Annotated in this window: 146 protein-coding genes, 4 tRNA genes and 1 pseudogene; 92 read left to right on the forward strand and 59 right to left on the reverse strand. The window is 42.8% G+C overall.

Annotation, left to right across the window (positions count from 1 at the left end; translation table 11 throughout):
* Positions 1 to 881: 881 nt before the first annotated feature.
* The 16 genes from sdhC (at position 882) to Q0895_RS04860 (ending at position 23,157) form a co-directional block, all read left to right on the forward strand.
* Positions 882 to 1,268 carry a succinate dehydrogenase, cytochrome b556 subunit gene (gene sdhC, locus Q0895_RS04785; RefSeq protein WP_082637937.1) on the forward strand — a complete coding sequence of 129 codons (387 nt, stop codon included), beginning with the start codon at positions 882 to 884 and terminating at the stop codon, positions 1,266 to 1,268.
* A 20-nt stretch (positions 1,269 to 1,288) separates the two neighbouring features.
* Positions 1,289 to 1,675, forward strand: coding sequence for a succinate dehydrogenase, hydrophobic membrane anchor protein (gene sdhD / locus Q0895_RS04790; RefSeq protein WP_075103405.1), 387 nt, complete (start codon positions 1,289 to 1,291; stop codon positions 1,673 to 1,675).
* A 381-nt stretch (positions 1,676 to 2,056) separates the two neighbouring features.
* Positions 2,057 to 3,907, forward strand: a complete 1,851-nt coding sequence (gene sdhA / locus Q0895_RS04795; RefSeq protein WP_058367877.1) for a succinate dehydrogenase flavoprotein subunit — start codon at positions 2,057 to 2,059, stop codon at positions 3,905 to 3,907.
* 179 nt (positions 3,908 to 4,086) lie between these two features.
* Positions 4,087 to 4,797: a succinate dehydrogenase iron-sulfur subunit gene (locus Q0895_RS04800; RefSeq protein ID WP_058367878.1), complete on the forward strand. Its 711-nt coding sequence runs from the start codon at positions 4,087 to 4,089 to the stop codon at positions 4,795 to 4,797.
* Positions 4,798 to 5,744: 947 nt separating this feature from the next.
* Entirely contained in the window at positions 5,745 to 8,630 is a 2,886-nt protein-coding gene (locus Q0895_RS04805) for a 2-oxoglutarate dehydrogenase E1 component (RefSeq protein WP_299185928.1), read from the forward strand.
* Between the two features lie 184 nt (positions 8,631 to 8,814).
* A complete protein-coding gene (odhB, locus tag Q0895_RS04810; RefSeq protein WP_299185930.1) occupies positions 8,815 to 10,080 on the forward strand; it encodes a 2-oxoglutarate dehydrogenase complex dihydrolipoyllysine-residue succinyltransferase in 1,266 nt (421 codons plus the stop codon).
* A 272-nt stretch (positions 10,081 to 10,352) separates the two neighbouring features.
* Complete coding sequence (lpdA, locus tag Q0895_RS04815; protein ID WP_299185932.1) at positions 10,353 to 11,804, forward strand: dihydrolipoyl dehydrogenase; 1,452 nt, start codon at positions 10,353 to 10,355, stop codon at positions 11,802 to 11,804.
* 214 nt (positions 11,805 to 12,018) lie between these two features.
* Positions 12,019 to 13,185, forward strand: coding sequence for an ADP-forming succinate--CoA ligase subunit beta (sucC, locus tag Q0895_RS04820; RefSeq protein ID WP_075103333.1), 1,167 nt, complete (start codon positions 12,019 to 12,021; stop codon positions 13,183 to 13,185).
* Between the two features lie 122 nt (positions 13,186 to 13,307).
* Positions 13,308 to 14,183: a succinate--CoA ligase subunit alpha gene (gene sucD / locus Q0895_RS04825; protein ID WP_299185935.1), complete on the forward strand. Its 876-nt coding sequence runs from the start codon at positions 13,308 to 13,310 to the stop codon at positions 14,181 to 14,183.
* Positions 14,184 to 15,019: 836 nt separating this feature from the next.
* Positions 15,020 to 16,018, forward strand: a complete 999-nt coding sequence (gene pseB, locus Q0895_RS04830; RefSeq protein WP_299185937.1) for a UDP-N-acetylglucosamine 4,6-dehydratase (inverting) — start codon at positions 15,020 to 15,022, stop codon at positions 16,016 to 16,018.
* On the forward strand, positions 16,018 to 17,190 hold the full coding sequence (gene pseC / locus Q0895_RS04835; RefSeq protein WP_299185940.1) for a UDP-4-amino-4,6-dideoxy-N-acetyl-beta-L-altrosamine transaminase: 1,173 nt from the start codon (positions 16,018 to 16,020) through the stop codon (positions 17,188 to 17,190). Before pseB ends, pseC begins: the two co-directional genes overlap by 1 nt.
* Positions 17,183 to 17,872, forward strand: coding sequence for a pseudaminic acid cytidylyltransferase (pseF, locus tag Q0895_RS04840; RefSeq protein ID WP_299185943.1), 690 nt, complete (start codon positions 17,183 to 17,185; stop codon positions 17,870 to 17,872). Before pseC ends, pseF begins: the two co-directional genes overlap by 8 nt.
* The gene (gene pseG, locus Q0895_RS04845; RefSeq protein WP_299185945.1) at positions 17,869 to 18,957 is read left to right on the forward strand and encodes a UDP-2,4-diacetamido-2,4,6-trideoxy-beta-L-altropyranose hydrolase; all 1,089 of its coding nucleotides are present in this window, start codon (positions 17,869 to 17,871) and stop codon (positions 18,955 to 18,957) included. The genes pseF and pseG overlap by 4 nt, the downstream gene beginning before the upstream one ends.
* A 10-nt stretch (positions 18,958 to 18,967) precedes the next feature.
* Positions 18,968 to 19,507 carry a GNAT family protein gene (locus Q0895_RS04850; protein ID WP_299185947.1) on the forward strand — a complete coding sequence of 180 codons (540 nt, stop codon included), beginning with the start codon at positions 18,968 to 18,970 and terminating at the stop codon, positions 19,505 to 19,507.
* A gap of 6 nt (positions 19,508 to 19,513) precedes the next feature.
* Positions 19,514 to 20,557 carry a pseudaminic acid synthase gene (gene pseI / locus Q0895_RS04855; RefSeq protein ID WP_299186235.1) on the forward strand — a complete coding sequence of 348 codons (1,044 nt, stop codon included), beginning with the start codon at positions 19,514 to 19,516 and terminating at the stop codon, positions 20,555 to 20,557.
* 5 nt (positions 20,558 to 20,562) lie between these two features.
* Positions 20,563 to 23,157, forward strand: a complete 2,595-nt coding sequence (locus Q0895_RS04860; protein WP_299185949.1) for a tetratricopeptide repeat protein — start codon at positions 20,563 to 20,565, stop codon at positions 23,155 to 23,157.
* A 1,062-nt stretch (positions 23,158 to 24,219) separates the two neighbouring features.
* On the opposite strand, the gene Q0895_RS04865 is transcribed toward Q0895_RS04860, so the two are convergent.
* Entirely contained in the window at positions 24,220 to 25,233 is a 1,014-nt protein-coding gene (locus Q0895_RS04865) for a hypothetical protein (RefSeq protein ID WP_299185952.1), read from the reverse strand.
* Between the two features lie 141 nt (positions 25,234 to 25,374).
* Between Q0895_RS04865 and galE the strand changes: the two genes are divergently transcribed.
* The 4 genes from galE to Q0895_RS04885 all read left to right on the forward strand — a co-directional run bounded on the left by galE (position 25,375) and on the right by Q0895_RS04885 (position 30,630).
* Positions 25,375 to 26,418 carry a UDP-glucose 4-epimerase GalE gene (galE, locus tag Q0895_RS04870; protein WP_299185953.1) on the forward strand — a complete coding sequence of 348 codons (1,044 nt, stop codon included), beginning with the start codon at positions 25,375 to 25,377 and terminating at the stop codon, positions 26,416 to 26,418.
* A gap of 146 nt (positions 26,419 to 26,564) precedes the next feature.
* Positions 26,565 to 27,458, forward strand: coding sequence for a UTP--glucose-1-phosphate uridylyltransferase (locus tag Q0895_RS04875; RefSeq protein ID WP_299185955.1), 894 nt, complete (start codon positions 26,565 to 26,567; stop codon positions 27,456 to 27,458).
* 19 nt (positions 27,459 to 27,477) lie between these two features.
* Positions 27,478 to 29,151, forward strand: coding sequence for a glucose-6-phosphate isomerase (gene pgi / locus Q0895_RS04880; protein ID WP_299185958.1), 1,674 nt, complete (start codon positions 27,478 to 27,480; stop codon positions 29,149 to 29,151).
* A 96-nt stretch (positions 29,152 to 29,247) separates the two neighbouring features.
* Positions 29,248 to 30,630: a UDP-glucose/GDP-mannose dehydrogenase family protein gene (locus tag Q0895_RS04885; RefSeq protein WP_299185960.1), complete on the forward strand. Its 1,383-nt coding sequence runs from the start codon at positions 29,248 to 29,250 to the stop codon at positions 30,628 to 30,630.
* Positions 30,631 to 30,637: 7 nt separating this feature from the next.
* Here Q0895_RS04885 and Q0895_RS04890 read toward each other — a convergent pair whose 3' ends face one another.
* Positions 30,638 to 32,125, reverse strand: a complete 1,488-nt coding sequence (locus Q0895_RS04890; RefSeq protein ID WP_299185963.1) for a phosphomannomutase CpsG — start codon at positions 32,123 to 32,125, stop codon at positions 30,638 to 30,640.
* A gap of 154 nt (positions 32,126 to 32,279) precedes the next feature.
* Here Q0895_RS04890 and mazG point away from each other — a divergent pair, with 154 nt between their 5' ends.
* The 8 genes from mazG (at position 32,280) to yjgA (ending at position 40,039) form a co-directional block, all read left to right on the forward strand.
* Positions 32,280 to 33,146, forward strand: coding sequence for a nucleoside triphosphate pyrophosphohydrolase (gene mazG / locus Q0895_RS04895; RefSeq protein ID WP_299185965.1), 867 nt, complete (start codon positions 32,280 to 32,282; stop codon positions 33,144 to 33,146).
* Positions 33,130 to 33,504, forward strand: a complete 375-nt coding sequence (locus Q0895_RS04900) for a ComEA family DNA-binding protein (protein ID WP_299185967.1) — start codon at positions 33,130 to 33,132, stop codon at positions 33,502 to 33,504. Before mazG ends, Q0895_RS04900 begins: the two co-directional genes overlap by 17 nt.
* Positions 33,505 to 33,670: 166 nt before the next feature.
* Entirely contained in the window at positions 33,671 to 35,827 is a 2,157-nt protein-coding gene (gene pcnB, locus Q0895_RS04905) for a polynucleotide adenylyltransferase PcnB (RefSeq protein WP_299185969.1), read from the forward strand.
* Complete coding sequence (gene folK, locus Q0895_RS04910) at positions 35,820 to 36,350, forward strand: 2-amino-4-hydroxy-6-hydroxymethyldihydropteridine diphosphokinase (RefSeq protein ID WP_299185971.1); 531 nt, start codon at positions 35,820 to 35,822, stop codon at positions 36,348 to 36,350. Before pcnB ends, folK begins: the two co-directional genes overlap by 8 nt.
* Before the next feature lie 90 nt (positions 36,351 to 36,440).
* Positions 36,441 to 37,241, forward strand: a complete 801-nt coding sequence (gene panB / locus Q0895_RS04915) for a 3-methyl-2-oxobutanoate hydroxymethyltransferase (RefSeq protein ID WP_299185972.1) — start codon at positions 36,441 to 36,443, stop codon at positions 37,239 to 37,241.
* A gap of 51 nt (positions 37,242 to 37,292) precedes the next feature.
* Positions 37,293 to 38,171, forward strand: a complete 879-nt coding sequence (panC, locus tag Q0895_RS04920; protein ID WP_299185974.1) for a pantoate--beta-alanine ligase — start codon at positions 37,293 to 37,295, stop codon at positions 38,169 to 38,171.
* 266 nt (positions 38,172 to 38,437) lie between these two features.
* Positions 38,438 to 39,406 carry an RNase adapter RapZ gene (rapZ, locus tag Q0895_RS04925; RefSeq protein WP_143505702.1) on the forward strand — a complete coding sequence of 323 codons (969 nt, stop codon included), beginning with the start codon at positions 38,438 to 38,440 and terminating at the stop codon, positions 39,404 to 39,406.
* A 120-nt stretch (positions 39,407 to 39,526) separates the two neighbouring features.
* Entirely contained in the window at positions 39,527 to 40,039 is a 513-nt protein-coding gene (yjgA, locus tag Q0895_RS04930; protein WP_058369863.1) for a ribosome biogenesis factor YjgA, read from the forward strand.
* Between the two features lie 127 nt (positions 40,040 to 40,166).
* Here the strand turns inward: yjgA and Q0895_RS04935 are convergent, their stop codons facing one another.
* Entirely contained in the window at positions 40,167 to 40,787 is a 621-nt protein-coding gene (locus Q0895_RS04935; protein ID WP_058369864.1) for a thiol:disulfide interchange protein DsbA/DsbL, read from the reverse strand.
* Positions 40,788 to 41,192: 405 nt separating this feature from the next.
* Between Q0895_RS04935 and ubiG the strand changes: the two genes are divergently transcribed.
* The 4 genes from ubiG (at position 41,193) to Q0895_RS04955 (ending at position 44,017) form a co-directional block, all read left to right on the forward strand.
* A complete protein-coding gene (ubiG, locus tag Q0895_RS04940) occupies positions 41,193 to 41,990 on the forward strand; it encodes a bifunctional 2-polyprenyl-6-hydroxyphenol methylase/3-demethylubiquinol 3-O-methyltransferase UbiG (RefSeq protein WP_299186238.1) in 798 nt (265 codons plus the stop codon).
* Positions 41,991 to 42,020: 30 nt separating this feature from the next.
* Complete coding sequence (locus tag Q0895_RS04945; protein WP_299185981.1) at positions 42,021 to 42,731, forward strand: HAD-IA family hydrolase; 711 nt, start codon at positions 42,021 to 42,023, stop codon at positions 42,729 to 42,731.
* Positions 42,732 to 42,841: 110 nt separating this feature from the next.
* Positions 42,842 to 43,630 (forward strand): YciK family oxidoreductase, encoded by a 789-nt coding sequence (locus Q0895_RS04950; RefSeq protein ID WP_299185983.1) that lies wholly within the window; start codon positions 42,842 to 42,844, stop codon positions 43,628 to 43,630.
* 120 nt (positions 43,631 to 43,750) lie between these two features.
* Entirely contained in the window at positions 43,751 to 44,017 is a 267-nt protein-coding gene (locus tag Q0895_RS04955) for a DksA/TraR family C4-type zinc finger protein (protein WP_299185986.1), read from the forward strand.
* A 47-nt stretch (positions 44,018 to 44,064) separates the two neighbouring features.
* Here Q0895_RS04955 and Q0895_RS04960 read toward each other — a convergent pair whose 3' ends face one another.
* On the reverse strand, positions 44,065 to 44,763 hold the full coding sequence (locus Q0895_RS04960; protein WP_299185988.1) for an exopolysaccharide biosynthesis protein: 699 nt from the start codon (positions 44,761 to 44,763) through the stop codon (positions 44,065 to 44,067).
* 23 nt (positions 44,764 to 44,786) lie between these two features.
* Positions 44,787 to 45,548 carry a two-component system response regulator OmpR gene (gene ompR / locus Q0895_RS04965; protein WP_299185991.1) on the reverse strand — a complete coding sequence of 254 codons (762 nt, stop codon included), beginning with the start codon at positions 45,546 to 45,548 and terminating at the stop codon, positions 44,787 to 44,789.
* Between the two features lie 609 nt (positions 45,549 to 46,157).
* On the opposite strand from ompR, the gene Q0895_RS04970 reads away from it, so the two are divergent.
* A complete protein-coding gene (locus Q0895_RS04970) occupies positions 46,158 to 48,680 on the forward strand; it encodes a Tex family protein (protein WP_299185994.1) in 2,523 nt (840 codons plus the stop codon).
* Between the two features lie 129 nt (positions 48,681 to 48,809).
* On the opposite strand, the gene Q0895_RS04975 is transcribed toward Q0895_RS04970, so the two are convergent.
* From Q0895_RS04975 to Q0895_RS04985, 3 genes are all read right to left on the reverse strand, one after another.
* A complete protein-coding gene (locus tag Q0895_RS04975) occupies positions 48,810 to 49,493 on the reverse strand; it encodes a hypothetical protein (RefSeq protein WP_299185996.1) in 684 nt (227 codons plus the stop codon).
* A 413-nt stretch (positions 49,494 to 49,906) separates the two neighbouring features.
* Positions 49,907 to 50,737 (reverse strand): hypothetical protein, encoded by an 831-nt coding sequence (locus Q0895_RS04980; protein ID WP_299185998.1) that lies wholly within the window; start codon positions 50,735 to 50,737, stop codon positions 49,907 to 49,909.
* Between the two features lie 401 nt (positions 50,738 to 51,138).
* Positions 51,139 to 52,434 (reverse strand): saccharopine dehydrogenase NADP-binding domain-containing protein, encoded by a 1,296-nt coding sequence (locus Q0895_RS04985; RefSeq protein WP_299186001.1) that lies wholly within the window; start codon positions 52,432 to 52,434, stop codon positions 51,139 to 51,141.
* A 417-nt stretch (positions 52,435 to 52,851) separates the two neighbouring features.
* On the opposite strand from Q0895_RS04985, the gene Q0895_RS04990 reads away from it, so the two are divergent.
* Positions 52,852 to 53,007, forward strand: a complete 156-nt coding sequence (locus tag Q0895_RS04990; RefSeq protein ID WP_021814049.1) for a DUF1328 domain-containing protein — start codon at positions 52,852 to 52,854, stop codon at positions 53,005 to 53,007.
* 136 nt (positions 53,008 to 53,143) lie between these two features.
* Here the strand turns inward: Q0895_RS04990 and Q0895_RS04995 are convergent, their stop codons facing one another.
* Positions 53,144 to 53,437, reverse strand: coding sequence for a 4a-hydroxytetrahydrobiopterin dehydratase (locus tag Q0895_RS04995; protein WP_299186004.1), 294 nt, complete (start codon positions 53,435 to 53,437; stop codon positions 53,144 to 53,146).
* Positions 53,438 to 53,793: 356 nt separating this feature from the next.
* Positions 53,794 to 54,084, reverse strand: coding sequence for a GNAT family N-acetyltransferase (locus tag Q0895_RS05000; RefSeq protein WP_299186007.1), 291 nt, complete (start codon positions 54,082 to 54,084; stop codon positions 53,794 to 53,796).
* 389 nt (positions 54,085 to 54,473) lie between these two features.
* On the opposite strand from Q0895_RS05000, the gene ettA reads away from it, so the two are divergent.
* Positions 54,474 to 56,135 carry an energy-dependent translational throttle protein EttA gene (gene ettA, locus Q0895_RS05005; protein ID WP_299186010.1) on the forward strand — a complete coding sequence of 554 codons (1,662 nt, stop codon included), beginning with the start codon at positions 54,474 to 54,476 and terminating at the stop codon, positions 56,133 to 56,135.
* Between the two features lie 97 nt (positions 56,136 to 56,232).
* On the opposite strand, the gene plsB is transcribed toward ettA, so the two are convergent.
* Positions 56,233 to 58,938 (reverse strand): glycerol-3-phosphate 1-O-acyltransferase PlsB, encoded by a 2,706-nt coding sequence (plsB, locus tag Q0895_RS05010; protein WP_299186013.1) that lies wholly within the window; start codon positions 58,936 to 58,938, stop codon positions 56,233 to 56,235.
* A gap of 229 nt (positions 58,939 to 59,167) precedes the next feature.
* On the opposite strand from plsB, the gene ybaK reads away from it, so the two are divergent.
* Together ybaK and Q0895_RS05020 are read left to right on the forward strand one after the other, a co-directional pair.
* Positions 59,168 to 59,656, forward strand: a complete 489-nt coding sequence (gene ybaK, locus Q0895_RS05015) for a Cys-tRNA(Pro) deacylase (RefSeq protein ID WP_299186016.1) — start codon at positions 59,168 to 59,170, stop codon at positions 59,654 to 59,656.
* Between the two features lie 89 nt (positions 59,657 to 59,745).
* Positions 59,746 to 60,120, forward strand: a complete 375-nt coding sequence (locus Q0895_RS05020; protein ID WP_299186019.1) for a 5-carboxymethyl-2-hydroxymuconate Delta-isomerase — start codon at positions 59,746 to 59,748, stop codon at positions 60,118 to 60,120.
* A gap of 134 nt (positions 60,121 to 60,254) precedes the next feature.
* Here Q0895_RS05020 and Q0895_RS05025 read toward each other — a convergent pair whose 3' ends face one another.
* Positions 60,255 to 62,075 carry an acyl-CoA dehydrogenase C-terminal domain-containing protein gene (locus tag Q0895_RS05025; RefSeq protein ID WP_299186022.1) on the reverse strand — a complete coding sequence of 607 codons (1,821 nt, stop codon included), beginning with the start codon at positions 62,073 to 62,075 and terminating at the stop codon, positions 60,255 to 60,257.
* 404 nt (positions 62,076 to 62,479) lie between these two features.
* On the opposite strand from Q0895_RS05025, the gene Q0895_RS05030 reads away from it, so the two are divergent.
* Positions 62,480 to 63,571, forward strand: coding sequence for an FUSC family protein (locus tag Q0895_RS05030; protein WP_299186024.1), 1,092 nt, complete (start codon positions 62,480 to 62,482; stop codon positions 63,569 to 63,571).
* Positions 63,572 to 63,592: 21 nt separating this feature from the next.
* On the opposite strand, the gene aroE is transcribed toward Q0895_RS05030, so the two are convergent.
* Entirely contained in the window at positions 63,593 to 64,450 is an 858-nt protein-coding gene (gene aroE, locus Q0895_RS05035; RefSeq protein ID WP_299186027.1) for a shikimate dehydrogenase, read from the reverse strand.
* 624 nt (positions 64,451 to 65,074) lie between these two features.
* Between aroE and Q0895_RS05040 the strand changes: the two genes are divergently transcribed.
* Together Q0895_RS05040 and Q0895_RS05045 are read left to right on the forward strand one after the other, a co-directional pair.
* Positions 65,075 to 65,758, forward strand: a complete 684-nt coding sequence (locus Q0895_RS05040; protein WP_299186030.1) for a hypothetical protein — start codon at positions 65,075 to 65,077, stop codon at positions 65,756 to 65,758.
* A gap of 2 nt (positions 65,759 to 65,760) precedes the next feature.
* Entirely contained in the window at positions 65,761 to 66,786 is a 1,026-nt protein-coding gene (locus tag Q0895_RS05045) for an aminotransferase class IV (protein WP_299186033.1), read from the forward strand.
* Here the strand turns inward: Q0895_RS05045 and Q0895_RS05050 are convergent.
* On the reverse strand, positions 66,773 to 66,955 hold the full coding sequence (locus tag Q0895_RS05050) for a DpnD/PcfM family protein (protein WP_299186035.1): 183 nt from the start codon (positions 66,953 to 66,955) through the stop codon (positions 66,773 to 66,775). The genes Q0895_RS05045 and Q0895_RS05050 overlap by 14 nt on opposite strands.
* Positions 66,956 to 67,122: 167 nt before the next feature.
* Between Q0895_RS05050 and Q0895_RS05055 the strand changes: the two genes are divergently transcribed.
* Together Q0895_RS05055 and Q0895_RS05060 are read left to right on the forward strand one after the other, a co-directional pair.
* Entirely contained in the window at positions 67,123 to 67,689 is a 567-nt protein-coding gene (locus Q0895_RS05055) for a hypothetical protein (protein WP_299186037.1), read from the forward strand.
* Between the two features lie 92 nt (positions 67,690 to 67,781).
* On the forward strand, positions 67,782 to 68,312 hold the full coding sequence (locus tag Q0895_RS05060; protein WP_299186039.1) for a hypothetical protein: 531 nt from the start codon (positions 67,782 to 67,784) through the stop codon (positions 68,310 to 68,312).
* Here the strand turns inward: Q0895_RS05060 and Q0895_RS05065 are convergent.
* Entirely contained in the window at positions 68,269 to 69,033 is a 765-nt protein-coding gene (locus Q0895_RS05065; RefSeq protein WP_299186040.1) for a DpnI domain-containing protein, read from the reverse strand. The two genes, Q0895_RS05060 and Q0895_RS05065, sit on opposite strands and share 44 nt — an antisense overlap.
* A gap of 170 nt (positions 69,034 to 69,203) precedes the next feature.
* Between Q0895_RS05065 and mltG the strand changes: the two genes are divergently transcribed.
* Positions 69,204 to 70,469, forward strand: coding sequence for an endolytic transglycosylase MltG (gene mltG, locus Q0895_RS05070; protein ID WP_058368424.1), 1,266 nt, complete (start codon positions 69,204 to 69,206; stop codon positions 70,467 to 70,469).
* Between the two features lie 101 nt (positions 70,470 to 70,570).
* Complete coding sequence (tmk, locus tag Q0895_RS05075) at positions 70,571 to 71,278, forward strand: dTMP kinase (RefSeq protein ID WP_299186043.1); 708 nt, start codon at positions 70,571 to 70,573, stop codon at positions 71,276 to 71,278.
* A 142-nt stretch (positions 71,279 to 71,420) separates the two neighbouring features.
* Here tmk and Q0895_RS05080 read toward each other — a convergent pair whose 3' ends face one another.
* Positions 71,421 to 73,748, reverse strand: a complete 2,328-nt coding sequence (locus Q0895_RS05080; protein ID WP_299186045.1) for a cation:proton antiporter — start codon at positions 73,746 to 73,748, stop codon at positions 71,421 to 71,423.
* Positions 73,749 to 74,612: 864 nt separating this feature from the next.
* On the opposite strand from Q0895_RS05080, the gene Q0895_RS05085 reads away from it, so the two are divergent.
* From Q0895_RS05085 to Q0895_RS05115, 7 genes are all read left to right on the forward strand, one after another.
* The gene (locus Q0895_RS05085; RefSeq protein WP_299186240.1) at positions 74,613 to 75,992 is read left to right on the forward strand and encodes a Do family serine endopeptidase; all 1,380 of its coding nucleotides are present in this window, start codon (positions 74,613 to 74,615) and stop codon (positions 75,990 to 75,992) included.
* A 143-nt stretch (positions 75,993 to 76,135) separates the two neighbouring features.
* Complete coding sequence (locus Q0895_RS05090; RefSeq protein WP_299186047.1) at positions 76,136 to 77,410, forward strand: hypothetical protein; 1,275 nt, start codon at positions 76,136 to 76,138, stop codon at positions 77,408 to 77,410.
* 310 nt (positions 77,411 to 77,720) lie between these two features.
* A complete protein-coding gene (gene dapA, locus Q0895_RS05095) occupies positions 77,721 to 78,626 on the forward strand; it encodes a 4-hydroxy-tetrahydrodipicolinate synthase (protein WP_058367899.1) in 906 nt (301 codons plus the stop codon).
* Between the two features lie 90 nt (positions 78,627 to 78,716).
* Entirely contained in the window at positions 78,717 to 79,040 is a 324-nt protein-coding gene (locus Q0895_RS05100) for a hypothetical protein (RefSeq protein WP_227511675.1), read from the forward strand.
* A gap of 94 nt (positions 79,041 to 79,134) precedes the next feature.
* Complete coding sequence (gene purC, locus Q0895_RS05105) at positions 79,135 to 79,848, forward strand: phosphoribosylaminoimidazolesuccinocarboxamide synthase (protein ID WP_058367900.1); 714 nt, start codon at positions 79,135 to 79,137, stop codon at positions 79,846 to 79,848.
* Positions 79,849 to 80,038: 190 nt separating this feature from the next.
* Positions 80,039 to 80,704, forward strand: a complete 666-nt coding sequence (locus Q0895_RS05110) for a DNA-3-methyladenine glycosylase (protein WP_299186053.1) — start codon at positions 80,039 to 80,041, stop codon at positions 80,702 to 80,704.
* A 52-nt stretch (positions 80,705 to 80,756) separates the two neighbouring features.
* Complete coding sequence (locus Q0895_RS05115; protein WP_075103359.1) at positions 80,757 to 81,068, forward strand: YqfO family protein; 312 nt, start codon at positions 80,757 to 80,759, stop codon at positions 81,066 to 81,068.
* Between the two features lie 1,068 nt (positions 81,069 to 82,136).
* Here Q0895_RS05115 and Q0895_RS05120 read toward each other — a convergent pair.
* The 3 genes from Q0895_RS05120 to Q0895_RS05130 all read right to left on the reverse strand — a co-directional run bounded on the left by Q0895_RS05120 (position 82,137) and on the right by Q0895_RS05130 (position 84,823).
* The gene (locus Q0895_RS05120; RefSeq protein WP_299186058.1) at positions 82,137 to 82,340 is read right to left on the reverse strand and encodes a CsbD family protein; all 204 of its coding nucleotides are present in this window, start codon (positions 82,338 to 82,340) and stop codon (positions 82,137 to 82,139) included.
* 334 nt (positions 82,341 to 82,674) lie between these two features.
* Positions 82,675 to 84,006 (reverse strand): D-amino acid dehydrogenase, encoded by a 1,332-nt coding sequence (locus tag Q0895_RS05125; protein ID WP_299186060.1) that lies wholly within the window; start codon positions 84,004 to 84,006, stop codon positions 82,675 to 82,677.
* A gap of 64 nt (positions 84,007 to 84,070) precedes the next feature.
* Positions 84,071 to 84,823 carry a folate-binding Fe/S cluster repair protein gene (locus Q0895_RS05130; RefSeq protein WP_299186063.1) on the reverse strand — a complete coding sequence of 251 codons (753 nt, stop codon included), beginning with the start codon at positions 84,821 to 84,823 and terminating at the stop codon, positions 84,071 to 84,073.
* Between the two features lie 309 nt (positions 84,824 to 85,132).
* Here Q0895_RS05130 and Q0895_RS05135 point away from each other — a divergent pair, with 309 nt between their 5' ends.
* From Q0895_RS05135 to Q0895_RS05145, 3 genes are all read left to right on the forward strand, one after another.
* Positions 85,133 to 85,486 carry a zinc ribbon domain-containing protein YjdM gene (locus Q0895_RS05135; RefSeq protein WP_299186065.1) on the forward strand — a complete coding sequence of 118 codons (354 nt, stop codon included), beginning with the start codon at positions 85,133 to 85,135 and terminating at the stop codon, positions 85,484 to 85,486.
* 77 nt (positions 85,487 to 85,563) lie between these two features.
* Positions 85,564 to 86,865 (forward strand): glutamate-1-semialdehyde 2,1-aminomutase, encoded by a 1,302-nt coding sequence (gene hemL, locus Q0895_RS05140; RefSeq protein WP_299186067.1) that lies wholly within the window; start codon positions 85,564 to 85,566, stop codon positions 86,863 to 86,865.
* Between the two features lie 228 nt (positions 86,866 to 87,093).
* Entirely contained in the window at positions 87,094 to 88,830 is a 1,737-nt protein-coding gene (locus tag Q0895_RS05145) for an AMP-binding protein (protein WP_299186068.1), read from the forward strand.
* Between the two features lie 23 nt (positions 88,831 to 88,853).
* Here the strand turns inward: Q0895_RS05145 and Q0895_RS05150 are convergent, their stop codons facing one another.
* A complete protein-coding gene (locus Q0895_RS05150) occupies positions 88,854 to 89,270 on the reverse strand; it encodes a DUF962 domain-containing protein (RefSeq protein ID WP_299186070.1) in 417 nt (138 codons plus the stop codon).
* Positions 89,271 to 89,653: 383 nt separating this feature from the next.
* Here Q0895_RS05150 and ppx point away from each other — a divergent pair, with 383 nt between their 5' ends.
* The 5 genes from ppx to Q0895_RS05175 all read left to right on the forward strand — a co-directional run bounded on the left by ppx (position 89,654) and on the right by Q0895_RS05175 (position 95,583).
* Positions 89,654 to 91,204, forward strand: coding sequence for an exopolyphosphatase (gene ppx, locus Q0895_RS05155; protein WP_299186071.1), 1,551 nt, complete (start codon positions 89,654 to 89,656; stop codon positions 91,202 to 91,204).
* A gap of 186 nt (positions 91,205 to 91,390) precedes the next feature.
* Positions 91,391 to 92,194, forward strand: coding sequence for an acetyl-CoA carboxylase carboxyltransferase subunit alpha (locus tag Q0895_RS05160; protein ID WP_299186074.1), 804 nt, complete (start codon positions 91,391 to 91,393; stop codon positions 92,192 to 92,194).
* Between the two features lie 159 nt (positions 92,195 to 92,353).
* Positions 92,354 to 93,904 carry a tRNA lysidine(34) synthetase TilS gene (gene tilS / locus Q0895_RS05165; RefSeq protein WP_299186076.1) on the forward strand — a complete coding sequence of 517 codons (1,551 nt, stop codon included), beginning with the start codon at positions 92,354 to 92,356 and terminating at the stop codon, positions 93,902 to 93,904.
* A 193-nt stretch (positions 93,905 to 94,097) separates the two neighbouring features.
* A complete protein-coding gene (gene proC, locus Q0895_RS05170; RefSeq protein WP_299186078.1) occupies positions 94,098 to 94,928 on the forward strand; it encodes a pyrroline-5-carboxylate reductase in 831 nt (276 codons plus the stop codon).
* Positions 94,929 to 95,013: 85 nt separating this feature from the next.
* Entirely contained in the window at positions 95,014 to 95,583 is a 570-nt protein-coding gene (locus Q0895_RS05175; RefSeq protein ID WP_058367916.1) for a YggT family protein, read from the forward strand.
* Positions 95,584 to 95,718: 135 nt separating this feature from the next.
* On the opposite strand, the gene Q0895_RS05180 is transcribed toward Q0895_RS05175, so the two are convergent.
* Positions 95,719 to 96,522 carry a hydroxymethylpyrimidine/phosphomethylpyrimidine kinase gene (locus Q0895_RS05180; protein WP_299186081.1) on the reverse strand — a complete coding sequence of 268 codons (804 nt, stop codon included), beginning with the start codon at positions 96,520 to 96,522 and terminating at the stop codon, positions 95,719 to 95,721.
* A gap of 381 nt (positions 96,523 to 96,903) precedes the next feature.
* Here Q0895_RS05180 and Q0895_RS05185 point away from each other — a divergent pair.
* The 3 genes from Q0895_RS05185 (at position 96,904) to Q0895_RS05195 (ending at position 98,087) form a co-directional block, all read left to right on the forward strand.
* A tRNA-Ser gene (locus tag Q0895_RS05185) sits at positions 96,904 to 96,993 on the forward strand.
* 182 nt (positions 96,994 to 97,175) lie between these two features.
* Positions 97,176 to 97,252 (forward strand) — tRNA-Arg (locus Q0895_RS05190).
* Positions 97,253 to 97,430: 178 nt separating this feature from the next.
* Positions 97,431 to 98,087, forward strand: coding sequence for an RDD family protein (locus tag Q0895_RS05195; protein WP_299186084.1), 657 nt, complete (start codon positions 97,431 to 97,433; stop codon positions 98,085 to 98,087).
* A 46-nt stretch (positions 98,088 to 98,133) separates the two neighbouring features.
* Here the strand turns inward: Q0895_RS05195 and Q0895_RS05200 are convergent, their stop codons facing one another.
* The 10 genes from Q0895_RS05200 to Q0895_RS05245 all read right to left on the reverse strand — a co-directional run bounded on the left by Q0895_RS05200 (position 98,134) and on the right by Q0895_RS05245 (position 107,031).
* Entirely contained in the window at positions 98,134 to 99,174 is a 1,041-nt protein-coding gene (locus Q0895_RS05200) for a calcium/sodium antiporter (protein ID WP_299186086.1), read from the reverse strand.
* A gap of 159 nt (positions 99,175 to 99,333) precedes the next feature.
* Positions 99,334 to 99,714, reverse strand: a complete 381-nt coding sequence (gene panD, locus Q0895_RS05205) for an aspartate 1-decarboxylase (RefSeq protein ID WP_010196068.1) — start codon at positions 99,712 to 99,714, stop codon at positions 99,334 to 99,336.
* 163 nt (positions 99,715 to 99,877) lie between these two features.
* Positions 99,878 to 100,459: an aminoacyl-tRNA hydrolase gene (gene pth / locus Q0895_RS05210; protein ID WP_299186089.1), complete on the reverse strand. Its 582-nt coding sequence runs from the start codon at positions 100,457 to 100,459 to the stop codon at positions 99,878 to 99,880.
* Positions 100,460 to 100,684: 225 nt separating this feature from the next.
* Positions 100,685 to 101,371, reverse strand: a complete 687-nt coding sequence (locus tag Q0895_RS05215) for a 50S ribosomal protein L25/general stress protein Ctc (protein WP_299186092.1) — start codon at positions 101,369 to 101,371, stop codon at positions 100,685 to 100,687.
* Between the two features lie 382 nt (positions 101,372 to 101,753).
* Positions 101,754 to 102,701, reverse strand: a complete 948-nt coding sequence (locus Q0895_RS05220) for a ribose-phosphate pyrophosphokinase (protein ID WP_299186094.1) — start codon at positions 102,699 to 102,701, stop codon at positions 101,754 to 101,756.
* Positions 102,702 to 102,811: 110 nt separating this feature from the next.
* A tRNA-Gln gene (locus Q0895_RS05225) sits at positions 102,812 to 102,887 on the reverse strand.
* A gap of 167 nt (positions 102,888 to 103,054) precedes the next feature.
* A tRNA-Gln gene (locus tag Q0895_RS05230) sits at positions 103,055 to 103,130 on the reverse strand.
* 142 nt (positions 103,131 to 103,272) lie between these two features.
* Complete coding sequence (ispE, locus tag Q0895_RS05235) at positions 103,273 to 104,235, reverse strand: 4-(cytidine 5'-diphospho)-2-C-methyl-D-erythritol kinase (RefSeq protein WP_366139913.1); 963 nt, start codon at positions 104,233 to 104,235, stop codon at positions 103,273 to 103,275.
* 12 nt (positions 104,236 to 104,247) lie between these two features.
* Positions 104,248 to 104,916: a lipoprotein insertase outer membrane protein LolB gene (lolB, locus tag Q0895_RS05240; RefSeq protein ID WP_299186098.1), complete on the reverse strand. Its 669-nt coding sequence runs from the start codon at positions 104,914 to 104,916 to the stop codon at positions 104,248 to 104,250.
* 174 nt (positions 104,917 to 105,090) lie between these two features.
* Complete coding sequence (locus Q0895_RS05245; RefSeq protein WP_299186099.1) at positions 105,091 to 107,031, reverse strand: tetratricopeptide repeat protein; 1,941 nt, start codon at positions 107,029 to 107,031, stop codon at positions 105,091 to 105,093.
* Between the two features lie 639 nt (positions 107,032 to 107,670).
* Between Q0895_RS05245 and hemA the strand changes: the two genes are divergently transcribed.
* The 4 genes from hemA to Q0895_RS05265 all read left to right on the forward strand — a co-directional run bounded on the left by hemA (position 107,671) and on the right by Q0895_RS05265 (position 111,823).
* On the forward strand, positions 107,671 to 109,029 hold the full coding sequence (hemA, locus tag Q0895_RS05250; protein WP_299186101.1) for a glutamyl-tRNA reductase: 1,359 nt from the start codon (positions 107,671 to 107,673) through the stop codon (positions 109,027 to 109,029).
* A 554-nt stretch (positions 109,030 to 109,583) separates the two neighbouring features.
* Positions 109,584 to 110,720 (forward strand): aminotransferase class V-fold PLP-dependent enzyme, encoded by a 1,137-nt coding sequence (locus Q0895_RS05255; RefSeq protein ID WP_299186104.1) that lies wholly within the window; start codon positions 109,584 to 109,586, stop codon positions 110,718 to 110,720.
* 150 nt (positions 110,721 to 110,870) lie between these two features.
* The gene (locus Q0895_RS05260; RefSeq protein WP_058367933.1) at positions 110,871 to 111,308 is read left to right on the forward strand and encodes a YeeE/YedE family protein; all 438 of its coding nucleotides are present in this window, start codon (positions 110,871 to 110,873) and stop codon (positions 111,306 to 111,308) included.
* A gap of 95 nt (positions 111,309 to 111,403) precedes the next feature.
* Entirely contained in the window at positions 111,404 to 111,823 is a 420-nt protein-coding gene (locus tag Q0895_RS05265) for a DUF6691 family protein (RefSeq protein ID WP_075103374.1), read from the forward strand.
* Between the two features lie 167 nt (positions 111,824 to 111,990).
* On the opposite strand, the gene Q0895_RS05270 is transcribed toward Q0895_RS05265, so the two are convergent.
* A complete protein-coding gene (locus tag Q0895_RS05270; RefSeq protein WP_299186112.1) occupies positions 111,991 to 113,655 on the reverse strand; it encodes an AMP-binding protein in 1,665 nt (554 codons plus the stop codon).
* Positions 113,656 to 114,160: 505 nt separating this feature from the next.
* On the opposite strand from Q0895_RS05270, the gene Q0895_RS05275 reads away from it, so the two are divergent.
* Positions 114,161 to 116,275 carry an NADPH-dependent 2,4-dienoyl-CoA reductase gene (locus Q0895_RS05275; protein ID WP_299186242.1) on the forward strand — a complete coding sequence of 705 codons (2,115 nt, stop codon included), beginning with the start codon at positions 114,161 to 114,163 and terminating at the stop codon, positions 116,273 to 116,275.
* An 83-nt stretch (positions 116,276 to 116,358) separates the two neighbouring features.
* On the opposite strand, the gene Q0895_RS05280 is transcribed toward Q0895_RS05275, so the two are convergent.
* From Q0895_RS05280 to Q0895_RS05290, 3 genes are all read right to left on the reverse strand, one after another.
* Positions 116,359 to 117,321 carry a hypothetical protein gene (locus Q0895_RS05280; protein ID WP_299186114.1) on the reverse strand — a complete coding sequence of 321 codons (963 nt, stop codon included), beginning with the start codon at positions 117,319 to 117,321 and terminating at the stop codon, positions 116,359 to 116,361.
* A gap of 79 nt (positions 117,322 to 117,400) precedes the next feature.
* Positions 117,401 to 118,405 (reverse strand): lipoate--protein ligase, encoded by a 1,005-nt coding sequence (locus tag Q0895_RS05285; protein ID WP_299186117.1) that lies wholly within the window; start codon positions 118,403 to 118,405, stop codon positions 117,401 to 117,403.
* Positions 118,406 to 118,585: 180 nt separating this feature from the next.
* Entirely contained in the window at positions 118,586 to 119,641 is a 1,056-nt protein-coding gene (locus tag Q0895_RS05290; protein ID WP_299186120.1) for a M28 family peptidase, read from the reverse strand.
* Between the two features lie 382 nt (positions 119,642 to 120,023).
* Between Q0895_RS05290 and Q0895_RS05295 the strand changes: the two genes are divergently transcribed.
* Positions 120,024 to 120,830 (forward strand): DUF2971 domain-containing protein, encoded by an 807-nt coding sequence (locus Q0895_RS05295; RefSeq protein WP_075103381.1) that lies wholly within the window; start codon positions 120,024 to 120,026, stop codon positions 120,828 to 120,830.
* A 120-nt stretch (positions 120,831 to 120,950) separates the two neighbouring features.
* On the opposite strand, the gene Q0895_RS05300 is transcribed toward Q0895_RS05295, so the two are convergent.
* The gene (locus Q0895_RS05300; protein WP_299186125.1) at positions 120,951 to 121,262 is read right to left on the reverse strand and encodes a Trp family transcriptional regulator; all 312 of its coding nucleotides are present in this window, start codon (positions 121,260 to 121,262) and stop codon (positions 120,951 to 120,953) included.
* A gap of 254 nt (positions 121,263 to 121,516) precedes the next feature.
* Here Q0895_RS05300 and trpB point away from each other — a divergent pair, with 254 nt between their 5' ends.
* The 3 genes from trpB (at position 121,517) to Q0895_RS05315 (ending at position 125,197) form a co-directional block, all read left to right on the forward strand.
* The gene (gene trpB, locus Q0895_RS05305; protein WP_299186128.1) at positions 121,517 to 122,743 is read left to right on the forward strand and encodes a tryptophan synthase subunit beta; all 1,227 of its coding nucleotides are present in this window, start codon (positions 121,517 to 121,519) and stop codon (positions 122,741 to 122,743) included.
* Between the two features lie 131 nt (positions 122,744 to 122,874).
* A complete protein-coding gene (locus Q0895_RS05310; RefSeq protein WP_299186130.1) occupies positions 122,875 to 123,777 on the forward strand; it encodes a DMT family transporter in 903 nt (300 codons plus the stop codon).
* 307 nt (positions 123,778 to 124,084) lie between these two features.
* Positions 124,085 to 125,197 carry an alkene reductase gene (locus tag Q0895_RS05315; protein ID WP_058367939.1) on the forward strand — a complete coding sequence of 371 codons (1,113 nt, stop codon included), beginning with the start codon at positions 124,085 to 124,087 and terminating at the stop codon, positions 125,195 to 125,197.
* 86 nt (positions 125,198 to 125,283) lie between these two features.
* Here Q0895_RS05315 and Q0895_RS05320 read toward each other — a convergent pair whose 3' ends face one another.
* Positions 125,284 to 126,546, reverse strand: a complete 1,263-nt coding sequence (locus Q0895_RS05320; protein ID WP_299186132.1) for an NAD(P)/FAD-dependent oxidoreductase — start codon at positions 126,544 to 126,546, stop codon at positions 125,284 to 125,286.
* Positions 126,547 to 127,154: 608 nt separating this feature from the next.
* Between Q0895_RS05320 and acs the strand changes: the two genes are divergently transcribed.
* From acs to pgsA, 8 genes are all read left to right on the forward strand, one after another.
* Positions 127,155 to 129,125: an acetate--CoA ligase gene (gene acs / locus Q0895_RS05325; protein WP_299186134.1), complete on the forward strand. Its 1,971-nt coding sequence runs from the start codon at positions 127,155 to 127,157 to the stop codon at positions 129,123 to 129,125.
* A 200-nt stretch (positions 129,126 to 129,325) separates the two neighbouring features.
* On the forward strand, positions 129,326 to 130,582 hold the full coding sequence (locus tag Q0895_RS05330; protein ID WP_299186135.1) for an NAD(P)-binding protein: 1,257 nt from the start codon (positions 129,326 to 129,328) through the stop codon (positions 130,580 to 130,582).
* Positions 130,583 to 130,638: 56 nt separating this feature from the next.
* Positions 130,639 to 131,067 (forward strand): MgtC/SapB family protein, encoded by a 429-nt coding sequence (locus Q0895_RS05335; protein WP_058367943.1) that lies wholly within the window; start codon positions 130,639 to 130,641, stop codon positions 131,065 to 131,067.
* A gap of 181 nt (positions 131,068 to 131,248) precedes the next feature.
* The gene (locus Q0895_RS05340) at positions 131,249 to 132,619 is read left to right on the forward strand and encodes an amidase family protein (RefSeq protein WP_299186137.1); all 1,371 of its coding nucleotides are present in this window, start codon (positions 131,249 to 131,251) and stop codon (positions 132,617 to 132,619) included.
* An 83-nt stretch (positions 132,620 to 132,702) separates the two neighbouring features.
* Positions 132,703 to 133,605 carry a polysaccharide deacetylase gene (locus Q0895_RS05345; protein ID WP_075103382.1) on the forward strand — a complete coding sequence of 301 codons (903 nt, stop codon included), beginning with the start codon at positions 132,703 to 132,705 and terminating at the stop codon, positions 133,603 to 133,605.
* Positions 133,606 to 133,689: 84 nt separating this feature from the next.
* Entirely contained in the window at positions 133,690 to 133,977 is a 288-nt protein-coding gene (locus Q0895_RS05350; RefSeq protein ID WP_058367946.1) for a hypothetical protein, read from the forward strand.
* Between the two features lie 5 nt (positions 133,978 to 133,982).
* Complete coding sequence (locus Q0895_RS05355; protein ID WP_058367947.1) at positions 133,983 to 134,948, forward strand: GTP-binding protein; 966 nt, start codon at positions 133,983 to 133,985, stop codon at positions 134,946 to 134,948.
* A 604-nt stretch (positions 134,949 to 135,552) separates the two neighbouring features.
* A complete protein-coding gene (pgsA, locus tag Q0895_RS05360; RefSeq protein ID WP_058367948.1) occupies positions 135,553 to 136,233 on the forward strand; it encodes a CDP-diacylglycerol--glycerol-3-phosphate 3-phosphatidyltransferase in 681 nt (226 codons plus the stop codon).
* A gap of 105 nt (positions 136,234 to 136,338) precedes the next feature.
* On the opposite strand, the gene Q0895_RS05365 is transcribed toward pgsA, so the two are convergent.
* Positions 136,339 to 136,833: a pyridoxamine 5'-phosphate oxidase family protein gene (locus tag Q0895_RS05365; RefSeq protein WP_075103383.1), complete on the reverse strand. Its 495-nt coding sequence runs from the start codon at positions 136,831 to 136,833 to the stop codon at positions 136,339 to 136,341.
* A 374-nt stretch (positions 136,834 to 137,207) separates the two neighbouring features.
* Positions 137,208 to 137,702, reverse strand: a complete 495-nt coding sequence (locus Q0895_RS05370) for a pyridoxamine 5'-phosphate oxidase family protein (RefSeq protein ID WP_299186146.1) — start codon at positions 137,700 to 137,702, stop codon at positions 137,208 to 137,210.
* Between the two features lie 355 nt (positions 137,703 to 138,057).
* Here Q0895_RS05370 and purL point away from each other — a divergent pair, with 355 nt between their 5' ends.
* A complete protein-coding gene (purL, locus tag Q0895_RS05375; protein WP_299186149.1) occupies positions 138,058 to 142,089 on the forward strand; it encodes a phosphoribosylformylglycinamidine synthase in 4,032 nt (1,343 codons plus the stop codon).
* 159 nt (positions 142,090 to 142,248) lie between these two features.
* On the opposite strand, the pseudogene Q0895_RS05380 reads toward purL, so the two are convergent.
* Positions 142,249 to 142,440 (reverse strand): annotated as a pseudogene (locus tag Q0895_RS05380) (transposase); the annotation flags it as partial.
* Positions 142,441 to 142,694: 254 nt separating this feature from the next.
* Between Q0895_RS05380 and Q0895_RS05385 the strand changes: the two are divergent.
* Positions 142,695 to 146,519 carry a DUF4365 domain-containing protein gene (locus Q0895_RS05385; protein WP_299186151.1) on the forward strand — a complete coding sequence of 1,275 codons (3,825 nt, stop codon included), beginning with the start codon at positions 142,695 to 142,697 and terminating at the stop codon, positions 146,517 to 146,519.
* Here the strand turns inward: Q0895_RS05385 and Q0895_RS05390 are convergent.
* The 12 genes from Q0895_RS05390 to Q0895_RS05445 all read right to left on the reverse strand — a co-directional run bounded on the left by Q0895_RS05390 (position 146,509) and on the right by Q0895_RS05445 (position 159,140).
* The gene (locus Q0895_RS05390) at positions 146,509 to 146,775 is read right to left on the reverse strand and encodes a DinB family protein (RefSeq protein WP_299186154.1); all 267 of its coding nucleotides are present in this window, start codon (positions 146,773 to 146,775) and stop codon (positions 146,509 to 146,511) included. The two genes, Q0895_RS05385 and Q0895_RS05390, sit on opposite strands and share 11 nt — an antisense overlap.
* Positions 146,776 to 146,916: 141 nt before the next feature.
* Complete coding sequence (gene tdh, locus Q0895_RS05395; protein WP_299186157.1) at positions 146,917 to 147,942, reverse strand: L-threonine 3-dehydrogenase; 1,026 nt, start codon at positions 147,940 to 147,942, stop codon at positions 146,917 to 146,919.
* 63 nt (positions 147,943 to 148,005) lie between these two features.
* The gene (kbl, locus tag Q0895_RS05400; RefSeq protein ID WP_299186160.1) at positions 148,006 to 149,196 is read right to left on the reverse strand and encodes a glycine C-acetyltransferase; all 1,191 of its coding nucleotides are present in this window, start codon (positions 149,194 to 149,196) and stop codon (positions 148,006 to 148,008) included.
* A 358-nt stretch (positions 149,197 to 149,554) separates the two neighbouring features.
* A complete protein-coding gene (locus Q0895_RS05405; RefSeq protein ID WP_299186162.1) occupies positions 149,555 to 149,752 on the reverse strand; it encodes a hypothetical protein in 198 nt (65 codons plus the stop codon).
* An 18-nt stretch (positions 149,753 to 149,770) separates the two neighbouring features.
* On the reverse strand, positions 149,771 to 150,514 hold the full coding sequence (locus Q0895_RS05410) for a type 1 glutamine amidotransferase (RefSeq protein ID WP_299186164.1): 744 nt from the start codon (positions 150,512 to 150,514) through the stop codon (positions 149,771 to 149,773).
* Between the two features lie 77 nt (positions 150,515 to 150,591).
* Positions 150,592 to 151,473 (reverse strand): N-acetylmuramoyl-L-alanine amidase, encoded by an 882-nt coding sequence (locus Q0895_RS05415; protein ID WP_299186167.1) that lies wholly within the window; start codon positions 151,471 to 151,473, stop codon positions 150,592 to 150,594.
* A 97-nt stretch (positions 151,474 to 151,570) separates the two neighbouring features.
* Positions 151,571 to 152,950 (reverse strand): APC family permease, encoded by a 1,380-nt coding sequence (locus tag Q0895_RS05420; RefSeq protein WP_299186170.1) that lies wholly within the window; start codon positions 152,948 to 152,950, stop codon positions 151,571 to 151,573.
* A 202-nt stretch (positions 152,951 to 153,152) separates the two neighbouring features.
* Positions 153,153 to 153,899 (reverse strand): MOSC domain-containing protein, encoded by a 747-nt coding sequence (locus tag Q0895_RS05425; RefSeq protein ID WP_299186171.1) that lies wholly within the window; start codon positions 153,897 to 153,899, stop codon positions 153,153 to 153,155.
* 230 nt (positions 153,900 to 154,129) lie between these two features.
* Complete coding sequence (gene rsfS / locus Q0895_RS05430) at positions 154,130 to 154,531, reverse strand: ribosome silencing factor (RefSeq protein WP_299186173.1); 402 nt, start codon at positions 154,529 to 154,531, stop codon at positions 154,130 to 154,132.
* A gap of 154 nt (positions 154,532 to 154,685) precedes the next feature.
* On the reverse strand, positions 154,686 to 155,531 hold the full coding sequence (locus Q0895_RS05435) for a nicotinate-nicotinamide nucleotide adenylyltransferase (protein ID WP_299186175.1): 846 nt from the start codon (positions 155,529 to 155,531) through the stop codon (positions 154,686 to 154,688).
* Between the two features lie 134 nt (positions 155,532 to 155,665).
* On the reverse strand, positions 155,666 to 157,810 hold the full coding sequence (pta, locus tag Q0895_RS05440; RefSeq protein WP_299186177.1) for a phosphate acetyltransferase: 2,145 nt from the start codon (positions 157,808 to 157,810) through the stop codon (positions 155,666 to 155,668).
* A gap of 97 nt (positions 157,811 to 157,907) precedes the next feature.
* Positions 157,908 to 159,140, reverse strand: a complete 1,233-nt coding sequence (locus tag Q0895_RS05445) for an acetate kinase (protein WP_299186179.1) — start codon at positions 159,138 to 159,140, stop codon at positions 157,908 to 157,910.
* A gap of 457 nt (positions 159,141 to 159,597) precedes the next feature.
* On the opposite strand from Q0895_RS05445, the gene Q0895_RS05450 reads away from it, so the two are divergent.
* The 4 genes from Q0895_RS05450 to Q0895_RS05465 all read left to right on the forward strand — a co-directional run bounded on the left by Q0895_RS05450 (position 159,598) and on the right by Q0895_RS05465 (position 163,464).
* Entirely contained in the window at positions 159,598 to 159,912 is a 315-nt protein-coding gene (locus Q0895_RS05450; protein ID WP_299186181.1) for a lipoprotein, read from the forward strand.
* 40 nt (positions 159,913 to 159,952) lie between these two features.
* Complete coding sequence (gene lysA / locus Q0895_RS05455; protein WP_299186183.1) at positions 159,953 to 161,308, forward strand: diaminopimelate decarboxylase; 1,356 nt, start codon at positions 159,953 to 159,955, stop codon at positions 161,306 to 161,308.
* A gap of 235 nt (positions 161,309 to 161,543) precedes the next feature.
* Positions 161,544 to 162,440, forward strand: coding sequence for a diaminopimelate epimerase (gene dapF, locus Q0895_RS05460; RefSeq protein ID WP_299186185.1), 897 nt, complete (start codon positions 161,544 to 161,546; stop codon positions 162,438 to 162,440).
* A gap of 37 nt (positions 162,441 to 162,477) precedes the next feature.
* Positions 162,478 to 163,464, forward strand: a complete 987-nt coding sequence (locus tag Q0895_RS05465; RefSeq protein ID WP_299186186.1) for a tyrosine recombinase XerC — start codon at positions 162,478 to 162,480, stop codon at positions 163,462 to 163,464.
* Between the two features lie 61 nt (positions 163,465 to 163,525).
* Here the strand turns inward: Q0895_RS05465 and Q0895_RS05470 are convergent, their stop codons facing one another.
* Entirely contained in the window at positions 163,526 to 164,416 is an 891-nt protein-coding gene (locus Q0895_RS05470; RefSeq protein ID WP_299186187.1) for a carbon-nitrogen hydrolase family protein, read from the reverse strand.
* Positions 164,417 to 164,732: 316 nt separating this feature from the next.
* On the opposite strand from Q0895_RS05470, the gene rpoN reads away from it, so the two are divergent.
* Entirely contained in the window at positions 164,733 to 166,427 is a 1,695-nt protein-coding gene (gene rpoN / locus Q0895_RS05475; RefSeq protein ID WP_299186190.1) for an RNA polymerase factor sigma-54, read from the forward strand.
* A 410-nt stretch (positions 166,428 to 166,837) separates the two neighbouring features.
* The gene (gene raiA, locus Q0895_RS05480) at positions 166,838 to 167,218 is read left to right on the forward strand and encodes a ribosome-associated translation inhibitor RaiA (RefSeq protein WP_299186191.1); all 381 of its coding nucleotides are present in this window, start codon (positions 166,838 to 166,840) and stop codon (positions 167,216 to 167,218) included.
* A 162-nt stretch (positions 167,219 to 167,380) separates the two neighbouring features.
* On the opposite strand, the gene thiS is transcribed toward raiA, so the two are convergent.
* The 4 genes from thiS to Q0895_RS05500 form a co-directional block, all read right to left on the reverse strand.
* The gene (gene thiS, locus Q0895_RS05485) at positions 167,381 to 167,581 is read right to left on the reverse strand and encodes a sulfur carrier protein ThiS (protein WP_058367968.1); all 201 of its coding nucleotides are present in this window, start codon (positions 167,579 to 167,581) and stop codon (positions 167,381 to 167,383) included.
* A gap of 84 nt (positions 167,582 to 167,665) precedes the next feature.
* Positions 167,666 to 168,031 (reverse strand): DUF423 domain-containing protein, encoded by a 366-nt coding sequence (locus Q0895_RS05490; RefSeq protein ID WP_299186194.1) that lies wholly within the window; start codon positions 168,029 to 168,031, stop codon positions 167,666 to 167,668.
* A 103-nt stretch (positions 168,032 to 168,134) separates the two neighbouring features.
* Entirely contained in the window at positions 168,135 to 168,998 is an 864-nt protein-coding gene (gene rpoH / locus Q0895_RS05495; RefSeq protein ID WP_197409062.1) for an RNA polymerase sigma factor RpoH, read from the reverse strand.
* 259 nt (positions 168,999 to 169,257) lie between these two features.
* Positions 169,258 to 169,728, reverse strand: a complete 471-nt coding sequence (locus Q0895_RS05500) for a sulfurtransferase TusA family protein (RefSeq protein ID WP_299186197.1) — start codon at positions 169,726 to 169,728, stop codon at positions 169,258 to 169,260.
* A 283-nt stretch (positions 169,729 to 170,011) separates the two neighbouring features.
* Between Q0895_RS05500 and Q0895_RS05505 the strand changes: the two genes are divergently transcribed.
* Complete coding sequence (locus Q0895_RS05505) at positions 170,012 to 171,709, forward strand: M48 family metalloprotease (protein WP_299186199.1); 1,698 nt, start codon at positions 170,012 to 170,014, stop codon at positions 171,707 to 171,709.
* Between the two features lie 42 nt (positions 171,710 to 171,751).
* On the opposite strand, the gene Q0895_RS05510 is transcribed toward Q0895_RS05505, so the two are convergent.
* The gene (locus Q0895_RS05510; protein ID WP_299186201.1) at positions 171,752 to 172,201 is read right to left on the reverse strand and encodes a GatB/YqeY domain-containing protein; all 450 of its coding nucleotides are present in this window, start codon (positions 172,199 to 172,201) and stop codon (positions 171,752 to 171,754) included.
* Positions 172,202 to 172,390: 189 nt separating this feature from the next.
* Positions 172,391 to 172,606, reverse strand: coding sequence for a 30S ribosomal protein S21 (gene rpsU, locus Q0895_RS05515; protein ID WP_010195908.1), 216 nt, complete (start codon positions 172,604 to 172,606; stop codon positions 172,391 to 172,393).
* A gap of 395 nt (positions 172,607 to 173,001) precedes the next feature.
* On the opposite strand from rpsU, the gene Q0895_RS05520 reads away from it, so the two are divergent.
* From Q0895_RS05520 to crcB, 4 genes are all read left to right on the forward strand, one after another.
* Complete coding sequence (locus tag Q0895_RS05520; protein ID WP_299186204.1) at positions 173,002 to 173,403, forward strand: hypothetical protein; 402 nt, start codon at positions 173,002 to 173,004, stop codon at positions 173,401 to 173,403.
* A 46-nt stretch (positions 173,404 to 173,449) separates the two neighbouring features.
* Positions 173,450 to 173,971 (forward strand): c-type cytochrome, encoded by a 522-nt coding sequence (locus Q0895_RS05525; RefSeq protein ID WP_299186206.1) that lies wholly within the window; start codon positions 173,450 to 173,452, stop codon positions 173,969 to 173,971.
* A gap of 163 nt (positions 173,972 to 174,134) precedes the next feature.
* Positions 174,135 to 175,172: a tRNA (adenosine(37)-N6)-threonylcarbamoyltransferase complex transferase subunit TsaD gene (gene tsaD, locus Q0895_RS05530; RefSeq protein WP_299186209.1), complete on the forward strand. Its 1,038-nt coding sequence runs from the start codon at positions 174,135 to 174,137 to the stop codon at positions 175,170 to 175,172.
* 50 nt (positions 175,173 to 175,222) lie between these two features.
* A complete protein-coding gene (gene crcB / locus Q0895_RS05535; protein WP_299186212.1) occupies positions 175,223 to 175,594 on the forward strand; it encodes a fluoride efflux transporter CrcB in 372 nt (123 codons plus the stop codon).
* Positions 175,595 to 175,654: the final 60 nt, after the last annotated feature.

Here is a 175,654-nt window from a genome sequence, read left to right on the forward strand (position 1 = left end):
TGTCTATTTTGCTGTTTTAGGTTTTATGTTGATGCCGTCAAAAACGCATAGCATATGACCAGTAGCACAATTTGATCTTAATTATTATCGTTTATGAAAAGGTAAGGTTGCGTCAATTTTATTACAAATAATAGGTTTTGTGTTAAAACCGCCACGATTTTCACTATTTGAGGGATAAATTTGTAATTGTCGGCTAGCCATTTTATAATGGCATGATTTGACTGATGCTAATCGCATATTAACGAATATTGATTACCGTGCGTACGTTTATTAAGTACCAAATCGAACGATATTTTGCTAAATTGAATACGTAAATTTGTAGTCATAACAATAGTTTAAAGTCTTGGTGCTGTCGTTGTTTGTTCTATTTTTATATTGTTCTTAAGTCGGTTTGTTGTGGAGAAGGCAGTCAAGCGATCTTGCCTTGTTATACTAAGAAACCAATTAAAAATAGACCAGTTAACTGTACGTCTCACAAGACAGCTAACTATTATGAAGAAAAATCCTTAGTACTAGTAAAACTGGTATTCAAAATTTAAAGCTAGTAAACATAGTATTTAGTATTTTAGATATTAATTTAGACAGACAAAACAATCGTTTCAATTAAAGCATAGCCATATAATCAATTCGCAAATTATTATCATTATATAAGCATGTTATATGAGTACTATGATTACTGACAACGAGCGAGCGCTGTCTCAGTAGTATAAACAGTGAATCGTAGATGTTTTACATGTTGAATGCATATTAATGCTTAGCGTAAACTAGCACAGTCAGCTAGCTCTTCCTTACTTTATTCGTCTCATGTGTTGCTGAACGTTTAGTAGGATCGTTTCCTACTTAGCGTTGCTAGTAGATACAGGAGTATAACCGCAAAAAGGATGCCCGCTGTGAAAAGCAACCGACCTATTGATCTGCCTTTGAGCCAAGTGATGGCTGTTAATCGCTCACCGATTGCGATAGCTTCAATTCTACATCGTATATCTGGCATTATTCTATTCTTATTAATCCCTGTCATGCTTTGGTTGTTACAGACCTCTCTTGCGTCACCTGAGAGCTTTGCAACCGTATTTGATAATGTTTTCATTCGCTTCTTAGCATGGATATTCGTTGCATCGATTGCATATCATTTTGTAATGGGTATCAAGCATTTATTTGCTGACAACGGTAACAACGAAGAGCTGAAATCAGCACGTATGGTGTCTGTTGTCAGTTTAGTAATTGCAGCGATTCTAATTGTCGCGTCATTTGTATGGGTGATGTTCTAATGATGAAAAATGATTCAGGAATCAAAAGTGCTACAGGACTAACAGGACTAGGCACACGTGATTGGGTAGTCCAGCGTATTAGTGCCGTCGTCCTAGCAGTCTATAGCGTCGTGTTACTTGGCTTCTTTTTGATGCATGGTAACGTGACTTTTATCGAATGGTCTGACTTCATGACCAGTTTGCCTATGCGTCTATTCAGTTTGGTTGCGGTACTTGCACTTGCTGGCCACGCTTGGGTCGGTATGTGGACCATATTCACTGACTATATTACCTCTGGTAAGATGGGTGAAAGCGCGCCAAAACTACGTATGGTATTACAAACCTTAATGATTATCGCCATTTTAGTTTATCTATTCTGGGGAGTTATGATCTTTTGGGGTAGTGGCTTCGGTGTTGTGGCTGTTTAATTATTATAGACCTCTCATTTTTAGACGCTACGATGACAGACTGTACAGTTAACTTTAATCGCTTTTAACGCCTTTAAAAGCAGTCAGTCAGTGGCCATATTAGATTCATCATGTTGTATTGTGCGGATGTACAGTGTCGATTAGACGTATTTATAATTATAAAATACGCGACATCATGTGGTGAGCACCGTTACAAAGCTTATTGAGCGACAGACATCCTAAGCTGAGTATGATGAAGAATATGCAAATTTTAGTAAGTGGTTAAAGGTGGTCTACAAATACTACTAGATTAATGAGCATGGTCAAAAGACGCTTAGAGATCTGACGTAATATCTGATTGGACTTCCTTATATTTACTTCACAAGCATTAGGAAAACCGTAATGGCAACAAGACAAGATAATACCATTAGTAACATCAAAACCTTAAATTACGATGCAGTCATCGTCGGTGGTGGCGGTTCAGGTATGCGAGCTTCACTACATTTGGCTGAAGCGGGTATGAAGGTTGCAGTTTTGACCAAAGTATTCCCAACCCGTTCGCACACAGTTGCAGCGCAGGGCGGTATTGGGGCAAGCTTAGGTAACATGAGCAACGACAACTGGCATTTTCACTTTTATGACACGGTAAAAGGCTCAGATTGGTTGGGTGACCAAGACGCTATCGAGTATATGTGCCGTGAAGCGCCAAAAGTCGTCTATGAGCTTGAGCACATGGGTATGCCATTTGACCGTAACGAAGATGGCACGATCTATCAGCGTCCATTTGGTGGTCATACGTCAAACTATGGCGAAAAAGCCGTGCAACGTGCTTGCGCTGCTGCTGACCGTACAGGTCACGCGCTCTTACATACGCTATATCAAAAAAACCTGCAGCAAGGTACTGAGTTCTTCATCGAGTGGATTGCGCTTGATTTGATCAAAGACGAAGCGGGTAACATCAATGGTGTGGTAGCACTTGAGCAAGAAACAGGCGCGGTAGCTGTGTTCCAGACACCGATTACAGTATTAGCGACTGGCGGAGCTGGTCGTATTTTTGCGGCGTCTACTAACGCTTATATCAACACTGGTGACGGTATCGGTATGGCGGTTCGCGCTGGCATTCCATTGCAAGATATGGAGTTTTGGCAGTTCCACCCAACCGGCGTTCACGGAGCAGGGGTGCTGTTGACAGAAGGTTGCCGCGGTGAAGGCGCCATCTTACGTAATAAAGACGGCGAAGCTTTCATGGAGCGTTATGCGCCAACGGTTAAAGACTTAGCACCACGTGATCTTGTGTCACGCTCGATGGACCAAGAGATCAAAGAAGGTCGTGGCTGTGGCCCAAATGCCGACCATATCGTTATGGATATGACGCATTTAGGGGTAGATACCATTATGAAGCGCTTACCATCGGTATTTGAGATTGGTAAAAACTTTGCAAACGTCGATATCACTAAAGAGCCTATTCCAGTTATCCCAACCATTCATTATATGATGGGCGGCATTCCTACTACGATTCATGGTCAAGTGGTTGTACCAGACTTAGAAGCGGGTAAGGATGAAGACGGACTTTATGCAAAGGGCGATGTCGTCAAAGGTCTGTATGCTATTGGTGAGTGTGCGTGCGTTAGTGTCCATGGTGCCAACCGTTTAGGTACCAACTCACTGCTTGATTTATTAGTATTTGGCCGTGCAGCAGGTAAGCATATCGTTGATGAATATCATCATGCTGATCATAACTACAAGCCGCTTGACCCGCATGTATTAGACTTTACTGTACGTCGTTTGGATAAATTGCAACAGTCTACAGAAGGCTACAATGCGCAAGACGTGGCAGATGAGATTCGTGCAACCATGCAAAAGCATGCAAGTGTGTTCCGTACGCAAGCTTTAATGGATGAAGGAGTCGAGAAAATCTTGGCGCTTGGTGACAAGGTTGAAAACATTCATCTAGCAGATAAGTCGCAAGTGTTTAATACAGCGCGTATCGAAGCATTTGAAGTTGCCAACCTTTATGAAGTTGCTAAGGCCACAATGATATCGGCAGCTAATCGTCATGAGAGCCGCGGCGCTCACAGTGTTGCTGACTATGATCGCCCAGAAGATGATGATTACGCACCAAACGGCCGTAACGATCATGATTGGATGAAGCATACTCTATGGTATTCTGAAGGCAACCGTATCATCTATAAGCCAGTTCGCAAGGTTCCATTAACTGTCGATTATGTCGAGCCAAAAGTTCGCGTTTATTAATTTTATATGACATATATTTTATGTACGTATAGGATTACCGTTTTATCCCTTATTAATTTATTAAAAAGGTGACCGCTAGCTACAAGCTTATGCCAGTGCGATGATGAAAATTGAACAACAGCGCTGGTATGATGCACATTTTGTATGCCCGCCATCACCTACGTGTGGAGTTTAGCATTATGAGCCGAGGTACTCGCACCATCGAAATCTATCGCTATGATCCTGACCAGGACACAGCGCCGCGCATGCAAACTTATACGATTGAGCTACTTGAGTCAGATCGTATGTTGCTTGACGTATTATTACGCTTAAAAAAGGAAGATGAAACCATCACTTTCCGCCGCTCATGCCGTGAAGGCATCTGTGGTTCTGATGGCGTAAACATCAACGGTAAAAATGGTTTGGCCTGTTTGATTAACATGAATACATTGCCTGAAAAGGTAACGGTTCGCCCTCTACCAGGTTTGCCCGTTGTTCGTGATTTAGTCGTTGACATGAACCAATTCTATGAGCAATACGAAAAAGTACATCCGTACCTAATCAACGAGCAGCCAGCGCCGCCGACAGAGCGTCTGCAGTCACCTGAGCAGCGTGAAAAGATGAACGGTCTGTATGAATGCATCCTATGTGCTTGCTGTTCTACCAGCTGCCCATCATTTTGGTGGAACCCTGATAAGTTCTTAGGGCCAGCAGCGCTGCTTAACGCCAACCGCTTTGTGGTTGATAGCCGTGATACTGATACGCAAGCTCGCCTAGCACGCTTGGATGATCCGTTCAGCCTATTCCGTTGCCGCGGTATTATGAACTGTGTATCGGTTTGTCCAAAAGGCCTAAACCCTACTAAAGCGATCGGTAACCTACGTAATTTATTACTAGATCAAGCTGGTTAATCAAATACCCAGGTATTCTTATATATACGAAGACACCGTCTGTTAATCAGACGGTGTCTTTATTGCATGATATGTTCTGTTTGTAGATCAATAAAGTGAGTATTTAACAGTGTATGGCAGCTGAACAGATTATCTGAATCAATGTAAGTCTATACGTACAGTACGTTGGTAGCGTGTAAGGGTTCAAAGATTGGTCGCTATTTACCTGTACAATTTATACACGGTAAAAAGTCTGTTTATTTGACAAGTTATCATATGTTCTTATTGATGATTTGAGTAAATGCTAACAATGCGTTTATTTTTAACAAGCTACTGTCTTTTGGTTTTATTAAAAGTGTGGTTTTTGCTTTGTTGAAGACAGCTTTATAAATAAAGGCAATGTTGCTCAACTTGTCATAAATTTTGAATCATAAAAATGTTATCATAGCGGGAGTTAAAGTATCAAAAACCACTGTTATTATGCTAAGTTTTTAGAAGCTATTAGCGATGCTATACTGACGATACGTACATAATGTTCGTAAAGTGATAATTGTTATTTAATATGTAAATACTTAGTATTGAGCAAACAAACTATGTCAGGTAATTCATACATGTTACCCTATATAGCAGTGTATGCTCATTACAAAAACTCTTTGAAAACATCTGTTAATAGCTGATTGAGAAGAGATTGTCTACTCGATTAGTTATATTGGTGAAGTTTGGACTTGTTATCATCATTGTTCATGCTCATTTATGATATCAAGCAACTATGGGTGAAGCTTAGCATAATCGGCTAATGATCTTTACTGGCAAATAAGAGCGACTACTTACTAGTAACTGACAAATAGTTAGTAACTGGCAAACAGTATTTAACGATGTATACCAACTTTTTTATAAGCTTAGCGTATAATAGAACACACAATAATAAGCACGATTCCATTCATTTATCTATCAAATAGACGATTATTATGAATAGTATAACGAAAGAAGCAGCTGGCGTAGAACATACTGAACTTGCCGCTGACAATGCCCTTTATATCGAATCCCTTTATGAGCAGTTTTTAAGCGATCCAGATAGTGTCGATACGGATTGGCAAGATTATTTTAAGCAATACCAATCTCCCAACGATGCCAAGCATAATGACATTAAAGATCAGTTTTTATTGCTTGCACGTAATCAGACAGCCAATAAAATTGGTCCTATCTCTGATAACTCAACTTCTAGTACGTCAGAAGACTGTGCTGATCCTAAACAAATGGGTGTTCAGCAGCTGATTTCAGCGTATCGTCGTCGTGGACATCGCCGTGCGCAGCTTGATCCTTTAGAGCTGCATCCACGCGCTGCGGTAGAAGACTTAACCCTCGCTTATCATGGCTTATCAGAAGCTGACCTTGATACTATATATCCTACGAGCGATCTTAATATCGGTAAAAAAGAAGCGCCATTGCGTGAGATTATCGAAATTATGGAACGCATCTACTGTCGCCATATCGGTGTAGAATATATGCATGTAACCACCAGTACTGAAAAGCGCTGGATGGAGAAGTATCTTGAGACCAACCTAGGTTATATCAAATTCGACGAAGAAAAACGCTTATCTATCTTGGAGCGTCTGACCGCTGCTGAAGGGTTAGAGAAGTATTTGGCGCGTAAATATACGGGCGTAAAACGTTTTGGCCTTGAAGGTGGTGAAAGCTTTATTCCTGCGGTTAACGAAATCATTCAACGTGCTGGTGGTTACGGTACCAAAGAGATGGTTATCGGTATGGCACACCGCGGACGTCTTAACTTATTGGTTAACGTTTTGGGTAAAAACCCAGCTGATTTGTTTGATGAGTTTGATGGCAAAGTTCAGCCAGAAAAAGGCTCAGGTGACGTCAAATATCATAACGGTTATTCATCTAACGTGATGACGCCAGGCGGTGAAGCGCACTTAGCATTGGCCTTTAACCCATCACACCTTGAGATTGTCGCGCCAGTATTACAAGGCTCTGTCCGTGCCCGTCAAGTACGTCGTAACGACCAAGCTCGTCACAATAATAAAGATGGTAACTCGGTGCTACCGATCGTTGTCCACGGTGATGCCGCATTTGCTGGTCAAGGCGTGGTACAAGAGACGTTCCAGATGTCACAGACTCGTGCTTATACCACGGGCGGGACGCTACATATAGTCATCAACAACCAAGTCGGCTTTACGACCAGCCGTCAAGAAGACTTGCGCTCGACAGAATATTGTACCGATGTCGCTAAAATGGTTCATGCACCGATCTTACATGTAAATGGCGATGATCCTGAATCAGTCGTTTTTGCCGCGCAGCTTGCTCTTGATTATCGTCATGAGTTTGATAAAGACATCATTATCGATTTGTTCTGTTATCGCCGTAACGGTCACAATGAAGCGGATGAACCTTCTGCGACTCAGCCGTTGATGTATTCAGTCATCAAAAAGTTACCAACGACTCGTGCAATATATGCCCAGCAACTGATCAAAGATGGTGTAATTGACGAAAGTGAAGCCAAAAACTACGAGGACTCATATCGTGAGTCGCTAGATCGTGGTGATTATGTGGTGAACTCTTTGGTCAGTGATCCTGATGAGGCGCTTTTTGTGAATTGGAAGCCTTACTTAGGTCACGACTTAGTCGACGATTGGGATACCAGTGTCGATATCGAAAAACTAAAAGAGTATGGTCGCCGCATGGCTGAGATGCCAGAAGGCTATAAGCTTCAACGTCAAGTACAAAAAGTCGTGGATCAGCGTTTAGCGATGCAAACTGGTGAAGAGCCACTTAACTGGGGTGCAGCAGAGACCCTAGCTTATGCCTCTCTCGTTGATAATGACGATATATTGGTACGTATCACTGGTGAAGACGTTGGCCGTGGTACCTTCTCGCATCGTCATAGCGAAATTTATAATGTCAATGATGGCAGTATGTATGTGCCGTTGGCTCATATTAGTGAAAAGCAAGCTCGTTTTGCTACTTACAACTCGTTGCTATCAGAAGAAGCGGTGCTAGCCTTTGAGTATGGCTATGCAACGACAGTACCTAATGCGTTGATCGTTTGGGAAGCGCAGTTCGGTGATTTCGTCAACGGTGCGCAGGTCGTCATTGACCAATTTATCTCTAGTGGTGAGACCAAATGGCAGCGTGTGTGCGGATTAACCATGCTATTACCACATGGCTTTGAAGGTCAAGGTCCGGAGCATTCTTCAGCCCGTCTTGAGCGCTTTTTACAGCTATGCGCTGAAGACAATATGCAAGTCATTACGCCAACGACGCCTGCACAGATTTTCCATGCATTACGTCGTCAAGCAGTACGTCCGATACGTAAACCCTTGATCGTTATGTCACCAAAGAGCTTACTACGCCATAAGCTTGCGACTTCTCAGTTAGAAGAGCTTGCTAATGGCAAGTTTGAGACAGTACTGCCAGAGATTGATGAGCAAAATGCCGATCAGATCACACGTTTGGTATTATGTGGCGGTAAGGTCTATTACGACTTACTTGAGCAGCGCCGCGCATTGGGTCTAGAGCATGTCGCCATCGTTCGTATTGAGCAGCTTTATCCGCTTCCAGAAGAGCGTCTAATTGCTGAGATAGAAAAATACAGCAACCTAAAAGAAATTGTCTGGACGCAAGAAGAGCCACTGAACCAAGGTGCTTGGTATTATTTAGCACCGCATATGTTCCGTATTGTGGTACCGCATCCGACTAGAGCGAAAGTAATGGAGCCAGTAGCACGTCCTCCTAGTGCAGCGCCAGCGACTGGTTCACCGAAGTTGCATGTTCAGCAGCAGCAAACACTGGTTGCCGAAGGTTTAGGCGTTAGTGTCGATGAGTTGGCTGAATAAGCGCTACCAATATAAGATTAATCAATGAGACGATAGCAGTTAGTTCCTATTGCATGGTTAGATTATCAAGAAGTAGACGATGTATGTGGGTAGGTTTTTATTAATAACATACCTTCAAATAGGAAATAACTGTCTATCACGACTTAATAATAAGTAGTAATATCTAAATCTAAGGAGTATATCGATGGCTGAAATTAATACCCCCGTTTTTCCAGAATCGGTTGCCGATGGCACGATTGTTGAATGGCATGTCACTGAAGGCCAACAGGTTAATCGTGATGACCTTTTAGCAGAGATCGAAACTGATAAAGTAGTGTTGGAAGTCGTTGCACCTGATGACGGTGTTGTAACCAAAATCGTCAAACAAGTCGATGATACGGTTGAATCAGCGGACCTAATCGCAGAGTTTGAAGCTGGTGCAAGTGGTAGCTCTGATGCTGACACCGATACTGGCTCTGATGAAGCGCCAGCAGTAGATCCAAATCAACCAGCTGCACCAGTACAACAAAAAGAAACTGGATACGGCGATACCTCAAATCGTCCAAATGCGCCGCACGATGAAGCTGATCATAAAGACCAAAGCCCTGCGGTACGTAAAGCTGCCAAAGAAAGTGGCGTAGATCCAAAGAATGTCGAAGGTAGTGGCCGCGGTGGCCGTGTTACCAAGACTGATATGGCAGATCCAAAGCTAAAAGCTGACAGCTCTATCAAATCTGATAGCGGTCGTCCTGTTGCTGAGTCAGTTGGTGAGCGCACTGAAAAACGCGTACCGATGACACGTTTGCGTAAGCGTGTTGCCGAGCGTTTATTGTCAGCATCACAAGATACTGCAATGTTGACCACGTTTAACGAAGTCAATATGAAGCCATTGATGGACTTACGTACTAAGTATAAAGACAAGTTTGAAAAGCGTCATGGTGTACGTCTAGGCTTTATGTCGTTATTCGTACGCGCCGCTACTGAAGCGCTAAAACGCTTCCCAGCAGTGAACGCGTCATTGGATGGCGATGATATCGTTTATCATGGTTTTTATGATATCGGTGTTGCTGTATCATCAGATCGTGGCCTAGTGGTTCCAGTACTTCGTGATACGGATCGCATGAGCATGGCGGATGTCGAGAGCAAAATCCGTGAGCTTGGCGGCAAAGCGCAAGAAGGCAAGTTAGGTTTGGATGAGATGACTGGTGGTACGTTTACTATCTCAAACGGTGGTGTCTTTGGTTCACTCATGTCAACGCCTATCTTGAATCCACCACAAACTGCTATCTTAGGTATGCATGCTATCAACGAGCGTCCAATGGCAGTCGATGGCAAGGTTGAAATCTTACCAATGATGTATCTGGCCCTATCTTATGACCACCGTATGATCGATGGTAAAGAAGCGGTACAGTTCTTGGTGACTATCAAAGAATTGGTTGAAGATCCATCATTATTACTACTAGACCTATAAGCTTATAAGCTTGTATCGGCCCACACTGATACAAGCTTTTTGCTTTTATACTAAAAATTTATAGATACCTTTTTAAAAGGCTTTATCGTTTATAACATTCAGTCTTTAAGATAATCAATAAGCGCTATATGACACACGATGCTAACTTAGTGTATTGACTAGATAACGATCGGGTGACGTATGGCTTTTTTATTGGTATAGATTGGTATGGTTAGCAACGGTATCTATAAACAAAAACAAAGCTCAAACTAAAATTAGAAAAGGAACGTACTATGAAAGACAATTATGATTTAGTCGTCATTGGCGGCGGTCCCGGTGGTTATGAAGCGGCTATCCGTGCAGGACAGCTGGGTATGAGTGTTGCTTGTATCGAAAAACGTGTTTATAAGGGCGAGCCTGCGCTTGGCGGTACTTGTCTAAACGTTGGTTGTATCCCATCAAAAGCCTTACTTGATAGCTCGCATCGTTATGAAGCGACTAAACATGACCTTGATGAGCATGGTATTAGTACAGGTGACGTCTCTATCAATATCGAACAAATGATAGAACGTAAAGAAGGCATCGTCAAGCAGTTGACTGGCGGCGTAGCAGCGTTATTAAAAGGTAATGGCGTTGACTGGCTACAAGGCTGGGGTACATTAGTTGATGGCAAAGGTAGCGAGAAAAAAGTTAAGTTTACTGCGCTAGAAGACGAAGCGGAAAGTACTATCACTGCTAAAAATGTCATTTTGGCAGCAGGTTCTGTCCCTATCGAGATTCCTGTCGCTAAAACTGACGGAGATCGTATTGTAGATTCGACAGGCGCACTTGATTTTACTGAAGTACCTAAGCGTTTAGGTGTCATCGGTGCAGGTGTGATCGGTCTTGAGCTTGGCTCTGTATGGCGCCGCCTAGGTAGTGAAGTGGTCGTCTATGAAGCGCTACCTGAGTTTTTAGCAGCTGCTGATAAAGACATCGCTAAAGAGTCACGTAAGATGTTTAAAAAGCAAGGCCTCGATATCCGTGTCGATACCAAAGTCACCAATGCTGAAGTACAAGGCGATCAAGTGGTCGTTACTAGCGAAGCCAAAGGCGAGTCATCAGACGAGAGCTTTGATAAGCTGATTGTTTGTGTCGGCCGCCGTGCTTACTCTGAAAAACTACTTGGTGAAGACAGCGGTATTACCTTGACTGAGCGTGGTCTTATCGATGTCGACGATCAATGCAAAACTAACCTCGATGGCGTATATGCCATTGGTGACTTAGTCCGTGGTCCAATGCTGGCTCATAAAGCGATGGAAGAGGGTATGATGGCGGTTGAGCGTATCCATGGTGAAAAGGCGCAAGTCAACTATGATACCATCATCAACGTTATCTACACCCATCCAGAAATCGCATGGGTTGGTTTGACTGAGCAAGAAGCGACTGAAGCAGGCTATGAAGTCAAAACAGGCTCGTTTAACCTAGCTGCTAACGGCCGTGCTTTGGCACAAAGTGAAGCGCAAGGCTCTGTTAAAGTCGTCGCTGACGCTAAGACCGATCGCTTGCTAGGTATGCATGCTATCTCTGCTGGTGCAGGCGACATCGTCCATCAAGGTATGATCGCGATGGAATTTGTCTCTAGTATTGAAGACTTGCAGCTAATGACGTTTGCGCATCCAACGATTTCAGAAGCAGTGCATGAAGCTGCTCTATCTGCAGATGGCCGTGCTATTCACGCCATTCAGCGCAAAAAACGTAAGTAATCGCTAGCGGTTACCGAGTAGGTATTAAGGTATAAATTGACCGTAGCACAGCAAAGCGTCATGACTATGATAATTATGATGACTATGCTTATGATAATGGTTATAACGATGAGTGTTATAACCACTGGGGCTACGGTTATAAGTGCACCATATAAATGTTATCGTGCACTTATTTTCACTTTTTATTAATTGTAAAAAATAAAGGATACAATCAATGAATTTACATGAGTATCAAGCAAAAGAGCTATTAAAAAGCTATGGTTTGCCAATTCAAGAAGGCATCATTGCCCATAGTGGCGACGAAGCTGCAGCAGCCTTTGATAAGACGCCAACTGACATTGCGGTAATTAAAGCGCAAGTACACGCTGGTGGCCGCGGTAAAGCGGGCGGTGTTAAGCTAGTTAAGACTCGTGAAGAAGCTAAGCAAGTCGCTGATGAGCTGATCGGTACTAATCTAGTTACGTTTCAGACTGATGCTGATGGCCAGCCAGTCAACTTTGTGTTGGTTGCAGAAGACATGTACCCAGTACAAACTGAGCTATATCTTGGCGCAGTCGTTGATCGTGCAACTCGTCGTGTAACCTTCATGGCATCTACCGAAGGCGGCGTAGATATCGAAGAAGTAGCACACAGCACACCAGAAAAAATCTTTAAAGTAAATGTTGATCCTCTAGTTGGTTTGATGCCTTTCCAAGCGCGCGACGTTGCGTTCAAACTTGGTCTAGAAGGCAAGCAAATTAATCAGTTCGTTAAATTGATGACTGGCGCTTATAAAGCATTTGTTGAAAACGACTTTGCCCTAATGGAAATCAACCCATTGGCCGTTCGTGAAAACGGCGAAATCGTTTGTGTTGATGGTAAAATCGGTATCGATTCAAACGCACTATATCGTCTGCCTAAAATTGCAGCGCTACAAGACAAGACGCAAGAAAACGAGCGTGAGCTTAAAGCAGCTGAGTTTGACCTAAACTATGTTGCTCTAGAAGGTAACATCGGTTGTATGGTGAACGGTGCTGGTCTTGCAATGGCGACCATGGATATCATCAAGTTGTATGGCGGCAAGCCTGCTAACTTCTTGGACGTTGGCGGCGGCGCAACCAAAGATCGCGTTGTTGAAGCGTTCAAAATTATTCTAGAAGACAGCAGTGTTGAAGGCGTTCTAATCAACATCTTTGGCGGTATCGTACGTTGTGACATGATTGCAGAAGCTATCATCGCTGCTATCAAAGAAGTTGACGTACAAGTACCCGTTGTTGTTCGTTTAGAAGGTAACAACGCTGAGAAAGGCGCACAAATTCTAGAAGAGTCTGGTCTGAAATTGATTTCAGCTCAAGGCCTATCTGACGCGGCTCAAAAAATTGTCGATGCTGTGAAAGCCTAAGTCTTTAAGCATAGTAGTCAAATCGTAATAGTGGTTTTTATAACAAAGAGTGGTTACCAATATCTGGTAACAAGAGTTATAAGGACCACTGTTACAAGACAACCGAATACAAGGAAAATATAATGAGTGTATTAATCGATAAAGATACCAAAGTATTGGTACAGGGTTTTACTGGTAAAAATGGTACGTTCCATTCTGAGCAAGCCATCGAATATGGTACCAAAGTAGTTGGTGGTGTGACTCCAGGTAAAGGCGGTCAAACGCACCTAGGTCTACCTGTATTTAACACTATGAGTGAAGCTATGGAAGCGACTCAAGCTGACGCTTCTGTTATCTACGTACCAGCACCATTCGTACTAGATTCTATCGTTGAAGCAATTGATGCTGGTGTTAAATTGATCGTCGTGATCACTGAAGGCGTACCGACTATCGATATGCTAAAAGCAAAACGCTATCTAGAAGAAGCGGGCGATGTGCGTTTAGTTGGCCCTAACTGCCCAGGTGTCATCACGCCAGGCGAATGTAAAATCGGTATCATGCCAGGTCATATCCATCAGCCAGGTAAAGTAGGTATCATCTCACGCTCTGGTACGCTAACTTATGAAGCCGTCGCGCAGACCACTAAGCTTGGCTTTGGTCAGTCAACGTGTATCGGTATCGGTGGTGATCCTATCCCTGGTATGAACCAGATTGACGCGCTAAAATTGTTCCAAGATGATCCACAAACCGAAGCGATCATCCTAATCGGTGAGATCGGTGGTACTGCTGAAGAAGAAGCGGCAGCTTACATCAAAGACCATGTGACTAAGCCTGTCGTTGGTTACATCGCTGGTGTAACGGCTCCAGAAGGCAAGCGTATGGGCCATGCTGGCGCGATCATCTCTGGTGGTCAAGGTACTGCTGAAGAGAAATTCAAAGCCTTTGAAGATGCTGGTATCGCGTATACTCGTGACCCATCCAAGCTTGGCGATAAGCTAAAAGAAGTGACTGGTTGGTAATACAGAGCTAGCGTTAAGAGACAGCTTACAATATCGACAAAAACACTCCTACATTGGGGTGTTTTTTTTGGATAGAAAAAGAAGGTATGTAGCACATTTTAACGTCTTTGCAAAAAAATCTTATCAAGTCATCATATGACAGCTATTGTTATACTCACACGGACGAAGTAGGTAATTATAGCGATAATCGGTCTTTTATTTCAAAAATTGAATATTTTTTAATTAAGTTTGAGTACCCGATATCTGTATATTCATTGTTGTGAATATTTTGTAAGGCTTACCAGTCAAAGCTTACATTGATAAAAGGGAATAAACGAGTAAACGATGTCGATTTAACCTTTTTTACCCGCTAAATTAACACCTTGAAAAAACTTTACTACAACCCTACAATGAGGTGTTTTTATTGTAGCTAATTGTCATGAATAACAAGATCTTAGTAACGGGTGGCGATGGATATATCGGCTCACATACTTGTATAGAGCTACATAGGGAGAATAGTATGACCTTTCAAAAATTATCCATAAAGAACTGTATAAGAACAATTCTAGGAATATTGTTTTGATAAATATTTATAATATTCGAAACAAGCAAATAAATCATGCTGTTACTGCTATATCACTAATTGAAGCGTAGTTAAAGAAGCATTGTTAGAAAACAATCATATCTCATATAATGTTAACCCATATAGCATTCTCAAGACGTGAAAAGAATGACTAGATAAAAGTGTCGAAATAAGTATATTAAGCGACTATCAAAATCATCTTGAAAAAGTATAGTGACACTTCTACAATTGAGTGTTTTTATTTAAATATTACGTGAATTAAGGTTAAGAATAAATGTTAAGTAACTCAACAATTTTAGTAACTGGTGGTACAGGCTCTTTTGGTCATAAATTTATTCCAATGACACTTGAAAAGTACAATCCTAAAAAAATTATCATATTTTCTAGAGATGAAATGAAACAGTGGGAAATGGCTAAACTTTTTCAAGATGATCCTCGCGTACGTTTTTTTATTGGCGATGTAAGGGATAAAGAAAGGCTTTATCGAGCACTAGATGGTGTCGATTATGTTGTACATGCTGCTGCTACAAAAATTGTTCCAACTGCCGAGTACAATCCCTTTGAATGTGTAAAAACCAATGTACATGGAGCGATGAACTTAATTGATGCTTGTATAGACAAAGGGATCAAGCGAGTGGTTGCATTATCAACTGATAAGGCAAGTAGCCCTATCAACCTATATGGTGCTACGAAGCTTACCTCTGATAAATTGTTTGTAGCAGGAAATGCTTATAGTGGTCAGCATCCTACACAGTTTGCTGTAGTACGTTACGGCAATGTCATGGGTTCACGTGGATCGGTTATTCCATTTTTCTTATCGATTAAAGAGAAAGGTGAGCTACCTATTACAGATGATCGTATGACACGTTTTATGATTACTTTAAAAGAAGGTGTTGAGCTTGTATGGCATGCTTTTGAAGACATGGAGGGTGGAGAGATCTACGTTAAGAAAATTCCATCCATGAATATTATGGATGTTGCTAAAGCTGTAGCACCAGAAGCTCAAACTAAGATTATAGGCATTAGACCGGGTGAAAAACTACATGAGCAAATGATTGGTGCTGAAGATTCTTACTATACTTATGAGTACGCTGAACATTTTAAGATATTACCTACTATTAACAACTGGGGTAATTCACCAGAACGTGTTAAAGATGGCAAAAAAGTCCCAGAAGGTTTTGTTTATTCAAGTGATAACAATACTGAATGGATGCCAAGGAAAGAGCTTGAGTCTTGGATACAAGAAAATAAAGATAGAATTGGTAAAATATAATGAACTTTATACCATATGGTCGTCAAAATATTACTAAAGAAGATATTAATGCCGTTGTAGAGGTATTAGAATCGGACTTCCTTACTCAAGGACCAAAAGTCCCTAATTTTGAAGAAGCGATTAAAACTCAATGTAATGTTAAATTTGCATTTGCAATGAATAGTGCTACATCAGCACTACATGCAGCTTGCTTAGCCTTAGGTGTAGGGAAGGGTGACCTTGTATGGACAACCCCTATCACTTTCGTTGCGTCAGCAAACTGTGCATTATATTGTGGCGCTAGTATAGACTTTGTAGATATTGATCCTAAAACATATAATTTGTCTACGCAGGCTTTGAAGGATAAATTGCAGACCGCTAAGGTCAAAGGACAGCTGCCTAAAGTAGTTATCCCTGTTCACTTATGTGGTCAGCCTTGTGATATGGAAGGGATATATGAGCTTTCTAAAGAATATGACTTTTCGGTTATCGAAGATGCATCACACGCAATAGGTGGTAAGTACAAAGATCAGCCAATAGGTAATTGTCAGTATTCTGATATTACTATATTTAGCTTTCATCCAGTCAAGATTATTACGACCGCTGAAGGTGGTGTGGCTACGACTAATAGTGAAGATTTAGCACAAAAGTTAGATCTTCTTCGTAGTCATGGTATCACTCGCGATCCAGAATTAATGACGCATGAACCTGACGGTCCTTGGTATTACCAACAAGTTGATTTAGGATTTAATTATCGTATGACTGAGCTACAGGCAGCACTTGGTAGCTCTCAGATTAAACGATTAAACGATATTAATGAAAGTCGGCATAGAATAGCAGATAGGTATAATCACAAGTTAGCGAATCTTTCTGTCATAGTACCTTATCAAATATCAGAGGGTCACTCTGGTCTTCACCTTTATGTGATTAGGCTAAAATTAGATGAAATTAAAGCTACCCATTTGGATGTTTTTAATTCTTTACGCGCATCTAATATAGGCGTTAATTTGCACTATATTCCTGTGCACCTCCAACCCTACTACCAGAATAATTTTGGCTTTAAGATGGGCGACTTCCCACAAGCTGAACAATATTACAAAGAAGCAATTAGTCTACCTTTATATCCTGATCTAACTGAAGAACAGCAAGATTATATTGTTGAAACTTTACAAGGTATATTAAAAGATGGCTAATATAGCGGTAATACCTGCAAGAGGAGGTAGCAAACGGATACCACGGAAGAATATTAAGATGTTCCATGGTAAACCGCTTATATCTTATTCAATAGAAGCAGCAATAAAAAGCGAGTGCTTCGATAGGATTATCGTTTCTACTGATGATGAAGAAATAGCTGAGGTGGCTTTAAGCTGTGGCGCTGAAGTTCCATTTATTCGTAAGGATGAACTTGCAAATGACTATGCAGGAACAACACCTGTTATTCAAGACGCTTTGAGAAGAATAAATGATAGTAGTTTTGAATATGTATGTTGCATTTATGCCACTGCTCCAATGTTGAAAGCCCAATACATAAAACAAGGATTGGAGCTCTTAGAGCAATCACAAGATTCACATTATGCTTTCAGTCTGACAAGTTATGCGTTTCCAATTCAACGCGCACTAAATTTATCAGACAGTAATTACGTCAAGATGATAGATGCAACTAAACTGAATGTAAGGTCCCAAGATTTAGAAGAAGCTTGGCATGATGCAGGTCAGTTCTATTGGGGTACTAAAGAAGCTTGGCAACAAGCACTACCAATATTTAGTGAGCATTCTTTAGGTGTGAAATTACCTCGATATCTTGTTCAGGACATTGATACCTTAGAGGATTGGAGAACAGCAGAACTCATGTATCAAGCATGGATAGAAACGTGAAAACGATTGCTTTTAGGGTAGATGTTGCTCCGCATATTGGTACTGGGCATTTACAACGTTGTCTCACTTTAGCTACCCAACTTAAAGAAAGTTTTGTTAAAAGTATTTTTTTTGTCAGACAGTATGATGGAAATCTGTTAAGTATTATTGATGATAATGATTTTGAATATTCAGTTATTGGATCCTCCGTCAATAAATCCTTTTCCGATAGACATTCAGAGTGGCTGGGGGTGTCTCAACAAGAGGATGCTGAAGATTTTCTTAAATCAGCTTCCACTTTCAAAATAGACTTATTAGTTATAGATCACTATTCAATAGATTCTGTTTGGGAAGGCTATATAAAAAACAAACTATCCATACCCATAGTGGTAATAGATGACCTAGCTAATAGAGTCCATTTAAGTGATATTTTGATTGACCAAAATTATTGGCCTAATATAGATGTTCGCTACAATGGTCTTTTACCTGAGCATGCTCAAAAATTATTAGGGCCGAAGTATGCTCTGTTAAAGCCTATGTATGAAGAAATGAGGCAGTCAAATATCGGTCATAATGAGAGAGTTGAATTAGATTCTATATTGGTCAACTTTGGAGGTGTAGGCAGTTTCTCATTATGGCAAACGGTCATCCCCGCCTTATTACAGTGTTTTAAGTATAATTTTCACATCATAACAGGTAAGCTACCAGCTGAGCATTATGCAATACTACATGATTTAGTTGAAGAGGTACCTCATATTAAGATGCAAGAAACTACAGATAAAATGCCTGAATTAATGAATACTAGTATTTATTGTTTAGGAGCTTGTGGTTCAACTGTATGGGAGAGATTTTGCTTAGGCTTGAATTCTGCGCTTATTGATATAGCAGAAAATCAAAAAGAACTAGTCGAATATCTAGATGAGCAGGAGATGATCGATTATTTAGGTTCATTAAAAAAAATTACAACTAACACAATAGTTAATTTCATAACTAATCTTCAGCTAGAATCTGAATCTTATATTATTCGTAGAAATAGGATTCAGTCACTAGTAGATGGGCTAGGGTCGAAAAGAATAGCAAGTCATATCATTAAAACTATCCACTAAGAGGTGAATTATGGAAGGAATAAAAATAGATATTAGAGCACTTACAAAAAATGATATAGATGACGAGTATTGTGATTGGTTTGAAAATAATGATGGTCATTTAAATTACTATACGGGCTCAGGTAGGAAGTTTGATAAAGGAGTTCTGATTGATGATTATCAAAGAGGACTTGACGAAAGAAAGTATTATTATTACCTGATCTTTGATACTTCAAATAATAATAAAGTAGGCAACGTGAAAATCGGCCCTATCGATTGGAAGAATAAGACATCTGACTTAGTTGTTTTTATTGGTAATAGAGAGTATTTAGGTAAAGGGTTGGCTTCTAAAGCTATTGCATTAGCTAATAAAGTTGCATTCGATGAGCTTGATATTAGGCGCTTGCAAGGAGGTATGATTGATAAAAACATACCTTCAATTAAAGCTTATACAAGAGCAGGATGGTACATTGAAGCAACTATGAAAGGGTTTTATTATATTGATGGAGAAAATGTTGATAGAGTATGTGTATGTTGCCTCAATCCTAAGTACTTTGAAGCTGGAGAATAAGATATGATGGAAATAGATGGGCGTAAAATTGGTAAAGACTTCCCTCCATATATAATTGCAGAAATGTCAGCTAACCATAATGGCGATATTAATAATGCTTTTAGAATTATTGAAATGGCTAAAAGAAGCGGTGCGGATGCAGTAAAACTTCAAACTTATACTCCAGACACTATTACTTTTGATTCAAAATCAGAAGACTTTATGATACGTGGTGGTTTATGGGATGGTAATAGCTTGTATGACTTGTACAAATCTGCTTACACTCCTTGGGAGTGGCATAAACCAATTTTTGAAAAGGCTAAAAGTGAAGGTATAACTGTATTTAGCTCACCATTTGACTTTACGGCAGTAGACTTATTAGAAGATCTTAATGCTCCAGCTTATAAGATTGCTAGTTTTGAAGCAGTAGACATACCTTTAATAAAGTATGTCGCTTCCACAGGGAAGCCAATGATCATATCTACGGGTATGGCAGATGCAGAAGAAATAGCAGAAGCAATAGCTGCTGCTAGGTCTGGTGGATGCAAAGATTTAGTCATACTACACTGTGTCAGTAGTTATCCGGCTAAGTCTGAAGACTATAACCTACGCACAATACCTGACATGCAACGAAGGTTTGGATGTTTAGTTGGCTTATCTGATCATACTATAAGTAATACTACAGCTATAGCAAGTGTGGTCTTAGGTGCACGCGTTATTGAAAAGCATGTCACTTTAGATAGAAGTGGTGGTGGTCCTGATGATAGCTTTTCATTAGAAGAATCAGAGTTAGAAGCATTATGTATATCTTCTAAAGAAGCATTCTATGCATTAGGAGAGGTGAACTATGGATTGAAGTCAGATGAAAAAGCCTCTGTTAAATTTCGCAGATCTCTTTATCTTGTGAAAGATATAAAAGTGGGTGAAATTCTCGATATGGAAAACGTTAGAAGTATACGTCCAGGATATGGGATAAGTCCGAAATACCTTCATGATATTATTGGCAAGAAGGTAAATGTAGATATCAAAGCGGGTACTCCTTTTAAGTGGAATCTCATTGATAATGACTGAATTATATGAAAAATAAAAAGTTAAGTCTTATATTTGTGGATATAGACTCTAATTATTATGATGAAATAATTAGAGTCTGTAATTACAAGTTTAATCTCAATAAGCCTATTATTTTTATAAAGAATAAGAGATTTATTGAATGTAAATTCTTCCTAGACAAAAGTAATATAAGTAATTACTTAGGACTTGGAGAAACATACAGTGATCTATTAGATAATCTATATATTTACAGATTTCTTAATAGAATTATATATAAATCTAATGTTATAGACACATACGATTTTATTCATTACCATAATGACGAAACTTATCTAAAAAATATAAGAGATAATATAGTTTTGGATAGTTATCCAGCGTACATTTTATTTGCTAAATTATCTAGGAAGGTAGGTGATAGTAAGCTTACTATTGATACCTTGAAAAAGGTAAAGAAAATCTTTCCAGAGAGCATTAAAAGTACTCAAAATATTATAACCTATGAAATCAATTATAATTCTCAAACTAAGTATGATCTATTAGCATACTATTTAAGTGATAATCCTAGGTCACTTAAGGCAGAGATAAATAAGGCATTTAATAAAGCTGACTATAATATAGCCATAGTTCTTCTTAAGAATTACTTGAAAATTTTTCCATCAGACTATACAGAGTTGAGAAAACTCGGAATTGCTTACTATAAATCGTTTGATAATGAGAATGCCTTTGCAACTTTAATAAAAGCAAAGAAAATTAAAAAAGATTACTCTACAGAGTATTTAATAGGGATTGTACTTTACAATCAAATGAAGTTTGAGAGAGCTATTGATTATATTGAATCTGCTATAAAGATTCATCCTGCACAAACCTCATTAAAAAAAACAGTTAATGCATTTTTTAATAATAAGTTTGATTTTAATTCCAACAAAGAACTCTTTAAAAATATTCAATATAAACTTGGATTACCAAAAATAGATAAGATAGTTGAACTTGCTAATTATCAATATATGTTATCAGTTTGTTACTTAGCTAATGGTCAAAAAGATAAGTATATTGTTACTAATTACAGAATAATAAAAAGTTTAAGACCGGATTTCTATAAATCTTATGAAGCTATCTTTCAGTTTGCTTCTGAGGAAGAAATAGAGGATTTGAACTCTTATATTAGTCGTTGTATAAAGATTATTAAGATAAGCAAGGTTTATGATAAAAGTTTTGATAATAATCAAAGAGTTACTAAATACTACCAGTCTATGCTTTTGTTGAAAGCAAGGTTTCTAATATTGCAAGGAAATAAAGAAGAATCAGGAAAGTTATTTCTTGAAGCTTATGATACTTTGCCTCATCATAAAGCACTTAAATGGCTAGGCTATTACAATCTATGGTCTCAAAACTATAGTGATGCTATTCTTTTTTATTCACAATATCTTCAAATTAAACCTAAAGATATTGATGCCAAGCTTAATTTAGCAAGATCATATTTAGAGTCAGGAAATTACGATTCTGCTGACAGTATAGTTGAATCAAGTTTAGATGTGCTAGTTGACTCAGTTAATATAGATAAAAGTCATTTGGTAAGAAGAAACTTAGAGTACTCTAAAGGTAATTTAGGGAAAGCATGGCGTATATTCTCGGAAAGAAATATTAGTAAATGCCTTAAAAATAATCTAAAAATTCATTATAACCCAAGTTTGAGTAAGCTTAATCCAAATAGTAATTTACTAATATTAGCTGAATGGGGTCCAGGAGATGAGATTAGATGGTCATCTATATATTCTGATTTAGAAAAAAATTTTTCCAATATTACAATAACTTGTGAACCAAGATTATTTAGTCTTTTTAATCGTACATGGAAAAATATCAATTTTATCCCTGTTCATCGTAGAATAAGAGGAATTGTTAACAGCGAAATTTTAAAAAAAATAGATGAGATACCAAATACGTTATTAACGCAAGTGGTAGACAACAACATTTATAGAGACATCGACAACTTCGATCAAGTTTGCTTAATGTCTGATGTACTTGCAGAGTTTAGACAATCAACTTATAACTTTATTAATTCTCATAATAGTAATGTTATCGATATATGTCCGATTAGAAGTAAGATTTGGAAGAACTGGTTGTCCAAGTTAGATAAAAATATAAATATAGGCATATGTTGGAAAAGTGGGTTGACTGACTTTACTAGAAATGTGCATTATACTGAAATAGAAATGTGGGGCGATGTATTCAGGCTCAAAGGTATTAATTTTATTAACCTTCAATATGCTGGTTATGAAAAGGATATTGACTTTGTCAAAGAAAAATATGGGGTGACGATTCATAACCCTAAAGGTCTGGATTTGAAAAATGATTTTGAAGGTTTAGCCGCTTTAATAGCTAATTTAGATCTTATAATCTCTCCTGCAACGGTGATAGCTGAGTTTGCCGGTTTAGTTGGTGCTCCTACCTTACTCACTTCTAATAGTCGAGAAATAGATTGGAGAGTACTTATGGATGGGAGTGATTTATGGTTTAAAGATGTAAAACATATAAGAGCAGATAGAGATGTAAGTAACTATGAAGCTCAAAAATCTATTATTAGTAAAATAAGAAGTTATATCTTGGATATTAAGAAAGATTAATTTTCTAGGTTTTTCTAAACTAACTATTAATTTTTGTAATGCAAGTTACTGAATCCCCTCAATTTGTATTGCCTTTATAAGTAATTGTACCTATTAGAATTAGTAACCGATCCATATTTAAAATTACAAACATGGAGTTAAAGGTTGATAGGGAAAAGGGTGGTATTATTAGATACGTTTCGGACAAGGATTTAAAAAATTTAATTGATTGTGAGTAAGTGGAGTCAACATAGATTAATCAGAAAAGGCGAGTGTAAACTTTTAGTTTTATTACCGTCAGCAATTAAGCAAATAGACTCGCCAAAAACTTGCTATGCACGCATAAGTTGATATCTGTCAGTACCAATTTAGTATGACGGTTTATATTTGTCCGATCTTTATTTTAATGAAACTAGACCATTTGGTGGGAGTTGGTTTATTCACTCTATTAATAATAATGAAGGGTTAAATATAATTAAAGAGTGTATTTATTTCCAAATATTCAGTAAACTACGAATCAGTGACTATTTATGGATCAAGCATGGGTGGATATGTAGCGTTGGCACTTAGTAATACTGCTTATAGTAAGATTATTGCAGAATGTCCTCAAATCTATCTTGATAGTGCAACTATTTAAAGTCAATTAGTTTAGACGTTGATAAAATGTATGGTATTAGCAAAATAATACGCTCAAACGAAAAAAAATCTCATGTAGATATATATGTTAACGTTTCAAATCACCATCACATAGACGCTTATATTCTACCTTTTTGTAGTGCTCTTTCACGAGCTAAACGTCCAAATATACATACTATCGATTATGGACAAACTAGGTATGTTGAAATGAGTAAAGAAAGTCTATGTAGCCTACTATAATTACATATAGGTGTTTTAGAAATTTGTGTTCGGCGTTTAAACTAACAAGTAGACGGTTCACTTTGTAACTTTAAATATGTGGTTTTGTATTTTAATTGTTATATTGCGTTAGAAATTTTGTTCGACGAAAATCTTAGGGCGGCATATTGTGTCATCTACATCAAGGTTCAACCTGTGCATGACTATCTTTGATAATTTAGAAGTGTATTAATGTATTTTTTTATCTAAATAAAAATTTGAATATAGAATTGTACAAGTTACAAAGATCTTTAAAATTTTCTTTTCTGATACAACTGAGCCTATATTGCAAAGACTAGGAAAAGTAAGTTCATAATAAAAAGGTCGCCCTAATACGGTGACCTTTTTTCCTCTGAGTAACGCCTCAAACCCACCTAATGAGGTAATCGTATAGACGTGATCGATGGTTTCCAATGCATCCACTAAATGAATAGACTGGGTAAGGATAAGACAATCTAGCTCAATGAGCACATGGACGATAGACGGATCATCAAGTGTCATTGGATGCGGTTTCACAATAATCTGTGCATCAGGATTTTCTTCAATCGCCTTATTGACCACATCGAGCAGTGTAATACCCTCACCGCCACCGTACTTTAACGAATCATCATGCGGTACCTGTCCTAATACCAACACTCGCTTGCTATTCTTAACCCCATATATTGGTGTGATATCCACATAGGACTGATGATTATATTTGCTCACACGTTTGGATACGTAATAATCTAGTATTTCCTGCGCCAATGCTTCATCATAACCATCCTGTTCAAAGTCAAAATTGGCAATTAAATCTGTCAAGTCATTTGGACGAGTGGTATCAAAGTAGGGCGCTTGGCTGTCCATGACGATAGATAATGGCGGAGCGCTGCTATCATCATCAGGACCTGAACGGATAAAGCCATCTTCCAAAAAAAACACATCTAGATTTTGCTCACGTATATATTCAATGAAATAATCAGGCGCCTTATAACCCCAGATATAAATGACAGGATTTACAAGTTTGATAAAAGGTTTTAACCATAGCTTAAAGTAGCGTTTACTAAAGTGTCGCTGTATCTGTATATGCGCTGGCTCAAACACCCAGTCGCCCACCATATCACGCCACGGCTGCATACCGACTACTAACGCTAAACGCTGCTTAGGATGATGATAGTGCTCATAATAGCCTGATAACAAAGGCTGGATGTAAGAATTAAATTTCATAGTATGGTTAGCGTCCTAGTGGATGAAATATCTTATCTTCAAGAGACTAGATTCATTGTGTTGGTAATATAGTGCGATTCTCAGTATAGTGACCTTTACTATTACAATAAATGTATGTTTTAAAACGTCTCGGCTGATTTTATGAAAAACAAGATATTAGTAACTGGCGGAGCTGGCTATATCGGCTCTCATACTTGTATTGCCCTGCATGAAGCAGGCTACGAGATAGTAGTCTACGACAACCTATCCAACAGCAGCCGCGAAGCCATCAATCGCGTCTCGACCATCATTGGTCAGCCGCTTGCGTTTATCGAAGGCGATATCCGTGATGCTGAGAGCCTCAGACAAGTCTTTGCCGATCATGCCTTCTTTGGTGTCATACATTTTGCGGGATTAAAAGCAGTCGGTGAGTCAGTCGCCAAGCCACTACTGTATTATAATAATAATGTCAGTGGTACGATTACCTTGTTAGAAGTCATGATGGAGCATAACGTCAAAAATCTTATTTTTTCGTCCTCTGCGACTGTCTATGGCGACCCTAATACTCTGCCTATTGATGAGACTGCACCGCGCTCTTGTACCAATCCTTATGGGCAAAGCAAACTTGCTGTCGAGCACATCTTAGAAGACTTATCAGTAACAGACAAGAGCTGGAACTTGATTTCTTTAAGATACTTTAACCCAGTAGGGGCGCATCCCTCAGGGCAGATCGGTGAAGACCCTAACGATATGCCGAATAACTTAATGCCATATATCTCGCAAGTAGCGGTAGGCAAGCTTGAAAAGCTCAGTATCTTTGGCAATGACTATCCTACCGTCGATGGTACTGGCGTGCGTGACTTTATCCATGTCACTGACTTAGCAGCCGGTCATGTCGCAGCCCTTGATTATCTTAAACAGTTGGCTCTCTGTAATAATGATGCCATTGGCTTTTTACCGATTAATCTAGGCACGGGTAAAGGTAGCTCAGTCTTAGAGTTGGTTAATGCGTTTGCAGATGTCACTGATCAAACAGTGCCTTATCAGTTTACTGATCGCCGCGTAGGCGATATCGCCAGCTGCTATGCTAGTGCTGATAAAGCAAAAACATTATTTGGTTGGCAAGCTAAGCTATCTATTATAGATATGTGTAAAGATACATGGCGTTGGCAAAGTATGAATCCGAATGGGTACCGGGCACCTTAATTTATACTAAAAGATAACTGTCTTAGGATGCGTTACGCCAGTGATCATGTATTGCAAAATTACAATTATGATAAATGGTTACAACGCATTGTTGAATTTATTGGTTTATAGTAATGAATTAATTTTCTATTAGACTTTTTATTACTATGCCTACATCTACCATCACCCACGCCGTCATCCCCGTCGCAGGCTTTGGCACCCGTATGCTGCCACTGTCCAAATCCGTGCCCAAAGAGCTACTGCCACTGGGCAATCGTCCTGCCATTCATTATGTCGTTGAAGAAGCGATTGCTGCCGGTATCAAGCATATTGTCTTGGTCGGCCACGCGCAAAAAAGCGCGATTGAAAACTACTTCGATATCAATGCTGAGCTGGATAACCAACTGCGTCATAAAGGTAAGGACGAGCTGGCGGACAGTCTCAACTGGCTACCAGAGGATGTGACGGTATCGATGATCCGTCAGGGCAAGCCATTAGGTCTGGGCCATGCGGTATTGGCCGCGCGTCCCATTATAGGCGCCCATGATTTTGCTGTCTTGCTGCCAGATGTCGTCCTCGACCCCTTTACCACTGATATGTCTACTGACAATTTGGCCTTTATGATGGATGCCTTTGCTACAGACAGCCATTCACAAATCCTGGTCGATCAAGTCGCTGATGAAGATGTGCATAAATACGGTATCGCTAAGTTAAAGAATAATGCTACCAAAGATGTCGACGATAAGTCTGTTACAAAAGATAGTAATACCAGCTTTAGAGTCGCAGGCTTTGTAGAAAAGCCGAGTTTAGACGATGCACCATCCAACTTAGCGGTGGTTGGTCGTTATGTATTTAGCAATCAAATATTCGATTATCTGGCCAATACGACGGCTTCTGTCGGCGGTGAAATCCAGCTGACCGATGCCATTGATGCCCTTATCAACGAATACGGTGTCAATGTCACGACCATGCGCGGCGCTAGCTATGATGCAGGGGATATGCGCTCATATATGCAAGCGTTTATCTATTTTGCCGAACAGCAATTAGCAAAAGATGAATAACTGATAGGTAATCACACTAATGGATAATATCAAGGACGACGAGCTCTATCGCAGTGCTCGCAGCTCTAAGTACTGGCAGCAGTTGCAAACGTTAGCAGCGCAGCCTTGGTCACTTACGACGTTGTTTGCACAAGACGAGGAGCGTGCATTACGTTTTAGCACGCAAGCGGGCGCGCTCTATATGGACTATAGCAAACAGCGTATCGATGAGACAGTGTTATCTAACCTATTGAGTCTGGCCGATAGCTGCGATTTATCGGCTCGTATTACAGCACTATTACAAGGGGCGATGGTCAATACCAGTGAACAGCGTGCAGCCTTGCATACCGCGTTACGCTTGCCTGAGACAGCGAAGCTACAAGTCGATGAGCAAAATGTCGTTGCTGATGTGCATCATAGTCTGGCGCAGGTTGCTAGGTTATCTGAGCGAGTGCGTAATGGTATATGGCGCGGATTTTCAGGCAAGGCCATCACCGATGTCGTCAATATCGGCGTTGGTGGCTCAGATTTGGGGCCACTGATGGCGACGACCGCGCTGGATGAGTGGACAGATACTGACATTGAAGTACACTTTGTCTCCAACATGGATGGCACTCATCTTGATCATCTGCTCAAGCATCTAAATCCTGAGACCACTTTATTCATCATCTCTTCTAAGTCTTTTGGTACTGTTGATACGCTATCTAATGCGAAGACGGCATTGTCATGGCTGCTTGCCACTGCCAAGCGCCGTGATGGGACAGAGGGCTGTGTGTTGCGTCGTCACTTCATCGGTATCTCGGCCAACTGTGACAAGATGAGCGCATGGGGTATCCATCCTGAGCATCAGCTCCAGCTTTGGGAGTGGGTGGGAGGACGGTTTTCGTTGTGGTCAGCGATTGGACTGGCGACTGCTATTCGCATTGGTATGCCCAACTTCAAAGCTTTACTTGCTGGGGCCCACAGTATGGATGAGCACTTTGCGCAGGCTGATTTTTCCCAAAACTTACCTGTGTTATTGGGCCTGATTGCCGTTTGGAATAGTACTTTTTTACAAGTAAACGCTCATACCGTATTGCCCTATGATGGGCGGTTAAACTACTTGCCAAGCTACTTAACCCAGCTTGAGATGGAGAGCAATGGTAAGTCGGTTACCCGACATGGCAATCACATTGATTACAATACCTGTCCGATTCTGTGGGGCGAGATTGGCTCCAATGCGCAACATGCATTTTACCAATTGCTACACCAAGGGACGCAGCAGGTTTCTTGCGACTTTATCGCATGCGTGCGTCGTTATAGTGATAAGGTACACAATGCCCCTTTGCAGCAGCAGCACGAGCTATCGCTAGCGAATTGTCTGGCGCAAAGCCGCGTGTTAGCCTTTGGTAATGCCGCGATTGAAAATACTATCACTGATGCTACTGTCATAACTGAGGCGGACAAGTATAAGTACTATCACGGCAATCAGCCATCGACGACGCTACTTATCGATGAGCTGACACCGCATAGCTTAGGAGCGCTGGTTGCGCTCTATGAGCACAAGGTCTATGTCATGGCCAGTATTTGGGACATCAATCCGTTTGATCAGTGGGGCGTTGAGATGGGTAAGCAGATGGCTAAGTCAGTGCATCATGCCATGCAACAAGAAGATAGTAGTCAGTTTGATACTTCTACGGATCAGCTTTTAGAGCATATTAAGCGGTTGTCTTAAGCTATCGTAGGTTTAATGATGAAGCCATCGCAGACTGGGTTTCTAACTCAGCTATCGTAGGGTGCATTCCATGCACCATCATAATAAGGATATAAGATGTCTATCAATCCAAGCCACGCCAATAATATCAATAAAGAATCTGCAGTCTGCGTCATCGTTGGTCATGGTGTCGAAGCCATTACCAGTGCTGTAGTGCTGGCAAGCTTAGGACAGACTGTACACTTATATGCAGACATAGAGATGCTAGAGCAGCAGTTGCAGCAATATAGCTTTGAGCGTCATTTGCAGGCGCTGTGGCAGATGTATGATCAGCAAAAGCAGATCGTCAGTCAAGCGTTGCCAAGCAGTGCTGACAAGCTGTTGCAAATCTATGAAGCAACAGATGAAACGACAGGTCATCATGCTAGTCATCAGGGTAACGAGCAACACACAAAAGTGGCGCTTTATTGGCTGTTTTTGGACAGCATAAAGTCAGTATGGCCAGAGGAGAGCTGGATTACTGCCTTCAATCACAGTCATCAGCAGACCATATCTGTGATTATAAGTGGCATTGAGCAGTTAGGGCATATCTCAGCACTTAGCCAGCGCTTACAGCGAGCATGGGTATACTATATACCCTTTGTATTCTTACAAGATGGTGATGCCTATAGCTCGATGTTGAATCCTTCCTTGTGGCTACTTGGCGAAAAGACAGCAGATAGCAACAGCCAGCATTTAAAGGTCTTACAGCCATTAATGCAACAAGCTCATGCCCGTCATTGTGCGGATGTCGCTACGATAGAGTTTGCCCGTAGCAGTATCATGAGTATGCTGGCGACGCGAGTAAGCTTTATGAATGAGATGTCGCGCCTTGCTGATAGTCACGATGTCGATATTCAGCAAGTCAGTCACATCATGGGATTAGATGAGCGCGTTGGGAGTAGCTATTTGCAAGCAGGCTGGGGCTTTGGTGGTAATACGCTGCCGACTGAGCTCTTGCAACTAAATGAGTCGGGGCAGGCGAGTCGTGTGGATATGCCCCTTCTACAATCAGTGATCGATATCAATGAAGATCAAAAAGAGCTGATATTCCGTAAGTTCTGGCAATATTTCGATGGTTTTATTGATAACAAGACCGTGATGATTTGGGGCGGTAGTTATAAGTCAGGCTCAGGGCGTACCGTAGGATCTGCTATCCATCCACTGTTAGCGCTGCTTTGGTCTTATAATATTCAGACGCTGGTCTATAGCGAAAAAGCACAGACTGAGTTAGAGACACTATATGGCAAGCAGCCTTTATTAGTGTTGGTTGATGATCCTTATGCAAGACTTGATGATACCCAAGCCTTGTTTATCATGAGTTGGCCATTAGACAGTGACTTGGATGTGAATCAAATCAACCACACAGCGCAACCTATTTTTGATGCCCAAAACGCATTAACGTTTACGCAAATTGACAGTTTAATTGGCGGATATATGGGTATTGGTCGGGCTAAATAATACGCGTTTAAGCCAACACCGCGCCTTGTGCTTCAAGCCATTCCTGTATTTCTCTTACCTTATCGGCTAACAACGACTTATCACCACGGGTTTCGATATTAAGCCTGATCAGCGGTTCGGTGTTCGATGCTCGTAGATTAAGTCGCCACTCCCCAAAGTTAAGACTTAGGCCATCAAGCATTGATTTAGTGGGATTTTGAGCGTCAAACTTGTCTTCGATAGCGCGAATGATAGTTGGTGCATCATGAGTAGTCAGACGAAAGTTGAGCTCACCTGAGCTAGGATACGCTTGAATATAGCCTGTGACCAACTCTGATAGCGTCTTACCAGTAGTGGATAATAGCTCAATGGTCAAAAGCCATGGAATCATACCGCTGTCGCAATAGAAAAAGTCACGAAAATAGTGATGGGCGGACATCTCGCCGCCATAGATTGCGCCCGACTCGCGCATGACTTGCTTGATAAACGAGTGTCCAGACTTACTGATGACCGCCTTGCCATTATGTTCATTGATCACGGCTTCGGTGTTATATATGACCCGCGGATCGTAGACGATGGACTCATTTGGATATTTATTTAAAAAAGCCTGCGCCAGCATGCCAACGACGTAGCTACCATCGATGAATTCACCATTCTCATCGAATAAAAAACAGCGGTCAAAGTCGCCATCGAAGGCAATGCCGAGATCAGCTTTGTTTTCTAAGACAGCTTGCTGGGTAGCGACTCTATTGGCTTCAATCATAGGATTGGGGATGCCGTTGGGGAAGCTACCATCGGGGGTATGATGCAGTTTAAGGACTTCAATCGGTGCGCCCGCTTGTGCAAGCTTCTCAATCAATAGATCAACGACAGGGCCTGCACTGCCGTTACCTGAGTTAATAACCAATTTAAGTGGTTTAAGCTTATCAGTATCGATAAAGTTGATAACGTGATCAACATAGGCGCTTTTATCAGCCAATAATTGTAATTTTCCTGCCAAGTGATCAGTGGTGAATTGTCCCGATTCTGCTAAAGCTTGAATCTCTGCCAGACCCTCATCAGCGCTAATGGGTTTTGAGTGCTCCTTGACCAGTTTTAGTCCATTATAGTTAATAGGATTATGGCTTGCCGTGACTTCAATACCGCCTAATGCCTGATAGTGACTGGTGGCAAAATACACTTCTTCTGTTCCAGTCATGCCCAAATCGATGACATCGACACCTGCGTCGATGATGCCTTTAAGCGTCGCTTGTTTTAACTGCTCGCTTGAGTGGCGAATATCACTACCGATAACGATAGCAGGTTGTAAGTCTGTCATATCGTTATCTTGCTGAGCGGCTGCTGCGTGATAACGCTGATATAAAATCTGTGCAAAAGCGCGTCCAATACGATAAGCGATTGCTTCGTCTAGGTTGACACCAAGCTCACCGCGAATATCATAAGCTTTAAATGAGCTGATAGTAATAGGGTCAAAATCGGTCGCTGGCTGGTAGCTCAGGGTCGCAGAAGTAGACATAATGGTAGAATTCCTTACGCTAAAGCAGTAATAAGTTCACAATAGATAGCACAATTATAAGCCAATCAGCGTTCAATGCTACACTAACGAAAAAATCGTTATGAAATTAACGTTATTCTATCCAATAACAAATAAAAGTATAAGAGCATCCTTTATGAGTACTGTAAAAAATAAAATATCAGCACCCAAACCTGTACAAGGCACTCCAAAAGCCAGTGGTCAACTTAATGACTTGTTAGCACTGATGGCGCGGCTACGAGCGGACTGTCCGTGGGACAAAAAACAAGACAATCATAGCCTTATTCCTTATGCCATAGAAGAAGCTTATGAACTGGGTGAAGCGGTACAAAGTGATGATGACGAAGATATCAAAGGTGAGCTTGGTGATGTGCTGCTACAAGTTGTCTTTCATTGCCAGATGTACGCTGAGCAAGGGCGTTTCGATGTAGGTGACGTCATTACTACCCTCCAAGAAAAACTGATTCGCCGTCATCCGCATGTGTTTGAAGCTGAATCCCTAACAGACGAAGCGGCGGTTAAAGCGCGCTGGGATGAGATTAAATTGGAGGAGCAGCAAGCGCGCGAGGCACGGGGCAAATTAAAGCGTCGTTTGGATAATATCAAAGCAGGAAGTGCTTTGATACAAGCGCAAGATGTACAAAAGCAGGCATCAAAATTAGGCTTTGATTGGGAGGGCGTAGTAGGCGCTTTTGAAAAACTTGAGGAAGAGATTGACGAGTTAAAGGCTGAGCTAATAGAGAAGTCCAGCGTAGAAATTAAAGCCAATAATAGAGAGATTGAAAAAGAGCTGGGCGATTGTATGTTTGCGCTGGTCAACGTCGCACGCAAACTCAACCTTGATGCTGAGACAGCAACCCTGACCTGTGTACATAAATTTAAGTCGCGCTTTGGTTATATTGAAGAGCAGCTAGCAGCGGCTGGCAAGCGTGTCGAGGACAGTGATATAACAGAGATGGATGCCTTATGGGACGCGGCGAAACGACATGAAAGATCGTCATAAAGCCTCGTTCATCAATTTAATAACGAACGCTGCGTTCGGCTTCGCTTTGCTTATTATGATGCCAAATAGTGGGAATGCGGCGCCTTGTTTTGATAATCCACAAAGTGCTTATAAGTACCTTTTAGCGCAAGAGAATGCCAAAACACAAGCGCGCGATCAAACTACCGTCAATATCAATCGCGCTTCTGAGGGCGAGCTTGTCACCTTACATGGTATCGGCAGTAATAAAGCCCAAGCGATTATTTTATATCGTGACATGTTTGGTGACTTTGAGGCAGTTGATGAGCTAGCAAGGGTAAAAGGGGTCGGCAAAAAAAACGTAGAAAAAAACAGAGGACGGCTAAGCGTGCAAGATTAATAGGGTTATTTGGCATTAATCAACCCCAGTATTGACAAAATAGCACGTAAGTAAATGTCATAACGCACCCAGCAACGGCAAAATTTGTTAAACTAGAGGGTACATCCGCCTGATAAACGCTGTGTTCGTCAGCGGTGGTTAAAGAATACCGGCGAGGAGTAGATGCATGGCCGAGCGTGCCGCCAAGCAGTTAGAGCTAAATAAATCTGAATTACCCAATTCCATTACTGAAGTGATCGCGACATTGACCCGTGCTGGGTTCGATGCTTATATCGTCGGTGGCGGCGTGCGCGATACCTTGCTAGGTCTACGCCCAAAAGACTTTGATGCGGTCACTGATGCCAAACCGCACGAGATCAAAGACGTCTTTGGCAAGCGTTGCCGCATCATCGGTCGCCGCTTTCAGTTGGCGCATGTGTATTCAGGGCGCGAGTTGATTGAAGTGGCGACGTTCCGCGGGCCGCCGACGAGTAACGCTAATACCAATCAAGATGGTATGATCTTGCGTGACAATGTATGGGGCGATATCAAAAAAGATTTCTCTCGTCGTGATTTCTCTATCAACGCGCTGTACTACCAGCCACTCAAAGGCGTAGTTCATGATTTTTGCGGGGCGCTTGAAGATATTGATAATAAAATCATTCGCCTATTAGGCCATGCTCCCGTTCGTATCGAAGAAGATCCAGTAAGATTGTTACGTGCCTTACGTTTTAAAGCCAAGTTGGGCTTTGAATTTGACAAAGAGCTCTCCGAGCAGTTTCATGATGATAATTGGGCGCTGCTTGACCAAATATCTCCGCATCGCCTTTATGATGAAACGCAGAAGATGTTTACTGGTGGCTACTTAGTACCATTGTTGCCTCTATTGTTTGAGTCGGGCGCGATTGATAGCCTTATCATTTATCCTCCATCTGAACCAAGCGCCTTAGTCAAACAAGTTGCCATCAATACTGATAAGCGCATTGCGGCAGGCAAAAGTATTAACCCAGCGTTTTTCTATGCAGCCCTACTGTGGGAAAATTATTTACATCAGTTAGAAAAAGCCAAAAAACGAAATATGCCTTTCGCTGAAGCACAGATGTATGCTGCTGGTAAAGTTATCGATCGTCAACGTATTAAGACGGCGATTCCAAAGTTCGCTGAACAGTTTATCCGTGACATTTGGATCTTGCAGCCAAAGCTTGCCGCCCCGCGTAGTAAGCAAATCGTACAGCTCTCTGAACATCCTCGTTTTCGCGCTGGTTTTGACTTTTTATTATTACGTGAGCAGTGCGGTGATGCTGAGCATCCGTTATCAGAGTCAACCAATGGTATGGGCGAGTGGTGGCAGACTTATCAGACCTTGTCTGAGCGTCAGCAGCAGCAAGCAATCGATGATTTTGATGAAAGTATTCGCCGCGGTGCTTATAAAAAAGGTCAACGTGGTCGCGGGCGCAATCGTCAAAAATCAGAGGCCGATACCGCTGATAAATCGCTGCCTCAAAAAAACGTACCGCACAGCAAGACTAATGGTAAAGCCAGCAGCAGTGCCGAAAACCGTAATAGTGATCAGACAATGACAAATGATTCGTCAAACATTCCAGCACGTCGTCGCCGCGCTGCCAGTCAGACTACGGCTAAGCAATCTGATAGCCATAAAAGTAAGGCTGATGTTACGCAGCCAGTAAAACAAGCGACTGATGAGCTTGCGCAGTTACAAAAGCTATCTCTTGCTAGTAGCAATAAGCAAACGACGGATAAGCAGCAAAACGCCCAACCTGCGCCGTTGTTCGTCATCGAACACCAAAGCGTCGTGCCGCCATTGCAAAAGCAGCTATCAGGTAGCGATAAGCCTAAGACGGATGGTGATAAGGCTAAGCATCATCAACAGCCTGAGCAAAAAAAGACCATCACCAAAAACGCATCGGCTCATAAAGAAGTGCATCAGTCAGAGCACTCAGAAGACAAACCATCAGCTTCTACCCCTAAAGAAAAGGCCACTCAAACGATAGCAAGATCGCCCGCGTTAGTCAGTGTGAATAACGAGCCGATACCGCATAAGCGTCGCCGCCGTGAGCCCAGTGTTGCTATCAGCGCTAATAATGAGCCTGCATCAAAAACTGCCACTAAGTACGCCAAAAAAGCGCCGAAATCGGCAGAGCAGTTTAAGCGTGATGTCGATACGAAAGCCAAAAAGACAGTAGCACGTACCGAATCTACTACAGAGAATAAGCCAGCAAAGACAACAAAGCCTAAACCCAATAAATACGCTCAAGTCGATAACGAGAAAGGCCCTGTACCATCGAAGCGCCGTCGTCGTCAGCCCAGTATTGATAATGTCTAATATGAATAACGATAGGGGCAATGCCAAGTGGGTGACAGCCTATGTAGGCCTAGGTAGCAATCTGGCTAATGAATTAGGTTCACCTATAGAGCATTTGCAGCAAGCACTTGCAGCGCTGGGTGAGCATCAGCAAATATATGACGTTCGGGTTTCTTCGTTTTATGCCTCAGTGCCGATGGGACCGCAAGATCAGCCAGACTTTGTTAATGCGGTCGCTGGTTTTGAGACAACGTTGTCACCTTTTGCGTTGCTTGCATTTTGCCAGCAGCTAGAAGAGCAAGCTAAGCGTGCACGCATAAGACGTTGGGGTGAACGTAGTCTGGATGTCGATATTTTATTATATGGTGAAGCGCAAATTGCAGAGCCGCAACTAACCATACCGCATGCTGGACTGCCTGAGCGTAATTTTGTCTTAATACCGCTACAAGAGTTAGCGCCACAGCTTATCATTGCAGGCAAGCCTATAGATAGCTATGTGCCCAGCAGTGATTGGACAGGCCTAAAGAAGCTAGCAGCAGATTGAGTGTTTATTAAAAGTAGTAGCACACTGATAGTCAGATAAATACATGGGTAGTCGGGTAATTAGATACATTGATAAGCAATTGAGGCTCATATGACGACATTATCTACGTTAAATAAATTTAAAAAAGACGGTACTAAGTTCACGTGTCTGACGTGTTACGACTCGATGTTTGCACGCATGATGGATAAGGCGCAGATTGACACTATCTTAATAGGAGACAGTTTGGGTATGGTCGTCCAAGGCCACGACTCAACCCTACCAGTTACCGTCGACGATATGGTATATCATACTGCCAATGTCGCGCGAAGCAACGACAGCGCCCTAATATTGGCTGACTTGCCATTTATGAGCTATGTGACGCTACCAGATGCAGTCATCAATAGTCGCAGGCTCATGCAAGCGGGGGCACATGTGATTAAGATTGAAGGCGGCCGTGAGCTCTGTGAGTTGGTTACCACCTTAGCGCAAGCAGGCACGCCAACTTGTGTGCATCTTGGTTTGACGCCGCAATCGGTCAATATTTTTGGTGGTTATAAAATCCAAGGCCGCGGTGATGCAGCCGCTGATAAACTGCTGTCTGATGCTAAAGCAGTCGTCGCTGCTGGTGCGGCGCTACTCGTACTAGAGTGTGTGCCCGCTGACCTTGCCAAAGCAGTTACACAAGCGGTTGCGGTGCCGGTGATCGGAATCGGTGCAGGTGCAGATACGGACGGTCAAGTATTGGTTATGCATGACATGCTAGGTATGGTGCATGGCCGAGTTCCACGATTTGTCCATGACTTTTTGACCGATGAGCGCAATACGACACATAGTATTGAAGGCGCTTTTGCGCTTTATCAGCAGTCAGTACGCGAAGGCAGTTTTCCAGCAGAGCAGCACCAGTTTAGTTAGGGTGTATCCTAACCTTTTGCTTTTAACGCTTATAGAGAAGAATATCTAATAATGCCAGTCATTCATCATATCTCAGCGATGCGTACCGCTTTACAGAGTTATCGTGGGCAACAGCGTATTGCTTTAGTGGCAACGATGGGCAATTTGCATGAAGGCCATCTTGAGCTAGTAACGCTTGCTAAGCAGCACGCGGATATCGTAATCGTGAGTATCTTTGTCAATCCTACTCAGTTTGGTGAAGGGGAGGATTTTGACAGTTATCCACGCACACTTGATAGCGATGTTGCAAAACTGACAACCGTCAATGCTGATTATGTCTTTGCGCCGAGTATCGATGAGATGTACCCTGTATTGCCGCCACCGACTACTGTTCTTGCTGGGTCTATTGCCAAGCAATTATGTGGTCAATCGCGTCCTGGACACTTCGATGGTGTTGGGACTGTGGTATCTAAACTGTTTAATATCATACAACCTGATCTGGCCGTATTCGGTCAAAAAGACTACCAGCAGTTAGCAATTATTAAGCAGTTAGTACGCGACCTAAGTTATCAAATTGAAATCATAGGCGCGCCTATTGTCCGTGCTGATGATGGTTTAGCATTGTCCTCGCGCAATCAGTATCTAACTAACACTGAGCGTCAAATCGCACCGGTACTACATCAAGAGCTACAACGTCTGGCTCAGCAGCTAGCAACTGGTAAGCTAAGTCAGCAAAGGATAGAAGCCTCATTGGTAGAGACCCACCTACGTCTTACTGATGCTGGTTTTAGGGTTGATTATTTAGAGATAAAAACTGATCAGCTAGATTCGATAATCGATGCTAAAGATTTTGATATAGCGGACAAACGGCTTATTATTTTAGTTGCCGCTTGGTTGGGAAGAGCCCGTCTATTAGATAACGAGTTTTTCACTATCAATGAGTCTTTTTAATGATGGATTCACAACGTGTGGTAATACTAAAAAGACAGAAAACGCTTAACATGCTCGTAGACAAAGTAGATGATGAAATATAGTCAATTCACTATAAAAACGATACAGCGAGACTGATATAAATTTTTTGTAGCCTCTGTCAGCGTAGACACAGCGAGCAAGAAATATTTATACCAGTTGCGCATCGCGTTACAACGTATTGATTTTATTTGGTATCGACTATACAACGTATGCGTCAGTGATTGAACAAACTAGGATGGTGGATCATGGAAGCAGCAGGCCCAAACCAAGAAAACAAAGTAACATCAGAGCAAGTAATAATAGAAAAGTTACAAGACAATAGTGTCAGCATTCTTGTGGTCTCAGGACGTTCAGGATCAGGTAAGACCTCAGTATTAAATATTTTAGAGGATTTGGGCTATTACTCTATTGATAATTTACCACTTTCCTTGGTACCTAATGCCGTTGATAAGTTGGTTGGTGAGAGTTGTATTCGCCGTATTGCCCTTGGTGTCGATATCCGTACTCCACGTGCAGACTTGAGCAAGTTTGCCTCTATTCATAAGGTGCTAAAGCAAACCTACGGGGAACAGACGGTTAAAGTGATCTATGTGACCGCGCAAGACGCTATTTTAGTGGCACGCTTCAATGCCACTCGCCGCGTCCATCCTTTAATGGCTCAAGATTTTGAAAGCTCTACCTATCCGACATACAATCTGCCCGCTGCTATCAAAAAAGAAGAAGAGTTACTAGAGCCTATTGCCAGTTATGCTGATATAAAAATTGATACAAGTAAATTAAACATTCATCAGCTAAAAGATCGTCTGCGAGATCACATTGGTGCAGACAATAAGATTGTGATCAATCTGTTGTCTTTTGGTTTTAAATATGGCAGTCCTATCGATGCTGATTTTATATTTGATGTGAGAATTTTACCAAACCCGCACTGGAATCCTGAGCTGCGTACGGCAACCGGACTTGATCCAAAGGTTGGTGAGTTTTTCGCTGATTATCCAGAAGTGGCCGAGATGACCGATGACATCGCTACATTTTTGGATCGTTGGTTGCCAGATTTTTTGCACAACAATCGTCATACGGTGACAGTCGCTATAGGCTGTACGGGCGGCAAGCATCGCTCAGTCTTTATTACTGAACAGCTGCAACATTATCTTGCAAAGAGTCTGCCCCAAGGCTTGACGGTTGTGGCCAAGCATCGTGAAAAACGCCGTTGGTAGTTTTATGACTGCTGGTAGCATGAGTAGGTAGGCGATATTCATGATGCAACATAGAGGTCATGCTGGTGCAAATGGTCGCCCATCGCCCCTAATTTTTACTTATTATTTTGGAAAGCTTATATGATTAACTGGTCAGAACAGGATATGCGCGTATCACGCACCGAACTCAAAAAAGCTCATGAGCGTTTGCAAGAGCTGTCGATACCGCTTGCCAACTTATCAAAAAAGCAGCTCAAAAATCTACCTGCCAGTGATTACTTTATGGCAGAGTTGATGGCACTTGCTGATATCACTAGCGCAAATGCTCGTAATCGCCAGACCAAACGTGTTGGTAAGCTTATTAGCGAAGAAAACCGCCATGAACTGGTAAAAGCACTGTTTGATGCTTTTTTCCCCAATGAACAAATTGCTAAAATTGAAAGCTGGCGGGGTCGGCTTAATATCAATGATGAAGGTACGCTCAAGCAGTTTGTAAAACAGTATAAAGCCTCAGAGCGCAATAGCTTATATCAACTGTTGCTTTGGATTGAGTATGCCAAACACATGCAAGATGACGAGCTACTAGTAGAATCGGAACAAGATCTGGCCAGTTATATCCGAGAAGTTGCGATTTTGACTCAGCTAAAGTATTGATACGTTTGATAGCTATTGATAGCTATATCATAAATAAAAATGCTATAGAGCCATTATGTTTACAAGTGCAATAAAAAAGCCAATCATTAATGATTGGCTTTTTTATGGAAAAATAGTAATTACTAACTTATTTTTTCTCAGCGCGGACTTTGTCTACTAGATAATCTACTACTTTAGGAACAGTTGCGCTTTCACCTGTTACCACGTATTTGCCTTGCACGACCACTGCTGGTACACCAGAGAGCTGATAGCGTTTAGCACCTGCTTGTGAGCGGCCGATTTTGGTACCCACTGCAAATGAGTTGTACAAGCTGTTGAATTTCTTTTGATCAACGCCTTTTGTCGCGTACCATTTGCTTAACGAAGCTTGATCAAACAGCTGTTTGCCGTCTTTATGAACAGCATCAAACAATGCATCATGGGTTTTGTTTTCGTAACCCAATAGCTGCGCGGCATAAAAACCGCGCGCACTGGCTTCCCAAACTGGGTTTAGCGCTGCTGGCGTTTTAAAGAAAGCCACGTCTTTATCTTTAGTCTTGGCCCATTTTTCCATGTGCGGATTAAGAACGTTACAATGAGGGCAACCATACCAAAAGAACTCACGTACGATAATAGCATCACCGCTGATCTTCTCTGGGTTGTCTAGGACGCGGTAGTCCTTCCCTGCGACATAATCAGCTGCTTGTGCGCCCATATTGGCGATTCCAATGGCAATAGCCAGACCAGTCAATGTGATGACACGTTTCATACGTCTTCCTTTGGGAATAAATGTTTAAATTTTTAGTGACGATGTTTATTGATAAAGCGCTAGGCGCAAGCTGCTTATAATAACGTAAAATAGAGCTGTTTGTGAACCGGATTCTTAATCAACCGTTGTAAAGCTGTTAGATAGTATTTACGCAACCTTACCTACAAACAAATTAAACAGTTGTTTTTGATCGGTCAATTCATAATTTAAAGGTATATATCACTTGGCATAAGTTAACAATACCTCTAATAATCGGTCACGATGTCCTTACGACAAAGCGCGCGCTCTCATGCTAACATAAAGCCTATGATAGCGCATAACAACGCATAACAGATAAGTAATGACAATAAAGGAAACACCATGAGCTTAGCCAATTCATCTTCACCTAATGACTTTCAGTCAGATATGATGACAGCCGATATTGCAGACAATACAGATATCACCAATGTTGATCCAAGCGAAGTCGATAAGTTTAATAAACTTGCTAGCGAGTGGTGGGATAGTACGGGTGCATTTGCAACTTTACACCATATCAATCCGCTACGTCTTAACTGGATAGAAGAAAACGTCAAACGTGGCTATCAAAGTAGCGATCAAGACAGTAATGCTAACAAAACGGCTGAAACGGGTCTGACTGGCAAAAAGATATTAGATGTTGGCTGCGGCGGTGGCATATTAGCCGAATCGATGGCACGCCGCGGCGCTGATGTCACCGGTATTGATTTGGGTACTGAGAATTTAAAAGCGGCCAGCTTACATGCAGAGCAAAGCAGTTTGGAGGATTGTTTACGTTATCAGCATGTACCTGTTGAGAGCCTAGCAGCCACTCATGCAGGACAGTTCGATGTAGTGACCTGCATGGAGATGCTCGAACACGTACCAGATCCTAGCGCGATTGTACAAGCATGTTATGATCTGCTAGCCCCAGGTGGTGTCTGTGTGCTCTCTACCATCAATCGCAATCCAAAGTCTTACTTGTTTGCGATTGTCGGAGCAGAGTATATATTGCGCTTGCTAGATCGCGGCACACATGACTATGCAAAATTTATCACTCCAGCTGAGCTTGATAAAATGGCATTAAACTCAGGCTTTCGTCGTCAGGATATCATTGGGCTCCATTATAACCCGTTAACCAAACGCTATTGGTTGGCACAAAATGTCGATGTTAATTATATGCTGGCTGTCCAAAAGCCACTGGTTTAATATAAATTATTAATAATAAGAGCAGACGATATGACTCAATTTGTAAAAGCTGTTTTGTTTGATTTGGATGGTACGCTCATTGATACTGCAGCAGATTTTGTACGTATCATTGGTAAGATGAGCGTGCAAAACAGTTGGCAAGCTCCGCCTGAGGCTCAGATTCGTGAGCAAGTCTCTGCTGGTGCATCGGCTATGGTGCAGCTCATGCTACGTCATAACGATCAAATCGATATGAGCGACGAAGCCTTGCTTGCTTTTCGTCAGCAGTTTTTAGATGATTATGAGGCAGATATCTGTGTCGACAGCTGTGTATTTGATGAGCTTGAAGCGGTATTGGAGACACTTGAAAAAAAAGGCGTGCCATGGGGTATTGTAACCAATAAACCGCGTTATTTATCAGAGCAACTGCTAAAAGTGATGCAGTTAGATGAGCGCTGTGCTGTTTTGGTGTGTCCCGACGATGTGTCACGCACCAAGCCTGATCCAGAGCCTATGTATATGGCCCTAGAAAAGCTTGGAATACCACGTGGCGCTGCCGGTTGTGTGCTGTATGTAGGTGATCATATACGTGATATAGAAGCTGGTAAGGCGGCTGGTATGTCGACGATTTTGGCCGCTTATGGGTATATCCCACCTGAAGATCAAAAAAGCCTAAAGAGCTGGGGCGCAGATCATATTGTTGATACACCCAAGCAGCTGAGCAAGTTACTATTATCACCCAGTAAGTTTGAATATATATAACTTAAACGTATTTGGTTTGGATGTTTCGATATTTCTGGCCAGTTACCTCTGGTCAGTCTTATACTCTAAAAATAAACTTTATTATAAATGAATAAGTAGTGGACGAATCTATGAGCGACAACGTTAATCAACCTCTAAATCATGATGATATTCGTACTTTTGAGCCGCAGGATAATTGTCTGGATGGAAAAACCATCTTAGTGACAGGTGCAGGGGATGGTATTGGACGTATTGCTGCATTGACCTATGCGCGCTATGGCGCTACGGTACTGTTATTAGGTCGTACCACCAGTAAGCTGGAAGCGGTCTATGATGAGATTGAAAGTTTGGGCGCTAAACAACCTGCGATGTTGCCCATGGATTTAGAAAAAGCCACTTATGCAGAAATGCAGCAATTAGAGGGCTTAATCGTCAAAGAAATCGGTCAACTTGATGGCGTACTGCACAATGCAGGATTATTGGGTGAGCTGACGCCGCTTGAGATGTACGATGTCGATACCTTTGAAAAAGTGATGAAAGTCAACTTTACCGCTACCTTTATGCTGACCCAAGCACTGCTACCATTACTTAAAGATGCGGCCAATGGTTCTATCGTCTTTACCTCTAGTACCGTTGGTACACATCCGCGCGCGTTTTGGGGTGCATATGCTCTCTCAAAGCAAGCGGTAGAAGGCATGAGTGATATCTTTACTCAAGAGACGCAAAACACGACTCGTTTGCGCTTTAATTGTATCAATCCAGGCGGTACGCGTACCAATATGCGCGCGCATGCGTTCCCTGGTGAAAACCCTATGAGTCTCAAAACACCTGAGGATATCATGGCAGGTTATGTCTGTCTGATGAGTGATGACAGTATTGGTGTACGCGGGCAAGTCATAGCGTTGCAACCAAAAGATTAAAACGTACTAATAACCAGTTTTGTTTTCTTGAATATTGCCACCGACAAGAGTATTGAAAACAATACTATTTGGCCCCATCTATTTGTTCTTAAAGACTTTTATTAAAAGAAAGGATGAATTATGGCAGGTGGCTGGTCAAGAGATGGCGCTGAGCACGAACAGATGGATGCGACAGTCAATGATGCATTAGATCGTGTTAGAAGTGCCATACCTAAGGGTGATAGTGCTGAGTTTTGTGATGAATGTGGCAACCCAATTCCACAAGCGCGGCGTATAGCTGTACCTGGTGTTCAGCACTGCATTGGCTGTCAGACTGAGCTTGAAAAAGATGCAAAAGCGGCAGAGCTATTTAATCGCCGCGGCAGTAAGGACAGTCAATTGCGCTAATAATCTTATATTTATCATAAAAAACCAACCCGATGCGGTTGGTTTTTTTATACAAGTACTTGAGTAATCAAAAAATAAATAGTGGCCAGATTTAGCAGTAAGCCAGCTAAAAACACATACCCATCTTCTGTAATCAAAGCGATGGCAAATAAAATGACAGAGGCCGCAGGTATCATAACCGCGAAAGGCATTAGCTCAAGAGGAATCATAGCAAGAGCGGCAAAAATACAAAGGGCTGCCGCCACCTTTTTTGCCTTATTAGAGGATAGCGACTCAAGCCTGGGTTTAACGACTTTGTCAATCCACTTCGTGGCTTTTGATGCAATGTTCACACCTTTATGCAGTTTGTCCTCATCAAAAGAGATATTATCAACAAATTGCGGTAACCAAGGTCGCTCTTTACCAAAGAGCATCTGAATGCTGATCAAAGTAATTATCACACCGCACACCGTTGGCACCCCAGGGATGCCGCCTGTTGGCATGATAGCAATGAGGGCAGGGGCAAATATTAAAGGCCCAAAGCCTTTAGATTTAAGCGTATCCATGATATCGCCGATATTTACCTTGCCTGCATCTTTATCAGGTTCTAATTGCTCAAGTACAGCAGTCAGACTGTGTTCTGATGAAGAATGACTCGACTTTGAATCTTCTTTATCATAATGCACACTTTTATGCTCATCTAGAGTAGATGATTGGGGGTCTGTACGAACGCTGGATTTGTGAGGAGAAGAGTTATTGTCTGTCACCATAGCTCCTAAGCGCTTAGCTCTTACCCGTTTTCGGCTTCAGCATCCGACTCTGACTCATCTGGAACGAACACATAGCCTACGCCCCAGACCGTTTGAATATAACGAGCTTGTGACGGGTTGTCTTCTATTAGACGACGCAGGCGCGATACTTGAACATCGATTGAGCGCTCCATAGCGCCCCATTCTCGGCCACGAGCAAGGTTCATGAGCTTATCACGAGTCAATGGTTCGCGTGGATGCTGGACGAGTGCCTTTAAAACAGAAAACTCGCCTGTCGTCAACGTCACCACGTTGCCATCCCTTTTAAGCGTACGCGTAGACAAGTCAAGCGTCCATGGTCCAAACTCAACCACTTCTAGCTGATAGCTTGGCGCACCCGGCAGCTCACGGTTTTGACGACGTAATACCGCTTTGATACGAGCCAGTAGCTCTTTTGGATTAAAGGGTTTGGGCAAGTAATCATCGGCGCCTGCCTCCAAACCTGCGATGCGATCTGCATCGCCACCTTTAGCGGTCAGCATGATGATTGGAATATCACCATTGTCTTCACGTAGGCGTCTACAGATACTGATACCGTCTTCTCCTGGTAGCATCAAATCCAATACTACTAAAGAAAACAATTCACGCTGCATTAATTTGTCCATTTGACTGGCATCGTGAGCTGTCCGTACTACAAAGCCATCATCTTCTAGAAAACGCTGCAATAAAGAACGCAGGCGCGCATCGTCATCGACGACTAATATACGTTGAGTCATGCTATCGGTGCTTTTATTATCAGTCATGCAGATATCCTTTAATAAATATTATTATTACCAAAAACTTTTATTGCCAAAACTGCTACCAAAGACTATTGTCAAAAATTATGATTGTTATCAATCATCGATAAATCAGATACTCATACCTTCATGGGGTATTGGTCGTATTGGGTTTATATCATTCTATCTGAGAGTTAATTTAATTTATATTGTATCTATCCCAGTAAATACTTATAACATAAAACCAGAAATTCTACGGTCAAAATCCTAAAAAAGTTATCAATATTGAAAACAGTTTTTGGAGACAATTACTTTATCTATATAAATAAAAAAAGAGCTTTTAGAGCAAATCTAACCATTCATACCTTTATTGAAGGGTTTGAGGCAGATTGATATTTTTAATCCTCTAGCTTTAGTGTATAAGATTGGACAGGCAATTGCATCATCCATAGACATAAATGCTGTATGCGTTTGTTTAACGTAGCGATTAGCGCTAGTTTATATGAAAACTTAAACCATAAAGACTATTATTTGAGCGATAAAGACTATGATAAGTAATGAAGATATAAAAAGGATTTTTATTCATGCAGCTTTTGCTATAATGCCAAACTACATTTCTCAACGATTGATACGGATATGAGTAGCACTGATACCTTAACGGCGTCTCAACCCTCGACGAATTTACAGGGTCTGGATGCAACCACACACGCGAATATTCACGACAAACTTGCTCGCGCGCTTGGCATTAAGACTGCTCAAGTCAATGCGTTTGTCAAACTCTACGATGAAGGGGCAACGGTTCCATTTATTGCGCGATATCGAAAAGAAAAGACGCAAAATCTGGACGATGCTCAGCTACGTGCTCTAGAAAAGTCGCTCAATTATGAACGCGATATGGCAACACGTCGCCTCAAGATTACTGAGCTACTGCGCACACAAGGCAATTTGACAGACGAGTTGCAGACCCGTATCGACAATGCGACGTCTAAGCTTGAGCTTGAAGACATCTACTTACCATACCGTCCGCGTCGCCGTTCACCGGCTGCCAAAGCGCGCGCCGCTGGTCTTGATGTGATAGCGCAAACGGTCTTGACGCAAGAGATTACCCCGACAGAGGCTTTGGCTGGCTATCAAGCACCAAGTAGCCTTTCTGATGATAGCGGTAATGAGATTGAAATTGACTTTAGTGACATCGATAAACAACTGGCTGGTGTACAAGCCATCATCGTCGATGAGTGGACACAAGCGCTGAATCTACTCGATGATTTACGTAACGGTTTTGCAAAAACGGCCAGTATTGTCTCCACTGTTGCAAGTGATGAAAAGCGCGAAGTCGGTGAAAAATTCAAAGACTACTTTGAGCATAGCGAAAGCCTTGCGCGTCTGCCTAATCATCGCTTATTGGCGATGCTGCGTGGTCGTCAAGAAAACGTCTTGGGTCTCAAAATTGAAGGCGAAGACGCACCATTTATCGAAAAAATCATTAGCCATTTCGACGTCGATGCCAAAGCACCAGCCGAGCGTCGTGAGTTCTTAACCCAAGCTGCTAATAGCCTGTGGAAAGATAAATGGCGTCCGCATATCGAGCATCGTTTGTTGACTGAAAAGCGTCTGACTGCTGAGGCCGATGCAATTGATGTATTTGCCAATAACCTACAGCATCTGTTGATGTCAGCACCTGCTGGTCGTAAAGTCATTTTGGGAGTCGATCCTGGTATCCGTCATGGCGTCAAAATGGCGATTGTCGATGCGCAAGGTCATGTCATGCTAGACAGCGAAGACAAGCCTGTCGTGGCAACAGTATATCCATTTGCGCCTGACAATAAGATGACTGAGGCCAAAAAAGTCATCGATGAGCTACTAAGCACTTATAACGTCGATCTAGTCGCTATCGGTAATGGAACGGCTAGCCGTGAGACAGACGCGATGGTAAAAGAGGTTTTGGCGGCGAATGATGCACTAAAAGCCAAAGCCGTCATCGTCAATGAATCTGGCGCATCGGTCTATTCTGCAAGCGAGCTTGCCAGCGATGAGCTTGCGGGTCTAGATGTGTCTGTACGCGGCGCGGTATCTATCGCTCGCCGCTTGCAAGATCCGCTTTCAGAGCTGGTAAAGGTTGATCCAAAAGCGATCGGTGTTGGTCAATATCAGCACGATGTGAACCAAAGCCAGTTGGCTGATAGCCTTGATAAAGTGACCCAAGATAGCGTGAACGCAGTCGGTGTTGATGTCAATACGGCAAGCCCTGCTATCTTGGCGCACATCGCAGGTTTGAACAAAAATGTCGCCCAGCAAATCGTCACTTATCGCAAAGAGCATGGGGCATTTGATAGTCGTGAGGCGCTCAAAAATGTTCCACGTTTAGGCGCTAAGACCTTTGAGCAAGCAGCAGGCTTTTTGCGTATTCATGACGGTAGCAACCCGCTAGATGCCACAGGTGTGCACCCAGAAAGCTATGAGTTGGTCGATAGCTTACTTGTGCAAACAGACAAAGCTCTACCAGAGGTGCTCGGTAATGAGGATGTACTAAATACTATCGATACCAATGCGCTTGCGGCAAATGATGACAATATTAGTGTAAAAGCTATCATCGAAGAGCTGGCAAAACCAGCCCGCGATCCACGTCCTGAGTTCAAAACTGCTAATTTCCGTGAAGACGTAAACAGTATTAAAGACTTAGAAGAAGGCATGAAACTTGAAGGCGTCGTAACCAACGTGACCGCTTTTGGTTGTTTCGTTGATGTCGGTGTACATCAAGACGGCTTGGTACATATCTCACAGATGGCCAATGATTTCGTTGCCGATCCGATGAATCGTGTCAAACCAGGCGACATCGTCTCGGTGCGCGTCATTTCTATCGATGAAAAACGTGGTCGCATTGGTTTTAGTATGAAACCTGAGTCTGAAAAGCCAGCACGTCCAGCAGCGAAGCCTACTGCAGCAAGCAATAGTAATGATGACAAAAACAGTCGTCCACGCAGCAATCGTGCGGCAGCGGATAAGCGTCCATCGAAACCACGTGGCAACCGTCAGGACAAAGAGCCTGTCAATAATAGTCGTAGTAAGGCGTCAAAAGCTGAAAAGACTGAGTCACCTAGCAAAATGGGTACGCTTGGGGCTCTGCTACAAGAGGCGGGCGTGACGAAAAATAAGAAATAGTAACAAGTAATTGTTAAAGACATAAAAAAGGCAGCCTAATGGCTGCCTTTTTTTATGAAGGTCACGTATGTTTCTGACAGCTATATATCTTTAATAAGCGATGGCTTAATCATAGCGGATTAAAAAATATTAACGTGGTACAACACGGCGATTTTCACTAAACTCAACTTCAGCTGGTTGAGTGGCTAATAATTCCCCGCGGTTATCTTTGGTCTTTTCTTGTAGTGTCACTGGGACATTAGTAGCATTAGCTTCATCACTAACCACTTCGCCTGCAATCAATGGTTGATATTCATTATTGCTATGTTGTTGGTTTAGCGCTTGCGGTGCAGCTTGCTCAGAGATAGGGTTGGCCATCTCATCAGGGTTACCCATCATGTTTGGATCGTTCATGTCATTATGGTTTGTTTCTGTAACATCTACATCGCTTTCTATTTCGCCTGGTTGAGTGGCCAGTAATTCACCATCTGGACCTTCAATTTCAGCTTGTAGAGTATTGGGAGCAGGAGTAGCCCGCATATCTGCTGGTGTAATAGAGCTATCCATCATGTTTGGGTCACTCATCTCATCAGGGCTGCCCATCATGTTTGGATCATTCATGTCAGTAACATTTACATCAGTTTCTACTTCACCTGGTTGAGTGGCTAGTAACTCGCCATCCGGACCTTCGATTTCAGCTTGTAGAGTATTGGGAGCAGGAGTAGCCCGCATATCTGCTGGTGTAATATCGCCCTGATCCATAGGAGCAGCCATGGCGATACTTGGCATAGCTAAAGCTGTGCCGATGATCAATGATAAAGTACGTTTTTGCATCAGTTAATTCCTTGAGTCACAAGTTTTATTAATCAGCTTAAAATATGCTTAAGCTTGAGCATTATTTAGCGTTATTCCTAAAGGTATTTATCTACTTAACGTTTTAAATATAAATGTTTAATATATTTAAAACGTCAACTATAGATAAAACAAAATCATGACAACTGCTTTATAGATTGTCATGATGCATACAAGTAAAAGATTTATAAAATAGCTATAATCTCAACACGCAAAATACCAGCTTGAGAGCTGGTATTTCAGTAGTAAACTCATTAAAGGTCTAACAGATTGATGTATTCGTGTGACGTTATGCAAATGCTGTGTCTATAAACTTGTATAAAATTTAATCAAATTATTCATGATTTAAAAACAATAAAATATGACACATTGTCCTTTGACCATAAGTCAGCTCTTTATTCTACAATGACATATTCGCCAGTGTTTGGGTCTATCACACGCTGCTGTGCATCAGTGTCCGGCACACGAGTGACTGGAAACGTCTGATTGATTTCAATCTTATCAACGATTTGCTCGTCTGCTTCTTGACCAACGATCGTAGCACGCTCAGTCCCATCTTCGATGGCTACCGCTGTACCTTCTGTCGTTTCAATACGTTTAATCTGGTCTTCTGGCGCATAAATAACTTCTTTCACACTATATTTAGTGGGGCGAATAACGCGTTTGGTTTCAATAATGACTGGCTCTACAGTGCGCACTTCTGCCACAGCTACTTGTGCTTCAGGAGCTACAGCCTCGCTTACCACAGGAGTTGGAAACTTATCGCCGAAATGATTGTCACACTGTTGCATAGTCAGACGTACAGGATTACCATTATTATCCATGTAGACATTAACAGGCATGTCAGGGGCAATAGGGACATATTTTCCAACCAATGCACCCGAAACACCGTAGCGCCCGTCCGATTGACCGACACCTAAATCACAAGCACCCGCTGCATAATCTGACGTGCGCAAATTGTTGCTACTAACCACATTTTGAGGAATCATAACTTCGGACAAACGCATTTCTTTGACAGAAACTTCACCAGCGCGGCGTTTTGGCTTTTGATAAGTATAAGGGGTGTAGAATTTAGCAGAGCCGTCTTTTACTGCTGTGACACATTCTTCATAGCTATCGTAGCCTACGTTACCGTGTCCATCAGTGACCATAGCAGCATTGGCAGAATGTGCAAACATAGCTAGGCCTGACGCTAACATAGCTGACGTTAATATATTTAATTTCATAATAAACTCCTCTTAATTATTGTTATTCATCGTTGTTATACAATCGCTGTTTCAAAGTTTTATTTAATCGGTTTTATAGACACAATCTTCACAGGTCGATAACTTAATTAAGGGTACGTGATATATCTAACTGTCGCTGTTTCATTGCATTAACAAAGTGTGTCGTTGTGTGGTATATAACGAGAAATTGGCAATATTGCTTACGCATAAAATACACAATTATCGTTTGTTAACATTAACGACCAAACTAATATTTAATGGATTTGCTAAATATTAGTTTGGTCGTTAAATGATTAGAGGGTGCTGTTAAGCTATTTGAATGTTTGTGAACCCAAGATAAAAAAAGCCGCACTCTATAAATAAAGTGCGGCTATCATTAATGATATATGTTTTTACGTTTATTAGCGGTCAACGACTTCAAAGCTAAGACCAGCGTGGGTCTCTAAACGCATCAATAGCTTATCGCCCATCGCAGACGCTGGTGTCCAAAAACCACCTGCAACATCTTCTTTAGCGATATCTTGAGCAAGACATAAGGCTGATTGGGCCAGCATACGTGATGTGCTGCCGTAACCTGGGTCTTTATCACCTGTGACTTTAGTATTGAGATTATCATTATTGGCAGTCTCACCAAAAAAACGAATGTCAAAGTAGCCGTTTTCTTGTTCAGACTTAGAAGGACCAGAGCCTGATTTTGGTAAGATGTGTTTTGAGAGCAGCTCGCGACTTGGCTTAAATACCATTGCCGTAGCAAAACTCAATAGTCCTGCACTCATACCATAGCTCATTAGCTTGCCTTTCATACCATCCTTCATCCACATCGCTTCATCATATCTAAAATCGCGGCCATATTCGTAGCCCAAAAGCTGATTACTGCGGTGAACGATGCGCGTATTAATGCTCGCCATCACAAAAGGCGCCAACCAACGTTTGTGTTCATCATCATACTCAGGTCGGCTGATATTTTCTTGGCGCACGTTAGGAGCTTCTATATCGTCATTGAGTAAGTAAGGGTTAGCCACTTGCTTACGGCGTTCTTTATCTTGACCGACTTCTTCAAATATAGTGGCCATAGAAGCAACCGTACCGCCTGATAAGCCACCTTTTGCCGCTTTTACTCTCATATTGATAACAGTACAAGCCTCATCGAACTTTTTTTCAGCTTGTTGCTGGGTGTAGTAAACACCTAGATCTGAAGGGATAGAATCAAAGCCGCAAGAGTTTACAATACGCGCGCCGCTTTGCTTGGCAGCGTCTTGGTATTTGTCCATCATATCTTTAATAAAGATAGCTTCACCTGTGAGGTCGACATAGTCGGTACCGTTTTTGGTACAAGATTTAATCAGAGGTTCGCCATATTTAAGGTAGGGACCAACCGTTGAAATAACAACTTGTGCTTGTTTGGTCATCTTATCAAGACTGGCATCATCGTTACTATTAGCGACGATAATATTGACCTTCGCTTTAGTATCTCCATTCTGCTGCGCTGAGCTTAATTCAGTCTGCAGCTTTTCTAATTTTTCTTGGTCGCGGCCAGCGATTGCCCAAGTGACAGACTGTGAATCTTCACCACTTTGCTCGCTATTATCTGCCAAAAACTGCGCCAAATAATGCGCAGTAATTTGACCAACGAAGCTTGTTGCGCCGTATAAAACGACAGCGTATGTACGTTTTTGAGTATCCATATCATTATTCATATTTTTTCCTTACTATTTTTTAGATAAATAAAAGCAGACTGATAATTGAGGCTTTACATCAAGTACATATTTAACAGCATCATAAATTTAAGGCAATCTTAAGACCATATCACCTATAGATTGGCTTAATAAATGAGTAATAACCTAACTTTGTCCAAAACGGGGCAATGAGCATACATAAGTTACATAAAATATCGTGATCATTACCAAACTGAACGTTTATCTGCTCTAAAAGATTGCTAATCTACTACTACAACTTATAAGAAATAATATTAACAACAATAAGCACTAAGAGTAATTGGATTTAGCGAACCTGACAGTACTGATTATATTTGGGTTGGCAACCAACCGCATTTGGAATATGTATAGGTTTGCTTCATTTCTACCCTAGATACTTTTTGTTTAAGGAGAATCATTATGTTTCGTTGGGCTATTATATTTGCTGTCATCGCTTTATTAGCGAGTTTGTTAGGGTTCGGCGGAGTTGCTGGCTTGTCTGCTAATCTGGCTTATATTTTCTTAGCAGTGGCGGTTATCTTATTTATTGTGGCGTTTGTTAGCCGCAAAATGTAAACAGCATAATGTACTCGTAATTGCAAATCGCCGCTTACGTGAAATAAAAAAACGTCCTCACATGGGGACGTTTTTATTTTCGTATTTATCAAGTCTGCGTTAATCAGAGATGTTGATTATTATGCTTTTTTGGACGTTATAGACGTTTGGGCTGAATAATATGCTCCATGCGTTTTGCTAGACGAATATCATGACTGGTAATGCCGCCTGTATCACTGGTCGTCAAACGTACTTCGACGATATTATAAATATTTTTCCATTCAGGGTGATGCTCAAGTGCTTCAGCGTGAAAGGCTGCTTGATTCATAAAGCTGATGGCTTCGACAAAGTCATGAAAGTGGTAAGTTTTTACTATACTGTTTCCATCACGCTGCCAACCTGTAAGGTCTTCTAGCTGCATATCAACTTGTTTGTTGGATAAACTACTCATATCGATATCCTTTATTATTATGTCGTGGTTAATAGGAGTGCTTTTGTTATTGGTCAAAACCTTATCAATAGCTGTGCTTTTGTTTTTTATAAATTTGATGCTGTATTTTGACTATTAATGCTCAGTATTTACAGCTCATCGCATTATGTTTGCCTGTTTAATGTAGAACAAAAACCCCACCTATCTTTTATATCCTGCCATATATCCATTAATAAATATATAGTTAGAGAGGACAAATAGATAAGTAGGGCAGTTGATTGTTTATGCTATGTCAGATTAAAACGGTGCATTTGAATGATAACAAATGCCATGACAGGCTACATAATCATGTCGTACTAATATGTCTTATATAGGCGCTATAGCAAATCTTTGTACTCTGGATGCTTACTAATATACGAAGATACAAACGAGCATTGTGGAACGACCTTTCTGTCGTGGTCACGCGCATAGTCTAAGGCATGTTTGACCAATTTTGAACCAACTCCGCGACCACCGAGGGCTTGCGGTACAATGGTATGATCATAAACCAGAGTATCACCACGCTCTTGATAACTGATGTAGCCAGTTTGACCTTCAATTGTAGTCTCAAAGCGGTTTGCTTGTTCGTTGTGAGTAATGTCCAAGTTTTGACTATTTATTGTACTCATAAAACTCTCCTTTGTTATTAATATTAAATGCGTATGGTATTCACGATCAATACCACTAAGTCTGAAGCTAATAATTCAACTTAATAATTATCAGTGATAATAAAATCGTTGACCAGTGGCTTATGGTAAAAGTGAATAGAGCAAACGTTATTATTCTTAAGTGTACACGCTAGTATGCTATTTTTTATAGAAGCTTTTATATCAAAGGTGTCACGCTTTGTTGCAAAAGACACAAAACCAGCTGTAAAAGCAGCGGTTAGCTTGCAGGGCATGCGCCACAATGCGATAATGGCAGACAATTTATAACCCTGATTTTTGAGGCGCAGTTCACTTAGCGTAATTGCTAATTGTGATGACAGTCCTCGTCTATGTAGTCTATCGGAGTGTCAATGGCTCAATATATTTACACGATGAACAACGTGTCAAAACTTGTTCCGCCTAAGCGCGAAATCCTAAAAAACATCAATTTATCATTTTTCCCAGGCGCCAAAATCGGTGTACTCGGTATCAATGGTGCTGGTAAATCTACCTTGCTACGTATCATGGCGGGTGTCGATACCGAGTTTAGCGGTGAGGCGCGCGCGCAAACAGGTACCAAAGTTGGTTACTTGCCGCAGGAGCCGCAGCTTGACGATAGTAAAGACGTCCGTGGTAATGTCGAAGACGGTATGCGTGAGGCGTTAGATGCGCTCGCGCGTCTAGATGCGATTTATGCTGAATACGCAGAACCTGATGCCGACTTTGATAAGCTTGCCGAAGAGCAAGGCAAGATGGAAGACATCATCCAAGCATGGGATGCTCATAACCTAAATACCCAGCTCGAAAAAGCCGCTGATGCGCTACGTCTACCGCCATGGGATGCGGATGTCAGCAAATTATCAGGTGGTGAAAAACGCCGTGTAGCCCTATGTCGTCTGCTATTGTCGCGTCCTGATATGCTGCTACTTGATGAGCCTACTAACCATTTGGACGCCGAATCTGTCGCCTGGCTTGAGCAGTTCTTACAAAATTACAGCGGCACCATCGTCGCTATTACCCACGACCGTTATTTCTTAGACAACGTCGCGCAGTGGATTTTGGAGCTGGACCGTGGCCATGGCTATCCTTATGAGGGCAACTATACTGAGTGGCTCGAGCAAAAGAACATTCGTCTTGAGCAGCAGCAAAAACAAGAAGAGTCCTTTGCCAAAGCGCTGAAAAAAGAGCTTGAGTGGATCCGTAAAAACCAAAAAGGCCAGCAAGCGAAGTCTAAGTCTCGTGTACAGCGTTTTGAGGAGTTAAACTCTACTGAGTTCCAAAAACGTAATGAAACCGCTGAGATTTATATTCCACCTGGTCCACGTCTAGGTAACAAAGTCATCGAAGTCAACAATATCTCCAAATCTTTTGGTGATCGTTTGCTTTATGAAAACCTCAGCTTTAACGTGCCAGCGGGCGCTATCGTCGGTATCATCGGTCCAAATGGCGCCGGTAAAACCACACTATTTAACATGATTACTGAGCGTGATACGCCAGATACGGGCTCAGTTGATTTGGGTGAAAGCGTTAAAGTCGCTTATGTCGGTCAGGTACGTGATAACTTAGATGATAGTAAAACCGTTTGGGAAGAAGTATCAGACGGCCTTGATATTATCAAAGTAGGGGACTATGAAACTCCAAGTCGCGCCTATATTGGCCGCTTTAACTTTAAAGGCTCAGACCAGCAAAAGCATGTCGGTCAGCTATCTGGTGGTGAGCGTAACCGCTTGCAGTTGGCTAAAACACTAAAGCAGGGCGCCAACGTCTTGCTTCTTGATGAGCCATCAAACGATTTGGATATCGAGACTCTACGTGCGCTAGAGGATGCCATTCAAGTATTCCCAGGTACCGTCATGGTGGTTTCGCATGATCGCTGGTTCCTTGACCGTATCGCCACTCATATCTTGGCTTTTGAAGAAGAAGGTCCAATCTGGTTCGATGGTAACTACTCTGAGTTTGAAACCTATCGCAAAAAGACCATGGGTGACGATGCCACGCCTAAGCGTATGAAGTATAAGAAAATCTCTACCTAGCTGACGGCTTAAAAAACTTAAAGCTGCCCCAATAAAAAAGACCTCTAATCACTTAGAGGTCTTTTTTTTCGAATTTTTTAAAGTAAAAAAATACTAACTAACGTTTAAGGCCAAATTTGCGCTGCTTTTTATTACTAATCTCAGTAATTGCATGGGCGATCTCTTCATCATCAAGACTGGCAACTTGCTGCAAAATTTGCATCATATCAGGGCTTAGCACGTATTTAGCATGATGAGCGATATCGTCAATACGCTGATCGAAGTTTAGCACGCCTGTGTCTTTATCTACTTGTAAGTAGTTCAAACGAGTAAGCGCTGTGACAAAGCTTAAAAACAAGGAGCGATCGAAAAAGTCTGGAATGTCATCAGCATATAATACTGATAAACGTTGACCAAGCAGATGACATAGGTCAACCACCTCCTCTGTGGTCAAGTTTCCTGAGCCTTGTTGTGACAATAACGCCAAGGTCATAAAGTAACGCTCAAGGCTTTGTGCAACGGGAGCGGCGAGGACTTCTAACTGCTGATAACAGCTACTATTGGCATCTGGTACACTGAGCATGCCATCGCCTAAGTCGATAATGAGACCATGAGCGATAAGGTTGTCGATTTTTTGATTAAGCGTATCCATCAGGCCGTGCGCTGGATAATATAAAAACAGCTCACTTTGTAAAAAAGGATACATCTGCGTGACGATATCATCGAGGCGACTGCGACTGACGCGACCATTGCGTGCAACCAATGCAGCTAAGAAAGACAATAAAATAAATACATGCAAAATGTTATTACGGAAATAGCTCAAGAGCGCAACTTGCTTGCCAGCGACTTGAATGATATCACCCAAAACATGCGGTATACGTTCGATAAGTTTGAGCTTAATGCCATAATCGATGATTTGTTGCGGGCTCATATCGGTGATAATCGTGTCATCAGAGTAGGGTATTTGACGCGCAATACCCTGATATAAAGCGATTTGTTCGCGGCAGATATCTTCATCAAGAGCAGCTTTTGGTGCTGAGAGTAAGACTAGAGACAGTAATGATACGGGATTGACGACTGCAGCCTTATTGATATGCTGCATAATCTTCACGCCAATATTATCCACCATTGCGCTGGCTTTTTCATCAAGCGGTGTATCAGTACGATCAGCTGGCAAGCTTTTGGTAGGTACATCGAATTTTTGCATAAAGTCGCTTAGATGAAGCGGCGTGCCAAAGCTTAAATGCACATTGCCAAAGATACGTTCAATCTTTCGACTGACCTTGAGCAAACCTAGCAAAGACTCAGACTCTTTTGGTTTGCCTTTTAGCTCGCCGATATAAGTGCCGCCTTCCATGATACGCTCATAACCAATATAGGTCGGGATAAAGACCACGGGTTTGTTGGTGTGGCGTAGCTGACTATGTATCGTCATCGCTAGCATGCCCATCTTTGGTGGTAGCAAGCGTCCTGAGCGTGAGCGTCCGCCTTCTATAAAGTATTCAATCGGCGTATTACGAGTGATAAGCGTGTGCATATACTCACGTAACACTGCGGTATAAAGCGCGTTACCACGAAAGCTACGACGAATATAAAAAGCCACAGCACCGCGTAACAAAGGTCCTAATACTGGAACATCTAAGTTATCGCCCGCTGCCACATAAGGAATGCTCAGACCGCGCTTATAAATAACGTAGGATAAGAGCAAGTAATCAACATGACTACGATGACAGGGCACATAGATGATTTCATGATCAGTTGCAAGCTCGCGTACGCGCTCAAAATGATGGACGTCGACGCCGTCATACAGCTGCGTCCATAACCAAGTCAAAAATTTATCAAAGACTCGAATGATAGAATGAGAGTAATCATTGACCATCTCATTTGCATAGTTTCTCGCAATCCCGCGTGCTTCACGTACGCTAATGCCTTTTTCATCTGCTTCAATCTGTGTGGCATGTTGAATGGCAGGTGAGTAAATCAGCTTATCCACCAAATTGCGCCGATCTGATAAGTCAGGACCGAGCATAGTAGTACGCTGATTATCAAGATATGTATGAAGCTGTTGCTGTAGGTCGCGTACCAACTCACGGTTGGCATCTGCTGTTGGTACTAACGCATGACGTGCATCGCGGCTATCTGCAGTGTCTGCAACTCCGAGCTTATCTGATGACTCACCGTGTAAGCTGTCATAAACAATGGTGCGTAAGTCTTTTGGCGCATGGAACTGGACAAAGGTGTCGCGCCCCATCACACCGATATTAAATAATTGCTTCGTAATACTTGGATCTTGCCAGTTATCTGCCATCAATAACTTAAACAACGAGTCCTCTTTTTCAGGCGCACGGCCCCAAAGAATCGATACCGGTACCAGGCGTATTTGCAAGTCCGGATGTTGTAGAATGGCCGCAACCAAACGTGACAAGCGCGGCGATAATTGATTGTCTTTGGCTTTAGGATGATGCAAAAATATGATGCCAGCATTTTCATTGACATCATGCATGCTGTCTTTTACGCTCATCAGTGCAGGTGGTAGCTTGTGTTCCCCAGTTTGCAGATCGATCAAGATACTATTGGAGCGCGAATAATCCTGTAGCACATAAAAGGTCAGCGTTTGATCATCGTTATCGAATACGGGCAGCTCGCCTAAAAGCTTTGCTTTGACTGCAACATCAAGTGCCTGTCCCGATATTTTTCGGTATAACTGATTGATGGGTGCATTGGAATAAGTCGTCGCAGCTGACGACTTGCTAGCCTCAGAGGTGGCTTGCGCTTTGGACGTTCGGTTTTTTAAGAGCTTGTTTTTTAGGAAACTGGGTATCATAATCAAAAGTCAGACTTTGTAAAATGTAATGCGCTTATGATGCCATAAAAGCAGTCAAAGCGATATATGGTGTCGGTATCTGTGCTGAATATATTATAAATGCTAACTTGTCCAAGTTAACAGTACCTTTATATATCAGTGCTTTGATATATCGTTAATTGAACACTATTATTTGTTATTGTTATTGTTATTGTTATTGTTATTGTTTTAAGTTTAATGAGAGTGCCTTATGACTCCTGCTATTAAGATAGCTAAGCAGTGTCGCCTTGACTATCAGCTGCATGAGTATGCCCATGATAGCAGTGCGGCGTCTTTTGGTTTAGAAGCTGCCGACAAGCTTGGTATAAAAGCTGCGCAAGTTTTTAAAACATTGGTTGTAGAGACAGATACAGGTACGTTAGCTGTTGCGCTTGTGCCAGTCGATACCACCTTGAACTTGAAAAAGATGGCCAAAGCCCTCTCTTCTAATAAAGTGCTGCCTTGTAAAAAAGTGCAAATGGCCGATCCAAAGCGCGTTGCACGTAGTACAGGTTATGTGCTTGGCGGTGTCAGTCCGCTTGGGCAAAAAAAGCGTTTGATCACGATAATAGATATAACGGCTAAAGAGCAGCCTACTATCTATGTCAGTGCTGGACGCCGCGGGCTTGAGATTGAGCTACCGCCGTTACAACTGGCTAAAACGCTTAGTGCTCTTTTTGAAGATATTGCTGATACATAATAGCTATTTTCAAGAGCCCTATAAAATAACCAGATGTACTCATTTTGTCTTCATACGTAAATTTCTTAATCTATTACAAGGACGTATTCATGCCGCATCTAACTATCCAAGCATCTCCTAATGTCAGTATCTCTCACGAAGAGTCGTTACTCAAATCTTTAAATAAAGTATTATGGGATAGTGGTCACTTTGGTAAACCAACTGATATTAAAGCGCGAATAATCCCTATCGATACGTTTTTGGTTGGAGTGGAGGATGATGAGCAAGCGCATGGTTTTATCTATGCACATTTAAAATTGATGCCAGGGCGTGACAGTGATGTCCGTGAGCAATTGGCACAGCTATTGGTAGCTACGATAGAGGATACATTAAGCGAAGAGCAGTCAGGGCGAGCAGCGCTACAAGTATGCGTAGAAGTGGAGGAGATTAGCCCTATTTATCAAAAAAAGCTACTCGGTAGCTAGGTTCTATTTTAATGAAAATTTTTACTTATAGAGTACTTGGAAACATAACGCCACAAGTATAAAAAAGCGCCCAGCTCTTGATAAGTTGGGCGCTTTTTTTCTTAGGTTTAGTCAAGCTTAGGTGCTACTTAAGCTTAATCTAAAAAGGCAAAGTTCTCGATGTCCATTGCCGTCATACTTTCACTTGGTGCAACCATACTCTCAGCATGGCCTGAAGTACGTGGCAGGATTTTATCAAAATAAAACTCTGCCGTTTGAACTTTGGCTTTATAAAACTCTGGTGATTCAGTGCCTCCATTTTTCAGCTTGTCATAAGCGACGGCTGCCATACGCGCCCAGTGATAGCCCATCATTATGTAGCCTGAATACATCAAGAAGTCTTCTGAGGCCGCTGAGATGACTTCACGGTCTTTACGTGCCATGAGCATTAAGCGTACCGTAAGGGTATTCCACTCGGCACATAGCTTAGTCAATGACCAAACAAACTTGCGCATGTCCTTATCAAGTGCATACTCGCCGCACCATTTCATAATACTTGAGGTGTAGTCACGGATGATCTTACCTTTAGACTGCAAGATAACCTTACGGCCTAATAGATCAAGTGCCTGCACGCCAGTGGTGCCTTCGTACATAGTAGCGATACGGGCATCACGAGCGATAAGCTCCATACCCCATTCTTTGATGTAACCGTGACCGCCATAAACCTGCTGACCATGTTTGGCCGCCTCGATACCAAGCTCAGTTAAAAAACCTTTTAGGATTGGCGTATAAAAACCTAGCTTATCGTCCCATTTTTCAAACTCTTCATCATCACCATTAGCCACGCCTTGCGCCATCTTATCTGCATAACGCGCTGAGTGATAAATCATCGAACGACCACCTTCAGCAAAGGCTTTTTGGGTCAGTAGCATCCGGCGTACATCTGCATGATGAATGATAGCATCCGCTACTTTTTCAGGGTCTTTAGTCCCTGATAAGGCACGCATAGAGCGGCGTTCCTTGGCATAGGGTAGGGCGTTTTGGAATGACAGCTCAGTATGGGCCAAACCCTGAATACCAGTACCAATACGAGCAGTGTTCATAAATGTGAACATCGCTTTTAGGCCTTTGTTTGGTTCTCCAATCAGATAACCAACGGCATCATCAAAGTTCAATACACAAGTTGATGAAGAGCTGATGCCCATTTTGTGTTCGATAGAACCACAAGTGACGCCATTACGCTCGCCAACTTCGCCTTCAGCATTTGGCAGGAATTTTGGTACGATGAATAATGAGATACCGCGTGTGCCTTCAGGTGCGCCAGGTAGGCGAGCCAGTACGATATGGATGATGTTTTCGGTTAAGTCATGCTCACCGCTTGAGATAAAGATTTTGGTACCGCTAAGCTTATAGGTACCATCCTCTTGCGGGATCGCTTTTGATTTGACTTGTCCCAAATCCGTACCGCATTGTGGCTCAGTTAGGCACATTGTACCTGCCCATGAGCCATCAACCAGCTTATGTAAATAAGTCTCTTTTTGCTCGTCAGTACCATATTGCAACAGCGTATTGATACACCCTGTTGATAGACCAGGATACATCGCCCAAGGCCAGTTGGCCGTACCGATCATCTCAGCTTTAATCAGGTTAATAGACATGGGCAGGTTCATACCGCCGTATTCTTCAGGGTATGAGATACCTTGCCAGCCGCCCTCAACAAACTGATTGTAAGCTTCTTTAAAGCCTTTAGGTGTCGTCACTTCGCCATTTTCAAAATGACAACCTTCTGCATCAGCAGGCTGATAAAGAGGGGCTAGGACATTTTCTGAAAAATCAGCCATTCCCTGCAAGATCATATCGATGGTTTCAGGGTCAGCATTTGCGCCGTTATCTAAATCTTTATAGTGAGTTTGGAAGTCAAATACATCATTAATCAAAAACTTAATATCACGTAAGGGAGCTTTGTAAGTTAACATAGTGAATCTCTTTAGTTGGTTTGCTCTGGTACGATTGATGGCTGATTTTTATAAGCTTTTATTCGTACTAGAGGTAAGAATGGATAAATACTGTTGGTTATTGCTGCTAGATTATTATCGTTATAATCAAAGTCTACTGAGTAAAATCGCAAGCTATGTGAATATTATTAGTATAAATGTTCTTTTGAGACAAATATATGATGCATAATTAATTTTCATGATTTATCGGTATAGGTATTAATTTAATTTATAAAACAATAAAGTATTTATAAATTTAAGACGTCACTTTTATGATTGAGCGTAGTTAAACGAATCAATGAATAACAGGCTCAAGCAACGTATGAAGATAATAGTTTATGACCGTATTTGGGTTCTTCACATCGCAAAAACAGGAGAGGTAATAAATGCTCGCTTATATTAAGCATTTAATTCGTGGAGAGCTTGACCATCTGCTGGCGGTCAATCAAAGCCGTCGACCATGGCACATGCCAATCATCGCCGCTATAGCGATTAGTTTTCCCGTCTTTGTTGGCGCGTATTTTGGCGTACTGCATGCAGGGATTAAGGCATCTTTGGGCGCAATGGTTATATTGAATTTGCCATTTGTAGGCGGGTTGCCTTATCGCTTAGTGACGGTAATGGCTTGGAGCTTTGCTATGACGCTTTGCTTTGCGCTGGGACTGATTGCTCAGCAAGTACCATTACTAAAACTACCAGTATTTGCGCTGATTGCATTTAGCGTCGTTGTTTTTGGTCGTTATTATCGTCAGCCGCCACCTGCTGGACTGTTTGTCATGATGGCGGGTGCGATTGCTTTATTTATTCCTGTTTCAGCTGAGCAGATATTATCAGCCACTGGGCTTGTGATGTTGGGCAGTGGCTTTTCGATGTTTATGGCACTTTTATACACGCTGTTTTTATTAGTGACGCGTCCTTCTACTTCTGTACCGGAGTATCGTTATGAGCCCGATACGATCAGTGACAGCATTATCGTTGCAAGTTTTGTCAGCTTGGCACTATTGATAGCAGTGATGCTAGATATGCCTTATCCATACTGGGCTGCGGTCAGCTGTTTTATTATTATTCAGGGCATACAAATGCGTACGATATGGATTAAACAGTTGCATCGTCTGCTAGGTACCTTAGTAGGTATGGTGGTTGCTGGTTGGATGTTGTCTTGGAATCTATCGATGTGGGAGGTGGCACTTGCAATACTGCTTATGATGCTGTGCATTGAATCGCTGGTCGATCGACATTATGGACTGGCCGTGATACTTATCACTCCGTTAACGATATTTATCGCCGAGTATGGCAGTATCACCTCGCTTGCACAGGCAAGTGTTGAAGAGGTCATTCGGGCTCGAATGTTCGATACTGCTTTAGGCTGTGCGGTAGGCTTGAGTGGAGGGCTGGCGATACATTCAGTCAAGCTACGTGTACCGCTACGGCGCATAGAAAAATGGCTATTAATACGTTTTTCGTCCCAGCATTCATAGCGCTTTACTAACTCAAACTCCTTATCGCTTCTTACTCGCTTGAATCGTGTTGGTCGCCTGAGTCACATCAATACTATGGGCGGTCCAACGCTCAAAGCTTAACGCTGCTTGCCCGATCAGCATCCCATAGCCGTCTGAGGTTTGCGCACCGCGCGCGGCGAAATGCTGCAAAAAGGGCAGTGCGCGTCCATACATCATATCATAGGCATAATGGCAGTTTAGATCTTCAGCGATAGGCAAAGTCTCGCCCGTTAGCCCAATGGAAGTAGCGTTGATAATCAAGTCGAACTGCCCTGTCAGCTCAGTCGTTGCACACATGGCGATGGGATGATTGTTAATCGTCTCACTGGCTGCGCTAAGCTCATCAACCAATACCTCAGCTTTACTCAACGTCCGATTAGCAAGGGTAAGCTGTCCAATACCTGCTTGAATCAGTGGCAGTATCACCCCACGTGCAGCCCCGCCGGCTCCAATGATAGCGATGCGAGCGTTTGTAAGCGTCCAGCCTAAGCTCATAATATGATTAACCAAGCCTTGACCGTCGGTATTATCACCATATAGCGTCTTATCTTTTGGTAAACCGTCACCGGTTAACAGTAACGTATTAACCGCGCCTGCAACACGCGCATGTTCAGATAGACGGCCCTGTGATTTGCATAATGCATAAGCGAGCTGTTTAAAGGGTACTGTCACATTGGCACCCACGCCGCCACCATTAAAAAACGCTGCAACAACTGCATCAAAACTTGCGACATCATCAGGGCAGTATTGACGCCAATAGCTGATATCAATACCCACTTGCGCGGCAAATGTCTGATGAATCTCAGGAGATTTACTATGAGCAATGGGATTGCCAATAACGATAAAATGCTGGGTCATAAACGGTCCACTAGCTATGTAGTTAGTTCAAAATGTAAGCAGCTCAAAACAATAAAAGTACGTTCATCGCTGGTATAAATCTTCCTTGCTCGCTGTGCGCGTTGCCAGACAGAGGCGTTGTAAAATTTATTCCAGCAGCCTTTTGTTCTTTTTAACTTGTGCTCTTTTTATATTGAATCCATGATAACAAAGAAATAACAAGCAGTAAGAGATAGAAGAAACAATCAAAACTTACTCATCATAGGGGATAACAATGTTTTTAACAAATTTGCACCTTCTAGGATTGTTATCCGTAACGTAAAGGCTAGTCAAGCGCTAGGCAGTTGGGTACACTGTTGACATGAGGGCAGTATAATGATGACATCAGATATTGGCATCATGATCCAAAGTCAAGCTGATAAATGGCGCATTTATTGCAAGCGCACTTGTTATAGAAATCGCCGTATAAGTAGTAACTGAGGTATAGTGCCTTATGATATAGGTCATTGATTGACCTCATTTATTATACCGATAACCTATTACATTAATAATGACATCTATTAATAACGCACCATGTTAACAAGTATTCTTAATTAACAAGCCGCACCGCTTGCGACTTGTTAATATAATTTAGACCCAAAAAGTGTGAGTAAATTGCCCATGTGGAATAACAGCCTACAGACCTTTGCGGTCGGTATAATGATGGCAGCTGGTGTCTCATTGAGCGCGTGTAATGGCCCAACGCAAGAGGTCACCCCTGATATTGCTGACTCTGACAATACAACTGAACAAGCCCGTCCCGTCCAGGCAAGTCCTGCACCAGAGACAGACTTGGATGGGGCGACAGCTGAGCAAGGCACTCCAGTCAAGTATGATGTATCCTCATGGGGTGACAAGCAAGTCCAGCCTATAAGTATACAAGAAGTTGATCAAATCAAATCAACCTTCGGCAAGGTCGTTACGACCGATGAGAATAGCTTGGACTATGCCAGCAACCCAGCAGTCAAATATCGCTTTATGGATACAGATGCGCCTTATCTGGACTTGATTGACTCTGAAAAATATCTCGAGCTTGGTTGGTACTTCGCCAATCCTACTGACTCAGATAAAGAAAAAGAGCTGAGTAAAGCCCATGCGAAAAAGTCATATCAGCTTGCGCGTCAGCTCATGAATGACGATGGCGGAAAAGTCATCTCAGATATGCTCAGAGGTCAAATCATAAAAAACAAAACCATTGGTGGACAAAAGATAGAGCTTGGCAAATGCGAGTTTTATAGTTGCATGCTGGTGCTAAATAAATCAGGTGAGCAACAAGCGGAAGACAGCTAGGTATGATAGCTAAGCTCAATAACAGTGAGTCCAATAGTAGTCAGCTTATTAACCATGTCTCCAAATGGCAGCGCCTATATCCGCAGTCTGATAATGTGGTTGCCAATGTAGATAACGCCGTTATAACCCCAGATAATCGCGGGCTGGCTTATGGAGATGGTTTCTTTACTACCATTGGTGTCATTGAAGGCTCGATATTATGGCCAGAGTATCATTATCAAAGACTGCTCTCTCACGCTCATGCATTACAATTAGACGTCGATAGCGACTCGCTACTCACCACTTTGCAAGCCCACGCTCAGCAGCTACAACAAGGGGTGATAAAAGTCATCATCACGCGTGCTGTACAAGCTGTGCGTGGTTATGGTTTTGCAGCAGATATGGATGCTAGCTCTTGTGAGGTTTGGTTAAAAGCAACCGCTATGACTATCGATACCGCGCAGCATGCTCAGCTGCCAGATGGTCACAGTGTATTGATACAACCTACGACATCGGCGGTATGTCTAACCGCGCAACTGGCTTGCTTGCCGCCACCGTTAGCAGGTCTCAAAAGCCTTAACCGACTTGATAATGTACTGGCGAGCGGTGAGCTCCAACGTCTCAAAGCCAAATCATTAGAGTCCGATGCAGAATTAGGCATTGGTGAAGGATTGGTACGTGATATGAGCGGTAGCTGGGTGGAAGGCACGATAAGCAATGTCTTTTATCAGTTGTCTAACGCCCAATCGACTGACTCTATCGATAAAGCTAAAGCCAATTATCCTGATGACTTTCTATTATCAGGTCAGTGGTTTACACCGCCGTTGACACAATCAGGTGTCGCTGGGGTGATGCGCCAAGTCATTATTGATGCTTTCGTTAAGACCAAGACGCCAGTGATTATGCGCGCGTTAAATGACGATGATTTGCCAAATTTACGTGGATTGTTTTTTTGTAATGCTTTGCGCGGGGTGATGCCTATTGATGGGCTTAGGTTGTTGGGTGGGGAAGTGGTTAAGTTATCTTCTAATCTGTCTAATAAACAATAAGTTTAGTATCTATCATATCATCAGGATATAACACAATATCTTCATTTCTATATTTTTCGCTCGCTTTTAGTATAGCGGTTTCGCCATCCTCGGCAGTCACTTCTATTAGAGCGCTCATCGTTTCTATGACCTCTATTTGATAAGTTCTCAAGCCTTTTTTATCTGACATTACTTTCCTCTCCTCTCTTATTTTAAGTCAATATATTTAACATTATGCTTTTTAACATCGCAAAAAGTCTTAGAAGAAGTGATCGTCTTTTGTTACTGGCACTTGTGTCATGCGATAAATTGATCAATGATCACTTTTTTAGTCGTTCAATAAAAAGGTGAAAGTAGATGAGCTCAGTATATGAAGATGAAAGAATTCCCTTGCAGATTCGACGGTTGATGATTTTTGATGGAATCTGCCATAAAGCAAAAAAATCTCCTGACGAAATAATCCATTTATCAAAATTTACTCAATTATCATTAGGTGTCATGTATTTACAAGATTTCAAAATGTTTATCGCTTTTGGAGGTGTATTTGAATATGCAGAAACACGTGAAGAGGTTATTGAACAACGCATTAGAGTCTTTCCAAACGATGAACCAGTAACACGCGCGCTAACAGTCAATTTAAAGCAATTCACTCGACCTGCACGTAAACCTTTACAGTTACTGTGGTACTGGAACGCCTATGTTAAGAATAGAATGCATGCTTACATCGACTATCGGGAAGAAGTTTTTTTCCGAATCAATGATGAAATTGATTCAGAGTTTCCTCCCCATAAGTTTCATGATCGTTTAGTTGCAACAGCGCGTATGCCATTGTGGGATGATAGAGAAGAGTTGATTGCAGATGTGTATCGCGATAATAGAGGGCAACCGAAGCCTGAAAAATACAATGAAAAACGTTTAATATGATTTAGACGGTGACGACCTCTTCAGTATTATTCACTTATTTGAATCAATAAATGTCTAAATTCTATTATGTTTTATACAACAAGAGATAAAATATGCAACCAACCTACAATGAAAAACGTATTCCTGTACAACTTCGTCGGTTAATGATTTTTGATGAGATCTGCTGTAAAGCTAAAATGTTTCCTGACGAGATGGTTCACTTAAATTATTATTCAAATATCGCATTTGGTGTTATTTATTCTACGTTAAGCGATAAATATACAGCGTTTGGTAGCGTATTTGAATACGCACATACTCGTGCCGAAGTTGTTCAGCAAGGGTTGGATAAATTAGCTCACGATGAGTATATATCTAGTGCAATGACGGTTAAACGGCAGCCTTTCACTAAGGCTTGTCGTACACCTCTACGTCTATTATTGAGCTGGAGTAAATATGTTAGTAATAAACCTAGTTATTCATTGAGCAACGATATTAAGTATTTTTTTCCAGTAAATGATAAGTTAAAGCTAGACTATCCGCCTCATAAGCTTTATGGACGTTTAGTGGCAAACGCCGATTTACCTCTTTGGAATAATGAAGTTAGTTTATTTTCCGATAATGTCCACGACCTAAAAACTCAATAATGCCTTTATCGCGAAGAACTTGTAATTGCTGGCGGATTTTATCGTCAACGTGGTTGTTATCAGGGTGTTTGAGCTGGAGCTCATTGGTAAAAGAATAAACCTGCTGCAAAGAAAACTTGTCATCAAGTCTATCGATACACTGCCAAACATCTAATGTCCAACCACGTGTCTGCTGTGTTTGCTCACGTAAAAACAAGGTCTTTTGAAACTGCTGGGTGACATTTGCGCGTGCTACGACTTTCTGGTCTTTGACTAAAAACACTTTTCCTGATTCTGGTACTTTACGCAAGTCGATATTGCAGCCGACCCAACCTGCGCGTTTGGCAGTTATTGATAAAGGTTTACGTTTTACAATCATATCCGACTTAAAAAAATGCTTAGGAATGATCAAAAAACTATTAACGGTGCATTCTTTGGAGTAAGTCAAAAAGAAAAAACTTGGGTTATCTTCACTATTGATACGTTCAATCATAGTTTTATAAGCGCCATCATTGATGATATTGCTTAATTTTGCCTTTTTACTTTTCAGCTCATATTGCTCGTCACAGTTTGAACAATAAAAATCAGCGACCGGCCTGCCATTAGTAAATTCAAATAACGGCTGAGTGCTACAGTTGGGGCAGTAACCATTGTTTTTCACCCATGCCTCACTAAGTACCCGAATCTTTTGAGCTTGAGAGTTATAGTTTTTAGCAAGGCTTTGATCGAAATGTAGATTCATAATAAGTTTTCGTTATTAATAGGTGAGCGTAGAAATACCAATAAAAGGTATTAATATTAAGCCATATAACTTAGCCTAAATGCCAAGTTAATCGATAAGCTATGCAAATACCATTGAAAAGCACACGGTTCAGTGCTAAATTCTAGCAAACATCTGCCTCGCGAGTTGCCATGAGCAAGCCTACACCTGAAACGCCTCCTGAACGTCCTAATGATACTCCATCAGACAAGCGAGACGGCACTATTAACGACCCTGCTAAGACATCTCAAGACACTGAGACTGACGACAAAGCACCAGCGACAGATATTTCTTTGGTCAATGGTCAAAACACCCCGCGCGAGTACAAAAAAGACAACCAGTCGTTTTTTATGCAGCGTGGTTATCAGATTTTATTGGTATTGGGACTGATTGCTGCCTTTTTATTGGTGATGGTCTATCAGACGTTGTTTGGTCGTATCGAGCAGCCCAAGCAAAAGGTGACGATTGAGCAGGGTGACACTTATTATGGCTTGCTTCCGCAGTGGCAACAGCAAATCCCGCTGTTCTCTGCCAGCATTGCCAAGTTTTATATCAAGTCGCAAGTAGATGCGCCGCTGCATGCAGGTATCTATCAATTGCCAGAGAACCCGACGATAGCAGAAGCATTGCATGTCTTGCAACAAGGTGCAAAGGTGGCAATGGTAAAAGTACAAGTCATCGAAGGCAAGACAGCTAAGGACCTATATCAAAATCTACGCGACAACCCAGGTATCAAAAAAGAAGTACTGACCGCCGATAGTGACAATGCCAGTATCGCAAAAGCGCTGGATTTGGTGGGTATACTGCCTGACTCAGTGACCAATAGCGACGACCCTATTGTTAGCTACAATCTTGAAGGGTGGTTCACTCCTGATACCTATTATTATGGCGAAGATGCCAGTGACAAGCAGGTGTTGACTGATCTATATAAGCGCCAGCAGCAAGCATTGACCCTAGCTTGGGAAAACCGTGCACCAGACTTGCCGTATAAGACGCCTTATGAAGCATTGATTATGGCCTCTATCATCGAAAAAGAGACCAGTGTGCCTGAAGAGCGTGAGCTGGTGGCCGCCGTATTCACCAATCGATTGAATAAAGGGATGCGCATGCAGACGGATCCGACCATTATTTATGGCATGGGTAGCCGCTACGATGGCAATATTCGCCGTCAAGACATCGATGAGAAAACATCGTATAACACTTATCAGATTGATGGCTTACCACCAACGCCTATCGCCCTGCCATCTGCTGCTTCTATCGAAGCCACATTACACCCAGCTGATAGCGAAGCCTTATATTTTGTGGCAACAGGCAATGGAGGTCATAAGTTTACCAATAGCTTGGACGAGCATAACCAAGCGGTAAGAGACTACTTAAAAGTCATGCGTGAAAGAAAGTCCCAAATACCGCCAGAGTAAGAGAGTAGCAACGAGTCTTGGTTACGAGTGTTAAAGGCTCGATAGCCATTTTTATTTTGCATAAAAATAAGTAAAACAATTTTGAAATACAAGGCAATACCATGTCAGCATCCATAAACACACAAGCGGCCCAACTGGCTATTCAAAAAGGAGCGTCTGACGTAGAAACGCCAAGCAAGAATGGACGCTTTATCAGCTTTGAGGGTACCGAAGGTGTGGGCAAAACAACAGCTATCGAGCAGCTTTGCACGCGTTTAGAGATGGCGGGTATTGACTATCTGCGGACACGTGAGCCTGGCGGTAGTCCATTCGCTGAGCGTCTGCGTGCCATTTTATTAGACCCTACGACCGACATCAACGATGACACGGAGCTATTGCTATTGTTTGCCGCTCGCTGCGATCATATTCAGCAAGTAATTGTACCAGCATTACAACGCGGTACTTGGGTCATCTGTGATCGCTTTACAGACTCTACTATCGCCTACCAAGGCTTTGGTCGTGCGCAGGGCGATAGTGAGGTATTAACAAAAATTGAGACGCTTATTGCACAGTTTGTTCCAAGGTTGCCTGAGCTGACACTTTGGCTGGATCTACCTGTGCTCGAGGGCATGAGCCGTGCAGGCAAACGCAGCGTGGCCGATCGTTTTGAGCAGCAGGCGCTGGCGTTTTTTACGCAAGTATATAGAGGGTTTGATACGCTTGCCACTGCGCATCCTGAGCGTATTCGTCGCATTGATGCATCAGGTACTACCAAGGAGGTTAGCGCGCGTATCTGGCAAGCGGTTGAGTCGCAGTTTGGGCTTGTTTAGGTTGTTTCTAAGCGTGTAGCGTTTATAATCACTCTTATATCTATAACCTACTAAACAAAAACCCCAGCTTTAATAGCTGGGGTATTTTATTGCATTAAGATAAAGTGCTGCTATGACAAACTGACGTTACTGTTTATCTGGACTATTTATCCGTATTATCCGGACGCTTATTTGATACTGCATCAATGGAGACGGTGCTATCATCACTATCAGCAGCTTTGTTAGAAGCCGTATTTTTGTCTGTATCAGGTAGACGGTTTGGATCGAGCGAGCCTTTTTTATTCTTGGGCGCGCTGCCACTACCGTTGGCATTGGCTTTTAACGCGGCGACTGAGCTTGATGCTTTCTGCGCAGGCTTTTTAGTCTCAGAGGCTTTACTAGTAGCTTTAGATGCTGAGATAACAGTCTCTTGGCTATTAGCTACAGGACTAACAGGTTTTTCTTTAGTAGCCGAGTTATCTAACCCTGCTGGCGACTCTGTTACTGATGCAGTACTCGACTGAGCCGGTTGACTTTGATCACCTAACTCAGCTTTGGTTGCTGTAGCGTTGTCTTGCTTCAATTCATCGTCTACTTCTTCAGTCATCTCTTTTTCTTTGCGTTTTTCAGGCGCTTTTGAGTTGGCTTCAAAATGTGCATCAGCGATGGCACGTGCTTGTACTTGTTTGTCAGTGACATCTACAGGCTTTGGCTGTATATCGTCGTCGACCACCAAAGCGACCAGCTTACGATCACGGGGTACATTGCCATCAAATTTGTCTGTGATCACACTAAGCTTGCCTTCTTTATCAACTGTATATAAAGGGACAAATTGCTTGTTATCCGCTTTATATTGCTCAAAGCTATAGCTGTCAGTGATATTGGTAATTTTGATGCGCGCTTTTTTAGATAGCATACTAGCAAGTTTGGTGTACGTAACGTCTTTGCCAAATAGCCACTGAGAATGGAAGTTTGACTGTTTGGTGTCGCGCTCATTTTTGACTTTTTCGTCGCTGAACTTTAGACGAAATATCTTTTGTTCACCAAACTCATGACGATAATGAATCTCAGATAAGGTGTTTAGCTCTTTGTCTGTACTCATCGCAAACAGATGGCCGATACCGATCAAGTCAAGATGATGGTCAGCGTGATCCGAGACTGGGTTACCAAAGTAAGTGCGTAAGCCGCTCATACGGGCACCGGCAATATTGGTATAGTTGTTGTGCGCCACGATTACATCAAAGCCCTGATCTCGTAAAGACGTTGCTACTAATAACGCGATGGGGTTTGAACCGACGACCAAAATACCGTTGGTAGCAGGCTCACGCACACCTAGCAAATTACCGACCATTTTTGCGCCTAAGCCTTGAATCATGACCGTACCGATGATGACCATAAAGACCAGCGGTACCAATAGCTCAACACCTTGAATGTCATATTCTTGCAGACGAATAGCAAACAGCGATGAGATGGCGGCGGCGACGATACCACGCGGACCAATCCAGCTAATCATCAGCTTTTCATTGGTCTTTAGGTTGGAGCCAATAGAAGACGCCCAAACAGATAGCGGACGTGCGACGAACATTACGATAGCCAGCAATATAATCCCTGCAAAACCCACGCTCATAAGGCTTGCCAGCTCTACACGAGCGGCAAGAATAATGAATAATACGGAGATTAATAAAACAGTCAACGACTCGTTAAATTCCAAAATCGTATCGCGCGGGAAGTTTGGCCAGTTTGCCAGTGCCACGCCAAGTACGGTCACGGTCAAAAGACCAGACTCATGCTCTAAATGGTTCGATATCGAAAACAATACTAAGACAAAGGCGAGGGTAAAGACATTGCGTAAAAACTCAGGCACCATATGACGACGCATTAAAAATGCCAGTACCCATGCGCCTACCATACCGAGTATCGTTGCTAAAACGACAATCTTGGCAAACAATAAAAAGCTACTGGCCTCACCGCCTGAGATAATATATTCATACACCAATACTACGGCAATCGCGCCGATCGGATCGATGATGATACCTTCCCACTTGAGGATATTAGAGATGGTCTTATTTGGTCGTACACTGCGTAGTAACGGCATAATCACCGTCGGCCCAGTCACGCAAACCAAAGCACCAAATAATAACGCGATTAGAGGGTCGACATCGAATAACAGATAGGTCGATAGTGCCACTACCGCGATGGTAATAATCACCCCGATTGACACCAGCATCTGCACCACGGTTCCATGCTGCTTGATTTCATCAAACTCAAGTGTCAACGAGCCTTCAAACAAAATAATGGCCACACCCAAAGAGATAATAGGGAACATAAGCTCCCCTAAAACCAAATCAGGGTCAAAGTAACCCAATACTGGACCGACAATAATGCCGATCAGCAACAAAAACAAAATGGACGGTTGCTTTAAGTACCAAGCCAACCATTGGGCCGCGATGCCGATCCCAACCACGCCGGATAACAGTAGGGCGGTATCCATAAATTAATCCTTTTATAAGCTTGTCATACTGTACATACGTTAAGGGGCGCTCACAATCTAACAATGGTTTCTTGCAAACGTCAAATAGACCCTAAGTTCTATGATAGTAAATGGTTATTGCAAACAGTTATAACGGTTTTATTTATTACTATTGGTTATCATACAGGGGTAATCATGCCATATAGTGCAATCGGCAAAAATAGTAGTAGAAATCTATATAATAGGAAAAAGCGTTCAAAAACAGCTATAAGTCATCTTATAATGCTCAAACAGATAGGGCAAACCAATAGAAATAAAGATTGCCATTTGACAACTTTGTAAAAATAGCATTATTTTAAATACAAACTTTTGTTTGTTAATAAATTTATTTGGTTTGTTATCATACCATGATTTAATTTAGCTTGTGTGAAACGTACTTTACGTATAAGCATATCAAGCTACTAGCAGCAGTAGTAAATGCCAGTATAAATAAACACCTTATAAACCGATTTTTTCTACACTCGTTTAGGTATCTCGTTCATGCACAAAGAAGCAGGTACGTAGCTATGAGGGATGTTCTGCTGCATAATATAAATAGGATAGACGTGTAAATACGATAAAAATATAGTCAGCTCAATATAAAACAGATACAGTGGGACTGGTGTAAATTCTATGAAGCCTTTGCTAGCTAGCGAGATAAGCAAGAGGGTTTGCACCAGTCACGCGTCATATTATTGTGTATCCATTTTATTTAGTATTGACTATAGAAGCCAAAATGTTTGAACGTTTAAAATGGAGAATAACAAGATGAAGGGCCAATCACTATTTCATCCGCTACAGCGCAAACTACAACGCAGCATACTGACAGCTATTGTAAGTACAGCGATGACCACAGGTGCTAGCGCACTAGCGATCAGTGCCATGACTGTCTCTAGTGCCCAAGCTGCCGTCATTACTACTGACTTCTCTGATCTTGTACAGCAGGTAACTCCAGGCGTGGCGCGGGTCAACGTAACCAAGACTGTCAGCGAAGCTGAGCTGGCCAAAGCTCAAACTGCCGACTTATTGCGCAAGTTCTTTGGTGATCGCGTACGTATCCCTGAACAGGCGGTGACACCAACGATTGAACATGCTTATGGTACCGCGTTTTTTGTGACCTCTAACGGTTATATGCTTACCAATCATCATGTAGTAGAAGGGGCGGATAATATCACGGTCACTTTAAATGATCGTACAGAGCTTGATGCAACGTTGATTGGGAGTGATGAGCGCTCGGATGTAGCCGTATTAAAAGTATCAGGTAGACAGTTCCCAGCGCTGCCTATCGGCGACTCCGATCTTATAAAAGTCGGTGAACCTGTATTGGCCATCGGCTCACCATTTGGCTTTGATTACTCAGCATCCGCTGGCATTGTGAGTGCCAAGTCGCGGAGCTTCTCACGCGAGACCAGTGTGCCTTTTATCCAAACGGATGTGGCGCTCAATCCTGGTAATTCTGGTGGGCCGCTATTTAATCAGCGCGGTGAAGTCATCGGTATCAACTCACGGATATTTAGTGGTACAGGGGGCTACATGGGATTGTCATTTTCAATCCCGATAGATGCTGCGATGGATATTTATGAGCAGCTCAAATCTAATGGAGAGGTAGCGCGTGCTTACTTGGGTATCTATCCGCAAGATATTGACCGTAACTTGGCTGAGGTCTATCAGTTAGCACGGCCACAAGGTGCGCTTTTGACCCGCGTATCACCAGATTCACCGGCGCAAAAGGCGGGACTTAAAACAGGTGATATTATCTTGCAGTATAACGGTAGCAAAATCACGCGAGCGTCAGATCTATTAAATCTTATCAATCGCGCGCGTCCCAATGATACTTTTCGCGCACAAGTACAACGTAATGGCAAGCAGTTGACTGTCTCAGGCAAGCTTAGTCAGGCACCAAGTGATGTCCAAGCCCAAGGTCGTGATCAGCAAAACAACGAAGTGCGCGTAGGCTTGCGTCTGCGTAATCTAACGCCAGACGAGCAAGCGGAGCTTGCAACCGTTGGTAAGACTGGCGTACTTGTCACCGCTGTTGATCCAACAGGGTTGGCCGCGCGTTCAGGTATCATGGCAGGGGATATCATTACCAATTTGCATCAAAAGCCTATAGCCAGTGCAAGCGATTTTTCTGATGCTATCTCGTCGCTACCGACTAAAGGAGTAGTGACGATTGAAGTGATGCGTCAGGGAATACCAGCGATTATCGGATTGCGTATCGAGTAGGGCCAATTATAAAAACTGGTCATAAAGGATCGTCAAAGAGACTTGTTTATCATCGACGTCGCCCTTTATAATGGCTGGTTTTTTGATTTTAGCCAAAATTAGTATTATTTATTTTTGTACGTTTATATTACAGCTAGGTATTCATGATTGACCACACCATCTATACGCTAAGTATGCTTATCGCAACAGCACTGTTAGCGTACGTGGTATTGTGGTCAGGGTTACAGACCTTTAATGCCAACCCCAGCAAGCGCTTTATGCGTATCTGGCCAAAGTTGGCATTATATTATGCTGCCTATACCATGCCGATTTGGGCACTGCTGTTAGTAATTGATCGAACACAAAACGTGACTTCGGTAGTGGCGCAGCTACCATTACCGCTAGTACTGATAGCGTTAGCAGCCATGGGGTTGTATTTTTATACGGTTATTGTGCAGCCCAATCGCTTACGTATACATCGACAGACGGTGGATATTGACCTAAAAACATCGCTGAACGTAGCAGTACTAGCGGATTTACGCATCGGATTATATAGTGGCAAACCTCGACATATACGTAAGCTTGTGGCGACGATCAACGAATTATCAGTGGATGCAGTATTGATTACCGGCGATTGGCTTTATTATCCAGGGGCTGATTTGGTTGGGCAATTGATGCTTTTTAAAGGGGTCAATAAGCCTATTTATACCGTCATGAGCATCTCGGATTTACGTTATCAATCGATGAATACGACCAAGCAAGGTCAACCTTTATTAGAAGATACTTTGGCTTGTGCTTTTGATGTACTCGACATTACCTATATTGGTCAGCAGTGCCGATTACTACCACCGATTGCAACTCACCTCGCCAAAAACGCCACACCAAGTGCGCAACCAAAAAGCTCAAACCTGACATCGCATGTTGCGATGCTGTGCGGCTGGCAAGATATGCCGTCATCTTATAAAGGCAACAGCCCAAAAGTTGATGCTAAGCAAACTTGTAAAAATCCCGTAGCAAAAACATCTCAGTTACCCAAACCTACTCAAAATCACGCTGCCGATAGCGATATCATCGTGGTGGCTAACAAAGCGGATCTATGTACTAAAATCGAAGAGTCGGTATTGCCAGTTATTATTCTGGCGTCACGCTTTGATAGTATTACGGATTTGCCAAAGGCATTGAAACCAAGACCGCTATTGATAGCAGCGGCGGCAAAATCAGCAAAATCTAGCGAAAAACTAAGCAACCTACCCAAGCCGCAACGCACTAATAGTGATGCTCGTATCAAATCTGCTATTTTTTCTTATGCAGGCTTTGATAATGCGCGCGGTTTATATCAGCATGCTAGCGCTCAAGTATTTGTCAGTAGTGGCATCGGCACGCGCGGGTTGCCATTTCGTCTCCGTCGTCCTACCATTGATGTATTGACGATTCGTTAAAAGTAAGTAAAAAATTTATTAAGGTTAATACTTGGTGTTAGACGCACTTTTGTAGCAAAGAATATAAGTTTTTATTCTCTACAAATAATAGCCAATTGACGCTCAATTGTTAGTGAGTGACTAAATCAAAATATGCTACACTATCGAGCATTTATAACAGCAGTTAATAATAAGGTTTATTTAGTCAAACATTCATCACAATTGGGTGTTGAGCGAGCAGCAGTAATATGAAGCAAGGCAGTAGTCCTTGCATACGACCTATCATGTAATAGCTTTAATCAAAGCTAAGACAATACAGTAAGGCACAGTTATGAGTACAGCATACGACGATATCCAAACCCGACTACAAGGCTCAATGGTAGCTTTAGTAACACCCATGCACCCTGACGGTACGGTCGATTATAAACGTCTGGCCAAGCTTATAGACTGGCAGATTGAGCAAGGCACACATTGTCTTGTGGCAGTTGGGACTACAGGTGAGTCTGCGACCTTGTCTATGCAAGAGCATAGCGATGTTATTTGCTACTTTGTCAAGCATGTCAATGGCCGCGTGCCAGTCATTGCTGGGACAGGTGCTAACAATACGATGGAAGCAATCAAGCTTACTCAAGATGCTAAGGAAGCTGGAGCGGACTGTGCTTTATTGGTTGCACCCTACTATAACAAGCCGCCTCAAGAAGGCTTGTATCAGCATTACAAGGCTATTGCCGAAGCTGTGGATATGCCGCAGATGCTCTACAATGTACCAGGTCGTACGGTTGTCGATATTGCCCAAGAAACCGTAGAGCGTCTAGCGGATATTGATAACATTGTGGCGATTAAAGATGCGACTGGCTCTGTTGAACGCGGAGAGCAGTTGATTAAAGCAGTCGGTGATAGAATGGTGGTTCTATCTGGTGATGATGGCACTGCGCTTGATTTGATGAAAGTGGGCGGCAAAGGAAATATTTCAGTAACTGCCAATGTCGCGCCTAAAGCGATGAGTGAAACCTTCTCAGCTGCTCTACGTGGAGATTTTGATACAGCGTATGCAGTACATGATGTCGTTAAGCATTTGCATCGTGATTTATTTATTGAGTCGAGCCCTATTCCAGCAAAATATGCGTTACATAAAATGGGTATGATAGATACAGGTATTCGTTTACCGCTAGTATGGCTGGCCAAAGAACATCATGCCACGATTGATACTGCCTTAGAACAGGCAGGTTTATTATAAACATCGGCTAAAAACCAATCATTAGATATGGTAGGCACAGTATTCGTGCCGTATCTAAATAAGTATCGATTGCTAACTCTGAGAGATAATATGATGAAAGCATCATTAACGACCCCAAAACGATTGACCGCCATAGTGACTTTAGTGTTAAGTAGCACTTTAGTATTAAGTGGCTGTCAGGCTACCAAAGAGCTACTTGGCAAGCGTGACAATGGCAGCTTAGAATACCAAGATAGTAAAAAGCTTGCGCCATTAGAGATGCCTGTCTCCCAAGAAGCAGCACCATTTGTGCCTTTGTACCCTACGCCAAATCTTGGAGCAAACACGCTCAAGCTACAGAATGAATCAGGCAAGCAGTATCGGCTACCAAAGCCTGAACGCGCGGTTCCAGTAACTGCTGCCCCTGCTAATTAGTAATCTAGTCTTTTACGTACTATATTGCAGCCAATACTTTGGCCGTGGTTGCACGTTTTTATTACCTAAGTTTGAATGAACAGGATCCTCTACCATGCAAAAGCAACAATTGCTCTATAAAGGCAAAGCCAAATCTGTCTATGAAACCGAGGACAACGATTTTTTAATTTTGCACTTTCGCGATGACACCTCGGCGCTCGATGGCAAGCGTATCGAACAATTGGCACGTAAGGGCGAGGTTAATAACCGCTTTAATACTTTTATTATGCAAAAACTTAGCGAAGCTGGCATTGAGACGCATTTTGAAAAACAGCTCTCGAGCGATGAAGTGCTGGTCAAGCGTATGGACATGTTGCCAGTTGAATGCGTGGTGCGCAACTACGCCGCGGGCAGTCTGGTGCGCCGCTTAGGGTTAGAAGAGGGGCAGGTATTGACGCCGCCAACCTTTGAGCTGTTTTATAAAGATGACGCGCTAGGCGACCCGATGGTTAATGAGTCACTGGCCGTAACCTTGGGCTGGGCGAATGATGATCAGCTTGCTAAAATGAAAGAAATCAGCTATCAGGTGAACGAGGTATTAAAAGACTTGTTTGATAAAGGTGATCTTATCTTGGTTGACTTTAAACTTGAGTTTGGCGTCTTTCATGACCGCATCGTCTTAGGTGATGAATTCTCACCAGACGGTTGCCGTATTTGGGACAAGAACACTAAGAAAAAACTGGACAAAGACCGTTTCCGTCAATCTTTGGGAGATGTGATCGAAGGTTATGAAGAAGTCGCTAAACGTATTGGTGTGCCTCTAAACTAAATACTGAGCTAGATGTTATATCGACCTTGTGACACCTTATGGCAATGAAACATTACAAAACCGAGCCTTATGCTCGGTTTTTTTTTGGCAAAATTTTACTGCAAGTGCTGTTAATAATTGTCCTCAATACCTATCTTTATTTTTATGATAATTTATGAATATCGTTAAATATAAGAAAAAAGGTCCATTGATGCCCCAGCCAAATAAACTTAACCTAGATATAACTCCTGAATCGTCCGCTTTGATTATAGAGCCAACATGGTTTACTCGTCCGACCTGCGTAGTCGCTGCTGATTTGGTCGGTAAAGTTCTATGTAGACGATTAACTGATAGCGATGGCAACGAAAAAACGCTGCGTATGCGCATCTCAGAAACCGAGGCTTATATTGGTGAAGACGATCCTGCTTGTCATTCGCATGCGGGTACTCGTACGTCACGTACCGAGATTATGTATGAACAAGGCGGTGTATTTTATGTTTATTTGACCTACGGCGTACATCATATGCTCAACCTTATCAGTGGGTCTGTAGAGACACCTGAATCGGTACTCATACGAGCTGGATTTTTGGCAGATAATAGTGATCGGTTAGTAGACGAGCAGCAGCTTAGCGCTGATAAGCAATTGACGCATCCAAAGCAGTTTGCTGGGCCTGGGAAGTTAACCAAACGCTTGCAGATTGACCGTAGCTTGTATGGCCAAGCTATCTGGCCTACATCGAATGTCTGGATTGAGGATGATGGTTGTCAGCCGCCATTATCATTACGTCCTCGTATCGGAATCGATTACGCTGGTGAGGCAAAGGACTGGCTACTGCGCTACGTATGGACGGACCATCCTTCTTTATCAAAAAAGTAAGGGGTGCTAGTGCTTTGTATTATGTATTTAGTCAAAAATTGGAGATTAACAAATGTATAAGCTAACGGTTTTTATTCCAGATAATGCTTTAGAGTCGGTGAAGTCTGCTCTATTTAATGCGGGTGCTGGGACTATTGGTAATTATGAGCAGTGCTGCTGGCAAGTACAGGGAACGGGGCAGTTCAAGCCATTGACAGGTAGTACGCCGCATATTGGTATACATGACAAACTTGAAGAAGTTGATGAATGGCGAGTTGAAATGGTGGTTGATGAGGACGTCATTAATGAGGTCATTGCGGCACTAAAAGAGGCGCATCCTTATGAAACCCCAGCGTATGATGTCATAAAGATCTTAGATTTTTGAAGATGAATGTTATAGAGATGACTGTCACTTTTTAAAATAAAAAATGACATATAAAAAAAGGCCAAACAAAACCACTTGCTGGTTTATTTGACCTGGGCATCAAAACTTTAACGATGCCAAAAGCTTTATGTAAATGACATACTTCATAAAATTTAAGCTTAAAAGATAAAAAAAGTTTTAATCGAATTATCTTAACTTGTTATCGATATTAGATTTTTTGATGGCCATGAAGAAACCTTATGAAAAAGATTTTACGTTCTATACCCGAGCTGACTTAATCTTTGAAATAATTTCTTACATACGCATGGTAGTCTATAAAACTTGATAACAAATGTCGGTAACGTTAATAAAATGTAAATGAAAAGAAAAGGGGAGTAACAATTTGAAGGAAGCTAAATAATAAAAAATATACTTTATTTGCAATTTAACTAACATTTTATTTTATGCAATTGTAGGAATAACAAGGCATAGAAGATAAAAACAATATTCGTGTAAGCATATGCTTACAGAAGATGACGCTTACGCGACTTAACATGAAGATAATATTTTGACACTATAGTCACACGGCATTAGGGAGTATGACTCAAGGATTGAGTTCACCGCATTAAGGATAATGATTCACTTATCGGCATCAGGATGATAACAATAAGTGGAGTAAGGATACTAACCTATGCTGATAGCAGCAGTAAACGCTGTGATAATCGTAGTAAAAAGGGCAGGATGCCTAGTATCACAATATACTGAATATTATGCAAGGATGTATAACAGACAGTCGTGATAGGTAATATGGATGGTTAACAATAAAACCGCATAACAATTAATTGCTATGCGGTTTTATCGTGTCTGGAGGTTGGGAAAATTGTATGCTATCAAAGCCTATGCTTATCTGAATCGTTAGTTATCTAAATGGTCAGAAAATAAATACCTGCTAATTATTATATTAAGAAAGCTTATTAGTTGATAGATAAATCACTAACAATCAAAAAACCGCATGGATTTCATGCGGTTTTTATGTTTTAAAATAAGACTATTCTAAATATTATCTATTGTATTTTTCTAAAAAACACATTAGTAGTTATTTTCGCGGCGCCAGTCATCTACTTCACGTTCGGCATCATCTTTACTATGGCCATAACGTTCTTGTACGCGGCCAACCAGCTTATCGCGGTTACCTTCGATGTGAGTGAGGTCATCATCAGTGAGATCAGCCCACTTCTGCTTAACCGCACCTTTCATTTGGTTCCATTCGCCTTTTAGAGTATGTTCATTCATTGTTATATTCCTTCTATTATTATCGAATTAAGTTATGAGACAATTATTCCATCTGCCTTCATTCAACACTCAGTCGCTATTGGTAGAAGCCAATATGCTAACTGGTGATATCTAATATAAGTGCTAAGAATTGCCTTGTCTGTATACGCAATGTTTAGAGTGTTACTTCATTATGGTTAACTGCTTAACTTTGTTATGGGTGACTTATCTATGTAATAAATAAGCACAAAAACTATAACGTGCTACTGGCACAAGTCTTCCTTGCTTACTGTGCCTATACAGACAGAGGCTACGCAAAATTTTTATCATCCGTAATATATCGGCCCTAAAAACGCTATCTACGCGAATCTATACCTACAAAGTCAAAATCGACAGGCGGTTTGTCACCCTGTATCAATAAACTAATCGCTTTTGCTGAACCACAAGCATGTGTCCAGCCAAGCGTGCCGTGACCCGTATTAAGCCATAAATTATCAAAACTAGCGTTTGTATTGTGACTACCGTGACGGATATTACCCCTATGCGCGCGTCCTATTAAGGGTACATTTGATGGGGTCATCGGTCGCAGTCCTGTCCAATATTGCACAGAGTTGGCAATGATGCCTTTCGGGAATAACTGCTGTACACGGCGCGTGATGGCTTGGCAGCGTATAGTATTCAAGTCTAAATTATAGCCGTTAAACTCTGCTGTGCCCGCGACGCGCAATTTATCGCCAAGGCGTGAGGTAACCAGCTTAAACTCATCATCAATGAGACTGATAAAGGGTGCTAGGTGCGGGGCGCGGGGATTGACTTGATAAGTGGCTGAGTAGCCTTTAGCAGGGAAGATTGGTAGATGAATATTAAGTGGCTTCATCAAGGCGACACTATAGCTACCAAGTGCCAATACATGGCTGTCTGCACTAAAAGTTTGTACATTTTCGCCTTTGGGACGGATATTGATGCTATGGATATGCGGGCGACTAGAGTGGGCGTCAGCGTTTAATGCCAGTACCTCGGTGTCATATAAAAACTGTACACCAGCATCAGCGCAGCGCTCAGCTAAGCGCTGGGTAAATAGATGGGCATTACCCGATTCATCGCGACTGGTATAAGTAGCGCCTTTGAGCTTATGGGCAATAGGATAAAGCGCTGGCTCCAGACTGGCCGCATTATTAATATCAATGATATGACGCTCACAGCCTAGCGCTTGCATACGCTCTGTTGGCGCAATAGCAGCGTCAAACTCAGCTTGGTCGGTATAAAAGTGCATGATACCGCGCTTTTGCTGCTCGTAATCAATACCAATGTCAGCACGTAGCTGCTGCAAGGCATCTCTAGAATACAATCCTAGACGTACCATTTGCACCAAATTGGCATCGGCTTTATCTGCACGGCACTCTTGCAAAAACTGCATCGCCCACTTAAGCTGTGCCTTGTCAGCTCGCAAACGATACAGTAGTGGCGCGTCTTCTTTAAATAGCCACTTAAGCGCTTTCATTGGAGCAGTAGGATTGGCCCAAGGCGTCGCGTGCGAGACCGATATCTGCCCGCCATTAGCAAACGACGTCTGCATTCCCGCTGCAGATTCACGCTCAATGACAGTCACATCATAGCCAGCTTGGCGAAGATACCATGCGGTAGTCACGCCCACCACGCCCGCTCCGAGTACCGCAATATGTGTCATGAGTAAAGTCTCTTAGTGACTGTTTTAGCTGCTTGTTTGGCAGTTTGCTGCGGTTTGGACCACGCTACTTTGGACGTGCGACATCAGCTTGAAGTGCTGTTGGCAACTCCAATAGGGTAAGGTCGCTATCATCAAGATGTGCTGGACGTGCAACGACTAGCGCTTCAAAGCCATCATTGGTAGCAATGGCATTGACCACTTGGATTTTATCAAGCTTATCCCCTGCTGCTGGCGCATCACCTGTCCCGCTAACATAGTGCAAAAACGCCTTGGGCGCCGCTTTAAAGTAAATGCGAGCGATAACTTCTTGACCTAAATAGCAGCCTTTGTCGTAGTCCATACCACCGCGCTGATGCAGACGCAGCTCTTGCGGCTGAAACTCACCCTGCGTTGCCGCCACGATCCAATAGTTGCCAGTAGCAATACTTCGCTGCATCCAAGCTTGAGTATCTTCTGCTGTATTATGCTCATCCTTATGGCTAAAGGTTGGCTCATCGGCGAGCACACAAGGATAAATGGCTGTTGCTGCACTGGTCTCAAACTTCGAAAACGCTCCAAATTTCTTTAAATGTGCCTGTAAAGCGTCTACACAATCAGCGCTAGTCACCACGTCGTAATGTTTTTCGTCTTGTTTTTTAATCCAAAGTCCAAATTCAATACGTCCTTTTAAGTTACTAAGGGCAGTTGGTTGATAGCTAAGGCCAAGCTTGGTCACATCACAAGTTAATTGTCCTTGTAAGAATTTTTCAGCATCTTCACCTTGGATGGTTAATTGAGAAAACTGCGGCAAAGTCGAGACGTCGGTAGTTTGAGTCATTGTTATTATCCTTCTAATAAGAGCTTACTTATGAATAACTGGGTCTTAGATATAAGGAACAAAAGAAGCAAATTGGTGCTTTTATCCCTTATTAGACAAGCGAATATAAAATTAAATGAGGTTAAGAAGCGTACCATAAAAAGCACTGTCATAAGAAACGCTATGGTTAAGGTTTAGATTGGGCGCAGTGCCCAATTTTCAACCGTACAAATTGGTTAAAGCAAGCGAGTTACGGTACAATGTTATCTCTAGTCTAGGGTCTAGGCTAAGTCTAGAATAAACCTAAAGTTACTGGCTGCCGAGGAAATAATGAGCTTACCCAATTGTCCAAAATGTGATGCTGAATATACGTACGAAGATGGTGCGTTACTGGTATGCCCTATGTGTGCTCATGAATGGACGGCAGCTGAGACTGACGCGGCTGAGGCAGAGGCGCAAGACGCGGTCATTCGCGATGCTGTCGGCAACGAGCTACAAGATGGCGATGCCGTGACCGTCATCAAAGACTTAAAAGTTAAAGGCTCATCCATCGTTATCAAAGTAGGCACCAAAGCAAAGAGTATTCGCCTATTGCCAGATGCGAGCGATGGCCACGATATTGACTGTAAACTTGATGGCTATGGCCCCATGAAGCTTAAATCTTCAGTCGTTAAAAAGGCTTGAGACGATAAGTTTAACCAACAAGTTTAATGATGTTTAAGTGAAAAAACTTACTTTTAATAAAACAATAGAGAATAACCATGAGCACTAAAAACGAACAACTATTTGCGCAAGCTCGCAAACATATTCCAGGCGGTGTCAACTCACCAGTACGCGCCTTTGCAGGGGTAGGTGGTACGCCCATCTTTATGCACCGTGCCAGCGGCAGCAAAATCTATGATACCGAAGACAATGCCTATATCGATTATGTCGGCTCGTGGGGGCCAATGATCTTGGGTCATGCGCACCCAAAAGTGATCGATGCGGTCAAAAAAGCTGCTGATGATGGGTTAAGCTTTGGGACACCAACACCGTTTGAAACCACGGTTGCCGATAAGATCTGTGAGATTGTCCCAAGCGTTGAGATGATTCGTATGACCAGCTCTGGTACAGAAGCGACCATGAGCGCCATCCGTCTGGCACGTGGCTATACGCAGCGTGACAAAATCGTCAAATTTGAAGGCTGTTATCATGGCCATTCAGATAGCTTGTTGGTCAAAGCAGGCTCAGGCATGCTGGATATTGGTGAGCCAACTTCAAAAGGCGTGCCAGCAGATTTTGCTAAGCATACCATCACCATTCCTTACAATGACCCCCAAGCGATTAAAGATTGCTTTGAGAAATGGGGCGAAGAAATTGCCTGCGTCATCTTAGAGCCGATCGCTGGCAACATGAACATGGTTATTCCAACTCAAGAATTCCATGATACGTTGCGCGCAGAGTGTACCGCTAATGGCGCGGTACTTATCTTTGATGAAGTCATGACGGGCTTTCGTGTCGGTTTGGGCGGTGCGCAGGGACACTTCGGTATCGACCCCGACTTGACCTGTTTTGGTAAAATCATTGGTGCAGGTCTACCAGTAGGTGCCTTTGGCGGTAAAGAAGACATCATGTCTTGTATCGCGCCACTTGGTGGTGTCTATCAAGCGGGTACGTTGTCAGGTAATCCGCTAGCGATGCGTGCTGGTATCGCGATGTTTGAAGACCTAACGGCAGACGGCTTCTATGATGAATTATCAGCGAAAGTAGACAAACTCGTTGATGGTTTTCAAGCGGCGGCTGACAAGCATGGTATTCATTTGCGTACCAATAAATTGGGCGGTATGTTTGGTATGTTCTTTGTCAGAGACAACGAGACGACTGTACCTCAGAACTTTGATGATGTGACAGAGTGCGATATGGATGTGTTTAACACTTTCTTCCATGGTATGTTAGATCGCGGTATTTATTTGGCGCCCTCTGCTTATGAAGCCGGCTTTATGTCTATTAAGCATAGCGATACAGATATCGAAGACTCGATCAAAGCGGCCGATGAGATATTTGCCCAAATGGCTAAAGCGTAATTAGATAGTTTTAGCTTTGAACACTTAAACTTAAAACCAGCCTTTGCGCTGGTTTTTTTGTGGCTAATTTTTATTATACTCTATGATTTATTTGCTTATATTTCAAGTTGCGTTCACCATAAAAAGTGAGTAGAGGCTAGAAAAAATCATGCTCTACTCGTTTGCAAAACAGAGAATAAATTGTGCTATTCTGAAGCTAACAATGATCACGAGCAAGGATGCCAACTGATGAATACCAGTGCTGAAAATAACGCCCCCAGTAATACTGTCCCTCCATTATGGCAAGCCACGTATGAAAAATATGGACTAAGAAACAATCTAAATGTGTTAGAAGATAAGCATAACCTACTAGATTTATTACAACCAAAGATTGAGCAGCATAGCGATTCTGTGGCTTTTAGTATGGGTCCTGCCACGCTGAGTTTTGCGCAATTAGATATCGCTAGTCGCCGCTTTGCCGCCTTTTTACAAGCACAAGGCATCAACAAAGGCGATCGCATCGCTGTCCAACTGCCCAATATATTGCAGTATGCTGTGGTATTGCTCGGCTGCTTGCGGGCAGGAGCGGTACTGGTCAATGTTAATCCTATGTATACCCACTATGAGTTGGCGCATCAGCTGACAGATGCTCAAGCCTGCGGTCTTATCATCCTAGATGGTATGGCCTCAGCTTATGAGCAGCTAGATGGTGGCATTAAAGCGCAACTGCAATGGGTTGTGAGATGTTCTATCGATCCTAATGCTGCAGCCACGGACAATGACATCGCGTTATTAAGCCAGCTTAGCGCCAAGCCAGTCGACAACTCATCCATAACCAAATCAGCGACAGCTAATACGTTAGACTCAAAGGACCACATAAAGTTTGCACACATCTTACAATCGCAGCGCGAGCAAGACTTTAAAAATGTGACCATTGAGCGTGAAGATTTGGCATTGTTACAATATACAGGAGGCACGACTGGTAAGCCAAAAGGCGCCATGCTGACCCACTATAATGTCATGGCCAATGTTTGTCAGTGTTATGCGATGTTTGGCAGTGCGATTGAAGCGGGTCGTCGTGAGCAAATTAAGATACTCAATCCGTTGCCGCTCTATCATATTTTCTCCTTTACGGTTTGCGGCTTGCTGGGTATTTATGGTGGCTGGGAGGATATATTGGTCACCAACCCACGCGATATCGATGGTCTAGTCAAGACCATTGAACAGCATCGTCCACATGTCATTCCATCGGTCAATACCTTGTTTATCGGTATGCTACATCATCCAAAGTTTGCCAGCCTTGATTTTAGTCGCTTGGCGCTAACTATCGGTGGCGGTACAGCAATTATTAAAGCGGTCTCTGATCAGTGGCAGCAAGTCACTGGCATGATAATCAATGAAGGGTACGGCATGTCTGAGACTTCTCCTGTTATCTCTTTTAACCCACCTGGTATTAGCCATTTTAATGGTAGCGTAGGGCTGCCATTAGCCATGATGGATATCAAAATCATTGATGAAAATGACTCAGCATGTGCGATTGGCGAGCCTGGAGAGGTAGGCATAAAAGGTCCACAAGTGATGCGCGGCTATTGGCAACAAGATAATACCAACACCTTTACCGAAGATGGTTATTTTAAATCAGGTGATATCGGGGTAATGAATGAAGAAGGGTTTTTGACACTCGTCGATCGTAAAAAAGATATGATACTGGTTTCAGGATTTAATGTTTATCCTAATGAAGTAGAAGCAGCATTGACCGCGCATCCAAAAGTGCTTGAAGTGGCGGTGATTGGTATTGCAGATGAGCATAGTGGTGAGGTGCCAAAAGCCTTTGTGGTCAAAAAAGAGCTAAGCTTGACCGTAGAGGAGTTACAGGCTTTTACAAGCGAGCGTCTAACAGGTTATAAACGCCCGCAATCATACGAGTTTATCGATGAGCTACCTAAGACTGCGGTAGGTAAGATACTGCGTAAGTCTTTACGTTAGTAGTGTAAAAAAGTACCAGTAAACTACTTCCGTCCGACTTTATCAAACTTGCGGTCACTTAAGCTTAAGTTGCCGCGCAAGACGTCACCATACATACGAAAGTCGCTGACGAAGCTTTGTAGTGGGTATTTAAATGTGGCTGGTTTGTTTTTTTCAAAAAAGAAATGTCCAACCCAAGCACAAGCATATCCTGCTGCAATACCTTTGAGTAAAGGTTTTGGTGAGCGCGTCTTAACCGACTTTGCCAGTCCTAATAAACCAAAACTGCTCCCAGCAAAATGCAGACGGCGACAAATAATGTTTTGATGCTCATTTAGATAGAAATCGTAGAATCCTTGCTCAGAGACAAGGTCTACTTTAGTGATATCTGTGCCAACAATTGCATCTTTTGTCTCTATGTTGGCAGTAGCTCGAGATTGAGTACGGGTAGATTGATTCATTACGGCAGCTTCCTTTGCTTATTATTTGGACTAATAGAGAACTATCAATACTTGGTGACTACATCAATAGGGGAAGATCAACAATGCAAGATCAATAATAAAATAGACACCAAGATAGAAGTTACAGTTATTAGTAATTATTTTAAATTATCAATGTTACTGGTTAATAATATGACTTATTTAGAATGTAGCAAAGGGTTATAATGAACACAAGTTATTGAATGTACCTTAATAGAAATGCTTTAATAGCAAAGCTCGTCTGCGGCACTACGATAAAATTCAAGGCTTGTAAACTTAATATTCAAAGCAAGTACTGTTTATTACAACACTTGCGGTTACTACTATATTCTTCTACACCATCCTACAGGATAACGATTTTTCCTATGCTCAATCCTACGCTTAGTAATGACATTATAGATTCGCCTCTCGCTGATGATGAACTGATGGCTGCCATCGATATCGGTTCGAACAGCTTTCATTTAGCTATTGCTCGTCTTGATCATGGAGAAGTGCGAAAAGTAGTCTCCATGTCCGAAAAAGTACAGCTAGCAGCAGGATTAGATGAACATAATATCTTAAGCGCTGCTGCTGAAAAGCGAGGTCTAGAATGTCTTAGCCGCTTCGTTGCACGTCTGGACTCAGTCTCTGCTTTGCGCATACGTGTCGTTGCAACAAACGCGCTGCGCCAGGCGAAAAATGCCAATGATTTTATAAAGCGGGCCAATGAGATACTACCCAAGCCAATTGAAATCATCTCTGGACGTGAAGAGGCGCGACTGATATATCTTGGTGTTTCTCACACCAATGCTAGTAGTGATAAGCGTCTGGTTATCGATATCGGTGGCGGCTCCACTGAGTTTATTATTGGAAAAGGTTTCGATCCATTATTGACTGAAAGCTTACAGATGGGCTGTGTGGCCTTTACAAAGAAGTTTTTTGCAGATGGGCAAATTACCAAAGAGAATTTTAATCGTGCTATCGTTGCGGCTCGCAAAGAAGTACTGGCTATTAACGGCCAATATCAAAAGACAGGCTGGAGTAGTGTGGTTGGCTCTAGTGGTACGATTAAAGCCGTGCGTAATGTGTTGGTATCTAAAGGCTGGTCAGATGAGCAAGAGCGCGTCACTTATCAAGGGGTCAAAAAATTAGAAAAACTGCTCATCAAAATCGGTGATGTAAATGACATTGAGTTAGAAGGTGTGAAAGAGCACCGTAAGGCAGTGTTTCCCGCAGGCGTAGCGGTACTACGTGCTACGATGAAAGTGCTTGGCATTGAGACTATCGTTTACTCTGATGGCGCGCTACGAGAAGGAGTAATGTATGACATGCTTGGACGCTTAGCTAGCGAAGATGTCCGTGACCGTAGTGTGCTTGCATTAATCAAACGCTATTCAGTAGATAAAAAACAAGCCAGACAAGTGGTTAGAACTAGCCGCCATTTGTTCAAACAAGTCAAAGATGACTTACAATTGACCAATGATGATGCTGACGTATTGAGACGGGCAGCATATCTGCACGAGATTGGTCTTGCAATTAGCCATAGCAGTTATCATAAGCATAGTGCTTACTTGCTTGAATACTCGGACATTCCGGGGTTTTCGCAAGTCGACCAAAAGCGTATGGCACAGCTGATGCTCAACCATAGACGCAAGCTCAAAAGCGATATGCTTGAGCAGACGTGTAATATTGGCGGTAATGATTTGGTCTATCTATGCTTACTACTAAGGCTTGCGGTCTTAGCGCATCATAGCCGTAGTGAGTATGATCTACCTGACATGCGCCTTGTCATCACGGATACCAACTGCTGGCAAATTACTGTCAGTACCGACAAAAAGCACTATGCATTCTTATTTTCAGATCTTTGTGTAGAGACTGAACAGTTTGCAAAATGGGGTGTTAAGCTCAACGTAATTGAGGCCACGTTATCTGCCTAGACGTTGGGCGTTGATTAGTTAATTAAGCCAATTAATTACATTACAAAAGCATTGTTAAATGCCACAGTATATAAATTGTGCTACTATAAGTTTTATTGAGTTTACAACTGTACTTTATTTAGCCTCAAATAATTCATGACACGTAGTAACATATAAATTATACAAAACGATAGAAAGGAAACGTCTATGAGTACCGTCTGGGATAGCGTTCAGCTTGCACGGCATGCCAAACGTCCATTATTTATGGACTATGTCAATCAGCTGTTTACAGAGTTTGATGTATTGCATGGTGACCGTGCCTATGCCGATGACAAAGCAATTGTAGGTGGATTGGCCCGCTTGGATGGTATGCCAGTCATGGTCATTGGGCAACATCGTGGTCGTAGTACGCGCGAACGCATTGCTCATAACTTCGGTATGGCAAACCCTGAAGGTTATCGTAAAGTCATACGTTTGGTAAAGATGGCAGAGCGTTTTAATATTCCTGTGATGACCTTTGTAGACACTCAAGGTGCGTACCCTGGTATTGGTGCCGAAGAGCGTGGACAGGCGCAAGCGATTGCAGAAAGCATTGCTGTATTCTCGAGTTTAAAAGCTCCTATTATTGTCACTATCATTGGTGAAGGCGGCTCGGGCGGTGCATTGGCAATTGGGGTGGGTGACAAAGTAAACATGCTGCAAAACAGTATTTACTCCGTTATTTCTCCTGAAGGCTGTGCTTCAATCCTATGGAAAACGGCAGAAAAAGCGAAAGATGCAAGTGAAGCTTTGAAGTTGAATGCAGATAACTTGTATCAACTGGGACTCATTGATGCGGTCATCGAAGAAGGTGAAGGCGCACACGTCCATCCACAGCCAGTAATGAACTCTCTTAAAGCGCTACTGCTAGAACAGCTTGATGAAATCAAAGACATGGATGCAGACGCTCGTTGCGAGCAGCGCTACGAAAAGCTCAAAACCTTTAATTCAGAGGTCATGCTGCCTTGCTAGCTGTGTAGCATAATACTGATTTGTTATTACTTTTGTTTGATGACAAGCGTTTGGTCCTAGGCGGTTACTCTTAGTGATAGAATAAAAAGTGATAGAATAAAAACGCGCTACTTGATGGCGCGTTTTTTCGTTTTTAAATTTACCTATATAAGATTGATTATGACCAGTCGCGCTATTCTAAATTATCCTATCAAGCCAGTAGCTCAGTTGCCAATCGATGATAATCTGGCAGAGGCATTATTGGTTAGTATGGCTGAGTATAGTAATCAATTACACGGTCGGCGTATTTGGCTGGCATGTAGTGGTGGGCGAGATTCGTTGGCATTAGCTGCGCTATGTGTGCAGTTATACCGACAGGGCAAGCTGCCGTTTTTGCCGCAATTATTGCATGTTGATCATGGACTGCAAGTAGATAGTGGTTATTGGGCAGAGCATGTCGCCAATTGGGCACGCGCTCAGCAGCTACCGTGTCAGGTGCTAATGGCAAAAGTTGACGGTCATGATGAGCAAGCGGCGCGGCTGGCACGTTATCGTGATATGCGCGCCCATATTAATCAAGATGATGTGCTACTCTTGGGCCATCATGCTGATGATCAAGCTGAGACGGTGCTCATGCGCTTGATTCAAGGGGCAGGGGTGAATGGCCTGTCAGGTATGCAGGCGTGGCGAGTGCAGACCCAAAGCATGCATCGCAACATACTGTGGCGGCCTTGGCTGTCGGTACGTCGCTCTACTATCAGTCACTATGCTCGGCAATTAAAGCTGCCTTATATCGATGACCCTACCAATGACAGCGGTGATAATGTGCGGAGTGGGCTGCGCTGCGATATCATGCCAGCACTTGCTACGTATAACTCAAATGTTATTGATAATATTGCTCGCAGTGCGCAGCTACTCGCGGATGCTCAGGCTATCGTGAGCGATCAAGCCGCACAAGACTTGCAGCAGACCGCTATTATTCCGTTGAATTGTCCACCAGCGCAACGTGTGCTAAATATCGATAAACTGCACTCATTGCCTATCTATCGTCAACGCCAACTCATACATACTTGGCTCACGCAAGATGAGCCATTGCCACCGTCCAAGCAGCTTGTCGATGATGCCTTAAGTTTAACTGAACGTAATGATCACAACCATCAAACCCAATTAGACTGGCAGGGCAGTAAGCAGACTTATACTATCCGCCGTTATCGTCAGCAGCTATATCGTCTTAGCAGTAGTTGGCTTGCATGGCTAGCGCTACCACTTACTGCACACACCCAAACGTTACCTTGTTTAAGCTTGCCTCAAAAACATGCCATGATGGTGACGTTACGCACAGGCAAAGGTGCCAATTGGCAATTAAAAATCGCGCTCAATACGTTGATACACTTTATAAATGATAGATTTATCAGCGATAATATTATAAGCAATAAAGATAAGATTGAGCTGACGTTTACACCATTAGGGCGGCAGCAGCGCGTTCAAACCACGCTAGCCACTCGTCCGCAAGCGGGCAAAAAACTCTATCAAACACTGGGCGTGCCTGTCTGGCTGCGTGATAGCTTGGTGGTTGTCAGTATTGTCTTCGCTCATAAAGATGAGGCGTTGCCGTTATTGCTAGTATCGCCATTTGAAAGTTGGGTACTAGGGACTGATAAGGCGTTGGCAAACGTTACAAATGATAGTGGTTTCTTAGCTAGTGCTATCAAAAATATCTTAAGCATATAGTCAGTATGCAATAAAATCGTTACGTTCATCGATTTTTTCAGGTGATTGGGCTATAGATAAATTTCTTTAATGCTCGTGGCAGTATGGTAGACTAAGTGTCATTTCAGTGGTCACACTAATGATCATAATATACTTTATATTGTTAGAAACTATATCTTTGAATACCTTTGCATTTTGTGAGTGAGGAGCAGTAATGTCAATACTAGATAATAAAAAAATCAGCTTTATCGGTGGTGGAAACATGGCGCAAGCCTTGATAAGTGGACTTATCGCTTGCGATGTCAAACCAAGTCTAATTACGGTTGCTGACCCTAGTAGCGAGGTGCGTGAGCAATTGGTTGCTAAAGGGTTGAATGCGGTTGATCCAACAGCCGATGCAAAAGCTGCTGTTGTCAATGCTGATGTCGTTGTCCTAGCGGTAAAACCTCAAGTCATGAGACCTGTTGTCAGTGCTTTTGCTGATGCCCTAGACAAACAATTGGTAGTGTCAGTGGCAGCAGGCTTGTCGACGGACCTTTTGTCAGACATGCTGGGCGGCTATAGCAATATCGTACGTGCGATGCCAAATACACCTGCGATGATTCAGATGGGTGCGACTGGTCTGTACGGTACAGATAACATTAGTGCAGAACAAAAGCAATTGGCCACCGCAGTGATGGAAGCTTCAGGACTGGTCATGTGGGTCGATGATGAGACGCTTATGCATGCCGTGACGGCAGTTTCTGGTTCAGCACCCGCCTATATGTTTTACTTTATCGAATCGATGGTTGATGGCGCCGTCGCTTTAGGCTTGAATAAAGAACAAGCGTCATCACTGGCAATGCAAACGATGCTGGGCGCTGCCAAAATGGCGATGAATAGTGATGATGCACCCGCTGAGCTACGTCGCAAGGTCACTTCGCCAAACGGTACGACCCAAGCAGCAATTGAGTCAATGCAAGCCAATGAGATCGGACGTCAAATCGGTGAAGCTATGCAAGCTTGTTACGATCGTAGTCAGGCCCTTAGTACAGAAAATAAATAAGAATTTGGAGCAATAAAATTCTTTTTTAATATAAATAAGCCACCATTTTAACAATCTTTATTCGTGGCACATTGAGTAGCGTTTTATGAACAACACCTTGTTGCAAATTTTTGACTTAGTGACTACCTTCGCTATGATGTTGGTATTTATCCGTTTTATGCTGCAGTTTGCTGGGATGGATGAGAGAAACCCTATGATTGCGCCTGCTTACAAGGCCACGCGCATTGTAGATACGTTTGGGCGTATCTTTCCGACAGTCGCGCAAGGGCGTATCAGTATTGCGGCCATTGTATTAATGTTTTTAATCCGTCTCATTGATATCTCAGGCAAAGCGGCGCTGATGCATAAAGGTATAGCACCTGCGCCGCTGTTTTTTGCTGGTACCACCAGTTTGATTTTAGACTTTTTACGTATGTGCCGCTATTTGGTCATTGGTTCTATTATTGTGAGCTGGATTGTAGTATTCACCAGATCTGAGCACCCTATCATTGGCATCATTATCAACTTAGCTGAGCCTATTTTAGCGCCGTTTCGTCGCATCACGCCAAACCTAGGCATGCTTGATTTATCACCGATGGTTGCCTTTATTGCTTTTCTTTTACTCGAGATGTTTATCGGCGGTTTGGCCTCAAGCTTTATGCCGATGTTAGGCTAAACTCTATTACGTATTGATTATCAAGTACACTTATCGACATATTCTAAAAACTGCCTAACACAAAAAAGACGCTCTTATTATAGGGCGTCTTTTTTATTTGTATCTTTAGTGAAAGCTATTCCTTATAGACTTGCCTCAGTCTTGCTCGAAAGCTACAAAGCGATTCGGTATCAATTGGGCCCTGCTATCTTTGGGATGCGGACTATCTGCTGCCATTAGGGTTTGCGTAATCCATCGATCAGCAGCTTTGACGGCTGTAACTAGCTCATCACCTAAGGCTAAGCGTCCTGCGATAAAGCTGGCCAGTGAGCAGCCAGAGCCATGGAATTCACCGTCTAAGCGCGGCAACGTACTTTGGTGTACCATGTCACCTTTAACGTATAAGTATTGCTCGATATCACCGCTGTCAAAGTCATGTGAGGTTTTGACCAGCACGGCATGTGTCCCCTGTGCGCATAGTTTTTGGGCACCACTATGTAGATCTTGCTCACCGCTCAACGCTCTTAGCTCATGCGTGTTTGGCGTGATGAGCGTGGCATAGGGGAGCAGCTCTCTAAAAGCTGCGACCAGCGTTTGCTCATCGCCCAAGCTACCGCCGCTATTGGCAACGAGTACAGGGTCAAGGACAAAGGGTGTATCACTACTAATTGTCTGCTCTGCAAATAAGCGGGTCAGCATAGCAATATTATCCGTGGTGCCAAGCATACCTGATTTGATCGCGCGAACCGGCAAGTCCTTGAGAACCGCTATGGCCTGATCTTTTACCAAGGTTGCAGCGCAGGCTTCAAAACCGAATACTTGCTGTGAGCTTTGAACAGTGATGGCAGTACATGCGACAGCTGCATGTCCACCTGCTGCACCTATCGCTTCGATATCTGCTTGTAACCCTGCACCACCTGAGGGATCCAATCCGGAAAAACATAAAACAACTGGTCGCATAACCTTCCTTTGTCTATTTTGTTATAATGGTTAAAGATTTAAAAAATTAACGCGGTTTTTGGCTTGTTAATTACTATAGCCATCTCAAACCAAAAAAGCCACAGCAGTAAGCTGCTGCTTGACTCTCAATTAATTTAAATAATTAAGAAATAAAGCTAATCTGTTGAAAAATAGAGCTTATTTGGTTCTTAAAAAGCATGTTAATTAAAAATTATAAGAAAGTGTCATGAAAATGGCGGGTAATGCTTGCAATTCGTTTTGGCTTTGTTATAATACTCGCCCACGACATAAGACGTATCAATAAGCATTGATACTATAGTTTAAAGACATATTTTTTAAAATTATTTTAATAAATATTTCGATAAGTGTCTTAAATCGTTCGGTGAAGTGGGTGAGTGGCTGAAACCAGTTCCCTGCTAAGGAACCATACGTGTAAGCGTATCGAGGGTTCGAATCCCTCCTTCACCGCCATTTATTCGGTTTATTGTTAGATTATAATGCAGTAAGTCGATGTCAGGTGAGTTTAAATTTATAATAGAAAATACTCTATTTAAATTAAAAAAACGATTGACATCAGCTGAATTATCTATATAATAGCCAACCTAATTTACTGTAAATGATAATTAAAATACAGTAGATGTTGTGCAAAATACGCGCCTGTAGCTCAGTTGGATAGAGCACTTGGCTACGAACTAAGGGGTCGGGAGTTCGAATCTCTCCAGGCGCACCATTTGCATACTAGCTTGTCTTATTAAGCTTCGAGCTAAAGATTAAATTAATCGCCTGTCTTATGACAATTTGGCGATTTTTTTATGTCTGCTATTTTTGGGCTTGGTATAAGTGTACGTTACACACCCAAATTACGGTACAATAGAGTCATTATTTTTCGCTTGCTATGAGCTTGTATCATGTCAAAAAGTACACCAAAAACTGTCCTTAAGTCAAAGCCTCAAAGAAAGAATACCTCTCAACAGCGCGTCCCTCAAACCGAAGAGCCTACTATTGCCAAACCGACAACCCGAGTCATTGCGATCTTATACGACGGTATGTTGATCTTAGCATTGTTATTCTTGGTAGGAACGATGCTGACGGTAATAGGGACGCTGCTGACTATGGAGACAGGGACGCAGTCTGAAGAGGCGCAGTCGCTACCAAGCTGGTATCAAAACGTCATCATGACACCATCCTTTATATTGACGCTAGTGGCCTTCTATGGAGTGTTTTGGCGTCGCGGTGGTCAGACATTAGGTATGCAGACATGGCGCCTAAAAACCGTCAACAATGCCGGGCATTTGCTAACGTGGGGCCAATCGTTTAAGCGCATTCTAGCAGCTGCATTAATGCCATTAATTTTTGCTATTATTGGCAGCTTAATAGGTGGGTCGCGTGCTATTTTGCTAACTAGTGCCTTTTTGGGTTTGGTCTTTAACTACGTATTTTGCTTGTTTAATCGTCGCGGCCTTGCAGTACAAGATATGCTCTCAAACACCATTACCTTAAAGATGCCAAAAGTTGCTCATGAAGGTCTATGGCGCGGCTTTAAAAATCGCAAACAGAACAAATAATCAAAAGACTTCAGCATCATAAGCCTATCGATGATGCTGATGCCTTTTATACAATGGCGGTTTGAGCCAGCCACACCGTATAACCGATAAATAGCATTATCATCGTAGCGCCAGAGGTACGGCCAAATTTTCGATTGGATATAAAAGCAAACACACACATTAAAAAGAGTAGAGAAGTAATTAGCGCCATTACGAACACATCACGAGATAAGACCATTGGATTGGTTGTAATCGGTGCGATAACGGCTGCTAGCCCTACCACTCCTAACGTATTAAAGATATTTGAGCCAATAATATTGCCAAGTGCCATATCGTGCTCCCCATGACGCGCTGCTGCAAGGCTTGCTACCAGCTCTGGTAAAGACGTGCCTACAGCCACGATGGTCAAACCAATAATCAACTCACTTAATCCCCAAAATGTTGCCATCTCGACCGCGCCCCAGACAATCGCTCGTGAGCTTAAGACCAACATCAACATACCCACAAACAAGCTACCCAAACCTCGTGCCAAACTTGGCTCTATATAACCCGAGTCAGAGCTTGTTATGTCCATGTTCTCTATGGTGGTGTTCGTTGCTGTCATACTTTTTGTTGTATGAGTGGCTTCGATGACATTGTTTTTAGGCTTTGAGCGGCCTTCACGCAAGCTCAGCACGATTTGAACGCTCAAGACAATGACTAATAAGACTAATAATGAGATACCATCGTTCAAGCTGAGTACGCCATCACGCAATTGCCACGCTGCTAGAGCAGTAACGAGTAATAGCATAGGTAAGTCACGCGCTATAATGCTTTTATGAATAATAATAGGACTGATAAGGACTGTTGCCCCCAAGACTAACGCAATATTAATAATATTTGAGCCATAAGCATTACCTAAGGCAAGCTCAGGACTGCCGTCTAGCGCTGCTAAGACTGATACGACCATCTCAGGCGCTGATGTGCCCAATCCTAAAATCAAGACCCCAATCAAAAAACTTGGTACACCTAACGTCTTTGCTAATGCAGTTGCGCCATCAATAAATACATCAGCACTCCAAACCAGAATGGCCAAACCAATCAGTATTGCAACACCTGCCAACCACATGAGTACTTTCCTTTACAAATAATGAATTATTAAATTTGAATTGATATAAAAAAAGCCGAACCACAATTTGGATTCAGCTTTTGTATCGAGATAAATAGTTTTGCAAAGTCTACTATTGGCTATCTATAAAGATAAGTGCTTTTGACACTTTAGAAACTGTTAAGCAACCTGTACAGGGATGATATTTGCGGTGTCTTTGACCGTGTTATCTTCATTACAATAGACCAGTTTTGGCTGGTAGGTCGAGGCTTCAACTTCATCAAAATGAGCATAAGCGCAGATAATGACGATATCACCTAAGTCTGCCATATGAGCGGCAGCACCATTTAATGAGATGATGCCAGAGCCAGCTTCAGCGCGAATAGCGTAGGTGCGAAAGCGTTTACCGTTGGTGACATTATAGATGTCGATAGATTCGTTCTCGCGTAATCCTGCAAGATCTAATAAATCGCCATCGATACCGCATGAGCCTTCATAGTGCAGCTCAGCATGGGTGACGCGGGCACGGTGCAATTTGCATTTGAGCATATTAAGTAGCATGAATTGCTTCCTTAGCGTAACAAAAGTAATCAGTTAATGGGGACGGATGCACAAAAATTAAAGGCTAAATCAAGACCTTATAAAGTTTGTGCTACCTACCGACTGATAAAGCCAAGATAGCATCATCAGTTTTAGGTAAATTTAACCAAAAGTATCATACCGTTTAGGCAGGTAGTTTAAAACTATTAATTTGCGAACGCGCGCGTTCAATATCACCATCTAATAATAAAGGCAGTGCCTCAAAAGCTGCCGTAAGTGCACTATCGATTGCAATTTGTTCATCAGGAGAAGCTTTTGAGAGGACATGACCGCTTACTTTAGACTTGTGTCCTGGATGGCCAATGCCGATACGCAAGCGATGAAAGTCGTTGCCGATATGTGGAGTAACGTCACGTAAGCCATTATGACCGCCATGACCACCGCCTGTTTTAAGCTTAATACTGCCAGCAGGAATGTCTAGCTCATCGTGCGCAATCAGTAACTCATCATTATCAATACCATAAAAGTTGACCATCGGTACGACAGATTGACCAGATTTATTCATAAAGGTTAGAGGCATAAGTAATCGCACATCAGACCCATGAATTTGTCCGCGTCCTGTCACGCCATGGAATTTTTTGTCAGGTGAGAGTGTAATGTTAAATTGCTGCGCCAAGTGATGGACAAACCAAAACCCTGCATTATGGCGTGTAAACATATACTGCTGACCAGGATTGCCAAGACCGACGATAAGTTTTATGGACATGACTATACTCTGCATTAATAGAATAAATAGATTAAAACAAGATATGACGACAAATCTGCCATCAAACCGCAGTTGCTATTTTAGCTTTAATAAATGGCACTTACAAAAACAGCAGGAGACATTGATCCCCTGCTGTATTTAATACCTACTGTCTTTAGTAGTAGTAAGAAAGTCGACAATTACTGCTATAGAACATCATAGCATTAATAAAGCAACGAGTAATATTTACTCTTCGCCGTCTTTACTTTCATTAGCTTTGTCACTTTGCTCAGTTGCTGGCACTTCATCAGCATCAACTTCATCAGCATCTTCGTCAACTTCTTCAACCGTTGGTGGCTGCATGTTAACGATAGTACGGTCATGCGCATCTTCCATATCAAGATCGAAGATAATAACGCCTTCAGGCAAGTCGATATCTGATAAACGGAACAGATCACCGATTTCCATACCTGATACGTCAACTTCTAGGTACTCAGGTAACTGTGATGGTAAGCAGACGATTTCGATATCAGAAACGAGCGTAGATAAGATACCACCAGCTTTAGTACCAGGCGCTTCTTCACGGCCAGAGAAATGCACAGGAACATTCATGTGAATCTTATGACCTTTTACAATGCGCTGGAAGTCAGCATGCATTGGGAAGCCTTTAGCTGGGTGACGCTGCAAGTCTTTGATAACTGCTTGGTGCTCTTCGCCATCGACATTGATAGTCAAAATGTGCGAGAAAAAAGCTTCAAACTCAAGTGACTTTACTAGCTCGTTAAGTTTTAAAGAGATAGCTGTTGGCTCCTCGCCACCACCATAAATGATAGCAGGCACTAGGTTCTGCTTACGTAGGCGGCGGCTCGCACCTTTACCTTGCTGTTCAGCAGAGCGGTCAACGGCATTTAATGAGAAATGATTAGTACTCATGGATATAATCCTATAGAAAAATAAATGAAGTGTCTGGTCATAAAAAAGTGGATTTGCGACCAATCCACTAATGGGTGATGATAGCTAAGATTGGTTGTTGCAAACAAAGCTTGCAACCAATGACATTAGCCATTTGCTAGCAGCAACGGTTTTTATGATATTCATTATCATAGCAGTCGTTACTTCTAAGCATGATCAGCACTTTGAGAATGCTAGCCGATTAAATAATACAAACGGTCAGCACAGGCGCGCATTATACGTGGTTTTGTAGCAATAATAAAGACCTACGCAAAACGCTGACACAAAAACAGCGCCAAGTTTTATGACTTGGCGCTGTTTTAAAATTCAACGGTTAGTTTATAACAACTAAAATCTAAGCAACTTAAGCATCAAACATCGCGCTGATAGATTCTTCATTATTGATACGGCGTAAGCTCTCAGCGAGCATCGGTGCAATACTGACTTGACGAATCTTGCTACATGATTGGGCAGCAGGTGATAATGGAATGGTGTCGGTCACGACCACTTCATCAAGTGCTGACTCAGAGATATTTTTTAGCGCATTACCTGATAAGACAGGGTGAGTAATGTAAGCCAACACGCGGCGCGCACCGTTTTCTTTTAGGGCTTCAGCTGCTTTACATAGCGTACCTGCGGTATCGACCATATCATCAACAATGACACAATCACGGTCACGGACATCACCGATGATATGCATTACTTGTGACTCATTGGCACGGGCACGGCGCTTATCGATGATCGCCATGTCGGTGTCGCCCAATTGTTTGGCCATCGCACGAGCACGTACCACACCGCCAACGTCAGGTGATACCACCATGATGTTGTCGTAATCTTGCTTTTGTAAGTCCTTTAATAGGACAGGGGTGCCGTAGATGTTGTCTACAGGGATATCAAAGAAACCCTGAATCTGATCTGAGTGCAAATCTACTGTCATGACGCGATCGATACTGACGATGTTTAGCATGTCAGCGACAACCTTAGCTGAAATAGGTACGCGAGCAGAGCGTGGACGACGGTCTTGACGTGCATAACCAAAATACGGCATAACCGCAGTGATACGGCCAGCACTAGAACGACGCAAGGCGTCGGCCATCATCATGATTTCCATCAAATTGTCGTTGGTCGGTGCACAAGTTGGCTGCATGATAAACACGTCTTTACCACGTACGTGTTCTTTGATTTCCACAGCAATTTCGCCATCAGAAAAACGCGTGATGTCAGCTTTACCAAGAGGGATGTGTAGGTGGTCGGCGACGGTTTTCGCAAGTTCAGGATGGGCATTGCCCGTAAAAATTGCCAAATAAGGCATGACTGAAGTCCTATTTATTGACTTAAGCAGCGACCACTAAGCAGTGTCTAACTGCCCAAATAAAGAAAAGAGTGGTGAAAATAGTTGAAGACTACTATTACAGTAAAAAATGGCAGGGGTAGCTGGACTCGAACCAACGGATGTCAGGATCAAAACCTGATGCCTTACCAACTTGGCTATACCCCTGTAATGTTTAGGTAGTACGAGCGCTGAGTGCTAATAAGTTAATTATTAGTCAAGCGTCGCTACCTATCAACCGTCTAGGACGGCGTTCCCAAACGGTGTTCATTGCGAACTATACCGAAATTGAGAAGGTGTTGTCAATTGCTATCACTAGCAATCCAAACTAAAAATGGCAGGGGTAGCTGGACTCGAACCAACGGATGTCAGGATCAAAACCTGATGCCTTACCAACTTGGCTATACCCCTATTGTGGCGACCTATTATAAGTAAATTTTTAGATTTTGCAAGTAATTTACGCCTTTTTATGGCAATTATTCAAAATTAATAAATTCTAATATTACTAAAGTAGCCTCTTTTTGATGCCTAAAATGCACTTTTAGGCACTATATCAGCCGCTACATGACAGATTGTTTACCACATAAGCAGGGCAAGGCGCATCTGCAATCCATCTTGCCAAAAGCTCTTTATCATCCATGATACTGCTATCTAATGGCAAAAACACCGCGCTACCAGAGCCGGTCATCCGTGCTGTGCCGAGCGCTACTTTTTCTAACCCTTGCAAATACTGTAATGCCTTATTGACCGCAGGAGCAAGGCTGGTCACTACAGGCGTGAAGACATTATGATAAGGCATCTGTAAGTCTTGCACATAAGCATTGGACTGGTTTTTCATCGTCTCAATTGATAGTGCCGCGATATCTCGTTGTAGTTTCGGATGGGCAAACAGCTTAGCGGTACTGACATGCGCCTTAGGCGTTAAGATGAGATACCGCTGCTTTGGTAAATCAATAGCAGTCAACTGCTCGCCAATACCCATGGCGATAGCGTCTTGCCCAAAGATAAAAATCGGTACATCTGCACCCACTGTCGCACCGATGTTTATCAGCTTATTTTGGGTAAAATTAAGCTGCCAAATCTCATTAAGAGTAAGTAGTGTCGTCGCCGCATTAGAAGAGCCGCCGCCCAAGCCTGCACCCATGGGCAAACGCTTGTCTAAATCGATATACACTGGCGTAAGCTGCTTAGGTAGCTGGTTTGAGTCTATGGCAGCTATTAATAACGCACGTGCAGCCTTAAAAATTAGATTGTCGGCTAGGCTCGCTGTGATCGTATCTGCGCCAGAGAGTCTTAGCAGTTGATGACAGAGTGTATCTGCATTTTGACCATCTATCGCGACTGTAGTGTCTGCCACGAAAAAATGCAGATAATCGCCCCAGTCGAGCAGGCGAAAAACCGTTTGCAGATTGTGATAGCCATCAGCACGCTTACCTGTAATATGCAAAAACAGATTTATTTTGGCAGGAGATAAACGTGTGATAGGCGCGCTTAAGGACGAGGCGTTATCAATCATCATTGGTTATATTTATTGGCTGCTTTGATGATTGATGGTCATGATAACTTTATGGCCTTCTGGCTGCACAGCGCTAATCTTCATAGGCAATTTATCTGTCCCCTTGTAAGTAAAGCTTGCTGTCCATCGTCCATTGACCGAGCTTATCAGCCTACCTTGCGCATCAAGCTGCGGAGCGCTGTCTGAGGGTGCTGGGCGTCCAGATATCCAATACGGCATTTGTGAAATAGGCGCTTGCCAACCAGTGGCTTTTTGTAGCAAGGTCTCAGGGTCGTCAGCTGTCAAAGTGCCGGTTTTTTCACTAACTAAGGTTGCTGTTTGACCGTTATATTCGATATTGGTTTTACCAATACCTAACGCGCCGATCAATTCAATGGCAAAACGCTCATTTTGTTGTCCCCAAGCATAAAAGGCACTACCACCTTGCGCGCTTGTATTAGTCGTACTATTGGCAGGCGTGGTCACACCAATCTTGCCTGTAATGTTAAAGTTATTAAGCTTTTGAGCTTGCACCATAGTTGAAGGGCCAGCATTAGTACTCGTGCTCTGCAAAGATTGACAGCCAGAAGTAATCAATAACGCAGTGATCGCTGCGCTAAATGCAGCAGTTTTTTTAGATTGAGAGCGTTTTATGGCTGAAAGCTTTGGGGTTGAAAAAAGTGTTGGTGAAAAGGCTGACATAGGTATACCTCAAAAATTTGCAAACTTAATATAGTTAATGATCAAATAGTGAATGAGCAAAAATATTACGCTCAATTTGTTACTCAGTTATACGCTGTTGTTAGAGACTTATTGGTCACATGAGTAACGATTGTATATGTTAAAAACAAATAGGCATGGTTACCCAAACAATTTTTAATAAAGTTGTACGCGGTCATTGACGTTGTGTTGTCCAAACGAAAAACGCTGCTGCAAGTCCGCAAGTAGAGCATTAACCTTTGCGCTTTCGCCCAGTCCTTGATAGGCGCGTAGCAAAAGCACACCTGAACGCAGCGTTGGCAGCACATCGTAAGGGGTTTTTAGATAATCGATGACTTGTGCGTAGTTTTCGTTGGCCAAAGCGCTGCTAGCCAGCACATTTAGTGCCTGCAAATGCAGCTCGTTATCGTAGCGAGGATCATCGAAACGAACCTGAAGTATGTTTTGTGCAAGCTCTAAGCCTTGTTCGGAGTTTTGATCATTAGATAAAAGTAATTGGGCATAACTTAACTGGTAAGATAGATTGCTAGGATCTAGCGCTTGCAAGTGATTAAGTAAAGTACGCTTGATAATATAGTCACTACGATCATCGAGCAGTTGTACACGGGCGAACAGTATGGATTGATCATTGGGGTACTTGCGACTAACGCGAGTCAATAACTGTAGGGCTTCCTCGGCCTGATCATGCTGCCATAGAATATTGGCTTGTAAGACATAGGTTTCGGGAGCAAAAACGGTAAACTGTTTACGCAGATCAACCAATGTGTCAATTGCAGCGTCAATATTGCCATCCAATAATTCAAGATCCACTACTTTTTTGCGTGCTGCCAGTACCAAATCTTCTTGCATGACACTCTTTAGATAGGATTTGGCTTGTTCAAAGCGCTGCTGGCGCTCTGCACTAATACCTAAATAATAATATGCTTGATCAAGATAAGTAGGGGTTTTTGCCAGTACATTTAGGAGACGGTCAGCGCTACGGTACTCTTCGTTATCCAAGCTGACTAAAGCGGCCAATAAAGTAATCTCTGCATCATCAAAGCGCTGATGGGCATCAAGCAGTAACTGTAGGGCTTCTTGACTTTGCTTTAGATCAAGCAAATAGCGGATTTCGTACAAATATAAGCTTTTGCTATCAGGATTACGTAGGCGTGCTTGGCTAACATAATTAAGCACCGTCTCGGCCGGTTCGGTTTTGCGTAAGATATCGGCTTTTAGGGTAATAAAAGGTACATAATCAGGCTGATGTAACAAAGCCCTATTGATATGGATAATGGCTATCTCAGGCTCATTAAACTGATAGAGCAGTCCTGCTTTTAACACCGATAAAGAAGCGTTTTGCTCACTATTAATAGGCTGCAAGGCTTCTAACAACTCACGCTGATCGCTGTCTGTCGTGGGATAAATACCAATTAGTATGTCGCTCAAATCAGTACGGGGATCATAACGTAAAATACGCTCTAAGGACTGACCGGCTAGGGTGTAATCGTGAGCCTTAAGTGCCAAATGTGCCACATAAAACCAAGCTGGTACATGGTCAGGGTTTTGATCTTGCCACATTTTGGCAAACTGTAATGAGTCCCCGACATTGTCATGACGTAGCGATAAGCTCAGCGCGCGCTCAAATACTGCCGTTGCATCTTCTTTAAAAGACTGCTGCTTATAAAGCGTTAGCGCTCGTTCAATGTCACCGCGATCAGCGGCAAATTCTGCATTTAGTAAGGCATATAAACTAGGCTCTCTAAGCTCTGGCTGTAGGACAGTCGCTGAAGGCAGCTTGGCAGTATTGACTATGCTATCTACTGTTTGGTCTCTTAAATCATTCTTCAATTGGTCGCGGTCATCAGTGCCGGCTAAGTTGGCGTTCAATGGAAATACCATCAAATCAGTATTGCTTTTATGATACGTGGTATGTCGAGTACTGTTTTTTTCGATGTTATGACGAGCCGAGTCGCGATCTATATCGACGATGACTGTCTTAGGTGTACATATTAGTGATGGGGTGGCGACAAAATTTGCATGAGCAGAAGTTCCAACACATAGCCATGCAGCCAACAGCAAGGTTAGCTTACGGCGCTTACGTAGACGACTCATCATATCATTTAATAAATATTGAACATTAAATTGACGATCGTATATAAACGATAGCGTAAATTTTGATTGAAACAACCACCCAAAAAAGATCATAGAGTAAGGGTATTCACTAATAAAAAAGACATTTCATTATAAAAGCCTATCAAGATACTAAACAATAGTACTCATGTTACCCAACAGCTAAAACTAAGATTAACAGAATATGATGAAAAATAACCACTACTAAGGACGCGCTAAAATAGGCGCTATGTCCAAAAAACAAAGAGATTAGATAAACGCTCTTGATAATAGCTGTGTCAATCATAGCATACTGGCTGTTTTTAATTTTAGTTTGTCGGTGGTGACAGGTCATACTCTGCATATCTAACAATAATATTTCGTAAAAGCTTGTATGACAGTTGATTTGTTAGTCATGCGCCCAGATACAAGCGAATAGCTATCGCAAGTGAGCAGGTATTAAATAAAACTGGTAACAATGATATAATAAGCGGTTTTATATTTATAGTATCTGCTATATAACCTATTCAAATCAATAACGTCACGTCTATGCACCAGCTAATCTTTGATTGTAGTATGCTGCAACATATCTTGAGCACACTATAATGATTAGGTAGGTGAGCGTTATGTTTATGGTCTATCATAATGAGATTAGTGGTCATTGGGGTCAATCACAAAACCGCACCAGTCGCTTTACGTGAGCGTCTGGCGTTCGTGGGTGATGATGTAAATATTGCTCTTGAACAGTTAGAAGCCTTTACTGATGGTAGCGTGATAGTTTCAACTTGTAATCGTACTGAAATTTATGCCCTAGTGCCTCAAATATCAGCTTCTCAAACATCCGCAAGTAACGCACTCGGTAAGGATGCTACTGCCAGCTCCCATGCTTTTTCAGCATCCATCAACGCTCATATCATGCAGATTAAAACATGGCTTGCTGATTTTAAGCAGTTGCCATTGACCGAAATTGACGATTATCTCTACGTACATCGCGACACACATGCGCTTACTCATTGGCTACGAGTAGCAGCGGGTCTTGACTCTATGATATTGGGTGAGCCGCAAATTCTCGGTCAAATTAAACGAGCCGTGCATCTTGCGCAGGACGAAAAAGCACTCAGTAATCAGCTAGGCTGGATTGTTGATCAGGTCTTTGCAGCGGCCAAACGTGTGCGTAATGAAACCCAAGTTGGCGCTCAGGCGGTATCACTCGGCTTTGCAGCAGCCAAATTGGTCACTCAAATATTTGACGATTTACCTAGCCGTACTCTATTAGTGGTTGCAGCAGGTGAGATGAATCGCTTGGTCGCGACTCATATTGCAGGGCTTGGAGTGGGGCGAATTATCATCTGCAATCGCAATCCTGAGCGCGCCGAAGCTCTAGCGGCAGAGCTGCGTCATCCTAGTCGCAGCGTGGAGGTTAGGTCCTTACAAGAGCTGCCGCAAGTACTGGCAGAAGCTGATGTGGTGAGTAGCTGCAGCGGCAGTATGGATTTGTTAATTGATAAACCGCTGACCATTCAAGCGCTAAAACGCCGGCGCTATCGACCAATACTAATGATTGACTTGGCCGTACCGCGTGATATCGACTCAACGATTAGTCGTATTGATGACGTTTATCTTTATTCTGTCGACGACTTGCAGCATGTAATCGCAGGTAATATCGAGCAGCGTAGACAAGCTGCTGTCGATGCTGAGCTGTTGGTCAGTCAATTGGTCGTAGAGATGGAGCGTAGCTTTCAAGTCAAGCAAGTAGGAAAAGAGATCCAGCACTATCGTATGTCCACGCGTACCCAAGTCGATAAACTGCTGCATGAGTCCATAGCCAAGCTTGAGCAAGGCGAAGCTAGTCCCGAAGATATCATCACTGAGCTATCACGGCGTCTTACTCAGACGCTCACTCATGCACCATCAAAGCTTATGCGTAAAGCGGCTCGCGAGGGTGATAGTGAGTTGCTCGAGTTTGTGGTATCGGGGCTACATGATGCCTACCGTAAGCGGTAATAGTCGCTTTTTGGTCGTCAATAAGTTATCTATTGTATAGACGCCATTATGACGCCAACAAACCGTTGTCAACCGTCATTATCAGTGCTACTATCAAGCTGTTATAAAGATATTGGTTCACGATATGTGACGCACTTTGCTCTAAGTATGTCTGCGCTCATTTTCGTTTGATATATTTTGCATAGACAAGAATCAGTGATCATTTTTATCCACCTACCGCTGCGTAGCATCAATAATGACACAGATGTCACTTAAGGTTTATAAAGCCTAAGTTATAAAAAACATAACCAACAACGGCAATAGCGCTAGGATAAAGTGCTATATCGTCAATCCTATGTCATACCCTCTATCATTGCTTACATTACTTAGTATGCATTATTCAATACATATTACTCAGTGAATGGTGTCTACGTTATTACCTAAGTTTAGTACAAAAATCATATTATAATCGAGATTTTGAGATTTATTGTCACTATGATTTATTGTCACTATGATTAATTATCGCTATGACTTATCAATACCTACATAATCTAACAACAAACAAGGAGAGTTCCATGACTGCATTACGTCAAGATATCGACCCAGAAGGTTTATTAGAATATTCAGTGGTCTATACTGATCGCGCCCTCAATCATATGTCTAAAGTCTTTCAGCAAGTAATGAATGACTTATCTAGCGAGCTAAAGTCAGTCTATAACGCTGAAGCAGTCGCTATTGTTCCAGGCTCTGGCACTTACGGAATGGAAGCTGTCGCCATGCAGCTAGCCAAAGATCAAGACTGTCTAATCATCCGCAATGGTTGGTTTAGTTATCGCTGGACGCAAATTTTAGAAAAAGGCAACATTGCTAAGTCATCTACGGTCCTAACCGCTGACCGTACTGAAGATACCGATACGCCAAAACCATTTGCACCTGTCGATATCGAAACCGCTGTGGCTAAGATTAAAGAACAAAAACCAGCGATCGTCTTTGCTCCGCATGTCGAGACCTCAGCCGGTATCATCTTGCCAGAAGACTACATTAAAGCGTTAGCAGATGCGACACACAGCGTTGGCGGCTTATTAGTAATTGATTGTATTGCCTCAGGTTGCGTCTGGCTCGATATGAAAGAGTTGGGTATTGATGTGCTTATCAGCGCCCCGCAAAAAGGCTGGAGCAGCACCCCATGTGCTGGACTCGTCATGCTAAGCGATGCTGCCGTCAAACAAGTAGACAATACCGAGTCAAACAGCTTTAGCCTTGATTTAAAGCAGTGGCTAAACATCATGCGCGCTTATGAAAATGGTGGCCATGCTTATCATGCCACCATGCCAACAGATAGCTTGCGTCAGTTCCGCGATACTATCAATGAAGCTAAAGAGATCGGTTTTGATAAGCTGTGTGATGCGCAGTGGGAATTGGGCAAGCGTGTCCGTAAAGTGCTAGAAGATAAAGGCATTGAGAGCGTCGCTGCTGAAGGCTTTAAAGCGCCAGGAGTCGTCGTTTCTTATACTGAACGTGATGATATGCATAAAGGTAGTGCTTTTGCTGAAGCTGGCATGCAAATCGCCTCTGGCGTACCATTAAAAGTGGGTGAGCCTGATAGCTTCAAAACCTTCCGCTTAGGTTTATTTGGCTTAGATAAGCTAACGGATATCGACGGTGCGGTACAACGTTTTGAGTCAGTACTTGATAAAGTATTAGCTAAATAATATCTGTATCTACTAAGCGGCTTTTGGCCAAAAAATACTGAGACTTTGTGCTCAGTATTTTTTTGGCTTTTTATTATATTTTATAATATAATGTATTTTAATAAATAGATTATTTATTAAATAATTAATAAAACTAGTGAGTAAACCGTTATGAGTATACAAGTGGACTGGCAAGCATTTACGCCCATATCCTTAGTAGGTGGTTTGATGCTAGGAGTGGCGACTGTCATCTTGCTGCTGGGTATTGGGCGTATTGCTGGCATTAGTGGCATCTTTTCAAGTTTGCTCAAACCCAGGCGCGTGGAGATGTGGCAAGTTCTATTTATTGCTGGTCTAATCATCTCGCCTTTACTCTATAGTGCGTTCAGACCTTTGCCTGACATAGAAGTCAGCACCTCTTTACCGCTGCTGATTGCAGCAGGGTTGCTAGTCGGCTTTGGTACGCGCTTAGGTTCAGGTTGCACAAGTGGTCATGGCATCTGCGGCAATGCGCGTATGTCACCGCGCTCTATAGCAGCGACAGTGACTTTTATGCTCTTTGGTATCGTGACCGTCTATATCGGTCGTCATGTACTAGGGTTACTATAAATGCAAAATGGCTTAGATAGCGTATTGCATAGACGGCGTTCGATACTTTTAATAAAAGATGATAGCGTAATAAAAGATGATAGCGAGATATAATAATGCTAAAAAATATAATTGGATTACTGGCTGGATTATTATTCGGGTTTGGGCTGCTGATATCAGGTATGACCGATCCTGTTAAAGTACAAGGCTTTTTGGACGTTTTTGGTGCTTGGGATATTTCTCTAGCCCTAGTGATGGGCGGCGGCCTAGCAGTTGCCATCGTTGGCGTACAGTTAGCCAGACGGCAAAAGAGCAGCTGGATTGGCACCGCAATTGATATGCCAAACAAAACAGTCATCACAAAAAAATTGTTAATCGGTGCGATGCTATTTGGTATCGGCTGGGGATTGGTTGGTATTTGCCCGGGGCCAGGTATTGTGCTGCTTGGCACTGGACAATGGCAGGCCTATGTATTTATCCCAGCGATGATAACAGGTATGCTTGCTTTTCAGTGGCTTGAGCCTAGGCTTAATTAACGTAAGCTTAATGAACGTAGGCTTGGCTAATGACAAGATTGGTTAGTAAAAAAGAAGTCTAAAATAAAAAAAGGCTCAGTCTAAGAGAATAGATTGAGCCTTTTTTTTGTGACTTATTTTGTGATTTAAGCTTAAGCATGCAATAGCTTACAACTCAAATTCAAGAGCTATTTTGCACTAGACGTTACTTTTGGCGTCTCATGAGCAAGTGAGATGGCCGCTTGACGCAGCTCAAACTTTTGCACTTTACCGGTACTGGTTTTTGGAATTTCGGCAAAGATAATGTATTTAGGGACTTTAAAACCGGCTAAATGTTGCTTGCAGTGCTCCATAACCGTATCGCGCTGCAAGGTGCTGTCTTCATGAATCTCGATAAAGGCGACTGGTACTTCGCCCCACTTATCATGCGGAGCAGCGACTACCGCGCAGCTTTGAATCGAAGGTAATTTATATAAGACGTTTTCGACTTCTATACTCGAGATATTTTCACCGCCTGAGATGATGATGTCTTTGAGTCTATCCATGATTTTGATATAACCGTCAGGATACTTGACGCCCAAATCACCCGTACGGAACCAACCATCTGCAAAGGCTTCTTCAGTCGCTTTACGGCTTTTAAGATAACCTTTCATCACCATATTACCGCGTAGTGCCAGCTCACCCATCTCTTCACCATCGGCGGCAACCGGTTCCGTGGTACCTTGCTTAAACAGCTCAAATCCAGTCATCAAATGCGAGGTCACGCCTTGACGCGACTTTTTTTGCGCACGTGCCGCGACATCAAGATCATCCCATTCAGCTTGCTCAGCACAGACGGTAACTGGTCCATACACTTCAGTTAGACCGTACACATGCGAGATATGAAAGCCCATCGCCTCCATAGCCGCTAGCATGGTTTCAGACGGCGGCGCACCAGCGACCCAACCCTTGACTTCGTGGTTAATCGCTTCTTTATACTCAGGCTTACCGCCAGCAATCATGTTATGTACGATAGGCGCTGAACAATAATGCGTCACTTTATGCTTAGCAATGAGCTGAAGAATTAAGTCGGCATCGATTTTACGTAAGCAGACATTGACACCAGCACGCTCAGCGATGGTCCACGGAAAACACCAGCCGTTACAGTGAAACAAGGGTAGTGTCCATAAGTACATGGGGTGTTTGGGCATATCCCAATCTAGAATATTGGAGACAGCATTAAGCGTGGCACCGCGATGGTGATAGACGACGCCCTTAGGCTTGCCCGTCGTACCGGATGTATAATTGAGCGCAATCGCTTCCCATTCATCCGCAGGCTTTTCCCAATTATCTAGACTGTCTGAGCTGGCAACCAATTCTTCATAGCTCATCCGTCCAAAACGCTCTACATCGACTGCAGCATCTGTTGCATGAATGACGATCAAGTTTGGAAAAGTTTCATCGATAATCTCAGCATGTTCAGCAAACTCACTGTCCAAGATTAAGACTTTGGCTTCTGAATGCTGTAGACAAAAGGTCAAGGCATTGATATCGAGACGCGTATTCAACGTACACAATACGCCACCTGACATCGGCACACCAAACGCGCACTCAACCATCGCTGGCGTGTTCGGCATCATAACCGCGACTGTGTCATTCTTATCGATACCAAGCTTACGCAAACCATCTGCCAGCTGGCGGCAACGATCGTAAGTTTGCTGCCACGTTTGGGTGAGGCTATTGTGCTCTAGATCGTCATAAATGATGGCAGTCTTGTCAGGATAAACCTGTGCACTACGGATAATAAAGTCAATTGGAGTAAGTGGTTGATAATTGGCTTCGTTTTTGCCAAGACCTGTGTGAAAGTCGGTCATAAGGATAGTCCTTTATCTTTAACGTATTGTAGTTTTGTCGTTCTCATACTAGATTTTATCTGCTAATAGCTATCTTCATCAACAGGTAGCCCATTTATTATAGATAGCTATCATCAATAAGTGAGTTTGTTCTGTAGCCTCAATTTACTAAGTGACATATACGGAAGTTAAATACAGAAAATATAGTGTTCACTCACCAGTCGTTTGTCTGCGTAGCTGATAATAATAGCGGTGTGTTACGATAGAATGCATATTGAATCATCAAATACTTACCATTCTTAAGCACAATATACCTCATCTACAACGATATGGACACAGGAGAGTCAAACGCAGGCGATGTCACCGTATAATATATGATATTGCCCATGTATTCATATCATAGTGAACAAACTATAACAGCTATAAACTATTAATTCATAAGGATAATGATATGAGCGCCAACCATGATACTGCAAGCCCAGAAAACTCAAACACCAAAACTTCTGATCGTATTGCCAGCACTGACATGACTTTGGATGCTAGCCATGCAGCTGAGCATTATCCGCATCTATTTGAGCCGTTAGATTTGGGCTTTACCACTCTCAAAAACCGTGTGGTTATGGGCTCTATGCATACAGGGCTTGAAGATCGTTTTTATAACTACGGTAAACTGGCGGCGTATTTTGCAGAACGGGCCAAAGGCGGTGTGGCAATGATGATCACCGGCGGTATCTCGCCCAATCGTGAAGGTTGGCTGTTGCCTGCTGGCGGCACCATGAATACGAGAGCTGATGTCATCAACCATCAGCGAGTCACTCGAGCGGCGCATAAATATGACAGCAAAATCATCATGCAAATCTTGCACAGTGGTCGCTACGGTTATCATCCATTTATCGTGTCATCAAGTCCTATTAAGTCACCAATCACTCCGTTTAAACCGCGCAAAATGAGCATTAAAAACATCGAGCAGACGGTGAAAGACTATGCACGCTGCGCAAAACTTGCCAAGCAAGCGGGCTATGATGGTGTCGAAATCATGGGCTCTGAAGGTTATTTGCTCAATCAGTTTTTATCGCGTCATGTCAATAAGCGTACCGATAAATATGGCGGTGATATTCATAATCGTATGAGATTCGCTGTCGATGTGGTCAAAGCGGTGCGCGAAGCGGCAGGTGAGGATTTTATTATTCTATTTCGCTTGTCAGTGATTGACTTAGTCAAAGACGGCAACGTCATGGATGAGGTCATTACCGTCGCTAAAGCGCTAGAAGAAGCGGGCGTGACTATCATGAATACTGGTATCGGCTGGCATGAAGCGCGCGTCCCAACGATCGTGACGAGCGTACCACGTGCAGCCTTTGTTGACTTTACTGCTGAGATTAAAAAACACATCAGTATCCCAATGATGGCGGCCAACCGTATCAATATGCCAGATACTGCCGAAGCCATCGTCGCGAGCGGACAAGCGGACTTGATTCAAATGGCACGTCCATTCTTAGCGGATCCAAACTGGGTTAATAAAGCTAAAAACGGTGAATCTGACCGCATCAACACTTGTATCGCATGTAACCAAGCTTGTCTCGACCATACGTTTGAGAACAAACGCTCAACTTGTCTGGTCAATCCGCAAGCCTGCTATGAGACAGAATTGGTCTATAAAAAAGCCAAAAAACCGCAAAAAGTCGCGGTCATCGGTGGCGGTGTCGCTGGCATGTCAGCGGCGCATGTTGCCGCGCTACGTGGTCATGACGTCACTCTGTTTGAAGCAAAAGATATCTTGGGCGGGCAGTTTAACTACGCTAAAGTCATCCCAGGCAAAGAAGAATTCTTTGAGACCATCCGCTACTATATCAATGAGCTTGAGCATTTAGGCGTTGAAATTAAACTCAATACCAAAGTCGATAAGGCAATGCTCGAGAAAGCCAAATTCCATCATGTCATCGTTGCAACGGGCGTGGTACCGAGAAGCCTAAAAGGCAAGCTTGAAGGTGCTGATTTGCCACAAGTGATGAGCTATGCAGAATTGCTATCTGGTGAGAAATCAGTCGGTGATACGGTCGCTGTCATTGGCGCTGGTGGTATTGGCTTTGACGTCAGCGAATATCTCACTGCGCGTCATGGTCAGCCACTCGATGAGCTAGCTCCTGAGACGCTAAAAGATCCGAGCTATCGTCCAAAGGCGCAGTCGATAGATGAGTGGCGTGAAGAGTGGGGTGTCACGGATAATACTGACTATCAAACTGAGGGTGGTTTGCTTAAACCTGAAGGCATCACGCCTATTCGTCAAGTGTACCTCATGCAGCGCACTAAAGGTCGCTTGGGTCGCGGCCTCAACAAAACCACAGGTTGGGTACACCGCGCTCATGTCAAATCGCATGGCGTCATCCAAGTATCGGGTGCACAGTACGAAAAAATCACTAATGAAGGTATCTGGATAACCAATAACCAAGGTCAAAGCCAGCTATTACGTGTCGATAGCGTGGTGGTCTGTGCCGGTCAAGAGTCAGTGGTTGAGCTGATGCCAAACGTTGGTGATGCGCCAGACGCGCAGTATCATTTGATTGGCGGTGCGAAGCTGGCTGCTGAGCTGGACGCTAAACGCGCCATTCGTGATGGGGCTGAGGTCGCGGCAGGGATTTAGCAGATTTACTTGAGTTAGTTATGAGGCGGCAGGGATATGATTAACTGCCGTTTTTAAGAAACAGCAGTTAATATAATTACGCTTTATTCAAAAACTTCTATTCTGTAACCATGTTTTAGTAATTGCTGTATTTCAAATTGTTCAAAATATTGAATTGAATAGTTAGGGTTTTGTATAGTTCTGTCAAATGTATTTGTTCTACAGATTTGATATTTTTGTTTATAAGATCTTTCATAGTTTCTAAAGATAGTCTCAATTTTTATGTTTTCGATAATGCTTATTACAAATGCCTTAAAATCATCATCAGTTATAGAAAGAAAAGAGTGTTCTGGCATGGTTGCAAGCTTAAAATCTATAAGGTATGTATCGCATATCTCAGTATTTTTACTATCAATAACTTGAAATATGACTTCTTGAAAGTAACATGAATCGCGGGGCTTTTCTAATAGATTTACATCTATTAATTTTCCACCACCACCTTTGTTAGTTACCTTTATTGAAAAATTTATTTCTGTAATGAAGTAAGTACTCATCACAAGGTTTTTTAACTCTGGAGCGCCCTCTAGTAAGTTTACCTTATATTTTTTATCTGTTGCTTGCTCTAAGAGCTGAACGTTAAAGTAATGTATTTTAGAAAAAATAAAAATAGGTACTTTTGACTTTGCCTCTAACAAGTAAAGATTAAACTGCTCTTCATTAATCTTCAGTTGAGATTTTAGTGCTTCTGATTGCTCTTTGAGAGCTTGTTCAGAACCTTGTTGAGCCTTAATCGACTCTTTAAGTTCAAATCGCTGTAGTCTAAGCTCCTTACTTTGAATTAGGTAAGCCTCTATAAATCCATAAAAAGCTAAAATAGAAAATATTCCTGATAAAAATGCGCCAATGTCGCCAAGAGATAATGAACGTACTGTATTATCAGGAGAGCAATTTAGCCAAAATGAAAAAATGACCCCGCAGGTAAGAAGCCATCCTATAGCAATAAACTTAGATCTTTTAGGTATCTTTATTTTCAGCTCATTATCTATAGAGTCTTGATTGTCCAACATGGTTAATCACCTTAATAGGCTGTTATAAGGAAGAATAAATATATATTTTACAAGGATTGTGAACCATCAACTCTATAATCTAACCTTCCATCTCGCTAATCAACCATTTCCCAAAATCGCTAACTTGCGCTGACAACTCAGGTTGCGAGTTTGCCAACTCAGCAAGCTTAGCTTTTACCTCACTACGATTGTATTTAGTGCCCGTTAAAGTCTGCTTCAACAAGTCGATCAGCTCCACATTTAGCGCATCAGAGAAGATGACCACCTCGCTAATGACTGCTTGCTTGACATCAAGGTGCAAATCAATAATGCCCCAATCAAATCGCGTCTCGATATGATGGCTAAATTCAGGCGTCTTACCAAAGCGCCAATCCCAATCTGCCATTTGTTGATAGTATTTATTGAGAGCTGGCTGCTTGGCGAGACTGGCTTCATCCAGCTCTTCTACTGGCGCGGTATCATTATAATATTCGTAAAACGCCTCGATAATCGCATCCGATAAAGTCTCGTGATTGATATTCTCGTTAAACTCAATCAGGTTAGCAACGCGCGCACGAACCGATTTAATGCCTTTGGCTTTGAGTTTAAGCGGATGGGGGTTGAGATAGTCGCCGAGCTTTTGCATGTTGGCATTGACAAGTAACGTACCATGATGAAAGCTGCGATCGGCGGCATGTTTAAAGGCGCTGCCTGATATTTTCTTATCACCAACTTGCATATCATTACGCCCAGATAAATCTGCATCTATGCCTAACTTCTTAAGCGCGTTAATAATAATGGTAAAGTTTGCGTCTTGGTCGTAGTCGGCTTTGGGCGATAAAAAGGTGAAGTTGGTATTGCCCAAATCATGAAACACCGCGCCGCCGCCACTCTGCCGCCGCGCCAAAAACACGTCGTCTTCTTCCATTTTGTCAATTTTGCATTCTACCCACGGGTTTTGCGAGCGCCCAATAACCACGGTCTCGCTATTGCGCCATAAGAATAGCGTGTGCGAGTCGGGATTCAGCGTGTTAAATATCCAATCTTCGGTCGCGAGGTTAAACCACGGGTTGGTCACGGCAGACTTTAGAATGCGCAGTTTCATTGGGTGTCCTTTTTATTATGGAGATTGTTAGTAGCAGCTATTGTTGCCCATGCAAGGTTGGAATTCAATGGAGATGTAATAGAAGGATAGAAAGATAGTCATTTTAAATAAAAAGGTTAAAGGTAGACTATTACCTTTAACCTTGAGTATTGCTATTGATTACTAATATTAAGCACTGTTTTATCGAATAGACTCAGCTTGTACTTGTTCTGCGATAAGTTTGGTAACAATTTGAGCAAAAGCACTCATGCGCTGTTTGATCCGCTCCTCGCCCAATGCTTGCGTCAATACTGCTTCGTTATCCACATCTGGGTTGTGCCATGAATAGCCACCGGGAATATCAGGATTATCCGTTTGCGTATAGCCATCAAAATCTGGTCCCAAGCTCCAGTTGGTTGCTTCAAAGGCGACGACAGGCATAATACTGTCAAATGACTCTTGATCGCTACAACAGCCAACGCCAAGAGGTTTATAAGGTTCGGTTTCGCCCGGAGGAATGATAGCTGGATTTACTTGCAAGCCAAGGTTAAGCTCGTTTGCAATACGCAGCGCCGCTTCGCGTAATTTGACGTTGGCTGCGATCTCATTGCCGTCATCGTCGTAACTATTGTCCCCAGCGTTGGCATACATATTATCGCCTGTGAGCAAGCTGTCTAGATTTATCATGCCGATGGCATTGTCAATCTCATCTTGGCTTAAGCTTTCTACAAATGCCTTGGAACCTTGCAGTCCGCCTTCTTCAGAGCCAAATGCCACGAATTTAATCGTATCTGCGGTATTGACTCCGTTAAAATGATAGACCAGCTCGCTTAGTACGCCAGAACCTGAGGCATTGTCATCTAATCCTTCAAGCTCGATATAATTAGGATACTGCGTTGCCGAATCATAATGAGCGCCTACGTATAAGGTTCGTCCGGTATTTTCTGTGCCTTCGTGAGTAACGACCACATTTTGACTGGTAATCGATTGATCAGCAAATGGCCCTCTAGAGGCGACAAAGGTAAAAGGCTGTAGTATCACCTCATCGCCATTATCGCCAAAGGTCATGCGCTGTTTCATATATTGAGCAGCGGCAAGCTCGGTACTCGATCCCATATAACGACCCGGATAATCACGCGCCAAGGTCAGTGCCGTATCAGTACCATACTCACCGTATGTAGGTACAGTAACAAATACGGCTTCGCTATCATCATCATTACATGCGGCCACCCCTGCAACCATGATAGCTACAGCCATAATTTTCATCGTTTGTTTTGAGGTTTGTTTCGCTATTATCTGTAACATCGTCAGCATCCCTGTTTTAGTTATTGAAAAAGACCTAATAAGTAATATAGAACGTTTTTAGACCAAAGTGTAAATAGTTTTATAGGGACATTGTCGTCAGTTGTGTTTTGACGGAGGTGGGTGGATAGCAGATTGGGGTAATGACTGTAAAGGGTGGTCTATAGAGGTCTTAATAAAGCTTGGACGTAATTTTGATTTTAGCGTAGGGTGGGTTAGCGAATGCGTAACCCACCTAATATGTCTAAAAAAGATAAGTTGTATACAGTATTCAATTAATGTAAAAGGTTAAGCTTACAAAATAATTTTACTGTTAGTTTAGTGTAGAAGGAAACACATGATTTTATACAAATATATGTCATTATCAGGTGCGATAAAAGCTATCGAAACGTCATCTATTGGTTTTACACACTTAGAAGACTTTAATGATCCTTTTGAATGTACTGCTTTTGGTTTTAAAGAAAAACCGAATTTTATGGTAAGTCCTCAAATAGCTCAAAACGCTTGTAAAAATAGATTCTCTCGAGGATATGCCGTATTGTCTTTGTCCAGACAACCACTGAACTCATTAATGTGGTCTCATTATGGGGATTCTCATCAAGGAGTTGTTATTGGTATTGATGTTGACGAAGCTAACTTTCATTCACTTTCCGATAATTTTATTCCATACCAGTTTGGTGAGATTGTATATACAAAAACTAAACCGCAGAATGATTTAGATATAATTAACGATGATGAATTAATGAATATTGGCAAAAATACTCTGTTCGAAGGAAACTTATTTAACCTTGCGAAAAGAGCTTTTTTATACAAATCATTAGATTGGGCTTACGAAGAGGAGGTAAGAGTAGTAAAAGAAGTTAAAAGTCTAAAAGCTAGCTATCATACCAGTGAAGGGGTTTTTGGAGACTTCAATATAGTCAGAATACAAAACAGACCCCTATACTGTTTTTCTATTCCTCAAAGTTCAATCAAAGAAGTTTATTTAGGTAAAAATATTTATAAAAATATATCGAGAACGGCAACAGTTTCTCAAAATGAATATGAGTCTTTAATTCAGGGCTGGCAAGACCAAGACATTGAAGTTTACTACTGTGAATGCGAATTAAATTCTTGGGATCTAAAGAAAAGAGCTAGTAGATAATTACCTAATTTCAATGGTGGGTTACGCCTTGTCCTCATTCTCTACGAGAACTCGACAAGTCTAACCCACCCTACGGCAAAATTCATATTTCATGCAATATCTAACCCAATAAAACCACACTCAAATTTCAATCTTTTCTCCAATATTCGGCAGCAATTTATCAATCTGATGCTGACTAAATACCTTGGCACCGCGGGAGACGGTTGCTATGCCGACACCAAGCTTTGCACTGATTTCTCTTTGGATCATACCTTGTTGCAGAAGGGCAAATATAGTTAAGCGGTTGGCAAGCTCCGTTTGTTCTTTATCGGTCATGAGCGCAGCAAATATCGCTGATAGACGTTCTGTGTCATCAGTTTCGACCAGTAGCTTAAGTAGATAATCATAAGCGCCGCTTGCTTGATTGTTCGCCTGAATGTCTTTTTGTGACATCTTAATATCCTCATAATATCTTCTTAATGAATCAAACTAGCTAATAAACACTTTCAGATCGTTTCTAGTTATTGACCTTAAACAGGACTTAACTTAGAATATGTTTCAGTGTACTAGAACATTGATACAATAGCTTTATTATAACGCTATAAAAATAATTTGCTTGGATAATTTTCAAACGCCAAAGTTTCAAATACTACAGTTTTCAATACCGTAATTTTAAATATCACAAGTTCAGATACTAGGGTTTAACGATGACAACAGATAATGCAACAGATAGCTATGGCCTACATCAGTCGATTTTGCCGAGTAGCGAGGGTTTATACGGCGAGTTTGGTGGCAAAATAGGCCATCCTGAACTTGCCAAAGCCATGGATGAGATAGAAATAGGATTTCGTGAAATTATCAAAGACGACGACTTTATCACTGAGATGAAACGTCTGCGTGAGACTTATGTCGGCAGACCTAGTCCGATATTCCATGCCAGACGCTTAAGCGCGCATTGCGGCGGGGCGCAAATTTATTTCAAGCGTGAGGACTTAAATCATACGGGCGCCCACAAGATTAATCACTGTTTGGGTGAGGTGTTACTAGCCAAAAAGCTCGGTAAAACCAAAGTCATCGCGGAGACAGGTGCAGGCCAACATGGCGTGGCGTTAGCAACCGCAGCGGCGTTGATGGGTGTTGAATGTGAGATTCACATGGGTGTGGTCGATATTGAAAAGGAGCATCCCAATGTCAGCCGTATGAAAATATTAGGCGCCAATATCGTACCCGTATCGCGCGGCGCAGGAACGCTAAAAGAAGCGGTAGACAGCGCTTTTGAGACTTATCTTAATGAGCTGGACACCAGTATGTTTGCCATTGGTTCAGCTCTTGGGCCAGCACCTTATCCCGAGATTGTCAGCTATTTTCAATCCGTCGTTGGTCGTGAGGCGCGGGCACAGTTCTTAGAGACAACTGGCAAATTGCCTAATAAAGTAGTCGCCTGTGTCGGCGGTGGTTCTAATGCTATCGGTATATTCAGTGGCTTTTTGGGAGATGAGAGCGTTGAAAAAGTAGGGGTAGAGCCCGCAGGCGAAGGTTTAGATACACCCAATCATGCGGCGACGATGACATTAGGTAACAAGGGTGAGATTCATGGCTTTAAATGTTATGTGCTGCTCGATAAAGATGGTGAGCCTGCGCCTGTCCATTCGATTGCTTCTGGTTTGGATTACCCAGGCGTTGGGCCGCAGCACTCACTATTAAAAGACAATAATCTGGCGACTTATGAGTCGGCGACAGACGCTGAGTGTCTAGAAGCCTTTATGTCGCTGTCACGATTAGAAGGTATTATTCCCGCTTTAGAGACTGCTCACGCCATTGCCTATGCAATGCGAGTGGCCAAAGATATGTCGCCTGATGACACTATTTTGGTCAATTTATCGGGGCGCGGTGACAAAGATATCGATTTTATTTTGAATAAAGTCGATTTGTAAATAATTAATGACTAACAAATACATAAAACAGCACCTAAAGAGCAATTAAAAAGTTATCATCGTGGCATTCTTAACAACATAACTTTTGACGACTTCGTAACAGCAGTCTAAACGCTTAATAGGATTCACCAGTGACTAAACGCGACCTCATTATCTTTTTTACCCTCTCTTTTATGTGGTCGCTGTCTTTTATATTTTATCGCGTCGGTGTGCCCGAATTTGGCTCGATAGCGTTTGCAAGCTTACGCGTATTGTTCGCAGGCTTAACCATGTTGGTCTTTGTGTTTGTCAGTTTGGAAAATCGACGCGGCATTCGCGAAAACTGGAAGCTACTGACCGTCGTCGGTTTATTTTCTACCGCTATTCCGTTTGTGCTATTTTCATTTTCAGCCCAGTCAGTGAACGCTGGTGTATTGGCAGTGCTAAACGCCTCTGTACCGATGATAAGTGGCTTTATCGCTAGTACATTTTTTAATGATAAGCTCTCAAAAAAGCAAATTCTCGGTCTATTTATTGGCCTTGCAGGTGTCATCATTTTAATGAGTGAGAGCTTGTTTGCTGGTGGTGAGTCAGATACAAGTTTGATTGAAGGCTTATTGCCAATGGGCTACGCTTTACTAGGCTGCGTCGGTTATGCGACAGGAGCCAATATTACCAAAAACTATTTGCAAGGCTTATCACCGATTGCTATCACCGCAGGCTCAACCATTATTGCCAGCATGGTCATGCTACCCATCGGCTTGTATGAGTTTCCCTATGGCAAAAGCATCAGTTTACAAGCGTGGGTATCTGTCATCTGCATTGGGGTGTTTTCGACAGCAATCGCACTGATTTTTATGAATCAGCTTATTAAAAATATCGGCCCAATGCGCGCGACCAGTATTACCTTAGTCATTCCGATTTTTGCGATATTCTTCGGTTATGTATTGCTTGGCGAAGCGTTAGATTTGGGCGCGATTATTGGCTCGGCAGTTATTTTAATTGGTACATATCTGTCTTTAAATATCTCTTTTAAAAAGATGATGAAAGCATAAGTGTTGTCTAAACATTAGCGCGTCACATGACTTAAATAGTTCGAATTGCCGTAGTTTAAATGTCTAAAATATATCTAAATCAATGTTTCTGTTTGTAAAGCTTGCTTGAATAATAGTACATGCTCCTTATAAAGAGAACGGTCATTCAATATAGGTCTTATTTAATAGGTATTTACTTATTAGCTAAGCAAACATACATTTTGTTGACCGAATAACTCATAAAGATTTCATAGTTATAAGTAAATTACTTTATAGTTGTGAATACTATTTTTATTCATGTTTTTGATAACAACAAACAGGGCATACCATGGCTTACGATAAATTATTTGAACCAGTAAAAATGGGTACGCAAACCCTAAAAAACCGTATCATTATGGCGCCATTGACTCGTCTGCGCGCCGTTGAACCAGGTGATGTGCCGACCGCATTGGCAGGTGAATATTATTCACAGCGCGCTGAAGGAGCGGGCCTTGTCATCGCAGAGGCGACGCAAGTGTCATTTCAAGCAAAAGGCTATGCAGGTGCGCCTGGTATCCATACCGAAGATCAAATGACTGCATGGAAAGCCATCGTCGATAATGTTCATGCTAAAGGCGGAAAAATCGTCGTTCAGCTATGGCATACGGGTCTTGTCGCACACGAAAGTGTCCAGCCTGATCGTCAGGCACCTATCTCAGCATCAGATGTCAAAGTCGATGCCCGCACATCTTTACGTGATAGTGACAATCAAGCGATTCGCGTCGATACCACACCGCCTCGTCCAGCCACTCTCGATGAGATTGAGCAAGTGATCAAAGACTTTGCTCATGCAACCAAAGTCGCTCGTGAGGCAGGCTTTGATGGCGTAGAAGTCCACGGCGCACATGGTTATCTGTTACATCAGTTTTGGGTTGAGCAAACCAATAAGCGCGATGATGAGTATGGTGGTAGCCGCGAGAACCGCGCACGCTTGACGCTTGATGTCGTCGATGCTTGTGTTGATGCATGGGATAACGATCACGTCGGTATTCGCATCTCGCCACAAGGCACGTTCAACGCGGTAGAAGCAGGCTATGATGAAGATGATAATATCTGGCTCATCGAGCAAATCAATAAACGCGGTTTGATGTATCTCCATCTCTCTGAACCTGATTGGGCAGGTGGCACGCCGTATAGCGATAGTTTCCGCCAGCGTATTCGTGATGCCTTTGATAATACGATCATCGCAGCGGGTGGCTATACTGCCGAAAAAGCAGAAAGAAATGTCCGTGAAGGCTATATCGACGCAGTTGCTTTTGGTCGTGATTTTATTGCCAACCCTGATCTGCCTGAGCGTATTCGTCAAGATGCGCCGCTCAATGAGCAGCATCCACAAACCTTTTATGGTGGCGGTAGCGAAGGCTATACCGATTATCCGTATTTGAACCAAAAACAAGCTTAAGTGTACGCTTAGTTTTAAATATCAATATAATAAAAAGCCGCCTTACTGTCATAGTAAGGCGGCTTTTTTTGAGCTTGTATTATCGGCTAAACGACTTCACCGCAGACAAAGCCACTTGCCCAAGCCCATTGGAAGTTATAGCCACCAAGCCAGCCCGTGACATCAAGCACTTCACCGATAAAGTATAGCCCATCTTGAAAGCTGCTTTGCATGGTTTTCGACGACACTTCATCGGTTTTTATACCGCCGCGCGTCACCTCAGCCGTACGATAGCCTTCAGTGCCAGAGGGTTTGAGTTGCCAACCATTTAAGGTTTCACCAAGCTCGCCTAGGCGCTCGTCTTTAATATTGGCAAGCTCTTTGTCTTTTATATCATCCCACAGCGTTGTTTGTAGGGCCGTCAGTAGTTTTTTAGGCAATGCATTGTCTGTATAGTCTGCTAGTACAGTACGGATAAGCTGCTTAGGGTGCGATTTTTTGTGAGCGAGTAGGAGGGCTGCGACATCGATATCAGGCAGTAAGTTGATATTGATATATTCGCCCGTCTGCCAATAGTTGGACAGCTGGAGCATGGCAGGGCCCGATAAACCGCGATGAGTAAAGAGAAGCGGCAGCTTAAATGAGATGCGCTCATTACTGGCAATCACTGGCAAACTAATACCAGCTAAGGAGCGGATAAGCTCGCCCGTCTTATCTGTAAAGGTAAAGGGAACGAGGCTTGCATCAGTCGGCATAAGCTGATGGCCAAACTGCTGTGCCAGCTCGTAGCCAAGACCGCTTGCACCCATCGTTGGAATAGACAGGCCGCCAGTCGCCACGACTAACGACTCACAGCTGTATTTTTGTTGCGAGGGTTTAACGCTATTAGCGATATCTTTTTTACTCAGTTTTTTAGAGGTCGATAGATCGAACCTTTTACATTCAGACTCATTGACACTGACCTTATCAATCTGGGTATTAGTGCGTATCTGTACACCTACCGCGGCGCATTCATCAAGTAGCATAGTGACGATATCTTGCGCGGAGTCATCACAAAACAACTGACCGTGCTCACGCTCGTGGTAAGCAATTTTATGTTTCTCAACCATGCCAATGAACTCCCAGCTGGGATAACGACTGAGTGCTGACTTACAAAAATGCGGGTTGGCACTGATAAAGTGTTCAGGCTCGACGAAGTAATTGGTAAAGTTACAGCGTCCACCGCCCGACATCAGGATTTTTTTGCCGACTTTATTGGCATGATCGAGCACCAACACGCGGCGGCCTCGACGACCAGCGGTAAGCGCGCAGTATAGCCCCGAAGCGCCTGCGCCAATGATGATGACATCGTAATGAGTGTTATTGTTCATGACGGTTTTGGTCCATAAAGCGCTGCTTTTAAACAAACGTAAAAATAAGGTAGAAGCAATGATATAGTTAGATCAAAATGAAGAAAATATATCGGAATGGGGACAAATTTTTTTTGCTTGCTGTGCCTACGCCGACAGAGGCTACAAAAAATTTGTCCCAATCCCGCGACATAATATCGTGTACCCATTTTATTTAGTATCGACTATATGAATATGTTGATATGAATATCATGCAAAAAGTGTATTTAGTATGGCTATTGTCCATATTTAACCTAGGGTTACAAGGATTAAATACGGCTCAATTTTCTACTATCTATGATTAATGGAGTGTATAAATACATAAGTAAACAGCTGTACATTGGAATTGTTGTAATTGGTGGTTGGTGTCTTGCATCACCTCCCCTTATTTGTCAAACTAGAGTCAGGGCGTCACTCATTATGGAAGATGATAGCCTGTTGTCTGCAATTACCGTCGTTACTGATTAGCTGCCGATTATCATTGTCTGATAGTAGTGTCATTGCTTCAGTTCCAGTCAGTATATTGGGTAGTTTTTTCTTTTATTCTTAATATTTTATGCAGGCAATAATAATTAAAAAAGGAATATATCATGACTCAGAAATCTTTTCCTATTACGGCTGAATTTATCGCCGCTGCCAATACCACCGCCGAGCAGTACGCTCACGACTATAAGCAGTCTGTTGAATCACCTGAGGCCACAGATGCCTTTTGGGCTAAGCGTGCTGAGCTGATTGATTGGATAAAAAAGCCAACTATCATTAGCAACGTCAGTTATGATTTGGAAGATTTTCGTATTAAATGGTATGAGGATGGCGAGCTAAATATTTCAGTAAATTGCCTCGATCGACACCTTAAAAACAACCCCTATAAGCCTGCTATTATTTGGGAAGGGGATCATCCTTCTTTACATAAGATTATCTCCTTTAAAGAGCTGCACGCTGATGTTTGCCGCTTGGGTAATGCTATGCGCAAGCTTGGGGTCGAAAAAGGCGATCGCGTGACTCTATATATGCCAATGATACCTGAAGCGATGATAGCGATGCTGGCATGCACGCGTATCGGTGCAGTGCATTCGGTCGTATTTGGTGGCTTTTCTGCTGAGAGCTTGGGTAATCGTATTATTGATAGTCAATCCAAAATTGTGATTACGGCCGATGAAGGTCTGCGCGGTAATAAACATACGCCGCTTAAGGTCAATGTTGATCGTGCGTTAGATATGGATGGTACTGACAGTGTCGAAAAAGTCGTTGTCGTGCATCGGACGGGTAATTCGATTCCGATGAGTGGACGCCGTGATGTTTGGTATCATTCTTTAATCGCTGGCGAGCAAGAGTGGTGTGAGCCTGAAGTCATGAATAGCGAGGACCCGTTATTTTTGTTATACACTTCTGGTTCGACTGGCAAGCCAAAAGGCGTGCTGCACACGACGGGTGGTTATATCACCTATGCGCTGTCGACTTTTCGCGATGTCTTCGATATCAAAGACGATGATGTCTACTGGTGTACAGCAGATATCGGCTGGGTAACTGGTCATACGTATTCCACTTATGGGCCGCTTGCTAATGGGACGACGACAGTAATGTTTGAGGGCGTGCCAGAATATCCAACATGGGCGCGGATTGGTCACATTATTGACAAGCACAAAATCAGTGTCTTATATACAGCGCCAACGGCGATTCGCTCAATGATGAAAGAGGGCGATACCTTCGTCCGTGAGTCTGATCGCTCAAGTCTGCGCCTGCTCGGTACTGTTGGGGAGCCTATCAACCCTGAAGCATGGGATTGGTATTATGATGTCGTTGGTGGAGGTCGCTGCCCGATCGTAGATACATGGTGGCAGACTGAAACGGGTGGTATTTTGCTTGCTCCAATACCGGGTACAGTCGCGCTCAAACCGGGGGCTGCGATGAACCCTTTATATGGCATCATACCGCAAGTGATTGATACCGATGGTACGGCACTTGAAGGTCCTGCTGAAGGCAATCTTGCTATCAGTAATAGCTGGCCGGGACAGATGCGTACTATTTACCATGACCATGAGCGTTTTTTGGAGACCTACTTTACTGAATATCCAGGCTACTACTTTACTGGTGATGGGGTACAGCGCGATGAAGATGGGCATTACTGGATTACCGGCCGGGTCGATGATGTCCTCAATGTCTCAGGCCATCGTCTGGGTACCGCAGAGGTCGAAAGTGCAGTAGATGCCCATCCTTCTACCGTTGAAGCTGCTGTCGTCGGTATGCCGCATGACATTCGCGGCGTGGGCATTGCCGCATTTATAATTCTTAGTATGGGTGAGGTTGCAAGCGATCAGCTAAAAGCCGAGCTAAATCGCCATGTGCGCAACGAGATTGGTCCGATTGCCAATTTAGATGCCATTTATATCGTTGAAGCATTGCCCAAAACTCGCTCTGGCAAGATTATGCGGCGCATCTTACGTAACCTTGCGGCGGGACAATATGTCGGACTGGGTGACCTATCCACCCTTGCTGATAGTTCAGTTATCAACAAGATAATCGACGTGGTTAAAGAAGAGCGCGAAGCAAAACGCTATTAGTAAGCAACAGCTGGCATTATTTATAGATATGGTTCATATTGTTCACGAGCCATGTTACTAGACAATCGTCAAATATCACAAAAGTCATGCTGTATTCAATAGCATGACTTTTTAATATATACGGCATTACAAAATTAAAAAAACTCATTTTTTAATAAGGTTTTTAATCGTAGCTCTCTCTTACAAGGCTTACTGTCCCTATGACTGACCATTCTGCACCGACTACTGGCAACAATGTGAAGCAAACTAATAATGATAATCAGAACACACTGAATACTGGCCTGAACACTGCACCAAAAATAGCCATTATCGGAGGTGGGTTAACGGGTCTATTTACAGCGTCACTGTTAGAGCGCGCCTTTGTTAAGCAAAAAACTAAACCATCTGCGAATGATTTAGCACCGCAAATTACTATCTTTGAAAAATCACGTAGCGTTGGTCGCCTAGCCACGCGCTATCGCACCGATAGCAATACTAATAAAAACTGGCAATGGGCATTTGGTGCCCAGTTTTTTACGGCAAAAACCTCTAGCTTTCAGCAATTTATCGCGCCTTGGCTAGACTCAAGATTACTGCAACCGTGGTGCGCTCAAGTAGTTAATTTGACGCCAGCTAATGCCAATTCTCAAGATGCTTATTCACCTGACATTCAGAAAAAAGAGCAGTGGGATACCAATCATGCACGTTATATTAGTACCCCTAAAATGACCAGTTGGGGGCGCGCATTGGCTGATGATCTGCAGCATACAACTATTAACTTTAAAACCCGTGTCGCACCAATCAACAAAGCGCAAATAGATAACGCAAAAGCTCATAAAAATATAAAGACTGAACTGTTTGATGAAAAGGGCCATAGTCTTGGCAGGTTTGATTGGGTTATTTGTACAGTGCCCAACGGTCAGGCAGTAGAGCTGATGGCAGATAGCGGCTTTATGGAGCAAGCCAAAATTACCGAACCAAAAATGCAAGCTTGCTATACGCTCATGCTAGGCTGGGATAATGTTGGTATGCTTCCTGAAACTCTGAGCAATCAGACAGCGCCAGTATGGGATGTGGCTTATGTAAATGACTCAATACTCGATAGAGTGTTTATTGAACATCAAAAGCCTGCTCATAATAAGCTACTTCCAAGTGTCACTATTCATGCGCGCAACGACTGGTCAGAAAAGCATGTCGATGATGATATGGAGACGGTTAAAGCGCAATTATTAGCAGCAGCCCAGCAAGCGTTGCATTGGAGCGCGGATACAGCACCCAGCCAGATAGATTGTCATCGCTGGCGCTATGCTGCGACAGTGATTGAGGCAAAAAATAAAGACAACAATGAAACGTTAGGAATATTGTTTGATCAAGAGCATCAATGGATTGTCAGTGGTGACTGGTGCGGACAAGGCAATATTGAAAGCTGTTATCACGTGGCAAAAAACACCGTACAAAGCATCAGTAAAATAAAGTAGACAAGATAAGCCAAATTCATTCATTTGCAACTTAAAGATAGAGAGCACCGTAAACCATGTTTGGATTTGATATAGATATAGACTTAATGCAGTACCACTTTTTTCAATTAAGCATTGCCTTTGTATTGTCACTGCCGATTGCGCTGAATCGTGAGATGAAAGACAACGGCGCAGGACTTAGAACTTTCCCGCTTGTAACGATTGCTTCATGTGCATTTATGCTAGTCGGTATGGATATCTATGAATCTGCTGGTGAAGCGCGGATTATGTACGCCATTATTACTGGTATGGGCTTTATCGGTGGTGGTGCCATTTTTAAAAATGAGGAAGGCTCAAAAGGCACCGCTACAGCAGCCAGCTTATGGAATACTGGTGCTATCGGTATTTCAGTTGCCTATGGTCGTTACGAGATAGCGATTATCTTGTCTTTGGTTGGGTTTTTAATACTGCAATTTTCGGAACCATTTAAAGTCAAAAATAAGTGATAGTAGTCAAACAATCATGCGTTTTGTTTGTCATTGACTCATATAAAAATTATAAATTTAGATGATTGTTTCTTATTGGTAAATAGAAGGATTTTACTAAATGACGCTAATTGACTCCTCTGTTTTTTTGGCCTATGGTTGGTAATGCAGTCTCTAAAAAATAAATAACATGGAGTGGGTTGTGAGCAAAATTACCAAAGAGTCTGTTTCAGCGGTAGATATGGCAGCTCGCCTTGAAGAAGGCAGTCTTTGTCCGGTTGAGCTGATAGAAGAGACGTTTGCAAATATCCGATCTTCTGATCCTGCTATTTTTACAGAACTGCTTGAAGAGCGAGCGCTAAAAGAAGCCCATGCTTCTAAGCAACGTCGCCATGAGGGCAAGCCACTTAGTCCATGGGATGGTATCCCCATCGCATGGAAAGATCTTTTTGATATAAAAGGTCGGGTAACCACCGCAGGATCAGTGGTGCTCAAATCCAACGCACCTGCCACTCATGATGCCAATATGGTTGCCAATGCCACTCAGGCAGGCCTTGTATCAATCGGCTGTCTTAATATGACCGAGTTTGCCTATTCTGGCCTTGGTCTCAATCCGCATTTTGGTACACCCAAAAACCCTCATGGTACAGGCCCAGAACGTATACCTGGTGGCTCATCCTCAGGTTGCGGGGTTGCTGTTGCTCGCGGACTCGTACCACTGGCCATTGGCAGTGATACTGGGGGATCGATACGTATTCCTGCTGGGTTAAATGGTATAGTCGGCTATAAAGGCTCTAGCGTCGCGTTTCCAACTGGTGGGACGTTGCCACTCTCACCGACATTGGACACTTTTGGTCCCCTTGCAGCTGACCTAAAAAGCTGTATTGGTGCCGCACAAATTCTCAGCGGGCGAGCGATCGTCATACCCAAGCCAACACCTATCAACCAACTCAAATTTTTTATTCCTAACAATGTTGTTTTTAAAAATGCACAAGATGCGGTGATCCAGAATTTTGAAGCCTCTGTACGCGCACTTGAGCAGACAGGCGCGACGGTTACTCGCGGCGTGTGCAGTGAGTTTGATGAAATAGGTGCGCTTGCTCGTGAACACGGTTACTTAGTCGGTCCAGAAGCGCTAGATGTGCACTGGGATCTAGTACATTCGGCAGATGCAGAGCAGATAGACCCAAGAATCCTTACCCGTATTCTTGATGCAGGAGATATGAGTGCACGAGATTTGCTTGTCATTCAAAGAGAGCGCGCAAGATTAATCGAAAAAAACCGCCAAAATTTAGACAAGCAAATTGTGCTGTTTCCAACCACGCCTATTACGGCGCCCGAGCTTAAACCGCTTGAAGAAGACGATGACTTGTACTTGCGCACTAATAAATTGATGCTACGCAATACCGCGCTTGGCAATTTTTTGGACTGGTGCGGCGTCGCTTTACCAAATGGAATAGATGAAAACCAGATGCCTACTAGTATCTTGCTATCGATGACCAGCGGCCGCGACAGTGATCTATTAGCTGCGGCACTCTCTGTCGAAAACATGCTTTCTCAAAACTTATCATAACCATCTAACAGAGGAGTAAAACAGAGCTAAAACCCCAAAAAAAAGGAAACCAAACCAAAATAAAAATATCAAAGGAATGAAATATGGCTAAAACTATTATATGTGGATTCGGCACGGACGTTGATTCCGTAGCAGGACAAATTGGCTCGTACGGCGGCGGCGAAAGCCCGTCAGATATCCAGCGCGGTGTCTGGGCCTCTGAGGTTGGCGTGCCGCGTTTATTGCGCCTGTTCAAAAAATATGACATGCGCACCTCGTTTTTTATCCCCGGTCATAGCCTCGAGACCTTCCCCGACATTGCTAAAATGATCGTCGATCATGGACATGAAGTAGGCGCGCATGGCTACTTACATGAAAACCCCATTGCCATGACCCGCGCTCAAGAAGAAGCGGTCATGGAAAAGTCGGTTGAGCTGATTACCAAGCTGACAGGTCAAAGCCCGCGTGGATACGTAGCACCGTGGTGGGAGATGTCAGCCGCGACCCCTGAGATTTTAGCCAAATATGATTTTAAATATGATCATAGTCAAGGCTATCGTGATTTCCAGCCATTTTACGCGCGGGTTGGTGATAAATGGAACCTTATCGACTACTCCAAGACAGCAGAAGAGTGGATGCATCCTATGACCCATGGTGACGAGATTGATTTGGTTGAAATCGCTGCCAACTGGTATATGGATGATTTACCGCCGATGATGTTTATGAAAAACGTGCCTAACAGTCACGGTTTTGTCAATCCGCGTGATATCGAAGAGATGTGGCGCGACCAGTTCGATTGGGTCTATCGCAACATGGACTATGCAGTTTATCCTTTCACCATTCATCCTGATGTGTCTGGACGTCCGCAAGTGCTGATGATGCTTGAGCGACTAATCGACTATATCAACAGCCATGAAGGTGTGGTTTGGATGCCATTTGAAGATATCGCTGCCGACTTTCGTCAGCGCTTCCCGTTTGAAGGGGGGAAACGACCAGACGTTATTTAATTTTAATAACTCTGTGTTGATAAGTTTATTGACCTTAGTGGTATTTTAAAAATGCTGCTAAGGTTACTTATAGGGAGAAGAATCATGTGTAATGCATGTGGCAACCCAGCGGCTCCAGGGCATTGGACAGAAGCAGGCGCACAGCAAGGTGGTATCCGGCTCAGAGCGATGTTTCATCGAATATCGATACTAAAGCGCGTGCTAAAACCATATGGGTTCTCAGTTTATGCCGATGGGGTGATTCCGCAGATTCAGCTGCTATGTCCAGGCGGGGCTCGTGTCATGGTCGACAACTTAACTGAGCTGTGGGCTGAAGTAGAACGCCGTCAAGGCTTTCCAATCGACCCCTTAACAACGCTTTCAGTGGCTTAAATTTGATGCAAACATTGCAGGACAACCGTCTTAACATCATTTTATTGAGTGGCTATCTGGGTTCAGGTAAGACCACATGGCTGCGTCATACGCTGTTTACTAAGACATTTGGTCGTGCTCAAGTCTTTACCCAAGAAGCGGCCAAGCAGCCCGTTGACGACTTGCTGTTGGGCGAGGCGATGAGTGTCAAAGTGCTGACTGGAACCGCAGGCACACCGAAAGGCAAAGAGGAGCTCATATCTGCACTGCTTACGGTTGCCGAATCTCGAACGAGCGGCGTTTCTATACAAACCAATGCTCAGCTAGACACGCTTATAATAGAAACCAGTGGTTTAGCTGATCCTGAAGAGATTATCGTCGCTATTAAAGAGCATCCCATTTTGGTCTATCATTTTGCACTCAAAGAAACCATTATTATGGTTGATGCCCTACATTTCCATACATCGTTAAAGACTGACGCACTATGTCGTCAGCAAATCTTGTCGGCTGATCGCATCGTTATTGCAAAATCAGAGGAAGTATCCGAGCAGTCTTTATCGAACCTTGTTTCAACCATCAGCAAAATCAATCCAGCCGCACCGATGTCATTATCCGCATTCGGTGTCGAAAGCCCTGTACCTGAGCTGCCAACGCCGACCGAAATCTACAAATCGACTCTCACTAATGTAGGAGAACCAACGACTGTGGTTTCGCTGCCAGTGCCAAAAGAAGTAGATTGGGTCGAGTTTACCGTTTGGCTATCGGCGCTGTTGCACGCCCGGGGTGATACGATTCTGCGGGTTAAAGGTGTTTTGCAGACGGATGAAGGCCCGCTGTTACTGCAATCTGTACGTAAGGTAATGCAGCAACCAGAGATTCTCCCTGCTAACAAAAATAGCCCTACACCTGAAGACATTGTATTTATAGGAGAGGGTATAAACCAAGAGACGCTACTTGCTTCCTTAAATTCTTTTCTTGGGAAAAAAAGCTAAAAAATAGGTGCTAATTTAAATTTTTAGCAAATAGTAGCAAAACGATTAAGCCACTATAATGAAGTCGCTGTAATTGAGTTGCTATAATGAAGTCACTATAATTTTAAGAAACAGCGTTTAGAAATTTAAAACAAAAAAAGACCCACAGAGGAGGAAACTGTGGGCTGAGGAAAACTGAGTATGTAGTGCGTCTACAATTACAGTAAAAACTTATTATTTTTATAGCGATCCTAACGTTATTAGAAACACAAACAGTTATAATTTAGAATAAAAATTCAGTGTACAACTGTTTCTTCTAATACAATCATATTACCCGAAGTTGCCATTAATTAGCTACTTAAGTTACATGAAGTTACTCTTAAGAGAGTTTTAATACAATGTCACATTTTGAAATATTTTTGTGTGTCGAGGCTTCTTGTTTTCCCTATGTTTTTTAGCATAAGTACAGATAAGGCTATCGGCATTCAAATCTTGTATCGTACAGGGCAGAGCGAATAGCTTTATAAAAAATAGTAACGATGAACTTGCAGAAGATGGCATGACGAGATACATGAAAAATGCTAAGCTAGCAAACATTCTTATGTCTATATAAACTAGGCTTACCATGACCAAAAGCACACAATTGCATACAAAAGAGCCGCTACAACCACAAAATAATAAAAGTATCTTTAACCTACCCAATAATTTGACTATTGCCCGTATTTTAATGATCCCATTATTTGTAGCGATTGCCTATTGGCCACCAGCCATGGGTATTGGAATGCCAGCTATTTCAAATAATGTCATCGCCCAAGTCGGGATGAGCGAGTTTAGTGACAGTTTAGTGCGTCATTTATTACTAACTGGGGTGTTTATTATTGCTGCGATTACAGATTGGCTTGATGGCTACTTCGCCCGTAAGCTTAATGTAATGTCAGCCTTTGGGCGGTTTTTGGATCCAGTCGCTGATAAGTTGATGGTAGCGGCAGCGCTTATCATCTTGGTACAGTGGCATCCTAACATCATTATGGCGATAGCAGCGATTGTGATTATCTCGCGTGAGATTGCAGTATCGGCTCTACGAGAATGGATGGCAGAGCTGGGCAATCGTACTAGTGTGGCAGTATCGTATGTAGGTAAACTCAAAACGACATTTCAGATGATAGCTATTACGGTGCTCCTATTAAACTGGGAGTCACTTGAGATGATAGGTTACGTGTTGATGGTAGCGGCAGTGGTTTTAACGTTGTGGTCCATGTTTATTTATCTAAGGGCAGCATGGCCATATCTAAAACAAAGTGGTTAGATGTGAAGTATTAATATCAGTTTGATCTATTTTATCTGATAAAAAATATAAAAAAGCCAGTAGCGATAAGCGACTGGCTTTTTTGTATTAATGCCGATTGAGTTATTAAAGATCTATTGAAAAATTCTCACCCAAACTCTTTTCGATAGCAGTATCTGTGACTGCTGCTGCTGTCATCTTAACAGCACTAGCAATCGCATTACCGTTTTCCCAATACTCCGCACCATGAGGGACAACTTTAATTAGCTGCACTTTTGGGTCTTCTTTGCCTTGCTCAAAATAAGCGTTGTATGTCATTGACCATAGCTCATCAAGCTTTTCTCGATCTTCTACTAGTTCAGCTCTACCCGTGACAGACAAGTAGCTTTTGTCATCCTGACTGACGTACGCTAAGTTTACTTCCGGATTGTTATTGATATTGTCAACAGTTTCAGAAGGACTATGACCAATAAACCAAATCTCTTTGGCCCCAATGCTGGTTTCTGTCGTATTCATCGGACAAGAATGAAGATGATCTTCGTGAGTACGAGTAGTCATCATTGTATACTTGATATTGTTAACCATTGCTTGGATTTTATCCATTTGTTCTTGTTTACTCATAATAGTTATCCTTTCCTATATAAAATTTAAGGTTGTGAATAAATTGAAAAACGCATATATAAAAGCAAAATTAATATAAGCCATCTTCGTTATGATTTGATAATACGCAGTCTTTCAAAATATATAATCAATTATTAATATAGCCAAATTGGGCAGTAAAACTATACTGGCGCTCTGTAATACGCTGTGACGGTTTGTAATATTATCTTTTTATCTTGTTTTTATCTTAGCAAAATTTAGTCTATAAAAAACGCCAATAAACAGTGGTTTACTGGCGTTCAAAGTCGTTAAACTGCTTGTTATTTTTATATAAGATGATCTAATTTTACAGATTCATCTATGTTATACAGTGACTTATATTATAAATATTTATATTACAGAGAGACTGAAAACTGCTTACCGATATCTTCTGCAGTTTCTCCGTCTTGTACTGCTGCTGCGGCCATCTTAAACATGTTGACAGTAGAGCTACCACTTAACCAGCATTCTACGCCATGCGGTACAACTTTAATAAGCTGCACATTTGGATCTTCTTTACCATGCTCAAAAAACGCATTGTAAACAGGAGACCATAGCTCCTCTAGTTTGTCTTTATCCGTAGGCAACTCTGCATTGGCACTGATAGAGACGTAATTTTTCTCATCTTGAGTAGCATAAGATAGACCAATTTTTTTATTGTCTTGAATATCTTTTACCACGTCTGAAGTTTTATCACCGATAAACCAAATCTCTTTACCACCGATGCTTGCTTCACTGGTAGTCATTGGCCACGCATGGACATCGCCTTTGCTATTAATAGTGCTCATCATGGCGAATTTTACGTCTTTAATTACGTCTTGGATTTTATCGATTTGTTCTTGTTTATTCATAATAGATATCCTTATTGCGTTGAAATTAAAATTTTAGTGAAAGGTCGCTGTTAATGGTTTTAATTATTAGCTGGTTGTAGAATAACGATAGTCACCCGCACAGTTATATAGTTTGCCCGTAAGACGATGTTAGTGTTTGTAAGGTATACGATAATTAAGTAAAAAGTGTAGTGCGTTAGGCAAAAGTTTGCTGCTATAAAAAAACAAAGATAGCGAAGACTCTCTTAAATGAGTTATGTGTGTTAGGGACAATTTATCCTGGTTTATACCTGCTTATTATGAGCCTTCTTGTTATAATACACAGACCATTTACTTTGCATTGCAGTGATGCCTTGATCTTACGGATTATGCCTTTATGATGACCATCGCCGGACAACCGTTCCTTACCGATTTTCAGACGCAGCAACTCATCAATCAGTTTCAGCAAAAAACCGAGCTAAATGTCAGCCAAATCAATACCCAGCAAGTGTATGTGCTATCACGGAAGCTCGAAGGTGATGAGCAAAAAAAAGCGCTGGACCTATTTGGTATTAAAGAAGATATTCAATTTGTCGCCCCGCAAGACAACCGATTACAAGTCGTCGTTGGCCCACGTTTTGGCACCATATCGCCATGGGCAAGTAAAGCGACCGACATCTTTAATAACTGTGAAATCGAGATTAATCGCGTCGAGCGCGTCATCGTTTATACGCTAACCTTTGATGAAAAAGCAGACGGTGAGGGGAATGCGATTAATAACAAGTTATCAAGTGCCGCTGAGCAGTTATTGTTTGATCGCATGACCCAAAGCTTGGTTTATGACTTAGATGACGTGAGCAAATTATTTGATGACGAACCACCAGCATCGCTCAATCGCATCGATGTGATGGGTGAAGGACGCAGTGCGCTTGAGTCGGCTAATACCCAGTTTGGCTTTGCGTTGTCGAGTGATGACATCGACTATCTGATGAATGCCTATGTCAATGAGCTAGGCCGTAATCCAACCGACGTTGAGCTAATGATGTTTGCGCAGGCCAACTCAGAGCATTGCCGTCACAAGATCTTTAATGCCGAGTGGACGATCGATGGCGAGGTGCAGCCAAAGTCATTGTTTCAGATGATCAAAAATACCTATCAATCAAACCCGCAAGGCATCTTGTCTGCTTATAAGGACAACGCGGCGGTGATGGCAGGAGCAGAGGGTCTACGTTATTATCCTGTGCCGACTGATGCGATGGACGCCAATTCTGCGCATCCGTATGACTTCCATCAAGAAGCTATCGACATCTTAATGAAAGTCGAAACCCATAACCACCCAACGGCGATTGCTCCTTATGCTGGCGCTGCAACAGGCGCAGGCGGTGAGATTCGTGATGAAGGTGCAACGGGTCGCGGCGGTAAGCCAAAAGCCGGTCTGACAGGTTTCCACGTATCGCATCTTCATATCCCTGAGCTTGCGGAAAAATGGGAGCAGTCTGGTCAATTAAGTACGCAGGGTTATGGTACGCCAGATCGTATGGCGACCAGTCTTGAGATTATGACCGAAGCGCCATTAGGCTCAGCCAATTTCTCAAACGAGTTTGGACGTCCCAACCTATGCGGCTATTTCCGTAGTTTTCAGCTTGATACTTCAGCGGCCAAAGACGGTAGCGAGATGCGCGGCTATCATAAGCCCATCATGCTGGCGGGCGGTTATGGTAATATCAAACGCAACCTTATTGAAAAAAACGCCATTCGCGAAGGGGATTTGCTGATCGTCCTTGGTGGCCCTGCGATGCAAATCGGTCTTGGCGGCGGTGCGGCGTCTTCGGTCGATAGCGGTGAGTTGGATGAAGGTTTGGACTTTGCTTCAGTGCAGCGTGATAACGCTGAGATGGAGCGTCGCTGTCAAGAAGTTATCGATCGCTGCTGGTCCTTAGCTGGTAACGATATTGACGCTAGTAATGCCAGCAAAGACGGCAACCCAATCGTCTCTGTCCATGATGTCGGGGCAGGTGGTCTGTCAAATGCCATGCCAGAGCTGGTCGATGACCATGACATGGGCGCGCATCTGAACCTGCGTAAGATTCCATCGCTAGAAGCGGGCATGTCGCCAATGGCCATCTGGTCAAATGAGGCGCAAGAGCGTTATGTCCTCGCGATTCGTCCAGAGAGCAAAGCGCAATTTGATGCAATCTGTGCCCGTGAGCGTTGTCCGTATGCTATCTTAGGCGAAGCGACTGAAATACGTCAGCTTATCGTTGATGATGAGTTGCTCCCTGAGCAGCCAGTCGATATGCCGATGCAAGTACTGCTTGGTGGTACGCCAAAGATGCAGCGCAGCTTTAGTCGTCAAGAGAATGAATTGTCGCCGCTTGCGCTTAATGACTTTAACCTAACTGAATCTATTAAAGATGTGCTACGTCATCCAACCGTTGCGAGCAAGTCATTCTTGATTAGTATTGGTGACCGCTCTATCACAGGTATGGTAGTGCGCGATCAATATGTTGGTCGCTATCAAGTGCCTGTATCAGATTGCGCAATCACCGCATCAGGTCTGGTGGCGCTTGATGGTCAACCAATGACTGGTGAGGCGATGAGTGTCGGTGAGCGTACCCCTGTTGCCCTTATTAGTCCAAAAGCCTCGGCGCGTCTGGCGGTTGGTGAAGCCATTACCAATATCGCAGGCGCACGTATCGCTCAGCTATCTGATATCACTATGTCAGCGAACTGGATGGCCGCTTGCGGTGACGATGCGGAAGACGCGGCATTGTTTGATGCCGTCCATACAGTCGGTGAAGAGCTGTGCCCAGCACTGGGTATCGCTATTCCAGTCGGTAAAGATTCGCTATCGATGCGTGCTAACTGGACAGACAGCGATGAAAATGGTAACGCAGACAAATCAGTGGTCTCGCCAATGAGCCTTGTGATTACCGCGTTTGCGCCTGTCGTCGATGTGGCAAAAGCTTTAACCCCTGAGCTAATCAACGGTGATAGCGCTTTCTACCGTATTGACTTATCCAAAGGTAAATTGCGTCTAGGCGGTTCGATCCTTGCGCAAACGCTGAGCCAACTCGGTAACGACTGCCCAGATCTAGCGCAGCCAAGTGATTTGATCGACTTCTTTAACTTTGTCCAAGCGGGCAACGCGCAAGGCGTCATCAGCGCTTATCACGATATCGGTGATGGCGGTCTATTAGCGACCATCGCAGAGATGCAGTTCACCAGCCGTCAAGGTATCAAGCTGTCATTAGATGATAAAAACCTACTCGGTCAATTATTCAGTGAAGAGCTGGGCGCAGTCATCCAAGTATTACCTGAAAACGTTACTACATTGATGGAGCTAGCAGAGCAGCATAATGTCAGCGACATGCTTAGTCTCGTCGGTCAAAGTACTGAGGAAGACAGCCTCATCATTCAAACACCGTTACATATGGGCGATGACACTTTACGCTTTAGCCGTTCTGAGCTACAACAAGAATGGAGTCAGGTTAGCTATCAGATTGCCCGTCGCCGTGACAACCCAGCATGCGTGCAGCAAGAGTATGACTTGATTGCTGATGCGAGCCATAAAGGCCTAATCGCTGCGCCAAACTTTGATCTCAATCAAAAAGTCGAAGAGCCATATCTAAACAGCCGCGCTGATTCTGATAACAGCAAGCCAAGAGTCGCTATCCTGCGCGAGCAAGGCGTCAACGGTCAGACCGAGATGGCAGCAGGCTTCACTCAAGCAGGCTTTGAAGCGGTCGACGTGCACATGAGCGATTTGCTTGAAGGTCGCATCAATCTACGTGACTTCGACGGTCTAGTCGCTTGTGGCGGCTTTAGTTACGGTGACGTACTCGGCGCAGGCTCTGGCTGGGCAAACTCTATCTTGTTCCATGACGAATTACGCATGCAGTTTGTGCGCTTCTTTGCCCGTCCTGATACCTTTAGCTTAGGTGTCTGTAACGGCTGTCAGATGATGGCGCAGCTCAAAGGCCTCATCCCAGGCGCGGAAAACTTCCCACGCTTCATCGCTAATAAATCCGCTCGATTTGAAGCGCGTACGGTCAACGTCAAAGTCGAGCGTACCAAGTCTATCCTGTTCAAAGGCATGCAAGACAGTATCTTACCAATCGCTGTGGCGCATGGTGAAGGCTATGCCACGCTGGACAACACAGAAATCGACGGTATGGCAAAACACGGTCAGCTCGCCATGCGTTATGTCGATAGCCAAGGTCATCCAACCGAGACTTATCCGCTCAATCCAAACGGTTCGCTCGGCGGTGTCACGGGTCTATGTAGCACCGACGGTCGCGTCACCATTATGATGCCGCACCCTGAGCGTACGCTATGCGCCTACAATCACAGCTGGAAACCAGAAGCATGGGACGAGGACGGCGCGTGGATGCGTATGTTCCGTAACGCTCGCGCTTGGTTAAGATAAGCTAAGTTGGTTTAGAGTATAGTTCTAGGTAATAAAAAAGGTGGGCTTCGGCTCACCTTTTTTGTGTTTGGAATTTCTGATATTTTTAAAGATAAAAATTTTGACCTGATATATGAATGTTATCTGTTAATCTAAGCCATTAATCACTAGGGCGTGTCTTCAATTCAGCTGACAATGAACGATAGTACACGCCAGATAAAGCATTGACTTAAAATTGCGAGCTAACTTTTCATAGCGAGTGGCGATACTACGAAAGTGTTTGAGCCTTGCAAACATACTCTCTACCAAATGACGCAGTTTGTATAAGTAGCTATCGAATTCTGGATTAGGCGCTTTAGCATTGCTCCTTTTGAGAATTATAGGAATCATGTCATGCATACAAGCTTTAATAGACGCGGTATTGTAACTATTATTTAGGGCTTATCTAATTGAAGATATGCCCTAATCAGGGAGTTGTTATAGGTTTAACAATTGATGTACAGTAAGTTTTAGTTGCAAACTTATCCATCTGATAATCATATTTATAAATAAGCCATTATTAATATATTTTTGCAACAAAGCTGGTTATAGATAACCTTTATTCTACAAATATTTAGGATGTGAATATGACAAATTTGCCTGAAGAAGGTGATAGCCAAAGAATTGGACGACTAGCGAAAAAAGCTTTGACTAATCATATGCCACTTGATTGGATAGAGAAAGAACAAGATGGTGATTCAGACTATGGAATTGACTACTTGATACAGTTGAAAAATGACAGTAGTCAAGTCGAGTTTAGCTTCTATCTACAGCTCAAAGGTACTATGTCGCCAACATATAATAAAACTCATACATCCATCTCTTACGATTTCAAAACCACTACATTAGCATATTATCACCGACAAGAACCTCTTGTAATGGTAGCGGTTGTAGATATTCGAGATGAGAAAAAGTTTTATGAGTGTCCTATTTATTATTTTTGGCTTGATGAGAAATGGTTTGACGAAAATGCTAAAAAGTTGGATAGTCAAAAAACTATTTCGATAAACATTCCTACTACAAACCTGCTAAATCAGGATTTAGATATATATAGTTTTTATGCGAATAGATTTCAAGAAAAGCTAGCATTCTCCGAGATTAGAAAAGGTATTAACGGATTAGAAAGATCTGTATTGGATACTTTGAGTCTAATCGCAAAAAATATCGATGAAAAGCCTATTTTTTTAAAATCGATTGAACTGAAAAATGAAGCCCCTTGGATTGATAATCCTAAGGATGAAGTTTCAACTGATTTAAAGATGTGTTCAGATTATTTATCAAATAATCGCATACAGGCTGCAAAAGTAGTATTAGAAAAATTGAATAATAAACAAGATAACTTTAATACCCATGAAATGGCAGAGTTTTACTATCAAAAAGGTAATATTCTGTCTCATGAAGGATTTCGTGATGATGCGGAAAAATACTTTAAGTTAGCACAAGAGAAGAGTTCCAAAGATCGATATCGTTTGGCGTACTTAGAGTCAAAATTTAAACTACACTCAACACTTTCACCAGATGAGCTCGAAGAGTCACTTGACACACTAGGGAGTAGTAGTCTTCCAGAATGTGCACTAAAAGCTAAAATTTTAGCAATGCTTAAGAGACCTACAGAGGCTCTTCAACTGCTAAAACAACATTACCCCACTGAAACTACGATGCAAATGGTTATATGTACTATAGGATATCTTCATGAAGAACTAGATCTCATCATTGAAGAAAATTTAGGTCATGAATTTGAGGATGATAGAAAAACCTATATTTTTAATGCACTAGCTGCTAGAAGATTCTTCCAGAAATCTTCAAATGATGTGGGAATATCTGGAGAGATTCTTCCTATTGAGGGGAGACCTGATTACGATCTAGAAGGGATGAAGCAAGCATTTAGTTCATTACAGAAAGCATGGGTTGCAGCTAAAAAGCTAGGATATCCAAATGATATCACTATGCTTATAGATATCAGTGCATTAATTTACGGATATTTTAACAAATTAGAAGAGCTTACCTGTTATTTTGATGAGATTTTAAGTGAAAGAACCTCACATTCAGAAGTCATACGATCATATGTTCGTATATTATTTAATTGTGGGCAATATACAAAAGTGATCGAATTACTTGAAAAGCTAGAATTACTAGATAGTGATGAATGTGGTATACATATCCTCTCATATCATAACTTAAATAAATCTAAATTATGTTTATCGTTAATTCAAAAATATGAAAGTATTTTATTGAGTTCTTCTAGAGAAAATATTCCTGCTATCTTTTGTATTGGGGCTGAAATCGCTGATTCAATGTTCAACACAGATTTAGCTACTAGGTATAAAGACATTGTAAAGTCACTCCCAGACGGTGAAGCATTCATTGCGATTCAAGATTTTGTCAATAAGTCCAACCGAGATAAAAACAGACATAATGAGTTTACACAAAACTTATATCAAAAATACATAGATTTAGATAAGCCTTTAGTTATTGCTGTACAACTGATTAGATATTTAAATCCTCGGGATAGTATGACTGCTAATCAATTAATTGAGTTAGCAGAGAATATATTAGAAACAAGAGAGTTGAGTAAAAATAGATATTTAGACCTAGCACAAGCTTTTATCACTACAGAGCGCTGGGCTGATGCGGAAAGATTAGCAGAAAAAAATATTGCTAAAGGTGTAGCTGCTTCAAAATGGAAACTGGTACAAGCGGCAGCTTTACAAAATCAAGGTAAGGTAGGAGTTGCCTATCAGATTATTACAGATGTAATCAAATTAGAGGACATAGGAAAGCAAGAAAAAGATTTTTTTATCAATCTCTCTCTTTCATTAGGATTAATTGATAATGTAGTCGAACAGCTTGAAGAGGATTTAGCAAATTCTTCTAATACAGAAGATCAAATCGTTATTATTAGACGACTAATTAGCATTTATTCGAACAGAGCTGACTATAAGGAAAAAACAAAGACTGCGGTTTTAAGATATGGAACACTTGTAGATCAAAATAACTGTGATCAGGAAGGTGATTATTTGCAGTTATGTATGCTTCTATGCCCATTTGACAATGATAAACAGTTTACAGACTATAGAGAAAGGCAAGATAAATATACCAAAAAATTTCCTGACTCTAAAGTTTTTAAGGTAGGGAATATCAATATAGATGAAGGTGCTGAAGGATTATTAGAATCTTTGAGAGATATGGCGGGCATTACTCCAGAACAGATTGAATTATGGGAAAGTAACAAGCAAAAGCTTAGGAGTGGTGAATTACCTATACCTTTTTTTATGAGAGGATTATGTTTACAGGATACTAGAGATATTTTTACTACTTGGTTTTTATCAAAATCTTCTACAGATCAAGAGTTAGAATTTAAAATTCTACATTCTCCTCAGTTAAATAAAAATGATTTTAAAGACCTTATAGATACGTCTGATATTTTGTTAATAGAGGAAACTTCAATACTGGTTCTTAACGAATTAGAGGTTCTTGATAGCTTTTTGGAGTCCTTACCAAGATTTTCTATATTGGAAACGTTCTTTAAAAAAATTAACCTTACAGCTCATGCTCTACTTTCCCCTTATAATAATATTGCAAAAGAAATTTTAAAATCTATACAGAATAATCTGACTAAGTTAGATTTGATACACATAGATGAGGAAGGTTCATTACAGTATGACCAGCCGTTAAAGAATAAAAAAGGACTTTTAATTACTGACGATTTATACCTAAAAAGATGGATTTCTGTAGAAAATCATAATACTCAGCAGACTGGTAATATATTTAATGTCTTAGAGTATTTATATGATAAAGGTATGTTAGACAAGAGTGTTTTACAAGAAAAAATAGTTAGTGGCAGTAAATTAGGTATTGTAGATTTAAATATGAGATTAGATTTTTTAGGTGATTCAATAGATTACTTTTTGGGAAGACCGGAAATTCTAGATTATAAAGATACAGATTTTCAATATATTTTTGACAAGATAATGCTGTTTCATACAGATTTCAAAATAAAATATAAGTTATTTTTAGATATTTTCCTTTATGTTGATGTGCAGAAAATTAGTCCACAGACTTTACTAACTCTAGTCTATAAACTCATTGAGAGTGAAGATAGTTACGAACCGCAGGCAGTTATTACGACGTGGTTAATCCACTCTGGGCTTGGAAGGAAATGTGAGAAAGGCATGGAAAATAACTTTAGTACTGAACATTTAATCTTGTGGAATAAATATACATCAGTTATGGGAATATTAGATCCTGAAAGTTCTTCAATTATATCTTTATTAGAGAAGGTGGTATCTGTAATACTGAAATTAGAACCAGAAATTAAAAGTATAGCGTTTAACAACTTAAAAAGTGGATTTTCTTCAGATTCAATAGAATATAGTAACTTAAAAAGATTAGATCGTTTTTTCAATCTATAAAGGTTGTGACTTGACCACGATGATGGGTTTGATGATTAAAAAAATGCTGTAGAAGCATCCAAAAAGATTTACTAAATATCTTATTTTTGGTGTTTCGGTAGCTTAGATTCTTTAGATAGTCGCTTTCGTCTGATTCCTCAATAAACCTGATGATCATCTGATCTAGGTTTTGTCTATTTGCGCTAAAGTCCTGCTTATCATCATATAAAATTTGATTGAGCGTGGCAGGTGCTGGGAAGTCTTTGAGTGATGTCAACGCCTCAAATCCTGATGGGTAACTGGGGTGTTTGTTGAGGCGACTTACCCAAAAAAAACGGCACTGAAATCAGTACCGTTTTATCAGCCGTGATAATGTAAACCCTAACCACGACTCCTCAAATACTGACGCACTACGTGATCAATCCCAGCTTAAAATCACCTTACCACATTGCCCACTTTCCATGATATCAAAGCCTTCTTGAAAGTCATCAATGTGCATGCGATGGGTGATGATAGGTGACAAATCAATACCGCTAATCAGCATTTGCTCCATCTGATACCAGGTCTCCCACATTTCACGGCCATAAATACCCTTTAAGGTTAACGCCTTAAAAATAATTTTGCTCCAATCCACCGTGGTGGTGTTAGGTAAAATACCCAAGAGAGAGATTTTGGAGCCGTTATACATGTTACTAATCATCGAATCAAAGGCCTGAGGTGAGCCTGACATCTCAAGTCCAATATCGAAGCCGTGCATTTTTAATTCAGCAATGGCGCCTTCGATGGTTTCACCTTTGGCTGGGTTGACGGTCATCGTCGCGCCCATTTTTTTGGCAATCTCTAAGCGATAATCACTGATATCACTGACCACAATATTTCGCGCCCCTGCGAAGCGGCAAATCGCCGTTGCCATGGAACCAATCAGCCCCGCACCCGTAATCAGTACATCCTCACCAAGTACCGGAAATGAAAGGGCAGTATGAGTGGCATTGCCAAAGGGGTCCATAATGGCTGCCATCTCATCGCTGATACGCTCATCAAGTTTTATGGCATTATCGGCAGGTATCACCAAATATTCGGCAAACGCGCCATCGCGGTCAACGCCCACGCCTATGGTGTTTTCGCACACATGCAGCTTACCACGGCGGCAGTTACGGCAATGCCCGCAAGCGATATGCCCCTCTCCAGTGACTCGGTCACCCACTTCAAAATGCTTGACGCCATCGCCCACTTCACTAATGATACCAACGTATTCATGTCCGATGACCATCGGCGTCTTTACAGTTTTTTGTGACCACTCATCCCACTTATAAATGTGCAAATCTGTACCACAAATGGCGGTTTTTTTGATTTTTATTTTTACGTCGTTGATGCCAACCTGTGGTTCTGGTACATCTTGCATCCAGATGCCTTTTTTATCTTGGGCTTTAACCAGAGCTTTCATACTTTTCTCTTATTTAACTGTGTTGCATTTCATTGTTGAATCTAGATAAATACCGAACGACGCTTAATCAATCACCTGCATTTGCTTGGCGACTTTGATAAAGGCGGCGATACACTGGTCTAGCTGATCCGTAGTATGGGCAGCAGAGAGCTGGACCCGAATGCGAGCCTCGTCTTTAGGTACGACAGGGTAGAAGAAGCCAATCACATAAATGCCTTCTTTAAGCAGTGCGTCCGCCATTTGCTGGGAGACATTGGCGTCATAGAGCATTACTGCACAAATGGCCGATTCGGTGGGCTTGATATCGAAGCCTGCATCTTGCATTTTCTTAACAAAATAGGCGGTATTTTCATGCAATTTATCTTGTAGGGTATTGTCTTGCGATAGCATATCAAACGCTTTTACCCCAGCGGCAGCGACCATAGGAGGAATAGAGTTTGAAAAAAGATACGGACGTGAGCGTTGACGCAACATCTCAATAATTTCTTTTTTTCCTGTCGTAAAGCCGCCGATAGCACCACCGAATGCCTTGCCTAAGGTACCAGTGATAAGCTCAATATCACCACGTAGATCAAACAATTCAGTTACGCCGCCACCAGTGCGACCGACCACGCCTGCTGAATGCGATTCGTCAATCATCACCATGGCATCATATTTTTGTGCCAACGCATAAATCTCATCCATTGGCGCTACATTACCGTCCATCGAAAACACACCATCGGTGACAATCAAACGAAAACGCTGAGCTTGCGCCGCTTGTAATTGAGCCTCTAAGTCTTGCATATCCGCATTGGCATAGCGATAACGCGCGGCTTTACACAGGCGCACACCATCAATGATTGAGGCATGATTTAACGAATCAGAAATAATGGCATCTTCGCTAGTCAGCAATGGCTCAAATGCACCGCCATTGGCATCGAAACAGGCCGCATAAAGAATCGTATCTTCGGTATTAAAAAACTTAGAAATCGACGCCTCTAATTGCTTATGCAAATCTTGTGTACCACAAATAAAACGCACCGATGACATACCATAACCTGAGTCTTCGATGGCTTGGGTAGCCGCCTTTTTAATCTCAGGATGGTCAGACAACCCAAGATAATTATTGGCACAGAAGTTCAGCACTTCACGACCATCGGCGATTTTGATTAGCGCATCTTGCGGAGAGGTGATGACACGCTCGTTTTTATACAGTCCTGCCGCGCGTATGTCGCTGATTTCTTGCTGTAAATGCTTTTGAAAGGCCTGATACATAAAGATTCCTTTTTTAATATTATGGGAGCCTGCGTTGATAATGCAGATATCAAAACTGGTGATAGGACCAAATTATTAAAGCCGCACATCATTTTAGGCTTCAATAAAACCAACAATGTGGGAAGCCAACAATATGGTGCGAGCAGTGATACTATCTATAACTCCGTAAACGGTGATTTTATCATTAGCCCATGGCAATAACTAGCTCAAATAGCTGGTAGATAGGGCTATTTCCTTGGAACTATATAGGGTTGTTTAGCTGTAGTATTGGTCTCATAGCGGCTTAGATATGTCTTAAAACATAAGACATCAACTTGCGTAACTTTATAATCTTGATTGGTAAATACCGTCTATCCAGTTATTCATCTTTGGGACGCTTCTGAGCCTCTGCAATCAACTCATGAATCTTCGCGCTTTCTCTTAGTACACAAGCCTCATATGCAGAAAGCTGCTCAGGCTCTTGTTCTTTCTGTTTTTGCTGCTCCTGCTCTTGTTTGGCTTTTTCTTCTAGATACTTTTGCAGCTCGTCTTGTTCTTTATTCTTTGAATCAGTCATCGCTATTCTCCTAACTATTTAGTTTGCCGCTATTCGATTTAGCATCGCCGATAGCCTTGCGTTATTATCTTCGATATATTTTTCACCAAGTGCTACTATCTCAGCAGGTGATTGCACCGTTTTGGGATACTCTTTTAGTCCACTTTGAATGGCATTATTGCCATTTACGACCATCTTGGCAAGGCTCTCTTTGGTCACTTCAAAGTGACATTGCCACCCCAGCACCCAAGTACCCAGCTCTTTGTGCAGCGAGGTCTGATAGATAAAGCCTTGATTCGCCACTGCATCCGTCGATGCGATAATGCTCGCCCCTGTTGGACAGTCAAAACCATCACCATGAAAGTGAAGCACGGTAAAATCCTGCTTGGGCAAATCTTGTAATAAACGATGCGCATGACCTGCGGGCGTGAGTCGCATCGGCAACCAACCGATTTCTTTTACCCCAGATGGCTGCACGCAAGCACCCAAACAATGGGCGATTAGCTGCGAGCCTAAGCAAACACCGATGACGGTTTTGCCAGCATTGATACTTTGTTTAATGAGATGTTTTTCTGCGATGAGCCATGGGTGTTTTTCCTCATCATGGACGCTCATCGGGCCGCCCATCACGATGAGCCAATCGAAACTATCTAGCGCTGGCAGAGCATTATTATCAAAAGAGCGACTGATGGTCATAATATGATGCTGACTGTTTGCCCACTGGGTGACAAAGCTTAAGTCTTCATAATCAGTATGGAATAGGGCATGGATGCGTAACGTCATAAGATACCTCATTAGCAAGCATTGATTAGCAAATATCAATTAAAGCATATCACTTTGCCAAGATTTAACATTTAATCTTAATAAAAGTCATTACGACCAGCATACTTCTTATTGAGTGCGCGTAGTATTGCATAAGTCTCCAAATCCATTACACCCGTTGGTCGCTGCGGACGAAAATGCAGCTGAAACGCATAAACCACATCACGGCTGGCTTTATCCCATTCATTGCTATCGTTGATTTGGTAACCGTAATTGCGAAATTCTTGCTTAATATCAGGTATCGTCGCCGATGCAAACTCGTTTTTATTGATAATAAATTGCTTATCAAATTCATCATACCAAGCGCCAATGCCGTACTCATTATGCAGACGCTCCCAAGGGAACTTGGCACCGGGGTCGATTTTGCGTGACGGCGCTATATCAGAGTGACCGACGATGTTTTTTGGAGAGATGTCATAACGCTTGGCAATGTCTTGCACCAGCTCGGCGACCTTTTTAATCTGCAACTCATCAAATGCGACAAAGTGCTCATAAGGATGATATTGCAGCTCATCATTTTTTAGGGTATTGCGATATTCAGGTTTAATGCCGCTATTTACAATCTCGATGCCGATAGAGGTATCGTTGAGGATGGTTCTACCCGCAAATCCGCTGTTGCCCGCATGCCAAGCACGTTCACTCTCATCTACTAAGCTATAAATCTTATCATCGTCGTTATCCAAAATGAGATAGTGCGCGCTCACATTACCTGTGGTCAGGGTTTTGATCGAACGTTCATTATCTGAGACGGTGTAGTGCAAGACGATGGTTTTGATACGCTGGCTTTTGCCAGTAGCTTGGTAGGTTTCGCTATCGATGACATAACGCGGCGTCGATGTTGCCACGCAGCCGGTGAGTGGCAAAGTCATAAACGCTGTTAATACTGATGCAAGTGTTAAATAAGGGATGTTTTTTGCCATGAAATGCTCGGTATAAAAAAGAATGCTAGTAGATGGTCGAAACGAAAGTGAGCAGCGTGTTCTAGTGCTGGTACTGTATTATTTTATATCGATTGTATCATTGCTTATATGTGGCGCTACCTTCAAGACTGACGCTACTAACAGGAATTATCCTCTTATAACCAATCGCCCCTAAAATGATAAATACTGCCAATAACATATAAGCGTTCAATGATAATGCAGCAGGCGAGAAGGGTAGTAGTAACAGCGATATAAAGATGAGACTGACCAAGACTGCGAGATAATTTAACAGGCTCGCTTGCTTCTTTCTGCGCTCATTGATTAAATCAGCGGACGTCACATAAGCGAAGCCGACGGTAATACCCAGCGATGCCATACTGACAATATCAAGTAGATAGTTTCTGCCAAGCCATGGCGAAAATAGGCAAACCAAACATATCAATATGACGGTTTTTTTCTTACTAAAATGATGATTATTATCGGTAAACACACTAGGTAGTAAAGAGGAGTCGCCCATCGATTCTAACAGTTTGACTGAGGATAATATAAAGCCATTGATACCGCTAAGTATGGAACCAATCATAGCGATGGACAGCAGTGCAATGCCGATGCTACCGATACGGTTATGTATACCTTCACCAGTGGCCCAATTGCTATCTTTGATTGCTTGGTAATCAAAATTCATATTTAAGGCGGTAAAATAATTGATCAAAAAATAGAATAAAACACCAGCGACTAATGAAATTAAGATAATGCTTTTGGTCTTGGTTTTTGAGTCACTAATAGATTTGGAAATCTGCGGTGTGGTCTCAAATCCGACGTATGCCCAAGGCATGACAGCGAGAATAGGTAACCATGCTAAGCTTGTGATGGAGCTGCTTTGCATATCAGTAGGCAAAAAGGGCTGCGTAGCTGGCGTGACCCAAAGCGAGCCAAAAAACAGCGCGGTGACTGACACAATCATAAATAGGGCGATATACAATTGGATTTTTGCCCCGACTTGTACTCCTCTTAGATTAATATAGCTAAATAAAATGATGGCGGCACTACATAAGAACACTTCGCTGGCGTAAACCTCCCAACCAGCAATCGTATACAGGTAGCCTAGCTGTAAGCTACTGGGCAACAGATACCTTAATAGCAAAGCGACGGCTGATATGTTGAGCGCCACGATAGAGATATAGCCTATCGCCACGCCCCAGCCATAGACATAAGCGTGTTTTCTATTGATGTATTTTTCGATCCAATAGATACCGCCTGACTCATTCTCTGGCGTTTGGGTTAATAAATTAATATAGGCTTGGGCAACCATATAGATGGCTAACGTACCAATGATGATGGCGACAGATGAGCCTAATAGCTGCGACTGCGGCAAAAATAAATCGCCTGGCATTACATAAGCACCCCAGCCAATAATCGCGCCTACACTAATCGCTATTGCTTGTAGGTAGCTGATGCTCTCAGTCTTTTTACGCATATATTCCTCTTTGAGAGCTAGATGGATGCTCGCTGCAAAAGCTTACTTGTCGTAAAGTCGATATTGCAGTTAAAACACCTTTAACTTTTGTGGTAAATGGTAATGGTTTTGAATAGCAGTTATGAATATGAAATACTGAATCAAACTTTGTTTTTGCTTAAGTTCGAGAATGATACTAAAGGTTTTTTTGGGTTAAGTCTTTTTAGTCCTTCCGAATCTTTTTAGCCAAAACGGTTTTCCAACTTTCCTCCAAACACTCAATAGCCAGCCAAGGCTCGATCACCTCAGCAGCATATTTTTCTTTTGAGTTTGATAGTTGCCATAACGTTTCAAGAGTGGCAAACGGATAAGGGCGCTCGATGAGATAAACGGGTAAGTCGGCACTAATCATGCCGTCACGCACGACTTCAAAGTACCAGCCAGCGATCCCTTGCTTGCTCACCCATGCAGCGATGTTGGGTACTTTAGTAAATTGGCCGATTTGGTCATTAATCTTATAGCAAGGGCGACGCGGCTGGACGATACGTAGCTGGACGCTGTTGTCGTCATTCATATCCCCATATTGAAAAACGTCACCGATACAAACGGTAGTTTCTTCCATCTCAGGCAAACCATCTAGCGCTTCGGTGGTTAGGTTTTCGCCCAGTGTGCCGATGCGTACCTTTAAGCCAAATTCTGCATTAATCTTTTCATAAGTCGCAGGGGGCAGTTGATGCACCGCTTTTTGTGGGCCGCCATGATGCCGACGATCGGCTTGCTCATCGGTAGTGAGACCCATAAAGTTGACGGCAACGGGGGCTTTGATCGGTGCTTTATCGATAGCGCTCAGCTGCTCGCGGGCGAATGGCATGGCCTTACCTGCACGTACGCAGGTTAGATCAGCGATATGCATGGGCAGGGTTTGGTTAAAGTCTGCTTCGTTTTTTTGGGTAGAAACTTTTATACTCATGGCTTTTCCTAATTTATAAGGATTTATTAGGCAAGGGGTTATATCATTACTGATAACAATGATGAGTATTATCTTAGCCTAATCATTTATCTGATTATATGGTATTGGTATTTTAAAATTTATTAGCACTATAAAACTCAAACAAAAAAAGCCAGACAAAAAAAGACCAGAATAGGCATCTGGTCTTTATCTTTAACAATGCATTGTCGTAAGCCGTCTAAATGACAAGATTAGTTGCGACGACCGGCTTTCTTTTCGCGCGGAGTTGCGACCAGCTCAGCTAGGCTCTCTGGTGAGGACCATAGGCCCTCTAGGTCATAAAACTCGCGCGCAGCTGGCGTCATCATATGCACGACGACTGCACCCAAATCAATCAATGTCCAATCAGAGTCTGTACCGCCTTCACGGCCAAGAGGCATAAAGTTAGCTTGCTTAGCTTCAGCACCGACGCTATCTGCCATCGCACGTACATGGCGCTTAGAGGTGCCTTCAGCAATGACGATTCGCTCCATGACATCCGTCAAATCTTCGACATTGATCACGGTAATGTTCTTGGCTTTCATATCTTCTAACGTGTTTTCAACGACAGTTAAGCACTCTTTTAAGCGTTTGTCGTTCATAGTATTAATCATAAATTTTAATCTCTTGAAACGTAAATATTAAAAATAAAGTAGTAAAAAATAAAGTAGTAAATAGCCAATTAGTCTTACTCAGTTGATTTTATATAGCCAGTCATGGGTGAGGGCTAGACAATCAAAAGGACAAATTGACAATGATAAAACGATTTTAACGGAATTGAGCAGCAGAATATAGCTGATGGGCAATAATATATTGATAAACAGTAGGATTTATTAGTTGAGTTAAGGTACTTGGTGCAGTATCCGCTCTAGCAGCACTTATCTGTAGCTGTTTGCGAATCTCAGTACTCGATATGGCACTGACTTGGTGCTGATCAATATAAATGCGTCCTTGGCTGGCGCTTTTCAAGGGTGCGCGGTTGTGTACCGAGTCATTGAATGGCTGTACTAAGTCCTGTACTGTCTTGGTGGTTTGCGCTTGTAGCTGCCTGGGAAGTTCGCTATAGAGAACATCGATATCTTGCAAAGATAGTGAGCGTGAGTCATCGTTTGTATGGGCGACTGAGTTTGGTATTGATAAATCGGAGTTTTCTGTACGATTAAAAATCCATAGATTTACATAGTTGGTGAGCCGAAGCCCATCTTTCCACTTATCCAAACTACGGGCACTGTCCATACCCATAATAAATATTAGACTGTCGTATGGGTGGCGCTCACGTAGTGTCTGGACGCTGTTAATAGTATATACAGGTGGCGTCTGCCACAGCTCAAGCTCGCTAATCTGTAGGGGGGTGTTGGTTGTCACAAGCTTTAACATCGCCAGACGATGCTTGGGATTGGTGCTCTCGTCTTTAAAGGGCGAGCGCGCATTGGGTAGTAATGACACATGTAGTTCACACTGTTGTCGCTCAGCGATGGGTAATAAAACCTGATAGACACGCATGGCTATCTGCAAGTGACCTTTATGCACAGGATCAAACGAGCCGCCAAGATAAGCACGGATAGCGGGAGGCGGTGTTAAGTTATCGTCTTTATGAAGATTGGGAACTGACATACGCAGATAAAACACAGTAATAAAACAGGTTGGCCTCATTGTAGAGGACAAGGGCACTGCTGTCATTAACAACCACAAAAAAGCCGACTATCTATATGATAGTCAGCTCTGAGTTTACAGCAGATGGTAGATGCTTAAATCAAATCGCTATAAGCCTGAATGGCAGTCAAAGCGATGGTATAAACGATATCATCAACCAGTGCGCCGCGCGATAGATCGTTTACTGGTTTATTCAAACCTTGTAGCATCGGGCCGACACTGATGACATTAGCGCTACGCTGCACCGCTTTATAAGTGGTGTTACCCGTATTTAGATCAGGGAAAATAAACACATTGGCTTGTCCAGCAACCTTGGAGTCAGGCGCTTTTTGTTTACCGACACTCATAACCGAGGCGGCGTCATATTGTAGTGGGCCATCAACCGCCAATTCAGGTGCGCGCTCGCGGACGATCTCCGTGGCACGTGTGACTTTTTCAACGTCAGCACCAGTACCTGAAGCACCTGTCGAATAGCTAATCATAGCGACTTTTGGCTCAATGCCAAACGCGGCAGCAGACTGTGCTGATTGAATAGCAATTTCAGCCAATTCTTCAGCCGTTGGATCGGGGTTGATAGCACAGTCACCATATACGACCACTTGCTCAGGCAGTAGCATAAAGAATACTGACGATACTAAAGAGTACTGCGGAGCGGTCTTAATCAGCTGAAATGCAGGACGTACGGTGTTAGCTGTGGTATGAATTGCACCTGAGACCAGACCATCGACCTCATCCATCTGTAGCATGATGGTGCCTAGATAAACCGTATCTTGCAGATATTCAGCCGCCATCTCTTCTGTCGTTTTACCTTTACGGCGCTCAACGACTGCCGCGATATATTTATTCATATCGAGCGTATCAGGGTCGATGATCTCAAGCCCTTCTGGCAAAATTAAATCGCGGTTTTTGGCGACTTGTTCGACATCCTCGCGCTTAGCGATTAGCACACAGTTAGCAATACCGCGGCTTTGACAGATACAAGCGGCTTCTACCGTGCGTGGTTCAGAGCCTTCTGGCAACACCACACGCTTTTTGGCATTTTGTGCTTTTACGACGACTTGATGACGAAAAGCCGCTGGTGATAAGCGCGGTTTGTGATCGCCGCTGAACTGCTCTTTGATCCAGCTTAAGTCTAAATGTGCGGCCACATAACGAGTAACGTCTAGCGCGCGCTCGGTGTCATCACTTGGAATCTCAGCACTCATGTGCATAAGGTTCTGCACGGTCTCATAACTATCGGTCTCGACACTCATGACAGGAATGCCAGTTTTGATCGCAGATTGCCATAGCTCAGCGACGGTCTCATTTGGTATCACGCCGCCTGTTAATACTAGGCCTGCCAAAGGAATACCATTGATACAAGCCAAAGCTGCGGCCAGTAATAAATCATCACGGTCACCCGGTACGACAATCAAAGTACCACGATTAAAGACTTCATCAATACGTGCAATCGAGCGAGCCGTTAAACTGATATGATTGATTCGGCGCGTTTTTGCTTCGCCGACGTTTAGCCAAGTGGCATCAAGCTCAGCAGCGATATCCCAAGTACGAGGAACAGATAACGAGTCGCTAAACGGTACGACACCGATTAAGCGAAATTGCTCAGTATCAAAATGCGGTGACAAGCGTTGCACTTCTTGAATGAAGCTCTTGTCAAGCTCAAAGACAGCTTCACCAGGGGCAACTGGCTGGTTCTCAAAGGTATTGGGCACATCGACTCGCATCAAGATGCAGCCTAACGTACGCTCACTTGCGATGCCGCCAAACTCACGCGCATGCATATCGAGCTTATCAGCAAGGTGGGCGGGGTTTTGGGTATCAGCCGTACTGACAAAGATAACTCTTGCATCAAGTGCGTGAGCGATAGCGCGGTTGACCTGGGCTGCATAAGAAGCTTCAGTCGTCGAAACCAAGCCTTCGCAAATGATCACATCTTGTTCACCTTCGATGGTGTGGTAATTAATAACCACTTCTTCCATCAAGTCATCAAGGTTGCCATCTCCAATCATACGCTCAACGCGCTGACGGTTGATGGACTTGGGCGGAGTGAGACCAAAAGCATGCATGGTTAATGCGCTTGAGCTGTCCAAGCTGTTTTGTTTATCAAGCGTATCATCTTGCAAAAACGGCTTCATAAAGCCCGCTTTGATACCGTTATAATCTAATGCGCGAATCAAGCCTAGCGCAGCTGACGTCACACCGATACCGCGACTGATAGGGACAAGTAATATGGTTTGCATAGCGTATCCTACTGTTTAATTATTATATCCTTGAGGGAGTTTATTATATCGAGGAAATCATAAAAAGCGCTTACTTCTTGTAGAAGCAGTCTGCTTTTTAGGCGATACCTAGCGCTTGGCGGGTCTCTTGCGCAATACGGCACTCTTCATCGGTTGGCACAACCCATAGCTCAATACTGCTATCGTCGCTATGGAAACTACCTTCGCTACCACCGACTAGGCTGGCGTTTTTGTCCGCATCAAACTTGATACCAAAATGACGCATAACATCTAAGATGCGTGCACGAGTCGTTTTTGAGTTCTCTCCAATACCACCAGTGAATACAATACCAGTAAATTCAGGCAGCGCACAGCTCAAGCTGGCCAGATACTTGCCAACGCGATAACAGAACATCTCAATGGCGAGCTGCGCATCTTTATGACCTTCATTGGCCGCCTCTTCGATGGTACGCAGATCGTTAGATAATCCTGAGATACCGAGCAGACCGCTTTCGCTATTGAGCATCTTATCGATCTCCTCTAAGCTCAAACCAAGCTGACGCTTTAGATGAATATGTAAGCTTGGGTCGACATCACCACTACGCGTACCCATCATCAGACCTTCAAGCGGTGTGAGCCCCATACTGGTATCTAAGCTTTTGCCATCATAGACAGCGGTCGCAGAGCAGCCATTACCCAAATGCGCGGTCAACCAACCATGAGGGCCTTTGGCATCTGTAATCTGGCTTGCTCGTTCTGAGACGTAGGCGTGCGAAGTACCGTGAAAGCCATAGCGACGGATTTTGTGGTCTTCATATAATGATTTTGGAAGCGGATAACGATAGGCAACTGGTGGCATAGTTTGGTGAAAGGCAGTGTCAAACACGACAACTTGCGGGATTTCAGGATAGATAGCTTGTACAGCTTCGATACCAAGCGCATTGGCAGGGTTGTGTAGCGGAGCCAATACCTTTAGGCGTTTTACTTCTGATAGCACATGTTCATTTACACGAACGGCTTCTGAGTATTCACGGCCGCCATGTACCACACGATGACCGACTGCAACGAAATGATACTGCTCGAGTAGCTCAAGGATTCTTTTTAAGGCCAGCTCATGACGGCCACCTGCAATGGCAATCTCTAATTTTTTGCCATCTAAGGTGTTGTGTTTAATACGGGCAGTGTCCAAACCGAGGTTTTCAGCAAGACCGGTGATACGGGTTGATTCATCTTCGCTGATTAGGGCATATTTGATAGAAGATGAACCACAGTTAAGTACCAAGGTAGGATTAGTCAGTGTTGATGTCGTATCTTGATCGCTGAGAGTGGGGTTAACGGCGCTGTCGCTCATGCTCTATCCTTAGATTATGTTTTATGAGGGGTGGTTGCTATACCTCGATAACTATAAGGTTAAAGATTGGCGCTCGTCAAGGCATCATAACATCTGTTCACTGAACATCGCTGCTGGCTTGCAGGAGCTATAGCAAGCGCTATAAAGGTAAGTTTGCTTGTTATCAAAATTGTAAGAAAGTTTGTCAGCAACATTCTAAACGCCTTTTTTGATAATCCGTAAGCATTTAAGCACAGACAGACTTACATGAGATAAATTAAGAATAGTCAAATAGATAGAAAGATAATAAGGCGAGGTTTTAGATCGATGTAGCCAAAAATCAGCAAAATTATCCGTCAATAAAACTCAAGACCAGCACAGCTTTAGTGAATAATGCTATGATTGGCTCGTGCTAAATTTTAACGCTCTTTTATAACACTTCTTATAGCGTCTCCACTGTTGCAAGGTTATCTGTCATATGTTTACTATACGCCGCTCTTTAGATATCAGAGGCACGCAAAATTTATCTGCCAACTCCGGTCGACATGCTATCTGGACATTGATGATTGGCAGCGCTGTTATGCTTGGTCTGTCAGGTTGCGGACAAAAAGGGGATCTTTACTTAGCAGAGCCTAGCAGTCAGACGGTTGCTGCCTTAGATCAACTAGATAGTACCAGTCATCCCCAAGATGCCGCTTTTGCTACTATTGATGATGACAACTATGACAAGAGCAGCTATTTAGAGCAACAGCAGGTACTGCCTAGCGCCAGTGACGATCCTAACGATTACTAACTTTAATAATTGATAACCTGATTAGATTTGAGAACCCGATATGAGTGAGACTAAATTGCAAGCTGGCGGTGTAACTATCCATACTGAGCAAGGAATGTATGTCGATCCGGCAGCCTTAACCAACCATTTACCCGAACTGCACTATAACCAAGGTGAGCTATGGATGGAGCAGGTAAGTATTCGTGAGTTGGTAGAGCGCTACGATACACCATGCTATGTATATTCGCAGCAGGCAATACTCGATGTGTATCAAGCCTATAGCGACAGCTTTGCAGCGATTGATCATCAGATATGCTATGCGGTAAAAGCAAACTCAAATCTTGCCGTGTTGGGTGTGCTTGCGACAGCAGGTGCGGGGTTTGATATTGTCTCGCGCGGTGAGCTTATGCGCGTATTGGCAGCAGGTGGACAGGCTGATAAAGTCGTGTTTTCAGGCGTGGGCAAAACCAAAAGCGATATCGAATATGCGCTAACTCAAGGTATTGGCTGCTTTAACGTTGAGTCTATTAGCGAGTTGACACTAATTAATGAGGTAGCACAGCAGCTTGATAAGCGTGCACCGATATCGCTACGGGTCAACCCTGATGTCGATGCCAAGACTCATCCATATATTTCAACTGGTCTAAAAGACAACAAGTTTGGTATTGCCCATGAAGAGGCCGTCGCTGTCTATGAGCAGGCCGCTGCTTTATCGCATATCGATATCGTTGGGATTGACTGTCATATTGGCTCACAATTAACGGAAGTCGAACCCTTTATTGCTGCTTTGGATAAAGTCATTGAGCTGGTCCATAGCTTGCGTGAAAAAGGTATTGAGCTGCGTCATATTGATTTGGGCGGCGGCTTGGGGGTGCGTTATATTGATGAGTCGCCCGTCTCTATTCATGACTTTGCGCAAGCACTCTTACCGAAACTGACTGAGCTTGGCTTACCAGTGTTTTTTGAGCCAGGTCGCAGCATGGTCGCCAATGCCGGTATTTTGCTGACCCGTGTCGATGTATTAAAACCAACAGCGCACAAAAACTTTGCCATTGTTGATGCTGCGATGAATGACTTGATACGTCCAGCGCTTTATCAAGCAGAAATGGCAGTGATTCCTATGACATTATCCAGTGAAGGTATCGATACAGATGACACCCAGCCGTGGGATATCGTCGGGGCGATTTGTGAGACTGGGGATTTCTTAGCAAAAGATCGTCTATTATCACTTGCAACAGGCGACGTTTTAGCCATTACTGGTGCAGGGGCGTATGGCTTTACCATGAGCAGCAACTATAATTCACGCCCGCGCGCAAGTGAAGTCATGGTTGCAGGAAGTCATCATCAGCTAATTCGCAAACGTGAAACTACTGAAGCTCTATATGCAGATGAGATACTTTGGCAAAATGCAAAGTAGAGTGCATTACAGATAGAGTAGCTGCCAATCTTACCGCTGTAATAATGACCCATTGTTATCATGACAATGGGTTTTTTATGGCGCTAATTATGGTCGCTATGGGTTTCATTGTGATAAGTACAGTTATTTATTGTTTTAATGGATTCCTGCAGTCTCCAACGCGTTGATAGTTATCATTGTGACAGACAGCATGCTAATATAACAGACACATAAAAATAGAATAGGACAAAGGGATATGCTAATAGAATTTACCAAAATGCATGGTCTGGGCAATGATTTTATGGTCATTGATTTGGTAACTCAGCGCTTGGATTTGACCAAAGAATTGGTGCAGTTATTAGGAGATCGGCATTTGGGTATTGGCTTTGATCAATTGCTCGTCGTCGAGCCACCAATGCGCCCGGATGTTGATTTTAGTTATCGTATTTTTAATACCGATGGCACAGAGGTTGAGCAGTGCGGTAATGGTGCCCGCTGTTTTGCCCGTTTTGTGCAAGCGCGTAAATTGTCATTTAAACAGCGCTTACGTGTCGAGACCGCAGGCGGTATTATTGCTTTGACCACTGATCGCTATGGCTGGGTTGAGGTGGATATGGGCAAACCCAAGTTTGAGCCAGATGAGATACCATTTACGCCCAGAGCGACGACCAAAATTCAAAACGCCTATCATCTAGACGTCAATGGTACGCCTGTGCAGCTCTATGTTGCCAACATGGGCAACCCGCATGCGGTTATCAAAGTCGACGATGTGCTTGATGCTGAAGTCGAAACGTTGGGCAAAGCCATTGAGTCACATCCAGCATTCCCAGAGCATGTGAATGTAGGTTTTATGCAGATCATGAATCAGCGTCATATCCGTCTGCGTGTCTATGAGCGCGGCGTCGGTGAGACCCAAGCGTGCGGTACAGGTGCTTGTGCGGCAGTAGCCATTGGTGTACGCGAAGGCTGGCTTGATGAGGGCGAAGAAATACGGGCGCAGCTATATGGCGGTAGTATGATTATTCAGTGGCAACCAGGCTATTCAGTGATGATGACAGGCCCAACTGCCTTTGTTTATGAAGGTGTGTTTAGCCCAGATGGTTTAATGGCGCAAGCAGGAATCAAACCCAACCCAGTCAACTCATCAAACTGAGTCAACTACTTGGTATTTGAGGCATCAAGGACAACGTATGTCTATTAAAGATGACTATATCTATATGCCTGCTGAATCTGTAGAAATAGATAAGGCGCTACGTGAGCTATTATCACCAGTGCATCGCTGGCTAAACACTTTGGCTGTGCGCAATCACTCCGTGCATACTTTAAAGTCTTATTTTGCTGGACTAAATCAGCTCGCGTTGTTTTTACGTGGTAAGCAGCTGAGCTGGACACGCTGTGATAAACGCACACTTGCGCAGCATATCAGTCAACGCTTGGATGAAGATAAACTGGCGCTGGCAAGTGTCCAACAAGAGCTGTCAGCTATTCGGCATTTTTATGGCTGGATGATTGAGGAGGGGTTGGCACGTATCAATCCCACCACTGGCTATCAGCTAAAACGCAGCGCTAGACCATTGCCTTCTATTGCTGATGTGGATTTACTGACCCAATTGCTCGATCAAGAGATACCTGATACACCCGAGCAAGCCCGCTTGTGGCTACGTGACAAAGCAATGTTTGAGCTACTATATAGTAGTGGTTTGCGGGTAGGTGAGCTGGTAGCACTTGATATCAGTGATGTAGATTTGTCCGACTTGCGGGTGCGGGTCACAGGTAAGGGTAATAAGACTCGTCTATTACCGTTAGGCGAGAAGGCTGCCGCTGCCATCAATCGCTATTTACCGCATCGTAACTTATGGGTAGAGCAGCAAGACAATGCTTTATTTATCAGCGAAAAGCTTGGCACCCGATTATCTACGCGGGCCGTGCAGCAGCGTCTGAAAGTAGCAGCAACGCGAGCTGGTATTGCACAAAACCTATATCCCCATCTACTGCGCCATTGCTTTGCCTCCCACATGCTCTCAGGTAGTGGCGACCTGCGTGCTGTCCAAGAGATGCTAGGCCATAGTGATATCAGTACCACGCAGATCTATACTCATGTTGATTTTGCCAAGCTGACCCAAGTCTATGACCGTGCCCATCCGCGCGCTACGCATACGCAAAACGAGAAAGACTAGAGCCACATAAAGCCAAACCATACAATGAGATGACACGCGCTGTGCTTAGAGATGTCTTGGATTATGCTAAGCGATGACACTGAAAAATAGGCATTTTTTGTCGTCCCTGTTCTTGAGCAGGTTTGTCTAAGTCTGCGAATACCAATGCATAGTTTTTGTCTTGGGTTTGATTATCTAGATGGCTGTTATCATAACAGTCTTTGACAGTACCATTAAAATCAGTAATAGCGGTATGTCCCCATGTTTGACGAATGTTACCATTTTTGTACGCGTGATCACCGCCTTGCGCCGCCCCAATCACCATACATTGACTGTCTAAAGCACGAGCCTGCAAGAGCAGCGACCAGTGCGCTTGTCCTGTCAAATAAGTAAAAGCAGAGGGCGCGCTCAACAAATCGGCTCCAGCTTGACGTAGACGCTGAGCTAGGGCTGGGAAGCGCAAATCAAAACATACCATCATTCCAAGTTGATAGACTGAGTCGTTTGCTTCAACTGGCGCCACTACTGTCTGCATGCCAGGCTCAAACGTTGCCGCTTCGTTGTAGCTGCCTTGTTTGTCAGCCACAGTTGCAGTAAATAGATGAATCTTGTCATAGCGTGCGACCTGCGTCCCATCAGGACCAAACAGCTGGCTGACTTGGCGTAGACGTCCATCAGGTACGACGACACCATCCGGGCGATAAGAACACGGTAGCGATCCTACCAATAAATAAACGCGGTTGGTACATGCATAGTCTGCCAGCGTAGCTGAGAGAGACTCAAAACGCTCAGCAGTCGCAAACTGCCGTCCCATACTACAGCAGTTCTCAGGCAGCACTATGAGCTGCGCTCCTTGAGCACAAGCTTCCTCAATAGCAGATTTGATAGTCGCTAGGTTTGCATCGATGTCTTGTTGGCTATTCATTTGTACAGCAGCGACCGTAAGTTTATGATTATGCAAGTGGTTATTCATGTATTTATTCTCAGTTATTGTTTTAAGATATAAATTATCATAGCAAAATCAGGGCAAATAATGCTATCGTCATTGTTTAGGACAGTTGTACTGCCTAACATGAGCAGCTTGAAAAATGGTTTAACACGCCTAATCTCATTTATGCCACGATTAAGTAACGGTACTTGTTTTGCTTGCTATTTTTATTTTTACAAATGGTATAAGCTTATAAAGATGCATACGCTTAAAAATGTGCGTTGTTGTCCATAAGCAGTCGTTATCCATGAGCCGTAAATATATGATTAAAATAATAACATTGGAGTGTAATACATAAGCTATGAGTATGTCGTTTGGATTGGCGACCACGCTATCTACCTCCCAAAAGCTAACCCCGCAAATGCAGCAAGCCATCAAATTGTTGCAGCTCTCTAGCCTTGAGCTTGCACAAGAGGTCCAAGCGAAGCTAGATAGCAATCCATTACTTGAGCGCGTCGAGGAAGATGAGTACGAGTATGACGACAGTGGTGATACGTCAGCAGATGCGTTAGATGACTCCTTAACGCTTGAGATGTGGAATGACAATAGCGAGGTAGGTCTATCGACTGACATGTCTGACTCATCGGATGGTAATGATGATTTTGAATATGGTGCTACTGAGTATGATGACACTTTTAGTGATAGCTTAGACAAACTGCAACAGGCAAACATTGATGGCAGTGCTATGGATCACACTGATATAGACAATGATTACTCAAGCAGCGACTATCAAAGTACAGATACCGATGAAAGCTATGGCAACTATGATATTGGTAGCTTTAGTGGGAGTAGCGCCGCAGCAAACACAGATTACGACGAGCTTGATGACTATCAAGGAAGTACGAGTGCCAGTATTCAAGATTATGTACGTTGGCAGCTGAATTTTAAACATCTCTCAGATTCAGATATGCTAGTAGCAGAGTATCTGGTAGATTCGATGGATGATATGGGCTTTGTGCAGTTGGATATTGACGAGCTGTTCAAAAGTTTCGATACAATGGCAAGCTTTTATCAATGGGATGAGCAGATTGAGCGTGACGAGATAGAAGTGGTGTTGCGTATCATTCAATCTTGTGACCCGCTTGGCGTAGGCGCACGTAATCTAAGTGAGTGCCTTGCAATTCAATTGAACAAGCTTGATCCTAATACGGAACATTTAGCGCATGCTCAGGCGCTGCTATCTGCTAGTGATTATTTGGTTAGTAACAATATCAAAGCGCTGACTGAGACCACAGGTTTGTTACCTGCGCATATTACCCCTGCTATTAATTTATTGCGTACCTTAAACCCCGCACCAGGTTTGTCCTTTCAAAACACGCAGCCCGACTATACCCAACCACCAGCCAGCTATGATATTCCGGATGTGTTGGTGACCCCGGTCCGTCAACCGCCCAATAGCGAAGCAAAAGAGGGCGGCTGGCATGTGCGTCTAAATCCAGCTACATTACCAAAACTGCGGATCAATCAAGAGTACGCAAGTTTGGTGAAGCGCGGTGATGACAGCCCTGACAATCAATATTTGCGCGAAAACCTTACAGATGCACGACTGTTTATTCGTAGTATCGAGGAGCGCAATCAAAACTTGTTAAAGGTCGCCACTAGTATCGTGCGCCGACAAGATGAGTTTTTGCAACATGGTGCCACAGCGATGCAGCCGCTGATCCTAAAAGATGTCGCAGAAGAAGTAGAACTGCATGAATCTACCGTCTCGCGTCTGACCACTAGCAAGACGATTTTAACCCCTCAAGGCCTATTTTCTCTCAAATACTTCTTTTCATCCCATGTCAGTAGTAATGATGGGGACATCTCGTCCACAGCCATCAGCGCTATGATTAAGCAGCTCATCAGTGAAGAGAATCCTAAAAAGCCCCTATCTGATAGCCGTATTCAAACTCAGCTACTCACTGACGGTATAGATATCGCACGACGTACAGTAGCCAAATACCGAGAAGCGATGAATATCAGCTCTTCTACGCAGCGCAAAAAGAAATATTAAGAACTGCTTATCTTGTAAAGAGTGCTTCAACTATAAAAATTGGATAATAATAAATAAAAGATTTGGCGCTTTAATAGAGGCTGATATCTACTAGAAAGGTTGCTTTATACGAGGTTATAAATAAAAAATAAAAATTCCTGATTATATAGAATTGTGCAAATAACAAAAGGTCTGGTTACGTTTAGTTACAATATAGCGTATTGCTACTTATGTGCTTTCATGACAAATTAGAGGCATATCAATAATAAATTTGCAGCAGTTAATCTATATTATGAATAGGTGGTTGTTAGAGGATTTACCACAGAATGAATATATGATGACTCTACTTTTGTTATTGATAAGGCAAGGTGGTATAGGCCGGAGTGCCAAACCATCTGTTGACTATGAGTAATAAATATAAGGATCAGCATATGAACGTTTCTATCAGTGGTCACCATATCAGCGTAACCGATGCAATGAACACAGCTGTACGTGAAAAACTTGAAAAAGTAGAGCGTCACTTTGATCAGATTCAAAGTATTCAAGTGATACTATCGCTAGATAATAGTGGAGCAAGCGACGGAGGTAAGAAGAGTCATAAAGCCGAAGCGATCATGCGAGTCTCAGGTCAAGAAATGTTCGTCCAAGCGTGTGAAGATGATATGTATAAAGCCATTAACGAGATGGCAGACAAGCTTGATAGACAAGTGCGCAAATATAAAACTCGTCAAGAGCGCAAAAAGGTCCGCGGTGCAGGACGCGAGGGACGCTATGAAGATGTGTTGGGAGCTGAAGCGGCTCCAGCGACTTAGTGACAGCATTAGTCAGTTAACAAAAAATCAGGCAATAAAGGCCCAATAAATACAATAAAAACTTAATAAAAAAGGGATAAATAACATATAAAAAGACCTCAACATATGATGTGTCGAGGTCTTTTTATATGTTATTTGTTTGAGACAAAAGGCAGATAAGATCTAACCACCACCGACTGCTTGTACGACTTCTATATTCATACCTTCGACGATACGTAGCTGTGCAAGCTCGCTCTTAGGGACAAGCTCACCATCAACTTCGACCGCATAGCGACCACTGCTCAGTCCCAGTTCATTAACAACTAACTGGACAGTTTGATGAGTGGTCTGTAATGTTCTTCCATTGACATGAATAGTACTCATAATATTTGTTCCCTCAAAACAGTGATTCAACTCAATAGCTATTTGATTGGTCATATTAGGACTATGACGTTTTACATTTTAACGTTATCTACTCATTTTAAACACAGTGACGGCAAGCCAGAGCCAGCCTGCTATTAATAAAATACCGCCCACAGGCGTTATGGCCCCAAACCAACGCGGTGCGCCTAGAGTCATCGCAAACAAGCTACCGGCAAATATGATAATACCAATCTGTAGTAGCCAAGCACTAACGTGAGTGGCATAACCTAGGCGAATCAAGAGTCCGACGACCAATAACCCAAGTGCATGAATAAATAGATACAGCGTTGCTGTATGCCACCACTCAAGCTGCTGAGCATCGACCATGCTTTTGATAGCATGAGCACCAAACGCGCCTAGGCCAACTGCAATAGCGAGATTTATCGCTGCAACACTTATCCAATTTAACATGCGACCACACTTGTTATAAGTTATACATTTAGACTGTTAGAAGTATATTTGACTATTCATTGAATACTATCTTATACGTTCAGTCTTCATAACAAAAAGATATTTATTGAATGTCATCAGGCAAAATGACGCTCTCAATAGTCATCGCATCACGAATTTTGTCCATGGCATTTTTTTCGATCTGACGTACTCGTTCTGCTGAGATAGAGTAGACGGCAGCCAGCTCATGCAAGGTAGACTTTTGCTCTGTCAGCCAACGCTGTTCAACAATATCACGCGAGCGATCATCTAAGGTATCCATCGCTGCTATCAATGCTGATGAGTTACTCTCTTCCCAATCAGACTCTTCTATCATCTCAGCAGGATCAATACCGTCTTCTAAAAACAACTGCGGTGCATAGCGTCCATCATCATCGTCACTTGATTGCGTCTCAAACGATGCGTCGTATGACGTCAGACGCGACTCCATCTCTAGCACTTGCTTACGTGTGACATTCAAATCCTTTGCGATAGCATCTGCTTCTTCTAATGTCAGCTGATTATTGGTCTTTTTGAGACTACGTAAATTAAAGAATAACTTACGATGTGCCTTAGTAGTGGCAACTTTCACAATGCGCCAGTTACGAATCACAAATTCATGAATTTCAGCTTTGATCCAATGCACTGCAAAAGACACCAAACGTACACCCTTATTGGGATCAAAACGTTTGACCGCTTTCATCAATCCTAAATTACCTTCTTGAATCAAATCGGCTTGCGGTAGACCGTACCCTGAATAACTACGAGCAATATGAATGACAAAACGCAGGTGTGACATGACCAGTAAGCGTGCAGCCTCAACATCGCCTTCATCGTAGTAGCGATGGGCAAGCTCTTGCTCTTGAGTCGGTGTCAAGATAGGGATTTGATGGACAGTATTGATATACGCACCCAAATTCACCCCTGGTGCAGACAGATGAGTCGGCATGGCAGGTACTAAATCGCGTGTACTGGTGTCTTCTAGTGCACTGGCATCGTAGGGTGGGCGCTGCGCTGCAGCATTCAGCGCCGCTTCACGTGCAGCATTTTTTTCAGTACCAGCACTGTCTTGCGTCTTTTTTGTTGTGGAAGATTCAGTAGATGGAGTAGTCATATTCTTGACCTTGATTAAATAGGTAAGCAAATATTAAACGAGCAAATATTCAGATAAAAATCTTTATTGTCTTAATTGTAAAGGATAGCGACGCTTAGTTGCTATCGGTTTTGGTAATGATGAAGTGAAATATTGTATCGGAAGTCTTCGTTAAGGTGCTATCCGTCTCTTGCCCAGTAGTCGTTTGATTCACAGTTAAAAGCAGCAGCTCGCCATCATTGGTTTGACGCGATTGATGACAAAATGCCGTAATATCTGCTTGAGAGTTGGGATCAGTTGCCACGACATATAACGACTCACCACTAACGACACTACGTAGTGCGACTTTAGTTTTTAACAGTGGCATGGGACAAGCAAGTCCGCGTCCATCCACCATACCTTTTACTTTAATGACAGGCTGCGTATGGTCTAGGGCCTCTGTTGACTCAATATAGTTGATGCAGTAAGTTGGTAATAAACGTAGTAATGACGCAATCTTAACCTGCTCAGTATCAGATAATGATTGCTGTAAGCAGACCTGATGAGGTGCGTATATCGTAGTATTCAAATTGCCTTTTGCAGACATAGATAAAATCCTTAGCATCTGAGTCTTGATTAATTAAGCTTTAAAACTCAACGTTTAAAGTCGTTGTAAACTACTACAAAGTAAAACCATTATAATTATGAAACATAGTTATGCTAAAACAATGGTTATATTATAACAAACTGTAATAGAGCAAAAGCAGTTGAATATAGTCATCGTTATGATTGACCTATTAAAATTACCCTAAGAATTGACGATAAGCAGTCAACCTTGTATAGCCAAAAAACGCTATGGCCATCAGCAGCTAATAGAACAGGACATATCTTTGAATTATTCAAATCGTTTTTTAAGCCTTGAATCTACAACAAACCAGCGTGCAGTCGACACGCCGCATACGCGATTGTGGACGTTATCCCAGCTATATAAAAAGCCTACATTACGATATGCAGGCCTGCTTATGTTCTCAATGCTAGTTGGCCATCAGAGCTACGCTGCTACTGTTACCTCGCAGCCGACAACACCATCAACGCCATCAGCATTAATGACTGGCTCAACGTATGGCACTTGGCAAACTGAAAAACCTGATGAGTTACAGCTACCAAATTTGCAAGGTCAGGGTCTAAGCTTCGCTGACCAGTATCAAAACAAACTACTGGGTGAGTGGTCACTACAAAATATCAATGGTCGTGCCAAGATGGAGCATGATCCTTGGGTGCAAGAAACCATAAAAGACATGACATGGCGCCTCAATGCCCAAGTACGGCAGCAAGCACCTTTAGCCGTGGTCATCATTGATAACCCAAGTATCAATGCCTTTGCCGCGCCAGGGGGCGTTATAGGTATCAATACAGGAACGATACTAGCTGCCAGCAGCATGGATGAGCTGGCAAGCGTCGTGGCTCATGAAGTGGCTCACATTAGCCAGCGTCATTACGAAAGCGGTACCGATGAGCGCAAAAAAGCCATGTTGATGCAAATAGGCGGCATGCTGGCAGCTATTGCTGCTTCAGCAGCCGATGGTGATGCTGGTGCCGCTGTCATGATGGGCAGCCAAACCGCTGCCATGAACAGTAGCATGGCTTTTAGCCGTAATAATGAGCGCGAGGCTGACCGCGTGGGTATGCAGATTATGACGCAGGCAGGTTATGACCCAAGGGCGATGCCGAGATTCTTTGCCACAATGAACCAGCAAAACCAGTTAAATCAAGTTGCCAATCGCTTTTTGCCAAGCTTTGTACGCTCGCATCCGCTTAGTAATGAACGCCTAAGCGAGTCACAAAGCCGAGCTCAGCGTTATCCCTCTTTATCATTGACCCAACAGCAGCGTCATCAAGCTTTATTTGATCTGCTTTATTGGCGAGTACAGACGACGGGCCAGCATGTCTCAGAGACAGCTTTAACGACTGCTGCCAAAAATAGCGTTGGGGCAAAGCTGGCATTGATGCATTGGTATGGCGAGCAGCAGCGCTTTGATGATGCCAACGACATACTCGCAGAGCTAAACAAACTGCCCGCGGCGCAGCGTCAAAGACTAGAGCCACTATTATCGATTACTCATAGCCAATTGTTAACTGAGCAAGGTAATTGGTCAAAGGCCGCAGACGTATTGGCAGAGCAACAGCGCCTTTATCCTGAGCGCCGCGATTTGCGTTTGTATTTGGCAGAGGCGCTGACCAATAGTAACCAGCCGACCCAAGCACAAGCGCTACTCAAACCTTTGACCCAGCAGCAGCCAAGCGATCGCTACGCGTGGCAAAGCCTACAGCTGGCTAATGAAAAGCTGGCCAAAACCGCTACATCGCCACAAGTTGCCCGTATCGCTACGATTAACGCGCTTCGTTATCGCAGTCATGATCAGCTATGGAATGGCCGTTACGAGTCGGCACTTATCTCACTTACGCAGGCCAAGCAGTTAACTGAGCAATTACAAGCTGGGGCACAGAGCAGCAGTGCTCGTCCATTATTAGCAAGTATTAAACAGGAGATTAAAAACGTAAAAACCGCCAAAGACTTTAAACCTTAGGCGGTTGTTTATATAGTATCTGCTATGATTAAACGGTCGCGATTAGCCTTGTAGTGCTTCTTTGACCAGCTTAGAGATAACAGCAGGGTCAGCGCGACCAGCAGTTTTATTTTTAAGTACGCCCATGACGCTACCCATATCACGCATCGATGTTGCGCCTTGTTCTTTGATTTCTGCATTGACCAAGGCGGCAAGCTCAGCATCATCCATCTGTTTTGGCATAAACTCGTTGATGATATCAATCTCAAACTGCTCTTTGGTCGCTAGGTCGTCACGGCTATTTTTAGTAAAGATAGCCAATGACTCTTGGCGTTGTTTTAGCTGCTTTTGTAGCACTTCTAAGACGCCTGCATCATCAAGCTCTTTTTGACGGTCAATCTCGATTTGTTTGATGACCGCTTGCACATTGCGTAGTACTTTGACGCGCTCAAGCTCACGCGCTTTCATAGAAGCTTTGACACTGTCCGATAAGTTTTGTTTAAGTTGGCTCACTATTATTATCCTTATTCGTTAAATTTTATTCATTAGGCTTTTAAAAGAGGCAGTTTTTAATTGACTCGTTAATAAAAGCCTGTGTAAACAACAGCAATGACAAAAATTGTAGCATAAAAAACGCCACTGTTATTCATCGATAACAGTGGCGTTAGTGTAGCGCTTGTACTTAACTAATCGTATTATTGATTAGTACATACGAGTGGTACGAATAGTTTCGCGTTGTAGTTTTTTCTTATAACGCTTTACGGCAGCAGCTTTTTTACGTTTGCGTACTTGCGTTGGCTTTTCATAAAACTCACGCTTACGTACGTCTGATAATACACCGGCTTTTTCACAAGCACGTTTGAAACGGCGGATAGCGATATCAACTGGTTCGTTTTCTTTAACCTTAACTGCAGGCATGAAGACTCCTTGATTAGGATGAGATATAAGGGCATTAGTTCGGCTGTGTATTAGTATTTAGCCGTAATATCTCAAGATTACCGGCATCAGCTCAAACTAGGATAATTTTGCGCTATAGCACAAGGGCAGGTATTTTAATAAAAAATGGCAACAAAGTCAATGCTTTTAGTACATCTAACTATCGGTGCTGTTATGTAAGATGGATGATAAATATACACCTTTGTCCATGTTATAAATCTTTGTAACCTCGATTGAAGCTAAATAAATGAGGATAAGTGTAAGAACAAAAAACCCTTACTGCGTATAACGGTTTGGTTTGAGTTTATGCTATGATAATTCCCATATAGCAGTAGGCATATTCAAGATGATGTGTCCATTTTATTAAGGGTGTTGGAATGAAAAAAACAGTACTAAATACAGCGTTAAGTGCGGCAATGGTTGTTACTCTTGGGCTTGGCGTTACCGCCTGTAGTGGTGATAAAGAAGGCGAATCTCATGAGGTCTTAGCAGTAGATAGAGTGGAGGAAGCCGCTGAACTGGCTCGTCAAAATGCACCTGAAGCTGAAGACATGGAGTTTCCAGAGACAGCGCCAATGCCTGTAGAGGGAGAGACTGCAGTAGACGGTACAGAAGCAGGAGCTACTACGACTACAGAAGAAGGCATGACTGAGCCTGCTACGGCAGAAGCTACTGCTGATGATACCAATACAGACGCCGCGGTGGCGGATAATGCAAATATGCCAGCTACTGATGCCGAAACAACAGAGAGCGACGCTGAGCCAGCGACGACTGAATAGCTGCTCATATAAGCTGCTTATATAAACTACGAAAGGAGCTGTGCTGATGATAAAAAAACTAACTTTATCTGCTTTTGGTATTGGCACATTGTTGTTATTGAGCGCTTGTAGTGGTGACAATACCACTGCTGAAGAGCCTACTACAGTCAATGAGTCAACCGAGACCAGTATGGCGGTAGAAGAAGCGCCTATAACAGATCCCGAAGCGTCTGAGACTGTGACGTCTGAGACCATGACGTCTGAGCCTGTGGTTGAAGCTGAGCCAATTGAAGTGGCGATGGCTGAAGAAGTAGAACAAAAAACAGCTGCTGAGCCTGAAGTGTTGGCGGCTGATGCAGGGGCGAAGCTATACGATTCCAACTGTAAAGTCTGCCACGAAGCAGGTCTGCTCGATGCACCAAAATACGGTGATAAAGCAGCGTGGGCGCCGCGTCTTGCTAAGGGAATAGAGACGCTACATATGCACTCAGCGCAAGGCTTTAACAAGATGCCCGCGCAGGCGACTGACAAAGTAAGCGAAGCGGAGGTCTATGCTGCCGTTGACTATATGGTCGAGGCGGTTAACTGATACTTTATATTAGAGTATATTGGCTATTGAAATTTGCTAAACTGACCGTCATTGTGACAGACAATGACGGTTTTTTTGTGCAAGTGTGTCAACTATCAAAAGATAAAGACGCGCAAAAAACATGCAGACCAAGGTATGATCAAGGTATGATAAAGGCAAAAATATGAAGGTATTGGGTTTAGAGACATCTTGTGATGAGACGGGGCTGGCGATCTTTGACAGTGAGCAAATGGGTAGCGACAATCAAGGTTTGGTCGGGCAGGTACTGTACTCTCAAATAGAGCTGCACGCCCTTTATGGCGGCGTGGTACCCGAGCTTGCCAGCCGCGATCATATTCGCAAACTGGTGCCATTGCTCAATGAGCTGCTCGAGCAGTGCGATGTCAAAAAAAGCGAGCTCGATGCCGTCGCTTATACCAAAGGCCCAGGCCTAATCGGTGCGCTAATGACGGGCGCGCTGTTTGGTCGCAGCTTAGCATATGGCTTGGATATCCCTGCGATTGGGGTCCATCATATGGAAGGGCATCTGCTGGCGCCGCTGATGGGTGCCAATCCACCAGCGTTTCCGTTTGTCTCGCTACTGGTATCTGGCGGGCACACGCAGCTGATCGCCGCACACGGTATTGGACAATATGAAATCCTAGGTGAGTCGATCGACGATGCCGCGGGTGAGTGCTTTGATAAAGCGGCCAAAATGCTCGGCCTGCCGTATCCTGGTGGCCCTAATATCGCTAAATTAGCCGAAAATGGCGACCTCAGTGCTTATGATTTGCCGCGTCCGATGCTGCATCGTGGACTGGACTTTTCTTTTAGCGGTATGAAAACAGCGGTGCACAATCTCATTAAGGATACAGATGGCTCTGACAGCGACCCACAAGTGCGCGCCGATATTGCCGCCAGCTTTCAACACGCCATGGTCGATACGCTAGTCAAAAAATGCGTGAAAGCGTTAAAACAAGTAGAGATGAGTCGCCTAGTGATTGCGGGCGGGGTCAGCGCCAATACGCACTTGCGTGAGACCTTGGAGCGTGAGCTAGCCAAAATCAATGCCACCGTACATTACGCGCCGCCAGCGTTATGTACTGACAATGGGGCGATGATTGCTTATGCTGGCTTTGAGCGTCTGCAAGCAGGGCAGGCTGATGATCTAGCCGTCAGCTGCGTACCGCGTTGGCCGATGACGGAGCTACCTGCGGTGTAATGTCTAGCAGGCATATAAAGTTTAAAAGCCATACAAAGGAAGGATAATCTATGCAGTGGCTTGCCATTGGTTTGGGAGCAGCACTTGGCGCTTGCCTGCGGGCGTGGCTATCGCGTTTTAATCCCGTACATAGCTGGATACCGCTTGGTACGCTTGGCGCGAATGTGTTGGGCGGTCTGCTGATTGGTCTGGCATTGGTGTGGTTTGAGCGCATGGGGAGCCATTTGCCTGATCATGCACGGGTATTTGTGATAACTGGGTTTTTGGGCGGATTGACGACCTTTAGTACCTTTAGCGCTGAAGTGTTTGGCTTTATCCATGATGGACGGCTGCTGGCGGGTTTAGGACTTGTGGGTTTGCATGTGGGGCTGACATTACTGGCAACTGTGCTTGGCTTTTATTTTTGGGGCTGTAGTAGATAAGGATTAAATATCACACCATTTTCTCAAGGTTTTCAGCTGATTAGATGGTGAGCCATAGTT

Source organism: uncultured Psychrobacter sp. (assembly GCF_947495825.1).
Taxonomy (GTDB): Bacteria; Pseudomonadota; Gammaproteobacteria; order Pseudomonadales; family Moraxellaceae; genus Psychrobacter.

What these genes read in the sequence shown, in the direction of transcription:
- sdhC (WP_082637937.1), top strand. Translation starts at nt 882, where the DNA reads ATGCCCGCTGTGAAAAGCAACCGACCTATTGATCTGCCTTTGAGCCAA.
- sdhA (WP_058367877.1), top strand. Translation starts at nt 2,057, where the DNA reads ATGGCAACAAGACAAGATAATACCATTAGTAACATCAAAACCTTAAAT.
- Q0895_RS04800 (WP_058367878.1), top strand. Translation starts at nt 4,087, where the DNA reads ATGAGCCGAGGTACTCGCACCATCGAAATCTATCGCTATGATCCTGAC.
- Q0895_RS04805 (WP_299185928.1), top strand. Translation starts at nt 5,745, where the DNA reads ATGAATAGTATAACGAAAGAAGCAGCTGGCGTAGAACATACTGAACTT.
- odhB (WP_299185930.1), top strand. Translation starts at nt 8,815, where the DNA reads ATGGCTGAAATTAATACCCCCGTTTTTCCAGAATCGGTTGCCGATGGC.
- lpdA (WP_299185932.1), top strand. Translation starts at nt 10,353, where the DNA reads ATGAAAGACAATTATGATTTAGTCGTCATTGGCGGCGGTCCCGGTGGT.
- sucC (WP_075103333.1), top strand. Translation starts at nt 12,019, where the DNA reads ATGAATTTACATGAGTATCAAGCAAAAGAGCTATTAAAAAGCTATGGT.
- sucD (WP_299185935.1), top strand. Translation starts at nt 13,308, where the DNA reads ATGAGTGTATTAATCGATAAAGATACCAAAGTATTGGTACAGGGTTTT.
- pseB (WP_299185937.1), top strand. Translation starts at nt 15,020, where the DNA reads ATGTTAAGTAACTCAACAATTTTAGTAACTGGTGGTACAGGCTCTTTT.
- pseC (WP_299185940.1), top strand. Translation starts at nt 16,018, where the DNA reads ATGAACTTTATACCATATGGTCGTCAAAATATTACTAAAGAAGATATT.
- pseF (WP_299185943.1), top strand. Translation starts at nt 17,183, where the DNA reads ATGGCTAATATAGCGGTAATACCTGCAAGAGGAGGTAGCAAACGGATA.
- Q0895_RS04850 (WP_299185947.1), top strand. Translation starts at nt 18,968, where the DNA reads ATGGAAGGAATAAAAATAGATATTAGAGCACTTACAAAAAATGATATA.
- pseI (WP_299186235.1), top strand. Translation starts at nt 19,514, where the DNA reads ATGGAAATAGATGGGCGTAAAATTGGTAAAGACTTCCCTCCATATATA.
- Q0895_RS04860 (WP_299185949.1), top strand. Translation starts at nt 20,563, where the DNA reads ATGAAAAATAAAAAGTTAAGTCTTATATTTGTGGATATAGACTCTAAT.
- Q0895_RS04865 (WP_299185952.1), bottom strand. Translation starts at nt 25,233, where the DNA reads ATGAAATTTAATTCTTACATCCAGCCTTTGTTATCAGGCTATTATGAG.
- galE (WP_299185953.1), top strand. Translation starts at nt 25,375, where the DNA reads ATGAAAAACAAGATATTAGTAACTGGCGGAGCTGGCTATATCGGCTCT.
- Q0895_RS04875 (WP_299185955.1), top strand. Translation starts at nt 26,565, where the DNA reads ATGCCTACATCTACCATCACCCACGCCGTCATCCCCGTCGCAGGCTTT.
- pgi (WP_299185958.1), top strand. Translation starts at nt 27,478, where the DNA reads ATGGATAATATCAAGGACGACGAGCTCTATCGCAGTGCTCGCAGCTCT.
- Q0895_RS04885 (WP_299185960.1), top strand. Translation starts at nt 29,248, where the DNA reads ATGTCTATCAATCCAAGCCACGCCAATAATATCAATAAAGAATCTGCA.
- Q0895_RS04890 (WP_299185963.1), bottom strand. Translation starts at nt 32,125, where the DNA reads ATGTCTACTTCTGCGACCCTGAGCTACCAGCCAGCGACCGATTTTGAC.
- mazG (WP_299185965.1), top strand. Translation starts at nt 32,280, where the DNA reads ATGAGTACTGTAAAAAATAAAATATCAGCACCCAAACCTGTACAAGGC.
- Q0895_RS04900 (WP_299185967.1), top strand. Translation starts at nt 33,130, where the DNA reads ATGAAAGATCGTCATAAAGCCTCGTTCATCAATTTAATAACGAACGCT.
- pcnB (WP_299185969.1), top strand. Translation starts at nt 33,671, where the DNA reads ATGGCCGAGCGTGCCGCCAAGCAGTTAGAGCTAAATAAATCTGAATTA.
- folK (WP_299185971.1), top strand. Translation starts at nt 35,820, where the DNA reads ATGTCTAATATGAATAACGATAGGGGCAATGCCAAGTGGGTGACAGCC.
- panB (WP_299185972.1), top strand. Translation starts at nt 36,441, where the DNA reads ATGACGACATTATCTACGTTAAATAAATTTAAAAAAGACGGTACTAAG.
- panC (WP_299185974.1), top strand. Translation starts at nt 37,293, where the DNA reads ATGCCAGTCATTCATCATATCTCAGCGATGCGTACCGCTTTACAGAGT.
- rapZ (WP_143505702.1), top strand. Translation starts at nt 38,438, where the DNA reads ATGGAAGCAGCAGGCCCAAACCAAGAAAACAAAGTAACATCAGAGCAA.
- yjgA (WP_058369863.1), top strand. Translation starts at nt 39,527, where the DNA reads ATGATTAACTGGTCAGAACAGGATATGCGCGTATCACGCACCGAACTC.
- Q0895_RS04935 (WP_058369864.1), bottom strand. Translation starts at nt 40,787, where the DNA reads ATGAAACGTGTCATCACATTGACTGGTCTGGCTATTGCCATTGGAATC.
- ubiG (WP_299186238.1), top strand. Translation starts at nt 41,193, where the DNA reads ATGATGACAGCCGATATTGCAGACAATACAGATATCACCAATGTTGAT.
- Q0895_RS04945 (WP_299185981.1), top strand. Translation starts at nt 42,021, where the DNA reads ATGACTCAATTTGTAAAAGCTGTTTTGTTTGATTTGGATGGTACGCTC.
- Q0895_RS04950 (WP_299185983.1), top strand. Translation starts at nt 42,842, where the DNA reads ATGAGCGACAACGTTAATCAACCTCTAAATCATGATGATATTCGTACT.
- Q0895_RS04955 (WP_299185986.1), top strand. Translation starts at nt 43,751, where the DNA reads ATGGCAGGTGGCTGGTCAAGAGATGGCGCTGAGCACGAACAGATGGAT.
- ompR (WP_299185991.1), bottom strand. Translation starts at nt 45,548, where the DNA reads ATGACTGATAATAAAAGCACCGATAGCATGACTCAACGTATATTAGTC.
- Q0895_RS04970 (WP_299185994.1), top strand. Translation starts at nt 46,158, where the DNA reads ATGAGTAGCACTGATACCTTAACGGCGTCTCAACCCTCGACGAATTTA.
- Q0895_RS04975 (WP_299185996.1), bottom strand. Translation starts at nt 49,493, where the DNA reads ATGCAAAAACGTACTTTATCATTGATCATCGGCACAGCTTTAGCTATG.
- Q0895_RS04980 (WP_299185998.1), bottom strand. Translation starts at nt 50,737, where the DNA reads ATGAAATTAAATATATTAACGTCAGCTATGTTAGCGTCAGGCCTAGCT.
- Q0895_RS04985 (WP_299186001.1), bottom strand. Translation starts at nt 52,434, where the DNA reads ATGAATAATGATATGGATACTCAAAAACGTACATACGCTGTCGTTTTA.
- Q0895_RS04990 (WP_021814049.1), top strand. Translation starts at nt 52,852, where the DNA reads ATGTTTCGTTGGGCTATTATATTTGCTGTCATCGCTTTATTAGCGAGT.
- Q0895_RS04995 (WP_299186004.1), bottom strand. Translation starts at nt 53,437, where the DNA reads ATGAGTAGTTTATCCAACAAACAAGTTGATATGCAGCTAGAAGACCTT.
- Q0895_RS05000 (WP_299186007.1), bottom strand. Translation starts at nt 54,084, where the DNA reads ATGAGTACAATAAATAGTCAAAACTTGGACATTACTCACAACGAACAA.
- ettA (WP_299186010.1), top strand. Translation starts at nt 54,474, where the DNA reads ATGGCTCAATATATTTACACGATGAACAACGTGTCAAAACTTGTTCCG.
- plsB (WP_299186013.1), bottom strand. Translation starts at nt 58,938, where the DNA reads ATGATACCCAGTTTCCTAAAAAACAAGCTCTTAAAAAACCGAACGTCC.
- ybaK (WP_299186016.1), top strand. Translation starts at nt 59,168, where the DNA reads ATGACTCCTGCTATTAAGATAGCTAAGCAGTGTCGCCTTGACTATCAG.
- Q0895_RS05020 (WP_299186019.1), top strand. Translation starts at nt 59,746, where the DNA reads ATGCCGCATCTAACTATCCAAGCATCTCCTAATGTCAGTATCTCTCAC.
- Q0895_RS05025 (WP_299186022.1), bottom strand. Translation starts at nt 62,075, where the DNA reads ATGTTAACTTACAAAGCTCCCTTACGTGATATTAAGTTTTTGATTAAT.
- Q0895_RS05030 (WP_299186024.1), top strand. Translation starts at nt 62,480, where the DNA reads ATGCTCGCTTATATTAAGCATTTAATTCGTGGAGAGCTTGACCATCTG.
- aroE (WP_299186027.1), bottom strand. Translation starts at nt 64,450, where the DNA reads ATGACCCAGCATTTTATCGTTATTGGCAATCCCATTGCTCATAGTAAA.
- Q0895_RS05045 (WP_299186033.1), top strand. Translation starts at nt 65,761, where the DNA reads ATGATAGCTAAGCTCAATAACAGTGAGTCCAATAGTAGTCAGCTTATT.
- Q0895_RS05050 (WP_299186035.1), bottom strand. Translation starts at nt 66,955, where the DNA reads ATGTCAGATAAAAAAGGCTTGAGAACTTATCAAATAGAGGTCATAGAA.
- Q0895_RS05055 (WP_299186037.1), top strand. Translation starts at nt 67,123, where the DNA reads ATGAGCTCAGTATATGAAGATGAAAGAATTCCCTTGCAGATTCGACGG.
- Q0895_RS05060 (WP_299186039.1), top strand. Translation starts at nt 67,782, where the DNA reads ATGCAACCAACCTACAATGAAAAACGTATTCCTGTACAACTTCGTCGG.
- Q0895_RS05065 (WP_299186040.1), bottom strand. Translation starts at nt 69,033, where the DNA reads ATGAATCTACATTTCGATCAAAGCCTTGCTAAAAACTATAACTCTCAA.
- mltG (WP_058368424.1), top strand. Translation starts at nt 69,204, where the DNA reads ATGAGCAAGCCTACACCTGAAACGCCTCCTGAACGTCCTAATGATACT.
- tmk (WP_299186043.1), top strand. Translation starts at nt 70,571, where the DNA reads ATGTCAGCATCCATAAACACACAAGCGGCCCAACTGGCTATTCAAAAA.
- Q0895_RS05080 (WP_299186045.1), bottom strand. Translation starts at nt 73,748, where the DNA reads ATGGATACCGCCCTACTGTTATCCGGCGTGGTTGGGATCGGCATCGCG.
- Q0895_RS05085 (WP_299186240.1), top strand. Translation starts at nt 74,613, where the DNA reads ATGACCACAGGTGCTAGCGCACTAGCGATCAGTGCCATGACTGTCTCT.
- Q0895_RS05090 (WP_299186047.1), top strand. Translation starts at nt 76,136, where the DNA reads ATGATTGACCACACCATCTATACGCTAAGTATGCTTATCGCAACAGCA.
- dapA (WP_058367899.1), top strand. Translation starts at nt 77,721, where the DNA reads ATGAGTACAGCATACGACGATATCCAAACCCGACTACAAGGCTCAATG.
- Q0895_RS05100 (WP_227511675.1), top strand. Translation starts at nt 78,717, where the DNA reads ATGATGAAAGCATCATTAACGACCCCAAAACGATTGACCGCCATAGTG.
- purC (WP_058367900.1), top strand. Translation starts at nt 79,135, where the DNA reads ATGCAAAAGCAACAATTGCTCTATAAAGGCAAAGCCAAATCTGTCTAT.
- Q0895_RS05110 (WP_299186053.1), top strand. Translation starts at nt 80,039, where the DNA reads ATGCCCCAGCCAAATAAACTTAACCTAGATATAACTCCTGAATCGTCC.
- Q0895_RS05115 (WP_075103359.1), top strand. Translation starts at nt 80,757, where the DNA reads ATGTATAAGCTAACGGTTTTTATTCCAGATAATGCTTTAGAGTCGGTG.
- Q0895_RS05120 (WP_299186058.1), bottom strand. Translation starts at nt 82,340, where the DNA reads ATGAATGAACATACTCTAAAAGGCGAATGGAACCAAATGAAAGGTGCG.
- Q0895_RS05125 (WP_299186060.1), bottom strand. Translation starts at nt 84,006, where the DNA reads ATGACACATATTGCGGTACTCGGAGCGGGCGTGGTGGGCGTGACTACC.
- Q0895_RS05130 (WP_299186063.1), bottom strand. Translation starts at nt 84,823, where the DNA reads ATGACTCAAACTACCGACGTCTCGACTTTGCCGCAGTTTTCTCAATTA.
- Q0895_RS05135 (WP_299186065.1), top strand. Translation starts at nt 85,133, where the DNA reads ATGAGCTTACCCAATTGTCCAAAATGTGATGCTGAATATACGTACGAA.
- hemL (WP_299186067.1), top strand. Translation starts at nt 85,564, where the DNA reads ATGAGCACTAAAAACGAACAACTATTTGCGCAAGCTCGCAAACATATT.
- Q0895_RS05145 (WP_299186068.1), top strand. Translation starts at nt 87,094, where the DNA reads ATGAATACCAGTGCTGAAAATAACGCCCCCAGTAATACTGTCCCTCCA.
- Q0895_RS05150 (WP_299186070.1), bottom strand. Translation starts at nt 89,270, where the DNA reads ATGAATCAATCTACCCGTACTCAATCTCGAGCTACTGCCAACATAGAG.
- ppx (WP_299186071.1), top strand. Translation starts at nt 89,654, where the DNA reads ATGCTCAATCCTACGCTTAGTAATGACATTATAGATTCGCCTCTCGCT.
- Q0895_RS05160 (WP_299186074.1), top strand. Translation starts at nt 91,391, where the DNA reads ATGAGTACCGTCTGGGATAGCGTTCAGCTTGCACGGCATGCCAAACGT.
- tilS (WP_299186076.1), top strand. Translation starts at nt 92,354, where the DNA reads ATGACCAGTCGCGCTATTCTAAATTATCCTATCAAGCCAGTAGCTCAG.
- proC (WP_299186078.1), top strand. Translation starts at nt 94,098, where the DNA reads ATGTCAATACTAGATAATAAAAAAATCAGCTTTATCGGTGGTGGAAAC.
- Q0895_RS05175 (WP_058367916.1), top strand. Translation starts at nt 95,014, where the DNA reads ATGAACAACACCTTGTTGCAAATTTTTGACTTAGTGACTACCTTCGCT.
- Q0895_RS05180 (WP_299186081.1), bottom strand. Translation starts at nt 96,522, where the DNA reads ATGCGACCAGTTGTTTTATGTTTTTCCGGATTGGATCCCTCAGGTGGT.
- Q0895_RS05195 (WP_299186084.1), top strand. Translation starts at nt 97,431, where the DNA reads ATGTCAAAAAGTACACCAAAAACTGTCCTTAAGTCAAAGCCTCAAAGA.
- Q0895_RS05200 (WP_299186086.1), bottom strand. Translation starts at nt 99,174, where the DNA reads ATGTGGTTGGCAGGTGTTGCAATACTGATTGGTTTGGCCATTCTGGTT.
- panD (WP_010196068.1), bottom strand. Translation starts at nt 99,714, where the DNA reads ATGCTACTTAATATGCTCAAATGCAAATTGCACCGTGCCCGCGTCACC.
- pth (WP_299186089.1), bottom strand. Translation starts at nt 100,459, where the DNA reads ATGTCCATAAAACTTATCGTCGGTCTTGGCAATCCTGGTCAGCAGTAT.
- Q0895_RS05215 (WP_299186092.1), bottom strand. Translation starts at nt 101,371, where the DNA reads ATGAGTACTAATCATTTCTCATTAAATGCCGTTGACCGCTCTGCTGAA.
- Q0895_RS05220 (WP_299186094.1), bottom strand. Translation starts at nt 102,701, where the DNA reads ATGCCTTATTTGGCAATTTTTACGGGCAATGCCCATCCTGAACTTGCG.
- ispE (WP_366139913.1), bottom strand. Translation starts at nt 104,235, where the DNA reads ATGATTGATAACGCCTCGTCCTTAAGCGCGCCTATCACACGTTTATCT.
- lolB (WP_299186098.1), bottom strand. Translation starts at nt 104,916, where the DNA reads ATGTCAGCCTTTTCACCAACACTTTTTTCAACCCCAAAGCTTTCAGCC.
- Q0895_RS05245 (WP_299186099.1), bottom strand. Translation starts at nt 107,031, where the DNA reads ATGATGAGTCGTCTACGTAAGCGCCGTAAGCTAACCTTGCTGTTGGCT.
- hemA (WP_299186101.1), top strand. Translation starts at nt 107,671, where the DNA reads ATGAGATTAGTGGTCATTGGGGTCAATCACAAAACCGCACCAGTCGCT.
- Q0895_RS05255 (WP_299186104.1), top strand. Translation starts at nt 109,584, where the DNA reads ATGACTGCATTACGTCAAGATATCGACCCAGAAGGTTTATTAGAATAT.
- Q0895_RS05260 (WP_058367933.1), top strand. Translation starts at nt 110,871, where the DNA reads ATGAGTATACAAGTGGACTGGCAAGCATTTACGCCCATATCCTTAGTA.
- Q0895_RS05265 (WP_075103374.1), top strand. Translation starts at nt 111,404, where the DNA reads ATGCTAAAAAATATAATTGGATTACTGGCTGGATTATTATTCGGGTTT.
- Q0895_RS05270 (WP_299186112.1), bottom strand. Translation starts at nt 113,655, where the DNA reads ATGACCGACTTTCACACAGGTCTTGGCAAAAACGAAGCCAATTATCAA.
- Q0895_RS05275 (WP_299186242.1), top strand. Translation starts at nt 114,161, where the DNA reads ATGACTTTGGATGCTAGCCATGCAGCTGAGCATTATCCGCATCTATTT.
- Q0895_RS05280 (WP_299186114.1), bottom strand. Translation starts at nt 117,321, where the DNA reads ATGTTGGACAATCAAGACTCTATAGATAATGAGCTGAAAATAAAGATA.
- Q0895_RS05285 (WP_299186117.1), bottom strand. Translation starts at nt 118,405, where the DNA reads ATGAAACTGCGCATTCTAAAGTCTGCCGTGACCAACCCGTGGTTTAAC.
- Q0895_RS05290 (WP_299186120.1), bottom strand. Translation starts at nt 119,641, where the DNA reads ATGGCTGTAGCTATCATGGTTGCAGGGGTGGCCGCATGTAATGATGAT.
- Q0895_RS05295 (WP_075103381.1), top strand. Translation starts at nt 120,024, where the DNA reads ATGATTTTATACAAATATATGTCATTATCAGGTGCGATAAAAGCTATC.
- Q0895_RS05300 (WP_299186125.1), bottom strand. Translation starts at nt 121,262, where the DNA reads ATGTCACAAAAAGACATTCAGGCGAACAATCAAGCAAGCGGCGCTTAT.
- trpB (WP_299186128.1), top strand. Translation starts at nt 121,517, where the DNA reads ATGACAACAGATAATGCAACAGATAGCTATGGCCTACATCAGTCGATT.
- Q0895_RS05315 (WP_058367939.1), top strand. Translation starts at nt 124,085, where the DNA reads ATGGCTTACGATAAATTATTTGAACCAGTAAAAATGGGTACGCAAACC.
- Q0895_RS05320 (WP_299186132.1), bottom strand. Translation starts at nt 126,546, where the DNA reads ATGAACAATAACACTCATTACGATGTCATCATCATTGGCGCAGGCGCT.
- acs (WP_299186134.1), top strand. Translation starts at nt 127,155, where the DNA reads ATGACTCAGAAATCTTTTCCTATTACGGCTGAATTTATCGCCGCTGCC.
- Q0895_RS05330 (WP_299186135.1), top strand. Translation starts at nt 129,326, where the DNA reads ATGACTGACCATTCTGCACCGACTACTGGCAACAATGTGAAGCAAACT.
- Q0895_RS05335 (WP_058367943.1), top strand. Translation starts at nt 130,639, where the DNA reads ATGTTTGGATTTGATATAGATATAGACTTAATGCAGTACCACTTTTTT.
- Q0895_RS05345 (WP_075103382.1), top strand. Translation starts at nt 132,703, where the DNA reads ATGGCTAAAACTATTATATGTGGATTCGGCACGGACGTTGATTCCGTA.
- Q0895_RS05350 (WP_058367946.1), top strand. Translation starts at nt 133,690, where the DNA reads ATGTGTAATGCATGTGGCAACCCAGCGGCTCCAGGGCATTGGACAGAA.
- Q0895_RS05355 (WP_058367947.1), top strand. Translation starts at nt 133,983, where the DNA reads ATGCAAACATTGCAGGACAACCGTCTTAACATCATTTTATTGAGTGGC.
- pgsA (WP_058367948.1), top strand. Translation starts at nt 135,553, where the DNA reads ATGACCAAAAGCACACAATTGCATACAAAAGAGCCGCTACAACCACAA.
- Q0895_RS05365 (WP_075103383.1), bottom strand. Translation starts at nt 136,833, where the DNA reads ATGAGTAAACAAGAACAAATGGATAAAATCCAAGCAATGGTTAACAAT.
- Q0895_RS05370 (WP_299186146.1), bottom strand. Translation starts at nt 137,702, where the DNA reads ATGAATAAACAAGAACAAATCGATAAAATCCAAGACGTAATTAAAGAC.
- purL (WP_299186149.1), top strand. Translation starts at nt 138,058, where the DNA reads ATGATGACCATCGCCGGACAACCGTTCCTTACCGATTTTCAGACGCAG.
- Q0895_RS05385 (WP_299186151.1), top strand. Translation starts at nt 142,695, where the DNA reads ATGACAAATTTGCCTGAAGAAGGTGATAGCCAAAGAATTGGACGACTA.
- tdh (WP_299186157.1), bottom strand. Translation starts at nt 147,942, where the DNA reads ATGAAAGCTCTGGTTAAAGCCCAAGATAAAAAAGGCATCTGGATGCAA.
- kbl (WP_299186160.1), bottom strand. Translation starts at nt 149,196, where the DNA reads ATGTATCAGGCCTTTCAAAAGCATTTACAGCAAGAAATCAGCGACATA.
- Q0895_RS05405 (WP_299186162.1), bottom strand. Translation starts at nt 149,752, where the DNA reads ATGACTGATTCAAAGAATAAAGAACAAGACGAGCTGCAAAAGTATCTA.
- Q0895_RS05410 (WP_299186164.1), bottom strand. Translation starts at nt 150,514, where the DNA reads ATGACGTTACGCATCCATGCCCTATTCCATACTGATTATGAAGACTTA.
- Q0895_RS05415 (WP_299186167.1), bottom strand. Translation starts at nt 151,473, where the DNA reads ATGGCAAAAAACATCCCTTATTTAACACTTGCATCAGTATTAACAGCG.
- Q0895_RS05420 (WP_299186170.1), bottom strand. Translation starts at nt 152,950, where the DNA reads ATGCGTAAAAAGACTGAGAGCATCAGCTACCTACAAGCAATAGCGATT.
- Q0895_RS05425 (WP_299186171.1), bottom strand. Translation starts at nt 153,899, where the DNA reads ATGAGTATAAAAGTTTCTACCCAAAAAAACGAAGCAGACTTTAACCAA.
- rsfS (WP_299186173.1), bottom strand. Translation starts at nt 154,531, where the DNA reads ATGATTAATACTATGAACGACAAACGCTTAAAAGAGTGCTTAACTGTC.
- Q0895_RS05435 (WP_299186175.1), bottom strand. Translation starts at nt 155,531, where the DNA reads ATGTCAGTTCCCAATCTTCATAAAGACGATAACTTAACACCGCCTCCC.
- pta (WP_299186177.1), bottom strand. Translation starts at nt 157,810, where the DNA reads ATGCAAACCATATTACTTGTCCCTATCAGTCGCGGTATCGGTGTGACG.
- Q0895_RS05445 (WP_299186179.1), bottom strand. Translation starts at nt 159,140, where the DNA reads ATGAGCGACAGCGCCGTTAACCCCACTCTCAGCGATCAAGATACGACA.
- Q0895_RS05450 (WP_299186181.1), top strand. Translation starts at nt 159,598, where the DNA reads ATGTTTACTATACGCCGCTCTTTAGATATCAGAGGCACGCAAAATTTA.
- lysA (WP_299186183.1), top strand. Translation starts at nt 159,953, where the DNA reads ATGAGTGAGACTAAATTGCAAGCTGGCGGTGTAACTATCCATACTGAG.
- dapF (WP_299186185.1), top strand. Translation starts at nt 161,544, where the DNA reads ATGCTAATAGAATTTACCAAAATGCATGGTCTGGGCAATGATTTTATG.
- Q0895_RS05465 (WP_299186186.1), top strand. Translation starts at nt 162,478, where the DNA reads ATGTCTATTAAAGATGACTATATCTATATGCCTGCTGAATCTGTAGAA.
- Q0895_RS05470 (WP_299186187.1), bottom strand. Translation starts at nt 164,416, where the DNA reads ATGAATAACCACTTGCATAATCATAAACTTACGGTCGCTGCTGTACAA.
- rpoN (WP_299186190.1), top strand. Translation starts at nt 164,733, where the DNA reads ATGAGTATGTCGTTTGGATTGGCGACCACGCTATCTACCTCCCAAAAG.
- raiA (WP_299186191.1), top strand. Translation starts at nt 166,838, where the DNA reads ATGAACGTTTCTATCAGTGGTCACCATATCAGCGTAACCGATGCAATG.
- thiS (WP_058367968.1), bottom strand. Translation starts at nt 167,581, where the DNA reads ATGAGTACTATTCATGTCAATGGAAGAACATTACAGACCACTCATCAA.
- Q0895_RS05490 (WP_299186194.1), bottom strand. Translation starts at nt 168,031, where the DNA reads ATGTTAAATTGGATAAGTGTTGCAGCGATAAATCTCGCTATTGCAGTT.
- rpoH (WP_197409062.1), bottom strand. Translation starts at nt 168,998, where the DNA reads ATGCCGACTCATCTGTCTGCACCAGGGGTGAATTTGGGTGCGTATATC.
- Q0895_RS05500 (WP_299186197.1), bottom strand. Translation starts at nt 169,728, where the DNA reads ATGTCTGCAAAAGGCAATTTGAATACTACGATATACGCACCTCATCAG.
- rpsU (WP_010195908.1), bottom strand. Translation starts at nt 172,606, where the DNA reads ATGCCTGCAGTTAAGGTTAAAGAAAACGAACCAGTTGATATCGCTATC.
- Q0895_RS05520 (WP_299186204.1), top strand. Translation starts at nt 173,002, where the DNA reads ATGAAAAAAACAGTACTAAATACAGCGTTAAGTGCGGCAATGGTTGTT.
- Q0895_RS05525 (WP_299186206.1), top strand. Translation starts at nt 173,450, where the DNA reads ATGATAAAAAAACTAACTTTATCTGCTTTTGGTATTGGCACATTGTTG.
- tsaD (WP_299186209.1), top strand. Translation starts at nt 174,135, where the DNA reads ATGAAGGTATTGGGTTTAGAGACATCTTGTGATGAGACGGGGCTGGCG.
- crcB (WP_299186212.1), top strand. Translation starts at nt 175,223, where the DNA reads ATGCAGTGGCTTGCCATTGGTTTGGGAGCAGCACTTGGCGCTTGCCTG.